This is a genomic window from Holzapfeliella sp. JNUCC 72 (assembly GCF_053668685.1).
Genome location: NZ_CM132220.1, coordinates 865071 through 1095756 on the forward strand (window position 1 = coordinate 865071; position 230686 = coordinate 1095756).

231 protein-coding genes, 4 tRNA genes, 1 other RNA gene, 3 pseudogenes, 1 riboswitch and 1 other annotated feature (2 of these 241 only partly in view) are annotated in these 230686 nt (G+C 35.7%); of the genes and pseudogenes, 48 read left to right on the top strand and 191 right to left on the bottom strand.

What is annotated here, in order from left to right; genetic code table 11:
• Together groL and groES are read right to left on the bottom strand one after the other, a co-directional pair.
• On the bottom strand, positions 1–19 hold the start of the coding sequence (gene groL / locus JNUCC72_RS04210) for a chaperonin GroEL (protein ID WP_454143213.1). The gene continues 1601 nt to the left of window position 1, outside the view; the window shows 19 of its 1620 coding nt (coding positions 1–19); its start codon is at positions 17–19; its stop codon lies off the left edge, out of view.
• Between the two features lie 24 nt (positions 20–43).
• The gene (gene groES / locus JNUCC72_RS04215) at positions 44–328 is read right to left on the bottom strand and encodes a co-chaperone GroES (protein WP_454143215.1); all 285 of its coding nucleotides are present in this window, start codon (positions 326–328) and stop codon (positions 44–46) included.
• Between the two features lie 189 nt (positions 329–517).
• Between groES and JNUCC72_RS04220 the strand changes: the two genes are divergently transcribed.
• Positions 518–2437, top strand: a complete 1920-nt coding sequence (locus tag JNUCC72_RS04220; RefSeq protein ID WP_454143217.1) for an ABC-F family ATP-binding cassette domain-containing protein — start codon at positions 518–520, stop codon at positions 2435–2437.
• 31 nt (positions 2438–2468) lie between these two features.
• Here JNUCC72_RS04220 and JNUCC72_RS04225 read toward each other — a convergent pair whose 3' ends face one another.
• The 7 genes from JNUCC72_RS04225 to JNUCC72_RS04255 all read right to left on the bottom strand — a co-directional run bounded on the left by JNUCC72_RS04225 (position 2469) and on the right by JNUCC72_RS04255 (position 10191).
• The gene (locus JNUCC72_RS04225; protein WP_454143219.1) at positions 2469–3107 is read right to left on the bottom strand and encodes an ABC transporter ATP-binding protein; all 639 of its coding nucleotides are present in this window, start codon (positions 3105–3107) and stop codon (positions 2469–2471) included.
• A 2-nt stretch (positions 3108–3109) separates the two neighbouring features.
• Entirely contained in the window at positions 3110–5077 is a 1968-nt protein-coding gene (locus JNUCC72_RS04230; RefSeq protein ID WP_454143221.1) for a DUF1430 domain-containing protein, read from the bottom strand.
• A 2-nt stretch (positions 5078–5079) separates the two neighbouring features.
• Positions 5080–7107: a DUF1430 domain-containing protein gene (locus JNUCC72_RS04235; protein ID WP_454143223.1), complete on the bottom strand. Its 2028-nt coding sequence runs from the start codon at positions 7105–7107 to the stop codon at positions 5080–5082.
• Positions 7108–7300: 193 nt separating this feature from the next.
• Positions 7301–8335: a tRNA (adenosine(37)-N6)-threonylcarbamoyltransferase complex transferase subunit TsaD gene (gene tsaD / locus JNUCC72_RS04240; RefSeq protein ID WP_454143225.1), complete on the bottom strand. Its 1035-nt coding sequence runs from the start codon at positions 8333–8335 to the stop codon at positions 7301–7303.
• An 18-nt stretch (positions 8336–8353) separates the two neighbouring features.
• Positions 8354–8896, bottom strand: a complete 543-nt coding sequence (rimI, locus tag JNUCC72_RS04245) for a ribosomal protein S18-alanine N-acetyltransferase (RefSeq protein ID WP_454143227.1) — start codon at positions 8894–8896, stop codon at positions 8354–8356.
• Positions 8883–9608, bottom strand: coding sequence for a tRNA (adenosine(37)-N6)-threonylcarbamoyltransferase complex dimerization subunit type 1 TsaB (gene tsaB / locus JNUCC72_RS04250; protein WP_454143229.1), 726 nt, complete (start codon positions 9606–9608; stop codon positions 8883–8885). Before tsaB ends, rimI begins: the two co-directional genes overlap by 14 nt.
• 34 nt (positions 9609–9642) lie before the next feature.
• Positions 9643–10191, bottom strand: coding sequence for a folate family ECF transporter S component (locus JNUCC72_RS04255; RefSeq protein WP_454143231.1), 549 nt, complete (start codon positions 10189–10191; stop codon positions 9643–9645).
• Positions 10192–10328: 137 nt separating this feature from the next.
• Here JNUCC72_RS04255 and JNUCC72_RS04260 point away from each other — a divergent pair, with 137 nt between their 5' ends.
• Positions 10329–11306 carry an asparaginase gene (locus tag JNUCC72_RS04260; protein ID WP_454143233.1) on the top strand — a complete coding sequence of 326 codons (978 nt, stop codon included), beginning with the start codon at positions 10329–10331 and terminating at the stop codon, positions 11304–11306.
• 36 nt (positions 11307–11342) lie between these two features.
• Here the strand turns inward: JNUCC72_RS04260 and JNUCC72_RS04265 are convergent, their stop codons facing one another.
• The 28 genes from JNUCC72_RS04265 to JNUCC72_RS04400 form a co-directional block, all read right to left on the bottom strand.
• Positions 11343–12071, bottom strand: coding sequence for an acyl-[acyl-carrier-protein] thioesterase (locus JNUCC72_RS04265; RefSeq protein ID WP_454143235.1), 729 nt, complete (start codon positions 12069–12071; stop codon positions 11343–11345).
• Between the two features lie 15 nt (positions 12072–12086).
• Positions 12087–12947, bottom strand: a complete 861-nt coding sequence (gene rsmI / locus JNUCC72_RS04270) for a 16S rRNA (cytidine(1402)-2'-O)-methyltransferase (protein ID WP_454143237.1) — start codon at positions 12945–12947, stop codon at positions 12087–12089.
• A gap of 3 nt (positions 12948–12950) precedes the next feature.
• Entirely contained in the window at positions 12951–13292 is a 342-nt protein-coding gene (locus JNUCC72_RS04275; protein WP_339969054.1) for an initiation control protein YabA, read from the bottom strand.
• 2 nt (positions 13293–13294) lie between these two features.
• Positions 13295–14221, bottom strand: a complete 927-nt coding sequence (locus JNUCC72_RS04280; protein ID WP_454143239.1) for a DNA polymerase III delta subunit-related protein — start codon at positions 14219–14221, stop codon at positions 13295–13297.
• Positions 14222–14235: 14 nt separating this feature from the next.
• Positions 14236–14565 carry a cyclic-di-AMP receptor gene (locus tag JNUCC72_RS04285; RefSeq protein ID WP_454143241.1) on the bottom strand — a complete coding sequence of 110 codons (330 nt, stop codon included), beginning with the start codon at positions 14563–14565 and terminating at the stop codon, positions 14236–14238.
• Between the two features lie 24 nt (positions 14566–14589).
• The gene (gene tmk, locus JNUCC72_RS04290; RefSeq protein ID WP_454143243.1) at positions 14590–15222 is read right to left on the bottom strand and encodes a dTMP kinase; all 633 of its coding nucleotides are present in this window, start codon (positions 15220–15222) and stop codon (positions 14590–14592) included.
• Between the two features lie 152 nt (positions 15223–15374).
• Positions 15375–15971, bottom strand: coding sequence for a recombination mediator RecR (gene recR, locus JNUCC72_RS04295; RefSeq protein WP_454143245.1), 597 nt, complete (start codon positions 15969–15971; stop codon positions 15375–15377).
• A 17-nt stretch (positions 15972–15988) separates the two neighbouring features.
• The gene (locus JNUCC72_RS04300; protein WP_454143247.1) at positions 15989–16294 is read right to left on the bottom strand and encodes a YbaB/EbfC family nucleoid-associated protein; all 306 of its coding nucleotides are present in this window, start codon (positions 16292–16294) and stop codon (positions 15989–15991) included.
• Between the two features lie 15 nt (positions 16295–16309).
• Positions 16310–17998, bottom strand: coding sequence for a DNA polymerase III subunit gamma/tau (gene dnaX / locus JNUCC72_RS04305; protein WP_454143249.1), 1689 nt, complete (start codon positions 17996–17998; stop codon positions 16310–16312).
• Between the two features lie 60 nt (positions 17999–18058).
• Positions 18059–18142, bottom strand: an RNA gene (gene ffs / locus JNUCC72_RS04310) — signal recognition particle sRNA small type.
• 16 nt (positions 18143–18158) lie between these two features.
• Positions 18159–18668, bottom strand: a complete 510-nt coding sequence (locus JNUCC72_RS04315) for a nucleoside deaminase (RefSeq protein ID WP_454143251.1) — start codon at positions 18666–18668, stop codon at positions 18159–18161.
• The gene (locus tag JNUCC72_RS04320; protein ID WP_454143253.1) at positions 18669–19277 is read right to left on the bottom strand and encodes a class I SAM-dependent methyltransferase; all 609 of its coding nucleotides are present in this window, start codon (positions 19275–19277) and stop codon (positions 18669–18671) included.
• A 92-nt stretch (positions 19278–19369) separates the two neighbouring features.
• Positions 19370–19738: a 50S ribosomal protein L7/L12 gene (rplL, locus tag JNUCC72_RS04325; protein WP_454143255.1), complete on the bottom strand. Its 369-nt coding sequence runs from the start codon at positions 19736–19738 to the stop codon at positions 19370–19372.
• Positions 19739–19786: 48 nt separating this feature from the next.
• Positions 19787–20296, bottom strand: a complete 510-nt coding sequence (gene rplJ, locus JNUCC72_RS04330; protein WP_454143257.1) for a 50S ribosomal protein L10 — start codon at positions 20294–20296, stop codon at positions 19787–19789.
• Positions 20297–20339: 43 nt separating this feature from the next.
• Positions 20340–20466 (bottom strand) — a sequence feature (ribosomal protein L10 leader region).
• A gap of 36 nt (positions 20467–20502) precedes the next feature.
• A complete protein-coding gene (gene rplA / locus JNUCC72_RS04335) occupies positions 20503–21189 on the bottom strand; it encodes a 50S ribosomal protein L1 (protein ID WP_454143259.1) in 687 nt (228 codons plus the stop codon).
• Between the two features lie 91 nt (positions 21190–21280).
• Complete coding sequence (gene rplK / locus JNUCC72_RS04340; protein WP_056974494.1) at positions 21281–21706, bottom strand: 50S ribosomal protein L11; 426 nt, start codon at positions 21704–21706, stop codon at positions 21281–21283.
• Between the two features lie 126 nt (positions 21707–21832).
• Positions 21833–22372, bottom strand: coding sequence for a transcription termination/antitermination protein NusG (gene nusG, locus JNUCC72_RS04345; RefSeq protein ID WP_454143261.1), 540 nt, complete (start codon positions 22370–22372; stop codon positions 21833–21835).
• Between the two features lie 104 nt (positions 22373–22476).
• Positions 22477–22647: a preprotein translocase subunit SecE gene (secE, locus tag JNUCC72_RS04350; RefSeq protein ID WP_339970244.1), complete on the bottom strand. Its 171-nt coding sequence runs from the start codon at positions 22645–22647 to the stop codon at positions 22477–22479.
• 5 nt (positions 22648–22652) lie between these two features.
• A complete protein-coding gene (rpmG, locus tag JNUCC72_RS04355) occupies positions 22653–22802 on the bottom strand; it encodes a 50S ribosomal protein L33 (protein ID WP_339969026.1) in 150 nt (49 codons plus the stop codon).
• Positions 22803–22899: 97 nt separating this feature from the next.
• Complete coding sequence (locus tag JNUCC72_RS04360; protein WP_454143264.1) at positions 22900–24297, bottom strand: amino acid permease; 1398 nt, start codon at positions 24295–24297, stop codon at positions 22900–22902.
• Positions 24298–24427: 130 nt separating this feature from the next.
• Entirely contained in the window at positions 24428–24646 is a 219-nt protein-coding gene (locus JNUCC72_RS04365; RefSeq protein WP_454143266.1) for a P8 family protein, read from the bottom strand.
• A gap of 65 nt (positions 24647–24711) precedes the next feature.
• On the bottom strand, positions 24712–25284 hold the full coding sequence (locus JNUCC72_RS04370) for an RNA polymerase sigma factor (RefSeq protein WP_454143268.1): 573 nt from the start codon (positions 25282–25284) through the stop codon (positions 24712–24714).
• Positions 25285–25399: 115 nt separating this feature from the next.
• Entirely contained in the window at positions 25400–26158 is a 759-nt protein-coding gene (rlmB, locus tag JNUCC72_RS04375; protein ID WP_454143270.1) for a 23S rRNA (guanosine(2251)-2'-O)-methyltransferase RlmB, read from the bottom strand.
• A complete protein-coding gene (locus JNUCC72_RS04380) occupies positions 26139–26558 on the bottom strand; it encodes a Mini-ribonuclease 3 (RefSeq protein WP_454143272.1) in 420 nt (139 codons plus the stop codon). Before JNUCC72_RS04380 ends, rlmB begins: the two co-directional genes overlap by 20 nt.
• The gene (gene cysS / locus JNUCC72_RS04385; protein WP_454144713.1) at positions 26548–27966 is read right to left on the bottom strand and encodes a cysteine--tRNA ligase; all 1419 of its coding nucleotides are present in this window, start codon (positions 27964–27966) and stop codon (positions 26548–26550) included. The genes JNUCC72_RS04380 and cysS overlap by 11 nt, the downstream gene beginning before the upstream one ends.
• Positions 27967–28083: 117 nt before the next feature.
• On the bottom strand, positions 28084–29568 hold the full coding sequence (gene gltX, locus JNUCC72_RS04390) for a glutamate--tRNA ligase (RefSeq protein ID WP_454143274.1): 1485 nt from the start codon (positions 29566–29568) through the stop codon (positions 28084–28086).
• A 65-nt stretch (positions 29569–29633) separates the two neighbouring features.
• Positions 29634–31010 (bottom strand): DNA repair protein RadA, encoded by a 1377-nt coding sequence (gene radA, locus JNUCC72_RS04395; RefSeq protein WP_454143276.1) that lies wholly within the window; start codon positions 31008–31010, stop codon positions 29634–29636.
• Between the two features lie 13 nt (positions 31011–31023).
• On the bottom strand, positions 31024–31563 hold the full coding sequence (locus tag JNUCC72_RS04400; RefSeq protein ID WP_454143278.1) for a dCTP deaminase/dUTPase family protein: 540 nt from the start codon (positions 31561–31563) through the stop codon (positions 31024–31026).
• Positions 31564–31670: 107 nt separating this feature from the next.
• Between JNUCC72_RS04400 and JNUCC72_RS04405 the strand changes: the two genes are divergently transcribed.
• The 3 genes from JNUCC72_RS04405 to JNUCC72_RS04415 all read left to right on the top strand — a co-directional run bounded on the left by JNUCC72_RS04405 (position 31671) and on the right by JNUCC72_RS04415 (position 34087).
• Entirely contained in the window at positions 31671–31952 is a 282-nt protein-coding gene (locus tag JNUCC72_RS04405; RefSeq protein ID WP_454143280.1) for a GNAT family N-acetyltransferase, read from the top strand.
• Between the two features lie 24 nt (positions 31953–31976).
• Positions 31977–32666 (top strand): ribose-5-phosphate isomerase RpiA, encoded by a 690-nt coding sequence (gene rpiA, locus JNUCC72_RS04410; RefSeq protein ID WP_454143282.1) that lies wholly within the window; start codon positions 31977–31979, stop codon positions 32664–32666.
• Between the two features lie 83 nt (positions 32667–32749).
• Positions 32750–34087 carry a C1 family peptidase gene (locus JNUCC72_RS04415; RefSeq protein ID WP_454143284.1) on the top strand — a complete coding sequence of 446 codons (1338 nt, stop codon included), beginning with the start codon at positions 32750–32752 and terminating at the stop codon, positions 34085–34087.
• A gap of 44 nt (positions 34088–34131) precedes the next feature.
• On the opposite strand, the gene JNUCC72_RS04420 is transcribed toward JNUCC72_RS04415, so the two are convergent.
• Both JNUCC72_RS04420 and JNUCC72_RS04425 read right to left on the bottom strand, forming a co-directional pair.
• Positions 34132–34806: a 2,3-bisphosphoglycerate-dependent phosphoglycerate mutase gene (locus JNUCC72_RS04420; RefSeq protein ID WP_454143286.1), complete on the bottom strand. Its 675-nt coding sequence runs from the start codon at positions 34804–34806 to the stop codon at positions 34132–34134.
• An 18-nt stretch (positions 34807–34824) separates the two neighbouring features.
• Positions 34825–35715: a cation diffusion facilitator family transporter gene (locus tag JNUCC72_RS04425; RefSeq protein ID WP_454143288.1), complete on the bottom strand. Its 891-nt coding sequence runs from the start codon at positions 35713–35715 to the stop codon at positions 34825–34827.
• Between the two features lie 265 nt (positions 35716–35980).
• Between JNUCC72_RS04425 and JNUCC72_RS04430 the strand changes: the two genes are divergently transcribed.
• Positions 35981–37186: an argininosuccinate synthase gene (locus JNUCC72_RS04430; protein ID WP_454143290.1), complete on the top strand. Its 1206-nt coding sequence runs from the start codon at positions 35981–35983 to the stop codon at positions 37184–37186.
• A gap of 19 nt (positions 37187–37205) precedes the next feature.
• Positions 37206–38576 carry an argininosuccinate lyase gene (gene argH / locus JNUCC72_RS04435; RefSeq protein WP_454143292.1) on the top strand — a complete coding sequence of 457 codons (1371 nt, stop codon included), beginning with the start codon at positions 37206–37208 and terminating at the stop codon, positions 38574–38576.
• A gap of 32 nt (positions 38577–38608) precedes the next feature.
• Here argH and JNUCC72_RS04440 read toward each other — a convergent pair.
• The 39 genes and pseudogenes from JNUCC72_RS04440 to rpsL all read right to left on the bottom strand — a co-directional run bounded on the left by JNUCC72_RS04440 (position 38609) and on the right by rpsL (position 60644).
• Positions 38609–39071: pseudogene (locus JNUCC72_RS04440) on the bottom strand (NUDIX hydrolase).
• Positions 39072–39210: 139 nt separating this feature from the next.
• Positions 39211–39606, bottom strand: a complete 396-nt coding sequence (gene rpsI, locus JNUCC72_RS04445) for a 30S ribosomal protein S9 (protein ID WP_056974520.1) — start codon at positions 39604–39606, stop codon at positions 39211–39213.
• A gap of 13 nt (positions 39607–39619) precedes the next feature.
• Positions 39620–40063 carry a 50S ribosomal protein L13 gene (gene rplM / locus JNUCC72_RS04450; protein ID WP_454143294.1) on the bottom strand — a complete coding sequence of 148 codons (444 nt, stop codon included), beginning with the start codon at positions 40061–40063 and terminating at the stop codon, positions 39620–39622.
• A gap of 117 nt (positions 40064–40180) precedes the next feature.
• Positions 40181–40939, bottom strand: a complete 759-nt coding sequence (truA, locus tag JNUCC72_RS04455) for a tRNA pseudouridine(38-40) synthase TruA (protein WP_454144715.1) — start codon at positions 40937–40939, stop codon at positions 40181–40183.
• A 17-nt stretch (positions 40940–40956) separates the two neighbouring features.
• Positions 40957–41754 carry an energy-coupling factor transporter transmembrane component T family protein gene (locus tag JNUCC72_RS04460; RefSeq protein ID WP_454143296.1) on the bottom strand — a complete coding sequence of 266 codons (798 nt, stop codon included), beginning with the start codon at positions 41752–41754 and terminating at the stop codon, positions 40957–40959.
• Complete coding sequence (locus JNUCC72_RS04465) at positions 41747–42619, bottom strand: energy-coupling factor transporter ATPase (protein ID WP_454143298.1); 873 nt, start codon at positions 42617–42619, stop codon at positions 41747–41749. The genes JNUCC72_RS04460 and JNUCC72_RS04465 overlap by 8 nt, the downstream gene beginning before the upstream one ends.
• Positions 42595–43443 (bottom strand): energy-coupling factor transporter ATPase, encoded by an 849-nt coding sequence (locus JNUCC72_RS04470; RefSeq protein WP_454143300.1) that lies wholly within the window; start codon positions 43441–43443, stop codon positions 42595–42597. The genes JNUCC72_RS04465 and JNUCC72_RS04470 overlap by 25 nt, the downstream gene beginning before the upstream one ends.
• Before the next feature lie 182 nt (positions 43444–43625).
• Positions 43626–44006: a 50S ribosomal protein L17 gene (gene rplQ, locus JNUCC72_RS04475; RefSeq protein WP_339968978.1), complete on the bottom strand. Its 381-nt coding sequence runs from the start codon at positions 44004–44006 to the stop codon at positions 43626–43628.
• Positions 44007–44034: 28 nt separating this feature from the next.
• Positions 44035–44973, bottom strand: coding sequence for a DNA-directed RNA polymerase subunit alpha (locus JNUCC72_RS04480; RefSeq protein WP_056974526.1), 939 nt, complete (start codon positions 44971–44973; stop codon positions 44035–44037).
• Between the two features lie 47 nt (positions 44974–45020).
• Positions 45021–45410 (bottom strand): 30S ribosomal protein S11, encoded by a 390-nt coding sequence (rpsK, locus tag JNUCC72_RS04485; RefSeq protein WP_339968974.1) that lies wholly within the window; start codon positions 45408–45410, stop codon positions 45021–45023.
• A 23-nt stretch (positions 45411–45433) separates the two neighbouring features.
• Positions 45434–45799: a 30S ribosomal protein S13 gene (gene rpsM, locus JNUCC72_RS04490; RefSeq protein WP_056974528.1), complete on the bottom strand. Its 366-nt coding sequence runs from the start codon at positions 45797–45799 to the stop codon at positions 45434–45436.
• A gap of 26 nt (positions 45800–45825) precedes the next feature.
• Positions 45826–45939, bottom strand: coding sequence for a 50S ribosomal protein L36 (gene rpmJ / locus JNUCC72_RS04495; RefSeq protein ID WP_056974529.1), 114 nt, complete (start codon positions 45937–45939; stop codon positions 45826–45828).
• A 30-nt stretch (positions 45940–45969) separates the two neighbouring features.
• Complete coding sequence (infA, locus tag JNUCC72_RS04500) at positions 45970–46191, bottom strand: translation initiation factor IF-1 (protein ID WP_056974530.1); 222 nt, start codon at positions 46189–46191, stop codon at positions 45970–45972.
• A 69-nt stretch (positions 46192–46260) separates the two neighbouring features.
• Positions 46261–46917: an adenylate kinase gene (locus JNUCC72_RS04505; protein ID WP_454143304.1), complete on the bottom strand. Its 657-nt coding sequence runs from the start codon at positions 46915–46917 to the stop codon at positions 46261–46263.
• 11 nt (positions 46918–46928) lie between these two features.
• Positions 46929–48233, bottom strand: a complete 1305-nt coding sequence (gene secY, locus JNUCC72_RS04510) for a preprotein translocase subunit SecY (RefSeq protein WP_454143306.1) — start codon at positions 48231–48233, stop codon at positions 46929–46931.
• Entirely contained in the window at positions 48233–48673 is a 441-nt protein-coding gene (rplO, locus tag JNUCC72_RS04515; protein ID WP_339968963.1) for a 50S ribosomal protein L15, read from the bottom strand. Before rplO ends, secY begins: the two co-directional genes overlap by 1 nt.
• Before the next feature lie 20 nt (positions 48674–48693).
• On the bottom strand, positions 48694–48879 hold the full coding sequence (gene rpmD, locus JNUCC72_RS04520) for a 50S ribosomal protein L30 (RefSeq protein ID WP_056974534.1): 186 nt from the start codon (positions 48877–48879) through the stop codon (positions 48694–48696).
• A gap of 13 nt (positions 48880–48892) precedes the next feature.
• Positions 48893–49393, bottom strand: a complete 501-nt coding sequence (rpsE, locus tag JNUCC72_RS04525) for a 30S ribosomal protein S5 (RefSeq protein WP_454143309.1) — start codon at positions 49391–49393, stop codon at positions 48893–48895.
• Positions 49394–49412: 19 nt separating this feature from the next.
• Positions 49413–49772 carry a 50S ribosomal protein L18 gene (rplR, locus tag JNUCC72_RS04530; protein ID WP_454143311.1) on the bottom strand — a complete coding sequence of 120 codons (360 nt, stop codon included), beginning with the start codon at positions 49770–49772 and terminating at the stop codon, positions 49413–49415.
• 29 nt (positions 49773–49801) lie between these two features.
• Complete coding sequence (gene rplF, locus JNUCC72_RS04535) at positions 49802–50332, bottom strand: 50S ribosomal protein L6 (protein WP_454143313.1); 531 nt, start codon at positions 50330–50332, stop codon at positions 49802–49804.
• Between the two features lie 27 nt (positions 50333–50359).
• A complete protein-coding gene (gene rpsH, locus JNUCC72_RS04540) occupies positions 50360–50758 on the bottom strand; it encodes a 30S ribosomal protein S8 (protein WP_339968953.1) in 399 nt (132 codons plus the stop codon).
• Positions 50759–50785: 27 nt separating this feature from the next.
• A complete protein-coding gene (locus tag JNUCC72_RS04545) occupies positions 50786–50971 on the bottom strand; it encodes a type Z 30S ribosomal protein S14 (protein ID WP_339968951.1) in 186 nt (61 codons plus the stop codon).
• A 20-nt stretch (positions 50972–50991) separates the two neighbouring features.
• Positions 50992–51534 carry a 50S ribosomal protein L5 gene (rplE, locus tag JNUCC72_RS04550; RefSeq protein ID WP_339968949.1) on the bottom strand — a complete coding sequence of 181 codons (543 nt, stop codon included), beginning with the start codon at positions 51532–51534 and terminating at the stop codon, positions 50992–50994.
• A 22-nt stretch (positions 51535–51556) separates the two neighbouring features.
• Entirely contained in the window at positions 51557–51862 is a 306-nt protein-coding gene (gene rplX / locus JNUCC72_RS04555; protein WP_339968947.1) for a 50S ribosomal protein L24, read from the bottom strand.
• 29 nt (positions 51863–51891) lie between these two features.
• Positions 51892–52260, bottom strand: coding sequence for a 50S ribosomal protein L14 (rplN, locus tag JNUCC72_RS04560; protein WP_056974542.1), 369 nt, complete (start codon positions 52258–52260; stop codon positions 51892–51894).
• Positions 52261–52305: 45 nt separating this feature from the next.
• Complete coding sequence (gene rpsQ, locus JNUCC72_RS04565; protein WP_454143316.1) at positions 52306–52578, bottom strand: 30S ribosomal protein S17; 273 nt, start codon at positions 52576–52578, stop codon at positions 52306–52308.
• Positions 52579–52601: 23 nt separating this feature from the next.
• Positions 52602–52799 (bottom strand): 50S ribosomal protein L29, encoded by a 198-nt coding sequence (gene rpmC / locus JNUCC72_RS04570; protein WP_056974543.1) that lies wholly within the window; start codon positions 52797–52799, stop codon positions 52602–52604.
• Positions 52789–53223, bottom strand: coding sequence for a 50S ribosomal protein L16 (rplP, locus tag JNUCC72_RS04575; protein WP_056974544.1), 435 nt, complete (start codon positions 53221–53223; stop codon positions 52789–52791). The genes rpmC and rplP overlap by 11 nt, the downstream gene beginning before the upstream one ends.
• A 2-nt stretch (positions 53224–53225) precedes the next feature.
• The gene (gene rpsC, locus JNUCC72_RS04580; RefSeq protein ID WP_339968939.1) at positions 53226–53897 is read right to left on the bottom strand and encodes a 30S ribosomal protein S3; all 672 of its coding nucleotides are present in this window, start codon (positions 53895–53897) and stop codon (positions 53226–53228) included.
• A 23-nt stretch (positions 53898–53920) separates the two neighbouring features.
• Entirely contained in the window at positions 53921–54271 is a 351-nt protein-coding gene (gene rplV, locus JNUCC72_RS04585; protein ID WP_056974546.1) for a 50S ribosomal protein L22, read from the bottom strand.
• A gap of 17 nt (positions 54272–54288) precedes the next feature.
• Positions 54289–54570 carry a 30S ribosomal protein S19 gene (gene rpsS, locus JNUCC72_RS04590; protein WP_056974547.1) on the bottom strand — a complete coding sequence of 94 codons (282 nt, stop codon included), beginning with the start codon at positions 54568–54570 and terminating at the stop codon, positions 54289–54291.
• Between the two features lie 30 nt (positions 54571–54600).
• On the bottom strand, positions 54601–55434 hold the full coding sequence (rplB, locus tag JNUCC72_RS04595; RefSeq protein WP_454143320.1) for a 50S ribosomal protein L2: 834 nt from the start codon (positions 55432–55434) through the stop codon (positions 54601–54603).
• Between the two features lie 20 nt (positions 55435–55454).
• Positions 55455–55739: a 50S ribosomal protein L23 gene (rplW, locus tag JNUCC72_RS04600; protein ID WP_056974550.1), complete on the bottom strand. Its 285-nt coding sequence runs from the start codon at positions 55737–55739 to the stop codon at positions 55455–55457.
• Entirely contained in the window at positions 55739–56362 is a 624-nt protein-coding gene (rplD, locus tag JNUCC72_RS04605) for a 50S ribosomal protein L4 (protein ID WP_454143322.1), read from the bottom strand. The genes rplW and rplD overlap by 1 nt, the downstream gene beginning before the upstream one ends.
• Before the next feature lie 16 nt (positions 56363–56378).
• On the bottom strand, positions 56379–57011 hold the full coding sequence (gene rplC, locus JNUCC72_RS04610) for a 50S ribosomal protein L3 (RefSeq protein WP_454143324.1): 633 nt from the start codon (positions 57009–57011) through the stop codon (positions 56379–56381).
• 32 nt (positions 57012–57043) lie between these two features.
• Positions 57044–57352 carry a 30S ribosomal protein S10 gene (rpsJ, locus tag JNUCC72_RS04615; protein WP_056974556.1) on the bottom strand — a complete coding sequence of 103 codons (309 nt, stop codon included), beginning with the start codon at positions 57350–57352 and terminating at the stop codon, positions 57044–57046.
• A 253-nt stretch (positions 57353–57605) separates the two neighbouring features.
• Positions 57606–59714 carry an elongation factor G gene (gene fusA, locus JNUCC72_RS04620; protein WP_454143327.1) on the bottom strand — a complete coding sequence of 703 codons (2109 nt, stop codon included), beginning with the start codon at positions 59712–59714 and terminating at the stop codon, positions 57606–57608.
• A 35-nt stretch (positions 59715–59749) separates the two neighbouring features.
• On the bottom strand, positions 59750–60220 hold the full coding sequence (gene rpsG / locus JNUCC72_RS04625; RefSeq protein ID WP_056974560.1) for a 30S ribosomal protein S7: 471 nt from the start codon (positions 60218–60220) through the stop codon (positions 59750–59752).
• A gap of 19 nt (positions 60221–60239) precedes the next feature.
• Entirely contained in the window at positions 60240–60644 is a 405-nt protein-coding gene (gene rpsL, locus JNUCC72_RS04630; RefSeq protein ID WP_056974562.1) for a 30S ribosomal protein S12, read from the bottom strand.
• Positions 60645–60812: 168 nt separating this feature from the next.
• On the opposite strand from rpsL, the gene JNUCC72_RS04635 reads away from it, so the two are divergent.
• On the top strand, positions 60813–61355 hold the full coding sequence (locus tag JNUCC72_RS04635; protein ID WP_454143329.1) for a hypothetical protein: 543 nt from the start codon (positions 60813–60815) through the stop codon (positions 61353–61355).
• A 42-nt stretch (positions 61356–61397) separates the two neighbouring features.
• On the opposite strand, the gene rpoC is transcribed toward JNUCC72_RS04635, so the two are convergent.
• From rpoC to pth, 15 genes are all read right to left on the bottom strand, one after another.
• On the bottom strand, positions 61398–65048 hold the full coding sequence (gene rpoC, locus JNUCC72_RS04640; protein WP_454143331.1) for a DNA-directed RNA polymerase subunit beta': 3651 nt from the start codon (positions 65046–65048) through the stop codon (positions 61398–61400).
• A gap of 15 nt (positions 65049–65063) precedes the next feature.
• Positions 65064–68657 carry a DNA-directed RNA polymerase subunit beta gene (gene rpoB / locus JNUCC72_RS04645; RefSeq protein WP_454143333.1) on the bottom strand — a complete coding sequence of 1198 codons (3594 nt, stop codon included), beginning with the start codon at positions 68655–68657 and terminating at the stop codon, positions 65064–65066.
• A gap of 213 nt (positions 68658–68870) precedes the next feature.
• Positions 68871–71390 (bottom strand): ATP-dependent Clp protease ATP-binding subunit, encoded by a 2520-nt coding sequence (locus JNUCC72_RS04650; RefSeq protein WP_454143335.1) that lies wholly within the window; start codon positions 71388–71390, stop codon positions 68871–68873.
• 218 nt (positions 71391–71608) lie between these two features.
• Positions 71609–71680 (bottom strand) — tRNA-Gly (locus JNUCC72_RS04655).
• A 23-nt stretch (positions 71681–71703) separates the two neighbouring features.
• Positions 71704–71776, bottom strand: a tRNA-Lys gene (locus JNUCC72_RS04660).
• 32 nt (positions 71777–71808) lie between these two features.
• A complete protein-coding gene (gene lysS, locus JNUCC72_RS04665) occupies positions 71809–73302 on the bottom strand; it encodes a lysine--tRNA ligase (RefSeq protein WP_454144717.1) in 1494 nt (497 codons plus the stop codon).
• Between the two features lie 27 nt (positions 73303–73329).
• Positions 73330–74331: a tRNA dihydrouridine synthase DusB gene (gene dusB / locus JNUCC72_RS04670; protein ID WP_454143337.1), complete on the bottom strand. Its 1002-nt coding sequence runs from the start codon at positions 74329–74331 to the stop codon at positions 73330–73332.
• A gap of 66 nt (positions 74332–74397) precedes the next feature.
• The gene (gene hslO / locus JNUCC72_RS04675; protein WP_454143339.1) at positions 74398–75276 is read right to left on the bottom strand and encodes an Hsp33 family molecular chaperone HslO; all 879 of its coding nucleotides are present in this window, start codon (positions 75274–75276) and stop codon (positions 74398–74400) included.
• A 48-nt stretch (positions 75277–75324) separates the two neighbouring features.
• Positions 75325–77445, bottom strand: coding sequence for an ATP-dependent zinc metalloprotease FtsH (gene ftsH, locus JNUCC72_RS04680; protein WP_454143341.1), 2121 nt, complete (start codon positions 77443–77445; stop codon positions 75325–75327).
• 32 nt (positions 77446–77477) lie between these two features.
• On the bottom strand, positions 77478–78800 hold the full coding sequence (tilS, locus tag JNUCC72_RS04685) for a tRNA lysidine(34) synthetase TilS (protein ID WP_454143343.1): 1323 nt from the start codon (positions 78798–78800) through the stop codon (positions 77478–77480).
• The gene (locus tag JNUCC72_RS04690) at positions 78797–79150 is read right to left on the bottom strand and encodes a S1 RNA-binding domain-containing protein (RefSeq protein WP_454143345.1); all 354 of its coding nucleotides are present in this window, start codon (positions 79148–79150) and stop codon (positions 78797–78799) included. Before JNUCC72_RS04690 ends, tilS begins: the two co-directional genes overlap by 4 nt.
• A 12-nt stretch (positions 79151–79162) precedes the next feature.
• Positions 79163–79531 (bottom strand): FtsB family cell division protein, encoded by a 369-nt coding sequence (locus JNUCC72_RS04695; RefSeq protein WP_454143347.1) that lies wholly within the window; start codon positions 79529–79531, stop codon positions 79163–79165.
• 15 nt (positions 79532–79546) lie between these two features.
• Positions 79547–79789 carry an RNA-binding S4 domain-containing protein gene (locus tag JNUCC72_RS04700; protein WP_454143349.1) on the bottom strand — a complete coding sequence of 81 codons (243 nt, stop codon included), beginning with the start codon at positions 79787–79789 and terminating at the stop codon, positions 79547–79549.
• Positions 79786–83295 carry a transcription-repair coupling factor gene (gene mfd, locus JNUCC72_RS04705; protein WP_454143351.1) on the bottom strand — a complete coding sequence of 1170 codons (3510 nt, stop codon included), beginning with the start codon at positions 83293–83295 and terminating at the stop codon, positions 79786–79788. Before mfd ends, JNUCC72_RS04700 begins: the two co-directional genes overlap by 4 nt.
• Positions 83296–83320: 25 nt before the next feature.
• A complete protein-coding gene (pth, locus tag JNUCC72_RS04710; RefSeq protein ID WP_454143353.1) occupies positions 83321–83878 on the bottom strand; it encodes an aminoacyl-tRNA hydrolase in 558 nt (185 codons plus the stop codon).
• A 198-nt stretch (positions 83879–84076) separates the two neighbouring features.
• Here pth and JNUCC72_RS04715 point away from each other — a divergent pair, with 198 nt between their 5' ends.
• Both JNUCC72_RS04715 and cbpA read left to right on the top strand, forming a co-directional pair.
• On the top strand, positions 84077–85051 hold the full coding sequence (locus tag JNUCC72_RS04715; protein ID WP_454143355.1) for an L-lactate dehydrogenase: 975 nt from the start codon (positions 84077–84079) through the stop codon (positions 85049–85051).
• A gap of 172 nt (positions 85052–85223) precedes the next feature.
• Positions 85224–85913 carry a cyclic di-AMP binding protein CbpA gene (cbpA, locus tag JNUCC72_RS04720; RefSeq protein WP_454143357.1) on the top strand — a complete coding sequence of 230 codons (690 nt, stop codon included), beginning with the start codon at positions 85224–85226 and terminating at the stop codon, positions 85911–85913.
• 39 nt (positions 85914–85952) lie between these two features.
• Here cbpA and JNUCC72_RS04725 read toward each other — a convergent pair whose 3' ends face one another.
• The 6 genes from JNUCC72_RS04725 to JNUCC72_RS04750 form a co-directional block, all read right to left on the bottom strand.
• A complete protein-coding gene (locus JNUCC72_RS04725) occupies positions 85953–86333 on the bottom strand; it encodes a type II toxin-antitoxin system PemK/MazF family toxin (protein WP_454143359.1) in 381 nt (126 codons plus the stop codon).
• A gap of 37 nt (positions 86334–86370) precedes the next feature.
• Complete coding sequence (locus JNUCC72_RS04730) at positions 86371–86616, bottom strand: hypothetical protein (protein WP_454143361.1); 246 nt, start codon at positions 86614–86616, stop codon at positions 86371–86373.
• Between the two features lie 13 nt (positions 86617–86629).
• Positions 86630–87772 carry an alanine racemase gene (gene alr, locus JNUCC72_RS04735; RefSeq protein ID WP_454143363.1) on the bottom strand — a complete coding sequence of 381 codons (1143 nt, stop codon included), beginning with the start codon at positions 87770–87772 and terminating at the stop codon, positions 86630–86632.
• The gene (acpS, locus tag JNUCC72_RS04740; protein ID WP_454143365.1) at positions 87756–88124 is read right to left on the bottom strand and encodes a holo-ACP synthase; all 369 of its coding nucleotides are present in this window, start codon (positions 88122–88124) and stop codon (positions 87756–87758) included. The genes alr and acpS overlap by 17 nt, the downstream gene beginning before the upstream one ends.
• Positions 88125–88205: 81 nt before the next feature.
• Positions 88206–89741, bottom strand: a complete 1536-nt coding sequence (gene cshA / locus JNUCC72_RS04745) for a degradosome RNA helicase CshA (RefSeq protein ID WP_454143367.1) — start codon at positions 89739–89741, stop codon at positions 88206–88208.
• Between the two features lie 28 nt (positions 89742–89769).
• Entirely contained in the window at positions 89770–91146 is a 1377-nt protein-coding gene (locus tag JNUCC72_RS04750; protein WP_454143369.1) for a UDP-N-acetylmuramoyl-tripeptide--D-alanyl-D-alanine ligase, read from the bottom strand.
• 158 nt (positions 91147–91304) lie between these two features.
• On the opposite strand from JNUCC72_RS04750, the gene JNUCC72_RS04755 reads away from it, so the two are divergent.
• Positions 91305–92534 carry a multidrug efflux MFS transporter gene (locus JNUCC72_RS04755; RefSeq protein WP_454143371.1) on the top strand — a complete coding sequence of 410 codons (1230 nt, stop codon included), beginning with the start codon at positions 91305–91307 and terminating at the stop codon, positions 92532–92534.
• A 61-nt stretch (positions 92535–92595) separates the two neighbouring features.
• Here the strand turns inward: JNUCC72_RS04755 and JNUCC72_RS04760 are convergent, their stop codons facing one another.
• From JNUCC72_RS04760 to JNUCC72_RS04780, 5 genes are all read right to left on the bottom strand, one after another.
• Entirely contained in the window at positions 92596–92841 is a 246-nt protein-coding gene (locus tag JNUCC72_RS04760; protein WP_454143373.1) for a type B 50S ribosomal protein L31, read from the bottom strand.
• A gap of 101 nt (positions 92842–92942) precedes the next feature.
• Positions 92943–94211: a UDP-N-acetylglucosamine 1-carboxyvinyltransferase gene (gene murA, locus JNUCC72_RS04765; protein WP_454143375.1), complete on the bottom strand. Its 1269-nt coding sequence runs from the start codon at positions 94209–94211 to the stop codon at positions 92943–92945.
• A 163-nt stretch (positions 94212–94374) separates the two neighbouring features.
• Positions 94375–95988 (bottom strand): CTP synthase, encoded by a 1614-nt coding sequence (gene pyrG, locus JNUCC72_RS04770; protein ID WP_454143377.1) that lies wholly within the window; start codon positions 95986–95988, stop codon positions 94375–94377.
• A 135-nt stretch (positions 95989–96123) separates the two neighbouring features.
• Positions 96124–96645: a DNA-directed RNA polymerase subunit delta gene (gene rpoE, locus JNUCC72_RS04775; protein WP_339968875.1), complete on the bottom strand. Its 522-nt coding sequence runs from the start codon at positions 96643–96645 to the stop codon at positions 96124–96126.
• Positions 96646–96688: 43 nt separating this feature from the next.
• The gene (locus JNUCC72_RS04780) at positions 96689–97099 is read right to left on the bottom strand and encodes a DUF1934 family protein (RefSeq protein WP_454143380.1); all 411 of its coding nucleotides are present in this window, start codon (positions 97097–97099) and stop codon (positions 96689–96691) included.
• A gap of 157 nt (positions 97100–97256) precedes the next feature.
• On the opposite strand from JNUCC72_RS04780, the gene JNUCC72_RS04785 reads away from it, so the two are divergent.
• On the top strand, positions 97257–98615 hold the full coding sequence (locus JNUCC72_RS04785) for an HD domain-containing protein (protein WP_454143382.1): 1359 nt from the start codon (positions 97257–97259) through the stop codon (positions 98613–98615).
• A 2-nt stretch (positions 98616–98617) separates the two neighbouring features.
• Positions 98618–98998, top strand: coding sequence for a large-conductance mechanosensitive channel protein MscL (gene mscL, locus JNUCC72_RS04790; RefSeq protein ID WP_454143384.1), 381 nt, complete (start codon positions 98618–98620; stop codon positions 98996–98998).
• A gap of 50 nt (positions 98999–99048) precedes the next feature.
• Here mscL and JNUCC72_RS04795 read toward each other — a convergent pair whose 3' ends face one another.
• The 14 genes from JNUCC72_RS04795 to trpS form a co-directional block, all read right to left on the bottom strand.
• Positions 99049–100029, bottom strand: a complete 981-nt coding sequence (locus JNUCC72_RS04795; RefSeq protein ID WP_056974618.1) for a ribose-phosphate diphosphokinase — start codon at positions 100027–100029, stop codon at positions 99049–99051.
• Positions 100030–100097: 68 nt separating this feature from the next.
• Positions 100098–101486 (bottom strand): bifunctional UDP-N-acetylglucosamine diphosphorylase/glucosamine-1-phosphate N-acetyltransferase GlmU, encoded by a 1389-nt coding sequence (gene glmU, locus JNUCC72_RS04800; RefSeq protein ID WP_454143386.1) that lies wholly within the window; start codon positions 101484–101486, stop codon positions 100098–100100.
• 4 nt (positions 101487–101490) lie between these two features.
• Positions 101491–102627, bottom strand: a complete 1137-nt coding sequence (locus JNUCC72_RS04805; protein ID WP_454143388.1) for a VanZ family protein — start codon at positions 102625–102627, stop codon at positions 101491–101493.
• On the bottom strand, positions 102628–103455 hold the full coding sequence (gene purR / locus JNUCC72_RS04810; RefSeq protein ID WP_454143390.1) for a pur operon repressor: 828 nt from the start codon (positions 103453–103455) through the stop codon (positions 102628–102630).
• Between the two features lie 98 nt (positions 103456–103553).
• A complete protein-coding gene (locus tag JNUCC72_RS04815; RefSeq protein WP_339968861.1) occupies positions 103554–103802 on the bottom strand; it encodes a Veg family protein in 249 nt (82 codons plus the stop codon).
• A gap of 78 nt (positions 103803–103880) precedes the next feature.
• Complete coding sequence (gene rsmA, locus JNUCC72_RS04820) at positions 103881–104759, bottom strand: 16S rRNA (adenine(1518)-N(6)/adenine(1519)-N(6))-dimethyltransferase RsmA (RefSeq protein ID WP_454143392.1); 879 nt, start codon at positions 104757–104759, stop codon at positions 103881–103883.
• On the bottom strand, positions 104737–105321 hold the full coding sequence (gene rnmV, locus JNUCC72_RS04825) for a ribonuclease M5 (RefSeq protein ID WP_454143394.1): 585 nt from the start codon (positions 105319–105321) through the stop codon (positions 104737–104739). Before rnmV ends, rsmA begins: the two co-directional genes overlap by 23 nt.
• Positions 105314–106087: a TatD family hydrolase gene (locus JNUCC72_RS04830; protein ID WP_454143396.1), complete on the bottom strand. Its 774-nt coding sequence runs from the start codon at positions 106085–106087 to the stop codon at positions 105314–105316. The genes rnmV and JNUCC72_RS04830 overlap by 8 nt, the downstream gene beginning before the upstream one ends.
• Entirely contained in the window at positions 106087–108093 is a 2007-nt protein-coding gene (gene metG / locus JNUCC72_RS04835) for a methionine--tRNA ligase (RefSeq protein ID WP_454143398.1), read from the bottom strand. The genes JNUCC72_RS04830 and metG overlap by 1 nt, the downstream gene beginning before the upstream one ends.
• 151 nt (positions 108094–108244) lie before the next feature.
• Positions 108245–110920: a magnesium-translocating P-type ATPase gene (mgtA, locus tag JNUCC72_RS04840; RefSeq protein ID WP_454143400.1), complete on the bottom strand. Its 2676-nt coding sequence runs from the start codon at positions 110918–110920 to the stop codon at positions 108245–108247.
• 112 nt (positions 110921–111032) lie between these two features.
• A riboswitch (M-box (ykoK) riboswitch) is annotated at positions 111033–111198 on the bottom strand.
• Positions 111199–111310: 112 nt separating this feature from the next.
• Positions 111311–112102, bottom strand: coding sequence for a TPM domain-containing protein (locus tag JNUCC72_RS04845; RefSeq protein WP_454143402.1), 792 nt, complete (start codon positions 112100–112102; stop codon positions 111311–111313).
• A gap of 43 nt (positions 112103–112145) precedes the next feature.
• The gene (locus JNUCC72_RS04850; protein ID WP_454143404.1) at positions 112146–112790 is read right to left on the bottom strand and encodes a LemA family protein; all 645 of its coding nucleotides are present in this window, start codon (positions 112788–112790) and stop codon (positions 112146–112148) included.
• An 85-nt stretch (positions 112791–112875) separates the two neighbouring features.
• A complete protein-coding gene (locus tag JNUCC72_RS04855; RefSeq protein ID WP_454143406.1) occupies positions 112876–114042 on the bottom strand; it encodes an aminotransferase class I/II-fold pyridoxal phosphate-dependent enzyme in 1167 nt (388 codons plus the stop codon).
• A gap of 118 nt (positions 114043–114160) precedes the next feature.
• Positions 114161–115183, bottom strand: a complete 1023-nt coding sequence (trpS, locus tag JNUCC72_RS04860) for a tryptophan--tRNA ligase (protein ID WP_454143408.1) — start codon at positions 115181–115183, stop codon at positions 114161–114163.
• Between the two features lie 397 nt (positions 115184–115580).
• Between trpS and helD the strand changes: the two genes are divergently transcribed.
• Positions 115581–117848 (top strand): RNA polymerase recycling motor HelD, encoded by a 2268-nt coding sequence (gene helD / locus JNUCC72_RS04865; protein ID WP_454143410.1) that lies wholly within the window; start codon positions 115581–115583, stop codon positions 117846–117848.
• A gap of 21 nt (positions 117849–117869) precedes the next feature.
• Here the strand turns inward: helD and JNUCC72_RS04870 are convergent, their stop codons facing one another.
• The 5 genes from JNUCC72_RS04870 to JNUCC72_RS04890 form a co-directional block, all read right to left on the bottom strand.
• Positions 117870–118532, bottom strand: a complete 663-nt coding sequence (locus tag JNUCC72_RS04870) for a CPBP family glutamic-type intramembrane protease (RefSeq protein WP_454143412.1) — start codon at positions 118530–118532, stop codon at positions 117870–117872.
• Between the two features lie 87 nt (positions 118533–118619).
• Complete coding sequence (locus JNUCC72_RS04875; RefSeq protein WP_454143414.1) at positions 118620–119144, bottom strand: hypothetical protein; 525 nt, start codon at positions 119142–119144, stop codon at positions 118620–118622.
• A gap of 67 nt (positions 119145–119211) precedes the next feature.
• Entirely contained in the window at positions 119212–120564 is a 1353-nt protein-coding gene (locus tag JNUCC72_RS04880) for a glycoside hydrolase family 32 protein (protein WP_454143416.1), read from the bottom strand.
• A 109-nt stretch (positions 120565–120673) separates the two neighbouring features.
• Positions 120674–120746, bottom strand: a tRNA-Thr gene (locus JNUCC72_RS04885).
• A gap of 59 nt (positions 120747–120805) precedes the next feature.
• Positions 120806–120877: transfer RNA gene (locus tag JNUCC72_RS04890), tRNA-Gly, on the bottom strand.
• Between the two features lie 125 nt (positions 120878–121002).
• On the opposite strand from JNUCC72_RS04890, the gene JNUCC72_RS04895 reads away from it, so the two are divergent.
• From JNUCC72_RS04895 to JNUCC72_RS04905, 3 genes are all read left to right on the top strand, one after another.
• Positions 121003–121662, top strand: coding sequence for a metal-dependent transcriptional regulator (locus JNUCC72_RS04895; protein ID WP_454143418.1), 660 nt, complete (start codon positions 121003–121005; stop codon positions 121660–121662).
• 120 nt (positions 121663–121782) lie between these two features.
• Positions 121783–123282 (top strand): phytoene desaturase family protein, encoded by a 1500-nt coding sequence (locus tag JNUCC72_RS04900; protein ID WP_454143420.1) that lies wholly within the window; start codon positions 121783–121785, stop codon positions 123280–123282.
• Entirely contained in the window at positions 123275–124132 is an 858-nt protein-coding gene (locus tag JNUCC72_RS04905; protein WP_454143422.1) for a phytoene/squalene synthase family protein, read from the top strand. The genes JNUCC72_RS04900 and JNUCC72_RS04905 overlap by 8 nt, the downstream gene beginning before the upstream one ends.
• A 29-nt stretch (positions 124133–124161) precedes the next feature.
• Here the strand turns inward: JNUCC72_RS04905 and JNUCC72_RS04910 are convergent, their stop codons facing one another.
• The 3 genes from JNUCC72_RS04910 to tyrS form a co-directional block, all read right to left on the bottom strand.
• Positions 124162–124992, bottom strand: a complete 831-nt coding sequence (locus JNUCC72_RS04910; protein ID WP_454143424.1) for a DUF975 family protein — start codon at positions 124990–124992, stop codon at positions 124162–124164.
• Between the two features lie 76 nt (positions 124993–125068).
• A complete protein-coding gene (locus JNUCC72_RS04915) occupies positions 125069–125902 on the bottom strand; it encodes a DUF975 family protein (RefSeq protein ID WP_454143426.1) in 834 nt (277 codons plus the stop codon).
• Between the two features lie 13 nt (positions 125903–125915).
• Positions 125916–127178, bottom strand: coding sequence for a tyrosine--tRNA ligase (gene tyrS, locus JNUCC72_RS04920; protein ID WP_454143428.1), 1263 nt, complete (start codon positions 127176–127178; stop codon positions 125916–125918).
• Positions 127179–127543: 365 nt separating this feature from the next.
• On the opposite strand from tyrS, the gene JNUCC72_RS04925 reads away from it, so the two are divergent.
• Entirely contained in the window at positions 127544–128473 is a 930-nt protein-coding gene (locus JNUCC72_RS04925; protein ID WP_454143430.1) for a glycosyltransferase family 2 protein, read from the top strand.
• Positions 128474–128487: 14 nt separating this feature from the next.
• Here the strand turns inward: JNUCC72_RS04925 and JNUCC72_RS04930 are convergent, their stop codons facing one another.
• The 4 genes from JNUCC72_RS04930 to udk form a co-directional block, all read right to left on the bottom strand.
• Positions 128488–129129 (bottom strand): glycerol-3-phosphate acyltransferase, encoded by a 642-nt coding sequence (locus JNUCC72_RS04930; protein ID WP_454143432.1) that lies wholly within the window; start codon positions 129127–129129, stop codon positions 128488–128490.
• Positions 129130–129183: 54 nt separating this feature from the next.
• A complete protein-coding gene (locus JNUCC72_RS04935) occupies positions 129184–130317 on the bottom strand; it encodes an LCP family glycopolymer transferase (RefSeq protein ID WP_454143434.1) in 1134 nt (377 codons plus the stop codon).
• A gap of 75 nt (positions 130318–130392) precedes the next feature.
• Positions 130393–131001, bottom strand: coding sequence for a pyroglutamyl-peptidase I (pcp, locus tag JNUCC72_RS04940; RefSeq protein ID WP_454143436.1), 609 nt, complete (start codon positions 130999–131001; stop codon positions 130393–130395).
• An 8-nt stretch (positions 131002–131009) separates the two neighbouring features.
• Positions 131010–131645: a uridine kinase gene (gene udk, locus JNUCC72_RS04945; RefSeq protein ID WP_454143438.1), complete on the bottom strand. Its 636-nt coding sequence runs from the start codon at positions 131643–131645 to the stop codon at positions 131010–131012.
• A gap of 313 nt (positions 131646–131958) precedes the next feature.
• On the opposite strand from udk, the gene JNUCC72_RS04950 reads away from it, so the two are divergent.
• The 5 genes from JNUCC72_RS04950 (at position 131959) to JNUCC72_RS04970 (ending at position 138335) form a co-directional block, all read left to right on the top strand.
• Positions 131959–133014 (top strand): AEC family transporter, encoded by a 1056-nt coding sequence (locus JNUCC72_RS04950; protein WP_454143440.1) that lies wholly within the window; start codon positions 131959–131961, stop codon positions 133012–133014.
• A 17-nt stretch (positions 133015–133031) separates the two neighbouring features.
• Positions 133032–134042, top strand: coding sequence for an NAD(P)-dependent oxidoreductase (locus JNUCC72_RS04955; RefSeq protein ID WP_454143442.1), 1011 nt, complete (start codon positions 133032–133034; stop codon positions 134040–134042).
• 245 nt (positions 134043–134287) lie between these two features.
• Positions 134288–136516 (top strand): pectate lyase-like adhesive domain-containing protein, encoded by a 2229-nt coding sequence (locus JNUCC72_RS04960; protein WP_454143444.1) that lies wholly within the window; start codon positions 134288–134290, stop codon positions 136514–136516.
• 27 nt (positions 136517–136543) lie between these two features.
• Positions 136544–137605 carry a WxLIP family cell surface protein gene (locus JNUCC72_RS04965; RefSeq protein WP_454143446.1) on the top strand — a complete coding sequence of 354 codons (1062 nt, stop codon included), beginning with the start codon at positions 136544–136546 and terminating at the stop codon, positions 137603–137605.
• Positions 137589–138335, top strand: coding sequence for a WxL domain-containing protein (locus JNUCC72_RS04970; protein ID WP_454143448.1), 747 nt, complete (start codon positions 137589–137591; stop codon positions 138333–138335). The genes JNUCC72_RS04965 and JNUCC72_RS04970 overlap by 17 nt, the downstream gene beginning before the upstream one ends.
• Positions 138336–138383: 48 nt before the next feature.
• Here JNUCC72_RS04970 and JNUCC72_RS04975 read toward each other — a convergent pair whose 3' ends face one another.
• The 12 genes from JNUCC72_RS04975 to JNUCC72_RS05030 all read right to left on the bottom strand — a co-directional run bounded on the left by JNUCC72_RS04975 (position 138384) and on the right by JNUCC72_RS05030 (position 155213).
• Entirely contained in the window at positions 138384–138776 is a 393-nt protein-coding gene (locus JNUCC72_RS04975) for a hypothetical protein (protein ID WP_454143450.1), read from the bottom strand.
• Positions 138777–138872: 96 nt separating this feature from the next.
• Entirely contained in the window at positions 138873–139559 is a 687-nt protein-coding gene (locus JNUCC72_RS04980) for a 2,3-diphosphoglycerate-dependent phosphoglycerate mutase (protein WP_454143452.1), read from the bottom strand.
• A 92-nt stretch (positions 139560–139651) separates the two neighbouring features.
• The gene (locus JNUCC72_RS04985; protein WP_454143454.1) at positions 139652–141043 is read right to left on the bottom strand and encodes an MFS transporter; all 1392 of its coding nucleotides are present in this window, start codon (positions 141041–141043) and stop codon (positions 139652–139654) included.
• Between the two features lie 203 nt (positions 141044–141246).
• Positions 141247–141990 carry an amino acid ABC transporter ATP-binding protein gene (locus JNUCC72_RS04990; protein WP_454143097.1) on the bottom strand — a complete coding sequence of 248 codons (744 nt, stop codon included), beginning with the start codon at positions 141988–141990 and terminating at the stop codon, positions 141247–141249.
• Positions 141990–143447 carry an ABC transporter substrate-binding protein/permease gene (locus JNUCC72_RS04995; RefSeq protein ID WP_454143456.1) on the bottom strand — a complete coding sequence of 486 codons (1458 nt, stop codon included), beginning with the start codon at positions 143445–143447 and terminating at the stop codon, positions 141990–141992. Before JNUCC72_RS04995 ends, JNUCC72_RS04990 begins: the two co-directional genes overlap by 1 nt.
• A gap of 237 nt (positions 143448–143684) precedes the next feature.
• On the bottom strand, positions 143685–146651 hold the full coding sequence (locus tag JNUCC72_RS05000; protein ID WP_454143458.1) for a peptidoglycan recognition protein family protein: 2967 nt from the start codon (positions 146649–146651) through the stop codon (positions 143685–143687).
• 121 nt (positions 146652–146772) lie between these two features.
• On the bottom strand, positions 146773–147246 hold the full coding sequence (locus JNUCC72_RS05005; protein ID WP_454143460.1) for a sigma-70 RNA polymerase sigma factor region 4 domain-containing protein: 474 nt from the start codon (positions 147244–147246) through the stop codon (positions 146773–146775).
• 186 nt (positions 147247–147432) lie between these two features.
• Entirely contained in the window at positions 147433–148254 is an 822-nt protein-coding gene (locus JNUCC72_RS05010) for a type 2 periplasmic-binding domain-containing protein (protein WP_454143462.1), read from the bottom strand.
• Positions 148255–148366: 112 nt separating this feature from the next.
• Positions 148367–151492, bottom strand: coding sequence for a glycoside hydrolase family 73 protein (locus JNUCC72_RS05015; RefSeq protein ID WP_454143464.1), 3126 nt, complete (start codon positions 151490–151492; stop codon positions 148367–148369).
• Between the two features lie 164 nt (positions 151493–151656).
• Positions 151657–154299: a hypothetical protein gene (locus JNUCC72_RS05020; RefSeq protein ID WP_454143466.1), complete on the bottom strand. Its 2643-nt coding sequence runs from the start codon at positions 154297–154299 to the stop codon at positions 151657–151659.
• A 432-nt stretch (positions 154300–154731) separates the two neighbouring features.
• Positions 154732–154971, bottom strand: coding sequence for a DUF2922 domain-containing protein (locus tag JNUCC72_RS05025; RefSeq protein ID WP_454143468.1), 240 nt, complete (start codon positions 154969–154971; stop codon positions 154732–154734).
• Entirely contained in the window at positions 154971–155213 is a 243-nt protein-coding gene (locus JNUCC72_RS05030) for a DUF1659 domain-containing protein (protein WP_454143470.1), read from the bottom strand. Before JNUCC72_RS05030 ends, JNUCC72_RS05025 begins: the two co-directional genes overlap by 1 nt.
• A gap of 185 nt (positions 155214–155398) precedes the next feature.
• Here JNUCC72_RS05030 and JNUCC72_RS05035 point away from each other — a divergent pair, with 185 nt between their 5' ends.
• From JNUCC72_RS05035 to JNUCC72_RS05055, 5 genes are all read left to right on the top strand, one after another.
• Positions 155399–156241: an outer membrane protein assembly factor BamD gene (locus JNUCC72_RS05035; protein WP_454143472.1), complete on the top strand. Its 843-nt coding sequence runs from the start codon at positions 155399–155401 to the stop codon at positions 156239–156241.
• Positions 156242–156256: 15 nt separating this feature from the next.
• On the top strand, positions 156257–156721 hold the full coding sequence (locus JNUCC72_RS05040) for a hypothetical protein (protein WP_454143474.1): 465 nt from the start codon (positions 156257–156259) through the stop codon (positions 156719–156721).
• A 134-nt stretch (positions 156722–156855) separates the two neighbouring features.
• On the top strand, positions 156856–157254 hold the full coding sequence (locus JNUCC72_RS05045; RefSeq protein ID WP_454143476.1) for a RusA family crossover junction endodeoxyribonuclease: 399 nt from the start codon (positions 156856–156858) through the stop codon (positions 157252–157254).
• 136 nt (positions 157255–157390) lie between these two features.
• Positions 157391–157795, top strand: a complete 405-nt coding sequence (locus JNUCC72_RS05050) for a MerR family transcriptional regulator (RefSeq protein WP_339968766.1) — start codon at positions 157391–157393, stop codon at positions 157793–157795.
• Between the two features lie 3 nt (positions 157796–157798).
• Complete coding sequence (locus JNUCC72_RS05055) at positions 157799–158650, top strand: aldo/keto reductase (RefSeq protein WP_454143478.1); 852 nt, start codon at positions 157799–157801, stop codon at positions 158648–158650.
• A 42-nt stretch (positions 158651–158692) separates the two neighbouring features.
• Here JNUCC72_RS05055 and JNUCC72_RS05060 read toward each other — a convergent pair whose 3' ends face one another.
• The gene (locus JNUCC72_RS05060) at positions 158693–158860 is read right to left on the bottom strand and encodes a hypothetical protein (RefSeq protein ID WP_454143480.1); all 168 of its coding nucleotides are present in this window, start codon (positions 158858–158860) and stop codon (positions 158693–158695) included.
• A gap of 58 nt (positions 158861–158918) precedes the next feature.
• Positions 158919–159860 carry an aldo/keto reductase gene (locus JNUCC72_RS05065; protein WP_339968762.1) on the bottom strand — a complete coding sequence of 314 codons (942 nt, stop codon included), beginning with the start codon at positions 159858–159860 and terminating at the stop codon, positions 158919–158921.
• Between the two features lie 150 nt (positions 159861–160010).
• Between JNUCC72_RS05065 and JNUCC72_RS05070 the strand changes: the two genes are divergently transcribed.
• Positions 160011–160418 (top strand): MarR family winged helix-turn-helix transcriptional regulator, encoded by a 408-nt coding sequence (locus JNUCC72_RS05070; protein WP_454143482.1) that lies wholly within the window; start codon positions 160011–160013, stop codon positions 160416–160418.
• Between the two features lie 30 nt (positions 160419–160448).
• On the opposite strand, the gene JNUCC72_RS05075 is transcribed toward JNUCC72_RS05070, so the two are convergent.
• The 22 genes from JNUCC72_RS05075 to JNUCC72_RS05180 form a co-directional block, all read right to left on the bottom strand.
• Positions 160449–160898: an 8-oxo-dGTP diphosphatase gene (locus tag JNUCC72_RS05075; protein ID WP_454143484.1), complete on the bottom strand. Its 450-nt coding sequence runs from the start codon at positions 160896–160898 to the stop codon at positions 160449–160451.
• Entirely contained in the window at positions 160891–161430 is a 540-nt protein-coding gene (locus JNUCC72_RS05080; protein WP_454143486.1) for a hypothetical protein, read from the bottom strand. Before JNUCC72_RS05080 ends, JNUCC72_RS05075 begins: the two co-directional genes overlap by 8 nt.
• Positions 161431–161550: 120 nt before the next feature.
• Positions 161551–163500 (bottom strand): M13 family metallopeptidase, encoded by a 1950-nt coding sequence (locus JNUCC72_RS05085; RefSeq protein ID WP_454143488.1) that lies wholly within the window; start codon positions 163498–163500, stop codon positions 161551–161553.
• Between the two features lie 119 nt (positions 163501–163619).
• Complete coding sequence (gene lacD / locus JNUCC72_RS05090) at positions 163620–164618, bottom strand: tagatose-bisphosphate aldolase (RefSeq protein ID WP_454143490.1); 999 nt, start codon at positions 164616–164618, stop codon at positions 163620–163622.
• Between the two features lie 90 nt (positions 164619–164708).
• On the bottom strand, positions 164709–164912 hold the full coding sequence (locus JNUCC72_RS05095) for a hypothetical protein (protein ID WP_454143492.1): 204 nt from the start codon (positions 164910–164912) through the stop codon (positions 164709–164711).
• 54 nt (positions 164913–164966) lie between these two features.
• On the bottom strand, positions 164967–166232 hold the full coding sequence (locus tag JNUCC72_RS05100; protein ID WP_454143494.1) for a carboxylate--amine ligase: 1266 nt from the start codon (positions 166230–166232) through the stop codon (positions 164967–164969).
• Positions 166233–166452: 220 nt separating this feature from the next.
• Positions 166453–169611, bottom strand: a complete 3159-nt coding sequence (locus JNUCC72_RS05105; RefSeq protein WP_454143496.1) for an MMPL family transporter — start codon at positions 169609–169611, stop codon at positions 166453–166455.
• Positions 169612–169636: 25 nt separating this feature from the next.
• Positions 169637–170203 carry a TetR/AcrR family transcriptional regulator gene (locus JNUCC72_RS05110; protein WP_454143498.1) on the bottom strand — a complete coding sequence of 189 codons (567 nt, stop codon included), beginning with the start codon at positions 170201–170203 and terminating at the stop codon, positions 169637–169639.
• A 58-nt stretch (positions 170204–170261) separates the two neighbouring features.
• A complete protein-coding gene (locus tag JNUCC72_RS05115) occupies positions 170262–170471 on the bottom strand; it encodes a DNA-3-methyladenine glycosylase I (RefSeq protein WP_454143500.1) in 210 nt (69 codons plus the stop codon).
• Between the two features lie 13 nt (positions 170472–170484).
• Positions 170485–170847, bottom strand: coding sequence for a DNA-3-methyladenine glycosylase I (locus tag JNUCC72_RS05120; RefSeq protein ID WP_454143502.1), 363 nt, complete (start codon positions 170845–170847; stop codon positions 170485–170487).
• Between the two features lie 114 nt (positions 170848–170961).
• On the bottom strand, positions 170962–171507 hold the full coding sequence (locus JNUCC72_RS05125; RefSeq protein WP_454143504.1) for a helix-turn-helix domain-containing protein: 546 nt from the start codon (positions 171505–171507) through the stop codon (positions 170962–170964).
• A gap of 126 nt (positions 171508–171633) precedes the next feature.
• Complete coding sequence (asnB, locus tag JNUCC72_RS05130) at positions 171634–173589, bottom strand: asparagine synthase (glutamine-hydrolyzing) (protein ID WP_454143506.1); 1956 nt, start codon at positions 173587–173589, stop codon at positions 171634–171636.
• 76 nt (positions 173590–173665) lie between these two features.
• Positions 173666–175009, bottom strand: coding sequence for a metallophosphoesterase family protein (locus JNUCC72_RS05135; RefSeq protein ID WP_454143508.1), 1344 nt, complete (start codon positions 175007–175009; stop codon positions 173666–173668).
• A 136-nt stretch (positions 175010–175145) separates the two neighbouring features.
• Entirely contained in the window at positions 175146–175631 is a 486-nt protein-coding gene (locus tag JNUCC72_RS05140) for a hypothetical protein (protein ID WP_454143510.1), read from the bottom strand.
• A 59-nt stretch (positions 175632–175690) separates the two neighbouring features.
• Positions 175691–176878 carry a cation diffusion facilitator family transporter gene (locus tag JNUCC72_RS05145; RefSeq protein WP_454143512.1) on the bottom strand — a complete coding sequence of 396 codons (1188 nt, stop codon included), beginning with the start codon at positions 176876–176878 and terminating at the stop codon, positions 175691–175693.
• A 101-nt stretch (positions 176879–176979) separates the two neighbouring features.
• Entirely contained in the window at positions 176980–178377 is a 1398-nt protein-coding gene (locus JNUCC72_RS05150) for an MDR family MFS transporter (RefSeq protein ID WP_454143514.1), read from the bottom strand.
• A gap of 3 nt (positions 178378–178380) precedes the next feature.
• Positions 178381–178857, bottom strand: coding sequence for a MarR family winged helix-turn-helix transcriptional regulator (locus JNUCC72_RS05155; protein WP_454143516.1), 477 nt, complete (start codon positions 178855–178857; stop codon positions 178381–178383).
• Between the two features lie 165 nt (positions 178858–179022).
• Positions 179023–179946 carry a phosphate/phosphite/phosphonate ABC transporter substrate-binding protein gene (gene phnD / locus JNUCC72_RS05160; RefSeq protein ID WP_056974050.1) on the bottom strand — a complete coding sequence of 308 codons (924 nt, stop codon included), beginning with the start codon at positions 179944–179946 and terminating at the stop codon, positions 179023–179025.
• A 22-nt stretch (positions 179947–179968) separates the two neighbouring features.
• A complete protein-coding gene (phnE, locus tag JNUCC72_RS05165; protein ID WP_056974051.1) occupies positions 179969–180778 on the bottom strand; it encodes a phosphonate ABC transporter, permease protein PhnE in 810 nt (269 codons plus the stop codon).
• Complete coding sequence (gene phnE, locus JNUCC72_RS05170) at positions 180778–181557, bottom strand: phosphonate ABC transporter, permease protein PhnE (protein WP_454143519.1); 780 nt, start codon at positions 181555–181557, stop codon at positions 180778–180780. Before phnE (JNUCC72_RS05170) ends, phnE (JNUCC72_RS05165) begins: the two co-directional genes overlap by 1 nt.
• Positions 181557–182342 (bottom strand): phosphonate ABC transporter ATP-binding protein, encoded by a 786-nt coding sequence (phnC, locus tag JNUCC72_RS05175; RefSeq protein WP_454143521.1) that lies wholly within the window; start codon positions 182340–182342, stop codon positions 181557–181559. Before phnC ends, phnE (JNUCC72_RS05170) begins: the two co-directional genes overlap by 1 nt.
• Positions 182343–182838: 496 nt before the next feature.
• Positions 182839–183783, bottom strand: coding sequence for a phosphate/phosphite/phosphonate ABC transporter substrate-binding protein (locus JNUCC72_RS05180; protein ID WP_454143523.1), 945 nt, complete (start codon positions 183781–183783; stop codon positions 182839–182841).
• Positions 183784–183973: 190 nt separating this feature from the next.
• On the opposite strand from JNUCC72_RS05180, the gene JNUCC72_RS05185 reads away from it, so the two are divergent.
• Both JNUCC72_RS05185 and JNUCC72_RS05190 read left to right on the top strand, forming a co-directional pair.
• Positions 183974–184741, top strand: coding sequence for a tyrosine-protein phosphatase (locus JNUCC72_RS05185; RefSeq protein ID WP_454144719.1), 768 nt, complete (start codon positions 183974–183976; stop codon positions 184739–184741).
• An 86-nt stretch (positions 184742–184827) separates the two neighbouring features.
• Positions 184828–185616 carry a tyrosine-protein phosphatase gene (locus tag JNUCC72_RS05190; protein ID WP_454143525.1) on the top strand — a complete coding sequence of 263 codons (789 nt, stop codon included), beginning with the start codon at positions 184828–184830 and terminating at the stop codon, positions 185614–185616.
• A gap of 46 nt (positions 185617–185662) precedes the next feature.
• Here the strand turns inward: JNUCC72_RS05190 and JNUCC72_RS05195 are convergent, their stop codons facing one another.
• Together JNUCC72_RS05195 and JNUCC72_RS05200 are read right to left on the bottom strand one after the other, a co-directional pair.
• Positions 185663–186454: a DUF2705 family protein gene (locus JNUCC72_RS05195; RefSeq protein ID WP_454143527.1), complete on the bottom strand. Its 792-nt coding sequence runs from the start codon at positions 186452–186454 to the stop codon at positions 185663–185665.
• A 1-nt stretch (position 186455) separates the two neighbouring features.
• Entirely contained in the window at positions 186456–187367 is a 912-nt protein-coding gene (locus tag JNUCC72_RS05200) for an ABC transporter ATP-binding protein (protein WP_454143529.1), read from the bottom strand.
• Positions 187368–187509: 142 nt separating this feature from the next.
• On the opposite strand from JNUCC72_RS05200, the gene JNUCC72_RS05205 reads away from it, so the two are divergent.
• On the top strand, positions 187510–187827 hold the full coding sequence (locus tag JNUCC72_RS05205) for a YbjQ family protein (RefSeq protein ID WP_454143531.1): 318 nt from the start codon (positions 187510–187512) through the stop codon (positions 187825–187827).
• A gap of 32 nt (positions 187828–187859) precedes the next feature.
• Here JNUCC72_RS05205 and JNUCC72_RS05210 read toward each other — a convergent pair whose 3' ends face one another.
• From JNUCC72_RS05210 to JNUCC72_RS05225, 4 genes are all read right to left on the bottom strand, one after another.
• Positions 187860–190223 carry a phosphoketolase family protein gene (locus JNUCC72_RS05210; RefSeq protein ID WP_454143533.1) on the bottom strand — a complete coding sequence of 788 codons (2364 nt, stop codon included), beginning with the start codon at positions 190221–190223 and terminating at the stop codon, positions 187860–187862.
• Positions 190224–190333: 110 nt separating this feature from the next.
• Positions 190334–191038 (bottom strand): GntR family transcriptional regulator, encoded by a 705-nt coding sequence (locus tag JNUCC72_RS05215; protein ID WP_454144721.1) that lies wholly within the window; start codon positions 191036–191038, stop codon positions 190334–190336.
• Between the two features lie 93 nt (positions 191039–191131).
• A complete protein-coding gene (locus JNUCC72_RS05220; RefSeq protein ID WP_454143535.1) occupies positions 191132–191554 on the bottom strand; it encodes a GtrA family protein in 423 nt (140 codons plus the stop codon).
• A gap of 148 nt (positions 191555–191702) precedes the next feature.
• Positions 191703–192770 carry a D-alanine--D-alanine ligase family protein gene (locus JNUCC72_RS05225; RefSeq protein ID WP_454144723.1) on the bottom strand — a complete coding sequence of 356 codons (1068 nt, stop codon included), beginning with the start codon at positions 192768–192770 and terminating at the stop codon, positions 191703–191705.
• 148 nt (positions 192771–192918) lie between these two features.
• On the opposite strand from JNUCC72_RS05225, the gene JNUCC72_RS05230 reads away from it, so the two are divergent.
• Positions 192919–194421, top strand: a complete 1503-nt coding sequence (locus JNUCC72_RS05230) for a CAP domain-containing protein (protein WP_454143537.1) — start codon at positions 192919–192921, stop codon at positions 194419–194421.
• A 20-nt stretch (positions 194422–194441) separates the two neighbouring features.
• Positions 194442–195227, top strand: coding sequence for a glucose-1-dehydrogenase (locus tag JNUCC72_RS05235; protein WP_454143539.1), 786 nt, complete (start codon positions 194442–194444; stop codon positions 195225–195227).
• Positions 195228–195263: 36 nt separating this feature from the next.
• On the opposite strand, the gene JNUCC72_RS05240 is transcribed toward JNUCC72_RS05235, so the two are convergent.
• Positions 195264–195761 (bottom strand): MarR family transcriptional regulator, encoded by a 498-nt coding sequence (locus JNUCC72_RS05240; RefSeq protein WP_454143541.1) that lies wholly within the window; start codon positions 195759–195761, stop codon positions 195264–195266.
• Positions 195762–195953: 192 nt separating this feature from the next.
• Here JNUCC72_RS05240 and JNUCC72_RS05245 point away from each other — a divergent pair, with 192 nt between their 5' ends.
• The 3 genes from JNUCC72_RS05245 to JNUCC72_RS05255 all read left to right on the top strand — a co-directional run bounded on the left by JNUCC72_RS05245 (position 195954) and on the right by JNUCC72_RS05255 (position 199230).
• Entirely contained in the window at positions 195954–197327 is a 1374-nt protein-coding gene (locus JNUCC72_RS05245) for a cryptochrome/photolyase family protein (protein WP_454143543.1), read from the top strand.
• Between the two features lie 105 nt (positions 197328–197432).
• Positions 197433–197843, top strand: coding sequence for a MarR family winged helix-turn-helix transcriptional regulator (locus tag JNUCC72_RS05250; RefSeq protein WP_454143545.1), 411 nt, complete (start codon positions 197433–197435; stop codon positions 197841–197843).
• Between the two features lie 67 nt (positions 197844–197910).
• On the top strand, positions 197911–199230 hold the full coding sequence (locus JNUCC72_RS05255; protein ID WP_454144725.1) for a DHA2 family efflux MFS transporter permease subunit: 1320 nt from the start codon (positions 197911–197913) through the stop codon (positions 199228–199230).
• Here JNUCC72_RS05255 and JNUCC72_RS05260 read toward each other — a convergent pair.
• The 4 genes from JNUCC72_RS05260 to JNUCC72_RS05275 form a co-directional block, all read right to left on the bottom strand.
• Positions 199227–199649: a hypothetical protein gene (locus tag JNUCC72_RS05260; RefSeq protein WP_454143547.1), complete on the bottom strand. Its 423-nt coding sequence runs from the start codon at positions 199647–199649 to the stop codon at positions 199227–199229. The genes JNUCC72_RS05255 and JNUCC72_RS05260 overlap by 4 nt on opposite strands.
• Positions 199650–199736: 87 nt before the next feature.
• Positions 199737–201035: an APC family permease gene (locus tag JNUCC72_RS05265; protein ID WP_454143549.1), complete on the bottom strand. Its 1299-nt coding sequence runs from the start codon at positions 201033–201035 to the stop codon at positions 199737–199739.
• Positions 201036–201266: 231 nt separating this feature from the next.
• The gene (locus JNUCC72_RS05270; RefSeq protein ID WP_454143551.1) at positions 201267–202565 is read right to left on the bottom strand and encodes an APC family permease; all 1299 of its coding nucleotides are present in this window, start codon (positions 202563–202565) and stop codon (positions 201267–201269) included.
• A gap of 246 nt (positions 202566–202811) precedes the next feature.
• On the bottom strand, positions 202812–204089 hold the full coding sequence (locus JNUCC72_RS05275) for an APC family permease (protein WP_454143553.1): 1278 nt from the start codon (positions 204087–204089) through the stop codon (positions 202812–202814).
• A gap of 157 nt (positions 204090–204246) precedes the next feature.
• On the opposite strand from JNUCC72_RS05275, the gene JNUCC72_RS05280 reads away from it, so the two are divergent.
• Complete coding sequence (locus tag JNUCC72_RS05280) at positions 204247–204726, top strand: DUF3290 family protein (RefSeq protein ID WP_339968670.1); 480 nt, start codon at positions 204247–204249, stop codon at positions 204724–204726.
• 15 nt (positions 204727–204741) lie between these two features.
• On the top strand, positions 204742–205434 hold the full coding sequence (locus tag JNUCC72_RS05285; RefSeq protein ID WP_454143555.1) for a DUF421 domain-containing protein: 693 nt from the start codon (positions 204742–204744) through the stop codon (positions 205432–205434).
• A 46-nt stretch (positions 205435–205480) separates the two neighbouring features.
• Here the strand turns inward: JNUCC72_RS05285 and JNUCC72_RS05290 are convergent, their stop codons facing one another.
• On the bottom strand, positions 205481–206338 hold the full coding sequence (locus JNUCC72_RS05290) for a hypothetical protein (RefSeq protein ID WP_454143557.1): 858 nt from the start codon (positions 206336–206338) through the stop codon (positions 205481–205483).
• Positions 206339–206487: 149 nt separating this feature from the next.
• Here JNUCC72_RS05290 and JNUCC72_RS05295 point away from each other — a divergent pair, with 149 nt between their 5' ends.
• On the top strand, positions 206488–207246 hold the full coding sequence (locus tag JNUCC72_RS05295) for a nitroreductase family protein (RefSeq protein WP_454143559.1): 759 nt from the start codon (positions 206488–206490) through the stop codon (positions 207244–207246).
• A 27-nt stretch (positions 207247–207273) separates the two neighbouring features.
• Here JNUCC72_RS05295 and JNUCC72_RS05300 read toward each other — a convergent pair whose 3' ends face one another.
• The 10 genes and pseudogenes from JNUCC72_RS05300 to JNUCC72_RS05345 all read right to left on the bottom strand — a co-directional run bounded on the left by JNUCC72_RS05300 (position 207274) and on the right by JNUCC72_RS05345 (position 219430).
• Positions 207274–209016: an ABC transporter permease/substrate binding protein gene (locus JNUCC72_RS05300; RefSeq protein WP_454143561.1), complete on the bottom strand. Its 1743-nt coding sequence runs from the start codon at positions 209014–209016 to the stop codon at positions 207274–207276.
• A gap of 143 nt (positions 209017–209159) precedes the next feature.
• Positions 209160–210041 (bottom strand): glycine betaine ABC transporter substrate-binding protein, encoded by an 882-nt coding sequence (locus JNUCC72_RS05305; RefSeq protein ID WP_454143563.1) that lies wholly within the window; start codon positions 210039–210041, stop codon positions 209160–209162.
• An 86-nt stretch (positions 210042–210127) separates the two neighbouring features.
• Positions 210128–210988, bottom strand: a pseudogene (locus tag JNUCC72_RS05310) (glycine betaine ABC transporter substrate-binding protein); the annotation flags it as partial.
• A gap of 119 nt (positions 210989–211107) precedes the next feature.
• Positions 211108–211980 (bottom strand): glycine betaine ABC transporter substrate-binding protein, encoded by an 873-nt coding sequence (locus JNUCC72_RS05315; RefSeq protein ID WP_454143565.1) that lies wholly within the window; start codon positions 211978–211980, stop codon positions 211108–211110.
• A gap of 83 nt (positions 211981–212063) precedes the next feature.
• Positions 212064–212936, bottom strand: coding sequence for a glycine betaine ABC transporter substrate-binding protein (locus JNUCC72_RS05320; RefSeq protein ID WP_454143567.1), 873 nt, complete (start codon positions 212934–212936; stop codon positions 212064–212066).
• Between the two features lie 239 nt (positions 212937–213175).
• A pseudogene (locus tag JNUCC72_RS05325) lies at positions 213176–214123 on the bottom strand (ABC transporter permease); the annotation flags it as partial.
• The gene (locus JNUCC72_RS05330; RefSeq protein WP_454143569.1) at positions 214123–215355 is read right to left on the bottom strand and encodes a quaternary amine ABC transporter ATP-binding protein; all 1233 of its coding nucleotides are present in this window, start codon (positions 215353–215355) and stop codon (positions 214123–214125) included. The gene JNUCC72_RS05330 and the pseudogene JNUCC72_RS05325, both read right to left, overlap by 1 nt.
• Positions 215356–215716: 361 nt before the next feature.
• Positions 215717–217465: an ABC transporter permease/substrate binding protein gene (locus tag JNUCC72_RS05335; protein WP_454144727.1), complete on the bottom strand. Its 1749-nt coding sequence runs from the start codon at positions 217463–217465 to the stop codon at positions 215717–215719.
• Positions 217466–217476: 11 nt separating this feature from the next.
• On the bottom strand, positions 217477–218709 hold the full coding sequence (locus JNUCC72_RS05340; protein ID WP_454143571.1) for a quaternary amine ABC transporter ATP-binding protein: 1233 nt from the start codon (positions 218707–218709) through the stop codon (positions 217477–217479).
• A 91-nt stretch (positions 218710–218800) separates the two neighbouring features.
• Complete coding sequence (locus JNUCC72_RS05345) at positions 218801–219430, bottom strand: GntR family transcriptional regulator (RefSeq protein WP_339968651.1); 630 nt, start codon at positions 219428–219430, stop codon at positions 218801–218803.
• A gap of 226 nt (positions 219431–219656) precedes the next feature.
• On the opposite strand from JNUCC72_RS05345, the gene JNUCC72_RS05350 reads away from it, so the two are divergent.
• The 5 genes from JNUCC72_RS05350 (at position 219657) to JNUCC72_RS05370 (ending at position 225668) form a co-directional block, all read left to right on the top strand.
• Positions 219657–220694: a BMP family lipoprotein gene (locus JNUCC72_RS05350; RefSeq protein WP_454143573.1), complete on the top strand. Its 1038-nt coding sequence runs from the start codon at positions 219657–219659 to the stop codon at positions 220692–220694.
• 183 nt (positions 220695–220877) lie between these two features.
• Positions 220878–221927 (top strand): BMP family lipoprotein, encoded by a 1050-nt coding sequence (locus JNUCC72_RS05355; protein WP_454143575.1) that lies wholly within the window; start codon positions 220878–220880, stop codon positions 221925–221927.
• A 141-nt stretch (positions 221928–222068) separates the two neighbouring features.
• Complete coding sequence (locus tag JNUCC72_RS05360; protein ID WP_454143577.1) at positions 222069–223640, top strand: ABC transporter ATP-binding protein; 1572 nt, start codon at positions 222069–222071, stop codon at positions 223638–223640.
• A gap of 1 nt (position 223641) precedes the next feature.
• Positions 223642–224709, top strand: coding sequence for an ABC transporter permease (locus tag JNUCC72_RS05365; protein WP_454143579.1), 1068 nt, complete (start codon positions 223642–223644; stop codon positions 224707–224709).
• Positions 224709–225668, top strand: coding sequence for an ABC transporter permease (locus tag JNUCC72_RS05370; protein WP_056974084.1), 960 nt, complete (start codon positions 224709–224711; stop codon positions 225666–225668). Before JNUCC72_RS05365 ends, JNUCC72_RS05370 begins: the two co-directional genes overlap by 1 nt.
• A gap of 14 nt (positions 225669–225682) precedes the next feature.
• Here the strand turns inward: JNUCC72_RS05370 and JNUCC72_RS05375 are convergent, their stop codons facing one another.
• Positions 225683–226135, bottom strand: coding sequence for an Rrf2 family transcriptional regulator (locus JNUCC72_RS05375; RefSeq protein ID WP_454144729.1), 453 nt, complete (start codon positions 226133–226135; stop codon positions 225683–225685).
• A gap of 94 nt (positions 226136–226229) precedes the next feature.
• On the opposite strand from JNUCC72_RS05375, the gene JNUCC72_RS05380 reads away from it, so the two are divergent.
• Positions 226230–226886 (top strand): NAD(P)H-dependent oxidoreductase, encoded by a 657-nt coding sequence (locus JNUCC72_RS05380; RefSeq protein ID WP_454143582.1) that lies wholly within the window; start codon positions 226230–226232, stop codon positions 226884–226886.
• A 92-nt stretch (positions 226887–226978) separates the two neighbouring features.
• Positions 226979–227584 (top strand): nitroreductase family protein, encoded by a 606-nt coding sequence (locus JNUCC72_RS05385; protein ID WP_454143584.1) that lies wholly within the window; start codon positions 226979–226981, stop codon positions 227582–227584.
• A 50-nt stretch (positions 227585–227634) separates the two neighbouring features.
• On the opposite strand, the gene JNUCC72_RS05390 is transcribed toward JNUCC72_RS05385, so the two are convergent.
• Positions 227635–228603 (bottom strand): ribose-phosphate diphosphokinase, encoded by a 969-nt coding sequence (locus tag JNUCC72_RS05390; RefSeq protein WP_454143586.1) that lies wholly within the window; start codon positions 228601–228603, stop codon positions 227635–227637.
• A 116-nt stretch (positions 228604–228719) separates the two neighbouring features.
• Between JNUCC72_RS05390 and pepF the strand changes: the two genes are divergently transcribed.
• Positions 228720–230522, top strand: a complete 1803-nt coding sequence (pepF, locus tag JNUCC72_RS05395) for an oligoendopeptidase F (protein WP_454143588.1) — start codon at positions 228720–228722, stop codon at positions 230520–230522.
• A gap of 29 nt (positions 230523–230551) precedes the next feature.
• On the opposite strand, the gene JNUCC72_RS05400 is transcribed toward pepF, so the two are convergent.
• Positions 230552–230686: the final stretch of an alpha/beta fold hydrolase gene (locus JNUCC72_RS05400; protein WP_454143590.1), read on the bottom strand. 522 nt of this gene lie beyond the right edge of the window; the window shows 135 of its 657 coding nt (coding positions 523–657); its start codon lies off the right edge, out of view; the stop codon is at positions 230552–230554.

Consider the following 230686-nt stretch of genomic DNA (forward strand, 5'->3'; position numbering starts at 1 on the left):
ATTTAATTTCTTTTGCCATTTTAACTTCACCTCATTAAAAAAATTAATCAATAATTGCTAAAATATCGTTTTCTTTTAATACTAAATAATCTTCATTTTCATATTTTAAAGTTGTACCTGCGTATTTATCGTAATAAACGTTATCTCCAACTTTAACAGTCAATGGTAATCTTTGACCGTCACGAGTTCGAGCACCTTGCCCAACGGCGATAACTTCACCAACTTGAGGTTTGTCTTGAGCACTGCTTGCTAGTACAATACCTCCCACTGTTTCTTCTTTATCTTCTTTAACTTTTAAAATCACGCGATCAGCAATAGGTTTTAACATTTAATTTCCCTCCTACAATAATTAGCACTCTTATTTATCAAGTGCTAACTTCTAAATAAATAATATCATCTTTATGAAAAAGTGCAAGTTTTTAGCAGAAAAAAAGTAGAATGCTAAAAATTGCTTAAAATCCCTTATCAAGCACCGAATTATGATATGCTAAACAGTGAATAAAAATGAGGTGAAATAATGATTATCTTACAAGGAAATCAATTAGCACGCCACTTTGGTAGTGATGTGTTATTTGAAAATCTAGATATCGAAATTCAAAATAAAAGCCGTATTGGTCTAGTCGGTCCAAACGGTGCAGGTAAAAGTACACTGCTCAAAATGATTACAGGACAAGAAGAGCCTTCACTTGGTCATATTTCAACACCTAAGAATATTGAAATTGGCTACATTGCCCAAGAGCATAATTTTGACACTAATCAAACTATCTGGGATGAAATGCTTCAAGTTTTTACCCCTTTAATTGAACTAGGTAATAAAATGACTGAAGTTCAAGAACAGCTAGCTAAGCAATCTCAACCAGATGAAGAGCTGTTAAAACGCTATGATCAAATGCAGTACGATTATCAAATTAATGGCGGTTTTACTTACGAAACCGATATTAAAACCGTACTAAATGGGTTTAAATTCGATGAATCAACGTACCATCAAGAGATAAGTACATTATCAGGTGGTGAAAAAACCAGACTTGGTTTTGTGAAGCTCTTGCTTAAAAAGCCAGACTTGTTGGTATTAGATGAACCAACTAACCACTTGGATGTGGACACTTTAACCTGGCTTGAAACCTTCTTGAAAAACTATTCAGGTGCTATTTTAGCTGTTTCTCACGACCAGTACTTCTTAGACGCTATTACAACTGAAATCTATGAATTAAGCTTCAAAAAGTTAACGCATTTTACTGGTAATTACTCAAAATATGTTGAGCAACGTGAATTAATGGATCGTCAAAATCAAGAAGCTTACGAAAAACAACAAGCTGAAATCAAAAAACAAGAAGACTTTATCCAAAAAAATATCGTACGTGCTTCCACAACCAAACGTGCGCAAAGTCGTCGTAAACAACTTGATAAAATGGAACGCATTCAACCCCCTAAACATCAAAGTCAAATGACAATGAAATTTAATGTTGAAAAGCAAAGTGGTAAAGAAGCTCTCCTTATTAACCATATGAGTGTAGGATACGAAAAAAACGAACCTATGATTAATGACATTAACTTACAAGTCAACAAGCATAATCGTGTTGCTATCTTGGGAGCTAATGGAATTGGAAAAAGTACCCTACTAAAAACTTTAGTTAAACAGCTCGAACCGCTTGCTGGTAGCTACAAGTTTGGTGCTAACGTTTCAGTTGGTTTTTATGATCAAGAAATCTCACAATTTAATCCAAAAGAAACAGTTATTGATACTGTTTGGAACCGTCATCGTTTAACACCCGAAAAAGAAATCAGAAGTGTCTTAGCGAGTTTCTTGTTCGGCGCTGATGATATCGAAAAAAGCGTGGGTCAACTTTCAGGTGGACAGCGTGCGCGTCTTGCTTTGACCGTTTTATCAATGGAGAATCACAACTTCTTGATTATGGATGAGCCTACTAACCACTTAGATATTGATGCAAAAGAAGTTCTCGAAAAAGCACTTCGTGATTTTGATGGCACACTTGTCTTTGTATCCCATGACCGTTACTTTATTAACGAACTAGCTACAACTACAATTGAAGTCAAAAACAATCAGGCTTACGTCTTCGATGGGAACTACGATTACTATTTGGAAAAGAAAGAACAAATTATCAAGCCAGATGATATTGCCCTTCAACAAAAGACAACTAAAAATAATAGTGGTGGTAAAGAAGACTATGCCCTACAAAAGAAACGCCAAGCTGAACTTCGTAAAATTGAGCGTGGCATTGCCCAAGCTGAAGAAAATATTGAAAAATACGAAAGTGAAATTGCAGCTATCCAAGAACAAATGGCTAAGCCTGAATATGCTACAGACTATAGTAAAATGTCAGAATTTCAGTCAGAAATTGATGCAATCAATGAAAAATTGACAACCGAAAATGACAATTGGGAATATTGGCTAACTCAACAAGAAGAAAACGAATAAAAAGACAAGGACTAACTGTCCTTGTCTTTTTTTAATTGCGATAATTTCTTAGATCAATCACTTCATCAGCATTTTCCCAAATCATTTGATTGTGTGTTGCAATAATAATCGTCCGATCATCATTTTTGAGTGAGAGCAATAACTCCATCAATTCTTGTCCGTTTTTAGGATCAAGTGCTGCAGTTGGTTCATCAGCCAAAATAAGAGGTGGATTTTTTAAAATCACTTTCGCCAGAGCGACACGCTGAGCTTCTCCCCCAGATAATTCAAATATTTTTTGATTAAGACTCAGGTAATCTAAGTTTACTTGCTTTAGAGCTAATTTTTGTCTTTCTACTTTCTCTTGCTTTTTAATTTTTTGACCTACAAGTCCTAAATCTAAGTTATCTTTGATAGATTGAGCATCTAACAATCCAAAATTTTGAAACAAATAGCCTAACTCATTTCTAAAGTAACGATGAGCAGAAATTGACTTTAGTGACTGACCATCATAAGTGATATCGCCTTTTGTAATCTTTTCTAAATGACCAATCATGTTGAGTAACGTCGTTTTTCCACTTCCACTCGGACCGATTAAAGCATAGATTTTTCCCTTCTCAAAATTCAAATTTAAATTTGTAAATAATTCACGATTATCAAAATCCTTTGTTACATTTTCAACTTTTATCATTCTTATTTCCCCTTCATTACTGTTATGGCTGCTTTTTGTTCTTTTTTGTTTTGGATATACATAATAATACCTAATATCGAACTCATTAAGCCTAATGTTATTATTGCGATAACCGAGTCTTTTAATAATAACCAAAAAATCAAAACACCACTTATTAATACCGAGAACTCACTTAAAAGATATTTGCCGTGTATTTCTATAAAATTAAGGCCTGATAATCTTTTAATAAAAATAGCTCTTCTAAATTGTTCAAAATAAATCAAATTCATCGTACTAAATAAAATTACGATTGTTACTATCATTAAAACTATACCAATCATTAAGGCAATTGTGCGAGTCTTCATGTCATTAACGTTATTCAAATATAAGGATTGTGCCTTTTCGAGATAAGAAATATATTGACTTACACCATGACGTTCAAATAGTGCTAAAGCTTGATCATAGTTTTGATAAAACAACATATTAGTTTCCCAAAATAATCCTGACAATTCTGTTTTTCCTGTTGACTCCGGTGTTAACACTACGATAACTGGGTCACTTATAAATTGCTGACTATTTATATTTGAAGTATTCATCATAAATCTGGAACTACCACTTTTAATTGTGGCAACAATCGGTGATACAGTCATTAAGTAGTCTTGTCCCGGGCCTTTATCCTGATCTGATAAGTCTTGTACATCCGCTGTTATATTTTGCACAATTTGAGTTTCTTGATTTTTCAGGTTATCTGGAACTAATACCCCAAATTCTCCCGATTTTAAATTCATTAGTTTATTAGCTAATTCACCATCTAACTCAATATTTTGATTAATTAAATAATTAGGTGTGACGTATAGTGCATGGCTAGTTGAAGAATACGTTCCATCGACTAACATCGCTAATCCTGAACTAACAGCTTCATTTGCAACGTCATACCAAGTTTCTTTTAATTTTTTCTTATCTTGTGACTTACCAGTTTCAAAAGCAACAGAATAATCAAATTGATAAAATTGCGAATTTTGTTGCCATGAATCCGTAGCCTTCACTTGTTCTTGGTAACTACTATAATAAGTTGTCCCCAAAAACAACATCAACCCCATCAAAAACACACCAACTAATTGATTAGTTGAAACAATAGCCATAATCTTTTTCAAAGATAGTTTACCTTTAATCAACGTGATTAGTTTTTCTTGCCTTAAAGTTAATAAATTTATGCAATTCAAAATTGTTGCTGTTGTAACTAAAGTTAAAAAATATAATCCTAGCCCCAAAGTCAATATTAAAACATATGTTGAGGCAAATAATCCCAAAACAGATAATAATGCTAACCCTAGCAAATAACTCCCTGCTGTCGTTATCACTAATGGCAGAAAATCATCTAACCATAATTGACTGAAAAGATTTCGATATGATTGACCAGAAACTAATCGAATACCTGCCTGTTTAACTTGTTTTAAATTAGACACGATAATAATACCTGCAAAAGTTAAAACAAAAGTTAAAAAGATTAAGATACTAACATATGTTGCTGCTACTTGAACGAATAATCTCGGCAATGACGTTTGACTCAAAGCAGAAGCAACATAGCCTGAACTTTGAAATAATTGCTGAAGCTCACTTACCGATAAGGATCCCGAAGTTATAATGTATGTTGCTACAACTGCTGTCTTATCCTTCTCAGCCAATGAGACTTCTTCAAGTTCTTGAGGTAATTTGCTTTCACCATACTTTTGAAATTGATAATTAACTACACCGGCTTTGTTCGGCTTAATTACTAACTTTCCAATAGTACTATTAGTCTTATGGGCTAATTGTGTTAACTGGTTATCTACCGTGTCCCGGCTATACACACTGTCAGCATCTCGGTTAACATCATGTACCGTGACTGATGGATAAATACGATAATCAATATCTTGTTTGCGACTACTAATCGATAATGTGATAAAAATAGCAACACATAATGTTGATAAACTCAAGAATAATTTTTTCATTCTTATTTCCCCTTCATTACTGTCATTGCTGTTTGTTGCTCATTTCTATTTTGGATAAACAACAAAATAGTGAGTACTAATATCATAACTGCTAAAGCTCCAATTGCTATTAGGCTATTAGCACCCAAAATCACGGGGATTCCTGCTCCTAAACCTAACATGGCTAGTTCAAAGCTCAAGTACTTTTTATGAATTTCAAAGAAAGATAGACCACTAATCTTCTTGATAAATATTTCTCGTCTAAATTGTTCAAAGTAAAGCAAATTCATGGCACTAAATAAAATGACACTGGTTACAATTGCCAAAATTGCTCCTATCAAAATTGAAGTTAATTTAATTTTAAGTTCATTAGTATTATTTGCATATTGAAACTTAATATTTTCTAAGTAAGATACTTCTTGATAAACCTGATGTTTTTTTAATAACGCAATTGTTTCATCGTAATTTTTATAGTAAACATCGTTAATGGCACTAATCCCCCAAAATAAGCAACTTGGCATCGATTTTGAAATAGATTTGTCATTAATTACAACCATTACGGGATCAATTGCAAATTGTAGACCATCTAAATTTGATTTATTAAACAAAAAACGTTCTTGATTATCTTCAACAAATTCCACAAGAGGTTCTTTTACTGAATAAAGCCTGTCAGATCTAATATCGTCAGTTTTACTAGCGTAATTTTGAATCTCTGCTTTATATTTTTCAATGATAACTTGCTTTTGACTTGCTAGTTTTTTAGGTAAAATCAAAGCAAATTCTCCCTCTTGAAAATTACTAACCTTAGTTTGGAATTCTGAGCTTATTTTGATATCTTCATGATTTAAATAGTTAAGATTAACATACAAAGATTCAACTTTTGATTTATCTTGCATAACTGCCATTTGTTCTTCCATAGTCTTAGGTTGTTGATAATTCTTTTTAATTAATATTGCATCATGATTAGTTATAGCATCTTTAGCCAATCCCTGAAACGGTGTAAAATATTGAATATTATCTTCTTTACTTTTAGCAACAATGCCACCTAGTCCAAATGTCGCATTGTAATAATTTGGGTATTGTTCCCACGTTTGCTCTGATTTAGCTAAATCCTGATAATCGCTATAAAATTTCAACCCAAATATCATCACCAAAATCAACATCATAATAGACAGAAATTGACTGACTAACATAGTTGCCATTAATGATTTAGTCGGTAAGCTGCCTTTTATAACCCTCATTAAGGATGATCTCTTTAAACTCAAAATTTCGATTAAAGTTAATATAATGGATAAAAATAGTAATATTGTTCCATAAGTTAATAAAGTCACAGTTAGTAATCCTAGTAATTTCCACGAAAAAACATGTAAATAACTTAACAAGCCAAATCCTAGACTTGTCGTTAAAATTATACTGCCCATAATCATTAGAAAATCATCATAAACCGGCTTGATTACAATTTTCAAAATTGACTTCCCTGAAACAAGTTCAATTCCTGCATATCTTAATCTTTTAATTCTAACTACTAATGAAGTGCCAATAAAAGTCAGGACAAAAATTAATAGTGAAACAAATGTTGTTTCGTTAATTGATACATATAAAATATTATCAAAAAGATTTCGATTCCCTTCATATGATTTTGTTTCATACCCTGATTCATTCATTTTTTTCTCAAGTTGTCTTGCCGTTAAACTACCTGAAGCAATTAAATAGCTGTTAACTAAACTACTAGAATTTGCTTCTTCCTGAGTAGCCCGATTAAGTCCAACAGGTAGACTCCCAATACCATAAGGATCGTATGTAAATCGCTGCACCCCTTGGTCATTGGGTGCCGCAACTCTCCTTGCTATCAAACTATTAGTCTCTTGTCCTAGTTGTTGCAATTGATTGACTAATTTTTCTCGATTTGCAACTTCTGTTGTCTTAGAAAGTCCTTTAACTGTAACACTTGGATAATCCGTATAATAAAGCAATTCCTTTTTAGCATTAATTGAAAACGCTAAAAATATAGACAAACACAAAAACGAGACGAAGACAAATAAACGCTTCATCAAAAAATCCCCCTAAATATAACCCTTTTGTTTTTGAATCGACTCTCCAATTCATTATTTTTAACTTATCATACATTTATTAATAAATGTATGAACTAAAAAAACCTTTAAAACTCCTTAATTTTTTCTTTCAAAAAAGTTCATTGAATCCATAAAAAATAACCATCTTCTTAAATAAGAAGATGGTTATTTTTTATTCCCCTTCATAAGGGAATTCAAGACCTGGTTCAGCATTTAAACTCATATCACTGAAATCTTTATCTAAAAATTGTTGGTAAGCTGCCGCACCAATCATTGCGGCATTGTCACCACATAAGCGAAGCGGCGGAATAATCATTTTTAATTCTGGAAATTTTTGATTAATTGCCTCAGTTAGCGCTTGTCTTAGTCCTTGATTAGCCGCAACACCACCTGCTAAAACAAACGTTTTAGGTTGGTACTCTGCGATTGCTTTAAGTGTTTTATGAACAAGAACTTCAACAACAGCATTTTGAAAGCTTGTAGCTAAATCGTTCTTATCTAATGTTTCACCAACTTGATCAGCATGATGAACTGTATTAATGAAAGCACTTTTGAGTCCGCTAAAGCTGAAGTCGTAGTTATCTTCTTTCATCATCGCACGCGGAAAATCAAAAGTTTCAGCACCTTTATGAGCCATCTCATCAATCGTTTTTCCGGCTGGATAATTGATTCCCAAAACACGACCAACTTTATCATAAGATTCACCGGCTGCATCATCTCGTGTATCTCCGATTATTTCATAGTCACTAGGTGTTTTCATATAAACTAGCTCTGTATGTCCACCCGAAACTACAAGTGCTAATGCTGGATACTCAACTTTATCGACTAAATTAGCTGCTTTAATATGGCCAGCAATATGATTAGTCCCAATCAAAGGAAGATTGTGCGCCATTGCCACAGCTTTAGCAGCTGAAATACCAATTAATAAGGCACCAACAAGACCTGGCCCCTTAGTTACAGCTACAGCATCTAAATCTTCATAAGTCACATGTGCTTCTTCAAGTGCTTCTGTGATTAGAGCAGTAATAATTTCAACGTGGTGACGACTAGCCACTTCGGGTACAACACCGCCAAAACGTTGGTGACTTTTAACTTGAGTTGCAATCATATTTGATAATATTTCATGTCCATTTTTAATTACCGAAACACTTGTTTCATCACAACTTGTTTCAAATGCTAAAATTAAATTTTGCTTTGTTTCACTCATTACGTTTGTTCAATTCCTTTATAGGGGTTTCACCATTGTGACCCCATCAATTTTTTCAAAAAAGTAATAATTTTTTCGAATCCTTACTTTTTTAAATCCCATTTTTTGATAAATATATTGTGCTTTGTGATTGTCGATTCGAACTTCTAAACTCACTTTATTTAAATTTAACTGCTCAGCATAATCGCAAACCAACTGAATCAAATACTGCCCCAGATGTCGATTCTGATAATCAGGTATAATCCCCACATTTGTGATATGAGCTTCTCTAAACGACGGTGTAAACTTAATCCCAATATAACCAATGAGCTCTTTTTGATGAAAAAGTGCTAGATATAATCGGCGATGCGTATTCAATAACTCTTGTCTAAATGCAAACTTGTCCCAAGGCGCACTTTGATAAATCTTCCGCTGTGCTGCCATTAATGCATTTAAATGCATTAAATCTGCTTTCACCAGTTTAAACGTCATATCCTCAGTTGTTAAATAAAGAGGCTGTTCATGAATAGGCAAACTAAAAAATAGTTGATTAAAACCTAAAATTGCCTTAAACCTCTTCAACATACTGATCACCATCATGGTTACCATGAGCTTTTGCCCAATCAGTTTCTGCTTGTGTTTTTCTTAAGTATTCAGGTACAAATTGATCAACATCTTCAGGTGTCAACTGATCAATCATTGTTATTGCTGACTCCGCATGAACTAAATTATCTTTTGCAACTTCTAACTTGATATCAGCTTGATTGAATAAATCAGGGAACGCTTCTTGTTGTGCTTCTAGTGATTCACCTACAAAAATCAATTGATTTTTACCCAGTTGTTCAGCCTTAATTGTCAGTTGTTTGACTAAATCTTCAAAGCCAATATGCTGTTCACTCAGCTGCTCTTGGTAACAACCTGATTCATTCACTGAAAAAGCTGCTGCAAAAAAATTATGATTACGAGCATCAATCACGGGCACAATTAGCGCTTCTTCATCTGAACTATTGCGAGCTAAAAGTGCCAATGTTGAAACCCCGTATAGTTTTTTGTTTAGTACTTTGGCCATTGTTTTAGCCGCGGTTACACCAATTCGAACACCGGTATATGAGCCAGGACCCTTTGCAACTACAAAGGCATCAACTTCACTTAGTTTTAAATTTTCTTGTTCAAGAATTGCTTCTATTGTCGGCATCAAATGAATACTATGATTGCGACTATCTGTTCTGTTTTTTTCAACTACTTGATTTGCAGTTTGTAAAGCTACAGACAATTGGCTTGTAGCTGTACTCATTGATAATACGTTCACTATTTTCGCTTCGCTTTCTTTACTTAGAGTATCTATTTAATATTGATTCTATTTTAACACGGTCTAACGCAATTGTTATTAATGCTAAAATCAACATTTGTATCCAAGGTAAAATTAATTGCTTAGGTAATCTAATACCCAATAAGTGTGCAAAATTGCCATTGGTCATATGCGTAATCCATAAAGTATTCATAATCACATAAACAATTACGGTTACTAATAATACACTAACAATAATTCGCCAGATTTTTCGCCAATCGTCACTAAGCGTTTGTCTGTATAAAAAGATTCCATAGATAACCCCTGTTGCAACAGCCGATAATGTAAATCCAGGATAAAAACCACCTAATACACCTAGAATTATTGAATTCAAAATATCAGCTAATCCGGCACCTATACCAGCCCATACTGGACCAAAAAATCTGCCCATTAAAGCTGTTCCAATAAATCCTAATCCAACTTGAGTGATTGGTGTCCCAAAAGATATTTTTTGTAACACAACACTAATTGCAACCATTAACGCAAAAATTACGACAAAGTTGATATTGCTCAGACTTCTGTTCTTCATTAAGCTAGTTCTCCCTTAGATATCCAATGTTTAAGAATTTATTAACAAGTTAATTTTAGCATATTAGCAATTGACTTACATTATTGATAAAATATAGGAAACATGGTATTAGGAACGGATATAAAGGGGTCTTATAAATGAAAAAAATTCTAGTTCTTCACACTGGTGGTACAATTTCAATGTCTGAAAATGAAGCCGGTGAGGTGATTCAAAACGAAGAAAATCCATTGTTAAAATTAACACATCATTTCGATTTTGAAATTGATTTGGTTGTTGAAGATATCTTTAATTTACCTTCACCACATATTGCACCTGAACACATGTTGCAATTGAAAAAGCGCATTCAAAAAGGATTTGATGAAGAAAATATTGATGGCGTTGTCATTACTCATGGTACTGACACACTTGAAGAAACAGCGTACTTTTTAGACTTAACATTGCCTAATAATCTTCCTGTTGTCTTAACTGGTGCAATGCGTTCATCAAATGAAATCGGCAGCGATGGTCTGCACAACTTCCAAAGTGCAATTTTAACAGCTGCTAGTGATAACGCAAAAAATAAAGGCGTTTTAATTGTGATGAACGATGAAGTTCATACTGCACGCTATGTTACCAAAACACATACAACAAATGTCGCAACATTCAGAACACCGACATTTGGTCCAATTGGCTTAATCAGCAAAAATCGCGTACACTTCTTCCAAGAATTAATCGCACAAACAACAGCTGAGGTTAACGACCTAACAGAAGAAGTTTTTTTAGTTAAAGCATACGCTGGCATGAGTCCACTTCAATTTGAATTATTAGATCATCCAAAAACAAAAGGTGTGGTCATTGAAGCATTAGGTGCTGGAAACTTGCCACCTCAAACACTTCCCGCAATCCAAAAATTACTTGATAAACAAATCCCTATTGTTTTAGTATCACGTTGTTTTAACGGTATTGCCGAAGACGTTTACCATTACGTTGGTGGTGGTGTTGAATTAAAAGAGATGGGTGTTATTTTCTGTCGAGGTCTTAACGGACAAAAAGCCCGCATCAAGCTTTTAGTTGGGCTAAGTGCAGAAATGCACGGCCATAAACTAGCAGAATTTGTTAATAATGCCACTTCATAAAAAAATAACTTGTCGAATTTTCGACAAGTTATTTTTTTACCATTGAATAATACATTCAGCAGCAGTTAAATCTCCATTTGAAATTTTATGATAACTTTTATTGGTTTCATTATCAAAATACACATGACTTTTTGGGCTGTCATGGTACAAAATTTCGTGTTCATATTTAATGTCTAAAGATTTCACTTGGTGAGATTTAATAAAGGATAAAGGCAAGCTTGAAATCATCCAATCAAAGTAATGTGAATTGCTAACGTGCTCATTTTCATCAATATTAAAATACTCGGCAAAGTATGACTTATCAACTGCTAGTTGATCTTTTGGTAATTTAATACGTGGAAATTTTTGTGGACGACGAATTTCTTTAGCACCGGTTTTTAACATAATATCTGGATCTGAAGAAACCATTTTGCGTGTTTGTAAGTCTAACATAATCCAAACACTATTAATCTCTAGCAACTCTTCATGATTGTCGTCGTATAACCAATAACTGCGGTAGCAAAAGTATCGATTATATTCCATTGCAGCTGTTTTGATATAGATAGTTTGACCTGTTTCAGGCATTTTATTAATTGACATGTGATATTGCGTTACAACCCAACCTAAGTGTCTATCGATTAGCTCCTGTGATGAGACCCCAATTTCTTCTAGGTGTTCACCAGATGCAGCTATCACTAAGTTGAGTAATGAAGATAACGTTAAGTGACTCGTAACATCGACTTCATAAAATTGTATTTGATGTTTTTTTTCGTAATAACGTGGCATCAGTTACTCCTTTATTTATTTTCGGTGGTATAAATCATATAATTCATTCTTTGAAATGTTGTATTGTTTAGCAACTTCTTTGATAGCATCTTTTTTAGAAACACCAGCCGTTACTTTTTGATCAACGTAAGATACTAGGTCATCTGAAGATACTTCTTCTTCAATGGTATCTTGCATCCCTTCAATCAGTAAAACATACTCTCCACGAGGATCATTATCAGTATAGTGTGCTATGATTTCACCGATTGTTCCTCTTAAATATTGCTCATGAATTTTGGTTAATTCGCGGGCCAAAACAATACGACGACTCTCGCCTAAAACTTCAGCTAGATTAGCTAGCGTCTTTTTCAAACGATGAGGCGCCTCATAAAAAATTGTGGTATGTGTTATTGCCTTGATTTCTTCCAATTTTTCAAGCTGTTGTGTTTTCTTTCTGGGTAGAAAACCAACATAAGTAAACGGTTGAACATCCAATCCTGAAGCCACCAATGCTGTCAAAAACGCTGCAGGTCCTGGGATTGAAATAACAGCCAAGTCTTTTTCAATAGCTGCTTTAGCTAATAGTTCTCCCGGATCACTAATTGCTGGTGTCCCTGCATCACTGACTTGCGCAATCGTTTGTCCCGATTCTAGTCGTTCTAGAATATCAGGAATCTTTTCTTGTGTATTGTGCTCATGAAAACTAATCATTGGTTTTTTGATATCTAAATTTTTAAGTAGTTGACCTGTGTGACGCGTATCTTCTGCTGCAATATAATCAACTTGATTCAAAATTTCTTTAGCTCTGATTGTAATATCAGATAAATTTCCAATAGGTGTTGGCACTAAGTATAATTTTCCTGTTTGTGACTTTTCAAAACTATTTTGGTTATTCATAACTTATCCTTGCTTTTGTTGTCTTTGATGAAACAGTAAATCTAAACAAAACATGCAGTCTTCTTGTTCTTGGCGATGAGAGCCATAGTACATGTTACAAACGTGATAACCTGAATTATAAATTTCTTCTAGATTCTTCAAAGCATTCATCTTTGGTGCGGCTTTAACAGGCTCTTCATGATTTTCAATCTGATTGATTTTATCGCGTAGTAACTGGTTTTCGACTTTTAGTTCTGTGTTTTCCTTTAAAGTATCCAAAATAGATTCATTTAATGACTCCATTGAACTTGTCATCAGTTGCATTTTCTTAAGTAGTTCATCAAATTGTTGATATGGTTCTGTCATACTTAGGCCCTCCCCTGATATGGTGCAAAAATTGTCTGAATAAATAAATAATCGACTAAACTATCAAAATTAACATTGAACTGTCGACGACGTGACACCTCAATTAAAGCAGAAATCAGTGATAATGCACTAACTTCTTGTTGTTTTTCTAGTTTTTCTGTAGCAAGAATCATCAGACTTTTAAAGAAGACTTCTTGCATTGATGGTGTTGTAACCATTGGCTTAATGATAGTCTGAAATTTAATATAAGCTGATTGATTCCTAACTATGATTTGTGCCAGTAAATCCTTAACCTCGTGGAAAAAGTTTTCTAGCTCATTGAATTCTGCTAATTGTTCAAATTCAATCCCCGCATTTTGTAAAGCCAATAATAACGCCTTGTCACTGGCTTGCACAAGTGACAATCGATCAGCCCAATCAGATTGGGCTACTTGCTGATCAAATTCAATAATTTGCAAACGCGATAAGATTGTTGGTAACAATTGTTTACGGTTTGGTGCAATCATAACAATAACAACATCTGAAGCAGGTTCTTCCAAAATATTGAGTAGCGCATTTTCAGCTGGTTGTGTTAATTTTTGAGCACGATCTATAATGAATAATCGTTGCTCTCCTTCAATAGGTGTTTTAGATAATTCTGATTTTAATTCACGAACTTCATCCACTCCGATTGTCTGTTTGTCACTTTGAATCAAAAAGACATCTGGATGATTGTAATTTAAAACACGTTGACATTGTGAGCATTTTTTACAGGGCTTATCTGTTGCTTCACAAAACATATAAGCAGCTAAGAAAAGCGCTGTTTTTGATGCTTGATCATGCTGGATTGCCTCAAATAAATACGCATGACTCAGTGTTTGCTTATCAACAGCCTGTGCTAATTGATTGGCAATTTGATGATTATAATTATCTAACATTAATTGTGACATACTTTCAATCCTTATTAGTATTGATGGAACTGTTCAATCGGTGTCACCATTACCGTGGCTCCGCCAACCTCAACTTCAATAGGTTGTAGCATTGACTCTTCACCCATTACTTCTAAGCTAACCGAAGGTGAAACCATTTGTTTTCGGCGTTTAGCTGCATTTTTTATTAGGCCTAGTACGTATTCAACTTGATTATCTTCAACCGCCATCATAAAAGTAATATTTTGAGCTTTCAAAAAGCCCCCTTTTGACACTAACTTAGTTGTTGAAACATGATTTTGTGCTAACACGTTTTCCAACTCATGTGCATCTTTATCTTGTATAATTGCTGTCACTAATTTCATTTTGATATCCTCCTTGAACAGATTTTAAAAAAGTTCAGGAAATCTGTCTTTCATCGCTTTAATTGTATCATCAACCACAGATTCTTTGGGTTGGTTGGCGTCAATTTTTACGATTCGATTTGGATAGCGATTATAAAGTTCTTGATAAGTCTCATAAACACGTTGGTGAAACGATTCTTTTTCTTGTTCTAGACGATCTTTTTCTCGATTTTGGTCAATACGACTCAACCCAATTTGAGGGTTAACATCAAAATATAATGTTAAATCTGGCATAACATTTTCAGTAGCAAACTGATTCATTTCGGCTACATTTTCAATTCCCAGACCACGTCCGCCACCTTGATAAGCTAAAGAACTATCTAAGTAACGGTCACTGATTACCGTTTTATCAGCTTCTAGTGCAGGTAAGACAGTTTCAACTAAATGTTGTCTTCTTGAAGCCGCATAAAGTAAGGCCTCTGTGCGATCATCCATCTCTGAATAATCAGGATTTAAAATAATTTCGCGAATAGCTTCTGCTATCGTAGAACCTCCTGGTTCTCTTGTTAACACTAAATTGTCTTGTGTTTGTTGGTTAAAAAGTTTGATTAATTGTTTTAATGCTGTACTTTTGCCAGAACCATCTGGTCCTTCTAAAGTAATAAATCGTCCAGTCATTTATGAACACTCCCTTAGTACAAAATTCTACTTGAATTTCGTACTTTTAGCAAAGGGACTTTACTATCATTTTCTGTAAATAACTCTTTGAAAGGCTAATATATCGGCCTTAATTTAGTGCAAAATAAAAAAGCTACTCTTAATGAGTAGCTTTACACTTCTTGTCGTCCTGTCATGGCACGTTTTAAAGTTAAATCATCTGCATATTCAATGTCTGACCCCACAGCAAGACCACTAGCAAGTCGCGAAACTTTAATACCTGAAGGTTTAATCAGTTTACTCAAGTACATTGCTGTTGCTTCTCCTTCAGAAGAAGAATTCAAAGCCAAAATAACTTCTTTCACCGAATGATCTTGTAGTCGTTTAATTAATGATTTGATATTTAAATCATCAACCGAAACACCGTCCATTGGCGAAAGCACACCGTTTAAGACATGATATAACCCAAAATACTCGCCCATATTTTCAAATGACAAAATATCTTTTGGTTGTTCAACAACCAAAATTGTACTGCGGTCCACGCGTTCATCTCGACAAATTTCACAAGGGTCTTCTTGCGTGATATTGCCACAAATAGAACAGTAATGAAGCTCTGTTTTAACCTCAACTAAACTTTTCGAAAAATCTTGAATATCTTCTGTTTCCATATTCAACGTAAAAAAAGCTAACCGAGTAGCTGTCTTTTGACCGACACCCGGTAGCTTCATATAACTTTCGATTAATTTAGCGATTGGCAAAGGATATTGCATATCATCGCCTAACTTTCTTACATTAATCCTTTAGTATATTTACCTAATTTTTGTTCTGTTTCTTGATTGATTTGTGTAATAGCTTGGTTAACAGCATCAATAATTAAATCTTGTGCCATATCTGGATCTTCTGGATCCATCACTTCTGGGTTAATTTGTAAATCAACCATTGTCTTGTCACCTTTAAAAGTTGCTGTAACGTAATCGTTTGCTGATTTACCCACAAATTCTTGCTCATTTAAAGCATCTTGTGTTTTTTTAACCTCTTTTTGCATTTTTTGCATTTGTTTCATCATGCCGGCCATATTTCTGCCACCCATCATAAGCGATACATCTCCTTAATCTTTTATTGATATAAATTCTGAACCAAAAAGTTCTTTTGCTTTTGACACAACGTCACTTTCAGGTTTCTCTTCTTGTATTTTATCATCTTGTTGTGAATTTGACGATTTAATTTCATCTTTATGATTTTTAAGAAAGTCTTGTCTTAGTACGGGCCATTCTGCTGCTGGAACTAAGATAATTTGACGTGATTCTTTTAGCTCTAATTCCAAGTAACGATTCAAATCATCCAACAGTTCTTGATCGTCTAAAACTTTTTCAAACCAAATATCGTATTCAAACGCAATAACGACCTGTTTTGGACTTGCTGCTACTGGCTTTGAGACTTCCATCATAGCACGCTTAGAGGGTGCAAGTGCTTTTAATACATCTTCCCAAACGCCCACTACCTGCTTTAAATCACCTCTAGTAGCTGTTCTTAATACATCATAAACTTGTTGTTGATAATTATGACGGCGTTTTTTCTCAACAGACGGTTTTGGTGTTTTAACTGTTGCTTGCACAGTTGGTTGTTGCTGAACAGGTTTTGACTTTAAGTCTTCAATCTGTTTGAGGGCTTGGTTCAGTTTTTGGTTTAACGTTGCTAATTCCTCTTGAATATGATTATCAACTGCACCAGTTGTAGGTAAATAATTAATAGACTTTACAATAAAAACATCTAATAGTGTTTTTTGCTGTGTACTATATTTTAAATTATTAAGCCCTTCGTTTGCATATTCAATCATTGCAAGCAGTTGTTCTTGTGAACTATCTTGTACCAACTTTGTAAGTTCTGTTTCTTTTTCAGTCTCTTTTTGAGCAAGCAATAAGCTAGTCAAGACATCAATCGCTTCAGTTAAAATGTTTTTCACTGTAATGCCTTTAGCTTGCAAATCAACGGTTTGTTGTAAACTTGTCGTCAAGTCCTTAGTTAACACGCTTGTTAGAATAGTTTGAATGGCTCTAGTATTGGCATATCCCGTAGTTTCTTCAACCTCTTTAACTGTTACTTGACTACCAGAATTAAAAGAAATAATTTGATCTAAAATACTTAATGCATCACGCATTCCACCATCAGAAACTTTTGCAATCATTGCAACTGCTTCAGCTTCATAGCCAATTTGCATATCATCTAAAACTTCGATTAAATGATTAGCAATCGTTTTAACTTGTAAATTTTTAAAAATAAATTTTTGTGTTCTTGAAATAATTGTTGCTGGAACTTTTTGAAGTTCAGTAGTCGCCAAAATAAAAATAACATGTTCAGGTGGTTCTTCAAGCGTTTTCAATAGTGCATTAAATGCGCCCATTGAAAGCATATGAACCTCATCAATGATATACACTTTATATTGACCTTGTGAGGGTGCATATTTAACTTTATCACGAATATCTCGAATCTCATCCACACCATTATTTGATGCAGCGTCAATCTCAAGTAAATCATTTAAGCTACCATTATCTGAAGCTATACAGTTTTCACATTGGTTACAAGGTTCCCCATCTTTTAAATTCGTACAGTTGACGGCTTTCGCTAAAATTTTAGCGCAACTTGTTTTCCCTGTCCCACGTGGGCCAGAAAATAAGTAAGCATGACTCACTTTATCAGCCATCAACGCATTTTTTAAAGTTTGGGTAATGACTTCTTGTCCAATAACATCTTTAAATTGACGTGGACGCCATGTTCGATATAAGGCTTGATAACTCATAATTCCCCTCTTTACGTAAAAAACTCATAGCCGATACGACTATGAGTTCGTTATATTCTCATTAAAAGGCACATGCTATCACAAACTTAGTGCTGCTTTCTTCCGAACCTGACACGATTCATAAGGACAACATTGCCTAAGGCCCTACGGCCATTATCTATCATAACGTATCTGTGTTATTTTTTCTACCCTTTTTCAGAAGTTTTTGACGTTTTCTGATATCTTGAAAAAAGGATTTTAAAATTTGTTTACCCTGGTCTAAATACAAGCCACCATAAGCTTTTGGATGATGATTGAGCTTTTCAACAGCAAACAAATCAAGTACTGATCCACAAGCCCCTGCTTTAGGATCAAAAGCTGAATAGTAAACCGTGTCAATTCGACTATTGATGATCGCACCAGCACACATCGGACATGGCTCTAGCGTTACAAACAACTGACAATCTTCTAAACGCCAGCTGTTCAAGTTTTCACAAGCCATTCTGATTGCTGTTGTTTCAGCATGTAAGGTGGCATCTTGCTTTTCTTCGCGCTCATTGTGTCCCAGACCTATGATTTGTCCTTCTTTCACAACTACAGCACCAATAGGTACTTCATCTTTTAGACGTGCTTTTTTAGCCTCGTCAAATGCGACTTGCATGAATCGTTGCTTATCTTCTTTTGAAATCATCTAAGCTTCCTTCACCGATTGTAAAATGTAGTACCCTTTGTCTTTAGCTACTACCTTCACATTCCCAAAAGTTTCTTGCATCAATTTCTTAGCAGAAGGTGCGCCTTGTTTCTTTTGTAAAACTGCCCATAATTGACCACCTTCAATCAAATGATTAAAAGCATCTTTTAACATTGTTGAAACAATTGTTTTGCCCGCACGAATAGGTGGATTTGTCGCAATTCCCGCAAATTTTCCGTTAACATTATCGTAGCAACTGGATTCATAAATTTTGATATTGTCAATTTGATTAGTTTTGGCATTTTCGCTAGCCAGTTGTAAACTACGCTCATTAACATCAACCATATGAACTAAATGATCTGGAAAAATTTTGGCTAAATAAAGACCCATTGGTCCATATCCAGTTCCCAAATCTAATAAATTTCCTGCTACAAATTCAGCTGAATTTGTAATTGCTTTAAGTAAAGCGAGTGACCCATAATCAATTCTGTTTTTTGAAAACACACCATTATCCGTTTTGAATTTAAGATGTGTTTTATCTATATCAAGGGAAACTTCTTGATAATGGTGATCTGATGTTGGCGCTTGTGTAAAATATTGTTCTTCCATTTATTTGCCTCAATTACTCTTTTTCTTAATTTTATAGTGAACAAAAAAAAGATGCAATCATTATGATTGCATCTTTTTTAAGAAATGAACAATTATTTAAGAGTAATTGTTGCGCCAACTTCTTCAAGTTTAGCTTTCATGTCTTCAGCAGCATCTTTGTCAGCAGCTTCTTTAACTACTGAAGGTGCGCCATCTACAAGACCTTTAGCATCTTTCAAGCCAAGACCTGTGATTTCACGAACTGCTTTAATAACTTTAACTTTTTCGCCACCAACTTCAGTTAGTTCAACGTCAAATTCTGATTTTTCTGCAGCAGCATCGCCACCAGCAGCACCAGCAGCAGCAACAGGAGCAGCAGCTGTAACGCCAAATTCTTCTTCGATTGCTTTAACTAGGTCGTTTAATTCAAGAACGCTAGCTTCTTTAATTTGGTCAATGATTTTTTGTGTATCTAAAGCCATTTTATTTCCTCCGAATGAATAATAATTAGTTTAATTATTGTTATTTAATTAAGCGGCTGAACCGTCATCATCTTTTGATTCTGCAACGTTTTTAACCGCATAAGCAAAGTTGCGAACAGGTGCTTGAAGCACTGATAACAACATTGATAATAGACCATCGTGGCCTGGTAATTGTGAAATTTCTTGAATTTGTTCAAGAGATGCAACAGTACCTTCGATAATACCACCTTTGATTTCAAGAGGTTCGATATCTTTAGCGTACTTAGCAATGATACGTGCAGGTGCTACAGCATCATCGTTAGAGAATGCTACAGCAGTAGGACCTGTGAAAGTTTCATCAAGACCTTCGTAACCTGCTTTATCAGCTGCACGACGTAAAATTGTGTTTTTAACAACTTTCATTTCTACGCCATTTTCACGTAATTCGCGACGCATGTTTGTAACTTGGTCAACGTTTAGACCTAAGTAGTCGATGATAACAACAGAAGTTGCATCGTTGAATTTTTCAACAATTTCATCTACAAGTTGCGCTTTTTTAGCAATAGCTGCTTCACTCATTTATTTCACCTCACTATGTTCCATTTTATATTATGATTTTTGTCTACCAAATTATAAAGACTCCATACCAAAAAAGTATGGAGTCTAAACTCGCATCATTTTCTGGCCTCAGCGGGAAATTAAGATAGATTAACTATCACCCGAGTCTTAGGTAGAAATCATAATTACAGTATAGCCTAGTTCATTGATTGATGTCAATCAATTAATTAAGCGTTTGGGTTCAAGTGAACACCTGGTGTAAATGTTGAAGTTACAGAAACGCTAGTTACGTATTGTCCTTTAGCAGATGCTGGACGAGCACGTAAAATAACATCGTTTAGAGCGTTAAAGTTTTCAACAAGTTTTTCATCTGAGAATGAAACTTTACCGATTGGTGCGTGGATTAAACCAGCTTTATCAACACGGTATGTTACTTGTCCAGCTTTAACGTTTTTAACTGCAGTTTCAACATCCATTGTAACTGTACCAGTTTTAGGGTTAGGCATTAAACCTTTAGGTCCAAGTACACGACCTAATGGTCCAACTTTGGCCATCATTTGAGGTGTGGCAACCACAACGTCAAAATCTAACCATCCGTCTTGAATGCGTTCTACTAAGTCGTCAGAACCTACAACGTCTGCACCTGCAGCTTCTGCGGCTTTAGCTTGTTCACCTTCAGCGAATACAATAACACGTTGAGTTTTACCTGTTCCGTTTGGAAGAACAAGTGCTCCACGAATTTGTTGATCAGCTTGTCTTGGATCAACGTTTAAGTTGTATGCAACTTCAACAGTTGCGTCAAATTTTGCGTAATCCATTTCTTTTGTTAAAGAAATAGCTTCTTCGATTGAGTATTGTTTGCTTGAATCAACTTTTTTCAAAGCTTCAATATATTTTTTTCCATGCTTTGGCATGTGTTTTCCTCCTTGCAAATGTGGTCATCGGATTTATAATCCTCCCACTTGATTTGTTAACTTTCATTAACAATCCGACGCTGTCATGAAATTAGTCTTTTACAACAAATCCCATACTTCTAGCAGTACCTTCAACCATGCGCATAGCTGCTTCTACATCAGCAGCGTTTAGGTCTTGCATTTTTGTTTCAGCGATTTCTCTAACTTGATCTTTTGTAACTTCAGCGACTTTGTTTTTGTTTGGTTCGCCTGAACCTTTAGCTACTCCGGCTGCTTTAGTTAATAAAACAGCTGCTGGAGGAGTTTTTGTAACAAAATCGAATGAACGATCTTCATAAACTGTAATAACAACAGGAATAATCATTCCTTGTTGGTCAGCAGTTCTTGCGTTGAAATCTTTTGTGAAACCAACAATGTTGATCCCAGCTTGTCCTAGAGCAGGTCCAACTGGGGGAGCAGGAGTTGCTTGTCCTGCAGGAATTTGTAATTTAACAATGTTTGCGACTTTTTTTGCCACGTGACATACCTCCTCAAGTCCGTGTGTGGTTATAGTGGGGATGTATATTTCCCCTCCCACATATACTAAACATACTTGACTAACATAACACTAAAAAGTGAGTTTTGCAAGTCTATTTTTATTTTATTAGAATTTTTCTACTTGATTAAAGTCAAGTTCAGTATCTGTTTCTCTACCAAACATTTCTACTTCAACATGCAATTTGAATTTTTCGCGGTCAACTTCAACAATTTTACCAGCCATGCCTTCAAAAGCACCTTCTTTGATAGAAACCGTTTCGCCAACTTCAAAATCTTCTTCACTATAGCGAGTTGTTGCACCCATATGCTGTAGGATATGATCAATTTCTTCGTCTAGTAACGGAGCGGGTTTACTTCCGGCACCATGACTACCAACAAATCCTGTAACACCAGGAGTATTTCGAACAACAAACCATGATTGATCTGTCATGACCATTTCAACTAAGACATATCCAGGGAAAGTTTTTTCCATTTCAACTTTTCCACTGTCTTCTTTATCGTAACTTTTTTCTTCAGGTACTGCGACTCTGAAAATATGATTTTCCATACCCATAGTTTGAGCACGAGATTCTAAGTTTGTTTTGACTTTGTTTTCATATCCTGAATAGGTATGCAAGACATACCACTTTTTCTCATGTGATTCCATAGTGACTTTACTCCTTAATTTTTTGCAAAATAAAAAATCCCCATACAGCATGGAGATTTATCGGCGACTTGAGTATATCAAATATTTAAGATTTTGACAATCAATTAAAAGATTGAAGTCATTAGTGAGCTGAATGCCCAGTCTAACAATCCTAAATAAACAGCAAACATAATTGTTGTTGAGATAACAACCCATGTATCATGGCGGTTTTCTTTAAGTGTAGGCCATGAGACTAGTTTCATTTCAGCAAAAACACTTTTTAAAAATTTCATAATAACTCCTATCTCGTTTCTTTGTGTAAAGTATGTTTTCCACAATGTTTACAAAACTTTTTAACTTCTAAACGTTCTGTACGGTTTTTATTTTCAGACACTGTATAATTACGTGATCCGCAATTAACACAGGCCAAAGCTACTTTTCTTAATGGCATAGTTCTCTCCTTAATAAGTCAATATAACAATAGCAAAAACTTTTTTTAAAGTCAAAACAAAGTCATATTACCAAACAAAAAAACTAAACGAAATCGTTTAGTCTTTTTGAACTTTACTATTATGACGACCATATGTGAAGTAAATAATTAGTCCTAAGACGAACCAAATACCAAACACTTGCCATGTTAAGGCTTTAAGTTGTGACATCAAGAATAGACATGCTAAAAATGAAACAACTGGTAGCACTGGATAAAATGGTGCTTTAAATGGGTGGTCTAATTGGTCATATTGTTTTGAGTTACGTAAGAAAATAATTCCAATTGAAACTGTCGCAAAAGCAAATAAAGTTCCAATGTTTACTAACTCAGTAATTTTGTCTAGTGGAATAAATGTTGCAAAAATAGCTGCAACAACTGTAAAGATAACTGTATTAATTACTGGTACGTGTGTTTTAGGATTAACCTTTGATAATGATTTTGGTAGTAAGCCATCACGACTAATTGCAAAAATCAAACGAGTTCCACCATATGCCATTACAAGCAAAACAGTTGTCATCCCTGCAACCGCACCTAGGGAAACAATTCCTGATACCCAGTTTTGGTTAATCAATTGTAGTGCAAACGCAACAGGATCCCCAACGTTTAGTTGTGTGTAGTGAACCACACCAACTAAAACGATTGCAACTGCTGCATACAATGCTGAAGCTACAACTAGACTTGAAATAATCCCAATCGGCATATCTCTTTTTGGGTTTTTAACTTCTTCAGCAGCTGTTGAAACCGCGTCAAAACCGATATAAGCATAAAATGCAATCGCTGCTCCAGATAGCACACCTGAGAAACCAAATGGCATTGCTGGAGAGTAGTTTTCTGGTTTTACATAAAATACAGCAACTGCTACAAACAGTACAATAACTGCAATTTTAATGAACACCATAATTTCGTTAATTTTAGTTGATTCTCTCAAACCTAAGCTAAGTAAAAATCCAATAACTAAAATAACAAGACCCGCAACTAGGTTTCCACCACCATGGCCATTTTCATAAGCTTGTGTCAAAAAGCCTGGCAAGTGAATTGAAAAACCACTCAATAAATTTTGGAAATACGATGACCAACTAACCGCCACCGACGAAACCGCGAATAAATATTCAGATATTAAGGACCATCCGATAATCCAAGCTACAATTTCACCAAAAACAACATAAACATAAGTATAAGCACTACCTGCAAGCGGAATAGTTGAAGCAAACTCTGAATAACATAAAGCTGCTAAAGCACAAACCACGGCGGCAATAATAAAAGATAAATAAGCACTTGGTCCAGCATGAAGCGCTGCAATAATACCAGGTGTAATAAAAATACCAGCACCAACAACAGCTCCTACCCCCATGGATGTTAATCCTAGAGCGCCTAATGTCTTTTCTAATTTACTATGTTTAACTTGATTCAAATCAACTGTTCGCTTCTTGAACAGTCCCTGAACAAAATTACTCATGTACTCACCGTCTTTCTTTTGTCGAAAATTAGATATAGATTAAATTTTATCTTATTTTTAACAACCTGACAAGAAAAACCTGACACAAAAAAAGAACCGCTAGTTAATAGCGATTCTTTTTGGATGAATCTTATTTCAAATGAGATTCGACAAATTCTTTGATTTTTGAATCTTCACAGTCCATAAATGGACGCATTTTTGATTCTGTCTCCAATGTGTTCTTGTTATTGTGGTCCATGAAGTAGTCCCATAGGGCATCTCTTACAGGGATGTCGCTAGTGCTCCAATCAAACGCATCAGACATCTTAGTGTCCAATAATAATTTTTGATCAACATATGCAGTTGCCATAGTAACTACCTCCTATTTATTTTTTACAATCTTAGTGTAGTTCCACCTTCATCAAAATGCAATTATTAAGACTCATCTTCTTCTAAAAATCGTAATATTTTTTTCCGACACCGATCTTTTGCCGCTCTCAATTGTTTACGTTCAATAGCTGTCAAAGAATTCTCATCTATAACCCCCAGCATAACTTGTAATGCTTTTACTTCAATCGGCGACAGCAACCGGACTAGTTTGTTTAACTTACGATGATCAACAAATCTCAATGTCTGAAGTGTCACTTCATAATAAACTTGAGCTGGTACAATCCCTAGTTCAGAACTCTTTTCATAAGAAAAAGCTTCTGTCTGTGACTTTCGCTTTTGAGCAGACTCTCTTCTCAACAAACTTTTAGCGTGATTGTGCAATCTGAGTTTGAAGAATCCCCCAAATTTAACTGCTTTTTCAATTTTAAATAACTTCGTTGTCTCATAACAAATAATCATAGCTTCTTGTTGCCAATCACTTTCATCATAATCTCGCAAAAAGTAATGAAATTTCACACGATTAATCATAGGTTGGTAACGAACAACTAACTCGTTCAATGCATCGTCATTAGATAGACGGACTAACTTAACTAATTCATTATCTGTTTTCTTATTCATTATTTGCCCCTCCATGTGGCTCTTTAACTATAACAAGATAATAAATTTAATAACCTAAGCATTCGGTTTATCTAATCAAAAAAATAGAAGTGTCGCATATGCAACACTTCTATTTTTATACTTCACGTGAAGTAAAAGCTTGGTACATTAAAACACCAGCTGCTACACCCGCATTCAAACTTTGAACATGTCCAACCATTGGAATAGTTAACATTTGATCCATTTGTTCTTTTAACAATCTCGAAATGCCTTTTCCTTCGTTTCCAATAACCAAAACAGTCTTACCTTTTGCATCCCATTTACGGTAATCTTGTCCTTTCATATCAGTCCCAAAGAACCAAAAACCAGCTTTTTTCATCTTATTAACAGTATTAACTAAGTTAGTTTCACGAATAACTGGCACATGATTAATCGCACCCGTTGAACTTTTAGCGACAACACTTGTCAATCCTGTTGCACGATGTTTTGGAATAATAATTGCGTCAACACCTGTTGCATCAGCCGTTCTCAAAATTGAGCCTAAGTTGTGAGGATCTTCAATTGAATCCAACATCAAAATCATCGGATTTTTATCTTCTAACTGAGCCAGTGTTTCATCTAAATCCGCATACTCAAAGCTAGCAATTGTCAACACAATCCCTTGATGGTTAGCTTGATGACCAACTAATTTTTCGATTTTATTTTTGGGAACTTCTTGGACTACAACACGTGCTTTTTTAGCTAATCCTCTAATTTCCTTTTCAAAATCGGCACTCACACCATTTTGTAAAAAGATTTTGTTGACACGTGTTCCTTCATTGTTCTTTAGATAGTCAACGGCAGCATGTTTACCGTAAACAAATTCTTCTGAGACTTTATTTGAATCTATACTCATTATTTGCTCCTGATTCTACTTTTTCAATACACCAATTCGTTAACTCAATCACGCGCTCATCTTGATGATTCAATGATAAAAAGCCAAAGACTGCTTCAAATCCTGTTGAAAGGTGGTATGTTGCAGTTGAGGTGTTCTTTGCTTTTGTATGACTTTTAGCATTGCGTCCACGCATGAAGATTGCTAACTCTTCATCAGTCAAAACATCTTCATCTTGCATACGTGTGATTAAGGCTGCTTGTGCTTTAGCTGAAACATATTGCGTTGCTGTTTTTTGCAACTGATTGGGTCTCACAATACCAGATTCCACTAAATGCTGACGAATCAAAATTTCGTATGCACCATCACCAACGTAGGCTAGTGTTACGGCATTCAAAATTGACGGATCTTTAATTTTCATTTCTCTTCCACCTTGTTCCTTGAGGAGTGTCTTCAATTACAATCCCCATCTCTTTTAATTGGTCTCTGATTTCATCACTAGTTTTGAAATCTTTTTGGCTTCTGGCTTCATCACGCTTTTGAATTAATGCTTCTACTTCTTCAGATAAGTTATCTGTTTGTTGGTCAAACTGTACCCCAAAAACAGTCATGATTTTGACAAATTCTGATTTAAAGTCAGCTAAAACAGTTTTATCAACAGCTTCTTCTTGTAAGTGCTGATTAATCGCACGCATCAATTCATAAAGAACGGTTAGACCATTTTGAACATTAAAATCATCATCCATTGCAGATTTGAATTCGCTAATTTTTTCGTTAAGTAGCTGTGATAACTCAACATCTTCTTGAGATGAAGTTTGGTCATTTAGACGGTAATCAATATTTTGATAAAGGTTCTTAAAGTATTGCACGCGTTCACGTGCTTCTTGCATGTTATCGTCATTGTAATGGATTGGACGACGATATTGTGTACTTGCCATAAAGAAACGTAAAACGGTAGCATCTTCTTGTTTTAGTAAGTCGTGAACTGTTACAAAATTACCTGCTGATTTACTCATCTTTTCGTTTTGGTTACCAACAGTTACAAAACCATTGTGCATCCAATAATTTACAAATTTTTGACCTGTCTTCGCTTCACTTTGTGCAATTTCATTCTCGTGATGTGGAAACTGTAAATCTTGTCCCCCACCGTGAATATCAAAAGTTTCACCAAGTAACTTAGTTGACATTACTGAACACTCAATATGCCAACCTGGGCGACCTTTTCCAAAATGTGAATCCCATGCGATTTCTGTTTCCTCTTTTTGAGGTTTCCATAAAACAAAATCAAGTGGGTCTTCTTTTGTGGCCACTTCTTCTTGTGTTAAGTGTTGTGACGCACCATTTTCAAGTTGTTCAATATTTTGTTTTGACAGTTCGCCATAGTGCTCGAAATGGCGAGCGCGGAAATAAACATTACCCGAAACTTCATAAGCATAGCCTTTTTCAACTAAAGCTTCAATAAATTCGATAATATCGGCAATCATGTGTGTTGCTCTTGGATTATGAGTAGCTGGTTTGATATTTAGCGCTTTTGTATCTGCCATAAAAGCTTCAATAAAACGATTGGCTAATTCATCAACCGTAATCGCTTCTTTCTTAGCTTGGTTAATCATCTTGTCGTCAACATCAGTAAAGTTAGAAACGTAGGTTACTTGGTAACCTCTATATTCTAAATAACGACGTATTGTATCAAATGATACTGCACTTCTAGCATTTCCAATGTGAATATAATTATATACAGTAGGTCCACAGACATACATCTTCACTTCATTTTCATGAATAGGTTTAAATGGTTCTTTTTCTCGAGTTAACGTATTGAAGATTTTTATCATCGTTGCGGATCCCTTCTAGTTTTTTAATGAATAGTTTTATTATATAAGTTGTGAGCACAATTATAAACCGCAAAATAAAAAAAGCGACTTGACTAACTCAAGTCGCTTTTAAATTTATTTCATTTGATCTAGTGTTTGTTGAATATGCTTCATAGTCTTTTGACGACCTAACAATTCAATTGATTCACCAATTCCAGGTCCGTGCATTGAACGTGTTGTTGCAATACGAACAGGCATGAACAATTTACGTCCCTTAACTTTAGTTTCTTTTTGAATTTCTTTGATAACAGCCATAATTTGAACACTTGTAAAGTGGTCTAATTGTTCTAGCTTATCGTGGAAAGCTTTCAAAACAACAGGTGCTGTTTCATCAGCTAATTCTGCCATTGCTTCTTCAGAAAGTGTATCTGGTTCTTTGAAGAAAATGTCTGCAAATTCTGCAAGTTGAGCTGTGTAACTCATTTGTTCAGCATAAAGTGAAACTAATTGGCGAACCCATTCAATTTTTTCAGGAGTTGGATCTTTTTCAACTAAACCTTTTTCGATTAAGTTGTGTAGAGATAAATCTAACAACATATCAGGGTTAGCTGTTTTAACATATTGGTTGTTAACCCATTCTAGTTTTTTAGCATCAAATGACGCTGGTGATTTGCTTAATCTTTCAGGGTCAAAAGCTTTGATTAACTCTTGTTTTGAGAAGATTTCATCTTCACCCACTGGTGACCAACCTAGTAAAGTAATGAAGTTGAACATTGCATCAGGCAAGTAGCCAAGTTCACGATATTGTTCGATGAATTGTAAAATTGATTCATCACGTTTTGATAACTTCTTACCTGTTTCAGTATTCACAATCAATGTCATGTGACCGAATTGTGGACGTTCCCATCCTAATGCATCATAAATCATTAATTGTTTTGGTGTGTTTGCAATATGGTCATCTCCACGTAAAACGTGTGAAATTTCCATTAAGTGGTCATCAACAACAACCGCAAAGTTGTAAGTTGGCATGCCGTCACGTTTTTGAATAACGAAATCGCCACCAACTGTATTTCCTTCAAAGCTAATTTCACCTTTAACGATGTCGTCCCATTCGTAAAGTTCATTTGGCACGCGGAAACGAACAACAGGTGTTAGACCTTTAGCTTCTGATTCTTGTTGTGATTTTGCAATTTGGTCATCACTCATACCAGCGTATTCGTAAACATAGTGAGGCGCAATTCCTTTTTCGATTTGGGCTTCACGTTCTGCTGTCAACTCATCTTCTGTTTTGTATGAATGATAAGCTAAACCTTGATCTAATAATTGTTGAATATATTTTAAGTAAATATCCTTACGTTCTGATTGACGATAAGGACCATATTTACCACCAACATCTGGACCTTCATCCCAGTCAATTCCTAACCATCTCAAGTTATCTAATTGACTAGTTTCACCATCTTCAATGTTACGTTTTGTGTCAGTATCTTCGATACGAACAATAAACTTACCCTTGTTATGTCTAGCAAATAAGTAGTTAAATAATGCTGTTCTTGCATTCCCAATGTGCAAGTGTCCTGTAGGACTTGGTGCATAACGCACTCTCATTTTATTTTTACTCAATCCAAACGCCTCTTTCATTTGTAATACGCTATAAGTGTACAGGTTTCTTCTAAAAAATTCAAAGCTTAAAACAGGTAATTTAGTGCCTGTTGAATCGACACTACAGGAACGATTTCAATCCCTTCAGACTGACGCAATGACTCTGTCAGATTATTCTTAGGAATATACACACGTTTAAACCCTAAATTACGTGCTTCTTTAATTCGGTCTTCAATTTGTGTCACACGTCTGATTTCACCAGTTAAGCCAATTTCACCGATAAAACAGTCTGTTTGATTAATCTCTTTTTCTTTATAACTGGATGCGATTGCTACGGCAATTGCTAAATCAATAGCGGGTTCATCTAAACGAACACCACCTGTTGCCTTCAAGAATGCATCTTGATTTTGTAATAATAATCCGCCACGTTTTTCAAGAACGGCCATGATTAATGCAACACGATGCGTGTTAAGTCCAGTCGATGTTCGTTTAGCATTACCGAATGCTGTCGGTGTGACTAGTGCTTGGAGTTCTACCAAGATTGGGCGAGTTCCTTCCATTGAAACCACAACAGCAGACCCAGTACTATTGGGCAATCGTTCATCTAAAAAGATAGCAGACGGATTTTTGACTTCAGCAAGGCCTTCGCCTTTCATTTCAAACATGCCAATTTCATTCGCCGCACCAAAACGATTCTTAACAGAGCGAATAATGCGGTATGCATGATGAGCTTCTCCTTCAAAATATAAAACCGTATCCACCATATGTTCCAAAATCTTTGGTCCAGCAATGCCACCACTTTTTGTCACATGTCCCACCACAAAAACTGTAATTTGGTCATTTTTAGCAATCTTCATTAGCTCAGAAGTAACTTCTTTCACTTGTGACACACTACCCACAACGGCATCCAATTCTGGCTCATTCATAGTTTGAATCGAATCAATAATCAAAAAGTCAGGTTTCATTTCGTTGACTTGTTGGCGAATTTCACTCATATCGGTTTCCGAATAAATATATAGTTGTTCAGAATCGATTCCTAAACGTTGGGCCCTCATTTTGATTTGAGTCGGACTTTCTTCCCCAGATACATACAAGACCGTTTGTTTTTGAGCTAATTCACCACATACTTGTAAAAGTAGCGTTGACTTTCCAATCCCTGGATCACCACCTAAAAGGACTAATGACCCTTTCACTGCACCGCCACCTAAAACGCGATCTAACTCATCAAACTGTGTTGATGTTCGATTTTCTTTGGTTGACGTAATTTCTTTTAGATGCTGCGGTTGTCGAATACCTGTTGTTGTCATTCTTCTACTTGGTGTTGCTTTGCTTGATACTTTAGCCGACTCTTTTTTAGTCTCAACAAACTGATTCCAAGCCTGACAATTAGGACATCTTCCTAAATAACTTGCCGAATGATAGCCACAGTTTTGACAGGTATACTCTATTCTTGATTTCGCCAATCTCTATTCTCCTTTATTCACCTGATGAACCAAATCCTCCTGTTCGTTCCTTTTGATCATTTGATTCATCATCAACCGTTAAGTAAGGCATGAAGATACCTTGCCCGATACGTTCACCTTTTTTAATTCTAAGTGTTCTAGGTCCAAAGTTTAAAACCTGAATGAAAACTTCGCCTTCGTTATTTTCATTACCATAATAATCTGAGTCAATAATCCCAATTCCGTTAGGCAAAATTAATTGACGCTTAATTGGATTACTAGAACGGTTAGCTAACATTAAATACTCATCTTCACCCATATAAGCTTTAATTCCTGTTGGGACTAAAAATGGACGAAGTGTTTCATTAGCTAATTGTTCGTCTTGTTTTGTTAGTTTATGGCCGTTTTTGATCAAACGAAAAATACGGACAAAATTCAATCGCCAAATTGATGGGATTTCAAAATCTTCAGCAGCTTCAAAGTCATAACCAGCTGCACCCTTAGTTTGTCTTTTAGGAATATTTAATCCCATTCCTTGGTATCGTGATACAATCTCAAATCCTCGTTTTTTCATAAAGAGCTCCCTCATTTCATTTTGTAAGGTTTATTATAAACAAGATAAAGTATAATTTCATTGATATTACCAAAAAATTCTTAGACAATAGAGATGGAGGTGATAATGTGGAATTTTTAGAAGAAAAGAATCGTTTTTATCAATTAGATGACGAGCAAAAATTAGTTGCTGAAATTCGATTTGATACTATCAAAGACAATCAAGTACTGGTTATTGAACATACTTTTACGCGTCCAGATTTCCGCGGACAAGGAATCGCAGCTGAACTCGTTAAAAAGGTTGTCGATTTTGCAATTGAAAATCACCAACAAGTTCAACCTCTTTGTTCATATGCAAAAAAAGAATTTATCAAAAACAAAGACTATCAAAAAATTTGGTATAACCATTAATTATTGAAAGGACCTAATCCCATTATGGATCAAAATACATTAAAAAAATCTGCTGCTGAATACGCTTGCGCTAACTTTATACACGACAATATGAAACTTGGACTTGGAACAGGTTCTACTGTAACATTTTTAGTTGATGCTTTAGGCAAACGTATTAAAGAAGAAAATCTAAATATTACAACCGTTTCAACTTCTTCAAGAACAAAACGCCAAGCTGAAAGCTTAGGAATTAAAGTTGTCGATTTAAACGATATCGATGAACTTGACCTAACTATTGATGGTGCTGACCAAATTAGCCCTGACTATCAAGGAATTAAGGGTGGTGGTGCTGCCCACACTCTAGAAAAAATTGTTGCAACTGCTTCAAAACGTAACCTATGGATTGTTGATGAAAGTAAGATTGCTGAACCATTTGGTTCTTTCCCTCTACCTGTTGAGGTTTTAGACAAAGCGCAACATCAATTAATGCTTCAATTTGAACAAAAAGAGCTTAATCCTCAATTACGCTTAAATGAAAATGGGGAACCCGTAAGAACTCACTTTGGTAATTTAATTGTTGATTTACATTTAGGTCAAATTCAAAATCCTCATGAACTAGGTGCATACTTAAAATCCCAAGTTGGCGTAGTTGAACACGGTTTATTCCTTGACACAGTCAACACTGTCATCGTTGGTCGTGAAGAAGGCCCAAATTGTATCGATAATATTCGTTAATAAAATATTAATAAAATATTAGAAAAATCAATTGATTTGAGGTACAATGACTTCAAGATTCAAATTACATAGGAGGAACCTTTATGTCTAAAGATATTTCACAACAAGATTTAGCTAAAATCGAACAAGATTTTGCACAACACCCTTCAGCACGTGTTTTACAACGCGCAGTTATGACTAACGGGATTAATGCAAGTAGTCAAAACATGGATTCACAAATTGCAATGGACCCTACTTTTTCAGTAGAAGTTGAAACTGGCGAAGTTTCAAATCAAAAACAATCAGGTCGTTGCTGGATGTTTGCTGCATTGAACACAATGCGTCACCCATTCCAAAAAGAATTCAAAATCAATGGTTTTGAATTATCACAAAACTTCACATTCTTCTGGGACAAGTTCGAAAAAGCAAACTTCTTCTACGAAAATGTTATCGAAACTTCAGATTTACCTCTTGGTGACCGTAAAGTTGATTTCTTATTAACAACACCTCAACAAGATGGTGGTCAATGGGATATGCTAGTAGCCCTAGTTCAAAAATATGGTTTAGTTCCTAAATCAGTGATGCCTGAAACATTCAGTGCTACAAAATCTGCTCAACTAAACAAAAACTTGAACTTAAAATTACGTCGTGATGCTGTTGAATTACGTCGTTTAATGGACAAAGAAACACCTAGAGAACAAGTTGAAGCTCGCAAAAACGAATTCTTAAGCGAAGTTTACCGTATGCTAGCTTATGCTTTAGGTAACCCTCCTAAAACATTTGATTTTGAATACCGCGATACAGACAAAAAATACCATCGTGATGCACAATTAACACCTCAATCATTCTTTGAAAAATACATTGGCTGGAACCTTGAAGATTACGTTTCAGTTATTAACGCCCCAACTGAAGATAAACCATTTAACCAAGCTTACAATGTTGAGCTACTAGGAAACGTTGTAGGTGGACGTGAAGTTCGTCACTTAAATCTTGAAATTGAAGAACTAAAACGTCTAACAATTGCCCAACTAGAAGCTGGCGAAACCGTTTGGTTTGGTTCAGATGTTGGTCAAAGTTCAGACCGTCAAGCTGGTATTATGGATACTGAAATTTACAAACCAGATGAACTATTCGATGTTGATTTACACATGACTAAAGGTGATCGTTTAGGTTACGCTGAAAGTCTAATGACTCACGCTATGGTTATCACAGGTGTTGACTTAGTTGAAGGTCAACCAACTCGTTGGAAAGTTGAAAACTCATGGGGAGATAAAGTCGGTCATAAAGGTTACTTTGTGATGAGCGACTCATGGTTCGAAGAATTTACTTACCAAGTTGTTATTAACAAAAAATTCTTAACTGCTGATCAAAAAGGCATCTACGAAAACTCAGAAGCACATGTATTAGCTCCTTGGGATCCAATGGGTGCATTAGCTGAATAATAATCGGCAAACAAAAAAGAGTGAACTTAACTGTTCGCTCTTTTTTAATACCTTTTTTTAGCTAAAATCGCTAACTTATCATCTAACTGATATTGAATGATTTCACTATTATTCACTTCAACACCATCAATATTCTTATCACTGATTGCTTCCAAATATTTAATAAGGGCTCTAATTGTACTACCATGTGCTACTACAAGCTGATCATTTCCCGATAGCAATTCAGGTGCAATCTGCTCCTCAAAATACGGAATTATACGATTACTAGCCATTCTAAGACTTTCTGATGCTGGCAATGATTTTTGTGGAATCAAGCGATAACGATGGTCAAAATGTTTATTGTCTGATTTTGGTGGGACGGCATCAAAACTACGGCGCCATTTTTGAACAGTCTCAACACCATATATTTGACGTGTTTCATCTTTGTTCAAGCCACCTAACCCACCATAGTGACGTTCGTTCAAACGCCAACTTTTCAACATGGGCAAGTATAACAATCTTTGCTCTTCTAATATAATATTTGCTGTTTTAATTGCACGCTTCAAAACTGAAGTGTGCACTTTTTTTATGTTGATATCATCAATTTGACCAAGCTTATAGCCAGCTGCTTTAGCTTGAGAAACACCTTTTTTTGTTAAATCAACATCATTCCAGCCTGTATAAGTATTCGTTGCATTTGCAGTACTTTGTCCATGCCTCACTAATAACAGATTTACCACATTTTAACCTCCTGACTCTTACTGTTCATTTTCACCATGAGGAATAATCTTTTCGTTAAGTCCTCTGGCACTTTCTACTTGAATTGTAACATGTGAAATCCCAAAGTTTTGCTTCAATACATGATTAATTTGATCATATAGTCCATCTAGCTTTTCGACTTTAATTTTTGAATCGACATTAATATGCGCATCTAACATGATTTCTGCATCACTGAATTGCCAAACATGAACATGATGCACAGCATTAATTAAGTCCAGTTTTAATAAGTCTGATTCAACTTTTTCTAAATCAACATTTGGGTTTGACTCCATTAAAATATTCAATGTGTTTTTTAGGATTTTAATAGCTTCATACCCTAAAACAACTGACACAATCACCGTAATAACCGCATCAATCCACATAATATGATAAACATTAATCAAAATTGCTGCGATGATAACACCTATTGAGGATAATGCATCAGACAACATATGTAAGAATACTGACTTAATATTGACGTTATCCTTTGAATGTTGATGCATCACTAACATTGAAATAAAGTTAGCAATCAAGCCAATCACAGCAATAATCAACATCAACTCGCCATCAATTGTCACTTCATCATTTAGTCGTTCAAAAGCTTCAATCACCAAATAAACCGTCATTGCCAGTAAAATAAATGCATTCACAAATGCTGCGATAATTTCAGCTCGTTTATAACCAAATGTCTTATTTGAATTTTGCTTCTTCTTTCCGATTAAATGTGCAACAAAAGATAAAATGATAGCGCCCACATCACCTAAATTATGCACAGCATCTGAAAGTAAAGCCAATGATCCTGACATAAATCCACCAATGAATTCCGCTAATGTGATAACAACATTAAGGATGGCCACACTAAAAAAATTCTTTGAAACTTTATCTTTCATACCGATATCTCCTTTTGTTTTTCTGTCTTCATTTTATAACAAACGGTTTAATTTTGATATCTTTTACACTTTTTTCTTAACTGTGGTCTCAAAAAACATGATAAAAAATATACATCTTGATTGGCTTAATCACTTGATAATAAAAGAAAGGCAAAATGAATATTCTTTATTTTTGTATAATTATCCAAAAATCATTGATTCGGCTAGTTTTGACTGCTACTATTAACCCATAATAATTAAAGAAAAATTAAAGGGGCGTTTTATTATGACAAAAGAAAAAATTATTTTAGCATATTCCGGTGGACTAGATACCTCTGTCGCTATTAAGTGGCTTTCAGACGAAGGTTATGATGTTATCGCTTGTTGTTTAGATATTGGTGAAGGCAAAGATACTGAAGCGATTAAACAAAAAGCATTGCAAGTTGGTGCAAGCGAATCTTACGCAATTGATGCACGTGAAGAATTTGCACAAGACTTTGCTTTAATTGCATTACAAGGTAACACCTTCTATGAAGATTCCTACCCACTTGTTTCCGCACTTTCTCGTCCGCTCATTTCTAAAAAATTAGTTGAACTAGCGCATGAAACAAACGCAACGACTATTGCACATGGTTGTACAGGTAAAGGAAATGACCAAGTTCGTTTTGAAGTTGCTATTGCAGCACTAGATCCTAATCTTAAAATTATTGCACCTATTCGTGAATGGAAATGGTCTCGTGAACAAGAAATCGACTACGCTATTAAAAACAATGTTCCAATTCCAGCAAACTTGGATAATCCTTATTCAATTGACCAGAATCTGTGGGGACGTGCTTGTGAATGTGGTATTTTAGAAGACCCTTGGCAAACCCCTCCTGAAGGCGCTTATGACATTACGAATTCTCTTGAAGAAGCACCAGATGAAGCTGAAACAATTGAAATCAAATTTGAATCTGGCATCCCTGTTACACTTAATCATGAAGAACTACCACTAGCACAACTTATTTTAAAATTAAATGATATCGCAGGTAAACATGGTATTGGCCGTATCGATCACATTGAAAACCGTCTAGTTGGTATTAAATCCCGTGAAGTTTACGAATGTCCGGGTGCTATGACACTACTTAAAGCCCATAAAGAATTAGAAGATTTGGTTTTTGTTCGCGAACTAGCTCACTTCAAGCCTGTTATTGAACAACAATTATCACAAATCATCTATGACGGTCTTTGGTTTAACCCACTAACTGATACTTTAATCGCATTCTTAAAGAGCACTCAAAAATATGTTAACGGTGATGTCCGTCTTAAATTATACAAAGGTAATGTCATCTGCGAAGGTCGTCAATCAGCTAATAGCCTTTATGATGAAAACCTAGCAACATATACTTCAGCAGATACCTTTGACCAAGATGCAGCAGTTGGCTTCATCAAACTTTGGGGACTACCAAGCAAAGTCCAATCAGAAGTTAAAACAAAAGCAAATTTAAATTAAGTAATGAAGGGTGATTATAATGAAAAAACTTTGGGGAGGTCGTTTTGACGGCAAAAATGAACACTGGATTGACGAATTTGGTGCCTCAATTGATATTGATCAACAACTAGCTGATCAAGATATTGCAGGCAGTCTTGCACACGTCAAAATGTTAGGTGAAACAGGTATTTTAACTGAAGATGAAGTCAATCAAATTACAACTGGACTTAAACAAGTTCAAGAAAAGATTCATCAGGGTTTACTTGAATTCACAGTCGAAAACGAAGATATTCATCTAAATATCGAAAGTTTTCTAACGGAACAAATTGGACCTATTGCAGGCAAACTACATACCGCTCGTAGTCGTAATGACCAAGTGGCAACAGATATTCATTTATACGTTAAAGATGCGACTCATGAGGTCATTAAATTAATTAATCAATTCAGAAAAGTGCTAGTTGACCAAGCTCAAAATAATATTGAAACGATTCTTCCTGGGTATACCCATCTGCAACATGCTCAACCCATTTCATTTGGTCACCATTTGATGGCTTACTATCAAATGCTAAAACGTGATGAAGAACGATTTACTGAAAGTTTCAAACGTGTCGATATTTCACCACTAGGAAGTGCGGCTCTTGCTGGGACAACCTTCCCTATTGATCGTCAACTAACGGCTAATGAACTGAACTTTGCAGACGTTTATCCCAATAGTTTAGATGCTGTCAGTGATCGTGATTTTATTTTGGAATTTTTGAGTAATAGTTCACTGCTCATGATGCATTTATCCCGTTTTTGTGAAGAAATTATTCTATGGTGTAGTCATGAATTTAAGTTTGTGGAATTATCTGATACTTATTCAACTGGTAGTTCTATCATGCCCCAAAAGAAAAATCCCGATATGGCTGAACTTATTCGGGGTAAAACTGGACGTGTCTACGGTAATTTAATGCAGTTATTGACTACGATGAAAGGACTTCCTCTTGCCTACAATAAAGATATGCAAGAAGATAAACATAGTGTGTTCGATAGTGCCGACACCATCACCCATTGTCTAAAAGTGATGTCAGGTATGATTAAAACGATGACTGTTAATCGTGACAATATGGCTCAATCAACGAAAAAAGACTTCTCAAATGCGACAGAACTTGCCGATTACCTAGCTAACTTAGGAACACCCTTTAGAGAAGCTCATGAAATTGTCGGCAAATTGGTGTTAGATTGTATTCATAAAGGCACTTACTTGCAAGATATCACTTTAAGTGATTATCAAGCGATTAATCCCAATATCACAACTGAAGTTTATGACAAACTTGATCCTTATCACGCTGTTAAGAACCGCCATTCATTTGGTGGTACTGGCTTTGATCAAGTTCAACATCAAATTGATATTGCTAAACAAGAATTATAAAAAGCATGGCTTATTGTAGCCATGCTTTTTTGTTATTTAACTTGCCAATTATTATATACCATTTTATCCAGAACCGGATTCCCTTGTAGTTCTTCTTTGACTCTTAAAACCAATGGTGAGGTATTTTGAATATTTATATCAGATAGTTTCAGAGTCATTTTTACCATCAGCTACTAGTTCAGGTAACGCTTTTTTATTGACAGTATCATCTATTCTAAAATTATAGAAAGCCATAATATGATGAACAGCAAAATTTGCTCTTTCTTCTCTAACAATCGCATCATATATTCTAGGATTAGAATAAGATAATACCGTAAATCCTGTTTCTTCAGATACTTCTCTAACCAGTGTTTCAGTCAATCCCTCACCAGACTCCTGACTTCCTCCTGGAAGATCTAATCTATTTTTATAAGGACCCGCATTTTTCTTGATACATAATAATTTTTGACTCTCATAGCAAACACCATAAACACCAAAATGATTAGTTATTTTCATACCTTTATCCACCCTAATTCAAAACTAGCTGAAATAATTTATATTAATTATCCAAATATTAGCCTTATTATAACCATAAAATCACACAAAAAAAACACCCTCCAAATGGAGAGTGTTTTTTGATGTGTAAAACAACAAATTAACGTTTTGAGAATTGTGCTGATTTACGAGCTTTTTTAAGACCTGGTTTCTTACGTTCTTTCATACGAGGGTCACGAGTTAATAGACCAGCACGTTTTAAAGGACCGCGGAAATCTGGGTCGATTTGTAACAATGCACGAGCGACACCATGACGGATAGCACCAGATTGACCTGAGAATCCACCACCGTTAACGTTCACAAATACATCGTATGAACCTTCAGTTTCAGTGATTGCTAAAGGTTGTTTTAAGTCTTGAATTAAGATTGCTGATGGAATGTAGTCTTCAACTTTTTTGTTGTTAACTGTAACTTGACCTGAGCCAGGTACTAAACGTACACGAGCTACGGAATTCTTACGACGACCAGTTCCAAGATATGCTACTTGTTGAGCCACAATAAGTTCCTCCTTAGATTAGTGTTTGAATGTCTAGTTCAACGGGTTGTTGAGCTTGGTTTTCGTGTTCTGAACCAGCATAGACGTGTAATTTTGAGAATTGTTGACGACCTAAAGTATTTTTAGGAAGCATTCCTTTTACTGATAATTCAACTAATCTTTGTGGATTATTTTCCAATAATTCACCTGCTGAAACAGATTTTAATCCACCTGGGTGGTTACTGTGACGGTAGTAAATCTTGTTGCTAGCTTTATTACCAGTCAAAACAATTTTTTCTGCATTAATTAAAATAACGTTATCACCAGTGTCAACGTTTGGTGTGTATTGAGGTTTGTTTTTACCTCTTAGAAGTGTTGCAACAGCTGTTGAAACACGTCCTAATGAGACGCCACTTGCATCGATAACATACCATTTACGGTTGAATTCACCTGGTTTAGCTAATGGGGTTGTACGCAATGTTTTTTCCTCCAGTTTCTTCGCATGTTTGATAATACAATAAGTTTCCGGGGCTTATCGTGGACAAACAATACCAGATAATAATTTACTATACATTTCTAGAAATGTCAACTATATTCAAATATCTTGTCGATATTTTTGTGGAACCTCATCATAGAAAACTTTTTTCAAATAAAGTCCGCTAGCCGGAGCAGTTCCACGTGCTTGTTGTCTATCTTTCACTTCAAATAGTCTAATAAAGTCGTGAATATCACGTCGATTATTTCCAATTTCAAGTGCGGTCGCAACTAATATGCGAACCATGTTATACAAAAATCCATTCCCAATAAAATCAAAAATCAATTCATTATTTGCTTTGTCTTCTGTCACGTTAGCATAATAAATTGTTCGAACTTTATCTTCAATCACACCGCCACTTGCTGCAAAGCTTGTGAAATCATGCTCACCTATCAAGTCTTTTAAGGCTGTCTGAATGCGTTCAACTTCGAGTGGATAAGGGTAGTGACCAGTATAAAAACGCTTGAAAGGATCTGTATATCGGCCACAATCTACACGATATTGATACCACTTTGCTTTTGCATCAAAACGACTGTGAAAGCCTTCTTGAATTTGTGATTCCACAAACTCTACATCAAGAGGCATTAAGCTATTCAATGCTTTTAACATATTAATAGCCGGAATTTCATTTGGAAAGTCAAAATGAATGATTTGGCCATACGAATGCACCCCAGCATCAGTTCTTCCTGATCCGTGGGTCATTACTTCTTGACCTTTCATCATTTTCTTTAGCCCAGATTCAATCACACCCTGAACCGTTCTTAGGTTAGGTTGTCTTTGGAATCCGTGAAAATCATGGCCATCATAGCGTACTTGCATTTTGTAACGTGGCACGCTTAAAACCTCCTCAAAACAATTAATAAGACAGTTAGAATAGCAAAGTAGTATAAGACGTATAAATCCGTCTTGTGCCATTTTAAACGTCTAAATTGTGTTCTAGGTTGACCTAGTTGATAATTTCTTGCTGTCATTGATTCTGCCAAGTCGATGGCAATTTTCATACTGTTAATCAATAACGGAATTAACATTGGAATAATTGACTTAATTCTTTTTAAAATATTTCCATCATTGAAGCTTGCTCCCCTAGCACGTTGAGCGTTCATGATTTTCGTTGCAGTTTCCATTAACGTTGGTACAAATCTCAAGGCAATTGAACAAATCATTGAGAATTGATCAACAGGAAACTTCACTTTTTTCAATGGCTTCAACAAAGATGAAAAAGCATCTGCAATTAACATTGGCGGTGTTGTAATTGTTAAAATAGTCGACATAAAAATGATTGATGATAACCGTACCAATATAAAAATACTGTTAATAATACCGTATTGAGAAATCGTTATAATTCCCCATTTGAGATACACATCACCACCATTAGTGAAGAGAATCTGTAGAGCAACGGTAAATATCATCAACCACATCATCGGCTTTAATCCCTGCCAATAAATTTTGGCTGATATTTTTGTCATATAAGCTGCAAAAAGTGTGAATAAAACAATAACGCCATATGTCCAAAAATTATTAGCAAGAAAAATTAAAATAATAAATCCAAATGTTCCTAGCAACTTTGCGCGTGGATCGAGTCGATGCACATAAGAATTTCCATAAATGTATTGTCCTAATAAAAATCTATCCATCTTCAGCCAACTTTCCACCAAATTTTGATGCTAAAACAGTAACTAATTCGGTCATTGTAATTGGCATTGACTCAAACTCAAAGCCCTTAGCTGCTAATTTTTGTGCAAAATTAGTCACTTTTGGTTGATTCAAGGCATGCGCCTTTAACCACACTTCATCCTGAAATAATGTTTGCGGTGACTCTTGTTTGAGCAACTTGCCACCTTCTAATACTAATACTTCATCAGCATAATTAGCAACAATATCCATATCATGACTGACTAGCACAATTGTATGCCCTTGACTTTGATAATCCTTAAATAAGGATAGAATTTCTTTTTGACCAACTGGATCTAGTCCTGCTGTAGGCTCGTCTAGAATTAATACTTCTGGATTGCTGGCCATAACACCAGCAATTGCAACACGCCTCATTTGACCACCCGATAGTTCAAAAGGTGATTTTTGTGCCAGTGACTCGTCTAATCCCACTCGCCTCAACCAATAATAAGCAGACCCCTCTGCTTCCTTACGGCTAAACCCAAAGTTAAGTGGACCAAACATAATATCTTTAATAACTGTTTCTTCAAATAATTGATTTTCAGGAAACTGAAAGACCATACCAACTTTTTGACGTAATGGTTTGAGTCCTTTACTCGTTGTTTCGTTATTAATCACAAAATCATCACCAATGCGCACATTGCCTTTTGAAGGCTTGAGTAAAGCGTTAATTTGATGAATCAACGTCGATTTACCACTACCAGTATGACCAACAATGGCTGTAAAACTTTTTGATTTAATTTTAAAGTTAATGTCGGATAAGCCGTACTTTTGAAGCTCAGTCCCTTGACTATAGATATAACTTACGTTTTCGAATTTAATTTCCACAGGTATTCAATTAGCTCACTTTCATCTAAAATATCACGCGGAACACTGACATGATGTTGACCTAGTTCAACCGATAATTGTTTAGCAAACGGTAACATCAGTCCCATCTCGGTCAACCATTTTTCATTGGTTAACACTTCTTTTGGTGTTCCTTGTTTAACTAACTGGCCATCAGACAACACGCAGATATTATCCGCCTTTGTTGCTTCTTCAATATCATGCGTTACTGAAATAACGGTCACTTGATATTTTGATTTAATTTCTTGAATGACTTGGTGAATCTGATTTCGTCCTTGTGGATCCAACATACTTGTCGCTTCGTCTAAAATAATAATTTTAGGCCTAATTGCTAAAATACCAGCAATGGCGACACGTTGCTTTTGACCACCAGAGAGTTTTGACGGCTCCATCTTTCGAAACTCTGACATTTTGACAAAGTCTAACACTTCTTGAATGCGTCGTTCAATTTCATCTGGTTCGATATTTCGATTCTCAAGACCGAATGCAATATCGTCTTCTACCGTTGCACCAACAAATTGGTTATCCGGATTTTGAAAGACAATACCTAAGTCATTACGAATATCAAACCACTTTTCTTCGGATGCTTCAACATTATTGATTAGAATTTGCGATTGAGAGTCAGTGTCTGGCTCTTTAAGTCCCGTAAGTAAGCGAACTAAAGTACTCTTTCCACTACCATTATGTCCCAAAATACACGTCCAACTTTGCTCAGAAATCGAGATACTGAGATTTTTTAATGTTGGTTGTTCATTTTGAGAATAAGTGTAGGTTAAATTCTTAACTTCTATTATATTTTTGCTCATATCTTTACCCACTCATTATTTTATAGCTTCCATTATAGTAAATTTTGAGCAAAAAAAAAATCATTCAAAGATGGGATAATAAATTTTTAATTATTATCTAAGCTAGACTTGGAATAAATTCCATCATCATTACGCTATTTCTCACATCTAAGAAATGATCGTTTTTTAAGTAATAGATATTATTAAACTAATTCAATAATAGCCATTGGCGCACCGTCACCACGACGAGGTGCTGTTTTATAAATTCTAGTGTAACCACCATTACGTTCTTTGTAACGAGGTGCAATATCACTAAATAACTTTTGTAAAGCAGATTGTACAACTACATCTTCTTCTTGTTCACGGATGTCAGCAACTTCGTTACGAACAAACGCTGCAGCTTGACGACGAGCGTGTAAGTCTCCACGTTTACCTAAAGTAATCATTTTTTCAACTGCTTTACGTACTTCTTTAGCACGAGTTTCAGTTGTCACAATGCGTTCATTAATTAATAAATCAGTTGATAAATCACGCAACATAGCTTTTCTTTGAGAACTATTACGACCTAATTTACGGTAACCCATAGCTTTCCCTCCTTTAACACTTTTATGTTTAGTCTTCTTGACGTAAAGATAAATTCAAATCTGATAGTTTTTGTTTAACTTCTTCTAATGACTTGCGTCCAAGGTTGCGAACACGCATCATATCTGATTCAGAACGGTCAGATAAGTCTTGCACAGTATTAATTCCTGCACGTTTTAAACAATTGTAAGAACGAACAGATAAATCAAGCTCTTCAATAGTCATTTCAAGCTTTTGTTCTTCTTTTGCTTCTTCTTTTTCTGCCATGATATCAGTAAGTTGTGCTTCATCAGACATTTCAACAACGACATTTAAATGTTCTGTCAAAATCTTTGCGGCTAAACTAAGTGCATCATTTGGTGCAATTGAGCCATTGGACCAGATTTCAAGCGTCAATTTATCATAGTCATTGCGATGCCCTACACGAGTGCTTTCCACTTGATAGTTTACACGATCGATTGGTGAAAACAATGAGTCAACTGGAACAACACCGATTGGCATATCATCTGTTTTGTTTTGATCAGCAGAAACATAACCGCGACCTTGTTTAATGGCAACGTTCATGTGTAAATGTCCGCCTTCAGCAACTTCTGCAATGTATTGGCTAGGGTTCAATACTTGAACTTCGCTATCTACTTGCAAGTCTGCTGCTGTTACGCGTGCAGGTCCCACTACATCAATTTCCACAACTTTAGTTTCTTCTGAAAGAGACTTTAATGAAAGTTGTTTTAAATTCAAAACGATTTGCGTAACGTCTTCGACAACGCCATCAATCGTTGAAAATTCATGTAACACACCATCAATTTGGACATATGATACTGCGCTTCCTGGTAAGGAAGCAAGCAATACGCGACGTAGTGAATTACCTAACGTCGTTCCATAGCCACGTTCTAAAGGCTCAATAACAAATTTACCATAACTACTATCTTGTTCAACAGTTGTTATACTTGGTTTTTCAAATTCAATCATAAATTGGGACCCCTTTCAAAACGTATAGTGCTTTATTCAGCAAATAATTAAACACGACGACGTTTTGGTGGTCTTGATCCATTATGAGGAACAGGCGTAACATCGCGAATTGCTGTAACTTCTAAACCTGTTGCTTGTAAAGCACGAATAGCAGCTTCACGTCCAGCACCTGGACCTTTAACTGCAACTTCAACACTCTTCAATCCATGTTCCATAGATTGTTTAGCAGCAGCTTCAGATGCCATTTGAGCAGCAAATGGTGTTGATTTACGACTACCTTTAAATCCTAATGATCCTGCAGAAGACCAGGCAACAGCGTTACCTTGAACATCTGTAATCATCACTAAAGTATTATTGAATGTTGAGTGAACGTGTGCCACACCAGATTCAATATGCTTCTTGTTACGACGTTTACGAGAAGTTTTCTTAACAGCCATTAATTTCCCTCCTTAATTAGTTCTTATTTTTTCTTACCAGCAATGGCAACTTTTGGACCTTTACGTGTTCTTGCGTTGTTCTTTGTGTTTTGTCCACGTACAGGTAAACCACGACGGTGACGGATACCACGGTATGAACCGATTTCTTTAAGACGTTTAATGTTTAAACTAATTTCACGTCTTAGGTCACCTTCGACACGGACTTTATCTACTTCCGCACGAATTTTATCTTCTTGATCTGGGGTTAGGTCTTTAGAACGAATGTCTTCAGACACACCAGCATCAGCTAAGATTTTTGCAGCAGTTGTATTACCTACACCATAAATGTATGTTAATGCAACTACGATTCTTTTATCTCTGGGTAAGTCAACACCAGCAATACGAGCCATTATAACACCTCCGTATTTATAAATTATTATCCTTGAGTTTGTTTGTGTTTTGGATTTGAGCAAATAACCATAACGCGGCCATTTCTCTTAATTACTTTACAATCTTCACACATTGGTTTAACAGATGGTCTTACTTTCATCTTGATAACCTCCTGAGTTGTCTAAATCTACTACTTAATAAAACGATAAGTGATTCTGCCTTTAGTTAAATCATATGGAGACAATTCAACAGTCACTCTGTCACCAGGCAAAATACGAATGTAGTGCATTCTAATTTTACCAGAAACGTGAGCTAAAATTGTATGCCCATTCTCTAACTCAACTTTAAACATTGCATTAGGAAGAGTATCAACCACTGTACCTTCGATTTCGATGACATTATCTTTTGCCAAAATTTTCCTCCTGATTGTTTAACACGATATACTACAGCAAAATATTATACCACTTTAGAACAATAAATACTAATTCAACGAACTTAAAGCTTCATTGATATCAGCGAAAACTTCATCACGAGAACGAGTTCCATCAACTGAAACTAGTAACCCTTTTTCACGATAGAAATCGATCAATGGTGTGTTCATTTCTAAGTTAACTTCGATACGTTTTTTAACAACTTCGGGTTTATCATCCTCACGTTGATAAAAGTTGTGGCCACCACAACGATCACATGTGTTTTCAACTTTTGTTGGGTTGAAAACTTTATGATATGTTGCGCCACAGTCTCGACAAATAAATCTACCTGATAAACGTTCAACTAAAAGTTTTGTATCAACTTCAATATTAATTACTTTTTGCAATGGTTTATTGACATTTGCTGTGATTGATTCAAGCATTTCTGCTTGGACAGTTGTTCTAGGAAAACCGTCTAAAATATATCCATCATCTGTATCAGCTTTGCCAAGTCTTTCTTCAACTAACTTAGCTGTCACTTCATCTGGAACCAAGTTACCAGCATCAATAAATGATTTAGCTTCAAGTCCTACCTTGGTTCCTTCGGCCATTGCTTCTCGGAACATATCACCCGTTGAAATATGGGCAATATTATAATTATCTACAATCATTTCGGCTTGAGTACCTTTACCAGCACCCGGAAGCCCCATTAAAATAATATTTTTCATTTTTAAACAGCCTATCTAATAAATCCAACATATTTTCGTTTCATCAGTAATCCATCTAATTGACGCATTGCTTCAAGTGCAACACCGATAACAATCAGTAAGCTGGTTCCGCCAAGTCCGATTGAACTAGGTAATCCCCAGATATTTGAAGCAAGTTGTGGAATTAAGGAAATAAATCCTAAAAAGATGGAGCCGACTACTGAAAGTCTCATCAATAATTTTGAAATGTATTTTTGTGTTTCTTGTCCTGGCCAAACGCCTGGAATAAATGCACTTTGCTTTTGCAAGTTTTCAGCCACTTTTTCAGGGTTAACTTGTACAAAGGCATAGAAGAAAGTAAATAATACAATCAATAATGTATTAACTAGAGCTCCTGTTAGAGTCTGCATGCTGAAGATGTTATTCATGATTTTGAACCATGCTTCTTCACCATGAGAATTTTGAAAGGCTACTAAAATCGTTGCCGGTGTGGCAATAAGAGAACTAGCGAAGATAACTGGAATAACACCAGCAACGTTAACCTTCAATGGAAGATAACTTTCTGATCCACCACTAGTTGCTCTTCTTGTGTAACGAATTGGGACTTTACGAATGGCTTGTTGAACATATGTCACAATCATCGTAATAATCAATATCGCTACAACAACAGCGACTAAAAATAGTGCGCCTTGTCCACGATCGGCTGGATTGTTGTTTGTAATGGCGTCACGATATAACTCATGCGCGCTTTGTGGAAATCTTGCCACAATACCGGCAAAGATAATCATCGATACACCATTACCAATACCTTTATCTGTAATCTGTTCACCTAACCATGTTAGTAACATGGTTCCCGCTGTTAAAATAATACCAATCGTTATATAAGATGATAGAGTTTGTGATTTAACTAAACCTAAGCCACTTAACGCATTAAAACCTAGTGTGATTCCAATACTTTGAATAAATGCAAGTACAATTGATAAGTATCTTGTCACCTGATTTATCTTTCGACGGCCAACTTCACCTTGTTTACCCCATTCCACAAATTTAGGTACAATATCCATCTGGAGTAGCTGCACAACAATTTGTGCCGTAATATATGGCGAAACCCCCATCGAAAAGATGGAGTAGTTTGCCAAGCCACCACCACTAATTGTATCTAAAATTGGAACTAAACTTGTTGTTCCACTTTTTGTTAGATTAGCTAACGCACTTGCGTTAACGCCAGGGACGATAATGTGTGACCCAATGCGGTATAGTAGCAAAATAAACAATGTGAAGAAAATCTTAGAACGAATTTCTTTTACTTTAAATGCGTTTTTCAAAGTGGTGAACATTAGATCACCTCAATTGAACCGCCAGCAGCCTCTACTGCAGATTTTGCAGCTTCAGAGTATTTGTTAACCTTAATAGTCAATTTAACTTTAAGATCACCGTTGGCAAGAAGTTTAACACCAGATAATTCTTTCTTAACTAAACCAGATTCTACTAATAAAGCAGGTGTTACTTCTGTACCTTCTTTAAATTGATTTAAATCGGAAAGATTGACAACAGCATATTCTTTACGATTAATGTTTTTGAATCCACGTTTTGGCATTCTTCTGAATAATGGCATTTGACCACCTTCAAAACCAATACGTGTTTTACCACCTGAACGTGCTAATTGACCTTTTTGTCCACGACCAGCTGTCTTACCGACACCAGATGAAGTTCCGCGACCAACACGTTTGCGGTTTTTTCTTGATCCTTCAGCAGGTTTTAATTCGTGAAGTTTCATAACCGAGCACCTCCTTGTGATTAACCTTTATATTCTTCTACATCAATAAGATGAGAAATTTTGAATAGTGCACCTCTAATAGCGTCGTTATCAGGTTTGATAACTGAGCTATGTACGCGACCTAATCCCAATTCTTTAACAATTTTTCTTTGGGCTGGAAGACGATGAGCTGCGCTTCTTTTTAAAGTGATTTTTAATTGAGCCATCTATAACTTCCTCCTAGCCTTGCAATGTATCAGCATTTACACCACGAAGTGCAGATACTGATTCTTTAGTTTTTAAGTTGTCTAATCCGTTTAATGTTGCACGAATAACGTTGATTGGTGTGTTACTTCCGCGTGATTTACTTGTAACATCAGCAACACCAGCAAGTTCAAGAACGGCACGAACAGGGCCACCTGCAGCAACTCCAGAACCTTCTTCAGCAGGTTTCAAAAGAATGTCTCCAGCACCAAATTGACCAACAATTTCATGAGGAATTGTTGTACCAACCATTGGCACTTCAATCAAACTCTTCTTAGCAGCTTCAACAGCTTTTCTAATTGCTTCAGGAACTTCTTGAGCTTTACCAGTACCGAAACCTACGTGGCCAGCTTTATCCCCTACAATTACGATAGCAGCGAATCTAAGTCTACGTCCACCTTTAACAACTTTAGTTACTCGATTAATACTAACTAGACGATCTTCTAATTCTAAACGAGATGGATCGATATTTGCCATTTAGTTAACCTCCTCTTTATTAAAATTGTAGTCCATTTTCACGAGCAGCGTCAGCTAATTCTTGAATACGGCCTTGGTATAAGTAACCGCCACGGTCGAATACGACTGTTTCAATTTTAGCATCTTTTGCTCTTTTAGCTACTAAAGCACCAACTTGTTTAGCTTGTTCTACTTTTGTAGCGTCATCTTTAACATCTTTATCAAGAGTTGAGGCACTTGCAAGCGTTACACCCGCTACGTCATCAATTACTTGAGCGTAGATGTTTTTATTTGAACGGAAAATACTTAAGCGTGGGCGCTCAGCAGTTCCAGAAATTTTACCACGAACGCGTTTATGGCGTCTTTGACGTGTTTTGTTTTTATCTGGTTTAGTAATCACAGTATCACCTCATATAATTTCTAAGTTAATTATTTACCAGTTTTACCTTCTTTACGACGTACGATTTCGTCTTTGTAACGAACTCCCTTACCTTTATAAGGTTCTGGAGGACGTGTATCACGAATTTCTGCCGCAAATTGGCCAACTGCTTGTTTGCTAATTCCTTTAACAACAAGTTCTGTTGCTGAAGGTACTTCAACTTCGATACCTTCTGGAATTGTCATTTCAACAGGTTGAGAGTAACCAACGTTTAATGTTAGTTTTTGACCTTGAGCTTGTGCACGGTAACCAACCCCAACAAGAGATAATGCTTTAGAGTAACCTTCAGTTACACCAAGAACCATGTTGTTTAAGTTAGCACGCATTGTTCCATGAAGTGCTTTGTCGTCATCGCTTTGACGTTCAAAGTTGATTTCGTTATCTTTTTGTTCAAAAGTAATTTTAGGATCAAAGTAGCGTGTTACTTCACCTTTTGGTCCTTTAACTGTAACGTCGTCACCATTTTTAGTGATTGTTACAGATTCTGGTACAATAATTGTTTTATAACCAGTACGACTCATGAGTTTCCCTCCTTTTCTTTCAAAAAATTACCAGATGTAAGCGAGCACTTCGCCACCGACATTTTTAGCACGAGCTTCTCTGTCAGTAATTACACCATTTGATGTTGAGATAATTGCAGTTCCTAATCCGTTAAGAACTTTAGGTACATCATTTGCACCAACGTAAGTTCTTAAACCAGGTTTAGAAATACGTTTTAGGCCAGTAATAACGCGTTCGTTATTTTTGCCATATTTAAGAAATACTTTGATGATTCCTTGTTTGTTATCTTCGATAACTTCGTAATCACGAATAAAGCCTTCATTCTTCAAAATTTCAGAAATCGCTTTTTTCATTGTTGATGCAGGAACTTCTAATGAATCGTGTTTTACCATGTTGGCATTTCTGATTCGTGTCAAGTAATCTGCGATTGGATCTGTCATGACCATGATGTGCTGCCTCCTTTTTTCAGATTTTTACCAGCTTGCTTTTCTAACGCCAGGAATTTGACCTTTATGTGCTAATTCTCTCAAGCAAACACGGCATAGTTTAAACTTACGGTAAACAGAATGTGGACGTCCACATCTTTCACATCTTGTGTAGCTTTGTGTTGAAAACTTAGCTGGACGATGGTTTTTAGCAATTTGTGATTTCTTAGCCAATTAATTGACCTCCCTTAAACTTATTTAGCAAAAGGCATACCAACTTGAGTCAATAATTCTCTTGCTTCTTCATCAGTATTTGCAGTTGTTACAAGAACAATATCTAATCCACGAACACGATTTACTTGGTCGTAATCCACTTCAGGGAAGATAAGTTGTTCTTTGATACCTAATGTATAGTTACCACGTCCATCAAAAGACTTAGCACTAACACCATGGAAATCACGAACACGAGGAAGCGAAACGTTAATTAATTTGTCTAGAAAATCATACATACGGTCACCACGTAAAGTAACCTTTGCACCAATTGACATACCTTCACGTAAACGGAAGCCAGCAATTGATTTTTTAGCTTTGGTAATCAAAGGTTTTTGACCTGAGATTAATGTTAATTCGTTAACAGCATCATCAAGGTTTTTAGCGTTTGTGATAGCATCACCAACACCCATGTTCAAAACAATTTTTTCAATTTTTGGAACTTGCATAACTGATTTGTAATTGAATTTTTCAACCAAAGCAGGTGTAATTTCAGAAACGTATCTTTCTTTTAAACGATTAGCCACTTATTGTCCTCCTCTCTTAATTTTATAATTGTTTACCAGTTTTCTTTGAAACGCGAACTTTTTTACCGTCTACGATTTCAAATTTAACTTTTGTTGCTTCGTTGTTTTCTGGATCAATCAACATAACGTTTGAAACGTGAATAGGTGCTTCTTGATCTTGAATACCACCTTGGGGATTCATTTGAGAAGGTTTACTATGTTTTTTCACCATATTAATACCTTCAACAACCACACGGTCTTCTTTGTTTAAAACTTTTAAGACTGAACCTTCTTTGCCTTTATCTTTACCGGCAATAACTTTAACTTTGTCGCCTGTTTTAACAAACATGTGCGCACCTCCCTATTATCAATCAGATTCTATAAAACTTCAGGTGCCAATGACACGATTTTCATGAATGCATTTTCACGTAATTCACGAGCAACAGGCCCAAAAATACGTGTTCCACGAGGGCTTTTATCTTCGTTGATAATAACTGCTGCGTTTTCGTCAAAACTAATGTATGATCCGTCGGCACGTCTTGCACCTGATGCAGATCTTACAATAACAGCTTTTACAATGTCACCTTTTTTGACAACGCCACCTGGTGTTGCTTGTTTAACTGTTGCAACAATAACATCACCAATATTGGCAGTTTTTCTACCAGAACCACCTAAAACTTTAATAGTTAAAATTTCACGTGCTCCTGAGTTATCAGCAACTTTAAGTCTTGTTTCTTGTTGGATCACTTGAGTTCCTCCTCTCGCCTAAGAGATTATTCGCATTATTTTAGATTAGATGATAACTGCTTTTTCTACAACATCTACTAAACGGTAACGTTTTGAACGAGACAATGGTCGGGTTTCCATGATACGAACAATATCTCCAACTTTAGCTTCGTTGTTTTCATCGTGTGCGTAGTATTTTTTAGAGTACTTAACACGTTTTCCGTACACAGAATGTTTCTTTTGTGTTTCAACAACTACGGTAATTGTTTTGTCCATTTTATCAGAGACAACACGTCCTTGGTGTACGTGACGACTATTTCTTTCGTTAATTTCGCTCAAGTTTATAACTCCCTTCCACTATCTTATTTATTGTTCAATTCTTGTTCGCGCAAGATTGTTTTGATACGAGCAATGTTTTTGCGAACTTGCTTTAAGCGAGCTGTATTTTCAAGTTGCCCTGTGGCTTGTTGAAAACGCAAGTTGAACAATTCTTCTTTATATTGCTTTTCTTTGGCAATAATTTGCTCAGTGGTTAATTCTTTAATTTCATTAGCTTTCATTAGATTCGCCACCTACTTCCTCACGTTTTACGAACTTGGTTCTAATTGGTAATTTATGAGATGCAAGTCTTAAAGCTTCACGCGCAACTTCTTCAGAAACGCCACCAATTTCAAACAAGATTTTTTCTCGTTTAACTGGAGCAACCCAACCTGCTGGAGCTCCTTTACCAGAACCCATACGTACTCCTACACCTTTTGCTGTATATGATTTATGAGGGAAAATTTTAATCCAAACTTGCCCACCACGTTTCATGTAACGTGTCATAGCAATACGTGCTGCTTCGATTTGTCTATTTGTGATCCAGTGAGATTCAACAGCTTGTAAACCGTATTCACCGAAACTTACTTGTTTACCGCCTTTAGCTGCTCCGCGCATTTTACCACGGAATTCACGACGGTGTTTAACACGTTTAGGAACTAACACGATTAGTTTCCTCCTTTCGCGTCCTTATTAATTGTACTTTCATTACGTGTTGGCAATACTTCTCCACGACAAACCCATACTTTAACACCGATTTGTCCGTAGGTAGTTGCTGCTTCAACCCAAGCATAGTCAATATCTGCTCTTAATGTGTGAAGAGGAACTGTACCTTCTGTATGCCATTCTTTACGCGCCATGTCAGCACCATTTAAACGACCTGAGATTTGAGTTTTAATACCTTTTGCACCAGCTCTCATTGATCTTTGAGTAGCTTGTCTTTGTGCACGTCTGAATGCAACACGAGCTTCTAGTTGACGAGCAATGCTGTCACCTACTAGAGTTGCATCCAAATCAGGTTTTTTGATTTCAACAATATTAATGTGAACTTGTTTGTTAGTTAGCGCATTAATTTGTTTTCTTAAAGCTTCAACTTCAGAACCACCTTTACCAATAACCATACCTGGTTTTGCTGTGTGGATTGAAATGTTAACTTTGTTTGCAGCACGTTCAATTTCAACTTGTGAAACTGAAGCAGTTGCTAATTTCTTTTCAATGAATTTTCTGATTTTCAAATCTTCGTGTAAGAAGTTTGCGAAATCTTTTTCAGCGTACCATTTAGCTTCCCAGTCGCGGATAACGCCAAGACGAAAGCCTATTGGATTAACTTTTTGACCCATTAAATTGACCTCCTTATTATTTTTTATTCAGCTTCTGAAACTACAATTGTAATGTGACTTGTTCTCTTGTTAATAGGAGAAGCCGCACCTTTGGCACGCGGACGAAATCTCTTCAAAGTAGGTCCTTCATTCACATATGCCTCAGAAACGTAGAGGTTTGCAGATTCTAAATCAAAATTATGTTCAGCGTTTGCAATTGCTGATTTTAAAACTTTAGCCACGATAGGTGAGCCAGCTTTAGGTGTGAATTGCAAGATAGCCAAAGCTTCAGCTGCGTTTCTTCCACGAATTAAGTCCACAACTAAGCGGGCTTTTCTAGGTGCAAGACGAACCATTCTTACTTTAGCTTTAGCGCTTGTAACTGTATCTGCCATCAGACGAATTCTCCTTTCTATTTACCTTGAGTTTGTTTGTCATTTCCTGAATGACCATGGAATTTTCTTGTAGGTACGAATTCACCTAGTTTGTGTCCTACCATGTCTTCTGAAATGAATACTGGTACGTGTTTTCTACCATCGTAGACAGCTATTGTGTATCCAATGAAAGTTGGAAAAATAGTTGAACGACGGGACCAAGTTTTAATAACTTGTTTTTTTTCTTGATCAGCTTGAGCTTCGACCTTTTTCAATAAATGCGCGTCAGCGAATGGACCTTTTTTAATACTACGGCTCATTTCTAGACCTCCCTTACTGTTTAACTATTACTATTTGCCTTTACGATGACGAATAATAAGTTTTTCTGATTTAGCTTTACTATTACGTGTTTTAACACCCATAGTTTTCTTGCCCCATGGTGACATTGGAGATGGACGTCCGATAGGTGCACGACCTTCACCACCACCGTGAGGGTGATCGTTAGGGTTCATTACAGAACCACGAACTGTAGGACGGAAACCTAACCAGCGTTTACGACCAGCTTTACCAATGTTGATTAATTCGTGTTGTTCATTACCAACTGAACCGATTGTTGCACGGCAAGTTGAAAGAATCATACGAACTTCACCAGAGTTAAGTTTAATTAATGTGTATTTTTCTTCTTGTCCAAGAACTTGAGCAGATGTACCTGCTGAACGAACAAGTTGTCCACCTTTACCAGGTTTCATTTCAATGTTGTGGATTAATGTTCCATCAGGAATGTTTTTAAGTGGTAATGTGTTACCTACTTTAATATCTGCATTTTCACCTGATTCAACGATTTGTCCAACTTTGATGCCTTTAGGTGCTAAAATGTATGATTTTACACCATCATGATAAGCAACAAGTGCAATGTTAGCTGATCTGTTTGGATCGTATTCGATAGCCTTAACAGTTGCTTTTACATTGTCTTTGTTACGTTTGAAATCGATGATACGGTATTTTTGTTTATGTCCACCACCGCGGTGTCTTACCGTAATATGACCATGTGCGTTACGGCCTGCTTTACTGCTTTGTGAATCAAGCAAAGATTTTTCAGGAGCTTTCTTTGTGATTTCAGCAAAATCAGAGCCAGTCATATGACGTCTACCATTTGTCGTTGGTTTGTGTTTAATGATAGCCACTTGACTTACCTCCTATATGATTAGTTTTCGAAAATTGTAATTTCTTTTGAGTCAGCAGTTAAAGTTACAATAGCTTTTCTGCGACGACGAGTTGTTCCCACATATTGGCCAACTCTTTTTTGTTTACCGCGAACATTCATGATGTTTACGTTTTGAACTTTAACGTCAAAGATTTCTTCTACTGCACGACGTACTTGAGTCTTGTCAGCGTTTACATTAACGTCGAAAGTGTATTTACGAGCATCCATTGCGCCCATTGAAGCTTCCGTAATAACGGGTCTTAAAATAATATCGCGAGCTTCCATTATGCGAGCACCTCCTCGATACTTTGTACAGCAGCTTTAGTTAAAACGATTTTTTGGTTATTTACAATATCCAATACGTTTAAACCTTCAGCAGGAATAATTGTAACGTTTTCTAAGTTACGAGCTGATAAAGCAGCGTTTTTGTTTTCTGAATCAACAACTACTAAAACTTTTGTATCAACTTTAACGTTGTTTAAGAAGTTTGCAAATTCTTTTGTTTTTGGTGTGTCGAATGATAATTGATCAACAACTACCATGTCTTCACCTGCAACTTTTTGTGAAAGAGCAGATTTAAGAGCTAAACGTCTTACCTTTTTAGGTAATTTGTAAGCGTATGAACGTGGAGTAGGACCAAATACAACACCACCACCACGCCATTGAGGAGATCTGATAGAACCTTGACGAGCACGTCCAGTTCCTTTTTGTCTCCATGGTTTCTTACCTCCACCACGTACGGCAGAACGGTTTTTAACTGAGTGTGTTCCTTGTCTTAAAGAAGCACGTTGCATAATCACTGCATCAAATAAAACACTTTCATTTGGTTCAATACCAAAGATTTGTTCATTTAATTCAAGTTGACCTGCATTTTTACCTGTTTGATCTAATACATTAACGTTAGGCAATTTTTATCCTCCTTTCTTACTTGTTATTCTTTACAGTAGTTTGGATACTTACTGTTGATTTTTTAGCACCAGGAACATTACCACGAATCATGATAACGTTTTTGTCAGCAACAACTTTTACGATGTCCAAGTTTTGAACTGTAACTTGTTTGTTACCCATACGTCCTGGTAAACGTTTACCTTTGAATACACGGTTGATAATAGATCCCATTGAACCTGGGCGTCTGTGGTATCTTGAACCATGTGTTTCTGGTCCACGTGATTGACCCCAACGCTTGATAGCACCTTGGAAACCATGACCTTTACTTACTCCGGTTACGTCTACTTTGTCACCTTCAGTAAATGTTTCTACAGTAATTTCTGAGCCTACTTCGTATTCGCTAAGCTCAACATTACGATATTCTTTAATGAAGCGCTTAGGTGAAGTCTTAGCTTTTGCAGCATGACCTTTAGCTGGTTTGTTTGACAAGATGTCACGTTGATCTTTGTAACCTAGTTGAACAGCTTCGTAACCATCACTTTCCATTGTTTTAACTTGTAAAACAACGTTAGGAGTAGCTTCGATAACTGTTACGGGAACTAATTCACCAGATTCTGTGAAGACTTGTGTCATTCCAACTTTTTTTCCTAAGATTCCTTTTTTGGCCATGTTTACACCTCCGTAATTTTATTTATTAATTATTATAGTTTAATTTCGATATCTACACCACTAGGTAAATCCAATTTCATTAATGAATCTACTGTTTTAGGTGTTGGGTTCACGATGTCAATTAAGCGTTTGTGTGTACGCATTTCAAATTGTTCACGTGAGTCTTTGTGTTTATGTGGTGAACGAATCACTGTGAAAAGTTTACGTTCTGTTGGCAATGGAATTGGACCTGAGATTTCAGCACCAGTTCTTGTTGCTGTTTCCACAATTTTTTCTGCAGATTGATCTAAAATGCTATGTTCATAAGCTTTCAATCTGATACGAATTTTTTGACCTGCCATTTTTTTACCTCCTCGTCTCTTTTTAAAGATGACTTGCTCGGCGAAAATTATCCGAACACATCCACTGTGGCAATGCAGCCGGGTGTGTCGCAACCTTCCGCTTCATCGCTCTAATTTTTATTGCTAATAGTCAAAGAAGACTATCAAATCCTCTTCAAAATCAGCACGTATAATATTATACTTCACAGAAATCCTAATTACAAGGGCTAAACAAAAAATCTTTTACCTTTCGGTAAAAGATTTTTTGTTAATTTTATTCAGCATCAGAAGATGTGTTTCCACCATTTTTCTTAATGATTTCTTCTTGAATTGATTTTGGAGCTGGTTCGTAGTGGTCAAATACCATTGTAAATGTACCACGACCTTGTGTACCTGAACGAAGTGTTGTAGCGTAACCGAACATTTCTGAAAGTGGCACAAATGCGTTAACAACTTGCGCACCACCACGAGCGTTCATACCTTCAACACGACCACGACGAGCAGTTACTTGACCCATGATATCTCCAAGATATTCTTCAGGTGCAATAACTTCTACTTTCATGATAGGTTCTAGAACAGCAGCACCAGCTTTTTTAGCAGCTTCTTTCAATGCGATAGAAGCAGCAACTTTATAAGCAGATTCAGATGAATCGACATCGTGGTAAGAACCATCGAACAATTTAGCTTTAACGTCAATCAATGGGTACCCAGCAAGAACACCGTTTTCCATTGATTCTTTAAGACCTTGTTCAACTGAAGGGATGTATTCACGAGGAACAACCCCACCAACGATAGCGTCTTCGAATTCGAATCCTTCACCTTCGTCGTTTGGTGTAAATTCGATCCATACGTCACCATATTGACCTTTACCACCAGATTGACGAACGAATTTACCTTGAGCTGTAGCTGGTTTTGTGAATGTTTCACGGTAAGCAACTTGAGGAGCCCCAACGTTAGCTTCAACGTTAAATTCACGTTTCATACGGTCAACCATGATATCTAAGTGAAGTTCACCCATACCAGCAATCAATGTTTCCCCTGTTTCTGGGTTTGTTTCAGCTTGGAATGTAGGATCTTCTTCAGAAAGTTTTTGGATAGCAACATCTAATTTATCACGGTCAGCTTTTGATTTAGGTTCAACAGATACTTGGATAACAGGTGCTGGAATTTCCATTGATTCAAGAATTAATGGATGTTTCAAGTCTGTTAGTGAGTCACCTGTTGTTGTAGCTTTAAGACCAATAGCAGCAGCAATATCACCAGAGAATACTTCAGGAATTTCTTCACGGTGGTTAGCGTGCATTTGTAGTAAACGACCAACACGTTCACGTGTGTTGTTTGAAGCGTTTAATACGTATGAACCAGCTTCAAGTGTACCTGTGTAAACACGGAAGAATGTCAAACGACCAACGAATGGGTCAGTTGCAATCTTAAATGCTAAAGCTGCAAAGTCTTTGTCATCACCAGCGATTAGTTCTTCATGTTCATCAGTTTTTGGATCTACAGCTTTATAAGGTGTAGCATCAAGCGGTGATGGTAAGTAATCAACAACCGCGTCCATCAACATTTGAACACCTTTGTTTTTGAAGGCTGAACCAGCAAGAACTGGGTAAAATTCTAAGTCAAGAGTTGCTTTACGGATAGCAGCTTTTAGCTCAGCATTTGTGATTTCTTCACCTTCAAGGTATTTATCCATGATGTCATCGTTAACGTCAGCAATAGCTTCAATTAATTGAGCACGACGTTTTTGAGCTTCTTCTAAGTAATCTGCAGGGATTTCAACTTTATCGAATTTTGAACCTAATTTATCTTCATCACTGTAGACATCAGCTTCCATTTCGATTAAGTCAATAATTCCTTCGAAATCATCTTCTGCACCGATTGGCATTTGGATAGGTTGTGCATTTGCTTGTAGACGATCATGCAATGTGCTTACTGAGTAATCAAAGTCAGCACCTAATTTATCCATTTTGTTAACAAAAACGATACGAGGAACGTTATATGTTGTAGCTTGACGCCAAACATTTTCAGTTTGTGGTTCAACACCTGATTGCGCATCTAAAACTGTAATCGCACCATCTAGAACTCTAAGTGAACGTTCAACTTCGATTGTGAAGTCAACGTGTCCTGGAGTATCGATGATGTTGATACGGTTATCATGCCATTGAGCTGTTGTAGCAGCAGATGTAATTGTGATACCACGTTCTTGTTCTTGTGACATCCAGTCCATTTGTGAACCACCATCGTGAGTTTCACCAATTTTGTGGATACGTCCTGTATAGTACAAGATACGTTCTGTAGTAGTTGTTTTACCAGCATCAATGTGGGCCATGATACCGATATTACGTGTTTTATCCAGCGGGAATGCACGTTTGTTTGCCATTTAATTTACTCCTTTTAAAAAACAAATAGACTATATTACCAGCGGTAGTGAGCGAACGCACGGTTAGCTTCAGCCATTTTGTGACTGTCTTCACGTTTTTTCACAGAAGCACCTGTATTGTTAGCTGCATCCATGATTTCGTTTGCTAGTCTTTCGTCCATTGTATGTTCGTTACGTAATCTTGAGTAGTTTACGATCCAACGAAGACCTAAAGTTGTTCTTCTTGCTGGACGAACTTCGATAGGAACTTGGTAGTTAGCTCCACCAATACGTCTTGCTTTAACTTCTAGAAGTGGCATAACGTTGTTCATAGCTTCTTCAAATACTTCCATTGGTTCATTACCAGTAGTTTCTTTGATGATGTTAAATGCATCGTATAAGATAGTAGAAGCTTTACCGCGTTTACCATCCATCATTAATTGGTTAATTAAGCGAGAAACAAGTTTTGAGTTATAGATTGGATCTGGCAAAATGTCTCTCTTTGGCACGTTACCTTTTCTTGGCATTAAAATTTCCTCCTACGTTTTATTTTTTAGCACCGTATTTAGAACGACCTTGTTTACGTCCGTCAACACCAGCAGTATCAAGCGCACCACGAACGATGTGGTAACGAACCCCTGGCAAGTCCTTTACACGTCCCCCACGGATTAAGACAACACTATGCTCTTGCAAGTTGTGTCCGATACCTGGAATGTAAGCTGTAACTTCGATCATGTTTGACAAACGTACACGAGCGTATTTACGTAACGCTGAGTTAGGTTTTTTAGGTGTCATTGTTCCAACACGAGTAGCAACCCCACGTTTTTGTGGTGCAGGGTTATCTGTTAATTTTTTCTTTTTACTGTTATAACCGTAGTTCAAAGCTGGTGCATCTGAACCAGAAACTTTGGACTTACGACCTTTTCTTACCAATTGGTTAATTGTTGGCATAAAAGATATCCTCCTAATAATTTAAACACACACATCCAGGAGTGTCATTTTTGCTCGCTGGATGGTTAATATTCTAATAAAATACCTATACAAATCTATCACTTATTTTTGACATCGTCAATATAAAAATAAAAATATTTCGTAATTATTTGTGGAGGTTGACTGCTTGTGATATTACTATCGACATTTTCTTTTACGCTACTCAGCTGGTATTTTATTTTTAATCCGAATTTTAGAACACCGGACTTTGATTCACAATTAAATTCAAAATATATTATTTTAATCATCCATTTACTTTTTGTCTGGCTAAGTGATTATGCACCTGATTTAGTGTGCAACTATCCTTTACTGCTTACACTACTATTTTGTAGTTTAACCGATTGCCACGATAACTATATTTATCCTTTAGCGCTTGTGCCCAGCATTTTAATTGGCGCCTATCACTACGACTTTAATTCTTCCGATTACCTCATCGGACTAGTTACAGTAATTGCTCTACTGATTAGTATCTATTTCAAAAAAATGGGACTAGGCGATTGCTTCATTTATCTTGCTATTGGAATTAATTATTCCTTTGAACTAGCTAACGACACTTTAATTATGGGATGTTTAATTTTAATTGCTTGTCAATTTTCTAATTTAAAAGCGGAACATCCTTTTGTCCCCTACCTAGTTATAAGCTTTTTATTGATTAAGGTTTTAAGCATATAAAAAAGCGACTCACTATAAAGTGAATCGCTTTTTTGGTACCAACTAGTTAGTTGATTGTTCTTCTTGTTCTTGCATTTGTTTTTCAATATCTGCGATTGAGTAAACTGAAGATGGTTTTGCATTTTTAGCAATTGGTTCCATCTCACGGTATTTGGCCATACCAGTACCAGCTGGAATGATTTTACCAATAATAACGTTTTCTTTAAGTCCAAGAAGTGGATCATTTTTACCACGGATAGAAGCATCAGTAAGGACACGAGTTGTTTCTTGGAAAGAAGCAGCTGACAAGAAACTATTTGTTTCAAGAGATGCTTTTGTAATACCCAAGATAACTGATTGTCCAGTAGCTGGCACACCACCATTGATAATTGTTTCGCGGTTACTGTCTGTAAATTCGCTAATATCCATCAATGTACCTGGTAATGTATCTGTTTCACCTGGATCAAGGATACGCACTTTACGTAGCATTTGACGAGCCATAACCTCAACGTGCTTATCTGAGATTTCTACCCCTTGCATACGGTAAGCTTTTTGAATTTCATCCAAGATATAAGTTTCTGTAGATAACACGTCACGTACACGAATTAATTGTTTTGGATCAATTGAACCGTGAGTTAATTTGTCCCCACGACGAACTTCATCACCTTCGGCAACAGCCATACTTGCTGTATAAGGCACACTATAAGTTCTAGTATCAATATTACCTTCAACTGTGATTTCACGAGTGTGATCTGCTGGATTTTCTTCAATAGAAGTAATTGTTCCGGCAGCTTCTGTAATAGTTGCAAGCCCTTTAGGATTACGAGCTTCAAACAACTCTTGCACACGAGGAAGACCTTGAGTGATATCTTCACCCCCGGCAACCCCACCGGTATGGAAGTTTCTCATTGTAAGCTGAGTTCCGGGTTCACCGATTGATTGCGCAGCAACAGTACCCACTGCTTCACCAACTTCAACTTCTTCACCAGTTGCCAAGTTACGTCCGTAACATTTTTGACAAACACCATGTTTAGTATTACATGTGAAGGCTGAACGAATTGTCACTGTTTCAACACCTGCATCAATAACCATTTGTGCTGATTCTTCATCAAGTAAAGTATTTGGTTTAACCAGTACTTCACCTGTTTCAGGATGGAAGATTGATTTTTGTGTATAACGGCCAACTAAACGATCGAATAATGGTTCAATCATTTCGTTACCTTCTTTAATAGATGCAACAACTAAACCACGGTCAGTACCACAGTCATCTTCACGAACGATAACATCTTGTGCAACATCAACAAGACGACGAGTCAAGTAACCTGAGTTAGCTGTCTTCAACGCCGTATCAGTCATTCCCTTACGGGCACCGTGAGTGGACATGAACATCTCCATAACTGTTAGACCTTCACGGAAGTTAGATGTAACAGGAACTTCCATCATACCACCGTTAGGAGCTGACATCAGACCACGCATACCAGCAAGCTGAGTAAAGTTAGAGATGTTACCACGAGCTCCTGAGTCACTCATCATGTTGATAGGGTTTGATGGATCAAAGTCATCAATTAGTCGTTGTTGGATAGTATCTTTGGCATCGTTCCAAACACTGATAACACGTTCGTGACGTTCTTCATCAGTGATCAAACCACGACGGAATTGTTTAGCAACAGTTGCCACTTTCTTATGAGCATCGTTAACAATATCATCTTTATCAGGTAGTGTTGGCACGTCAGCCACACCCACTGTAAGTCCTGATACTGTTGAAACTTCATAACCAACTTGTTTCAAGTCGTCAAGTAGTTCAGAAGTTCTTTGAACTTTGTAAACTTTGAAGACTTCAGCAATGACATCACTCAAGTAACCTTTCTTGAATGGTGTTACTAATTGTTTTTCGGCTAGTTTTTCGTGAATATCTTCACCTGGGTTTAAGAAGTGGTCATCTGATAGACCGCTTACCAAGTTAGATTGTGTTGGTTCATTCACGTAAACAAAATCTTCTGGCAAGATTTGGTTAAACACAAGTTTACCAAATGAAGTTAACAAGATTTTACCTTTTTGGTTTTCTGTAAATGGTTTTTCTGGCATTGAGTCTGTTGATAGACCAATACGTGTGTGATAGTGAATTTTACCTGCTTGGTAAGCACGGAATGCTTCTTCAGCAGAGTAGAAAATCATACCTTCACCCTCACGTTTACGTTCTTCAAGTGTTAAGTAGTAGTTACCTAAAACAACGTCTTGAGAAGGCGTAACGATAGGACGACCATCTTTAGGTGCCAAAATATGGTGAGCAGCAAGCATTAACATTCTAGCTTCTGCTTGAGCTTCGTCAGATAAAGGCACGTGAACAGCCATTTGGTCCCCATCAAAGTCAGCGTTATACGCTTCAGTTGCAAGTGGGTGTAGACGAATAGCTTTACCTTCAACTAGAACCGGTTCAAACGCTTGAATACCTAGACGGTGAAGCGTAGGGGCACGGTTAAGTAGAACAGGTCTTTCTTTAATAACTTCTTCTAAAACATCCCAAATGTCATCATCACGACGATCAATTTTACGTTTAGCATTACGGATATTTGAAGCTAGTTCATTTTTAACTAATTCACGCATCACAAATGGTTTGAATAATTCAAGTGCCATTTCACGTGGAAGACCTGCTTGGTAGAACTTAAGTGTTGGTCCAACGTCGATAACAGAACGACCTGAGTAATCAACACGTTTACCAAGTAAGTTTTGACGGAAACGTCCTTGCTTACCTTTAAGCATATGTGAAAGTGATTTCAATGGACGATTACCAGGTCCTGTAACAGGACGGCCACGACGACCATTATCAATTAAAGCATCAACCGCTTCTTGTAACATACGTTTTTCATTTTGAACGATAATGTTTGGTGCATTCAAGTCAAGCAAACGTTTTAGACGGTTATTACGGTTAATAACACGACGGTATAAATCGTTTAAATCACTTGTTGCAAAACGGCCACCTTCAAGTTGAACCATTGGACGTAGGTCAGGTGGGATAACAGGAATTGCTTCCATTACCATTGATTCAGGTAAGTTACCTGATTTTTTGAACGCGTCTAAGATGTCTAAACGACGGATAGCACGTGTTCTCTTTTGTCCATGAGCAGTTTGTAATTGTTCTTTAAGTGATTTAACTTCACCTTCAAGATCAACACTTTGAAGTAATTCTTTGATTCCTTCAGCACCCATTTTGGCATTAAATGTTGCACCAAATTCAGCACGTTTTTCACGGTATTCAGCTTCTGTTAATAATTGTTTTTGTTCTAGGTCTGATTTACCTGGATCAATTACAACGTAAGCAGCGAAGTAAATCACTTCTTCTAAGTGACGAGGACTCATGTCTAACACAAGACCCATACGACTTGGAATACCCTTGAAGTACCAAATATGTGTAACAGGAGCAGCTAATTCAATGTGTCCCATACGTTCACGACGAACTTTGGCACGTGTGACTTCAACACCACAACGATCACAAACAATCCCTTTATAACGAATACGTTTGTATTTACCACAAGCACATTCCCAGTCCTTTGTAGGACCAAAAATACGTTCGTCAAACAACCCATCGCGTTCAGGTTTTAATGTTCTATAATTGATCGTTTCTGGTTTTTTAACTTCACCATAAGACCAGCTTCTAATTTTATTTGGAGATGCTAGGCCAATTTGCATACTCTCAAATTTGTTAACATCGATCAATAGCTTAACCTCCTACTATTTTGAAACTTCATCATTATTTAAAAGATCATTAGCTTTGTGAGCTTCTTCTTCCAGCTTTTGAGCTTCTTGCTTTTCAGCCATTTTTGATAAAGCATCAACATTTACGACATCATCATCGTCATCATCCATGTCACGCAATTCTAATTCATCTTTATTGATGTCTAGCACTTTCATATCAAGTCCTAGAGATTGCAATTCTTTAACTAACACGCGGAATGATTCAGGTACACCAGGTTTTGGAATGTTTTCACCTTTAACGATGGCTTCATAAGTTTTAACACGACCTACAACGTCATCAGACTTGTAAGTTAAGATTTCTTGTAAGGTGTAAGCAGCACCATAAGCTTCAAGTGCCCAAACTTCCATCTCACCAAATCTTTGTCCACCAAATTGTGCTTTACCACCAAGTGGTTGTTGTGTAACAAGTGAGTAAGGTCCAATTGAACGAGCGTGCAATTTGTCATCAACCATGTGAGCTAGTTTCATGTAGTACATAACCCCAACTGATACACGGTTATCAAATGCATCACCTGTACGACCATCGTAAAGAACAGTTTTACCATCTGAAGCCATACCAGCTTCTTTAACTGTGTCCCATAAGTCGCTATCTGTTGCACCATCAAATACTGGAGATGCAACGTGAATTCCTAATTCTCTTGCGGCCATACCCAAGTGTAATTCAAGAACTTGTCCAATGTTCATACGTGATGGCACACCCATTGGGTTCAATAGAATGTCAACTGGTGTTCCATCTGGCAAGAATGGCATGTCTTCTTCAGGAACAACGATTGAAACAGTACCCTTGTTACCGTGACGACCAGCCATCTTGTCACCAACTTGGATTTTACGTTTTTGTGTAATGTAAACACGAACTAGTTTGTTAACACCTGGCGATAATTCGTCACCAGCTTCACGTGTGAAGACTTTAACGTCTTGCACAATTCCGCCACCACCATGTGGTACACGTAGTGATGTATCACGAACTTCACGTGCTTTTTCACCAAAGATTGCGTGTAACAAACGTTCTTCAGCTGATAATTCAGTTACACCCTTAGGTGTTACTTTACCAACTAAAATATCGCCATCATGAACTTCAGCACCAATACGAATAACCCCTGTTTCGTCAAGGTCTCTTAATGAGTCTTCCCCAACGTTTGGAATTTCGCGTGTGATTTCTTCAGGTCCAAGTTTTGTATCACGAGCTTCTGATTCGAATTCTTCGATGTGGATAGAAGTATAGATATCTTCTTTAACTAGTTTTTCTGATAAAACAATCGCATCTTCGAAGTTGTACATGTTCCAAGTCATAAACGCAATAATAGGGTTTTGACCTAAAGCAAGTTCGCCACTTTCCATAGCTGGACCATCTGCGATAACATCACCAGCATCAATACGGTCGCCTTGGCGAACCAATGTTTGTTGGTTGTATGATTTACCAGCATTTGAACGTCTGAATTTAGATACGTAGTAAGTATCAATACCATCTTCATCAGTTGTGATTTCAATACGACGTGCATCAGCGTAAGTTACAGTACCACCATTTTTGGCTAGAAGTGCTGTACCTGAGTCGTGAGCTGCACGATATTCCATACCAGTACCAACAAGTGGTGCGTGTGGACGTACCAATGGCACAGCTTGACGTTGCATGTTAGCTCCCATCAACGCACGGTTTGAGTCGTCGTTTTCAAGGAAAGGAATACATGCGGCAGCAACAGAAACAACTTGTTTTGGAATAACATCCATGTAGTCAACTTTATCTGTGCTAATTTCAAGGTTGTCATCACGGTGACGTGCCAAAACAGTTGGGTTAGCAAATGAACCATCATCGTTAAGTTTTGAGTTAGCTTGAGCAACAATGTAGTTATCTTCTTCGTCAGCTGTTAAGTAGTCAATCTTGTCTGTTACCTTGTGAGTTGTCCAGTCAACACGACGATATGGTGTTTCGATGAAACCATAGTTATTCACAATAGCGTATGACGCTAGTGAGTTAATCAACCCGATGTTAGGTCCTTCAGGTGTTTCAATCGGACACATACGACCATAGTGAGTATAGTGAACGTCACGAACTTCATATCCGGCACGATCACGAGTCAAACCACCAGGTCCAAGGGCAGATAGACGACGTTTGTGAGTTAATTCTCCAAGTGGGTTAGTTTGATCCATAAATTGTGATAATTGTGATGAACCAAAGAATTCCTTAATTGAAGCCACAACTGGACGAATATTAATCAATTGTTGAGGTGTTACAGTTGAAGCGTCTTGAATTGACATTCTTTCACGTACAACACGTTCCATACGTGATAAACCAATTCTGAATTGGTTTTGCAACAATTCACCAACTGAACGAATACGACGGTTACCTAAGTGGTCAATATCGTCAACTTCACCAATACCTTCTTGTAGGTTCAAGAAGTAGTTGATTGAAGCAATAATATCGGCTGTCGTAATGTGTTTAATATCTGCAGGAATGTGACCATTACCAATGATATTAACTTCTTTTTCAGGATCTTCTTTAGAAAATACTTTAATTTTTTGAACAACCATTGGATCAGTAATTACTGATTCTTCTGAAGGTTGGTATGTGACAGTTTTAAAGTCTTCTCTATCTAAGAATTTACCTAATGTTTCCATTAAGTGATTGTCAATTACGTCACCTTTTTGAGCAATAACTTCACCTGTATCAGGATCTGCTAATGTTTCAGCTAACGTTTGGTTTAATAGACGTGTTTTTAATGAAAGTTTTTTGTTAATCTTGTAACGTCCAACAGGCGCTAAGTCATAACGTTTTGGATCAAAGAATCTTGCGTATAATAATGAACGAGAACTGTCAGCAGTTTTGGGTTCGCCTGGGCGAAGACGTTCATAAATATCTTTCAATCCTTCTTCAGTACGTGTATCTAGTGGGTTTTTGTGGATATCTTTTTCTAGGGTATAGCTTAATGAATCGCTTTGACCTAAAATTTCTAAAATATCACTATCTGATTCAAAACCTAATGCGCGCATCAAAACAGAGATAGGTAATTTACGTGTACGGTCAATACGTACGTATGAAATATCCTTAGCGTCTGTTTCAAATTCTAGCCAAGCCCCACGGTTTGGAATAACTGTTGTACCAAAGTTAGTACGACCATTTTTATCCAATGAAGAGTTATAGTAAACACCTGGAGAACGTACTAATTGAGAAACAATAACACGTTCTGCACCATTTACGATAAAAGTTCCTTGTGGTGTCATTAATGGGAAATCACCAAAGAAAACTTCTTGAGTTTTGATTTCTTCTGTTTCGTTATTTGTTAATTTCAAAGTCACATGAAGCGGAGCTGAGTAGTTTGCATCATGTTGTCTTGCTTCATCCATCGTATATTTAGGTTCGGATAATTTATAATCCACAAACTCTAATGACAGATTACCAGCAAAATCATCGATTGGCATAATATCGTCGAACATTTCTTTTAGTCCACGTTCTAGGAACCAATCGTATGAACTTGTTTGTATTTCAACTAAATTAGGAAGTTGTAAAACTTCTTTAATTCGTGAATAACTTCTTCTAGTACGGTTTTTACCATAGTTTATATTTGAACCTACCAAGAGAAGACCATCCTTTCTGTTAAAAACACGTAATATTACATTTACGTTACAACTATCAAAAAAGGTGTTTTTAGACAATAAAAAAACAAAAACGGCACACGGGTACCATTTTTGTTCTTATCATCACTCTGGACAATAGATCAGAGCAATACTGCACTTCAACAGCCAATTTCAATCATACAAATTATAATCATATAGCTTATAAATGTCAAGTTAATTGTGGACTTTATCGCCTTTTTGTGCTTTTTGTGCTTGATTTTGTGAAACAACCTTAAAAGTTAGTTCTTTTTTAGAAGAACCAACCTTAACTAAGTCGCCTGCTTTAATATCTTGTCTAAGTAATTGGTCGCTTAATTCATTTTCAAGTTTGTCTTGAATTGCGCGGCGAATTGGTCGAGCACCATTTTCAACATCAAAACCAGCTTCTAAAATAGTGTCTAATGCTGCTGTTGAAACAGATAATTCGATTTGTTGTTCAGATAATCGTGCTTTTAAGTCACCTAACATCAGTGACACAATTTGACGTAGTTCTGGTTTTTGCAATTCTTGGAAGATAATCGTTTCATCAATACGATTTAGGAATTCTGGTGTGAAGAACTCTTGTGTAGCTTGTTTTATTTTACTTGTCAATTGTACTTGACGTTGTTCGTCTTCATTACTTGAAAAACCAACTGTCTTATCAATCTTCATTGCACGTGCACCTAAGTTAGATGTCATGATAATTACTGTATTTCTAAAATCAACACGACGACCTTTGGCATCTGTTAGGTAACCATCATCTAACACTTGTAATAACAAGTTAAAAATATCTGGATGTGCTTTTTCTACTTCATCTAGTAAAACAACAGAGTACGGATTTTGGCGAACCTGTTCGCTCAATTGACCACCTTCTTCGTAGCCAACATATCCTGGAGCAGAACCGACTAGTTTTGATGAACTGTAAGATTCTGACAACTCTGACATGTCTACTCGAATAAGATTATCAGTAGAACCAAACATTGTTTTAGCTAGCACTTTTGCCAATTGCGTTTTACCAACACCTGTTGGCCCTAAGAATAAGAAAGACCCGATTGGACGGTTAGGATCTTTGATTCCCGCACGAGCGCGTCTTATCGCTTTTGAAACAGCCATTACCGCATCATTTTGGCCGATAACTTCTTGGTGAAGTTCTTTTTCAAGGTCAAGCAAACGTGTTGTTTCATTAGAATCAAGTTGGGTTAGCGGAATTTTAGTCCAAGTTGAAATAACTTCAGCAACGTCTTCGCGTGTCACTTGTTGTTTAGCTTGTTGAGCTTTTACCTTTTCTTCGGTCATTCGATAAATTGTTTGACGAAGTTGCGTTTCTTGATAACGCAGCTTAGCTGCTTGTTCGAAATCTTGATCAAAAATTGCTTTGTCTTTTTGATTCAACAAGTCTTCTAGGTCTTTTTCAAGCGGAATAATTTGCTGATCTTCACTTTCTTCAAACCCTTCGATTTTAACTTTAGCTGCTGCTTCGTCAATTAAATCAATGGCTTTATCTGGCAAGAAACGGTTAGTAATATAGCGTTGACTCATTTCAACAGCCGCATCAATAGCCTCTTGTGAAATTGTCACACCATGGAAGTTTTCGTAGGTTTTCTTTAATCCAGCTAAAATTTGTTCTGTTTCTTTTGTCGTTGGCTCGTCTACTTTTACTTGCGCAAAACGACGCTCAAGTGCTGAATCTTTTTCGATGTATTTTTGGTATTCATCATACGTTGTGGCACCGATAACTTGAATGTCACCGCGGGCAAGAGAAGGCTTCAAAATGTTTGAAGCGTCAATAGCACCTTCTGCACCACCTGCACCAATTAGCGTGTGAAGTTCATCTATAAATAGAATAACTTCGCCGTCTTGTTTGATTTCGTCCATCACTTTTTTCAAGCGATCTTCAAATTCACCACGGTACTTCGTCCCCGCTACTAAAGACCCCATATCAAGTGACATCACGCGTTTTTTCTTCAAGACAGCTGGCACTTGTCCTGCTTCTATTTTTGCTGCTAAATCTTCAGCAATCGCTGTTTTACCTACACCAGGATCTCCAACTAAAACTGGGTTATTCTTTGTTCGACGTGACAAAATCTGAATAACACGATGCGTTTCAGAATCACGACCAATAACCGGATCAACTTGACCCTGTTTAACTTTGTCATTTAAATTATTAGCTAATTTATCTAAAGTCGGTGTCTTAGATTTACCAGCTTGTTGTCTATTAGTTTGTGTCTTTGATGTATTTAGTTCTGGTTTTTTAAAGTTTTCATTATCTTGAATACCTAATTGTTGTAATAATTCTTGATAAATTCGTGACAAACTAAAACCTAGGTTTTTCAAAATTTTACCAGATAAAACATTCTCATTTTGCACTAGCGCCATTAACAGATGTTCTGTACCAACTTTGTCAGCACCTAATTGTCGCGCAATTTGGCCAGACAATGTCATGACTTGCTTAGCTCTAGGAGAATAAGGTAAAAATTCGCCCTTAACTGGCGTTGATAACTCAACACCATACCCTGTATAAGTTTCGATCTCTTCACGAATATCTGTTGTGGATACCCCTAATTCACGTAGTAAGTGACCTGCTGTTCCATGTGATTCCATAACTAAACCTAACAATAAGTGTTCTGTGCCAATCACACGATGTTTAAAGTAGGTTGCTTGTTCTTGTGAAATTGTTAGTGCGACTTTTGCACTATCTGTAAACATATTCTCCATTATTACACCGCCAATCTATTATAGAAGTATACAGTAAAGTATTTGTTCTTAAATGTAAATATTAAAATAGAAATTAACCTCATTCTTAATTAATTATTTGCCTTTTTCACTGTTCGTTCTTTTCCCTATCTTCATTGTACAACTAATGCTCTCTAATTTAAAATTTAGCTATTTTTAGGGATAAAAAAATAACCCACACTACTTGTAGGTTATCAAAAAGCGGAAGACGGGATTCGAACCCGCGACCCCCACCATGGCAAGGTGATGTTCTACCACTGAACTACTTCCGCATTAATACACATTGTGTATTAAATGAGTCGTGGCAGGCTCGAACTGCCGACCCTCTGATTAAAAGTCAGATGCTCTACCAACTGAGCTAACGACTCGTAGTAAAAGCAGGATATCCTGCTTTTAGTGATTATTCTTCGTTTGGTTGGTCATGATGTTCTGGACGCATAGTTGGGAATAGTAAAACGTCACGAATAGATGGTGCATCAGTAAATAGCATAACTAAACGATCAATTCCGATTCCAAGTCCACCTGTAGGTGGCATACCATACTCTAATGCTTCGATGTAATCTTCATCAATTCCAGTTGCTTCATCATTACCGGCTTCACGTTCTGCAACTTGTGCTTCAAAACGTTGTCTTTGATCGATAGGATCATTAAGTTCAGTAAATGCATTAGCGAACTCACTCTTAACTATAAACAATTCAAATCGATCTGTAAAGCGTGAATCTTCATTATTTTTCTTAGCAAGTGGTGAAACTTCGATTGGATGGCCATATACAAAGGTTGGTTGGACTAAAGTTTCTTCAACAAATTCTTCGAAAAATTCGTTAATGATATGTCCAACTTGCCAATAATCTTCATAGTGAACATTGTGATCGTCAGCAATTTTGCGAGCTTCTTCAAGTGACATTTCACGCCAGAAGTCAACACCTGTTTGTTCTTTAATCGCATCAACCATGTGTAAACGTCTAAATGGTTGACCAATCTTAACTTCTTCACCTTGGTAAGTAATAGTATCTGTATCAAACACTTCTTTAGCAATGTAACGGAAAATACCTTCTGTTTGATCCATTACATCTTTAAAGTCAAAGTAAGCTGCATAGGATTCAAGCATTGTAAATTCAGGGTTATGTTTTGTATCTAGCCCTTCATTACGGAATACACGACCGATTTCATAAACACGTTCCATTCCACCAACGATTAAACGTTTTAGGTGCAATTCTAGCGCGATACGTAAGTATAGATCAATATCTAGCGCATTGTGGTGTGTAATAAATGGTCTTGCAGCAGCACCACCAGCTTGGTCATGCAATACTGGTGTTTCAACTTCAGTAAAGCCGTTTTGGTCTAGGTAACGACGAATTGTTGAAATAATTTGACTTCTCTTTTGGAAACGGTCAAAACTGTCTGGGTTTGCGATTAAATCAAGATATCTTTGACGATATTTTTGTTCAATGTTTGTCAAACCATGGTATTTATCTGGTAATGGACGTAGTGCTTTTGATAAGAAAGTCACATGAGTTGCTTTAATTGTTAGCTCACCCATGTCTGTCTTCATCACGTCACCTGTAATTCCTAGGAAATCACCTAAGTCAGCACGTTTGAAAATCTTGTAGTTTTCTTCACCAACAGTATCTTTACGTACATAGATTTGCATTTTTCCTGAGTTATCACGAATATCAGCAAATCCAACTTTACCTTTACCACGTTTTGTCATCATACGACCTGCGATAGTTGCAGTCACGTGTTTTTCATCTAACGCATCTTTTTCTTCGTTTTCATATTGATCGTGTAAGTCTTTTGCAACAGCTGTACGTTCAAAACGACTACCGTATGGATCAATTCCATTATCAATTAATTCTTGTAATTTTTCACGGCGAACACGTAATTGGTCGTTCATTTGGTGATGATTATCTTGTTTAGCCACTTATTTACCCTCCGATTTTAATTTTTCTCTAGCTTCATATTGAGCGACAAAGTCATCTAGAATTTCAAAAACTTCTTCTTTAGCGAAAACTTGGTTAACTGCTGCACGAGCTTTTGCAGCACGTGGAATTCCCTTCAAGTAGTAAGCTGCTTGTTGACGGAATTCTGGCACGGCAATTTTTTCACCCTTTAGTTCTACCAAGCGATTCAATTGTAACTTAGCCAAGTCAATTTTTTCTCTTGGTGTTGGCTCTGGTTCAATTACCCCGGTTTCAAGGTAATGTTCCATTTGGCCTAAAATCCACGGGTTACCTAGAGCTGCACGCCCTACCATAACCGCGTCGGCTCCAACTTCATCAAGCATGCGTTTAGCATCTTCTGGTGTTTTAACATCACCGTTTCCAATAAATGGAATTGAAAGGGCTTCTTTAACTTGCTTCAAAATATCCCAGTCAGCTTTACCGGTGTACATTTGCTTACGTGTTCTACCATGCATGGCAACCGCACTAGCTCCTGCACGTTCAGCAGCAAGGGCATTGTCAACCGCATAAATATGGTCTTCATCCCAACCCGTTCTCATTTTAACTGTCACGGGTTTTTCTACCACATCAACAACCGCTTTAACCATTTCATAAATACGATTAGGATCAAGCAAACATCTTGCTCCTGCATCGGTTTTTACGACTTTTGGCACTGGGCAACCCATATTAATATCAATAATATCAGCTTGTGTATTTTGATCCACAAATTTCGCTGCTTCAACTAATGTTTCCACAGTTCCACCAAAAATTTGAATACTAATTGGGTGCTCTTTAGGGTCTACAAAAAGCATATCTAAAGTTTTTTTATTATGGTGAATAATCCCTCTATCACTAATCATTTCACAAACAACTAATCCTGCACCACATTCTTTTGCTGTGATACGAAAAGCTGAGTTTGAAATACCAGCCATTGGTGCGACAACAATGCGATTAGGAATTTCCACATTTCCAATTTTCCACATAGACACTCTTCCTCATTTTTACCTGTACTATTTTATCAGTTTATCCAAAAAGCCTCAACACCAGTTTTAGCCTTGTGTTGCTAAAATATCTTTCAAGTCTGACTCACTATAATGATAGCGTGCATTACAGAATTTACATACTGCTTCAGCACCGTGGTCTTCTTCAATCATAGCCTCAATCTCTGCTTTTTTCAAAGTAGCTAGTGATTTTTCAAAACGGTCTTTACTACAGTCACATTCAAAGGCAACATCCATTGTGTCTAAGATGTCCACACCTTCAGGGAAAATCATTTCTGTAATTTCTTCAGGTGTTTTGCCTTCGCGAACTAGTTTAGAAACTAGTGGTAATTGTTTAAGACTATCTTCTAGTTTGGCAATACTTTCTTCACTTGCGTTTGGTAGCACTTGAATCATAAATCCACCAGCAGCACCAATTGTATTGTTTGGATTAACAAAACATGATAAGCCAACAGCTGATGGAATCTGTTCAGATTTAGCTAAGTAGTAAGTAAAGTCTTCACCTAGCTCACCAGAAATCAATGGAACCTGACCTGTAAAGGGTTCTTTCATATGCAAGTCTTTAGTAACACTGAACATCCCATTTGTCCCTACAGCACCCTTAACATCAATTTTACCTTTTTCATTAAGTGGCAAATGAACGTGGGGATTTTGAATATAACCTTTAACTGTTCCGTTAGCATTACCATCAATAACTAACGCACCAGCCGGACCGTCACCTTGGATACGAACCGTTAATGTATCGTCACCTTTTAAGGTTGCTGTACTTAATAATAATGTCCCAATTAATCCACGGCCTAAAGCTGCAGATGAAGCACTATAAGTATCGTGTTTTTGTTGTGCAGTCGATACTAATTCGGTTGCTGAAACAGCCAAAATTCTAAAGGCTTTATCTTTTGATATGGCTTTAATTAAATAATCTTTCATTGTTTTTTACACCTCATTAAAAAACAGAGCCACTAGGCTCTGTTTTTGTTATTTATCTTTACGATTATTATCATCGTTTTTTATTGTATCAGAATCAACATCTTTTTTACCAGATGTAACTTCTTTTTCTAAGTCTTTTTCTGATTTTTCTTGGTCACTAATTTCTTTAGCATTTTTCACTTCAACTTGTTTATCCTTTTGATCAGCAGCTTGCTTTGATTCTTTGTAATCAGCAGCTTCTTTTTCGCTAGGAAATTCAGTTGGTTGTTCTGGCATTTTACCTTCTTTGAATAATGAAAGAATTTGAGTTTCATTCAATGTTTCATATTCAAGTAAAGCTTTCGCAATCAAGTCGTGTTGTTCGTGGTATTCTTTAATAATTTCAGCAGCACGTGTATGTGCATCGTTAATAATACGACGAACTTCTTGGTCGATTTTTGCAGCAGTATCTTGGCTGTATGAAGGGCCTTGACCATAAGCTGCTTGACCTTCTTGTTCCAATGCTACTGTCCCTAAAACATCACTCATACCATATTGCGTTACCATTGCACGCGCAATTTGAGTTGCTTGTTCAAAATCATTTGAAGCACCAGATGATAAGCTGTTGAAGATTAATTCTTCAGCTGTACGTCCACCCATTAAACCAACAATTTGTTCTTCTAAGTCTTTTTTGCTTAGTAAGTATTGATCTTCTTTAGGTAGCGTAATCGCATAACCACCAGCGCGACCACGAGGGACAATTGTTACTTTTCTAACAGTTCTTGAGTCGCTTAGAACAAGACCAATTAAGGCATGTCCAGCTTCGTGGTAAGCCACAATTTGACGATATTTTTCTGACGTTTTACGGTCTCGTTTAGCAGGACCAGCAATTACACGATCTTCTGCTTCGTCAATATCAAGAGAAGTAATCTTAGTATCATTTCTTCTTGCAGCCACTAAAGCTGCTTCGTTAAGTAAGTTTTCAAGATCTGCCCCAACGAATCCTGGTGTTTGACGGGCAACTAATTTCAAGTCTACATCATCTGCTAAAGGTTTGTTTTTAGCGTGGACTTTCAAGATAGCTTCACGACCTTTAACATCTGGACGACCCACTAACACTTTACGGTCAAAACGTCCTGGACGAAGTAGAGCAGGATCTAAAACGTCAGAACGGTTCGTTGCGGCCATTACGATAACGCCTTCTGTTCCTGTAAATCCATCCATTTCAACTAACAGTTGGTTCAAGGTTTGTTCACGTTCATCGTTTCCACCGCCCATGCCGGCTCCACGTTGACGACCAACAGCATCAATTTCATCAATAAAGATGATAGCTGGTGCTGATTTTTTAGCATTTTCAAATAAATCACGAACACGAGAAGCCCCAACTCCGACGAACATTTCAACGAAGTCAGAACCAGAAATACTGTAAAATGGCACTTTAGCTTCACCAGCAACGGCTTTAGCTAGAAGGGTTTTACCCGTTCCGGGAGGTCCCTCAAGTAAAACACCTGATGGAATACGAGCACCAAGACTAGCAAAACGTTTAGGTTGTTTCAAGAATTCAACCACTTCAACTAGTTCTTGTTTTTCTTCTTCGGCACCAGCTACATCACTAAATCTAATTTTATTTTTAGCTGGGTCTTCAGGCTTAGCTTTTGAACGACCAACGTTCATCATACGGTTTCCACCGCCACCTTGGCCGCCTCGAGCACCACCCATCATAATGAAGAAGATAACAACAATAATGATGATTGGTAGAAAAGAACCTAACAACGTAATCCAAAGACCTGTTTGAGGCTCACCATCCATAGAAACGTTAACATTTTTACTTTGTGCTAACTCTGTCACTTGCTTAACAGTGTTATCATTTGCCAAAATCGTTGTTGAAAAGTTTTGAGTTGATGAATTTTGTCCACCTGTCAAAATTGATAACATCGAGTTATTTGACGATTGGTTTGTTTGACTTGTTTTATAAGTTCCTGAAACCGTATAAGCACCATTAACTGGCTGCATACTGAACTTATCAATACTATTATCGTTCAGTTGCGTAATAAATTCTGAATAACTAACATTTTTGACAGCTTTACTGCTTCCACCATTAAAGAACCAGTTAAAGCCTGCCAAAATAATGATTACAGCAATAATATAAAAGAATATATTATTCCTAAATTTTTTTGGACTTTTATTCATAAGTAACCTCCGATTTCATAAACTACTTCTTATTATTTTGCCACAAAGAAATATAATTTTCTAGACTGCTGAGGCAAAGAATTATAATGATAAATATTTTGAATCCAATAAATATCTGATCCATAAATTGAGAGGTAATAGCCCTTCAAGATTGTTGGAATATTCGCTTTAGCAAAAACCTTCTTCACTTTTTGGTGCTGACCATTTGAAAGAAGTACTAATTGATCAGGCGTAAACCCTAAATACAATGTTTGATTCAAAGGTACATCAAATGTCGCTAGACAATCATAGCCAGCAAAGCTCGCGTCTTCACTGACTAAATACTGTTGGCCACAAAACAAAATCGGTTGATTTAACCCAACTAATTTAGAGCGACAGTGTACTGGGGGATACATCAAAAAGAAATCATCATTTTTGATTAAAAGTTGAATATTTTTTGTAATTGTGAGGGCGCCTCCCTCAATCAAAATATGTTTCAGCTGTTTGAATTGCTGTTCAGATAAAAATACTTTATCACTAAATGTCTGCGTTGTTAAATAACTCAGATAATCTGACCAATTAGTGTCAGGAATTTTAGTAAAATCTTTAATTTTACCTTGATATAATCTGGTGGTTACGGGTTTGATTGTTGTCACTAATTCAAAAAGTCGAACTTGAGCTTGCGTTAATTTTGCGACACTTTGTTGATAACGTTGCCCATTTTCAATTAAATGATTGGTTTCTTTTTCAACTATTGGCATGACATGATGACGAATTCGATTTCGCAATGTAAAGTCGCTATGATTGGTTTCATCAATAACATACGTTATCTGTTGTACTTTTAGATAATCCACCAATTGTTTTTTTGAAAAAATAAGCAATGGTCGAACCAGATATCCGTCAAAAAAAGGGCGTTTAACCGCCAATGACGACATCTCTTGTGCATCTCCGCTTCGAACCAACTTCAGCATCATCGTCTCAAGTACATCATTACCATGATGAGCGGTCATCACGTAATCTGCTTGCCACTTTGCTTGAACTTGATGTAAAAACTGATAACGCATATTACGAGCTGCAGCTTCAATACCTGTTTTAGGCTGGTGTTTCTTAGGCCAATCATAATTTTCGATTGTTAGACCTTTTTCTTGTGCATATTGAGTTAACACAGCAAGCTCCTGCTTTGAATCAGCCCTTAATTGATGATTAACATGAGCAATAATCAATTGTTCTTTCGGTTGGTATAGACTGTGATATAGCAAATCTAGCAATGCCATTGAGTCAGGGCCTGCAGATACTGCCACAACAATCTTAGCCAATCTTTCGTCAATTTGTAAGCTTTTTAAGTTTTCTTTGAATGCTTGTCGCAATTGGTTCATTGTTCAGCAGCATATTTCTCAAGAAACTCATTAGCCTGTTTCAACACTTGCTCAATCTTCTTAGAAAAAGACTGCGTTTGGTCCGCTTCTAAGGGATTAGATAAATCTTTAAGTTCTGGATTATCATACTGTTTTTGTGAAAGTGCTATCTTTTGAGGTGTCTCAGCTGATAAAACCACACAATCAAGTTCTTGATTGACATCATAATACATTTGCCAATCATCGTTTTTGCCATATTCAAGTTCTTGTCGCTTGATTAAACCATGATGCTTGCCAGCAAGCGTTACAAAAACGCCAAACGAAGCAACATTGTTAATCGTTCCTTTTAATCTTTGGCCTTGTTTAATCATATGATTCCTCTCTTACTTTGATTGACTATTGTCTGAAATATCAAATATCACTTCATTTGGTTTTGAGTAAAGGTATTTATCTCGAACAACCTTTTGAAGATAGTCTGGATCACTTAATCTTTGTTCTTCATTAGCCAGCAAGTGCTGCTTTTGTAATAAAGTATCTAACTTTTGCTGGCTTTCTTCTGCTTGAACATTCAAATTGTGTGTATCCATTGTCATCTTAGTAATTTGCATCCCTGTCAATAATACAATGAACCCAAACAATGCCGCATATAAGCGACGTCTTCTAATATGAACCTTACGCTCATGGCGTTGTTTTTTGAAAACACTCTTTTCACTTGAAGCAATTTGATACGTGTGCTTAACTTTACGACCCATTTTATTTCCCCCTAATTAGTCAACTAATTCGTAAAGATCTTGTGCTTCAGCTTTTTTAGTTGTTTCTAACAAGTTTAAAATACGAGCCTTAATAGTACGGTTACCAAAGCTCACTTCTAAAATATCGCCAATTTGAACTTTGGTTGAGGATTTAATTGTTTTGTCGTTAACTTTAATACGACCTTGGTCAGCCATTTCCTTTGCGATAGTTCTTCTTTTAATAATTCTTGATACTTTCAAAAAACGGTCAATTCTCATGAGGTAGTCTCCTTTTCATTTAACAAATCAGATGCCGCACTTAAAAATGAACTTAATTCAGTTATCCATTTTCTAACCGGCATATCTTTTGTTGTCATTAAACTAATTTGTAATTCTTGTTTTTTATTTAGCGCGACTTTAGCTTTTAATGTCGTTTCACTAAGTGCTTTAAAAGCTTTTGCTCCCTTTAAAATTTCTGTTGCTTTGGCATCAAAGGTTACTGTCAATTGCAATCCTTGTTGCCTGATTAATTTAACTTGGGCTTGATCAGCTAATAATTTTAACTCAGCAATTTGAAGTAAATGCTCAACCGCTTCTGGATAGTCACCAAAACGATCTAGCAATTCATCTTCAATCTTTGGGATTTCATCGCTTGAATCAATCATCTTAATGCGCTTATAAATTTCAATTTTTTGCGGTTGATCCACAATGTAATCATCTGGAATATACGCCTGTAAATCAAGATTGATAACAGCATCTGTCGTCTTAATTGCTTTTTTGTTGCCTTGGCGTTTTTTGACAGCTTCTTCAAGCATTTGTGAGTAAAGGTCAAATCCAACAGCATCAATAAATCCGTGCTGTTGCTTCCCTAACATGTTACCAGCTCCACGAATAGATAAGTCACGCATAGCTATCTTAAATCCTGAACCTAGCTCCGTAAAGTCTTTAATGGCTTCTAAACGTTTTTGACCCACTTCAGTTAAGACTTTATTTTCTTGATAAAGCAAGTAAGCATATGCTAAACGATTTGAACGACCCACACGACCACGCAATTGATATAGCTGTGATAGTCCGTAATAATCGGCGTTTTCCACAATCAACGTATTGGCATTAGGTAAATCGACACCTGTTTCAATAATTGTTGTGGTAACCAACACATCATACTCACCATTAATAAAGTCCATCATGACGTTTTCTAGTTGGTGTTCGCTCATTTGACCATGAATATACCCCACACGTGACTCTGGAACAAGCTGTTGTAAGTAGAAAACCACACTTTCAATATCTTCAACACGATTATGCAGATAAAAGACCTGCCCATCACGTCTCATTTCACGTAAGATAGCTTCTTTTATCACACTTTCGTTTTGCTCCATCACGTAAGTTTGGATAGGGAAACGGTTAGTTGGTGCAGTTTCAATAACAGACAAGTCTCTCACCCCAACCATCGACATGTGAAGTGTTCTTGGAATTGGGGTAGCTGTTAAGGTTAACACATCGACTTGTGCTTTTAACGCTTTAAGGCGTTCTTTATGTTTTACACCAAAACGTTGTTCTTCATCCACAATCAACAAACCCAGATCTTTGAACTTAATATCTTGTGATAACAAACGGTGAGTTCCTACAAGAATATCAATTTGTCCTTCTTTAAGCTGTTCGATAATCTCTTTGACTTGTTTAGCTGTTTGAAAACGAGAAACAACGGCAATATTAACAGGGAAGTCTCTGAACCGTTCCAACATGTTTTCATAATGCTGCTGCGCCAAAATAGTTGTTGGTACCAAAAAGGCCACTTGCTTATTATCTTGTACAGCTTTAAATGCTGCTCGAACAGCTACTTCAGTCTTACCAAACCCAACATCTCCGACCAACAATCGATCCATTGGTCGTGTTTTTTCCATATCTTGTTTGATTTCATTGATACTACGGATTTGATCACCTGTTTCCACATAAGGAAAGGCTGATTCAAAATCTCGTTGCATTTGCGTATCTGGTGAAAAAGCAAACCCTTTTTCACTTTCACGTTGCGCATAAAGTTCAATCAACTCATCGGCAATATCTTCAATTTTAGCTGCAACACTACGCTTTGTCTTTGCCCATTCACTACTACCTAGTTTATTAATCTTGGGGCTTTTTCCTTCAGCTGCAACGTATTTTTGAACAAGTTTTAGCTGATCAGCTGGTACAAACAATTGATCGCCCTTTTGATAGGTAATCGTAATGTAGTCTTTTGGTACATCGTTTGTAACAAGTGTTTGAATTCCTTCAAATCGCCCAATCCCATGATTAACATGAACAACATAGTCACCAGGTTTTAGCTCACTATAATTTTTGATTCGTTGCGCATTCTCAATTTTTTCAACACGTTGGCGCTTCTTTTTAGGTTTTGCATTAAACAATTCTCGCTCAGTCAGATAGACAAAGCGTTGATTAGTTAAAATAAAACCATGAGGCAAATCTCCCACGATTAACTGTGTTTGATTAGAAGTAATATCACCATTTGAGTGTGAGTTAACCGTGATTTCAAAATCTTCAAAGGTCTGTGCTAATTTTTTGGCACGATCTTCACTATCAGCTTGTATCACAACCGTTTGTTCTTGTAACTGATAGCGTTCTATTTCAGTTTTAATCAGTGGCATCTGAGAGAAGTATTGTTGCGGAATTTGTGTTTTGTAGTCACAAATCTGGTCTAATTTTAGCCGACCCATCCCTCTTTGAAAGAGAGATAACAACAATTGGGGATGCTTATCTTGATTGAAACTATCGAAAAACGTCCACTTCTGATTTTGTGACGCTAACCAGCGTTTTTCATTTGATTCTTGCGTTTGATATTGCTCATTTAATAAATTGTTTTCACGAACATTATCATTAATAGCAGGCAAGTCGTTTAAAACAACTAACCCGTCTTTAACTAAATAATCAAGCAACCTAAATTGATTTTCTTGAAGATAATTCATATAAAAACTAATTTTTTCTGGCAAAATACCATCAAGTAATAAATCTCTTGCTTGCTTTTGGTCTAGATACTCATCTTTACCTTGACTATCAACTAATTCTTCAGCTAACTTTTGCCCCGCTTGTTTTAATTGGTCGATTTCAAAAACGCGATCTTTAGCTGGTAATAAATCGACTTCATCTTTTGTTGTTAAACTGCGTTGTGTTTCAACATCGAATAACTTAATAGTTTCTAAACTATCACCAAAAAATTCTAGTCGTAAAGGCTGAGCTTGAGTTAGTGGATAAATATCTAAAATATCCCCTCTTAAAGCAAACTCACCTGGTTTAACCACCATTTGATCTCGTTTATAACCACTTTTAACTAACCACTCTTTTAACTCATCTAATGGATAATCTTGATCAACAACTAAATGATAACTAGATTTAGCAAATTCTTCTGGACTTGTTAGTGGATAAGCTAAAGACTGTGGTGTTGTTACCACAATACCTGCTTTTTGAGTCGTCAAAAAATTAAGGGCTTCAATTCGACTTGTGAGTTCTTCAGTTGACGAGATTGCACCCTGAGTTGCAATTAAAGGGTCAACATCAAAATAATGTAGACTGTCATCATCCATAATGGCAGAAAGACTTTGATATAACCCAGCTGCTTTATGAGTCGATTCCATTACAACTAAAAGTGGCTGTTCAACTTGTTGCAAAATAGCCTTCAAAAAGATTGGCTGAGCATTTGGATTAACCCCTGTCAGTAACGAACGACTCGATGTTTTAGCTTGGTTAACAAACTCAATAAAGGGGTCACTTTTATTAATAAAATCAACAATTTTCACAATTCAAAACCCCTTTTCTTTTTGACTAATTGTATTTATTCATTAATTTGTTTAATGGTTCTCCTGCGACGAATTTTTCTAAAATTTCAACAACTGTTTCTAGCGCATCGTCAATTGCTTTAGCGTCTTCGCCAGTAAATGGGCTCAATACCCAGTTAACAACTGTTGCGTTTTCGGGATGCTTAATACCCACTTTTAATCTTGGAAAAGATTTTGTTCCTAAGCCATTAATAATACTTTTAATCCCATTATGACCACCAGCAGATCCTGATTGACGCAATCTGATTTTGGCCATAGGTAAATCCATATCATCTTGAATCACTAAAATATCTTCTGGCTCAACTTTAAAAAAGTGTGCCAATTGTGAGACATGACGCCCAGATTCATTCATATAAGTTAACGGCTCCGCCAAAATTACTGACTCTCCGTTAATCACTGTTTTAGTAAAACTTCCCATGAATTTTTCACTATCTAAGTTTAGTTGGTGACTATCGCAGAATTTATCAATAGCCATAAATCCAACATTATGCTTTGTCTTTTGGTATTTCTTTCCTGGGTTACCTAACCCAACAATTAATTTCATATTTGTCAAAATCCTTTATCTTCTATATATCATAACTGCTTAAAATTATAGCATAATTTATAATTCGATTATATTAACACCAATGCTTTAAAAGAATTTCAAAAAATTTCAAAAAAAATTTTTATATGCAGATAGGATTTTTAAAATATGTTATTATATAGATGAATAAATAATTATTACTCGAAAGGATGATTAATCTTGGCAACACAAACAGAACGTCAAAAAGTTATTCTTGTTGGTGACGGTGCAGTAGGTTCAAGTTACGCTTACTCAATGGTAAACCAAGGGATTGCTCAAGAAATCGGTATCGTAGATATCGCTAAAGACAAAACTAAAGGGGATGCCATCGATTTATCTGATGCCTTAGCATACACAGCTCCTAAAACAATTTACTCTGCTGAATATTCAGATGCAAAAGATGCAGACTTAGTTGTTATTACAGCTGGTGCTCCTCAAAAACCAGGTGAAACTCGTTTGGATCTTGTAAGTAAAAACTTAAAGATTTTGAAATCAATCGTTGATCCTATTGTTGAATCAGGTTTTGATGGACTATTCCTAGTTGCAGCTAACCCTGTTGATATCTTGACATACGCTACATGGAAACTTTCAGGTTTCCCTAAAGAACGCGTTATTGGTTCAGGTACATCTCTAGATAGTGCTCGTCTACGTCAAAGAATCGGTGACATGATGAACGTTAACCCTCAATCAGTTCACGCTTACATGTTAGGTGAACACGGTGATACAGAATTCGTTGCTTGGTCACACGCAAATGTTGGTGGCGTTAAAGTTACTGACTGGGTTAAAGCTCAAAACGACATCGAAGAAAGTCGTTTAACAGAAATCTACGAAGATGTTCGTGATGCAGCATACAAAATCATTAACATGAAAGGTGCTACATTCTACGGAATTGGTGCTTCATTAGCTCGTATTACTAAAGCTATCTTCAATGACGAAAACTCAGTATTACCTCTTTCAGTATTTATGGAAGGTCAATACGGCGTTAACGATATCTTTATCGGTGCTCCAGCAGTTATCGGACGTAAAGGTATCAAACAAATCATTGAAATGCCTCTAGATGACGAAGAATCACAAAACATGCATGCTTCAGCTAAACAATTGAAAGAAATTGTTGAAAAAGGTTTCGCTGAAACAGGTATCGAAGGTCGTCAATAATCTTAAATTAAAGATTTAAAAAATAGCCAAGTCTAGTACTTGGCTATTTTTTTGTGTTTTTCGCTTGCTTTTAATCATAACATCCCCTATATTTAATGGTAGACTCATTTATCATTAATACAAATTGTGTTAAGCTTTGTCTTATCTACAAAGAAGTATGAAAGGAGCTATTATGCTTTTAAAATCTCTTGTCTTAAAGAAGGAATTTTTAACTACAATCAACGAAAAAGCAACGCTTGAAGAAGCTTTAGCTATTCTTGAAGAATCCGGCTATCGTTGTGTGCCAATTGTGGATGATTCCGGTAAAATATTCCGAGGTAACATTTATAAAATGCACATCTATCGCCACAAGTCTCGTGGTGGTGATATGACATTACCTGTTACTCACCTACTAAAAAATGCGACAAAAACAATTCAAGTGAACTCACCGTTCTTCCAAATCTTTTTCAATATTAAGGATTTACCTTACATTGCTGTTTTAGATGAAGAAAATCACTTTTACGGTATTTTAACTCACGCAAAATTGCTTAGCATGCTGTCTGATGCTTGGAATATTCACGTTGGAAGTTACGTGTTGACTATTTTATCAGCTGGTGAGCAAGGCGAACTAGCCAAAATGACCAAAATTGTTTCAAAATATTGTTCAATCGCGGGTTGTGTTGTGCTAGACGCTAACAAAAACGACTTGATTAGAAGAACATTGATCACCTTACCTGCTGGAATCACAACTGATAAACTAGATATCATTATTGATAAACTAGAGAAAAAAGGATTCGCTGTACCAAGTGTTGAAGACCTTCAAACTGGTCAAACAATTCGCGACAATGAAATTTCACCTGATGAAATTACAGAAGATAACTAAAAAATCGCCTAGAAATTAATCTAGGCGATTTTTTTATGTTTATTTTACTTTAACTTTTTTAGAAAACGAAGGACTTTCAAGACCAATACTAATTGATAGTGCTTGGTTCACTTCTTGCATTTTATCATCTGAAAGTTCAGCAACCAGATCTTTTAGTCTTGTTTTATCAATCGTCCGAATTTGTTCAAGTAAAATGACCGAAGGATAGTCAATTTTGCCTTGCGGTTCAAAAGCGATATGTGTTGGCATTTTTGGTTTTTGAATCCTTGTCGTAATTGCTGCGACAATAACTGTTGGGCTATAGCGATTTCCAATATCATTTTGGATAATCAAAACCGGTCTAAGTCCACCCTGTTCACTACCTACAACAGGTGACAGTTCGGCATAGTAAACATCCCCCCGTTTGATATGTTTAGCCATCCTAATCTTCCTTTGCTTTTATCATCATCGGTTGGGACTATAATTCAACATCTAGTTCTTTTTCACAAGCATCAAACTCGTGACAAATCTCACGATTAATTTTACCCATTTGTTGATAACCTTTAGCAAATTCCGAAACAACTGGTTCGTGGTTTGCCAAGTATTCTTCAATGGCTAACCGCATAAATTTGTCATTACTCATTTGATGAGAATCGCAATAAATATTCATTGCACCTTGCCAAGATTGATCAATTTCAATCGAAATAGCACGTGTATCCGACATCATAATACTCCTTTTACTCCGATTCTATACTGTTATGGTATACCCTTTTTAAGCGTGGCGTCAAACCACAAATCACTTCATAATGAATTGTATCTAAATAATTGGCTACTTTTGTGACGCTATTTGGTTCAGCTGGATCATCAGAAATCAGTGTGACCTTAGTTCCAACAGGATGAGGCTTGCTTAATTTAACCATGAATTGATCCATACATACTCGACCAACAATTGGACAATATTCATCACCAACTTTAACTTTGAAGCCCTGCATCTTTCGTGACCACCCATCAGCGTAACCAACAGGAATAGTTCCTATCCACTGATTTTCATCAGCTTTATAAGTAGCCCCGTAACTAACACCCATTTCTGGCGTGATTTCTTTGACAAAAACAAGTTCACTCGTTAAAGATAATGCAGGAGTTAAAGTATATGGCAACGCCAAATCAGGCGCGCTTGGGCTACTTGATGGATTTAAGCCATATAATCCAATGCCAATTCTGACCATATTGCCATGCACGTCATGATGAAACAAACTAGTTGCACTATTAGTCATATGAATATATTTTGGCTTAAGACTCAATTCTTTTTTAACTGCGTTAAAGCGACTTACTTGATAATTAAAATAAGTATCATCAGCTTCATCAGCTGTTGCAAAATGCGTAAATAGACCTTCAACTTCAAAATTAGCCTGATGATTCATCAAATAGCTTTCGATTTCAGGCATTTGACTCGCATCCATGAATCCAATACGCCCCATACCTGAATCAACAGCTAAATGAATCTTAAGCTGTTGAGATGATTTTAGATAACTCGCAGTTTGCTTTAACCAGTCAAGGTCACCAACAGGCAGTGAGATGTCGTATTCAGCAGCCAACAAAGCCAGACTAGGTTCTTGTATGCCTAACACTAAAATAGGACATAAAATACCTTGCCTTCTCAATTCAATGGCTTCATCAATCATCGCCACACAAAGTCCTTTTGCACCTGCCTGCAAAACAGCCTGTGCAACTGGAACCATACCATGACCATAACCATTGGCTTTGACAACCCCAAATACTTCTACATTCGAATCAAAAGATTCAATTTGTTGTTTAACATTTTGTTTAATTGCTCCAAGATTAACATTCACTTGTGCGTGTCGATTAGCTGCAATTATCATTTAAATCCTCCAAAATAACTTGTGATATCACATCGGTGTGTGAGTGAGAGATAGAAACATGAATTTTTTTAGTGAAATTTTTGACAGTTGTAATGGGTTTCCCCCGCTGATCACTAAGCGTTTCAATATCTTGAAGCCTCACTTTGCCTATCCCTGTGCCATAGGCTTTTGAAAAAGATTCCTTAACAGAAAAACGTCCTGCTAAATAACGGATTTTTTCTTTTTCGGTACAAGTCATAAATTTTTTATATTCATTTGTTGTTAAAATTCGTTTTGCAAAACGAGCATTACGCTGATAAGCTCGTTCAATTCGTTCGAGCGGTGTAATATCAATGCCTAATCCAATAATCATTTTGGCAAAAGCCTTCCTTCTTACACAAATTCAATACTAAACTAAAAAAGAATTGGAAATAACTTCCAATTCTTTTCTTAATTATTTTTTACGGATTGTAAAGTTACCGCTTTTTGATTGATTTTGATTTTTTTTGTGGTTGCCACCATTGCCATTTCCGCCACGACGGTCATTGTTACGGCGATCGTTGTTACGATTACGGTTACCACCGCGATTACGGTCTCCACCACGACGATCATTGTTACGACGACGGCCACCGTTGTTATTGCGACGACGGTTACCACCACGGTTTTTGTTTGGTAATGGACGTTCTGAAGTAATCTTAACAGGAACATCTGATGGGTCTTTAGTTACTTCTTTAAGTAAAGCAGAAACTAATTCTTTTGCATCGTATTCTGTTAATAGTTGATCAGCACTTTCTTCATATTTTGAAAGGCTCTTGGCATTACCAAGTAATGATTTGATGTGATCTAATGATTTATCTAGTTGACCTTTGAAGGCTTCATCTTCTGAAGGTGGTGCTAGAGGTAATACTTTTTTCTTAGTTAAGTTTTCGATAGAGCGTAAGTAGCTCATTTCGTTAGCTGTAACAAAAGTTACACTCACACCATCTTTACCAGCACGACCTGTACGACCGATACGGTGAACATAGCTTTCTGGGTCTTGAGGAATATCATAGTTGTAAACGTGAGTTACACCTGAAACATCTAATCCACGAGCAGCTACGTCAGTTGCAACTAAGATATCAAGTTTTCCTGCTTTAAATTGACGTAAAACAGACATACGTTTTTGTTGTGATAAATCACCGTGGATTCCTTCAGCGTTAAAACCACGCAATTGTAATCCCTTAGTTAATTCATCAACACGACGTTTTGTACGACCGAATAAAACAGTCAATTCTGGGTTTTGAACATCGAATAAACGTGTCATGATATCGAATTTTTCAAATTCTTTACAACGAATATAGTATTGTTCAATTTTATCAGCAGTTAAGTTCTTTGATTTTACTTGCACAATTTCAGGGTCTTGCATGAATTTTTCTGCAATTCGCATGATTGGTTTTGGCATTGTAGCTGAGAATAGTAAAGTTTGGTGCTTGCTTGGTACATTGCTTAAGATACTTTCGATATCTTCCACAAATCCCATATCTAGCATTTCATCAGCTTCGTCTAACACAACGTGTTGGACTTGACTTAAATCAACTGTACGACGTTTAATGTGGTCAAGTAAACGTCCTGGAGTACCTACCAAAATATCAGGTGCTTGTTTTAATGAACGGATTTGACGTGAAATGTCTGATCCCCCATAAACAACTTGCACACGTGCTTTGTTGTCGCGACCTAAGCGGTAAAGTTCTTCTTGTGTTTGGATTGCTAATTCACGTGTTGGTGAGATAACAATAGCTTGTACTTTACCTGCATGAGGTTTTAGTTCTTGTAATACAGGTAAACCAAAAGCAGCTGTTTTACCTGTACCTGTTTGAGCTTGGCCGATAACGTCTTTTCCTTCTAATACTAAAGGAATTGTTTGGGCTTGGATTGGTGTTGCTTCTTCAAATCCAGCACGCTTAATAGATTGTAGTATCTCCGAGTTCAAATTTAATTCATCAAATTTCAAAAAATATCCTCCTAATTTGGCTACTTTTTTATAAAAGTGCCTGTAAAACTTCACTCAAATGCAACCCATGGCTACCTTTTAATAGAACAAGGTCACCTGCATGAATAGTTGCTTGTAAATCCTGAATTAATTGTTGCTTATGATCAATGTCATAGTAGTGCAAGTCGGTTTCAGGATAAATTTTGATTAGCTGATTATATAAATTAGCCATTAAGGGGCCATATAAATAAACCTGGTTAATGGCGTCTTTTGAAAACGCGGTCACAAGGTTCGCGTGTAGTTCTGGGCCTTGTTCACCCAATTCAAGCATATCAGCTAACACAACAATGCGTTGGTTAGTTTCATTAGCTAATGAAACGTTAGAAAAAGCACTTAACGAAGCTCTGGTAGCGGTTGGATTAGAGTTGTAAATATCACTCATAATCTCTTCTCCTGCATCCCCTTCTAACCACTGCATACGGTCTTTAGTCAAATTAAAATGACTCAACGCGTCTTGCATATTTGAAGGTTCAATTTGCAGTACTTCACCCACAACAATCGCAGCTAGTGCATTGGATACATTATGTTTACCAATTACAGGTAAAGTAAAGTTAATATCTTCATCAAGGTTGGTTTGGAACTTCATTTGCTTTTGCTTTGTTTCAACATTTGTTGCATAAAGATGGTTGGTATTTTCAAAACCAAAAGTTAATTTATCTTGTTCGATGTTTTGCGCTAAGTTATTAAGCAAAGGCTCATCACCGTTATAAATTAAGTAGCCATCTTCTTTTAAGTAAGAAGTAATTTCCATTTTGGCTTGCGCGATTTTTTCACGTGTTCCAAAAAATTCAAGATGCGCTTCTCCTATCATCGTAATCACAGCAACATCTGGAGAAGCAATTTGGCTAAGTTGAGTTAGCTGACCTGGACGGTCCATCCCCATTTCACACACTAACATTTCGGTATTAATCTTCATATTCAAAATGGTCATGGGAACCCCAATCTCATTGTTAAAGTTACCTTCTGTTGCGTGAACGTTAAACTGTGTCGACAAAACATCACGAATCATATCTTTTGTTGTCGTTTTTCCATTGCTACCTGTAACAGCAACAACTTTTGGATTAACTTTTTGTAAATAATATTTCGCTAATTTTTGAAGAGCTGCCAGACAATCATCCACTTTTAAAACAGCTAGTCCCAAATCCTCTGGGATTTCGTGATCTGTTTGCCAAAGTGTTGCAATTGCACCAGAATCTTTTGCGGCAAATACAAAGTCATGACCATCTCGCTCACCAATAATTGGCACGAATAACGCATTTTCGTTAATTAGACGGCTATCAAATTGTACCTCTGTGATTTCAACATCCTGGTTGGAATCAATTGTTGCATCGATTGCTTTAGCAATCTCTGAAAGCATCATTTTCATTTAAAAACTCCTGAACTAGTGAAAAATAAAAATTGCACATCGTTCATTATACTGCGTTTGGTAAGTAATTAAAAGCACTATCTTATTTTACTGTTGTTATTTGTCTAATAAAAGCAGTAGAATAGTACTATTAATTATTTTGATGAGGAGGATTATAAATGTCTGAGAGTCTGACACAATCCTACGACCCTAATTGGCGACGGAATCTGAAAGTATTATGGTTCGGTTGTTTCATGGTCGGAATGGGATTTAGTATTATTGTACCGTTTATGAGTTTGTATATTGATACCTTAGGTGATTTTTCACAATCTCAATTAAGTTTTTGGAGTGGGATTACCATTTCATCAACCTTCTTAGTTATGGCACTAGTTTCACCCATCTGGGGTAAGCTAGCCGATACAAAAGGGCGACGATTAATGTTGCTTAGAGCTTCTCTTGGAATGAGCGTTATCATCGCTTTAATGGGAGTCGTTTCAAATGTTCAACAACTCGTTATCTTACGATTACTTCAAGGTGTTTTTTCTGGTTATGTCAGTAATGCTAATGCTTTGATTGCAACGACCGTTCCAAAAGAAAAATCAGGGCAAGCACTGGGAACACTAACAACTGGTGTGGTTTCAGGAACATTACTAGGACCTTTATTTGGTGGCGTTATTGCCCAAGCCTTCTCATACCGTGTCACGTTCTTTATTACGGGGACATTGCTGTTCATTGTTTTCTTTTTAACTGTCTTTTTAGTTAAAGAAGATTTCAAACCTATCTCACAAGAACAAAGAAAATTGAACATCCGTAAAATTTTTCAAAACCTACCTTATCCAAAATTAATTTTAGGTATGTTTGTGACAACTTTAATCATTCAAGCTTCTAATAACTCAGTTAACCCTATTTTGAGTTTATATGTTAAGCAGTTGTTAAACGACGGTGGCGCTGTGGCGATTGTCAGCGGGGTTGTCGCGGCTCTTCCTGGGGTAGCCACGCTGGTGGCAGCACCACTTTTTGGCCGACTCGGGGATAAAATTGGAACCCAAAAAATATTAATCGGCGGGATTATCTTTGCTTTAATCCTCTACATCCCACAAGCCTTCGTGCATAACGTTTGGCAACTGGGCATACTGCGATTATTGGTCGGGATTTCTGATGCTGCAATGTTGCCACAAGTTCAAACCCTACTCGCTAAATATTCACCGCACGAAGTTTCTGGTCGGATTTTTAGTTATAATCAATCTTTCCAAGCCATGGGAAATGTTGCTGGACCTTTAATTGGTTCGTTTGTTTCAAGTAGTTTTGGTTACCCTGGCGTTTTCTTATCCACAAGTTTACTTGTTTTAATTAACTTGATTTGGGTAACAATTAACACACGCGAATTACGGCGTGACCAAGCAGAATAATTTTGAATATAAAAAAACACGTTCTTTAATAAGAACGTGTTTTTTTGTTCGGTTTTCAGAATTAACCTTTGATACCGTATTTTTTGTTGAAACGATCCACACGACCATCTGCTTGAGTGAATTTTTGTTTACCTGTGTAGAATGGGTGTGAGTCTGATGTGATTTCCATACGAATTAGAGGGTATGTTTTACCTTCAAATTCAACAGTTTCATCAGAATTTTTTGTTGAACCAGAAACAAATTTGAAACCTGTCGCTGAGTCCATAAATACGACTTCGTGGTATTCTGGGTGAATGCTTTTCTTCATAGCTCATTTCTCCTTTGCCCTAGTTTGTGTGCCAAACTAGAGATAATTATTACAACAATAAATATTAACATCTCTTAAAAAAAAATGCAAAGCATCTTTTTTTAATCATCTTCGCAAACTGTAACATCTGCACCTAGCAAACGCAACTTCTCTTCAACACGGTCATAACCGCGTAAAATATTATCAGCGTTATGAATAACTGTCTGACCCTCAGCCATTAATCCCGCCAACATCAATGAAGCACCGGCACGAATTTCATCAGCAATTACTTCTGCACCAGTTAGTTTTGAACCCGGGTGAACTAAGATGATATCGTTTTCAACTTTAATCTTAGCGCCCATTTTGTTTAATTCACGAATGTGTTTAACTCGTTTTGGATAAATGGTATCAATCACAACACCTTCACCGCTTTTAGCTGAAATCAACAGCGGTGTAATCGGTTGTTGTAAGTCTGTCGCAAATCCTGGGTAAGGCATCGTTTTGACTTGAATCATACTCAAATCCCCCGAAGGGTAAACATAAATTGAATCTTCATTCACATCCATATTAACGCCCATTGCTTCTACCTTAGCTAAGAATGAATCTAAATGTTCGCTGATGATATTATGCAAGCAAACACCATCACCAATACAAGCTGCTAAAGAAAGATATGTTCCGGCTTCAATACGATCTGGAATGATAGTGTGTGCATTTTTAGCTTCTAGCTTTTCAACACCCTCAATACGAATTGTATCAGTTCCAGCACCGCGGATTTTAGCTCCCATGTTATTTAGGAAAGTCGCCAAATCAATGATTTCTGGTTCTTTTGCAGCGTTTTCTAAAACAGTTTTACCTGTAGCTGTTACGGCCGCCAAAATAATATTAACGGTTGCACCTACAGAAGTCATATCAAGTGTGATATGTGCCCCTTTTAGACCTTCTTTTGGTGCGGATACAACGATTTCACCAGCCACATTTTCAACTTTTGCCCCTAAACATTCCATCCCTTTAAAATGTTGATCGATTGGTCTTGGACCAATGTCATCTCCTCCAGGAAACGCAACGCTTGCGCGACCAAATCTACCGAGTAAAGCTCCCATAAAGTAATAAGAAGCGCGTAAACTCTTGATTTTACCATGTGGTAACGGTCTTAATTCGATGTTGGTTGGGTCAATGGTTAAAGTTGTTTGTTCAAAATCACTGGTGACGTTCATATCCATTAACAATGACATTAAATTGTCAACATCTTGAATACGGGGAACAGACTCTAAGACAACAGGCGTGTGTGACAAAATAGCCGCAGGGATTAATGCTACTGTACTATTTTTGGCACCGCCAATGTAAACATCGCCTTTTAACGCCTTTCCGCCATTGATTATCATTTTTTTCATTAGGAAGAACGTCCTTTAACTATTATTACCATGCTGTCATATAATTGATGACGCACGTTACTTTAATGTTATAAGAAAAATGCAAAAATTACAAGATATTAACAGCAAGTATTACCATGGATACAAAAAAAGTTGTCGAAATCGACAACTTTTTAATGTAACTTTAAATATCAACTTCATCTAAGCCAGAAGCTGCCTTAATGAATGCTTTAAATAGTCCTTCAGGACGGTTTGGTCTTGACATAAATTCAGGGTGGTATTGTGCTGCAACATGGAACTTGTTGCCTGGAACTTCCACAATTTCAACCAAACGGTTATCTGGAGATGTTCCTGAAAATACCAAGCCTTTTTCGCCAAGTAGGTCACGATATTCATTGTTGAATTCGTAACGGTGACGGTGACGTTCTTGAATAACATCTTGATTATCGTAAGCTTCAGCAGTTTTTGTGCCAGGTTTTAACTTAGCTGAATATAGACCAAGACGAAGTGTTCCACCAATGTTTTCTTGATCTTTTTGGTCAGCCATTAAATCGATAATGTTATCTTCAATATCAAAATCAACTTCTGCTGTATTAGCACCTTTTAGACCGGCAACATTACGTGCAAATTCAACACTAGCCATTTGCATTCCTAAACAAATACCAAAGAATGGAATGTCGTTTTCACGAGCGTATTGAATAGATTCAATCATACCTTCAAGACCACGTGTACCAAAACCACCAGGAACAATTAATCCGTCTGTTTCGTTTAAGTAATCGGCAACATTTTCTTTTGTGATGTCTTCTGCTTGAACTTTTTTGATTTCAATATCTGAATCAAAAGCGTATCCAGCATGTTTCAAAGCTTCAGAAACAGAAATGTAAGCATCTTGCAATTCAACATATTTACCAACTAAAGTAATCGTTGTTTTGTGTTTCAAGTTTTGAACACGGTTAAGTAAGGCTTTCCATTCTGTCATATCTGCTTCAGGTGCATCAAGATGTAAGAAATCTAGTACAACTTGATCCATATTTTGTGCTTGTAAGTTTAATGGAATTTGATAAAGGTTATCCACATCAACAGATTCAACAACTGCTTCAACTGGCACATCAGTCATGTTTGCAATTTTGTCTTTCATTTCTTGTTCAACAGGACTTTCTGTTCTTAAAACAAGCATGTTAGGTTGGATACCAATACCACGAAGTTCTTTAACACTGTGTTGTGTTGGTTTTGTTTTCATTTCGCCAGCAGCTTTTAAATAAGGAATTAGAGTTGAGTGAATGTACATTACATTTTCAGAACCAACATCAGCTTTCATTTGTCTTAGTGCTTCTAAGAAAGGTGTTGATTCGATATCACCAACTGTTCCCCCGATTTCTGTGATAATAACATCAGAATCAGTTGTTGTTGCTGCACGCATAATTTTTTCTTTAATCATGTTAGTAATGTGGGGAATAACTTGGACTGTTGCACCATTGTATTCACCACGACGTTCTTTTTGTAGAACTTCAGTATATACTTTACCAGTTGTTACGTTTGAGTAACGGTTTAAATTGATATCAATAAAACGTTCGTAATGACCAAGATCTAAGTCAGTTTCTGCACCATCGTCAGTAACAAAAACTTCACCGTGTTGGTATGGACTCATTGTTCCAGGATCAATATTGATATAAGGATCAAATTTTTGCATTGTCACCTTTAATCCACGGTTCTTTAATAAACGTCCTAAGGAAGAAGCAATAATACCTTTTCCTAGGGATGAAACTACTCCACCTGTTACAAAAATATACTTGGTCATATAATCAATCTCCTTCTAAAAAAGTCAGGGAAAACAAAAATAGCTCCCTGAATATCAGGGAGCTGACGTATCTGTAAAGACGCCCAAAAAGTATATTACAAGATTTAAGTTAAAAAATCAAGTTAATAATTTGAATTATTCGTCTTCGTCATCATCATCTAAATCAGCTAATTTACCTTCAATACCGTCTGGCAATGTGTCTGATTTATCGTCGTCATCTAAGTCTTCAGAATCAAAATCTTCGTCTTCAACGTCTAATTCTTCATCTTCTGGATCATCAGAATCGTAATCGATAATATCTTCATCTTCAACAGCTGCTAGGAACGCATTAACCTTCTTAGGTTTACGATCACGAGTTGTCTCGTCATCATCTTCTGGGTGGTTAACTTCTTCATCAACGGAATCATATGGATACCAAGAACGTAGTGCCCATACATTTTCACCTAGTGAAATAAAGCTGCCATCGATATTTAAATCTGTATAAAATTGTGGTAAATCTTCACGAATTACTTCGTCACTTTTGTTTAAAAAGCGTTGAATTTCGTTTACTAAATCAGCAAAGGCCATTTTTTCGCCTCTTTGTTCCAAGATTGCATGTGCTACTTCAATCATTGAAAGTTCTTCTACGTTTTGGCCATTAAATACATCCAATTTCACGTGATGCACGTCCTTTCAAAAGTCTACTCTTCATAATACTAAACTATGCTTCAAAAATCAATTTTAACATATAATCCCCAACTTTTTGACCATGATTGAACAATTTATAGTCAATTTTGAGCATTTGTGAATCAATTGAAGCCTGGATTAAGTCTAATTGATCCGTTTCAACCGTAAATTCTAGTGGAAATCCCTGAGCTAAAAAGCTACCTGAGTGTGTTTTACCACGTTCAAAACGCAAACTTGACCTATTTTTATCATCAACAGTACGTGTCATTTCAACATAGGTACTAAAAATTCTAAATTCCACTTGAACACCTGATTCTTCTGCATAAGTCAAAACTTGTGAATCAGATACAATATCAAGCAATCCGGGAGCTTCATATTGATACGTCTCAACTTCACCTTCTTGGTGTACTTGCGTAATTAAAGATACTTGAACTTCTTTTGCCATTTTTTATCTTTCCTTTGTCCTGGTTTCTCCTTAGTTATATCAGACAACAGCCATCAAGTCTAACACTAAAATGATTTATCAAATTAATCTTAAAAATGTTAAAATAAAAATACTAATCTTAATTGTAACTATGCCTAATATAAAGGAGATTATCTCAATGAAATCTATCCAAAAATTACCGCGTGAAAAAGTATTGCGTGATCCTGTGCACAACTATATTCACGTTGAGTACCCATTTATTCTCGAACTTATTGATACGCGTGAATTCCAACGTCTACGTCGTATTCGTCAACTTGGCGGTGCTGCATTTACTTTCCATGGCGGTGAACATTCTCGCTTCACTCACTCACTTGGGGTTTATGAAGTAACACGTCAAATTGTGAATAACTTTAACCGTAACTACCCCTCAAAAGAAGCTGAAGACGGCCTTTGGGATGATAGCGAAAGCATTGTTGCTTTAGCTGCTGCCTTACTTCATGACGTGGGACATGGTGCTTATTCACACACATTTGAACATATTTTTCACACCGATCACGAGCAGTTCACACAAGAAATTATTACCTCTGAAAAAACAGAAATCAATCAGGTTTTGAAAAAGGTTAGTCCTGATTTCCCAGAAAAAGTTGCAAGTGTTATCAACAAGACTTATCCAAATCCTCAAGTTGTCCAAATGATTTCAAGCCAAATTGATGCAGACCGTATGGATTACTTGTTACGTGATGCGTACATGACTGGAACACAATATGGCATGTTTGATTTAACGCGTATTTTACGTGTGATGCGTCCTTATTCAGGTGGTATCACTTTTGAAAAAAATGGGATGCATGCTGTTGAAGATTACATCTTATCAAGATTTCAAATGTACCAACAAGTTTATTTCCACCCTGCTTCACGCGGAATGGAAGTTGTGTTAACTCACCTACTTGAACGTGCAAAATATGTTTATGAACAGGGTGAACTTCCTAAAAACAGTATGTCTGACTTACTTGTGCCATTTTTAGAACATAATTTCACACTTGAAGACTACTTAAACCTAGATGATGGTGTATTGAATGCTAATTTTTCGCTTTTACGCTACCATCATGATAAAATATTAAGTGATTTAGCAGGCAAATTCCTGGATCGCAAACCATTTAAATCTGTGCAGATTACCGACGAAAGCAAACCTCAAATCAAGTATTTGAAAGCTCTTGTTGAAAAAGCTGGGTTTAATTCTGATTATTACACGGCATTGAATGATAGTTTTGACTTGCCATACGATGCTTATCATCCTGATCAAAAGAAACCTAAAACACAGATTGAAATTATGGTTAGCGACTCCGACTGGATGGAGCTTTCTAAATTAAGTAAAATTGTTGAAGCTATTTCTGGTAAACAAGAAGGAGATGAACGCTTCTACTTTCCTCGAGTTATGATTAAAGGTGACTCGCAGGACCCAGAACTTCAAGAACTTTACGCCGAGTTTCAAAGTTACATAAAAAATGGTGAACTACTTACACAAAGGGAGGAAGCATAATTATGCTTAAAGAATTTAAACAATTTATTTCTCGTGGGAATGTTTTAGACTTAGCCATTGGGGTCTTAATTGGTAGTGCCTTTTCTGGCATCGTTACCTCATTAACTAAGAATCTTTTGAATCCGTTTATTGGTTTATTCCTAGGTCAAATCGATCTATCAAATCTTCATTTTTCAATTGGAAGTGCTAACTTCTTAGTTGGTCAATTCTTGAACGATGTGATTGCCTTCTTGATTACAGCCTTCGTTGTCTTCTTGATTGCAAAAGCATTCAATAGTCTTAGAAAGAAAGAAGAAGAAAAACCAAAAGCTGCTCCAAAACCAAGTCAAGAAGAAGTATACTTACAAGAAATTCGCGACTTGTTGAAACAACAAAACAAATAATGCTAACAAAAAAGCTTACTGATTTTACTCAGTAAGCTTTTTTAATTGACTTATTTTTTCTTTGATTGAAAACGTGTTTGAAATAATGGACTTACGGGTTCATCTTCGTAAATACGTTTAATCGCTTCTCCAATTAGCGGACCTACAGAAACTTGAACCATTTTATCGATCATTTTTTCTTGTGGTAGGTTAATTGAATCTGTCACAACAAGTTGTTTGATTGCAGAGTTTGCAATACGATCAATTGCTGGACCTGATAAAACAGGGTGAGTACAACTTGCATAAACTTCAGTTGCACCAGCATCTTTCAATGCTTGAGCAGCTAGCGTAATTGTACCTGCAGTATCAATCATATCATCAATAATGATAGCTCTTTTACCTTTAACATCACCAATAATATTCATCACTTCAGCAACGTTGGCTTTTGGACGACGTTTATCGATAATTGCGATTGGGGCTTTTAAGAATTCTGCTAGACGGCGAGCACGAGGAACACCACCGTGATCAGGAGACACAACAACTGTGTTTTCGTCTAAATGTTGATTTAAGAAGTAATCAGCAAGTAATGGGGCACCCATTAAGTGATCGACAGGTAAATCAAAGAATCCTTGAATTTGAGCAGCGTGTAAATCTAGTGCTAGCACACGATCTGCACCTGCTTTTTGAATCATATTAGCCACTAATTTAGCTGTAATAGGTTCTCTTGAACGTGATTTACGGTCTTGACGAGCATAACCATAGTAAGGAATTACTAGATTAATACTGTTAGCTGAAGCACGACGTAGTGCATCAATCATAATCAATAGCTCCATCAAATTATCATTTACAGGGGCGCTTGTTGACTGCACGATAAAGACTTCTGAACCACGAACGGATTCATCAATATTGATTTGAATTTCACCATCGCTAAAGCGTCTTACACTAGATTTTCCTAGTTCTAAACCAACTGTATCTGCAATTTTTTGTGCTAAAGGTTGATTTGAATTTAATGCAAAAAGTTTCATCTTTTTATCTGAATACTGATCTGTCATTTTTTCCTCCACTTTTCTTACAATCCAAAAAACATAATACCAAAATTAGACTAAAAAATAAACCAATTCTAGTTCCAATCTGGATTTTGTGCCAACGGTAATCGTTTCCAAAAGTCTTCTTTGTTAGTTTGTTTTTGTCGTGCAATACCCATGGCATGTTTTGGAACATCTTTTGTAATTGTTGATCCCGCTGCAACAAACGCATGGTCCGCAATGTTCACAGGAGCTATAATATTTGAACTACTTCCAATGAAACTATGAGACCCGACTGTTGTATGGAATTTTTGGACACCATCATAATTAACAAAAGTAACTCCACAGCCAATATTAATATGATCTTCTAAAGTTGCATCCCCAACATAAGTCAAATGACCAACTTTAGTATGTTCACCAATTACGGCTTTTTTGATTTCTACAAAGTTTCCAATATGGGCATATTTTTTAATATGAGATTGAGGACGTAAGTGCGCATATGGACCAGCATCTGTATGACTTTCCATCACTGAATCTTCAATTGTTGAAGACTTAACTGTAACATTATCTGCAATCTTGCTATTTACAATTTTTGAGCCTGTTGTAATCACGCAAGATTCACCAATTGTCGTTTGCCCTTGCAAATAAACACCTGGTTCAATAACTGTATCAGACCCAATTTCAACATCAACATCAATATATGTATTTTCAGGATCGATAATGGTTACACCATTTAATAAATGTTTCTTGTTAATACGGTTTCGCATCACTTTAGTTGCTTGACTTAAAGCTAAACGATCGTTAACTCCCATTGATTCATCAAAATCTGACATTTGATAAGCTGAAATTACTTCACCTTGAGACTTCAAGATTTCAATCACGTCAGTGATGTAATATTCATTTTGAGCATTATCGTTGTTTACTTGACTTAAAGCATCAAATAGTGCTTGATTATCAAAACAGTAAACACCTGTGTTAATTTCATCAATTCTCTTTTCAGCTTCGGAAGCATCTTTTTGTTCAACAATCTTGATTACTTCGTTGTCTTCATTACGAATAACACGACCATAGCCTGAAGGGTTAGGGGCTTTTGCTGTTAAAACTGTTGCTTTTGCATGAAGTTGTTGATGAGAATCAAATAACTTTTCAAAAGTTTCAGCTGTTAATAACGGCGTATCACCATTAGCCACAATAGTACTACCCGTTTTATCTTTGAGCAGCTCTGCAGCCTGCATTACCGCATGACCTGTTCCCAATTGCTCTGCTTGTAAAACGTATTGTGTGCGGTCACCTAACGCCTTTTTAACTTCATCAGCACCATGACCAACAACCGTTACAATGTTTTGTGGGTCGAGTTTTTCAACTTGTGTCAAGACGTGGTCGACCATACTACGACCTAAAATTTCGTGTAAGACTTTGTAACGTTTTGACTTCATTCTGGTTCCTTGACCAGCAGCCAAAATAATAATATTTTTTTGATCCATTGGATTAGCTCTCCTCTTCTGTTATCTGACTCACTTGTTTGGTCCTTGACCATCGTTCATAAAATAAAACGGGCGATGGCTTAAACGCTTGCCAAACCAAATAGCCGACAAATAATAAATTCAGAAACAACATAAAAATTGATAGGAAATAAAGTTGCGTCAACTTATCTTCAGCAATTCTCCCCGACAGCGATAACACATAAGGTGTGGCAACTGTCATGAACGGGATAATAACACCATATAATTCAAATTGACGAAAAATCAATTGCCAAAAGCCAGGTTTTGTTCCGTCTCTGGCATCAACTATTTTTATTTTAACGGCCCATTTTCCTATAGTCTGTCCCTTGATTAAAGGTATTAAAACAAACAAAATAACTCCCGCCAAAACATTAGCTACAATTGAGTGATTAGCTATTTGTGCCATTTTTAAAACAATTGCTATAGCTGAAGCCATTATGCCCAGAATAATCATATCTGTCACAAAAGCAACCGCACGGCGAATAAGCGATACCTTATTCTTTAAAGAGCCTGCTTTTTGTGACAATTTGTCTTGAGTTGGGAATAAAAATGTCACTGCTGGTGTCAGTACATAACCAAAAATCGCACCTAACGTATTCAATAACAAATCATCAACATCAAATAAACGATAAGACCTTGGATAAATACCATAAAGCCCCGTTAACTGTGTCAGTTCAAAGAATAATGATAGTAAAAATCCCAGCACTAAAACTTGCTTGAAGCTTCGTTTAAAGTAATACCTGAGATAAACACCAAATGGAATCGTTAGGAACAAGTTGAATAAAGGTTGAATGAAACTAGCACTTTTAAGTGTTTGCAAATAAGTTTGCGGTTTACTTAAAATCAAAGGTGTTTCATTTTTGAATTCTGTTACGAATTGAAATAAGTGTAGGTTATAAGTTGGCGTTTTGAGGTTTGCCACTGCCTGAATGTCAGGCAATGGTAAAATAATCAAACAATAGGCCACTAGCATATAGAAGACAAACGAGTAAATCATAATTCCTCGCCAAAAAACAAAGGCCTGGTACTTATGATATTGTCTAATAAATACTGGGAGTGAAATAATTAAAGCTAAAATTGGAAATAATAAAACAGCTGTTTTAATGACTTGTACATAGCCCAATTAGAACACCTCGAAATTAGTTCTTTCAATAACATTTCCAGGATTAACTTTGATTTCTTTGTTTGCTGAATCAACTTCTTCAAGATTCAATAACGAAACATAATCTGCAACTGATTTTTCAGAAGACTTAGCTTCACATAAAACAGAGATACCACTCACATTAGCATCAAACTCGTTAACAAGGTTAACCATACCATTAATGGTACCGCCACCCTTCATGAAGTCATCAACAATTAGCACGTTTGAGTGTGGCTTTAAGCTACGCTTAGCTAATTCCATTTTTTCAAAACGAGTGCCTGAACTGGAAACATAGTTCACACTAATAGTTGGGCCCTCTGTAATTTTTGGCTTTCTTCTAACAATAACGTACGGCACATTTAAGAAGCTAGCAACTGCAGCAGCTAATGGCGCACCTTTTGTTTCAACAGTCATCACAACATCAATATCACTAAAAGCAAAATGTGTCGCAATTAACTTACCAATTGCTTGTAAAAGTTGAGGATTACCAATAATATCTGATAGATATAAAAAACCACCAGGTAAAATTCTTTCTTCATCATCAACATTTTTAATCAATTCTTCAACCAAATTGATTGCGTCTACTCGTCCCATAAATGGAATGTAACGCACACCTCCAGCAGCACCAGCTATTGTCTGTAGGTAGCCGTTTTGGTTCGTTGCCAAAGTCTTTCTTAGAATAGAAAGATCTTCACTGATTGATGATTTGGCAGAATCATACTTGTTCGCAAAAAAAGGTAGCGAAATCAGCGTGTGTGGTTTTGATAAAAGATATTGCGTCATATCAATAAGACGTTCTGATCGTTTCATAAAATGTGCCTCCGTATATATTTCTGTATCAAGGATACCGCAAAACAAAAAAAACCACTAGTAATTCTATAAAATTACTAATGATTGTTCGGGAAAATTTAAGCGTCTTGAACAACTTCAAATTCCAATTTTATATTTTCAGTTAATAAGTCAGTATAGCTGTAAGTAGCTCTTTCAAAGTGATTTTCTTCTTGGTCCAAATCAACCAAAAATACTGATGGGTAAGTTTTAGTTAGTGTTCCTTTACGTCGAGTAATCTTCTTACGACCGGCTTGCGCCACAACTGTAATATCTTCACCAATATGGTCTTCAAGCTGTTGCTTAATCTTTTGTAATGTCATTAGCATATATTCACTCTCCCCTGCAACACTATTATAGCGAATTTGTCAAGGGATAGCAAATTTTTAGTCTCAAACTATATAATTTTACCCGAAAGAAAGACAATTAGTCAACTGAATAAAGTCATTAATTGTTAATTGTTCAGCACGATATTTTTCAGGAATGTTCGCATTATTTAAGATTTCTTTAATATCTTCCGGAGACTTACCTTTTGAACCAAACGCTTGCTTCAAATTATTATAAATTGTTTTACGTCTTTGTTTGAAACAGGCATTAACAACTTCATCAAACAATTGATGATCAAATTCAACATCTTGATATTTATCACCTTTTAGTCTTAGATTTAAAATAGCAGAAGTCACTTTAGGTGCTGGGTTAAATGATTTGGGTGGTACTGTAAAACTAATTTCAGGATCACCAACCATTTGAACTGCAATTGATAATGGCCCCCAGTTCTTTGAACCGTGGTCAGCAACAATACGATCAGCAACTTCTTTTTGCATTAATACTGTCATCGAAGTCAGCTTCAATGGGCTATCTAATAGCTTAAACATAATCGGTGTTGTGATGTAGTAAGGTAAGTTAGCAACGATTTTAACTGGTTTATCTAAGTCAAAGTACGCCGATAATTCTTTTTCTAAATCTGCTTTTAGGACGTCTTGATTAATAATAGCCACGTTGTCGTACTCGCCTAACACATCATCTAAAACCGCGATAAAGCGTTGGTCAATTTCAAAACTAACGACTTTACAGCCTGTTTCAGCGAGCTGTTGCGTAATAGAACCAATTCCTGGCCCTACTTCAAGCACTTGATCTTCAGGTGTTATTTCAGCACTCTCAACAATATTTTCCAACACATTTAAGTCAGTTAGAAAGTTTTGTCCTAAACTTTTCTTTGCTCTCAAACCGTAATCATGAATAATCTGTGATGTCTTAATCGGATCACCGATGGGTAAACTCTTCATATTTCTCCTTCACTTTTTGCATTGCGTTTTCAAATTCTTCTTTTGTAATTTGAAATGTCGCACATTTTTTCTCTAATTGTTTGGCATTCCCGTAACCAATTTTTAACTGATTACCTAGTTGTTCTCTTAAAAATCGCGCATTAGGCCCAAAAACTAACCCATGTTCTATTAAATCATGGCGCGATACTTCAGGTTCGTAAAGTTGTTGTGTCAAACGCGCACCCTTTAAAGCTTCAAGCAATGACGCTTTTGAAGCGTGTTCAATCCCTAAACTCCCACCAGACTTTTGTGGAACAGCTTTATCACGCGGCAAAAACGCCTGCTTAGCTTTGGGCAGGCGTTCTAAAATTTTTTTTCGAATTTTTTCACCATTAAAGTCTGGATCAGTCAAAACAATGACCCCAGTCTTATGATAAGCCGTCTCAATCTGGTCTAAAATTGAATCTGAAATCGCAGATCCTTGAGTTTGAATCGTCTTGATGCCTGGAAAATAAAGATTCAATCGCTTGATATCATCTTTTCCTTCCACAACAACCACTTCTTCAATTTTAAATTCAGTCAAGATTATAAAATTTCAACGTATTACGATAAGTTGCATCTGCAACTTCTTCTACGTCGATTCCTTTCAATTCACTAATTGCTTTGGCTACATAGTAAGTATAACCTGGTTCATTTTGCTTACCACGATAAGGTGTTGGTGTCAGATATGGCGCATCTGTTTCAACCATCATTTTATCGAGCGGTGTTTGAATCACTGATTCATGAACTTCTTTGGCGTTTTTAAAAGAAGCCACACCACTGTAAGAAACATTCAATCCAAGGTCTAAATACTGTTGTAGTTGATCAGGGCTACCATTAAAACTATGGATAACACCACCATAAGTGTCAACTTTACCGAAATTTTTCAAAATCGCATAAGTATCTTCAAATGCATCCCTTGTATGAACAGATACTGGTAACTTCATGTCATATGCCAACTGCAATTGACGTTCGAAAACCTCATGTTGTGTTGAACGTTTTGAAGCATCCCAGTGATAATCTAGTCCAATTTCGCCAACTGCAACTGTTTTTTCTTTTTGAAGCAAATCTTTTAAAACTGCTTCTTCTTGTTCATTGTATAGTTTTGCATCATCTGGGTGAAAACCAACTACTGCATAAAGCGGGTCAAACTCTTCACTCAGCTCAACTGCACGTTGATTCATGTCCGGATTTGACCCAATAATGGCCATATCCGTAACCGTTAAATCTTTTGCATGTTGAATATACTCTGCCTCTTTACCTAAAAAAGGCGTATCGTTTAAATGCGTATGTGCATCAAATAATTTCATTATCCGATTTCAGCTCCGTTTTCGTGTGAATCATCCACAATTGCTAATTGCACTTTTTTGCCTTTTTCGCTAGAAAGTAACATTCCTTGGCTCATTTGACCAAAAATCTTACGTGGTTTCAAGTTAATAACACCAATTACTTTTTTGCCTTTTAATTCTTGTTCTTCAGGATAGAAGTTAGCAATTCCAGATAGGATTTGACGTGGTTTTTCTTCGCCAAAATCAAGTTGGAATTTAAGTAATTTGTCAGAACCTTCTACTTTTTCAACTTCTAAAACTTCGCCGACTTTCATTTGAACTTTGACAAAGTCATCGAATTGAATTTCATTATCGTTAGCTTTGTCTGCATTCTTTTCAGAAGCTTGTTTCTTTTGTGAACGGCTTTGTTTTTTATCTTTGGCATTTGCCATTTGATCTTTGATGTATTTGATTTCAACTTCTTTTTCAAGTCTTGGGAAGATTGGTGTTGCTTTTGTTGCAACAGCGTGATTCCAGTCATAAGCACCAAATGATAGTTCATGAGCTGATTTTGAATCTTCTGAAAGACCTAACTGTTCAAAAATCTTATGTGGTGTTTGTGTCATAATTGGTTTAATTAATAATGCAATTAAACGTAAGCTTTCAGCTAAGTGTGACATCACATCTTTTAGTTCATCTGCTTTATTTTCGTCTTTTGCTAGCACCCAAGGTTGTGTTTCATCAATGTATTTGTTAGCACGACGTACGAATTCAAAAACAGTATCTAAAGCTTTTGAGAAATGGAAACTGTTCATTAATTCATCGTATTTAGCAATTGTTTCAGTTGCTTTTTCTTCAAGTGAAGCATCAAAATCAGTTAGATGTTCACCAAGTGGTTGGACATGTCCTTGATGGTACTTGTTAATCATTGAAACTGTACGGTTTAATAAGTTCCCTAGATCATTAGCTAAATCGTAGTTCACGCGTTCAACGAAATCTTCAGGTGTAAAGATACCATCATTTCCAAATGGAATTTCACGCATTAAGTAGTAACGTAGAGCATCCAAACCAAAACGGTTCACAATCATTTCAGGGTAAACAGCATTTCCTTTTGATTTAGACATTTTACCGTCTTTCATCAAGACCCAACCGTGACCAAAAATTTGTTTTGGTAGCGGTAAGTCTAGTGCCATCAACATAATTGGCCAGTAAATTGTGTGGAAACGAACAATTTCTTTTCCAACTAAATGCACATCAGCAGGCCAGAATTTGTCATATAATTTGTGATCATCTGAACCATAACCAAGCGCTGTGATATAGTTGGCCAACGCATCAATCCAAACGTAAACAACGTGTTTTGGATCTGAAGGGACTTTAATTCCCCAGTCAATTGTTGTACGTGTAACTGAAAGATCTTCAAGACCTGGCTTAATGAAGTTATTAATCATTTCGTTACGACGAGATTCAGGTTGAATAAATTCTGGGTGATTGTTGTAGTATTCAACTAAACGGTCAGCGTATTTACTCATTTTGAAGAAGTAACTTGGTTCCTTCACTAGTTCAACTTCATGTCCTGAAGGTGCTTTACCACCGATTACTTTACCGTTTTCATCACGATAAACTTCATCCAATTGTGATTCTGTAAAGTATTCTTCATCACTAACTGAATACCAACCTTCATATTCACCTAGATAGATATCACCTTGTGCGAGTAATTTTTCAAAAATTTGTTGCACACCTTTTTGGTGATCTTCATCGGTTGTACGAATGAAACGGTCGTAAGTGATATCTAACATTTCCCAAAGTTCTTTGTAGCTAGCAGCCATCTTATCAACATAAGCTTTTGGATTTGTTTTTTCTTTTTCTGCTTTTTCTTCGATTTTTTGCCCATGCTCATCTGTCCCTGTTAGGAAAAAGACATCGTAGCCTTTTTGACGTTTGTAACGTGCTAAAACATCAGCAACAACTGTTGTATAAGCGTTTCCAATCGTTAGTTTTCCAGATGGGTAATAAATGGGGGTTGTGACGTAAAATGTTTTATCAGACATAGTTAAACTCCTTATTTATAATCGTTTACAGTATATCACAATCATAATTCTTCTTAATACTGCTCTTTTTTAGATATACTCTCAATTATAGCGATTTTTATTTCACAATGGCAAGGCTAACAAAAAAGATTGGCGAAATCGCCAATCTTTTTTAAATCAATTCATCTTCATGTTTTAAGTAACGTTTCTTTACAATTGTCACTAAAACAAAGTAAAGAACTAACATTAATAACACAAAGAATAAATAACTAATAGGTAATAATTCAAATCCTAAGTCTTTCCCAAAATTTAAATAAGGAATAATTGTTCCAATAATTCCAGCACCAATGGTTGAAACCATTAGTGGAAATGAAGCTTTAGTTTGAATAAAGGGAATGCGTTTATCACGAAGTGCATGAATCACCATTTCTTGTGTCCAAAGCGATTCAATAAACCACCCTGTATTAAACATCATCATAAACTGTAATTGTTGTGCTTGATTCAAATCAAAATAAGTGTGACCTAACATTGCAGGTCCTAAAATAAAGAATAAAAATGCAAAAGTTAAAATATCAAACACTGAACTGGTTGGTCCAAAGTAAAACATAAATTTCTTAAGCCCTTTAGTTGACCAGCTACGTGGCGTTTCTAAATACTTTTCGCTCATGACATCAAATGGAATCACCAAGCATGAAATATCGTAAATCATGTTCAATAGCAACAATTGCAAAGGTTGCATTGGTAAGAATGGTAAAAATAAACTTGCAAAAACAACTGAAAAAATATTCCCGAAGTTTGAACTTGAAGTCATCTTAATATACTTCATCGTGTTACCAAATACCTTACGTCCTAAACGAACTCCTGTATCCAGTACTTTTAAGTCTTTTTTAAGTAAAATAACATCCGCTGATTCTTTAGCAATATCAACTGCCGTATCAACTGAAATCCCCACATCTGCTTCTTTCATCGCAGGTGCATCGTTAATGCCATCACCCATAAATGCAACAGTATGACCATTAGCACGAAGCTGACGAATAATCATACTTTTATGCGCAGGTGTTAACTTAACGAAAATATTATGAGACTCAACAATTTTAGCTAACTCATCTGTCGATTTATCTTCTAGTTCTTGACCCGAATAAATCTTATCCACATTTAAGCCAACTTGTTTTGCAACAGCTCGCGTAATTAATTCATTATCACCTGTTAAAATTTTAACGTCAATACCATCAATTTTTAGTTGTTCTAGTGCTTGTTTAGTAGATTCTTTTGGTGGATCCAAGAATGATAAGTTACCCAAAATAATTAAATCACGTTCATCTGCAACAGAAAACGCTCCTGCTGGACGAGGATTTTTTTGATAAGCTAACAAAATTACGCGAAGACCGTCTTCATTCAAAGATTCAATTTGTTTTAAAATCTTATCACGCATGGTGTTATCAAGCTTTTTAACTTCACCATCAATTTCATAATAACGACTGACTTCTAGCATTTCTTCAGCCGCACCTTTAGTTACCAATAATCGTTCATCATCACTGTTTTCAACTACGACACTCATTCGACGACGTTTAAAATCGAATGGGATTTCATCAATTTTGCGATAATCAGACTTAATTTGGTCGGTGTCTAATTCTTTGCCAGCTTCTGCAATAATTGCTTTATCCATTAGGTTTTTTAAGCCCGTTTGATAATAACTATTCAAGTAGGCATAAGTTAATACTTTAGGCTTTTCGGTATGGTTTAAGTCATAGTGATACTCTAAGACAACCTTGTCCTGTGTTAATGTCCCTGTTTTGTCGGTTGTTAAAACTGTGGCAGAACCTAGGTTTTGAATCGCATCAATGTTCTTCATGATAGTGCCATGTTTTGACATTTCAACTGATCCTTTAACCAAGTTAGAGGTTACAATAACGGGCAACATTTCAGGTGTTAACCCAACAGCTGTGGCAATTGCAAAAATCAACGCATCAAGCCAGCTCCCCTTCAACAAGCCATTAATCAAAAAAACGAGTGGTGCAACAACCAACATAAATCTGATTAATAACCATGAAGTTGATTGAATACCTTTATCAAAGGCTGTAACTTGTTTACTCTTTGTGGATAATTCACCTGCAATTTGGCCAAAGACAGTTTTTGAGCCAACTCCCACAACAACTCCTAAAGCACTCCCACTCACAATGTTAGTACCAGAATAAGCCATATTTTGATAACTTAAATAATCTTCATTATTTTTTGGCTTAGCTGTTGCAATTTTTTCAACTGGGGCAGATTCCCCGTTTAATGAACTTGTACTAGCAAACAAGTCTTTTGTTTGTAGCAAGCGCATATCTGCAGGCACCATATCACCAGCTGATAGTGAAATAATATCGCCAACTACCACCTTTTCGGTTGCAATTTCAAATGACTTACCTTGACGAATAACATTAGTAGTCACTTGAATCATCTTCATCAAGCTATCCACAGCATTACTTGAACGACGACTTTGAAAGAAGCTCATCGATCCACTAATAATAACCATCAATAGCATGATAACTGTTGTCGCTACTGATCGATCTTGTGGTGCTGAAAAGACCCAATCCGTCATAAAGGATGCAATAGCTAATACGACTAACACGACAGTAAAGGGTGTCACAAAAGCCTCAATAAATTGTTTGACCTTAGTGTCACCGTTACCATGGGAAACTTTATTTTCACCATATTGTTCTTGGTGATTAATCGCTTGCTCTTCGGATAATCCTGAAGAACTAGTATGCAACTCACTTAGAACTTCCTCGTTACTTTGGCGTGCATACAACTTAATTTTTTCAATCTGTTGTTGCATAACGCCATTTCTCTTTTTTTCTAACATGTTTGTCAACTTCCTTTCAAAAACAAAAGGCAAGTACTCAGCTATTTCTAGAAAACCCTTATATTTTGCCATGATACAAAATTAAATAAGGGGGTAAAATGTGACACATTGTACATTGAACACTCGCTCAGTTTTAACACTATATGGCGTTTACAAAAATTGTATAGCTATCTGGAAAAAGCCTTACTCCGACTATTTCTGTTTGACCCATTGGCATCTGTCGATGTTCTGGGCAATAGCGTATATCCATATAGGAGCCTCACCTAACTGTTCAGTTATCAGATTAGTTACGCTTGTGTAACTTACGTTCAATATATAGCGCTGGCAAGATGAAGTCAACTATTATCGGTTTATTTCACAAAATAAAAAACACCCATCTTAGATGAGTGTTTAAATACTGGCACCGCCGCCTCCTGATGAACCACCGCCACCAGAAAAACCGCCGCCACCGCCAGAAAATCCACCGCCAGATGAATTTCCTGAAGAGCCACCAAGTAGCATCCCTAGTAAGAAGCCAGTTCCACCGGAACCACCTCGACCAGAGCCGCCACCTCGCGAAATAAAAATAATGAAAATGATAATCATCACAATAATCGAAAAGATACCCGGTCCAGAATTGTCTGAACTATCTTTTTTAGCGTTTTCTCGGTATTTCTTAACTTTGTTTTGAACACCACTGTCCTGTAGTGACGTGAGCTGATATTCTTGATCAACAACCACACTTACTGCACTGAAGACGTTGTTCAATCCTTGGTCAATTGTCGCTTTGTCTTTTGATTTAAGCTTATCTTTTTCATTGAGTAAAATTTGTTTACTTAATGAATCGGGTAAAGCACCTTCAAGACCATAGCCGACTTCGATTCGAACATTTTGACTACCTTCGTTATAACCAAAAAGAATCAAAACACCATTGTTATCGCTTTTATTACCTAAGCGCCACTTTTGAAATAAATCAGTAGCATAAGTGTTCAAATCACCTTCTGTTGAGTCAACAACAGCTACTGCAATTTGTGGTTTTTCTTTACTTGTTGAATAAAGTTGATTTTGATCTTCAATATTTTCTTTAGTCTTATCTGATAAAATATTTAATTCATCATAATAGGGTGTATTAGGGATGTTAATCATCGCATCCACAGTCGTTGTTTGCTGATTACTACTCAAAATAATCGCGATTAACGCCACCAATAATCCACTTAAAAGACTAAAATTAAGGCGTTTCACTGCCTTAAATTACTCTCATTGACTGTGGAAGAATCAAGGCTGCTGATGAGGATGATGATCCTGTTGTATTACCAAAGTCAACGGTTGGCGCAGTTTTGGCTTCATCAACTGCTTTAAAGTATGTTTTTGAGCCTAATCCCATCATATTAGCCACGATATTTTTAGGGAAACCAACAACTGTTTTGTTGTAAGTTGAAACAGCATCATTATAACGTTTACGTTCAGTTGCAATGCGGTTTTCTGTTCCTTCAAGCTGTGTCATTAAAGTTTGAACATTAGCGTTTGATCCCAATGTTGGATAATTTTCACCAATCACATTAATCAATGTGCCAACAGATTGATCAAGTTGACCATTAGCATCCATTTTTTCTTGTGTTGATTTGGCATTTCCATAACTTGTACGTGCCTTAGCAATATCACCAAAAACTTTTTGTTCTTGTCCCATACTTCCCTTTACAGAGTTTACTAAGTTAGGGATTAAATCGTAACGGCGTTGCATTTGGTTTTCAACTTGTGCCCATTGAGAGTCCACATCTTGACTGCTTTTAGCAAGACTGTTGTAAGTTGAAATAAAGAAAATTGCAATCACAACAACTACTGCTAAAATACCCCATACCCATGGACTAACACGACGTTTGTTTTGATTCATAATAGAATATACTCCATTCCTTCAAAAATAATTCAATAAACTATGGTACTTAATTATACTTTAGTCACTCAAGCATGCAATTATTTTAACTTAATTTTGATAAATATTTAGAAATACGAGCAACAGCCTCTTCTAGCTGTGCCATGCTTGCAGCATAACTAATTCTAACGTAATTATCATGGCCGAAGAATGCTTCACCTGGTGAAAACGCAACTTTTGCTTGATAAGCCAAATCTAAAGCAAATTCATAGCCATTTTGGTTAACTTGCTGAGGTAACTTAGCAAAAAAGTAAAACGCACCTGTTGGTAATTTGATTTCAAATCCTAGTTCAGATAACGCATGAATTAAATAATCACGACGTTTTAAATAATCAGCTTTCATATCTTCTGCATCAAATTCACCAGCTTCTAATGCTTCAATCGCTGCAATCTGAATGAAGGTTGGTGCTGTAACAACCGATAATTTATGCACCAAACTGATTTTCTTCATAATTTCACTTGGTGCAGCAATCATCCCAATTCGCCAACCAGTCATCGCATGTGATTTAGACAATCCATTGATTAAAACCGTTTGTTCTTTTAGTAATTCACCCATTGAAACATGAGTGCTATCATAGGTTAATTCACTATAAATTTCATCACTAATTACAAAAATTTCATGTCTTTTAAAGACTTCGACTAGTTCATCTAACTCTTTTCGAGAATAAGTGACACCTGTTGGATTATTCGGATAGTTTAAAATAATCGCTTTTACTTTGCCTTTTGCGTTTTTTATCGCTTCTTCAATCCTGTCAGGTTTTAAAACAAAATCGTCTGCTGTTGTATCTAAAAATCTTACGACACCACCATTTGCTTCAATAATTGGTGCGTATTGTGGAAAAATTGGCGTTGGAACGATAACTTCATCGCCCTCATTTAAGATAGCTGTCAAGCTATCATAAATGGCTTCGCTAGCACCAACCGTCACCAAAACTTCCTCATTTGCATCATAGTGTGCGTTGTAGTGTTTAGCTAAAAATTTGGCAATAGCTTGTCTTAATTTTGGATTACCTTGAGGAGTCGTATAGTGTGATTCATTATCACGAATCGCTTGAATCGCTACTTCTTTAATGTGTTCGGGGGTATTAAAGTCTGGCTCTCCGACTGTTAATCGAATAACGTCTTCAATTTGAGCCACTTCAGCGTTATAGTTCATCATAACCGAAGGTTTTACCCTGTCTAATCGACTATTCATATTTTGTTCTAAATTCATTGAACTTTATCCTTTCAAAACGAATTATAAACGACAATACCTAAAAAAGGCATCAACATCTTCAGTATAACAAAGATTATGACACCCTTTTTATCATTAATTTATGAAGTAGTCTATCTTATTTTGAAAAATAGTTGAACCCGATAGCTTCTCTAACTTCTTTAGCGGTTTGTTCAGCAATCGCATTCGCTTTTTTAGAACCTGCTTCAAGCATGTCATAAACTGCTTGTTTATCTTTTGCAAACTCTGCACGACGTTCACGAATTGGGGCTAATTCTTTTTCTAAAACTTCGTTTAGATAACGTTTGATTTTGACATCACCCAAGCCACCTTTTTGGTAGTCAGCTTTTAGTTGTGCGACCTTTTCTTTATCTGAATCAAAAATATCTAAGTAAGTAAAGACCATGTTACCTTCAACATGTCCAGGGTCTTCTACTCGAACGTGAGTTGGGTCAGTATACATTGACATTACTTTTTTAGTTAATTCTTCTTTTGAATCTGATAAGTAAATCGCATTACCCAATGATTTACTCATTTTGGCATTACCATCAAGGCCTGGCAAGCGACCTTGTCCTTTTGGTGGTAGAACTGCTTCAGGTTCAACCAAAGTATCAACGCCATAAGTGTGATTGAATGTACGCACGATTTCACGTGTTTGTTCAAGCATTGGCGCTTGATCGTCCCCAACTGGAACAGTTGTAGCTTTAAAAGCTGTAATATCTGCTGCTTGTGAAACAGGGTAGATTAAAAATCCAGCAGGTAGACTATCACCAAATCCTTTTTGTTTGATTTCAGCTTTAACTGTTGGATTACGTTCAAGACGAGCTACTGAAACTAAGTCTAAGTAATAAGCAGTTAATTCATGTAATGCCGGAATTTGTGATTGGACAAAAATTGTTGATTTTTTTGGATCTAATCCAGCAGCTAAATAGTCTAACGCAACCTCAATCAAACTATCTTTTATTTTTTGTGGATTACGGGCATTATCTGTTAATGCTTGGGTATCGGCAATCATAATATATGGCTCATATTCACCACTATTTTGCATTCTGACACGGTTTTTAAATGAACCAATATAATGTCCTAAATGCATTTTGCCTGTGGGACGATCTCCTGTTAATAAAACTTCTTTTTTAGTCATAAAATTTCCTCCTGATAATAAAAAAACCGCTATATATTAAAAATTAATATATAACGGGACGAATTTATACGCGGTGCCACCAGTTTTAAAGTTACTATGTAACTTTCACTCTCGTTAGTAAAGTTAACGACACTTTTCTAATGAACAACTTTAGTCCATTCAGATAATCTATTTTGCAGTCTCTCACCTTCACTGCTCGCTTTGAAAAAAGTCAATTATCGTACTACTCTAAACATTAGATGATTATTTATTAAGTTGTTAATATTGTAGCCACATCTTTTTAATTTGTCAAAATCTATTTAAAGATTCCCTAACTTACTATTTATTTAATTGTTAAATGGGTCTACAATATTATAGTCATTTTATTTGTACAAGTTTTTAAGAAATGGGTGATTTTTTGACACAAAATAATGAAAAACAACAAGAACAACAACGTGTTGACTTTGTCGTTAACGAAGTTGATACACAATTAAAAGATACTCAAGAACAATTGGAAATTGCTTTTAAAGAACGTCGAAAAGTCGAATCTTCTTACGGTGATACAGCTAAAGTTAATACAATCGAAGTCGATGACCAAATGGAAACGAACGCTGCGATTCAACAACAAAAACAACTTGTTGCTTTAACCGTTGAAAGTGAAACAATTCTTGAAAATAAAGAAAAAAGTTTAAATCTACTTAAAAACACACCTTACTTTGGTCGAATTGATATTGATGAAGATGGTGAAAAAGAGTCACTTTACATTGGGACTTCTTCTTTAATTGACGATGATGGTGAGTTTCTCGTTTATGATTGGCGAGCACCAATCTCATCACTTTATTACAACGGGACTTTAGGAAATGCCAGTTACCGTACACCAACAGGACATCTAGCTGATGTTGAATTATTGAAAAAACGCCAATTTAAAATTGAAAACGGCCAAATCACTAAAATGTTTGATACTAATGAAACAGTCGGTGACGAAATGTTACAGGATGTTTTAAATGAAAACAGTGACACACATCTTAAAAATATTGTTGCCTCTGTTCAGCATCAACAAAACAAGATTATTAGAGATACCTCTTCTGACGTTTTAGTCGTGCAAGGGGTTGCCGGAAGCGGAAAGACGTCTGCTATCTTACAACGGATTGCTTATTTACTTTATCATTCACGAAGCGAAATTAATGCCGACCAAATCATTTTATTCTCGCCTAACCACCTTTTCAGCCATTATATTTCTGAAGTTTTACCCAGCTTAGGTGAAAAAAATATGCGACAAGTCACCTTATCTGACTTCTTAATGAAACGTCATGAAGGATTTCGCATTGAATCGTTATTTGATCGTTTTGAACGTGATCAACATAAGTTCCCACAAGCTGCTAAAGAAATCAGACAATTCAAAGAAAGTCTTAACCTCTATCAAGCACTTCAAGATTATCTCAAACGCACACCTAGTGATACTTTGGCTTTCAATGATTTAACTTTAAATGGTGAAGTTGTCATTAGCCAACAAGAAATTCTAAAAATTTATCAACAAACGCCTCAAAAACTTGTTTTGAGTGAACGTTTTAGACAAACTAAAAACAACTTAATTGAACTTCTTAAAAAACGCGTAGTTGATCATGCAAAAAGTGATATCGTTGAAGAACAAGTTGAAAACTTATCTGATTCTGATTTTCACTACTATCATGAACAGTTCGTCAGTGATGATGAAACAATTGACGAAGAACGAGATATTTTGAATTATCAACTTGCCAAAGAAGATTATCAGCCATTATATGACGCAATTTACAATGACCTATTCATCGATAATTATCAGACCTACTTGCAATTCTTAAAGCAAGTTAACCTTCCTTCAGTATCAAAAGAAGCATTTAATGAAATGATTATTTCAGTTGATCAAGATATTGAAAACCACTTTTTAAGAGTAGATGATGCCATTGCTATTTTGTATTTGCGTGATTTATTAACAGGATCTGGTCAAAACTTTGCTATTAAGCATTTATTCATTGATGAAATGCAAGATTATTCACCACTATTCATGGCTTATATTCGTCACTGCTTCCCAAAAGCAAAACTAACACTTTTAGGCGATTATAAACAAAATATCTTTACTTCTTACGATCAAGATACAAATACCTATGATCAAATACCTGAAATCTTTAAAAACGAATCCAAAACGTACATTGAACTTAACACCAGCTATCGTTGTTCTAAGCAAATTACTGATTTTGCTAAGGAACTTCTCGATAAAAATGATCATATTGAGTCATTTAGTCGGCAAGGTCCCGCTCCAAAAACTCACTTCTTAACTCAAAACGCACATGACATGACGCAATACGTCTCGCTAATTAATCGCCAACTTGAAAAGTATCCGATGGTTGCGATTATTACCAAAACTCAAAATCAAGCCGAAGCACTTTATCAAAAACTTAAAGCTCGAATTGATGTCAATCTACTGACTCAAGAAAGCCGTAGCCTTAAAAAAGGGCTCTGTATCTTACCTATTTATTTAGCTAAAGGACTTGAGTTTGACAGTGTCATTGTGGATAATGTTTCAAAAGAAAATTATCCACAACAAGGTGATCGCGAGATTTTATACACTATCGCCAGTCGTGCAATGCATGAGTTGAACTTAGTTGTTCCGACACAACTACCCACATTTTTAGATAAACAAAAAGCTTAGCAAAAATTTGCTAAGCTTTTTTTAAAATAAAATAATTGTCATAATGGCATTAACTGCGAGTAAATAAACAGAGATACTCACGCGATATGTCCTTAAATAAACAAATGAGATAACCATTCCTATCAACCAATGTAATGTAAACAAAACAAATGACTGTGAAAAGTTTAAGATAGAAAAGATTAAGCCTGACATTACTAAACCTAATAGTGTATCAATTAACGTATTACGCTTAAAAAAGTAATTAAAGAAAAAGCCATTTACGATAAATCCTTGTAAAATTGACATCAATATTCCCTTAAAAACGATACTTGACCAAAATAAAGTTGTCGTAGCATTAGCTAAGTAAAAACTTTGAGGAGAAGTTAAGGCTAGATGCCCACTATATTGTTGAAATGATACATATAATCTAATCAAAGCAATAATCGCCGTTGCAATCACAATTAACTTAATATGAACAGACCAAGAATCATACTCTCGCTTGAAAAAACGACGCTCTTCTAAAACAAACTGTCTTAAATAGAAGTAGCAAGACAAACCGAATATAACAATTAGACCAATGGTCCAAAACAAATGATTCGTACCATGTTCTATTGCTTGAGATTGAAAGAATAAATAAATGAAATAAATGATTAAATAAATAAAATAACGAGTTAAGTTTCCGATTTTTGAATTTGGGGTGTTCATTTTTAGCAACCTTTCGAAAAAAACTACCGCTATTATATCAAAGTTTCATCCTTTACCCTATAAAAAAAAGCTAGAAAAGTCTAGCTTTTATCCAGCTGCGTAGCCAGTATCGATATTTTGGTTTTCGATTGGATCATAATAGTAAAGATGTCCATTAGCACGCATTTGGTATTTTCCAACAACAGGAGCAGTATTTGGATCAGCACCATTGTTTTTCATATTTGCAGATTGGTGATTTTCAAGTACTTGATAAGTTGTAATTTCGTTAGCTCCGGCAGAAGGTTGGTAAATGTAATCGTCAATTGTATAGTTTGATTGTGCAATATGACGGTTCTTCATATCTTGTAAAATTAAGTTATAAATTTGTTTGTCAATTTCTTTTAAACTTGAGCTTGATGCCTGTGCTTGTTTTTCTGATTGACTTGATTGACTTTCACTACTTGAACTTGAAGAAGTTGAAGATTGTGAACTTTGTTCACTGCTTTGTGAGCTTGATGTTTGTTGTGATGATGTTGATACAGAATCAGAGCTTGAGTTGTTACCTGAACAACCTGTTAGCAACAATGCTACTAAAGCTAGGAATCCTGCAACTTTAATATTTCTTTTTAGCATAAAATAGCCTCCTATAAGGTAAATTGTGAGTTAATAGCCTTTAAAATGCAACTGTATTTAGAAAATCCTAAGAATTTGCGTAATAGCTATAAGCTACCTCAAACTCTCCTTTGGTTAGTGTTATTATATCACTTTGTTGGCCAAAGTAGTGCCCTGACATCACATATTCACCATTATTAATAAAGACTTCAATGGTTGAATAATCTAAGTAGATAGCCACTTGATTAATACTTTTAACCTTCAATCTTCTCACTTCATCTTTTGTCGCTTTTGTCCAGCCAGATCTTCTTAAAGTTAAGACACCTGACTCATAAGATAAGTTCAAGTGATTAAACAGATCTAATTCAAATTCAGAGTCAGGGTTAAAAGATAATTTCATCGCTTTTGAATTGACTGTTTGTGTTTTTGAAAAAGTGACTTGCTTTTCGAACTGATTATCAAGCGCTTTTATCGGTGCTTGATAGAGATGTTGACCTTTGAGTGTCAACTCTCTTGGTAAGGTTAAATTATGAACCCAATTGTCTTGAATTGACGGAATTTGTTGTTCTTTTTCAGTTGGCATCATACCCATCCAACCATATTGAATGATTGACCCATCATGACTAAAACTTTGAGGTGCATAATATTCAAATCCATAATCAAGTTCTTCAAATTCAGACTTAACCTCAAATTTTGCTGTCTCATAGTTAAAGCGACCCACAAAATACCCACTATGGTAATTATTTTGGAAACGATAACGCTCATTTTCAATTCCTTGTGGTGAAAAGACTAAAACATCTTGTTCATCAAATGGAATCAAATCTGGACATTCATACATAAAGCCTAGATTTTCATGATTATCTTCAAAAATAGAGCCTGTGAATTCCCAATTCAATAAATCATCTGATTGGTAATGAATAATATCACCTTGAGCAGTTTCTTCAAGTTGAGCCCCAATCACCATATGCCATTTTTGGTCTTTTCCTAACCAAACTTTAGGGTCTCTCACATGAAAGATATGATAACCTTTAGAATTTTCAAATAGAGGTCCTTGTTTTTCAAAATTGCGACCATCTTTTGATGTTGCTAGACATTGATAAGCTTCAAGTTCTTCACCGTTTTCAATGATAACCCCTGTATAGAATAGATAAAGCTGGTTATCGTGTACAACAGCTGAACCTGAAAAAATACCACCACTATCGTAATTATTTTCACCAGGACGTAATGCAACATCTTGTCTTTCAAAATGAACTAAATCTTTAGAAGTCACATGTCCCCAAGCTTTAACTGAATGGTCTGTTTTTTCTTCGTTTAGTTGATAAAAAACATGGTATTCCCCATTAAAATAGCAAAGTCCGTTAGGATCGTTTAATAATCCTTGCTTTGGATAAATATGGTATCTTAGATAATTTTGATGCGTTTCATTCTCAAATAAATTCAAAATGACTGCCTCCGATCGTTTAGTCGTAATCAGTTATTATTTTACCTGAATCCTTTAGATATGCAAAATAAAAAAAGCCGCCTTCAATAATGAAGACGACCTTTAATGAAGCCACTTGCCGGATTTGAACCGGCGACCCCCACCTTACCATGGTGATGCTCTACCTGCTGAGCTAAAGTGGCAAATAACTACAACAAATAATATACACAATCATACCGATGATTGTCAATAGATTTTGTGAAGCGGTCAACGGAGCTCGAATCCGCAACCTTCTGCTTGGGAAGCAGATGCTCTACCATTGAGCTATGGCCGCATAAATATTTCTATTCTCTTTATACGCCTTTTTTGGTACAATTTCAACTTGTAACACCCTTATATTTAGGGTTAATGAATTCGTTTAATTTCTGTTATACTAGGGTCAAAGGATTGGTGAAAAACATGAACTTATCAGCCAACAAAGAAAATTATTTAAAAACAATTTTTGATTTAAGCTACGATAGAAAAAAAATAACAAACAAAAATATTGCAGATGTCTTACAAGTTAGCGCGCCTTCTGTAACAGAAATGATGCGCTCGCTTCAAAATGATGGGTTAGTGACACACACACCCTACAACCAAATTGCTTTGACTGAAAGTGGTCAAAAACTAGCAACAAAAATGGTTAGAAGACATCGTATTTGGGAATCGTTTTTAAGTCAAAAACTAGGATATGGTATCGAGGAATTACACGATGCTGCTGATACGCTTGAACATGCAACAGATGACTTGTTAATTTCTCGCCTTAATCAGTTTTTAGGTGAACCTGAACGCTGCCCGCATGGAGGCATCATTCCTGATAATTCACCACTAGCATTTGATGAAGATGAAAAGATTTTGCGTGAAGTCGAAGAAAACAAAACAGTTACAATTACAAGAGTTATTGATAATCACGACTTTTTGATGTATTTTGATAGTCTCAATCTTAAAATTGGTGACAAACTAACAATTTTAGGCCACCAGCCATTTGACGGTACTATTAATGTTAGCGATACTCACGGCCGATTTTTAAACATCAGCCCAAAATCCGCTGACTACATCTTTGTAAAAATTAACGACTAAAATAAAAAACATAATCTCGAATTATGAGGTTATGTTTTTTAATAGCTTTTTTTTGGTATTTTGTGAAAAATTATCTATAATAAATACAACGTATTCTGCTTAAATTTTAGGAGGACTTTTATGAAAAAAGTTATTATTGTAGGTAGCGGTATTGGTGGACTATCTGCTGCTATTTATTTACAAAACGCGGGTTATCAAGTAGAAATCTACGAAAAGAACAGCCAAGTGGGCGGCAAAATGGCTCGATTTGAAAAAGATGGCTTCAAATTTGATGTTGGTCCAACCATCGTGATGATGCCACACATTTATCAACAAGTTTTTCATGATACAGGTGTTAACCCTGACGACTACTTTACAATGTCACGTCTTGAACCTTTTATGGATGTCTTCGTGAATGACCATGACAAAACTTACCTAACGTCTGACTTAACTAAACTTGCATCCCAATATGAGTCTGTATCACCAAGTGAGTTCTCTGGTTTTTTAAGTTATCTCAATGATATTTATAAACGTTATCTAGTTGCTAAAGATCAGTTCATTCAACGATCATTTCGTAAACCAATTGATTTTTGGAATCCCAAAACACTCTATAATGCATTAAAACTTAAAACTTTTGGTTCATCATATGGTTCGTTAAAAAAATATCTTAAGGATGAAGATTTGGTCAAATTAATGGCTTTTCAAACACTGTATATTGGTGTTTCTCCCTACAATGGCCCTTCTATTTATAACATCATCCCAATGATTGAACTAATTTATGGTGTTTGGTTCATTGATGGTGGCATGTATCAATATGCAAGAGCCCTTGAAAAACGATTTACAGAGTTAGGAGGAAAAATTCACCTTAACACTCAAGTAGATCAAGTTACTTTTAATGGCAAAACGGCTTCTGGTATCAAGATTGCGGGCAAACAAATACCTGCTGATGGTGTTATCGTTAACGCTGATTTCCCCTATGCCATGAATCATTTGATTCAAGATTCAACACTTAAAAAACGCAAATATCAACAAGATAAAATTGATAAGTTAGAATATGGGACTTCATGTTTCTTATTATATTTAGGTACAGATAAAAAATATGATCAACTTAACTTACATAATTTAAAGATGGCTAATGACTTCACAAAAAACATCAAAGAGTTAGAGCAGTCTGGTTTGCCCACAGATCCATCTTATTATCTATACATGCCTTCTAAGTTAGATCGTAGTTTCACACCTGACGATAAAGGCGAATCAATTTATATTTTGGTCCCAGTTCCTAACTTGAAACTTTACGATAACTGGAACGACGAAACTATTGCCACATTTAGAGAACAAATTTTAAATAAAGTTTCTGAATTACCTGGTATGGCAGATTTACAATCTCATATTGTCAGTGAAACAATTTATACACCTGATGATTTCAAAAACAAATTTAATGCTGCTAATGGCGCCACTTTTGGTTTGAAACCGACATTACTACAAAGTAATTATTTCAGACCCCACAATAAATACCCTTACGCTGAACATCTCTATTTTGCTGGTTCTAGTGTTCATCCAGGGGCTGGTGTTCCGATTGTTATTACGAGTGGTCAGTTAGCTGCAAATGAACTTAAGAAAGATATTGAACCTAATGACTAAAGATTTAAATGCGCATTTCAAACAACATCAAAATCTATTTGAAGATTCTATTAAAGTGACTAAAAAGCACTCATCTTCATTTTATTTTGCATTCAAGCCACTAGCCATTGCAAAACGTAACAGTATTTATGCCCTCTACCATTTTTTACGTCTGCTAGATGACAGTGTTGATTATCAAGAGTCTGACAACTTTCAACAATTAAAATTGCAATGGCAACAATTCAAAGAAGGTCAATTATCCACAACTCAAGCACCCTGGCCAGCTTTGAAATTAGTTTTCCAAAACTTTAACATTGATTACCGCTGGATTGACGACATGATTGTAGGACAAAATAAAGACTTCAATAAAACTCCCATCACAACATCTAAAGATTTAGATGATTATTGCTATGATGTGGCAGGTACTGTGGGTTTAATGCTGATGCCAATTTTAAATGATAACCAACCTTTCAACCATCAAGCTGCTATTGACGTGGGTAAAGCGATGCAACTAACCAATATCTTGCGTGACATCAAGGAAGATGCCTTGGCGGGCAAAGTCTACCTGCCAAAGTCACAGCTTGATTACTATCAAGTCAACTTAGTCGATCTCAAAGCAACCACTGCATCAGATGATCTTGTACAACTCATTAAAGAAAAAACAACTGAAGCTCTAAATTACTATCAAAAAGTCGATTTATTGCTCGCTGATATTTCTGATTCAAAAAGCCATTTAGGATTGAAGTTAGCAGTTGAATTCTACAAAGGTATTTTACTTGAAATCATCAAAAAAGATTATCAAGTACTCAAATCTAGAACTTATGTTTCAGATGCTAAAAAAGTAGCTTTACTTGCGCAACTTAGAAAATAAAAAAACTTACTGCCAAGCAGTAAGTTTTTTTATTTTGATTTAATTTGTTCATAAAACCCAGCATAACTCATTTCGATGTAAACATTTGAAAAAATCAATCCAGAAATCCCCAATGTTAATCTATTAAGTAAACTCCAGAAAATAAATGATGCTTGTAACATTAAATACTCTTTGATATTTTCTTTTTTAGTCATTAAAGCAAAGCTTTGTGTAAAAGCAGAAGAAAAACTTTCACCCTTACCATAACTATCTAATAAGAGATAAGTAATTTGACTAGTAAAGTTTTGACAGATAATAGCCACCATTAAGATAAACAACGAAAAAACAAGTAACAAGATGCTAACGATAATAACAACGATCGTATTATGATTAGCTGCTAAGAGAATAGGGACAAAAATAAATCCTGCTATTAAAATAAATCCTAGCGTTAATACTGTTCCTAGCACCGTCAGATACAACGCATTTAATATCAACACGAAGATTGCTGGCACCCATCTATTTTTACCAAAAATATAAAAAGTATCTTTAATCCCTGACTGTTTGTCGCGAGTCGTTTTTCGATAATCAATTAAAAGGACCATCCTAACGCTCATAATTAGCAAGGTGAAAATAGTTGTAAATAATAAGTTACTCATCATATCGCCATCACCTGATTCAGTCGCGCGTATAACAGATTCAGTTGTTAGTGTATTATTCGCAATTTCGTTGATGATTCTTTGGATTAATTGTGCGATTTGACTAACAGTTCCAATTGACTGAAATACAATAAGTAATGATGAAACTAATGTCAAAGCAAAATAATAACCTCTATTCTCTGTGATTATATCTCGTGCTTTTTGCTTGATTTCAATACGATTCATAAGTGTTAATTCCTCCATTTAATAAATTTGATTATGTCATAATCATCATCTTGATTCAAATAAAAAAGCATCGGGATTACCCGACACTTTCTTTTTCTTTCATGTAATCATAAAACCCAACATAAGTCATTCTGATATAGGCATCTAACCAAGCTAGCCTTAAAATACCAAAGCAACAAAAATCTAAAATATTCCACCCAATAAATGATAAATTAAGCCAAATATAAGGCGTTAAATTCCTGGAAATCATTTTCAAACTTTGCGCTAATGCTAATGCAAAGCTTGCTTTATTTTGATTCATTAAATCATAATAGACCAGATAAACCTGACTAATAAACAAATCAAGTATATTTTTGATCACCCAAAAAACAAGCGCACCTACGATTGTGGCCAAAAAGTTAGTGGTTGAATCTAGACTATTAAATAACGCAATGAATAGTGTTGACCACGCTGCGATTAATCCGGCAATACCGGCTGTAATCATTTTTGTTATCAAAACCAGAACACTTAAGATTGTGTATGGGAAAAAACGATTATGACTAAACAACGCAAAACTATCTTTTATTCCTGAAGCATCGTCACTCACTTCTTCTTTTCGATACCACTCTAAAAACTTGATATCCATTCCCCGATTAAGCCAACTAACTAATAAGAGCCCAGGTGAACCTAAAAAAGCAATGCCAAAGAAGTACATCACAATATTAAATGAATTTATACTATCACTCACGTAATAATAATACGTGCTAGCCTGCATAATTTGAGAAAGCATCATTATTAAAAATATTGTCGCAACAAAGCGAGTAATAATAAATCCAATATTACCTAAAGCTGTCAGGCTAATATAGTAAGGTTGGTGTCTAGACAAAAGCTGCTTTGCCTTTGCCTTAATCATATAATAGTGATTATCCATGAACTATTCTTCCTTATTGAACGTGAACTAATGTGTATTTTTTCTTACCTTTACGTACAATAACAAATTTTCCATCAAAATGCGATGTTGGGTCAACTTCGAAGTCTAATTCTTGTTGACGTTCACCATTGATGTAAATAGCACCATTTTTGACATCTTCACGTGCTTGACGACGAGAAGGCTCGATTTTTGTATCGTCTACTAGGAAGTCCAAGATATTACGTTTTTCTTTTGAAATAGTTGCTTCAGGCATATTTTTGAATCCTTGTTCAATTTCTGAAACAGTTAAGTCTTGAATGTTACCAGAAAATAGCGCTTGAGAAATATTTTCAGCTTCTTTAACAGCTTCTTCACTGTGAACGAAAGCGGTCACTTCTTGAGCCAAACGACGTTGTGCTTCACGTTTTTCAGGAGCTGTTTTGATTTTTTCTGCTAATTCATCAATTTCTTCATGGCTTAGGAAAGTAAAGTATTTCAAGTATTTCACAACATCACGGTCATCTTGGTTTAACCAGAATTGGTAGAATTCATAAGGTGTTGTCTTTTCAGGATCTAACCAAACTGCACCACCTGCGGTTTTACCAAACTTAGTGCCATCAGCTTTTAACATCAATGGAATAGTTAAACCATAAGCCTTAGCTTCACTACCTTCAACACGACGAATTAAATCAGTCCCACTCGTAATGTTACCCCATTGATCAGCACCACCAATTTGTAACTGCACATTGTGATCTTGGTAAAGTTTCAAGAAATCGATTGATTGTAGAATTTGGTAAGTAAATTCTGTGTATGAAATACCAACTTCTAAACGACTCGCAACTACTTCTTTATTCAACATCGTTTTGACGTTAAATAACTTACCATAATCTCTTAAAAATCCTAGTAGTGAGATTTCTGATAACCAATCATAGTTATTCACAATTTGGAAGTTTTCAGTTCCAAATAAATCAACCATTTGTTGAGTTAAAGCTTGTTCGTTGTGTTTAACTTGTTCTTGTGTTTGCAATTGACGTTCTGAATTACGACCTGATGGATCACCGATTGAGCCTGTTCCTCCACCAATCAAAATAACTGGTTTGTGTCCGGCTTCTTGGAAACGTTTTAAAATCATAAATGGAATTAAGTGTCCGATATGAAGTGAATCACCTGTTGGATCAACTCCACAGTAAACTTTAATTTTCTTTTCTTCGGTTAGTTTTGCAAGACCTTCTTCATCAGTTTGTTGATTAACGGCTCCACGCCATTCTAAGTCTTCAATAATATTAAAGTCTGTCATAATTTGAACTTCCTCCTAATTTTTTCAATAAAAAAAGCCCCTAGCTAAATAGCTAGGGACGATAATTGTTAATTTAATCGTGGTACCACCCAAAATTCAGAGCACACAAAATGCTCCCTCTTAAGATTGATAACGGAATTCATCCGAAGCTATTAGTCATTAGCGGGTATTTCGACAACCCTTAGCCTGCCCGGTTTCCACCAACCACCGGTTCTCTGTAACGCTGAGCTAAGTTGCTACTTATTGCCATGAATAACTTATATACAGAATAGCCAAGGTTTTAAATTTTGTCAACATTAAAAATTTTCGGTAAGAATTCAATCTAATTTATGATATTATTAAAACTGCAAAAAGGAGATATTAAAATGAATGAGAAATTATCGCTTATCTTGCCCTGCTACAATGAGCAAGAAAATGTCCCTCTGATTTACGATGCCTTGAGTCAGTTACTTGAAACATTGCCTTATGACTATGAATTACTTTACATTAACGATGGTTCAAGTGATCAGACTCAACAAGAAATAGATAAAGTTTATCAAAAAGATCCTGAACATGTTCATTTTGTTAACTTTTCTCGTAACTTTGGTAAAGAAGCTGCTATCTATGCTGGTCTTCAAAGCGCTACTGGCGACTATGTTGGATTGATGGATGTTGACTTCCAAGATCCACCAGAAATGATTCCTACAATGATGAAAGCTATCAAAGAAGAAGGCTATGACATGGTTGGTGCACGTCGAACATCACGTGACGGGGAGCCAAAAATTCGTAGTTTCTTCGCAAGACTATTCTACAAAATTATTAACAAGATTTCTGAAACTGAAATTGTTGATGGCGCACGTGACTTTAGAATTATGACAAGGCAAATGGTCGATGCACTGCTTGAATTAAGCGAATATAATCGCTTTTCAAAAGGCATGTTTAGTTGGGTTGGATTCAAGACAAAGTATCTTCCCTACAAAAACAGAGATCGTATGGCTGGCACAACTAGTTGGTCATTTAGACAACTTCTAAAATACTCAATGGATGGCATTATTTCATTTTCTGAGTTTCCACTGACACTATTAAGTTGGATTGGTGGCTTATCATTTATTGCATCAAGTATCGCACTACTCGTTATTATTTTCCGCGCAGTATTCTTTGGCAATCCAACACCTGGATGGCCTTCAATGATTGTGGTACTTTTATTAATCGGCAGTATTTTAACCTTGTCATTAGGAATTATTGGTAAATACGTCGGCAAAATCTTTTTAGAGGTTAAGAATCGACCAATTTACATCATAAAAGAAAAAAAATAAGCGTAGGATTACGCTTATTTTTTTTGATATTTTTGTTTAACCGATTTTAAAACGTCAACCTCTTTAGCACGACCATGAATAATATCTTGAATATCTGACCAAAAGCGATTGTACATCAAGGCTGATAAAATTGCCATTAAGATAAAAGCTTCGAAGTTATGGTTCACAATAAAAGAGACAATTGTAATTCCTGTGATCGCAAACAATGGCGGGATTGTCAAATTCTTTGTGATAATCATAATAACCAAAGCCACTAACAGTACTGGAATGGCAACTTGCCAATTATACAAAATCGCGACAATTCCCGTTACAGCAACTCCTTTTCCACCTTTAAAGTTTTGCCAAAATGGGAAGTTATGGGCAACAACTAATCCAATACCAGCATATAAAGTTGTTAACGGTTGCGGGATTTCTGGGAAAAGATACCATGATAAAACAATCGCAATCACTGTTTTTAAAACATCCCCAAGTGAAACTAAAAATCCCGCTTGTTTTCCAAGAACAGCACCTACATTAGCAGTTCCTGCATTTTTGGAACCAAATTCAGTTGGTTTTTTATCAGTATACAGCTTTGAAACAAAAAATGCTGTGACAAAATTTCCAAATACAAATCCAATAAATAAAATTGTTAACTTTAAATCCATGTGACTAAACATTTTAATCCCCTTAATAATTTTCATTCTTAAAACAAAAAAGCAGGAAAAAACCTGCTAATTTGACCCATTCCAAAGTAAATTGTCGTTATTTTTAGAATAAAGGTAGTAAGTTTGATCAGTTGTATAATCCTCAAATGAGAAAGTTGTGTTCAACTGATTTTGTCGTGTTTCATTATTTTCGATTTTTTCGGTTGGTAGACTCAATTCTTTTCTCAACTTATCAGAAACACGTTGTAACTCGCTTGTAGCCATTACTTGATAAGATGCACCACCAATGTAAGCATTCATACCGTGTAAATAATCAGATTCGATTTGGCTAGCCGATGAACGATAATGCATAAAAATTGAGACCATATCGTCAAAGGTAACATTCGTTCGAATATTTTGGGAAACAGAATTCAAAATTGATTGGAAGTTTTGGAGTGAATTAAACGAAATCGCATTCTTCAAAATTGCCTCAATCACTTGTCTTTGGCGTTTTTGTCTACCATAATCCCCTTCAGGATCCTCATACCTCATTCTCGAATAGTCAAGTGCACCATGACCGGTTAGATGCATTTTACCTTTTTTAAAGTTCGTCCAACCATAACTAAAGTCAAATGGAACATCAACATCAACACCGCCGACGGCATCAATCACTTGCTCAAGTCCACCCATATTGATAGTCATATAATAATTAAGCGGAATATTCAACAACTCTGAAGCACTTGAAAGTGCCATATCTGCACCACCTATGTTATAAGCGGCGTTAATTTTTTGAATGTTAAAATTCTTACTTGAAACCATTTCTGCCATCGTATCACGTGGAATGCTGGTTAAGGTTATTTTTTGTGTTTTGGGGTTAACAGTTGCTACCATAATTGTATCACTATTCCCGTTCAACTCTTCACGACCTTCAGCCCCAGTATCCGTTCCTAATAATAGTATAGAGAAAGACTTTTCACCATTAAACGCATCTGTTGTTCTGGGATTTTCAATATCTTTACTAGTCGGTTGATAAGATTGATTAATCGCTGATTTTGACTGTGCATATAAATACCACACGTACATCCCTGAAGACACAATTGCCAACGCAAAAAGCGCCAAAATAAAGCGACGAATTCGTTTATTTCGGCGCTTTTTTTGATTCATTTTGCGTAAATGATTCGTTTGTGAACGTGTTAAAAATTCATTATTACGGTCATTCATAGGGGAAAGAACCTCAAATCTTTTTGAAAATAATATAACATAGTAACAAAATAAGTAAACTGATATCGACTTATTTTAACTTTTTATTATAGTCTTAATAGCTGATTCAATCGCTTTTGTCATCAAATCAAGCGATAATGAGGGTAGATTTTGGCCGCTTTGAACAACTTCTTCAGGTAAGTAAGGCAAATGTATAAAGCCAGACTGAACGATTTTTTCTTGATTCTTTGCCCAATAAAGACCCTCATACATCACATGATTGCAGACATATGTTCCTGCAGTATTCGAAATGCTTGCAGGAATATTAATTGATTGAATAGCATCAACAATAGCATTAATTGGTAGTGTGGCAAAATAACCATCATCACCATCTGCTCGAATCAATTCTTGATTTGGCTTTTGATTGTCGTTATCGGGTAGACGTGCATCATCAATATTAATGGCAACTCGTTCGACCGTAACTTGCGAACGACCACCTGCTTCTCCCATTGAAATGACAACATCTGGTTGAAATCGATTTAAAAAAGTCATTAACTCATCAGTGGCCTTTTTAAATACTGTTGGCAATAATAGCTTTTCGATTTTACTATTTTTGATTTGAGAAGGTAGCTTTTTTAAAACTTCAGCTGATGCATTAATCGTATTTTTACCGAACGGTTCAAAAGCTGTCACCAAAATTTTCATAATTTATCCTATAACTTTCCTTCGCGAGATAAAATACTGCGAACTTTCGTTTTGATTAAATCAATCGCTACAAAGTTTTCGCCACCTTCTGGCACGATTAAATCTGAATAGCGTTTTGTAGGTTCAATAAACTGGTGGTACATTGGCTTCACTGCAGAAAGATACTGATCAATCACTGAGTCAAGTGTACGACCACGTTCTTGCATATCACGTTTGATTCGACGAATAATACGGATGTCATCATCTGTATCAACATAAATCTTGATATCCATCAAATCACGTAATCTTGGGTCATCTAAAATCAAAATACCTTCTAATATAATAACTTCTTTTGGTTCTTGAAGAATGGTTTCATCACTTCTTGTATGAGAAACGTAATCATAAACAGGCTTTTCGACTGACTCATAGTTCATTAATCGTTTTAAGTGGTCGATTAATAAGTCTGTGTCAAAAGCTAATGGATGATCATAATTAATATTCATACGCTCTTCAAAAGGCATGTGGCCTTGATCTTTATAATAAGAATCCTGTTCTAACATTGTAATCGCATGATCTGAAAAACTATCATAAATCGCACGACTAACGCTTGTTTTACCGCTACCTGATCCACCGGTAACACCAATAAGTATGGGTTTTTTCTTCATTTCGACAACCTTCTCAATTAAATTTCGTTTTAAACGCTTGTTACCAACAAACTGACAACAAGCGTAGATTAAAAACCATTTTTATAATTATAACATAAAATTTTTGAGAGTTTAATTTGAAAAGTGGTAGGAACCACTTTTTTAAATGGACCGCTAAAATGCAGACCAAAAATGTGATTTAACTTAAAAAACAGCCCAAAAACGCACTTTTTTAACTGTTTTAGCAAATAATTAACGACAATTGAAGTTTGAGGTTGCTATAATACCGCTTGTCATTGACGACTACAAAAATTTATTGGAGGCTATTTTCACAATGTGGAAATCTTTATCTGAAACGTTAACTAACATGAATGTTATTAGCGCGGTTTCATCAACTATCTTTATTATTATGCTTGGATTTTTCTTGCGCCGAAAGAATATTCTGACAGATCAAGTCGGTAAAACATTATCAAAAGTTGTTTTGACCGTTGCTTTACCGGCATTAGCTTTTAACTCTTTTATGCAAAATATCGATGGCAAAACACTTAGCCAAGGTATGAACGTCTTAATTTGGGGAATTGTAATCTACATATTATTAATTCTTGCATCCCCATTGCTTTACAAAAAACTTCCTAAAGACAAAGAAGAAGTTTTAGCTGTTTTGACCACTTTTGGTTCAACAACTTTCTTCGGTATTCCAATTGTTGGAGCCGTTTGGGGTGCTAAAGGTGTCATGTATAGTTCAATTTTCAATATTGGTTACCGCATTTTCCTTTATTCATATGCCTACATCAAATTATCAGGCTTAAAACTAGAAATGAAAAATATTAAACAGATGTTTTTAAATCCAGTTGTTATTGCGACATTCCTTGGATTGTTTCTATGGCTAGCTCAAGATTTAGTCCCTCACGTTTCTGTTTTACAAAGTTCAACTAAGCAAACTGTAGACGTTGCTTTTTATCGAATTGATTTAACTGCTCCTTGGATTTACAAACCGCTAACTTACTTAGCAAACCTAGCTTCACCACTAGCATGGCTTGCAATTGGGATTACCTTAGGTTCAATTCCATTCAAAAAAGCTGCCAGTGATAAGTTATCTTGGTACTACTCATTCAACAAAGTTGTTTTAGTTCCCCTATTTAACTTAGCTTTACTAGCATTGCTAACACTTACCCACATCTTACCTGTGGATAACGTGGCACTTGCAACAGTGATTGTGATGATGGCAACACCAACTGCTACAGTTGCTGCAGCTTATGCCATTGGTTTTGACCGTGATGCTTTGCTAACATCAAATGCTTCACTTATTTCAACTTTTAGTGCCGTTATTGCAATTCCAATTTGGATTGTAATTTTAAACTTAATTGCCCAAACCCCTATTTTTAACTAGAAAGCAGGATTTTTGAGATGACTTTTAGAATTGGTTGTTATGGTGTTCATTCTTATGAAGCCCCTTACTTTGAAAATTTAAATAAATATCATTACGATTTAAAATTATTACCGGAGTTTTTAACTCACGATAATATTGATTTAATTGAAGATTGCGATGCGGTGTTACTTCGTGGAAATTGTATTGCTGATCGCCAAAACTTAGCAAAAATGGCAGAATACGGCATCAAATTGGTATTCACAAGAACAGTTGGATTTGATCATATTGACTTAGATGCTGCTGCAGAATTTGGCATGAAAGTCACACGTGTTCCAGGATACTCACCTCGCTCTGTTGCTGAACTTGCCTTTACACAAGCGATGATGCTTTTCCGTCATACAGCTTTAGCAACAAATCGTACATCTCAAAAACAGTTTAAAGTAACACCTGATTTCTTTAGTCCAGAAATTCATGAAAGTACAGTTGGAATTATTGGAATGGGTAATATTGGTTATGCTGAAGCGAAAATGTGGAAAGCACTTGGCGCACGTGTATTAGCTTACGACTTGAGTGTGAAAGAATTCTCACTTGATACGGTTGAAAAATTCGTTAGTCTTGATGAACTTGCACAAGAATGTGATATTATTTCAATCCATGCCCCTTATGTTCGTGGTAAAAACGAAAAAATGTTCAGTCGTGAAATTATCAACCAAATGAAGCCAACTGGTATTTTGGTTAATACTGCTCGTGGTGAATTAGTCGATCATGATGCTGTTATTGACGCTTTAAAAGAAAATCGCTTAGGTGGATTTGCTGCAGATGTGTTAGTTGATGAAAGCCAAGTATTTGGTCACAACTTTGATCCTTCTGAGAAGTTACCTAACGAAACCATTACAGAATTAACTAATTTATACCCTAAAGCTATTATCACACCTCACATGGGTTCTTTAACAAAACCTGCTCTTGAAGGTATGATTACAACAAGTTATGAAAATTTCCATTTAGCTTTAACTGAAAATAGCTATCCAAATGAGGTTCTGAAAAAATAAATGAATAAAAAGAGCGGAAACTTTAATAAGTTTCTGCTCTTTTTATTCATTTAACTTTAATTAATTAATTAACTATTAAGTAAATAATTTTTTTGAAGCTAAATATTAAGAGGTACAGTAAACTAAATATGCAGATACTTCATAATATTGATATATCTGACTAAAACATGCTCAAAATAAGTTCTTTTTTTTGTTTAAAATTTCTTTTAGATTTAAAATTGTCTTTGAAAAGGGAGGCAGTTAATTTGAAAAGACATCATTGCTTAAACTTACTAATTGTTACGATTTTATTAAGCTTTATTTGTTTATTCTGTACTCAATCTTTTAAAGCTAATAATCGAAACAACAATGAACTTATTGTATTTGCAAATGATGATAGTGGAACTGATGTATCAAACTGGTCTCAACTGAATAATGCACTATTGAACAAAGACGTTACAACGATTAATGTCAAAGCTGACATCGTAAATAATGAGCTCAGTTTTTACCTTAACCGATATATACCTCAACGATCAATAAAGATAAATGGCAATAATCATTACATTGACTTTAGGGGCATCAGTTTTTATAACGGTAACGCTGTACAAAAAAATACGACTGTTCAAATTGATATTAATAACCTAAAAATGTATGGTCAAAATTACTATGGCCCTTTTACATACTCCGGTGCAACCTCTTCTAAATCAGCAACAAATAGACCGTTCGGGGATGGCTATATACGCTATAAAGACTCATCTTATGAAGGTGCACAATTAACTGCTTCCTATACGTATGATATTATCTTCGCTGGTACTGTTTCAAATAAATCAGCAGCTAATTCCTACGTCTCTCCTGCAGATAATGCAACTTATCGAACCCAAGGTATTCCACAAGTTAATATTGAAGGAACAAATATTATCTTTGAACCAAACGCAAATTATATCGGTAGTACCGAAGGGGCTGGTGTTTTTGTTTTGAGAAATAATGGTGGTATTTCTTTAGGTGAAAATAGCAATGTTAGTTTGTCTACTTTTAATAATAGCGGTAGTGGAGAAAATGATGACTCTGTTTTAACACTAGATGGTGGTATTTCCTGCGGAAAAGGGGCAAAACTTTCAATTAACACTAGAAAAGATCGACCGCAATCTGCTATTAATATCAAAGGTAATTTATCACTAGACAATGCTTCTCAGCTGAATGTTATTGTGGATGATCAGTTCAATACAACTGGTCAGTCAACCAACGTTGCAGTTATTAACATCCCATCATCTTCGTTGAAAATATCACAATCTGCTACTTTAGCTATTACAGGTAATATTAAACGATCTGGACTATCAAAGTACCTGACAGTAGGAATCATTAACCAAACAGGTAATAGTCAGTTAGAGGTCAATCAGGATGGTAACTTGTTAATTGATTTAAAAGGAAGCAGTAAATACTTATCAGTCTTTAAATCCCCTTCCTCAAGCTCAATTTCTCTTAACAGTGCTAAATTAGTTGATATTAATTTAAATAACATTGCAGCAGATAATACCGTTAATTTATTTGAAATAAGTGGTAATTTTTCTGCAAAACTTCAAAAAATAAGTGCTTGGAATTCAACAAATACAAAAAATCCCAATTACATTTGGGACTCCGTGTACTCCTTAAATGTTAACTATACTAATTCAGGATCTACTGCTGTTGCACAATCCAATAGCCAAACAACTATTGATAGTCTCAAAAATAATTATCAAACTCAAAATTTCGGACATTTACGGTTTGAGGGATATCCTGACATTTCAATTGACCTTGATTTTTTAACTGATTTACAAACAATATCAAATAGCTATACCTTACAGGGACAAACTGAGCCTAACGCTTTAGTAACTTTTTCGGGTGATCGAGCTATTCCAAACGGTTCGTTAAGCTCTTATAACTTAGCTGATAAATCCACAAAATATCATACAGTAGCTGATGCTAATGGATTTTTCAGTTTTCAATTACCAAAAAACAACTACTTCACAGCTGGAAATATTGTTAAAGCTACCGCCTTTTCAAAGTCTAGTGGAAAAACTGTTAGTACGACGCAAAAAGTTTTAACAAAAACCGAACTTCCAAAGGATTCTGATTTTCTACAAATTGTATCTGCCTCAAACATTAATTTTGGTAACTTTGTAATTCGAAGTCAAAAGCAAAGATTGTTTTCAATAGAAAATCAAGCCATTGTAATTCAAGGAATAAAAACTCGACGCACACCTTGGCAACTCAATTTCAAAATTTCTCCCCTAAAAACAGCTAACCAAGAAATATTACCAAGTCAATATTTTTTTGGTGACACCATATTAAACACAGATAGTGCAATAACAGTTTATAATGAGCAGACTATCGAAGCTAAGCTATATTCAGTTACATTTACACCTTCAAAAGGACTCAATTTAAATGTTGATTTGAATCAGGTGAATGCTGAACAATACTCTAGCCAAGCAACGTGGTCTGTCGTCATTGGTCCCTAACTTAATTCTTAGAAAGAAGTATTTTTTATGAAAACTATTCAAGCTAAATTTTATTATTTACTATTTGTGGCGGTATTTCTGATGAGTTTTCTTAGTATTACTCATAATAATCAGACCGTTTTTGCTACATCCCAAATCCCTTTCCAACTGCAAGCCATTCACCCTGATAATCAGCTGAATGCTAACGACTATGATGATTTGCTGATTACACCTAACACTTCTCAAGACTTATCTTTTGTTGTTCAAAACTCTGATAATTCTGCTCGTACATTCGTTGTTGAAGCTAATAATGCAACAACATCAGATGGTATTGCTGTTACTTATGATGAACACGAACGTAATAACCTCTTGAGCCCTATGTTTAGTGATTTAATAGCCAATCGTAAACAAAAAATAACAGTACCTGCTAATACGTCACAAACTGTTACTTTTAACCTAAAATATCCCTCTCAACAATTTGATGGCGTTATTTTAGGAGGTATCACAGTTTATTTAGACGATTCAGATACTCAAAATAAACAATCAGATAATGGTAGCTTTGCTATCACCAACCGCTTTACTTATTCAAATGCCGTTCAATTGCGTACATCTAAAGAAATAACGGCTGTCCCAAAACTAATAGCAAACAAAGCTGAAATGACAACTTCAAATGCTTATCCCTACGTAAAAGTCAACTTGAGTAATTCTGCAAGAGCAATCATTAAACAGATGAGTACTGAAAACACAATTCAAGATTCTTCTGGCAAAATTGTTGAAAGTTATAAAACAACCAACGGTCAAGTTGCACCAAATAGCGATTTCAATTTAGCAATTCCTCTTACAAATGGCGCATTACCCGCCGGAAAATATCACGCAATTGGAACTGCTACTTCTGGTAATCAATCGTGGACTTGGAATCAAGAATTTGAAGTTACAAACGACAACTCCAAAAGCGTTGATCATGAGTCTGTCATCAAGCCTAAAGTTAACTATTGGCTATACTTGTCACTATTATTGTTATTACTGATTATCGTATTGATTATCGTAATTATTTTCTTAATTATTAAAAATAGAAAAAAAGAGGATAAAAATAATGAAAAAATCAACTAAACTTCTAACTTTATTAAGCACCAGCGCATTACTTGGATTAGCTTTAACAACAACCGTACATGCCGCAGAAGAACCCGCAACACCTACAGCAAAAACTGGAGCTAACTCAACTGCTACGGTAGGATTCAATGAAAATAAAGAGACACCAAGTATCGTTAACCCTAAAAATCCATCAAAACCTGTTGATCCGAACACACCCGCAAACCCTGATGATCCTAAAAACCCAGGTACAGGTGCTCCAGGGCCATTAAGTATTGACTATGTTTCAAACTTCGATTTTGGTACTAAAACAATTTCAAATAAAGATGAAACATATAAATTATCCGATAAAGCTGGCAAAGCAGAGCAGACACCTTTTATTCAAGTAACTGATAATAGAGGTAAACAAACTGGGTGGAATCTGACAGCTAAAATCACTGATTTTGTTGCCACAGATGGTAGTAGTCAAGCTTTAAAAGGTGCTAAGTTAACTATTGGCTCTAGAGCTTCAACAGCCACTGCTGCATATGGAAACAAAAATACAGCGCCAACTATCAAGACACCTTTCGAATTTTCTGACACTAACCAAGCTCAAAGTATTATGAGCGCTACTTCTGGTACTGGTGCAGGTACTTGGCTTGATTTAATCGATCCAGATGCAACAACAATCTTTATCCCAGCTGGTAATGCTAATGCTACAGCTTACAATGCAACTATCAGTTGGAATATTGCTAATGGTCCTCAAAACTAATTGCAAAATAAAAAACCTTGAAAATAAATTCAAGGTTTTTTTATTACACTATTTTAATTGGTTTACAACTGACTGTGGCACTTGTGATTTTTCGACTAGCGTTGTGTTATTCACACGTGTTTTTGATAGCTCACCTTTCACATACTGACCAACAGCATATGGAACATTATCTTTATTAATGCTTCTAACTGAAAATTCAGTATCTTGTTTTGTCCCATTTTCAAATACAAAAGTTTCTTTGTAATTATAGCTATAAATTTGTTTATTATTACTATCGGCTACTAATTGACCGTTACTATCTTTTTCTGCTTCAACTGTTGGCGCTTGTTTAACGATAGCATAAGCATCTTGGCTCTTATACGTATCACTGTAATACTTAAATGAAAATCCCCCAACTAATACAATAGCAACTAACACAATAATTCCAATAATTTTTTTCATTATCCTTTTCCTTTCAAATAAAAAACTCTTGATTATCTTACGATATCAAGAGTTTTTTGTCAGGTTAAACCTTACAATTTAAATAATTATTTAAAATTAAAGTTTAACTTTGTTTGTAATTTTTAGGTCTTTGTCTAAGTCGTAAACAACTGGTTGACCTGTAGCCATTTCAACATCCATGATGTCTTCATCTGAAATGTCTTCAATGTATTTTGTTAAAGCACGTAGTGAGTTACCGTGAGCTGCAACAATAACGTTTTTACCTGCACGTAGGTCTTTAGCAATGTGGTCTTCCCAGAAAGGAATAGCACGTTCTAAAGTCACTTTCAAGTTTTCTCCACCAGGAATAGTACGTGGGTCAAGGTCAGCGTAACGACGGTCGTTTGCTGCTGAACCTTCATCATCTGCACTCAATAGTGGAGGTAATGTATCGTATGAACGACGCCAGATGTGAACTTGGTCTTCACCGTATTTGTCAGCTGTTTCTTTTTTGTCCATACCTTGTAACGCACCGTAGTGACGTTCGTTTAGGCGCCATGATTTAACTTCTGGTACCCAAAGTTGACCTGATTCTTCTAGTGCAAAGTGTAAAGTTTTGATAGCACGAGTTAAAACTGATGTGTAAGCTTGATCGAATTCGATACCTGCTTCTTTAAGTTTACGTCCTGCTGCTTTAGCTTCTTCAACACCTTGTTCTGATAGGTTAACATCTTCCCAACCAGTAAATAGGTTTTTTAGGTTCCATTCACTTTGTCCGTGACGGATAAATACTAATTTTGCCATGATTGATTTCTCCTTCGCATTTGTGTTATTACATCTTTATTTTACACTGAAAGCGCTTAGATTTCAAAAGTTACTGGTGGTTTTTAATTTAATTATTGATTTGATTTGGCATTTGTTGACCAAATCATGACAACTTGGACTAACGTTAAGACCAAAAGGAAAATCATTGCATACATTGACCCTTGGCTAGTTGCTACTGTTTCACTAGTTGAACTCGCTTGAATCGTTGAATCAATAATTGTTGAAACAATAACTGTAGCAATTGCACCTGAAAACTGTTGAACAGTTGTCAAAATAGCATTACCATCGGCTTTCATTTCTCCAGGTAAGTAACTCAATCCTTGAGTCATGATATTACCGTATGAAAGTCCTACTCCTAACATGATAATCGTGTATAAAATTGTGATAAACACATCGCTTAAATTATAAGCAAAAATACTCAAAATCAGTAACGGGATAATTGTCAAAATCACACCCGTAATGATTGGTTTTTTGGCACCTAGTCGATCAAGTAAAATACCTGAAATAGGTGACATAACCGCCCCTAAAACAGCACCTGGTAGCAAGATCAAACCAGCTACTGTTGAATTACTATGATTAACCAATTGAACATAGTTAGGGACGATAAACGCTAATCCCAATGTGACGAATTGAGTGACGAAAAAACTGAATACATACTTAGCAAACGATGTATTTTTTAGACTTTTAACATTTAAAAGTGGTGAAACTTGGCTGTTTTGTCGACTAACAAAAAAGAATAATGAGACAACACCTACTGCCACAGGTAAAATAACGGTCAAACTTGCTAAACTGTGATGACTGATGCTACTAATTCCTAGAATTAAGCCCGCAAAAGTCAGTATAATCAATACAAAACTTAGCAAATCGAATCTTTCAGAAGGTTCAGATACATTGTTCAACTTGCCGATTGTGGATAACCCTAATACAAGAGAAATCACTAAAACTGGAATTAACAAGATGAAAATATAACGCCAACCTAATGTACTTAGAACAACACCACCAAAAGTCGGACCAACAGCTGATGCTGAAGCGGTAATTAATGAGCCGATTCCCATCATGAAACCTAGTCTTTCTTTTGGTACATTTTCTAAGATAATATTAAACATCAACGGTAACGCAATCCCTGTTCCTATTCCTTGAACAAATCGGCCCATCAATAATAACCAAAAGTTAGGGGCAATAATATCAAGTACTAAACCAATAATGAACAGTACGTTCGCAGTCACAAATAAATTGCGTGTTTTAAATTTGTTCTTCAAAAATTTGGATAACGGGATAATACTGGATAATACTAGTAAGTAAATAGTAGTCATCCACTGTACCGTACTAATTCCGATGTTAAATTCTGAGATTAAAGTTGGGAACGTGATACTCATCGACGTCTCCACAACTACCCCACTAAACGTCATTACACCTGCAGCTAAAATAGCTAGTATTACATTAATAGATAATTTTTTATTCATTAATAATCATTATTTCTTCTCCTATAAAAATCTAATTTATTTACAGAATCATTCACGACAATTCGTTACAGCCAGGATTCCCTCCTTTTTATTTAGTTTAAACGCGATTGATTCAGATAAATAAAAGATTAACATTATTTAAATTTTCTCGCAAGACCTTGACTAAAATAAAAAAACAGCTGATTTTTTCAGCTGTTTTTTGCTTATAGTACTTTTGATAAAAAGTCTTGTGTTCGTTTGTGTTGTGGATGATCAAAGATTTGTTCAGGTGTTCCCTGTTCAATAATGTGTCCTTGATCAAAGAATAACACGTGGTCTGCTACTTCTTTAGCAAATCCCATTTCGTGAGTAACCACAAGCATGGTCATTCCTTCTTTAGCCACGTCTTTCATAACGCCTAAAACATCGCCAACCATTTCAGGATCTAACGCACTTGTTGGTTCATCAAAAAGCATCACATCTGGGTTCATTACAAGTGAACGCGCAATTGCGACACGTTGTTTTTGTCCACCTGATAGTGAGTCAACTTTGACTTCTGCTTTGTCACTTAGACCCACACGTTTAAGATATTGACGCGCTTTCTTTTCAGCTTCTTCTTGACTCATTAATCCAAGTTCTCTTGGTGCTAAAGTCAAGTTATCAATCACGTTTAAGTTATTAAATAAGTTAAAGTGTTGAAACACCATGCCGATTTTTTCACGGACTTTATTGATGTCAGTTTCTTTACTGTTCAAGTCATGACCATCAATATTAATGTTTCCGCCTGTTGGTTCTTCTAAATGGTTGAGCATTCTCAAGAAAGTACTTTTACCTGATCCAGAAGGTCCAATAATAACCACAACTTGGTTACGTTTAACGTCTAAATCAACGCCTTTAATCACGTGATTGTCGCCATAACTCTTTTGCAAGTCACGAACTTTAATAATGTTTTCGGTTTTTTTAGCCATTATTTGTTCAACCTTCTTTCTACATATTTAGAAGCCCATGTTAATAAGGTAATGATTACTAAGTAAATTAGTGCAATAATTGCCCAAACTTTGAATCCTTCAAGGTTTCTAGCAATAATAATCTTACCTGTTTGTGTTAGTTCAACTAATCCGATAATTGATAAGATTGACGTATCTTTCAATGTGATAATGAATTGGTTGATAAATGATGGAATAATTAACTTAATTCCTTGTGGTAGCACAACTCGTCTCATGGCTTTACCAAATGGTAATCCAAGTGAACGTGCTGCTTCCATTTGTCCTTTATCAACAGACTTAATCCCACCTGCAATGAAGGCCGCTGTATAAGCCCCTTCATTGAACATTAAGGTGATAATTCCGGCAACAACAGCTGGAATTCTAACTCCTGTTAAACTTGGGATACCTGTATAAATGAACAATGCCAGTACTAGTAATGGCAATCCACGGAAAATATAAATAACTGTCGTTGAAATGCCATTTAAGATTTTACTTGGGACAACGCCCATCAAACCAAAGATAATCCCAAATATGGTAGCAAAGAAAATCGCCATCACGGTTAGAATCATGGTTTGTTTTAGCCCTTCCATTAAAGAAGAACCGTTAACTTTTAGTAATCCACTCCAACTACTTTCGTCACTCTTTTGTTGGCGTTGGTTATTCATCGCTTCTTCACCAACATATTTCGCAACGATTTTGTCGTAAGTACCGTTTTGTTTTAGTTTTTCAAGACCTTGGTTAAAGGCATTTAATAAATTTTGGTTTTGACCTTTTTTGACTGAGAAGCCATAAGGATCATTTGATAAAGTTTCTGATGCAATTTGAAGTGCTGTTCCTTGGTTAATCGCATAAGAAACTACTGACATATCTTCAAAGACACCAGCTGAGTTACCTGTGATAACATCTTGATACATTGAATTACTATCATCGAAGTTCACAATTTGGTAACCATATTTTTCAGCGTTTTCAGTCGCGTATTTGGCACCAGATGTACCTGTTTTAACTGCGACACGCTTACCTTTTACGTCTTCAATTGACTTAACATCACTACCTTTAGCAGAAGCAAAAACAATTCCGCTGTGATAGTAAGGTGTACTAAAGTCCATCTTGTTCTTACGTTCATTAGTGATTGTTGTTCCAGCAATCATACCGTCAACTTGACCAGTATCAAGAGCTTGAACAGCAGCACTAAATCCTAGTGGTAAGATTTTGACTTCAAAACCTTCTTCTTCAGCAACAGCTTTCATTAAGTCAATATCAATCCCCACGTATTGACCATCTGTGCTATTAGCAAATTCAAACGGCGGGAAAGTGACATCTGTACCAATTTGGTAAACTTTCTTTTCTGCCGCATTTACTGATGCATGTTGTGGCGTTACAAGTGCAATTGATATTACTGATACAATCGCTGCAAGTATTGCTACGATGCTTTTTTTCATAAAAATCCCTCTCACCTTTTCCATTATATTTTCTAATATACCATAAAAAAGTTATCTTATGTTAACAAAGTAACAGATAGACCAATTTTATCATATTCCGAAAATCCACTAATTATAATCATTCATTGTTAAATATTATCTCAAATTTTTGTAAAAAAAAATCGATTTTGTCAGAAAACCTGACATAAGCCCACAAAAAAAGCAAAACCAATTAAGGTTTTGCTTTTTAAATGACGATTAGTTAGCTAAAGTTGCATATTGTGCATCAATCCATTGATCAGTACCTACACAATACCAAACACGGCCATCAGCTGTTGTTTGTTTAGCAAAGATTTGCCATTGTGAATCATGTGGCAAGTAACGACCATCAATTGTTGAAGAAGCTGGTTTGTCCCAGATTGCAATTGATGCATTTGGATAGTTAATTGTCACGATACCACTAGTTGATGTGATGTTTTGTTGTGATGAGTTAGTGTTTGACTTCAAAGTCACACCTTGTGAACTAATCCAAGCAAGTGGAGATTGACCATCTGATACTAAGTAGTAGGCTTGGTTGTTGTAAGTTGCTTTTTTGACTACTGAGTTAGCATTTTGTAGATTTTGACTTAATCCACCTTCAACCATACCTTCAGACATTAAGTAATAAATCTTGTAGTTAGATTGAATAGTTGCTGATTGGTTCACATCACTCATTGTGTACTGACTAGCAGTGGGTTTTGTACTAGCAGTGTTGTTAGTGTTTGAACTAAATGACACCGCTGATTCAGGTACCCAAGCTAATGGAGATTGACCATCTGATACTAAGTAGTAGGTTTGGTTATTATAACTTGCTTTTGCAGTCACTTGTTTAGCTACGTTAACAAATTGTGAAGAACCACCTGCATCCACAAAACTATCCATCAAGTAGTAAGCATTTTGGTTGCCTTTTAAAGTAATGTTTTGCGGTGTCACTTGTGAAACTGCTGGTTTTTGAGGTGTTGTATTGGTTGTGGTATTGAAGTTCACACCTGCTTCAGCTACCCAAGCTAGTGGAGATTGACCATCTGATACTAAGTAGTATGTTTTTGAGTCAATTTGTGCTTTTTTGATAACACGTTTAGCTGAAGAAACAGATTGTGTTAGCATCCCTGAATCCACTAATCCTGAATCCATCATATAGTAAGTTTTGTAGTTACTATTCAATGAAGCAGCTTGATCCACATCTGAATAAGTTGGTTGGTTGTTTTGTGGTTGTGGTGTTGGGTTTGCTTTTTGAGAAACAGCGTCTGCTGGTACCCAAACAACCGGTGTTCCTGCACTGTCAGCTAATAAGTAGTAGGTCTTGTTAGCGTAAGTTGTTTTTTGAATAACTTGAGTAGCACTAAATTCTTGGCTCTTTTGACCAGCATCACTAAAGCTGTTGTTTACCAAGTAATAAGCTGGTTGGTTTGATGCAACTTGAATATTACTCATGCTAAAACTACTGATTGATGGTTTTTCAGGTTGTGGTGTTGGAGCCGGCGTATTACTTTGAAGTGTCACACCACTTTCACTAATCCAAGCAATCGGTGTTGAGCCGTTACCTACTAAGTAGTAAGTTTGACCTTCTAAAGTGGCTTTTTGGAGCACACGATTAATACCTGTTAGCTGACTTGAGTTTCCTGCATTAGTGAAGCCATTGTTCGTTAGGTAGTAAGTGTTGTAACCACCCTTGATTGTCGCATTACTTGTGAAATCTGAAAGAACTGGTTTTGGTTTAGCTTTTAATGACACACCATTACTATTAATCCAAGCCAATGGACTACCTTGGCTGTTTGATAATAAGTAGTAAGTTTGACCGTTGTAGGTTGCTTTTTGTGTGATTTGAGAAATATCACTCAGTGCATTTGAATATCCTGCATTACCAAAGCCTGTTCCTGTTAGGTAGTAAACAGGTTGATTCCCATTAACTGTCACGGGACTATTAAAGTTTGATACTTCAGGTTTAACAACTGAAATACTATTATCACTAACCCAACCATAGTTTTGACCATTTAGAGTTGCTAAGTAATAAGTCTTACCTGACTTTGTCACAGCTTTAGTTGTCAATGTTAATGTTGCTTGGCTAGTTGCTGAAGTTGTTGACTTGTAGCCTTCATCTGTGTATTGGTAAATTGGTTGTCCGGCATTAATCGTACCAAGCAGGCTTGTACCAGTTTGAGAAGTAATCGGATCTTGGTTCTTAATGTATTCAACTAAATCGGCATCTTTAATCCAAGTAAATGGCACATTACTACTGTTTTTAAGTAGTGAGTAGGTTTCACCGTTGTAAGTCGCTTTGGTATTCGTTGAATAAATTTGACCATTAGCTAAAGTTGACGCTGGTGATGATTGGTTAAATTTATTGTCTGAAGATAAACTATATAAGTAACCTGATGTCCCTGATTTAACTGTGTATTGTTTTTCTGTTGCACCGTATTGTGAAACGGTATTAGATGGTGTTGGTGTAGGCTCAGGCTTTGGTGATTGTGAAGAAGTATTGCCACCAAGTGCTTGATATTTTTGGTTAACAAGGTCAATAAACTGATCCATGCTATAACCATAGCTGTTAAAGTAAGCAACAGGGTCAGTATGGTTTGTTCCTCCTAAGAACTTAGAAACAGCATTATGTGACCAAACTGTTCCGGCACCATCGTATTCTGCACTATCCACAGGTAAGTTATAAGTTTTGAGTAAACTTGCCACGTAATAAGCATCGTTATTCACAGAACGTGCAAAGCCATCAAAAGTCTTCTCACGTACTAATTCAACCTGAATATAGCGCTTGTTAGCAACTGCACCAGCACCCCAGACACTACGACCAGGATTATGGATTTGGATAACTTGTGACTTATCTACAAAAGCATGAACATAAGCGCCAATATCATCCCAGTTATTCTTCATGTAAGACACTTCATTATAAATTGTTGAAGTTGGGTTAGCTGTTTCGTGGATCACAATCCCTTCAGGACGGCCATAACGATATGTGCCATCAGAAGTGAATGTAGAAGCCGAAATGTTGATTGCTGGGTTCGCAAACCCTTTTGCTTTGATATAGTCATTAACTTGAGAAGTTGCAGCTTGTACAACTTGTGATTGGTTATCAGTTTGGTGATTAGTTAGATTATTTTGAACAGCTAAAGTCAAAGTTAGTGCTAGAGATGATGCACTAACTAACTTTAGCATTTTCTTGTTATTTGATTTCATTAAAAGATGTTTCCTCCATCATGAGCTTTTCAAAAATTAGTCTCGATATTAATAAATTAACATTTAACCTATCAAGACTCAATACGGTTGGCGGTTTTGTAATACAATTGAAAACTAACGGCTAATTATTTGTCATTTGCCGTTTTAATTCTTGCTTTAATCGTTGTAGATATTTAGTTGAAATATTTTCTTTCTGGGCTAAATAACACATTGAATATCCTGAATCAAAAATCGCAATTAGTCGTTTCTTGTCTTGAATCTTAAATGATAATTGATTAATCACATCAGCAATTTCAAGCTGACTATTTTCTTCAAACAGTCCCCACTGTTCTTCTGTTGTTGTAACTTCAACACTTTGTCGCATTTGCTTTCTTAGTTGATCTATTGCTTGCCATTTGATTTTTTGAAAAGCGAGTTGATTAATCTTAGTGAGTTCTTCTTGTGGGTGGTATTTCTTGTAAACCTTTGCGTAATTAATGATGCCTTCTTGGACAAAATCTTGATAATCCATACGATAGTGATAAATTCCAGCAGCTTTAATCGCGCCATGGATGACACGACTATTACTTAGTGCTTGGTTGAATGCTTGTTCCATTATTGTGACCTCTTCATCTAAAAGTTGCCACAAGCGCTTGTGGTAGTCTTAGAATATAAGAATCACGTTGGCTCTTCCTCCGCTTGCTTAAGTCTTCTAACCCGCACCACTGCAACAAGCACTTCCCCCACAATAAAGTGCACGTCATAAATACTGCCTTTAGCATCAACTACCCAGCGGGCAAAATTACCACAAATAAAGTTTAGACTTTAGTCGGTAATCAATCAGTTGCAGCCACTCACGCTCTTCAATAATCAAATCATATTCTTTTTTGAGTAACTGGTAAGCAATCTTGAGTGCCTCTTCTTTCATAAGGGTACAAAAAAAGACTGTTTTCTCCGTACTTCTTGGAAATAACAGTCGATAATGATGCAAAATATAGTCATCGTTAAACGCTAGAGAACGCTTAACGAAGTTGTCCCTTGGTGCAAATAATAACCCGCGCTCATCCAAGAACAGTCGCAAAATCTGATGAGCAAAAGCTGACATCGAAACCGATTCGTTCACAAATTTATGAACCACAGCAAATAACCCTTGAAAACGAAAGTCTAATCCAACAAGTGACTTAAATAAGACGAATCGCTGATTATCACTCACATCTAAAATATGATGTAACCCGACCCAATCTGTCACTTGCTTGGCATAACCCTTTAACGAAAAGAACGTATAAGTGCCACAACAAAAGGTATGTAAGTGTGACGCTTTAAAGTAGCGTCTTAGATAACGGTCATGTAAGAAGTTCAACGTTCCTGACTTTACAAAATCGTTCATTAATTGTCTGGTTGATGCTCTAACCCCGATAACCCCATGATCCAAATCAAAAATAATTGTTTTCACTCCTGAAAATATCGGCGCATCAAAAAATGAGTACATAGCAATCACTTTTTCTGATAGTACGTGACTATCTTTAAACTCAATCTGTTGTCTTGCTTCCTCCGTTTGCAAAAACTCGTGTGAGATAATTCTCCCTTTAAAAAATTCTAATGCTGGATGCGACTTAATTTTCATTTTACTCTCCTTATATTATAATAATTTAAGATTAGCATAATCTATAGGTAATGCGTACTATTATTTTGCGACAAAATAAAAAAACCTCTCTTACGAGAGGTTTTTTGTTTGATTAGTTAAATCTATTATAGTTACTTAATTGTACGTATTGACCGTCAATCCATTGATTTAATCCAACTTGATAGTAAGTCTTATCATCTGAATGTGCTTCACCTAAGATGCGCCATTCTGTCCCATGTTTTAAGAAATTATCAGTTGGTTTTTGATTTTGATCCCACACACGAATACTGTAACCAGGAATGTAGTTAATCTTTGCAATACCTGATACAGAAATAGGGTTCGTAAAACGACCGCTTTGGAATTTAAGTGTTGTCGTCCAAAAGTCATTACCACCGCCATTTTTTGAAACGTGATAGTAAGTTGTTTGACCAACTTTTGCACTTTCAGTTAAGAGGTATGAATCATTAACGGCGCTGCCGTTACCTTGAATAGGTTCGAATCTGTTGTTACGTAGTTGGAACATTGGGTTACTTTGTTGAACCCAGACAGGTTGACCATCTTCTTTAGTAATTTGCACACTACTTTGGTTTGAATTACCGCCAAAATATAACCCTGCTTCATCAATCCAAGCAAGTCCTGTGCGACCATCTGTTGAAACTAAGTAGTAGTTCTTACCGTTTTGAGTCGCTTTTTTGATAACTTGAACAGAACCTGTATAACTATCACTCTTACCTGCACTAGTTAGGGCTAATGAGCTGTTATTGCCTGTTAAGTAGAAAGCATTACCACCGTTTACAACCGTTGCTGATTGAGATACATCAGTTAGTGAGATATTAGCATTTGTATTGTTTGAGGTTGATGCTGTTGTTGTTTGGCTGTCGCTCACTGCCTCACTTGATACCCAAGCAAATGGTGTTTGACCATCTGTTGAAAGTAGTGAGTAATTCTTGTTACCTTGAGTTGCAGTTTGGATAACTTTGAATTGTGAGTTAGTAAAGTCTGATGAATTACCAAAACGTGAAAATCCGCTTGATAGTAAGTAGTAAGTATTGTAATCAGGTGAAACTTTAACTGATTTAGGTGTAATAGCTTGAGTTGTCACTTTAGTATTATCAGCTGTATTTGAGGTTGTGCTGTCTGATTTAATATCTGAAGTTTGAACCCAAGCAAATGGTGTCTTACCATCTTGTGATAATAGGCTGTATTGGATTGAACCCTTTGTTGCTGTCTTAATCACAGTCATTGATGATGGTGACTTTTCACCAGCTTCAACAAAACCATTTGGCATCAAGTAGTAAGTCTTGGCACTAGTGTTGACTGTTACCTTGTGACCTGAAGCATCTTGGGTGGTAACTTTGTTGTCTGTTGATTGTTGCGTATTATTAGCAGCTTTCACATCTGAACTTTGCACCCAAGCAACAGGAGTTTTGCCATCATTTGAAACTAAGCTGTATTGAGTTGACCCTTTTGTCGCTGTCTTAATCACAGTCATTGATGATGGTAGTTTTTCGCCTGCATTCACAAAACCGTTGTTCATTAAGTAGTAGTTTGCTGCTCCTGAGTTAATGGTTACTTTTTGTGGCGTTACATCTTGCGTTGTTACCTTATCATCAGCTGGTTTTTGGGTATTGCTTGTTGAATTATCGTTTGTAACATCTGCAGTAGGTACCCAAGCAAATGGTGTCTTACCATCCTTTGATAGCAAACTGTAACCGACTGAGTTACTTGTGGCAGTTTGGATAACTGTCATTTGTGAAGGTGACTTTTCACCTGCTGCAACAAAGCTGTTATTCATCAAGTAGTAAGTCTTAGCATTAGCATTAACCGTTACTTTTTGTGGCGTAACACTTTGAGGTTTGATTTGTTCTTTTTCTTGTTTAGGCTCTTCTTTTGGTTGTTCAGCTGGACGATCAGTTACACCTGTTTGATCAATCCAACCAAGTTCACTTGTACCATCTGAAGATAATAGGTAATAAGTTCTATCACCTTGTGTGGCTTTTTGGATAATTTTGACGTCTTTACTACCAAAGTTCTTAGTGTTGTTAGAAATACTAAATGTATTATCTTTCAAGCTATAAACATTATAGTCATCTTGCACACGAATATCTTTTGCGGCAATTGTTGTCTTATTCACAGGGTTTTCGGGTGCTTGACTCACTTCTGTCTTATCTAATGTAATGTCAGATGCCTTGACCCAAACGCCTAGTAGGTTAGTTAGGTAATATGTGTTACCTTGCTCTGTTGTAGCCTTTGAAACTAGCTTAACGCTTTGGTTAGCTAATTGCTTAGAAACGTTAAAGGTATTATCCATACTTAATTGGTAAGCAGAAACATTGCCGCTAATACGAGCTGAACCTGAGAAAGAAGCAGTGCTCTTAACTTTCTCACCAGCTGTATTAGTTGGTTGCGTTGGTGTTGGATTAGTTGGGCCTTGACTGATGTTTGAAGTCACATCTTTGTCACTTACCCATAGATTGTTCGTTAGACGGTAGTAGACACTGTTATCCGGTAAAACAACCTTTTGGTTGATTGAGAAGACTTGTCCTGCTGTTGCTGTATTAGACTTGGTCTTTACACCTGTATAAGTGTTATATAAGTTAGCAGCTGTCTTCGTTTGAACTTGTCCATTAACTGATGTTACTTGAGGATCAAAACGAGTTAAGTTATAAGTTTCAATCACACGATTTAAGTTTGTGTTATAAGTAGGAGAAGTTGCATAACGACCTGTTAGCCACTTAGTTGAGTCTTGATAACTCGTTGTGTTCTCAATCCATGTTCCGTTGTAGAAATTAGAATTAGTTGTTAAACCGTTACGTAGTTTATCTCCATTATCACCAAATGATGCGCCAAAGTCAGGATACTTACGGAATGGTGCTTGAATTTGAATATATTTACCCGCATTGTAATCCCATTCACTTGTTGGCATCATCACTGATTGACCTTGGTATGATCCTTTAATCCCAAATAAATTGTAGTTAGGTGCTTGTCCAAGGGCAGATGTTCCCCATGCACTTTCTAGAATTGCTTGTGCCATCATAACAGATGGATAAACACCATAGTTCATTGCTTGTGCTTGGGCATATGGGGCAATTCTTTCAATGAATTGCGCATTGTCATTAGTAGCAGCTTGTACGGTATTGCTTGAAGCTTGTTGTGACAACAAATGTGACGCTGGCAAAGCTGACACAGACAGAACTGTTGCAGCAGCTAACGTAGTTGTTAGAAACTTTTTACTCATTATAGTTACTCTCCTCTTTATAATCATCTTATTATCTTAATCGTACCAACTTTAACTCAGCTAAACAAGGTTAAGGCCTGACTTGTAACCAAAATGTTATATTCAAGCATAAAAAAAAGACAATCTCAGTTGAGATTGTCTTTTAATATCTAGTCAGATGTTAATTAGAATTGAGCGTATGTGTCTTCAATCCATTGTGCATCTGTACCGATACGGTAGTATTTGTGTTCGCCAACAGTTTTCACTGCCCAAACTTTGTAAGCTTCACCATGACCAACTGATTGTTGTTGCATGTTTGCTTGACCATCACGTAAGAATACACGGAATCCTGGTACGTAGTTAATTGTTAACTCGCCTTGCATTGGTGTTTCTTGGTTTGATGATGTGTTTGTGTTGTTTTGAGCTGGTGTGTCATCGTTGTTTGAATTTGCATCAAAGTATTTGCTTTGTACCCATTGGTTACCTTGGGCACTCTTAACACGTGTATATGAAATACCGTCTACAGTTTTTGTATCAAATGTTTTAACAGTTGTACCATTTGCGATGAAGTCTGTTGAAGGGTTAACAGCATCACCTGCGATACCCCAAACTAGAACGCTAGCGTTAGCTTTATAGTTAACAACTTTATCAATACCAACGTTGTTCAATGCTAGAACTCTAACTTTACGAGTAACATTTGTTGTTAAACCTTGAGCATTTGTTACTGAGTAAACTACATCGTATTCACCAGGAACATTGTTGTTAAATTGTTGCATGTTAATTGAAACTTGTGAGTTATCAATTTGTGGTACATTTTTTGAAACTTTTTGAGCATCAGCGTAGTAATTTGCTTTTTTATCGGCATCTGTTGATAATAAACCACCATTGTTTTCAAATACTGTTACATCTGCAAGTGGCTTGAATTGTTGACCTTGGAAAAGTGTTACTGCATCTGATGAATCAGCTTTAACTGTTTCACCATCTTTGTAAGCATTTGTAGAGAATGCAATACGTGGTTGGTTATCTTCTTTAGCTTTTTGTTCAGCTGTTTGGAAGTTTACAACAAATCTAAGTGTTGCTTGTTTTTGGTTAATAGGACTTGAAACAGTTAAAGTAAATACGTTTCTACCTGTTAAACCATTAACTGTATCTTTTTCTTTGTTGTATGTTGCACCAGCTGAAGTCAAGGCTGAAATCACTTGATCTTTAGTAATATTAACTACAACGTTATTTTGATCTCCAGCAAAAGCTTGTACAGATTGTTGTAGACTTGATGTAATGCTATTTACATTGCTGTCTTTGTCTGATGCTTGGATTGCACCATCTTTAACTTCGTAATTGTTTTTGCTATTTTTGTTTGCTTCCAAAGTAGGTAGAGTTGCTAGTGTGTTATTTGGAAGTGATGTGTTTTTGATAGCGAAGAATGGTTGTGCATTGTTATCATCTGCGTAAACTTGTACGTTACGAGTAATTGAGTAACTTACCAACCCACTTTTACCATCTTGAGTTTTTGGAACGCTGCTATCAGGAGTATTCTGAGTTAAAACAACACCGTTTCCTAAGTCAAATTTTGCACCATTTTTAGGAACATCGTTAACTTTTGAAGGAATGATAGCACCACCGTTACCATTTAAAGCAACAGGAACAGTGAAGTTTAGAGTTTGAACAGCTGTACCAAATTTAACAAATTTGTCTACACCATTTTCAGTACCAATAACTGCGTTGTCTCCAGCATCACCATTTGCGATACTTGCTGTTAGACTGTTAATATCAGGTGTCATTGTTGAACCTTTTTCATCAGTCATTTTTAATGATTTAACAGCTTCATAACCAAGTTTGAAGTTTGAAATAGATGAACCTTTTTTAGCAATACCTGAAGCAAAGTCTACATGTGCTGTACCTGTACTTTGTTGGCTATTAGTAAATTTAAGTGTTACAGTTTTTGTTTTTGCTGTATCTACGTTTTGTGTTTTAGCTTCAACTACGAAGTCAACAGAATATGATGAACCTGCTTCGCGAGTATTGTCGTAGATTGTTCTAGCTGTATCTTTTGCTGACCAGTTATCTCCTGCATGTTTAAATGAGTAAGTGTTTTGGTTATCTCTATCTTGTTCAGCTATGTTGGTAATACTGAAGTATGGGTCTAAAGTTTTTGCAACAATTTCGCCTGTTTTTGCTGAATTAGAAAAGTTGCTGTAAGATACTTGTGATTGGTAAGCAGTTTCAAATAGATTTTCTAAGTCTGTTTGATTTTTATCGATTACCGAAACATCTGCTGATTTGAAATGATCTAAAACAGTTTGGGCAATTTGTGAAGCTGTTTTATCTGTTGTAGGTGCTGTAGGTGCAGGTGCAGGTGTTACAGCTTTTTTGAAGTTTACATAAACATCTTTTTTAGCAGGGTCACTACCCTCGGCAGGATTTTGGTCGGTGAATGTAAATTTAACTGAAACTGCAGTTGAATCTGATGCTGTATCTAATTTACTTTTCAACTCTGCTTGATTTTTATTTGTATTATCAACTGACGCAGAAAGTTTATAAGTCTTTCCAGACTCTAGAGATGCTCTTCCTGCAAGCTCACCCGCAAAATCAGTAAAAGCATTTCCTAATTTAGTACTATTTTCTCCAGATAAAGCAGATGCATATTTTTCTGAAGTATTAGTTTCATTAATTGATTTTTCTAGAGCATTTGCTTGAGATGAACCATCGTCACTTCCTGCGGCAGAAACTGTAGTTGGTGCAACGTGACCAACTACTGGGGCAACTGATGGCGCAACAGCTAGTAAAGCAGCAGCTGTCACACCAAAGTATTTGATTGATTTTTTCATAATTGTGGTGTCCTCCTTTAGATTGTTAAGTTACGAACCCTTAGCTAAACGACTTAACATATTGGGTAAACCCATAATGTACATTAACCCTTACTTACGAATCAGGCGGTCTATAAATCCACCTGGGTAGTCATCCGTCATGAAAAGATCACGCATGCTGTACAGGTTGAATTAAGTCTATCTAGTTAGGTCATTCGCATAACCACATGAACATTGTAACAAAATATTATAATAATGCAAAGGCTTTTTGGTTGGTTACAAAATAGATAATCGTTGATTTAAAGGGAAATAAACGTCCTTTCTATGCTTGTTAACAACTCTATTACTCAACTGTAAAATAATTGAAACATAACTGTAAACTAAAAAAGCATCCCTCATCACAAAGGATACTTTCTCAGTTAAGTTAATTGAAATAATAGTTCAAGCAACACCCTAATTTTTTGCAGCAGCAAATACATCAGATACAGTTCGACGAATATAGCGAGCAGCTTGTGGTGATTGATACGCATCGACTCCTTTTTTGTCAATCAAGTGACTGGTTGCAATTTGATTCATGGCTTGTTGCACGAGTTCAGCGGATAGGTCTGGTTTAGTGTGTTCTAAATTTAATTGACGTGTTTTCTTGTCAGCGTCTTTGAATTCAAGTTGTAAAGTTAAAGTTTCATTAGTCATTAGTTTTGTCCTCCATTATCAGTTTGAATCATTTCGCGGGTCACGAGTACGGCTTTTTGCATCACATCTCCTGCAGTGAGGGATTCAATCGCTTGGCCAAATGTTTGAATGTCAGTTGACGTTGCAGATTCTCGAATATCACTGAAGCGACGGGTATGAATGCCGCCCTTGTAGGCCTTGTTTTCTTCATTTGAATAAGTTAGTTCTAAATTAGCACTGATGAAATCTCTTGTATCGGTCATAATATTGTTCTCCTCTATTGTTTATATAAGTGTGTAAGTTCTTTTGAGCTAGCTTCAAATTGCTTACATCTTTAGTAACGTTTGAAATCGAGTAAACTGGACAAGTCATCTTGTTTTTTTTGATAATTACCGATAATATAGAAACTTGAAGTTTCAGTTTTACTTTTACCTTACGGAGGACACAGATGAAAAAGTCGATTTTTTCGGTGGTGATAGCAGTTGCTAGTGTAATGGCTATTGGTCTAGCAGTCATGCTATTTGCTAATGGTTCACTTAACGCTAATGCTGAACAAAACCACTATAATCTCGTTTTCAATTTAGCCCAAGATGCCGCTAAAAAAGGAAACTATCAAAGTGCTAAACAGCAATTCAATGAAGCCAGCACCATTTATGATGACAAAGGGGTTGCCAAGACCTACCAGAATCAAGCCCAACTCTTAAGTACAGCCGTGAATTATTTCAAAAACTCTGATTTAGTCACAGCAAAAGACTACTTCAACCAAGCACAAACGCTTGAACACGGCAATGCTATGATGAGTGAAACAGCCAGTGATTGGGTTAGTACGATTGACAACGCCCTTACCACCATTCAGTCTGACTACAACCCAAAACTAAATAATCTGCGTCAACTCTTTAATGAGAGTCGCTATCAAGAAGTCCTTGATCAAGCTAATCAAATTCTAGCGGACGAACACTTTACGCAACCTGCTTTTAGAGATATCAAAGCAAAATTTGAATCCCTTGCAAAATCTGCCAAAGATAAACAAGATGCGGACAAGGCTAAATTCAAAACCCAACAAAAAGTGACAGCTACTGATCAACCAAGCTCAAAACCGACAACAGAATTAACCAACCTCTCAACTATTCAAGAACTCATTCAAGCTCGCAAACGCTTGGTAGCACTTGGAATTGATGAAAAAGAATTTTCTGATGAACAATTGCAGAAGTTGCACCGTTTTTCTATTGCAAATCACCATAGTTCTATTACAATGGAAGATGTAGAAGAATTCCTTGGTGAATCACACTAAGAAAGGAGCCTAAAAATGGCTGAAGAAAAAGACTTACAACAAGAACAAGAAACAACAGAAGAAAGTGTTCAAGAACGCTTTGCTGATGAATTTTACAACAAAGATCGCGCAATCTTTGACCGTCCTTTCACATACAATGTTGAAGAAGAAGTTGACTACCCTGAATACTCAGATAAAGACAAAAGCTTCGTGTTATTTTATATTGATCGTCTAAAGAATGATAATCTTGAATTATTAACTTACTACGACCGTCCACACCACTTAACAATGGACTTGAACCGTTTCATCATCCAAAACATTAACGTGCCTGACTATGAATTAATGCGTAAATGCTTATTCAATCAAGGTGACCGTTTCAAAATGTTAATTAATGATATTGCTGAACAAGGTAACGAAGAAGTTCACAACTTTGAAACATTATCAGATTGGAACAACTGGTACCATGAAGAACGTGGTTCAGTTCACGATTCAATTTCTTAATTTCATCAAAAAAGACAGCCACATTTAAGTGACTGTCTTTTTTTTATTAGGTTTTGACTAAAAAACGTGGTACACTTATCAAGTTGCCTTAGTTGAGCAACATGAATTTATGAACGTAACCAAGGAGTTTTTTATTGATCCATTTAACATTCGGTGCTAATGACATCGAAACCAAACAAGAAGATTTTCAATTCGAGAATCTCACAACCCTAGACGCAATTAAGCAATATTCCGCTAGGTTGAGCCAAGAGGCTAAATTGATGTACCAAGACTTGCCTATTGCTAGTGCAGTCAAAATCACGGTACATATCTACAACCAAATTCCAAAAGCCATTCCAGTTAGACAGCGTAATGGTATGATTAACGGCACAATCAAGCCGATGTTTGATGGCTTACTCATGCAGTACTTTTCTTGTGTGAGTGAAGCTTTAACGAATGTGATTTTTTCAAATGTTAAACAAATTACCAACTATTCAATTGAAAAGTTCTACAGCCTAACGCCTCATGTTGAGGTATTGGTTGAAGAACTTTAACCCAAAAATGTTCGACTCATTAAGTTGTGAGTTGAACATTTTTTATTTTTTTAGAAAACACTTGCCTTGAAGTGGACTTAAAGGTTTAGACTGAGTCTATCAATTAAACAACTTGTTTTGAAAAGAGGTGCTAAAAATGACAATTGATGCTGTCAGTAAGGAATTCGATGTTTCAAAAGATACGTTACGTTATTGGGAAAGAATTGGCTTACTGCCAAAAATCAAACGCAATAGCAGCGGTTATCGAGATTATTCAGAAATGGATATGAACTGGGTTTTTTATATTAAAGTCTTGCGTAATGCGGGCATGTCAATTGAAGCCTTGTTTGAGTTCGTTGAACTATTTCGCAGTGAAGACAATACCAATGATTATCGCAAACAGTTATTGATTGAACAACGAGACTTACTACTTAAAGAAGTTGAAGAAAGACAAAAAACAATTAGCTATCTTTCTTACAAAATTGATCACTTTGAAGATCATACGCTTAATTATGAAAATGAAAAATTAGTTTATCATGCTAAAGATGAAAAAGGAGACTAACAAATGACTAACTTAACAAATAATATTTCTGTTCCAGAACTTGGTTTTGGTGTTTTTCAAATCAGTGAAGAAGGGGCAACAAAACAAGCTGTTCTTGATGCGATTAAAACAGGATACCGTTTAATCGATACTGCTGCCAGTTACGGCAATGAGGTTGAAGTTGGACAAGCCATTCAAGAAGCGATTGAAGCAGGCCTTGTCACTCGTGAAGATTTATTTGTTACTTCAAAATTGTGGGTTGAAGATGTAACTGCCGACAAAGCTCCTCAAGCTATTCAAGACTCTTTAGACCGCCTACAACTTGACTACCTTGATTTACTTTTAATTCACCAACCTTATAACGATATCTTTGGTGCTTGGCGTGCAATGGAAGCCGCTTATGAAGCAGGCAAGTTGAAATCAATTGGTATTTCAAACTTTGATGTTGCCCAAGCAACTAACCTAGCAGAATTTAGCAAAATCAAACCCATGGTTAACCAAATTGAAGTGAACCCCTTCAATCAAAATATTGAAAAAGTAAATTACCTACAAGATTATGGTATAACAGTTGAAGCCTGGGCACCTTTTGCTGAAGGTAAAAACGGCTTATTCACAAACCCAATCTTATCTGAAATCGGTCAAAAATATCACAAATCAGTTGCCCAAGTAATTTTACGTTGGTTAGTACAACGCAATATTATTCCTTTGGCTAAATCAGTTAACCCAGAACGAATGGCACAAAACATTGATGTGTTAGATTTTGAATTGTCAAAAGAAGACATGGATCAAATCAAAACACTAGATACCCAAACGAGTCAATTCTTTGATCACCATGATCCTGAAATGATTAAATGGATGGCCAGTCGTCACCTTTAATTAAATTCATAAAAAACAGCTACCTTTTGAGTAGCTGTTTTTTTACTGTCGATTATTTTTTAAATCACCAATACTAATGGCAATTACAAATAAGGCGACTAAACTTAAAAAGACTGATTTGAATGAAAATGCGGTGAACAAATCTGAAATGTTAAAAAACAAATAGATGACACCGAGTACTAGCCAAAATAATGCAAATAATTGTCTCATTGTGACTACCCCATCCTCCTAATAAGATTTTATAAACAATCTTATTATAGCACAGCTTTTAGAGCTTAAATAATTCATCAATTTTATCGTAATCTTCTTGGTTCAAAATAATTTCAAGTGCACGTGTATTAGATTCAACTTGTTCTTTAACACGTGCTCCAGGGATAACAACAGAGACATCTGGATTTTTGATATACCAAGCTAGAATTAGTTGAGCAACATTCACACCATAAGCATCTGCAATTTGTTGGACTTCTTGAATATTTTTGATAATTTGTTCAAAACGTGTCCCTTGAAAATCAGCATCTTGGCTACGAATATCATCTTCTGCAAAGCTAGTCAATTCATGGTACTTACCTGTTAATAATCCTGAAGCAAGTGGGAAAAATGGCACAAATGAAATGTTATTTTCACGTAAATAAGGGAATAATTCATCTTCTGCTTCACGGTGTAATAAGTTGTAGCGGTCTTCGACAATATCAACATAACCGTCTTTATTAGCTTCTTTTAATTGTTCAAGTGAGAAGTTTGACACCCCAATAGCACGAATTAACCCTTGTTCTTTTAATTCATGTAAAGCTCGAACTGCTTCATCTTTGGGCGTGTTTTTATCTGGAAAATGAATATAAAAGATATCAATATAATCCGTTTGTAGACGCTTCAAAGCATCGTGGACTGCTTGCTTCAAAAATTCAGGATCATTATTAATCGCCATTTCTTGCGCTGGATCTTGAGCTGCTTTGGTAGCGATTGTTAAATTTTTGCGGCGCATTGGATTTTGAGCAAGTACTTCACCAATCAATTCTTCAGAACGACCCAAGCCATAAGCAAATGCGGTGTCAAGCATTTGAATACCATCATCAATGGCTGTTTGAACGACTTCTCGTCCTTCTTGGTCATCTAGGTTAGGGAACAAATTATGTCCCCCAACTTTATTGGTTCCTAGACCTAATTTTTTTGTTACGATATCACTTTTACCAATTTTTGTTGTTAAAGACATATCTGCACACTTCTTTCTATTTTAATTTGTTACCTTGAGCCTACACCCAACTCATTACTTTTACCAATATCGAGTCTCGTGATTTTTCCTATTTGGTGAAAATTAGTGTATACTTAGGGGTGTTAAAACTATCACTTTAGGAGGCTTGTTATGGCGAAAGTAAACGATATGTTGCCGTTATTTTCTTTATTATCTCGCAAATTTCAAAATCAATTAAATCAAAACCTCAAGCCTTTTCAATTAAATAGCACCAACTACTTTTTCTTTTTGAAAGTGGCTAAAGAACGACAAATCAAGCAGGAAGTCTTAATCCAAGACACTTCTATCAATGCAAGTAACGTTACACGTCAACTCAAGCACTTAATTGACTTGGACTTGGTTTATAAACAACAAGACTTCGTTGATCGTCGCACGGCGATTATTGCCTTAACTGAAAAAGGCGCACGCATTTATCCACAAGTGGATAACGTGATTACGCAAACAACTCGCTCACTGACATGGGGACTAACACCAACAGAGCGCCGTATGTTAACTCAACTACTTACCAAGCTCAAATAAAAAAGCACGCTGACATAGTCAGGTGCTTTTTTAGTAGTAAGTGGATTTTGAATCGCCATTTGGCAAGGATTCAAAAACTAACTCCGTATAGTTAGGATTGGTGCATAAAGCTAGTAGTTCTTTAAAGCCACTGGAGTAATTAGTTTCATCAAGTTCTGAAAGTTTCGCAAAGAAAACCCCACCTTCTGAACTAGCCTTCAAACTTGTGGTAATAGCTTCGGCTTGATAACACAAAATCACACGACGATAATCTTGCTCTTGATACTGACAAGTTCCCACTAATTGAATATGATCAATGTCTAATCCTGTTTCTTCTTTAGCTTCACGTTTAACGCTTTGAACAAACGATTCTCCTGCTTCAACGTGTCCACCAGGAAAAGTATAGCCTTTGAACTTATCAAGACGATTCAAAATCACGACTTCATCTTGCTTTTTGATCATAATGAAATTTAAGAACTTCGCGTTTTCAGTTCTACTCATCGAGAATATCTCCCCTGTCAATTTTTTGTTTTTGGTAAATTAAATAACCAGCATAAAGTAGCATCATAGATAAAATAAAGAACATGACTAAACTTGTCATATTGAAGTAATTCACCGGGTAAAATCGATAATCGCGTCGATTAATCACAAATGTGTATAACCCAATATAAATAATGCTCATGGTTAATACTGTGATAAAGAAATAACGTCCTCGAAATTTAAATCGTACGATTGATCCTAAACTAATGATTATTGGAATAATTAAAAATAATGCTGTGACTAATAAAGGGGCAATGACATGATCATTCTTACCCAGTAGATAAACAACATCATAAAAACTACCTGGACCAACAAAATAACTTTCCGGATATTCTAAACGATTAACGATATACATCTGACCATAAAAATACAGTAAGATTAATATAACTGACAACCCGCTATAAAATAACGCCGTCACATCAAACACAAAAACTTTATGAATTGCATGATAACATCGGTTGAACCATCTACTCTCTAGTAATTTTGATAACATGATTACCTCCTTTTCTTTAAAATTAATAAAATATTAAAATAACATATTTTTATCATATCATAGAAGCAACACTTTAGAAAAATAAAAAATCTCTACAAAAAGTCGTAGAGATTTTTTATATTACCAAATATTAACGCGTTTTTGAGGTTCTAGATACATGCCGTCTGTTTCTTTAACATCAAAGACTTCATAGAATTCATCCATATTTTGTGCTTGAACGTTTGCACGCATTGGACCTGGCGCATGAACATCAACAGCTAGCAACATTTGCATGTAAGCTTTTTCAGCTTTTTGGCTCCAAACACGGGCCCAGTTTTCAAATAGTTCTTTCAAATCAGCATCTGGTTCTGATTTTGCGGCTTCAATTGCGTTAGATAACCCACCTGCATCAGCCACGTTTTCTGAAACAACTTGTTTACCATTAATTTTACCATCGCCATATTCAACGCCATCAAATAAATCAATCATATCTTGCGTACGTTTTTTGAACTCGGTGAAATCTTGGTCTTGCCACCAGTTATTCATATTACCGTATTCATCAAATTGTGCCCCATTGTTATCGAAAGCATGTGAGATTTCGTGCGCAATAACTGCACCAATTCCACCATAGTTAGCAGATGAAGACTGATGTAAATCATAAAATGGTTTTTGCAAAATAGCTGCTGGGAATGTGATGTCATTACGACTTGGATCATAACAAGCATTCACTAAGTTACCTGGCATTGCCCATTCTGTACGGTCAACTTCTTTGGTCAACTTGTCTAAGTTTTCTTGAATTGAAATGCGACTCATAGCAGATAAGTTGCCATATAAAGTGCCACCTTGTTCTGCTGGTGTGATTTTGAATTTTGAGTAGATGGCTTCAATTTTGTCAGGGTACCCAATTTTAACTGCAATTTTTTCAAGTTTGACAATGGCTTTTTCTTTAGTTTCATCTGAAAGCCAGTCATTTGCTTGAATACGGTTTTTGTAGATTTGTACCATCTTTTTAACCATACGTGTCACATCTTGTTTTGCATCATCACCAAAGTAAGTTTCACCATAATAGTTTCCGACAGGTTCTGCAAAACGACTGTTTGCTAAATGATAAGCGTGTTTTTTAGGCTTAGCCATTTCTTTAACACCTGTTAGTGCTTGGTTGTAAGCAAATCCAGTTTCACGGAATTCTTGTGAAAGTGATCCTACAACACTATTGATATAAGAAACAATCATCCAACCTTTGATTTCGTCAAAATTATCTGGGTTTACTAATGATTCAGCATGTTCTAAAAATCTTGGTTCAGCTTCAATCAAGCGTTCTGGCATGTGACCAACCAGTTCCGTAATCAACCCTTCAACATCAAAACTCTTGAAGTGTTTTTTGAAATCTGCTGCTGAATAAGGGTTATAAACAGCTGGACGGTCTGCCCATTCTTCGTTACTTTTAACCACTTTTGATAGTTTAGCATCAAATGCAAGAGCATTTTTGACGTAAGCCTTAGCAGTTGCTTCATCAAGACCAGCTAATTGTAATAATTTTTCAGTTTGATCTTTATAAACAGCTAATAACTGATCCCCTTGTTCAGTACCATATTGAGTCGTATCTGGTAAGAAGACGCCTGGACCGCTATGGAATAAAATATGGTGTTTGGTATCTTTCATGTCAATATTGACACCAAAATCAATTGGCAAAGCAAATCCTGTCTTTGATAATTGACCCGCCTGTTGGTTAAGGTCATCAAAGTCTTTTAGGTTAGTCAATTTGGCTAAATCTTCTTGAATAGGTTCTGCACCATCTGCATTACGCTTATCAAAGTCTAGTGCTAATTGATATAACTTTATAGCTTCTTTTAATTCATTTGTTTGTGGTTCTTTTTTGCCCGAGGCAAAGTTTTCAAAATCAGCCATTAATGTTTTTTCAACATTTTCAGCAATTTTGTTAAAACTACCGGTTGCAGGTTTGTCTCCTGGAATTTCGGCTGTCTTCAACCATTCAGCATTAACAGCCAAATAAAGATTATCTTTGGGTGATTTTGTTTCAGGGACGGTAATGTCACCTGCACCACCACGAATGTTCATATAATGTGTCATAACTAAACCTACCTTTTTCTTGTTTGTATGTTTACTATGATAACACAATTAAATAAACATGAGAAAACAAAAAGCCAGCAATTTCTCGCTGACTTCTATTTGAGAAGAGATTAAGCTTATTATTTAGCTTCTTGTACTTTGTTTGTCCAAGGAGTAGCTGTTTCTTTCAAAATAGCATTAAGTTCTTCAACATTGTGGCGGCCTTCAGTTTGTAACCATTTGTCACCAGCTTCTTCACCTTCAGCAGCGAATGGTTGAACACCTGGTTTCCAAGTTGCACGACCACATAAGACACCGCTGAATGTTGAACCGGCTTCTTTAGCTAATTTCAATGTTTCTTTGAACATATCAAATGAAACACCACCACTCAAGAAGATGTAAGGTTTTGTTGTAACTTCACTTTGTTCTTTGAAGTATTTCTTAGCTTCTTCTTTCGTGTAAACCACTTCACCATCACCATAACCTTCAACAAAGTTCATGTTAACAGGCACTTCCATTTTTAGAACAGTGACATTGTATTGTGGTTTAGCAAATTCAGCCATTGATTTTAGCACTTTAGCAGGTTTTAGTTTTGCAAATTCTGCTGAGCTAGCATCAGTCACATTATTATCATAAGTTACCACTTCCATAAATAATGGTAAGTCATATTGTTTAGCTTCTGCACCAACACGTTCAACAAAGGCATGTTTTCTTTGGTTAATGTCTTCGCTTTCGTCTGGGTTGTAGTAAAGTAAGAATTTAACCGCATCAGCACCGGCTTCTTTTAAACGGCGTACTGACCAGTGTTCAAGTAAGTCAGGTAAACGACCTGCTTCTGTTGCGTCATAACCTGTTTTTTCGTATGCAAGTAGCAATCCTGAATCTGAAGCTTTAACCTTTGATGCAGGAAGGCCGTATTCTGGGTCGAGCAAAATAGCTGAGGTATATTTTGTTAACTCACGGGATACCGCTTTCTTGAAGTCAACGATTTCAGTTTCATTAGAGGGTTGGTTAGCAGCAGATGCAATCATACGTTTCAATGATCCTCTTTGATCAATTGCTAGCGCACTCACAACATTGTCGCTATTTGATAACTTCTTTAAGTGTTTCATGACTTCTGAAGATAATTCTTCAACCATAATAAAAACCTCCGTGTAATATGTATAAATTTATTTTACGGTGATTATTATAGTCCTGTTATTGTGCAAGTCAAAAATTAACGGCTGAGATTAACGCTTTTTATTTTGATGGATAAAATAGCCGATAATAGCTAAAGTTTGAATGGGTAAAATAACACAATAAGCAAGGATGAAATCTGTTGTGAAATTGAGGTTTTGGGGATGCGTCAGTAACGAAGCTAAACTATAAATTAAGGCTAAAGGAATGGCTAGTACTAGACAAGTTATGACCACACCTATTTTATTTTTGAGCATTTGTAATCCTCCTTAACAAAAAAACGCACACTTGCTAAACAAGTGGCGTTTTCTTTAAATGTTTTGGCCTTTATTTTCTTCAAAATACTTTTTGAAACGACCAATATAATTATGGAACATATATTTCATCAAGAAGAAGCGTTTAAAGCCCATATCTTTATCATAAAAGACGGTTGTTCCCACTCGACCTTGACGAATTAATTCAAGCGCATAGTCTTTATCTTTGTTATCCACTGCGTATTTCTTAAATACTTTTTCAGGGACACCAAGCCATAACATATGCTTGTTACCTGCTTGGTTGGCATATGTAGTTGGTTGAGATTTAAGTTCACCAGTCACGTAATCTTTAACCACCCATTCAGCTAGATTGTAGCCGTTTAGTGTGACATAAAAACTTGAACGTCCTTGACGCAAATTAATCTCAAAGAACTTGAATTCACCATCACGATAGTCATATTTCATGTCAAAGTTAGCATACCCCGTGAACTTAATCGCTTCAAGGAAGCTTTGAACACGTTCATATAAAGCTTGGTTGTATTCTGGAATAATCGCAACATAGTTTCCGATTGAATGCGGTGTTGGATCTTCAAGCAACGGATGACCTAGACACATCATTTTAACCTGATGATCTTGATCAACATACGCATTCAAGACACGCATATTAGAATCATCCCCAGGAATAAATTCTTGCAAGATAATGCGATCACGGTAATTATGTGCATAAATCTGTTCTAAAGAACGTTTCAATTCCGCTTCATCTTGAATAGTGTAGGCTTTTTTCTTACCAGGAAAACTAATTTCAGCCCATTTCACACTATTGGCAGGTTTAAGTGCAATAGGATAGTCAAATGGCAATGTTTGATACTCACCATTATTAAACTGTTCTTCATCAATGATTTTAGTTTTAGGGTAAGGTAAATCGTACTCCTCAGCAGTTTGATAGAAAGTATCTTTATGATTTAATTTTTCAAGTAAATCATAATCAATGTAAGGAACGATAAACGTTTCTTTTAATTCATCTTTGTATTTTGATAATAATTCTGCATAAGCATCCCCACAAGCAATTAAAATTACTGGTTCAGGATGGTTTTTGTATTCTTCTACTTTTTGACGCATAGCTTGGATAAAAACATCGTCATCCCCAAAATTAGGAATTGTTTCAATCTCGACAATGTTGGTATAGCGTGTTGCAGCTAACTTACCTGAAGCCCATGCTTTTACTTTCATCCCGTATGCTTCGTGAAATGAGCGTGCCATTCCATAAACATTGATATCACTACCAAGTAATATCGGGGTGAATTTTGGTTGATTGTCATTCATTTAGTTCACCTTAATATTGTCATATGGTTTTTAGAAATTCCATTCTATTTTACCATACAAGAAATAGATATTAAGTACTTTTACCAAATTAATCGCTAAAAATCAATTTTAAAGGTTTAAAATTAACTAAAATTTATTTTTTACCATTAAAAAACCGACTCTCAAGCGAGAGTCGGTTTTGTCTGTCTTTTTAAAGTTGTCTATATAAGATTTAGCTTAATTATTTGTCTTTTTTGAATAACTTTTTGAAATTGAATGTTTCATAAGTTAGTCGAATAGCAGCTGATAGAATCATTGGTAAAATAACGACCAAAATTAGTAAACCAATAATCACACCTAGTGCTACTTGAATCAAGGTTAATACACCACTTGGAATTAATGCAGCAAATGTTCCACCTAGAATGATAGCGGCAGAAATCACAACAGCTCCAATAATTTCACAAGCTTTGATAATTTGTTCACTTGGTTGTAAACCTTCTGCTCCAAACTCACGATATTTCATCATTAAGAAGATACTGTAATCTACTCCTAATGCGAAAATCATGATAAAGGTGAAGAATGGTGTGTTCCAAGTTAATAGTTCATGTCCAAGGAATGTTGCACTCACCCATTTAGTAATTGTCATTGAACTTAGGAAAGCTAGTAACAATGTTCCTAAAATGTAAAGGGGTTGCAAGATTGAACGTGTCACAAAAATCAATGCGATACCAATACCCAACACCATAATCATTGCTGTACGAATGAAGTCATCGTTAGCGGTTTTTTGAGTATCTGCAATTTTAGCTGTTTGACCACCAAATGCAACTTGTGCATTGTTAAGTGAACCATTTTGCAAAATACCTTTAGTTTGGTTGGTTAGCTCATTAATTTTTTGGATAGCTTCATCAGAACTTGGGTTTTCATCCAGGATAATCATTAATTTAGTTGTCTTTTTATCGCTTGATAAGTAAGTATCTAATGATTTTTGGAATTCTTCTCCATGAATTTGATCTGATGGGATATAGAATGTTTTAGCAGAAGCTGAGTTTTGGTAATTGTTCAAGTAGTCATAAGCAGTACCTAAACCAGTGTTCAATTGACCAGCACCATCGCCTGCTTTCTTAACACCATCAACCATTTGTGGCATTTTTTCAGTCATAGTTGCAAGTCCACCGTTAAGTGCTTGGGCACCAGTGTTTCCTTGAGCAACAGCTGATTGAACTTGAGTTAACCCACCATACAATTGGTTAAGTGCTTGTGTTGCACCTGGTAATGCGACATTTGATTTATCAGCAAGTGTTTGTACTTGTTGTTTCAATGTTGTCAGTTGTTGCATCATACCTGATAGTTGTGAATCTTGACTCACTGCTTGTAGTTGTTGACCAATTTGTTGATCGTGACTACCCGCATTTTGAATATTTTGACCAACTTGTGCTAAAGCTTGTTGCACTTTTTGATCTTTTTGCACAATAGCTTGGCGAGCTGATTCAGGTAACTGGCTAAGCATTTGTTGATATTGTGCGCTTTGTTGTTGCTGTTCAGCTTGTAATCCAGTTAGGGTTTGACCAGCTTGAGTTAATTCATCCCCAATTGCTTTAGTATGTGCAGCTACTTGAGATAGTTTTTGAGTAAGGCTACTTGTATCAACACCAGAAGTGCCGGCATTTTGAAGCGCACCATTCAATTGTTGGATAGCTGAGTTAATTTGTGGCAATCCATCAACTAATTGTGTGATTTGACTTTGAGATTGACCACTTGTTTGGCTTGCTAATTTGTCATTAAGCTGTGTTAAGCCATCCACAAGTTGTTGGCTACCACTTTGTAGTTGTGTTAAGCCACTACTTGCATTATTAACACCTGTTAACAAGTCAGTTGGCAATTGACCATTATTTTGTGATGATTGACCATTTCCAACTAATCCAGTTTGTAAATCTTTTGCTCCTTTTTGAGCTTCAGAAATTCCTGAGTTAACGGTTTTCATTTGGCTATCAACATAAAGTTTGTCAATTTGATCACCACCAGGTTGTGTAGTAGAAGTAACTGTTTTGACACCTGGAATTGCTTTGATAGCTTGAGTTAAGCTATCAATATCTTTTAGGTTTTGTGTATTGTCTAAAGTTTGATCACTTTGAATATAAAGTGTTGTCGGTTCAGCAGTTCCTTTTGAGAAGTGCGCTTGAACCACTTCAAAACCAACTTTAGCTGGCGTATCATTACCCAATTCATCTAAGTCATCGTAGTTAAGGTGATTTGAGTACATAAAGGATAATGGCAACATAATGACTAAGACAATTAATAAACTTAATATTGGTCTTAGAACACTATTTTTTGAAAGCATGTGCCAGAATTTGCTTGTTGAATGTCCTTCAAAGCTCTTAGCTGGCCAGAATAGTTTCTTGCCTAAAGTTACCATGAAGAATGCATTTAGTGTTAGTAACACTGGAATTAATACCGCAATTCCGACTGCAACACCAACTGCTGATTGGTAAATTGAAAATTGTGCGAGTCCTAAAACTGCAAACCCGATTAAAACAGAAGTTCCCGAGTATAAAATCGTATGTCCTGCTTTTTTACGGGCAACTTGCATCGCTTCTGAGTTCGAGACGCCCAGACTGAGCTGATCTTTGAACTCGTCATACAGCAAGATGTTGTAGTCAGTTCCAATCCCGAATAGTACAACAACCATAAATACTTGGGTGAAGTTTGAGAATGGAAAACCAAAGTGTGCCACTAAGTTAGTCACAATACTTAGTGAAACAATGAATGATACTGCAACAGTTGCAATAGAAACTAGCGGCACAACAGGCGATCTAAAGACTAAAATCAACACAATGAAGATGAAGATAACCGCAATAACCTCTGTTTTCTTAATCCCATCTTGTGTTTTTTGACTGAAAGCATTAGTTAAAATATCTGCCCCTGTCACATAAGTTGTCACACCGTCAGTTTTAGCGGCCTCATTCAATTGATTTTCGATTTCTGAAAGTGTCCCGTGATTTTTATCAATGTTCAATTGTAATAATTGGGTCGTTTCATCTTGTGAAATCAATTGTTTTTGTGTGTATTCGTTGTCCATTGAAGCTGTCATACTCTTGATGCCGTATTCAGATTCGTTTTGGCGTAACTTATCCACAGTTTCTTTGATACGATCTTTTTGTTCTTGTGAAAGTGCATTTCCTTCATTGTGGAAAACAATCACAGCTTCAGTCGTATCTTTTTGCGAGTCACTCCACTGATTTTTCATCGTTTCAGCAAGCTGTGTTTGAACATTATCTGGTAACTTAACGGCTGAATTTTGAGTCGTTAACTCACCAACATTAGGAAGTGCAACAACCGCAATAACTAATGCCAGTATCCAACCGATGAGTGCATGGTAATGCTTTTTGAAAAATTGACTCATGATTTCTTATCCTTTCGTGATGTATCTAATCAATAATCTTAGTTGAGAGTTCAAGCATCTGGCGAAAACTCTCATCGTTATGAGGCAATCCATATTGATCAAGAAATCCTAATTGTTCGATGAGCAAGAATCCAAGGATTTGACTGATGTAACCTTCCCCAAAAGAAGTTTTATCTACACCATGCAAATCAATTGAATCCAAAATGCGATCAATTAACTGAATAACTTTTTCCATCTCAACAAAAAACTCTGAGTTTTTATCGTAATTTTTAACTTTATGAATCAAAGCAATCGATTGCCCGCGTTCTGCAAAGTAATTTCGAATAATCTCAGCATATTTAATCAATGCTTTCTTACCTGAGTAACCGATCAAACCTTCAATCAGCTCTTGATGCAAATATTTCACAAATTGAGTGCCCAGCTCTTCAAGTAGTTCCGCTTGATTTTTAAAATAGTTATACAAAGATTGAGACTTAATATCTAGAGCTTTTGCCAGATTCCCAAAAGTTAATTCTTCAGGACCGTCATTCTCGATAATTTCAATCGCCATTTCAATAACTCTGTCATAACCAACTGTATTTCTTTTAGCCACTTCATAACCTCCTTAACTGATACTCGAAATAATACACCTACAAACATAAGTTGTCAAACTACAATGTGTAGTTTTTATCAAAAAAGTTTTCACATTGCTGTTTAATGGGACATGTCGTTAGGTGAGAATTAATCATTCCTAACGCTTCTAACCATGATTGCACAATAGTTGGACCAACAAATTTAAATCCTCGTTTTTTCAACTCACGACTAATCGTTGTTGAAATAGCTGTAGAACCCTGCATATTCGCTTGTGTTTCATAATTCATTATCAAAGGCACATTATGACCATAAATAAGCATTCAAGCTAAACGCCTCTTCTACATGAAGTCTTGAAAGTAGCTGTGCATTTGAAATAATTGCTTCAATTTTACGTTTATTGCGGACAATTTCTTTGTTTGAAAGCAATTTTTCAACCTCATACGCATTGTACTGTGCAATTTTTTCGATTGTATAATTTGAAAATGCCTTTTGAAACCCGGAGCGTTTATTCAAAATAGTTTGCCAAGACAGTCCCGCCTGCATCATTTCAAGAATCATTAGCTCAAAAGTTTTGGTTTCATCAAAAACCGCAAATCCCCATTCGTTATCGTGATATTGCGCCATATTTTGATGGCCATTTTGTGACCAGTCACATTTTCTCATTACGATTCCTCCTAATTAATTCTGCTTTTTCTATCATCATAAACTATTACTTAATCGGATTCCCAATCAAAGCTGTTCAAAATAAAAAACGATGCTTATAAACATCGCTTTTTATTATCTGACTTCATAATAAGATTTTGAAATACTGTATTTAAAATACTTGTAACCATAATGCGTTAAAAATTTCGTGATATAAACTGCACCCACTAAAAATAAAACACCAACAATAGGTAACAATGCTATCGACCATGGATATTTCATTGCCATATCAATTGTTTGATAAGGTGATGGGAACAATAGCTGCTGAATTAAAGCTATCGTTGAAATCAAACTCATCGTTCCAATAAAATATAATGAAAATAAAACTAACCCCAATAAAACGCCAATTGTACCTAAAAATGCAACATTAAAAATCACTAATCCCAAAATGGCGAACCAATTTAATTCTTTTTTCTTCACGACTAACTTACCACCTAATAATTCTTCTAAATCCATTTGATAAACCTGTGCTATATCTGTTAAAGCGCTAAGTGTTGGTTCTCTCGCGCCTGTTTCCCATCTAGAAATGGTTTGTCTTGTCACATATAATTTTTTAGCCAATTCTTCTTGTAACCACTGTCGTTGCTGCCTGATTTTTTTTAATCTTTCTGCTACATCCATTGCAATACCCCTTACTGCCTACCAGGTTACCGACTCATGCTTATTAAAGCTAGCATTATTTTGGTTACACCTTGTCCAAATAAAAAAGATTTCGATTTTAAATCGAAATCTTTTTACTTTAAATTATTAAGTGTTCACTAATTTACCTTGGTCAATCATTTCTTTGACTTCAGGTTGAACACGACGATATTTCGCTTTTGTTTCTTCAAAATCAATGAAGTAAGCACGGTACCAAACAAGGAAACTGTAAACCGTCCAAATTTGACGTTGTAAATCAGCCTCGCCTGTGTAGTGCTGTTCAAGTAAGTTAAGTAGTTTATCTTGATCAAAAACATCTCTTACAAATTCTTCAGAGAACAGCTTCTTCACTGTTTGATAAAAGGCTTGAGTTCTTAACCATTTTTTGATTGGAACTGGGAAGCCAAGTTTTGGTCGTTGTGACCATTCCTTTGGTACCACTGCTTCACTTGCTTTACGAAGTGCATATTTTGTATCTTTATTATTCACCAAATAAGAAGTCTTGATACTATTTGCAAAATCGGCAACCTTACGATCCAAATATGGCACACGAACTTCTAATGAATGTGCCATTGAAATTTTATCCGCTTTTTGTAAGATATCGTTGACTAGGAAGTGGTGTAAGTCGATATATTGCATTTGACGAACATAATCTAGTGATTTTACTTTTTCAAAATCTGGCTTGTAAATGCTCTTAACGGTAATCTTATTACGGTAGACAGGTTGTAAAACTTGGTTTGCATCTTGTGCAGAAAAAATTGAGGGATAATCTTCATCAAAAATCTTAGCTTGTCCTACATAATATTCGCTTGGCTCTGTGATACTTGTGTATAAGTGCAATTTACCTTTAAAGTTACGTGATTTTGACAATTTGCGACTCAATTTAGCCTTCACATTTTTAGGTAGACGTTTTAATCCATTGGCAAAAACTTTAATGACCGTATTATGTGAATGCATCCCGTAGTTCACATAACCACCGAATAACTCATCTGCCCCTTCACCTGATAAAGCAACAGTTACGTGTTTTCTGGCTAATTTGGCTAAATACCAAAGTGGCACAACACTTGGATTCCCATCAGGTTCATCCATATGATATTGCATTTCTTCAAAATCACGCAATACATCATCACGCTTGACACGTGATTCATAAAAGTCAAAGCCTTTCATTTTGGCTAAGTCACGGGCATTTTTAACTTCATCATAAGTTTTGTCATCAAACCCAACACTAAACACTTTTTCAGGTTTTAAAATACTAGTGATGTAGCTTGAATCAATACCTTCTGACAGAAAACTTCCCACAGGTACATCTGAAACATTGTGTAAATTAACAGATTCAGAAATAACCTCATGAATTTGTTCAACTGTATCTTCAAAACTTAAATCGTTTGGCGTGTAATCTGCATCCCAATATTGGTGCATATTCAATTCGCCATCCTTATAAGTAAACCAATGTCCCGCTGGGAAACGGTAAACCCCTTTAAAGAATGTTTCTTCTAAATCGTTATATTGATTCATCAAATAAGGCTTAACCGCTTCAATATTCAATTCTTTAACAAAATCTGGATGTTCCAAGAATGACTTAATCTCAGAACCGACAATAAATTGACCGTCACGATTATAGTAGTAAAGTGGCTTAATTCCAAAGAAATCACGTGCCCCAACTAATTGATTAGCGTCACTATCCCAAATCAAAAACGCAAACATGCCTCGGACTTTGTCCAGCAGCTTAGCCATCCCATATTCTTCATAACCATGAAGTAGTACTTCTGTATCAGATTGTGTTTTGAATTCATGACCCGCTTCAATTAGGTCGCTACGAATTTCTTTATAATTGTAAATTTCACCATTGAAGGTGATAACTTTAGTATCATCTTCGTTATAAATTGGCTGAGTACCACCCGCCAAGTCAATAATTGATAATCTTCTAAATCCAAGTGCTGCAGTTTCATTAATGAAACTTCCCCCACTATTTGGACCACGGTGTTGGATCATATCCATCATTGATGTGATTGATCCTTCTTTATTTGTTCCTCTTGGATCAACAAAAGCAATGATTCCACACATACTCATCTCTCCTCTGCACTTCTTGATATCATTTATCACAATTAACTATAGTAACCCTTTTTAGTTAATTTGTGGACTATATTTTGAAAATTTTACGAAAAGTTGAAGCCCCATACCCAAATAACTGTAATTCATTTTCACTTGGATTAATATTTAATACATAACCAGCTACTTCATTAGGCGTATCAAGTTCTCGTTTTTCTCGCTTATTAAAATTAGTTGATGATTTCAAACGTGAACTAGTGTTCAATGTTATATAATCAATTCCATTTATTCGGTAATTCGACTCACTTTGATGATGACCGCCAATATAACTCACGATTTGGCTATCAACGACTTTTGAAAAATCAAATTGATTATTGAGTTTAAATTCAACTGGTACACCTCGATTGCTTAGATGTCCCGAAGCTTTTTGGTTAAAAGCAGCAAACAATTCATGCAAAGTTCGCCCGTTATATTTCAACGCGTTGTCCCCTCGACGTGTTACAGGAACGCTGTGACCCATAAACAGAATACGCTTGTGATGACTAATTGATAATATTTCAATAATTTCTTCTACTTGGTCTTCTCTAACCGCTAGCGTTTTTTTGGTTATAAATCGCTTCTTACCCTGATCATCAATTTCATAAGGCACATCACTTGTGTTAATAAAAATCAATCTAAAATTTTGATAATCATAGTAACTGACACCATTACCTGAATAGATGGCATGCAAGCCTTTTTGCTGATACATTTTGTGCCACATGATATCTTCAAACTCACGTTCACCAAAACTAGGCCATTTTTCTGCTTTTTCATCATAACTTTCATTATCGTCACAATTCCCTTTTAAATTGACGAATGGAATTGCACCATCTTGAAAAGCATCACGCATCTCAAGTAAGCGCTTTTGAGAAGCATAGCCTTCGTCACAACCTGAAATCCAATTACCTAAATGAACTTTTAAGTCAAGCAGCTCTAGCTCACTTAATGTATTAAACTCTTGAATTTGCTGTAACCCGTCACTTTTTAAATAATCAGATGAAACTAACTGTTTATCATATGTATCTGTGATTAGCCCAACATTTAATGTGTCGGGCAAAATGAATTTTTGAACTCGTTCAGCAAATTTTTCAATATTTTCTTCCATGATATAGCGTCTTTTTGACGAAATCTCTTCAAATGCATGGAATCGTTTTAATTTTTTTGACCACGATCTTTGATAACTTTTAAGCCCTAAGCTTTCATCTTCTGGTATCAAATATTGTTTCAATACCTTTTGACTATTATATTTCACGACTAAATAATAGTTTTGACGATGTGGTGTCGCTTCAACAGCCCCAACGTGATACTGACCAACTTTAGTAAAGCGTTGCATATTGTCAAAAGGATCAACTTTTCTTTTTAACTTCTTCAAGTTAGATTGAATCTTTCTAAGCATTAGCTTCCCTCTTTTATAATTCTGATTACAAGACTTTTGGTAACTTTCTCTTATTTTACCATATAGCAGACATGGTTTAGAGTGATTTAGAAAATCGGCCATAATAAAAAAGCCACCTCAATTGAAGTGACCTTTTTTAGCGATTTTGTAGATTGTGAGCTGCTAAGATAATTGAAACAATCGCATCTTTTGATAATGCATTTGATAAGTTATCCATGCCAACAACGGCCGCTGCTGCACTAATTACTTTTAAACTATAAGATAAAACATGAAAGTCCATTTCACGATCATATTTATCATTTTCTAAAACAGCTTCATGGTTATAATCAAAATTCAGCTGTTCTTCTTCAGGAAGTCCATCGACATGATTGGTTAAGATTCGGTCTGACAATGATGCTAATGGTTGATCCATTTTTTCAAGTGTCAAACGGTGATCTGATTCATTTTGGTAGTAATCATCTTGTGTCATCTCAACGTATGTTTCAGCTTTTTGATTTAACACTTTCAAGTCATCAAGCGTTTTGAAAAGCTTTGCCAAGTCAATTGACTGGCTTTGATTAACAATCTCTTTTTGTAAGTCTGTAATTTCATCTGATAATTGCAAAATTGCTAATTTACTCATAATATCCTCCTAGGGCACTTATAGCTATAAATTATAGCAAATTTTTTATTTTTATGCAGTTAAATTAACGAACGGTCGACACCTAAATTAGTGTGATCAAAATTAATTTGAACTGTCACATCTCCTAAACGTTTTCGAAGGGCATGATTAATCTCAACTAGCCATTCGTCATCAGTTAAGGGACTATCATTAGGAACAACAATATCAAATTGAATAAGGTGGTCATTATTTTTTAGTGTTTCAACATGAAAATCATGTATTTTTAGATTCGTTTCATATGAATTGATTACTTCGCGAATAGTTTGCATAATATGGGTTGCTTTTCGACTACGAATATCAATTGGATCCATATGTGCCACCAAGTTGATATTGAACTTCTTACCAAAATCACGTTCAATTCGATCGACTATTTCGTGTGCTTTATCCAAGCTCAAAGTACTATCTAGTTCAATATCAATTACCGCATAAATTCGATTAGGACCATATTCATGTACCATCAAATCATGATAACCTAAAATATTTTTGTAAGACATTAGTTGTTGATCTACTTTTTCAAGTAGTTCATCTTCGGGCCGAGAACCCATTAATAAGTTGATTGATTCAGTAATCAATTTAAAGCTCGAATAAACAATGAAAACTGCAACTACTAGAGCCAAATAACTATCAATATTAATATTTAAAAAGTAAAAAAGTAACGAACTGAAAATAATTGATCCAGTCGTAATCAAGTCGTTTCTTGCATCAACTCCTGTAGCGATTAATGTTTTAGATTTCAATTTATTACCTAATTTATAATAAAAAATCGCTTGCCACAATTTGATCACAAATGATACAACCAAAAAAATTAAAGAAATTAAACTTAAATCGATATCGGTTGGCGAAATAATTTTACCAATTGATTCAAAAACAAACTGAACCCCTACTATCAACATTACAACCGCAATAATCAAGCCTGAAATATCTTCAAATCTCTGATGTCCATAAGGATGACCAGAGTCAGGTCTTTTACCTGAAACATGAAAACCGACTAATGTTAAGACCGAAGAACCTGCATCAGACAATGAGTTAATCGCATCTGCCATAATAGCTACAGAACCTGATATTAGCCCTACTGTTAATTTAATTGCGACTAAGATGATATTTAAAATCAGACCCACAATTCCGGCATATGTTCCGGTTTTCGACCTTCTGTCAATTATTGACAAATTTTTCGTTTTTTTATCAATCAAACCTAAAATAGACTTCATTACCATATTATCCACCCTGATTTCTTGAATTTCTTATCATTTATTATATCACCTAAACCTATAAACAAAAAAAAACATCCCTATAAAAAGGGAGTCTTCGTTTATTTTTTGGATGATAGTCTAAACGATAATGCCAATCCTACCAATGACAGAACCAATGAAACAGTAAATGCTGCTTGATAAGCTGATACAAAGTTTGAGCTTCCAGCATTAGATGTTGCGTTAGTAACAAGGGCAATAACCATTGTCAGAATTCCTGTCCCTAATGAACCTGCTACTTGTCTAAGAGTTGAGGCCGCCGCATTTCCATGAACCGATAAGTTTTCGGGTAATGAATTAATTGCGGCAGTGAAAGTGGTCATCATCCCAAATGAAATTCCAAACATTCGCATCGCATAAGAAACAACAATTACTATAAGTGACGTGTTTTCATTAAAAAACAGCATTGGTATATTACCAATAGATAATAATAAAAAGCTAATAACTGTCACAATTTTAATCCCATATTTATCAAAAATCCTTCCAGTTATGGGATTCATAATCCCCATAACAATGGAACCAGGTAATAAAACCAGTCCAGTTAATAGTGCTGTTTCATGGCGAATATCTTGTAAATAAAGCGGTAATACCAATTCAACTGCTAACAAACTAATTGTAATGAGCGAGGTCAATAGCGTTGTCAATGAAAATTGCTTGTTCTTAAAAACATCGATATTAACCAAAGGATTTTTAATTTTTTTCTGTCTTATTGCAAAAATCGCGACAACAACTAATCCTAAACTAATATAAATTAACGCAGAACCAATCGTTGTAGGTGTATCCAAAGATGATAATCCATAAAGTAATAATCCAAACCCGATTGTTGAATAAACAACTGATTGAAAATCGATTTTTTCAGCTTCGTTTTTGGTAATATTTTTAATAGTAAATAATGATGTAATAAAAATAATTGCTGTTAAAACGGTCATGACTAAAAATAACATTCTCCAAGAGTAATGAGCTAAAATTAACCCTGATAGTGTTGGTCCAATCGCAGGTGCAACCGCAACGACTAATCCAGTCGTTCCAAGTGCTGCACCACGTTTTTCGGGTGGATATAAAACTAATACAATATTTTGTACAAATGGCATTAATCCCCCAGTTCCAATAGCTTGGATAAATCTCCCAATTAGTAATGTTTCAAAATTTGGCGCGATATATCCTAAAAATGAACCAAACAAAAAGATTGCAATCATACTCACATAAATCGTCTTTGACTTGAATCTCTTAAAAACCCATGCTGAGATAGGAACCATTAGTCCTACAATTAGTAGATATCCTGTACTCAACCATTGTGCCTCACTTTGGGCAATATCAAATGATTCCATAATAGTTAATAACGCGTTATTTAAAAATGTTTCAGTTAGCAAAGTGATAAATGATCCCAAAAGCAAAATGAACATCATCAATGTTTTATTATAACTTTTACCATTGATATCAATTGCTCTTTCATTAAACATTTTTTATTCCTCCTTACTTTTTATGAAGTTCTCAATTAAATTATCCATTTGGTTCATTAACTCTTCTTTTTGACTTGAGGTCATATTTTTATCTAATACGAACTCTGTATATTTTAAGGCTCTAGTTAAATCTTCATTATTATTTTTTATCAGGCTTTTACCTTTTGAAGTCAACTCTAAAACCGTTTGTCTTTTATCTGATGATATTTTTTTACATTCAATATAGCTTAACTTATTGAGTCGTTTAACAATCCCTCTAATGGTTGGATGGCTTAAGTACATTACTTCTTCTAATTCTTTTTGTAAAATATTTTGGTTATCCGCGTAGTAAATATGCATTAATACACTTAATTGCGTATGAGTTAAATCCGGAACAATTGCTGAAACTTTATGATTTAAATACTTTTCAAATAAGGTATTCAAGATTTTAATTTTAAATCCCAGCGTTTGGGTGAATTCAGATTTCATTTCTTTTTCCATACAAAACCTCTTTCCAAAAATATGTAGCAAGCTACTTAATTATGTGTACTATGCTACACTTTATATATAAAATGTCAATAGTTTTTAGATAACGTCACATTTGTACTATTTTGTAAGATAAAAAAATCCTCTAAGTCTCAACTTAAAGGATTTTTCAATACTTAACTAGTCATTAATTAATTTTTCATACTTACGAATAAGATCAAATTTTGAGTCATCAGCTTTTTCATAGCCTTGATGACTATAAATTGAAGCTACGATTTCATGACCTTTTTCTGTTTTAGCAATGTCAATAAATGCGTCTGATAATTTTTGACGAAAACTATCTGACATATCTGAACGAACACTAATTGTGTCATTTGGAATCATTTCAGTAAAGTAAATTGGTGTGATTTCAGACATAATATTTGGATTGTCTTTTTGCAATAATGTTCTTGCATCTTCAAATACAAACGCTGCATCTGTATCACCATTTAGTACTGAAATAATACCTTGGTCGTGACCCTTAACTGTCACTAATTGCGCATCTTTTTCAACATCGAAGCCTTTTTCTTTAAGATCAGCCACTGGCATCATGTAACCCGAAGTTGAGGTAACATTTTGAACAGCGATTTTCTTACCTTTTAAGTCTTCATAAGATTTAATGCCACTATCTGATTTGGCCACAATCATTGAACGGTAACCATCAACTAAATCAGTTGTTGATTGACCATTTGGTTGTTTAACACCATAACGCAACGCTTGAAGTAAAACATCTGCTGCACCACGATCATGCGCTTTTACATACCCATCAGGTGGTAAGAAACCAACATCAATTTTTTTAGAAGCCATTGCTTCAACCATTGAAGTGTAATCTGTTGAAACACTTACTTTAACAGGAATCCCCAGTTTTTCTGATAATAAATCAGCCAAAGGTTTAGCACGTGCTTCCATTGTATCAGCTTGACGACTTGGTACAAACTGAACAGTTAAACTTTTGGGATCTTCAGTTTGTTTTTCAGTTGTTTTTGAACCTGAAGAACAAGCTGTTAACCCTAAGGTTACTAACAACGCACCAATAAGTGCTGTTAACTTAATAATCTTTTTCATAAAATCCTCCGATAAATAATTTTTAAACTAGACGTTTTCTAATGCTACCTGAAACAAAATCGACAAGTGTTACCATCACAATAATCCCAATTAAAATAATACCTACACGAGACCAAGCACGTGTTGATAATGCAAACACAAGTGGTGTACCGATTCCCCCAGCACCTACTAACCCTAAAGTTGTAGCTGCACGAATCGATAATTCAAAACGATACAATGTGTTTGAAACAAACTCAGGTAAAACTTGTGGAAAAGTTGAAAACATCATGACGTTTAGTTTTGATCCTCCAGATGCAATAACTGCTTCATCTGTTCCGCCATCTAAGTTCTCAATTGCTTCACTGAATAACTTAGCCAGCATCCCAATGGAGTGAACTCCCATAGCCATAACTCCGGCAAAAGCACCAGGGCCGACAGCTTTGATGAACATTAAGGCTAGAACAATTTCTGGAAAAGTCCTTATAAATGTTAACACAATTTTACCTGTAGCGGAGGTAAAACGATGTTTATATTTACTTCGAGCTGCCCAAAAAGCAAATGGCACACTAATAATAGCAGAAATTGACGTACCTAAAAATGCCATCGCAATCGTCGCAACTAAGTTACTAATTAAATCTTCACCGTCTCCACGCCAAACATAGTCAAGATCTGGATGAATTAAGCCATTAAAAATTGAGGCTGTGATTTTTCCTGCCTGCTCTTTAATTCCCGTAAAAGGAATGCCTGTGAATGACCAAATAATAATTGCAAAAACTAATGCAAAAATAACGATATTGCGGACCGTTTTAATTGTTGATTTTTCTTGTTTTGGTAAACGTTTAACTGACTGCATTATTTTGTCAAAGCCTCCCTTGAACGGTTACTAATTTCATCAATCACTAGAATTACAATAAATGTGACTAAAACAATTAATCCCACACGGTCATAACGGTACATGCTTAATGCACGTTCTAGGAATAATCCAATTCCTCCGGCACCGATATAACCTAAAATTGTTGAAGAACGAACGTTGATTTCAAATGCATAAAGCACATAACTGATGTAGTAACTCATTACTTGAGGTAAAACACCATAACGGATGATTTGCATTTTGCTAGCACCAACAGCTGTTAAGGCTTCAATTGGGCCTTCATCAATTGTTTCGATTGCTTCATAGAACAATTTACTTACCATACCGAATGTGAATACGGCTAAGGCAAAAACCCCCGTTACGGCGCCAATTCCGATAATAGCAACGAAAATCGCTCCCAGTAATAAGTTAGGAATTGTTCTGATGATGTTCAAAATAAATCGAAATACACCTGTTACAATTTTATTTTTGACAATATTTTGTGACACTAATAATGCGTATGGAAATGCAATAACAGATCCAATTAAAGTTCCCAAGATGGACATTTTAATTGTTTCAAGCAGAGGATTTGTAATTTTATCCAAATAGCCCCAGTCTGGTGAACACATTTTAACTAAAATTTCGGTAAAATCGCCTAAGTTAGCAAATAACTGTGTAAAATCCAGCTGAGTGATCATAACAGAATAGATAAAACCCAAAATCATAACCACTGTTACAATCCATTTATTTAAATTAAGCGGCTTTTTTGGTAACTGTTCCATTATTGAGCTGCCTCCTCTGTTTTTGAAGCAGTATAAACAGATTTAATCTTTTCATCTGTGATTTTACTTGCTGGACAATCTAACACAATTTCCCCGTTACGAATTCCAATAAAACGAGTAGCGTATTTTTTAGCCAACTCAACAGAGTGTAAGTTAACCATCACTGTCATTTTTAAATCTTGATTGATTTTTCTTAAATCATCCATCACTTGAGTGGTTGTTTTTGGATCAAGTGAGGCTACGGGTTCATCAGCTAAAATAATTTTAGGTGATTGCGTTAACACACGTGCAATTGAGACACGTTGTTGTTGTCCACCACTTAATTCATCTGCACGATTATATAATTTTGATTCTAGTCCTACACGTTCAAGTGCTTCATATGCGCGTAATTTATCTTCATTTGAGAACAAACCCAAACTTGATTTTAAGAAATTATAGTAAGCTACACGTCCAGTTAAAACATTTTTTAAAACTGACATTCTTTTAACCAAGTTAAAGCTTTGGAAAATCATACCCACATCACGACGAATGTGTCGCAAAGATTTTCCTTTTGCTTTCGTGATTGATTGGCCATCAATTTTGATATCACCTTCTGTAATATCGTGTAGACGGTTGATTGAACGAAGTAACGTACTTTTACCGGCACCAGATAGACCAACGATTACCACAAATTCCCCTTTTTCAACGGTCAGGTTGATATCATTCAATCCTTTAACACCATTTGGATAAACTTTAGTGACATTAGTCAATTCAATAATTGGCTGCATATTTGAACCCTTTGACATATAAAAACTCCTCAAATTCATTTTGATAAATGGGAATACCCAACAATATAACTATTATACACGTTTAATGTTCGTTTTTCTATCACTATCATCACTTGTTTATCTTCAATAGTTCAGATAATTAACAAAACGTTAACATTAACTCAACAAATAAAATTAAATAAAAATCAATAAAAGACTTTTATTTTTTTGAAAAATGTATTACAATAGTCCTTTCAATAAGACACCTTAATTCCTTATTGAAAAAGAAGATTCCAGATCATTCTTTAATTATTTCATATAACAAAACCTTTCATTATTTTGAAAACACAATCTCTAATATCTTACCTTGTATTTATTCAAATGTACAGATGTTATTAGGTCTCAAAATTCAAAATAATCTAATTAAAATAGTAAAAATAAAACCAAAACCAAAAAAAGAATTATTTGAAATCTTTTAAAGTATACATAAAAAACACGCTAAGCTTTATGCTTAGCGTGTTTTTTATTTGCTTAATTATTTGTTTTGTAGTGCTTCTTCAATTTTGTACATACTTGCGAATTTTGAGTCGTCAGATTTTACATAACCTTCATGACTCGCAATTGATTTAACTACCTTATGTCCTTCTGGAGTTTTAGCAATTTCAATCATTGCATCAGCTAATTTTGTTCTGAAAGCTTCATCCATGTCTGAACGAACACTAATTGTATCGTTTGGAATGCGTTGTTCAGTGAAGTAAACCGCTTTCACATCATTCATGATATTTGGATCATCTTTTTGCACATTCAATCTTGCATCTTCAAAAGTAAAGGCAGCATCAACATCACCATTTAGAACTGAGATAATTCCTTGGTCATGCCCTTTAACTGTTACAAGTTGTGCATCAGTTTCGACATCAAGTCCTTTATCTTTCAATTCTAAAACTGGCAACATGTAACCTGCAGCAGAAGTTACTGCTTGAACAGCAATTTTCTTACCTTTTAGGTCTTCCCAACTCTTGATGCTGCTACCGTTTTTAACCGTAATCATTGAACGGTAACTGTCAACTAATTGATCAGTCACTTTACCATCATTTTGACCATAACGCTGCGCTTGTAGGATAACATCTGCAGCACCTCTTTGATGGGCTTTAACATAGTTACCTGGTGATAAGAATGCCATGTCTACTTTTTTAGATGACATTGCTTCAACCATTGAGTTTGAATCTGTTGCAACAGTTACGTTTACTGGAATGCCTAATTTATCTGATAACATTTGACCAAGTGGTTTGGCTAAGTTTTCCATTTCACCTGCTTGAACACTAGGCGTTACCTGTAGGTTAATAGATTGTGGAACATAGCTTTTAGCAGTAGCACTTGTTGATTCTGACGATGAACCTGAATTATTTTTTGAACATGCGGTTAACATCACAGCTAATAATGATACGGCTACAATAGCAATAAGACTTTTAATTTTTTTCATGAACGATTCCTCCGAATTAGACGTTATATTTATATAATATACGAACATTAATATATAATCAAGATAAATTATACGTAAAATAAAAAATTAAATTCTACCCTTATTCTTATTATGATATCCTGAAGCTGACAATTTGCTAACTATAACCCAACTGAAATGAGGTCATATCATAAAAAATCAACTCCTTCCCATCCAACAAGGTTCAAACTTTCGTCAATTAACCGGTTACGTTAATCGCGAACATTTAACGATAAAACCTCACAAACTGATTCGTTCCGGTCATCTAGGTCAACTAACCGACGATGACATTAAATTTTTAGAAGACTATGGTGTTGTCTATAATATGGACTTCAGAACTGACCATGAAATTACTGCTATGCCTGATCGTGTACTACGCGATGCTGACTATATTAAAAATCCTGTTTTCTCAGAAGAAGTCGCTAAAAATGCTGTTCGAACAGTTGATATCGCTAAAAATAAAATTGATGACCCTAAATTTGGTTATAAGCATTTAATTAGTTGCTATCACGATATCATCTTAAACGACCATCCTAGACAGGCTTATCGTACATTTTTCGATTATCTACTCAAAAATGATCAAGATAATCAAGCTATCTTATATCACTGTTCAGAAGGTAAAGACCGCACAGGAATGGCTACTATTTTCTTATTATCAGCACTTGATTTTGATGAGGATACTATCAAAAAAGATTACTTATTAACTAATCCCGCCACTACTGCATATTTGAATAGTTGCTTAGCTGTTGCTCATGAAAACGATGCAGATGAAGCAACCATCGAAGCAATCACAGACCTTGCAACTGTTAGAAGTGACTACGTTGACTATGCTTTTAACTTAATTAATGAAAAATATGGCGATATGCCAACTTTCCTTGAAGAAGTTTTGGATTTAACACCCCAAAAAATCGCAAAATTAAAAGCCATTTATCTGCACTAATTGGCTTTAAGACTTTGAGGTATTGCTGATTTTAGCTTAAAATAGAGAATGTAACATTTATTAAAAATAAAGCGAGGTAAAATCCAATGGCATATAATATGATTGGTGTAAAAAACGGTTCAAACTTCCGTGAACTTACCGGCTACAAAAATAAAGATGGTTTAACAATTAAACCAAACAAACTTTTACGTAGTGGCCATTTAGGTGATTTAAGTGATGCAGATATCCAAGTCCTAAAAGACCACGGACTAACTTATGATATGGATTTTAGATCACAAGAAGAAATCACAGCAGTACCTGACCGTGTTCCTGAAGGTGTTCATTACGTTTGGAATCCTGTTTTTTCACAAGATTTAACCGATAACTCTAAAAGTGCAACAGAATTAGCCGATGAAACAACAGATGATCCAAAATTTGGCTTTAACCGTATGATTTATGCTTATCACGATATCGTTTTAGGTGAAAAAGCTCAAAAAGCTTACCGCAATTTCTTTGACTACTTACTCAAAAACGATCAAGATAACGAAGCACTTCTTTTCCACTGTACAGCAGGTAAAGATCGTACAGGTATGGCAGGTGTCTTCTTGATGCATGCGCTTGGCATGGACTATGAAACAATCAAAGAAGATTACTTATTAACTAACCAAGCTTCAAAACCTTATATCGACAACCGCTTAGGTCTTGTTGAAGAAAAAGGTGGCGATCCAGTTACTTATCAAGCTGTAAAAGATTTAGTTTCAGTTCAAGAAGGCTACATCAACTATGCACTTAAATTAATGGACAAGGATTTCGGTGGTATCGACAACTACTTGAAAGATATTCTTGGCGTAACAGATGATAAAATCAAAAAGTTACGTGAAATTTATTTACACTAATAGCACAAACTAAAAAAGCATTGAGTAAAAACTCAATGCTTTTTTATTAAACTTCTTTTCTGCGGTAGAATAATAACCCGATAATTAAGAAAATAACTGTATAAATTAATGCACCACTAACCAAGCTGATAGCATCCAAATGAGCTACATTTAGTAAGTTATCATGTGGTAGTCCAAGATTGTTTACTAATAACATATTGAATGGTGAATATTTTAACCAATCTAGTTTAAATGTTATCATCAGCGACATTAAAATCCCAGAAATCATAGAAGATGCAAAGTAAACCACAATACCTAAAGTTACGGCCAATGAAGATTTTTTAATAACGCTGGCCACTAAGAAGACGACAGAAAGTAATAACCAAGTTTGTAAAAAGAGTCCTGCACATGACTTCACTAGGTTTTCAACAACCGTAACATCGCCCATATTTTGCATTTTATCTGACCAATTAAAAATAAATTTGGAAGTTGTTGCACGACCGATAAAATAGATAATAAAAGTTGAAGCTATCATCAAAACATTCAATAAAATTGAATACACAAAAATAGCTAACCACTTACTCATCAAAATCTTTGATCGAGAAAATTTTGATGAAAACAATTCTTTAATTGTGCCATACTCGTATTCCATCGATAGAATACTTCCTGCTGCAGAAATCAAAGTAATCACTAACCAAGCTGATCCTGCCGCCATAATGTCTGCATAGCTCGTAATATCACCAGCTGACGCTGTTAAAACTGTTACTAAAATCATCAGTCCAATCATAATCAATGGCATTACGATAGTTGTACTTTTTTTACGTAACTTAAATAACTCGTTTTTAACTAATGTCCCCATTTTATGCTTCTCCTCCTTGAGTTGATTCATTTGGATAAAGTAGCTTCATTAACGATGACTCTAAGTCAGAAGATTGTTTATCCACATCTAAGATATCAAAACCTTGTTCAACTAAGAACTTAATCACAACTGCTAAAGTCGTCTCATCTTTTAGCAAAAAGCTAACTTTTGTTTTAGGCATTTTGAATCCTGCATTATTCAAGGTTTCACAAGCAGCACGGTCATCATTTGTTTTAATAACCACACGAATCTTGTAGGAGCCATTTAGTTCTTGAGGTGTTGTATCACGAACAACTTTACCTTCATTAAAAATAATTAAATGATCAATAACTTTTTCTAGCTCACTTAAAATGTGACTTGAAATCAAGAAAGTTACACCTTGCTTAGCTAGTTTTTGAATCAATTGACGGACTTCAATCACTGCATGTGGATCTAGACCGTTCATTGGTTCATCTAAAATTACTAGACTAGGATTGTTAATCAAAGCCATCGCAATTCCTAACTTTTGTTTCATTCCTAGTGAGTAACTTTTAGCACGATTCTTGATATAATCTTGCATCCCCAAATCCTGCACTAATTCATCAATACGCGCTTTTTGATTTTTACCGTCAGCAAACATCTTTAAGTGATCATATCCAGTTAAAAATGGATAAATAGCTGGATATTCAATTAACTGTCCTACTTTTTCAAGTTGTTTATGTTTTGAGAAAGTGACGGGCTCACCTTGAATTTCAACTTCCCCATCCACTTTAATCAGCCCTAGTGCTGCTTTCATTAATGTGGTTTTACCTGAACCATTAGGTCCTACCAGCCCAACAATTTGACCAGACTTAACTTCAAAAGAAACATCGTCTAGCGCTTTTTTGGTACGATATTTCTTATTTAAATGACTAACTTTCAATTCTGTTGTCATGATTTTCCTCCTTATAGATAACACTTCACATTTTAGCCTATCATATTTATTTAAATTTAGGTTAATTTCATATTGGTTTTAATTAAATATTATTAATTAAGGCGTAAACTAGCCATACAAGATAAATTTTAGGAGGTTCATGATGATTGTCACAACAACAAATCAAATTGAAGGTAAACAAATAATTGAATATTGCGATATTGTTTTCGGTGAAGCTGTTGCCGGTGTAAATATGTTTCGTGATATCGGTGCAAGTTTTCGTAATGTTTTCGGTGGTCGTTCAAGAGGTTACGAAAATGAAATGATGCAAGCTCGTACCGAAGTGATTGAAGAAATGAAAAAACGCGCGGCAGCAGTTGGTGCTACAGATATTGTCGGTGTTAAATTCGATTATGATATGGCTAATGAAATGTTAATGGTCATGTGCTCTGGAACAGCAGTTATTGCTGAGAACAAATAAAAAAGAGAACGCTTTAAGCGTTCTCTTTTTTATTAATCTAATGGTTGCCATTGCCATTCTTGTACTTCAGGAAGGTCATCACCAATATCACGAATATAATCATGATGTTTTTGTAAAATGCTGTCCATCTTACTTGAAAATCCTGCTGCTTTTGTCCCGTATACTTGGTTAGCAACATCTTGTGCTAAGTGGAAACGGTCTAATTCATTAACAACTCTCATATCGAACGGTGTTGTAATATCACCGTTTTCACGGTAACCATGAGGGAAGACATTACGGTTTGTACGATCGAAGAAGTAATCACGAATTAAGGTTTCGTAACCATGGAAAGCAAAGATAACTGGCTTATCTTTAGTAAAGATACGGTCAAATTCATCGTCACTTAACCCACGAGGATCAAATTTCTGTGAACGAAGTTTCATGATATCCACAACGTTTACGAAACGAATTTTTAGCTCTGGATATTGTTCATGCAAGATTGAAATTGCAGCTAATGATTCAACGTTTGGTTCCATACCACTTGCCGCAATCACAACATCTGGTTCTTCACCATTATCAGTTGAAGCCCAGTCAATCACTTTAAGTCCTTTATCCACAAGTTCAGCTGCTTCTTCAATACTGTAGAATTGTGGACGAGGTTGTTTTGAAGCCACAATCAAGTTCACTTTTTCTTCTGAACGAAGTGTCTTGTCCATAACAGCTAACAAACTGTTGGCATCAGCTGGTAAGTATTGACGAATATATTCTGGTTTTTTCTCAGCCAAGTGAGTAATAATACCTGGGTCTTGGTGAGTATAACCGTTGTGATCTTGTTGGAATGATGTTGAAGTTGCTAGCACGTTTAATGATGGGTATTTATTACGCCATGGCATTTCATTGGCTTTACGCAACCACTTAAAGTGTTGGGTAATCATTGAATCAACTACACGCAAGAAAGCTTCATATGATGAGAAGAATCCATGACGACCTGTTAGAACATAACCTTCAAGTAAACCTTCTGCTTGGTGTTCTGATAATTGTGAATCAATGATACGTCCTTCAGGACTGATGTATTGATCAACACCTGGTTCAGTTGATTCTAGCCATTGACGAGGTGAAGCTTCAAATGCATCGTATAAACGGTTAGACATTGTTTCGTCAGGACCAAATAAGCGGAAGTTATCAGGGTTTTTACGGATAATATCACCGATAAAATCACTCATAACCAACATATCTTGAGCAACAACTTGACCACGTTTTGAGTTGTCTAATGCATATTTACGGTAATCTGGCATCTTAAGTGGTTTTGGATTAATCCCACCGTTTGTGATTGGATTCATTGCCATACGGCGATTACCTTTTGGTGTTAAGTCTTCTAATTCTTGAATTAAACGACCATTTTCATCAAATAATTCTTCTGGTCCATATGAATTTAACCAGTCAGTTAAGGCACCAACGTGTTCCATATGATGTTGATCTACTGGAATTGGGATTTGGTGAGCTCTAAATGAACCTTCAATTACGTTGTTATCCCATGTTTTTGGACCTGTCCAACCTTTTGGTGTGCGTACAATTAGAACTGGCCAGTTAGGACGCGTAACATTTTCAGCACCCTGTTTATGTGCGTTTTCTTGGATAGCTTTGATTTCTTCAATCGCTTCATCCATTACTTTAGCCATTTCAGGGTTTAATTTATCAGCATCGTCACCTTCAACAAAGTAAGGTTTCCAGCCCATACCTTCAAAATATTGGGTTAATTCTGCATCTGTTTTACGAGATAGGATTGTTGGATTTGAAATTTTGAAACCGTTCATGTGCACGATTGGTAAAACTGCACCATCTTTAGCAGGGTTGATGAAAACATTTGAGAACCATGAAGCTGCAAGTGGGCCAGTTTCCGTTTCACCATCACCAATTACAACTGCTGAAATCGTGTCTTTATTATCTAAAATAGCACCTACACCGTGGGAAAGTGCATAACCTAGTTCGCCACCTTCGTGAATTGAACCAGGTGTTTCAGGAGCCGCATGTGAAGCCACTCCACCTGGGAATGAAAATTGTTTAAATAATTTAGTCATTCCTTCTTCATCGCGAGAAACTTCAGGATAAATTTCTGAATAAGAACCATCTAGGTAAGCATTTGAAACCATCACTTGTCCACCGTGACCAGGACCTTCAATGTAGAACATATCTAAATCATACTTGTTAATCACACGGTTTAAGTGTGTATAAATAAAGTTTTGACCAGAAATTGTTCCCCAGTGACCGATTGGGTGAATTTTTAAATCTTCAGCCTCAAGTGGTCTTTTAAGTAATGGGTTGTCTTTCAAGTAAAGTTGACCAACTGAAACGTAATTGACTGCTCGCCAATATTTGGTCATTAAATCAAAATACTGTTTTGAATTGTAGTCTACCATGTAATTCTTCCTCCGAAATAATTCGCTTTTAGTTAGTACAACTAGTATAAAGTTTCAGTATCGATTTCGTCAACCATTTACAAAAAAGGTTCGTACCAATTTAAAAAATCTTAATCTTCTAAAGAAACAAATGTATGGTAATTCATATAGTCATAACGCAAACGCATTTGTGAATACTCAAATGGTGTCCCATCATCTAAGAAGAAAATACCTGATAACGTTCCAACTGGCTCTGTGGACAATAGGTTCAATTCGGTTCTGTCTTCCTCATTTGAAGGACTAACACCAATTGTGAGGTAAGACTTTGTTACACCTTGTTTTTTGACTTGTTCGACATATTTGAACAGTGACTCAGTTAATGTTTTGGCTTCTAATTGCGGTAAAATTTTGATTGGAATATAACCGGTTTCAATCATAAACGACTGATCATCAAAAGAACGCAAACGCTTAAATGCATAGACAAAATCGGTATCTTTAATAAATAAGTCTTTGGCTAGTTCTTTTGGACAACGTTCCACATTGAATGACAGTAACTTGATTTTAGGCGATTGACCATTCATTTGAAAACTATCACTAATTCCCAAGTTAGAGCCATTTTTATAGTGAAAGACCGAGTCATTTTTGACAAACAACGGATTAATAAAAGTTCCTGAACCACGTTTTTGAAAGACAGCACCTTTATCAGCTAAAAGTTTAAGCGCGCGTTTAATCGAGCTACGGCTAACGTCAAAAGTTTGACTCAATGTTCGTTCATCTGGCAACTTCATCGTTTCTTGATAATCGCCATTTAAAATTTGGGTTTGCAATTCATGCATGATTTTTTTATAAATTAAGCTTTTTTCCACAAAAGTTCCCTCCAAAAAAAACGTAATCAAAGTTCGAGATTTGATTACGTTTTTTTGTAAAATTTAGTTATCTGTTACTTCGTCATCAGCTGCTTGCTTAAATGTTACAAATTTATTGAAGGTGTACTGTGCCACAGTCACAACTCCTAAAGCTAGCAGTTTGATTATAAAAACATTGTAACCTAACTGAGTGGTAAAAATAAACAAAATCAAGTTACTAAATAAAATTCCAACCAATCCAACAACATAATAATTCAAGTAGCGCTTCAACAAGTTATCTTTAACTTTGAAATTAAAATGTGCGTTTAAAAAGAAGTTTGAAGTTAAACCAAGTGTTGAACTGATAAAGTTCACTACTTGAGTTGACTCAATAATCGTGTGTAGTATATAGAAACTTCCAAAATCAACAACTAAACCGCTGACTCCAATTAAACAGTAAATGATAAAATCTCGATTGATTTTTGCACGTTGAGTTACAGGCGACATTCCTTATCTTCCTATCCGGTTATGTAATTTATGCGTTTTGCATACTTTCATATTTTAACGCTTTCAGCGCGTTTTTCCAAAGATTATTGTTCTAAGCTTTAAGAAAACTTACGCTTTAAAAAAGCCGCTACTAAAAGTAGCGACCTTTTTATCTTGTATGATGTAATTCTTTTTTGTGGGCAAAACGTTCTTTAGCGTAAGAAATCAAGTAATCAATTAAATCTGGGTAGTTGATTCCTGCTAATTCAAATAGTTTAGGATACATACTGATATTAGTGAATCCTGGTAATGCATTTAGCTCATTGAAGATAATTTGAGAGTCAGACTTTTGTAACATGAAGTCAACACGTGCAAGTCCTGAACATTCTAAGATGTCATAAACTTTCAAGGCTTCGGCTCTCACTCCTTCAGTAAGTTCTTCAGAAATAGGTGCTGGAATAGCTAACGTTGCACCAGATTCATCAATATATTTGTTTTCGTAGCTATAAAATTGACCTTCAGGTGTTGTGATTTGACCCACACCACTTGCTTTAGGATTTTCATTTCCTAAAACAGCCACTTCAATTTCAACACCATTAATAGCTTCTTCGACTAGTACTTTGTCATCATATTCAAAAGCTTCTGCAAGTCCTTTATTGAAACTTTCTTCATCAATCGCTTTACTAATTCCAACAGAAGAGCCTTGGTTTGATGGTTTGATGAAAACAGTTGACCCTAGTTTTTGTGAAACTTTGTCATAAGTCCATTGATCTTTTGTATGACGTTTAATAATCACCCAATCTGCCACTTTAATTCCTGCGCTTTGAGCAATAATCTTTGTGAAATCTTTATCCATTGTGACAGCTGTACTCAAGACATCTGAACCAACAAATGGCTTGTCTAAGATTCTAAATAGCCCTTGCAAAGCGCCATCTTCTCCAATGTTACCGTGAACGATTGGGAAGAAGACGTCAACATCTTGGTAGTCACCTAATTGTGCAATATTTGCAATATTTGCAACAGCCGCTTTATTTTGTACTTCAAGATGTGGATTATCAAATAGCTGTTTTGATGTTTCTAAATCAACCATAAATCCTGCCTGTGTTAACGCCATTGGGTAAACTTCGTATTTTGTTTTGTCGATAGCTTCATAAATGTTTTTAGCTGATTGAACTGATACTTCATATTCAGAAGAGTTTCCGCCAAAAATTAAACCAACTTTAGTTTTTTTCATTATATAAAATTTCCTCTCAGTTAATTACTGTAGTATGGTTGTATTATACTACGAGTTAATTTAATTCAAAAATATTTTTTAAATATAAACTTTAAAGTTAACTTTTTTCCTAATTTTTGCTTATAATGTCAGTAATAGGAGGAGTGTTTTTATGATACAATTTAAGAATAGAAAAAGCTTATTGCTTTTTGGTACACTATTTTCAATGACTTTACTAGTAGGGGCTCAAAATAATAATACCGAGGCCGCTACATTCACAAAAGCCGAAAAGCAACAAGTTGAAAACATTCAATCACGCTACAACAGTTTAGATAAAACACCAATTAACTCACAGACGCTTTATCAAGATGTTCCCAGCTTAATTGATCCGTTCAATCCAGGTAAGTTACCTAATAGTTATATTTCAAATACTATTGCCTACATCAACTATTACCGTGACTTATTTGGCTTACCTGCTATCACTTCTTTACCAGAAGAAAATAATGATGCGCAGTTAACCGCTTCAATTATGGCTGCGGCACAAGCAACACCTTTCAAAAATCAACATGGTTTACCCAATGCCACAAAGCCCGACTTCATTTCTGATGAAGACTGGCGTACTGCACAACAAGTTTCTAATTCATCTAACTTAAACTTTAATATTTATGACCAAAGTGCTGGTGATGTGATTACTGACTTAGTTCGTGATAACTACAATCTATCAGGTAATGATACTGGTCACCGTGCTTGGTTGTTATCCACTCGTATTAGCAAAACCGGTGTGGGGGCTGCTTATGGGAACAATGGTTTTCGTTACTTTGTGCAACCTGTAATGTATGGTAATGATATTTTTAAGCAACCTTCAAAAAGCACCGTTACATACCCTGCTAGTACACTATTTCCAATTGAAATGGTGAATAGTCGCAATACACCTTGGTCAGTTTATTTATCTGACAAAGCAATCTTTACAACACCAAAAATCACAATTAAAGACGTTGATACTGGACAAGTTGTCGATGCTCAAAACGTGTCAAACTACAGCCAAGATCAATTTGGTAATTTCCACACTATTTTGACTTTTTCCCCAGGAGATTTACCTCTAGTATCAACCCATGAATACTATGTTGATATTGAGGGTGTTTATAGCTACAACTTCAAACTATTTAATCAAGTTGCAGCTAATCAACCAGAAATCACATTAACTGACGAAGAAGCTGTAAAAAAGCAAACCCCCACTACAAAACCAAACACAACGCAAACAAAACCAACTACTCAAACACCAAAAGTAGATATTGCACCGAATAAATTCCGCGAAACCCTGATGAAAAAAGCTGAATCTATTCGCGATTCTCTCGAATCACGCAACAACTTCCAGTATTTGGTCTTTGGTCGCTCTTACCAAGATGGCAATGACTTTTACAATCTAGGATATGATCAATGGTTCAAGGATTTCTTTGAATTCTCAAATCCCGATATTAAAGCGGGACTAATTGACGTTTCTTCTCGAATGCTTGATCGTCAAGTCTATACTAGCCCGTATCCAAGTCATCGTGAATCGACTTACCACTTTTTAAACGTTGGCGAAACGCTCCCGTATGGTCAAACAATCACCGTTGGTCAAGAAGTTTGGTACTACTTAGGACCTAAACAATGGGTTAAGCAAATTAGTCAATAATTGCAAACAGGAGGTATATTATGTACAAAGATTTAAATCAAAAAGTCGCTGTTGTTACTGGTGGTTCTAAAGGAATTGGTACTGCTATTAGTCGACGATTTGGCGAAGAAGGCATGAAAGTTGTCATCAATTATAATTCCGATGAAAAAGGTGCTCAAAAAGTTGTTGATTTAATTAAAAAACATGGTGGAGACGCTATTGCTATTCACGCAGATATTTCAACAGAAGAAGGTGTTTCTCACCTACTTGAAACAGCGGTCTCTGAATTTGGCGGACTTGATGTATGGGTCAATAATGCTGGCATGGAAAACAAACATGAAACAAACAAATTGACACTTAAAGACTGGCAACGCGTTATTGATGTCAATCTAACTGGTACTTTTTTGGGTAGCCAAAAAGCACTTAATCACTTCTTAGATGAAGATAAGCCAGGTAGCATTATTAATATCTCAAGTGTTCATGAACAAATTCCATGGCCTACTTTTGCACACTACTCAGCAAGTAAAGGTGGCGTTAAATTGCTAACTCAAACGATGGCATCTGAGTATGCACGTCATAATATTAGAGTTAACAATATCGGACCAGGCGCAATTAAAACGCCAATTAATGCTGAAAAATTTGATGATCCAGAACAACTTGAAGAAACCACTAGCATGATTCCAATGAAAAAAATCGGTGAGCCAAAAGACGTTGCAGCGGCTGCTGCATGGTTGGCTTCCAGTGAATCTAAATATGTAACAGGTATCACCTTATTCGTTGACGGTGGTATGACACTTTATCCTGCTTTCATGGATGGAAAAGGATAAAAAAAATAATCGCATAGTCACTATGCGATTATTTTTTTACCAAATTTTCCACCAAGGTTTTGATTTTTTATCTGATGATGTAGCTTCTTTAACTTCTGAAACTTTATCTTTTAATGAATCAATTTTGTCGTCTTTTTGAGCTAATTCTGATTCTTTTTCTTCTAAAGCTTTTTGAGTTTTTTCAAGTTCAGTTTTTGCTTTTTCAAGTTCTGATTCAAGTTCTGTAACCTTTACTGAATCTTCTGCTGCTTCATCTTTTGAGGCAACATCTTGAGATTCTTCAACAACTTTTTCTTCTTTGTTTTCAGTTATTTCAGGTTTAGCTTTAGCTTTTGGCTTAGCTTTAGTTTTTGCTTTTGTTGAGTCAGAATTTTCAAAGTGTGCTGTAATTGATTCAACACCTTCATCTGAAATCACAAATTTGTTACCTACTTTTTCAACATATTGTTGTCTACTTTCGTCTTTAAGTAGCTTGTTGATTGTCGTTTTTGAAACGCCAAGTTCTTCTGAAAGTTCGCGAACTGTCTTTGACATGAAAACCCCTCCGTCGTGTATTTATCACCTATAATCGTACCATTTATATTCTGATTTGTGTAACAAAATTTTTCAAAAAATCGTTTTTTTGTGATGAATTAACTCGAATTTTTCAATTTTAAATAGCTAATTTGAAAAAAATAATTTCAATAATGCTAAAATGAAACTAATTACTATTATGGAGGTATTTTTATGATAATTGTTTGGTTTAAAAACGATTTAAGGCTCAACGATAATACTGCTTTAATTGAAGCAATGAAAACAAATGAACCCCTAATGTGCGTATTTCAGATTAACAATCCACAACTGCTTAGAGGTAGTAAAAGTCAAGACTACTTTTTTCAATCAGTTAAGGCATTCAATGATAACTTAACAAAAATTAATCAGCCTTTGCATTTTATTTATGGTGATACCGAAGATAGTTTCAATAAACTACTTACACAATTTCCTGATGCAAAGGCAATTTACACTAACATTTCTGAGCGTGGCTATGGACTTAAGCGCGACCATCTTATTCGAAAAGTTGCACAAAATCATAGCATCGACTTCCACGGGTTTATGGATCACCATCTTATCGGTGCTTACGAATTGCTCAAAAAAGATCAAACACCTTTTAAAGTGTTTACACCTTACTATAATCAATGGAAAAAATTAACTAAACCTGCTTTTCAAAAAATTGATTTGGATAAATTTAAAACCCTAGCCCAACAAAACCAAGATGATGATTTATTCAAGGAAGGCAAAGAAAAGTTTCAAAACCTAATTGAAAACGCCCATCAGTTCGATCATATCGACTTAAAGAAAGTGCGTCAGTCATATGATGACTTCATCGATAATCGTTTAGAAGATTATCCAAAAGATCGTGACTTTCCTTCTTTAAATGGGACAAGTGACTTATCAAAAGATTTAACAACCGGATTAATTTCAATTCGTGAAGTTTACTGGCGATTAATTCAGCATGCTCCCGAAAGTGATGCCAAGCAGGCTTTTATTCGCCAACTTTGCTGGCGAGATTTTTACAACATGGTTTATGCTTACAACCCTGATGCAAACAACCTTGAAATCAAAACTGAGTATCGCAAAGTTAACTGGCGCTATAGTGAAGAAGACTTTGACAAGTGGGTTAATGGTGAAACAGGATACCCATTAGTAGACTCTGCTATGAAACATTTCAAAGAAACTGGCGAACTTCACAATCGTCTAAGAATGGTAGTTGCTTCTTTCCTAACTAAGGATTTATTAATTGACTGGCGTTGGGGTGAAAAATACTTCAGTGAACAATTGATAGATTATGATTCAGCTTCTAATATTGGTGGGTGGCAATGGGCTTCTTCAACTGGTACCGATGCTGCACCTTACTTTAGAATTTTCAATCCGACAACCCAAAGCGAACGCTTTGATCCACAAGGTCAATTTATTCGCCAACATTTACCTAATCTTGCTAGTCTATCGAACAAAGATATCCACAAACCTACTGACGCTCAACGTCAAGAATTGAATTATCCACAAGAAATTGTTGATCATAAATTTGCCCGTCAGCGTGCACTTGATGCTTTTAAAGGCTAACTATTAAACCGTTCATTTTTTGAACGGTTTTTTTATTGACATTATATAAGAAATTCATTACAATGTATTTTTGTTAGCTAACTAACTAAAAACAGGAGGCCCTAAATGAAAAAAAATATGAGTCGATTACTGAAAATCGCTTCAAATAACCTAACGAGAAGTTTCAATACCTTTGCTGCTCAGTATGAACTAACCAGTACGCAAATGTCGATTTTGGATTTTATCAGTCTTGCCAATGGTCCTGCTTTACAAAAAGATATTGAACATGAATTTGTTATTAAACGTTCAACTGCAACGAATTTGTTAAAACTAATGGAAAAAAAAGACTTAATCTACCGTGTTGAAAATCCCGAAGACAGTCGCCAAAAGTTTATTTACCTAACTGACAAATCAAAAGAAGTCATGGACTCAATCAAAAACTACATGAAACTTGAACAAGAAGAACTATACAGTACCTTTACAAAAGAACAGTTAGACACATTTGAATCAGTTCTAAATTACTACATCAACAAATAAAGGAGGAATTTTTTTGGCCACTAAAATTAATCCAAAAACACTCATTGCTATTATTGCAACTGGAATCATGTCTTTTTGTGGCGTTGTTGTCGAAACAGCCATGAATATTGCCTTTCCTGCATTGATGAGTGAATTTCAAATTGGAACAGCAACAGTTCAATGGATGACTACATCATATCTATTAACATTATCAATTATCATCCCTTTATCTGCCACCTTAAAAAAACGGTTCACCAATAAAGCCCTGTTTAGTTCGGCAATCTTTGCATTTATTATCGGACTAGTCGTTGATGCTATGGCACCAAACTTTACACTTTTAATACTGGGAAGAATCATTCAAGGTATTGGAACAGGAATTGCATTACCGCTGATGTTCAATATCATTTTAGAACAAGTTCCAAGAGAAAAAATCGGGATTATGATGGGAGTAGGCTCACTAATCACTGCTGTTGCGCCTGCTGTCGGCCCTACTTTCGGTGGTCTGGTTATCACTGGTTTAGGATGGCGTTACATTTTCGTTCTATTAATTCCCGTTTTAATCATGACATTTTTGATTGGTTTTGTCTCAATCAAACAGATTTCGCAAACTACTCATGTTTCTTTTGACTATTTGAGCCTTGGTTTCATTATTTTAACTTTTGTTGGATTAATCATTGGTCTAAGTAATATGGGAACACACTCTTTTTTTAGTTTATCAGTTATTGGTTTCATATCAATTGGTATACTTGGTTTGTTAGCCTTAATCATTCGTTCAAATAAAATCAATGACCCGCTTATCAACTTTAGTATTTTGAAAAACAAAAAATTTAGTTTACATCTATTCTCATTCTTTGTTTTACAATTTCTAACACTATCGTTCTCTTTCATCTTACCCAATTATATCCAGCTCGTGAACACTAGCAACGCTACTGTTGCCGGACTATTATTATTACCTGCTGCTTTAATGGGTGCGATATTATCACCTTTTAGCGGTTTAATACTAGACAAATTTGGCCCACAAAAACCAATTTTATTGGGATCTGCATTAATTTTAATTGGTACTTTGCTATTTTTAGTATTTAGCTCAAGTCTATCAAATCTATTAATCACTGTTTTCTATATTGTTTATATGATTGGGCTAGGTTTTTCTTTTGGTAATATTATGACTAACAGTCTAAAACAACTGCCAAAAGAACAAAACGCTGATGGAAACGCACTTCTAAATACATTGCAACAATTTGCTGGTGCAATGGGGACTGCAGTTATTTCAACTATTATTGCACAAACTCAGCAAGTGACTCACTCATATGTTAATGGTGCACATAATGCCATTATTCTGCTAGTTATATTAAGTATTTTAGAACTCTTTTTAATCTCAATGGCATTAAAAAAGAAGAAGCCTTATTAGGCTTCTTCTTTTTTAAGATATTTGTATTCTTTGAATGAAAGAACAACACCCACGATACGAATAATCCAACCAATAAACATAACGAATCCACCAGGAATTAAGGATACCATGTATTCAGATAGTTTTTGTTCATCGACAGCTTGCGCATTTTCACTTATCTGTTTTAGTAGCTCTTGATCAACATGAACTGTTTGAAATAACAGGTATGACAAAATTGTAAACATTGCCCCAAACAACAAAACAATTGCCCCACGTTTTCTAACAGCTTCTTTAGGAGCCTTAGCTATAATATAAACAGTTCCCAAAATCAAAATAGCTGTTGGCACAAAAAAGATAATGGATGCTGGAATGACTAGCGAGACAATTCCAACTATGAACAGCCATAAATAAATCGATTTAAACTTTGATAAACTTTCCAAAAATAATTCCTCCATAAATATAAGTTACTTTCACTATAACATTGTACAAAAAAAGAGCGTCCATAAAGGCACACTCTTTAAGTTATCTTAAGATTTTTGTCGTGATTTTTGTGTTACAAAGTACATTACTGCTGAAAAGATAATAGCAGCTCCTGCACTCATTAATTGAACTGCAGAGGTTTGCGTTAATAATATCAAAATTAAAATCGTTGCAAATCCCGCAATGTACAAACTTCCTTTGATATTAACAGGACGTTCAATATCCTTTTTAGTGAAATGGAATACCATCACAGATAATGTTGTTGGTAAGAAAATTACCAGTGAAATCACAGAAGTTAGTTGTGATAGAATTTCAAAACCACCAGATAAAGATAACAGCATAGATAATATATAAGTTACAATAATTGCTACCGCTGGTACATTTTTAGCATTTTTCTTAGCTAAGACTTTAGGAAGCATACCATTTTGCGCCATAGCGCCAACAGGTCTAGGTGCCCATAAAGCAACAGCCATTGCAGCTCCTGCCATTGAAACAACACTACCAACAGCCACGATTCCTGATCCAACTGGTCCTAGAATTCGACCAAAGGCAGCTTGAACCGGCACTGTATTTTGTGCAAGTTCTGTTCCTAAAATACCAATAGATACCGCTTGCAATAAGATGTAAAATGCTGAAACTAGTGCAATAATTGTCACTAAAGCACGTGGTAAATTACGTGTTGGATTCTTCATATCCGCAGCAATCAATGGTAATGATTCAAAACCACCGAATGCAAAGTAAATAAGTAAAACAGCTTGTGAAAAACTATCAAAACTAATTCCTTGAGGTGGTACGACTGGTGAGTAATTTCCTTGTTTAATGAAGAAAACACCAATAACGATAAATAAAACTAATGGTAACAGCTTAGCGATAGTCATAATATTGTTAATGTACTTCGCTAATGTTACACCTGACAAGTTAATAATGGCTAGAACTGCAAATATAGCAACAGTTAACACTTTTTGTGTGAATTCACCACTTAGAAATGATAATGAACCGCCCAAAATTTTAACTAATCCACTAATGATAGTGGCCAAAATTGTAATTTGTAACATACAATTTAATAATCCGACAATGTACCCTACAAAATCACCAAAAGCTTCTTTAGCGTACAAGTATGGGCCACCATCTTCTTTGAATAATGACGCATTTTGGGCAATAGACAATGCTACTGTTAGAACAAGTACAGCAGCTAATAAAAAGGTCAATAGACTTGCTGTCCCCACTTTGGCATAAGCAGAATTTGGAATAAGATAAATTCCTGATCCGATAATTCCGTTAATTCCAATTAATACAATACTCCAAAAACCTAATTTATTCTTTTCTTTTTGTTCACTTTTTCCCATTATAAAACACTCCTATCGAAAATTAATTGACTGTTTGCTTAGTTATTTTGATAGTAGCGCCAATAATAATGAGTAAGTTCCATTCCTATTTTATTTTGTAAACTGTTTTGCAATTGAGTTTTCATAACTACTGGCTCCTTTTAATATATTTTTTGCTTGATTAACGGCTTAGGAGCGCCAATACATCAAACAAAAAGGAACCGACATCAGGTGTCCTGTTTCCATTGTGTTTTATCCTTTCTGTGTATTATTTTTTCTATCATATATAAAGTAAAATGGAATCGCCAAAATTAAAACGATAAATACTCCAATAAATTGATCTAGCGAAGCTTGTGTCAATAAGACAATACTGATTAAAGCGGCTAGGATTGCAATTGTTTTTCCACCTTTAACTTTAAAGGTTCTTTCTTCTTTTTTAGTATATCTAAACACAACAAGTGCTAATGTCGTTGGAATAAATAACAAGAACGTAATGACTGAACTTACTTGTGAAAGATAAACAAAACTACCACTAATTGAAATCAACATTGAAATGACTAAAGTCACAATAATTCCAATGTAAGGCATTTGTCGTTTGTTTTCTTTAGATAAGAATGCAGGTAACATTTTGTTTTTTGAAAGTGCAATTGCTGGACGTGGTGTCCAAAATGCAGTTGCAACACTTGCACCAGCGCTAGCAATAATCGTTCCAGCAGCAACTAAAATACCGCCAACAGGTCCAAGAATCCTTTGAAAGGCATCTTGTACTGGGACCACACTGGTTGCTAAATCTGGTCCTAAAATTCCAATTGAAACGACTTGTAGTGCGATATAGATAACTGAAATCAAAGATATTGTCACAATTAATGCTCTAGGTAGATTTTTTCTAGGATTTTCCATTTCACCCGCTACTAATGGTAGCGCTTCAAATCCACCAAAAGCGTAGAAAATTAAGAAGACGGTTTGAGCAAAGTTAGCAGGTTCAAACGACTGTGGTAAGGCAAGAGGTTGAAAATTTTGACCTTTCAAGAAGAAAATTCCGATACACAAGAATAAGAACAATGGAATTAATTTTGAAAAAGTCATCAAGTTATTAACATATTTTGTTAATTTTAACCCTCTAACATTTAAGACAATCAAGATTAAAAATGTGACCATAATGGACACCGTTTTAACCCATCCATCAGCGAATACTGGTGATATTCCTGCAAGTGTTGTAATGAAACCATTAACAACAGTCGCCAACACAAATATTTGTGCTAGCCAATTTAAGATTCCAACTTCATAACTTACAAAGTTTCCAAATGCTTCTTTGGTATAGAGATAAGGTCCACCATCTTCTTTGAAAAGTGAGGCATTTTCACCTATAACTAAAGCAATTAGTAAAACTAAAACTGAGGCAAATACAAAGGCTAGTAAACTAGCTGTCCCCATTGATTTGTAGGCGTTGTTTGGTAGCAGGAATATTCCTGATCCCATTACACCGTTAATTCCGAGTAATACAATACTCCAAAAGCCAAGCTTATTTTTATTTTGATCTGATTTCTTCATAATGATAATCTCCTATTAATTTTTAGTCATACAATGATTGGTTAGCTAAAATTAACAAGATGTCGGTGATCATAAAGAAATTCCTGTACTTGGTGATAAGTCATACATCTGCTCCTAATATTTAAAATATGCGTTTTAAATATTAGAATGATGTACTAAACAAAATGGAATTGTCATTAATAATTTTAAGTTGGTCTCTTTAATTAACAATCTCAACGTCCTTTCTAAATGATAACTATATAAAAGTTAGTTTCTTCTATAATATACGAAATAAAACGGAATTGCGACCATAAATGTTAAAATAAGTGAAATCCATTGTACAAAAGTGGTCTGTGTCAGTAAAATAACGCTAAAAATAATAACCAAAATAGGAATTGTTAATCCACCTTTAACCGTAAAAGCGCCTTTTCTTTCTTTATGTTTAAATCTAAAAACAATTAACGCTAAAGTGGTTGGAATGAAAATAACAAAGGTAATTACTGAACTAATTTGTGATAAGAACACAAAACTGCCACTTAATGAAACTAGAAACGCAATCACCATAGACACTATAATTCCGTAGTGTGGCATATCAAATTTATTTTTTTGTGATAAGAACTGCGGTAGCATTTTATTTTCTGACATCGCAACTCCTGGACGAGACATCCAAAATGCGCCTGCAACACAAGCACCTGCACTAGCTACAATCGTTCCAGCAGCCACAATTGCACCACCAAATGGTCCTGCAATTTTAGTAAAGGCATCTTGTACTGGCACTACGCTATTGGCAAGGTCACTTCCTAAAATTCCAATCGAAACGATTTGTAATAAAACGTAAATTAATGAAACCATTAAAATGGTTGCTACAATCGCACGTGGTAAATTCTTACGTGGGTTTTTCATTTCACCAGCTACAAGTGGTAAGGATTCAAATCCACCGAAGGCATAAAAAATCAAAAAGATTGTCTGTGAAAAGTTATTCGGTTCTAATACACCTTCAGCCACTATTGGTTGATAGTGCGCCCCATTTAAAAAGAAAATACCAATTGCTAAAAAAAGAACTAGTGGCACTAGTTTTGAAATTGTCAAAATGTTATTCACATTTCGATTCAATTTAAGGCCCCTAATATTCAAAATTGCTAACAGTAAAAAGACGATTGCAATCGTAATATTTTTGACTATCGGATCATTAAAAATTGACGAAACACCTGACAAAGTCGTTACAAATCCATTCACAACAGTTGCAAATGCGACAATCTGTGCAATCCAATTAACAATTCCAATTTCATAACCAACAAAATCTCCAAAAGCTTCTTTAGTATAGAGATAGGGTCCGCCATCATCATTAAATAATGAGGCGTTTTCAGCAATAACTAAGGCAATAAATAAAGCTAAAATCATTGCACATAAAAAGGCAAGAATACTTGCTGTTCCCATGGATTTATAGGCATTATTAGGTAGCAAAAATATTCCTGATCCAATAATACCGTTAATTCCAAGTAGGACGATACTCCAAAATCCTAATTTATTTGAATCTTTATCCAAAATGAATCGCTCCTATTTTTTTACTGCTATTTTAAAATAGAAAATTTTTTAAAATAGCGTTATGATAAGTATGTTAGTGATTAAAATATGATTTTAATTACCCACAACCAATTAGTGTAATTTAAATTTAGCTACAGGTAAAGGAGTATTGAACAGAATGTTTTACTTTTTAACAGATTTTTGGTCATATAGCTTTTTTGAGGGGAATCAAAGCGATTTAAGCTTAATCATTCGTTTCGCCCTAATTATTATTGTCCTTGGCTTTTTAGCATGGACAGCCTTTGATTACTTTAGGAATAAAGATTCTATGCGTAATCGTGATATTTTAGTGGTACTAGTTATCTTTTCTGCTCTATTGGTACTTAATCAATATTCAAGTTTTCAACAAGCACACAATTCATTTAATAATTCAACGCAAGTTAAAACTTTTCTTGATGCTGTTAAGGTCAACCAAAACACCGAAACTGATCAAATATTCGTTAATCAAACCTCACTTTCTAGCGGTATGATTTTGAATATTGGTGGCAGCAAGGGACGGTTTTATAAAGTGCAGTTTAATAATGATAACGCCGTTAGTTCCTACGATTTAACCGAAACCAACTTAATTAACACAAAAGATATTACTTTTAATAAATAACTAGGGGGAAAAACAATGGTAAACTATGTTGATATTGGGCTTAAATTAACGTTAGCCTTTGCAACTGTAATTCTTCAAATTAACGTCTTTGGTAAAGGAAACTTAGCACCTAGTAACGCAGTTGATCAACTTCAAAACTATGTCCTAGGGGGCGTTATCGGGGGAATGCTCTACAGTAAAGACGTGACGTTACTTCAATTCTTTATTGTCTTATTAGTTTGGTCATTTATTGTTTCATTTGTTAAGTTACTAACTAATCATAGTCGTTTCTTTAAACGTGCTATCGATGGTTCACCCGTAACCGTGATTAAAAATGGGAAAATCAATGTCGAAGTTTTAAATAGTATTGGTCTATCAGCTCACGACTTATCCTTCAAACTACGTTCCACAGGTGCTTTTGATATCCGCAAAGTTAAACGTGGTGTAGTCGAACAAAATGGGCAATTGACAGTTACTCAAGTTGGCGATGAAACCATTAAATATCCTATTATTATGGATGGTCAAATTGATGAAGATGCTTTAGATGTTATCAATCGTGATGAAGATTGGTTAATGAGACAACTTAAACTAAGAGGTTATGAACTTAACCAAATTTATATGGCTAATTATTTATCACACAAAATCGTTATCTTCCCTTACTCAGGTATTGGTGATGAAGATGATGAAAAAAGTGAACATGATGAAAAAAAAGCAGATGAAGAAAGTTAATTTAATTAATAAAAAAAGCTTTTCGATAAATTATCGAAAAGCTTTTTTAGTCGATTAAGGGCTTAGTTAATAGAGATAAAATACTAGCAGAAATAAACATGACAACCCCAGCTAAAACAACATTGAATGACAAGTAAGAGGTATATTGAATAATTGCAGCGGCAAATTCACCTATTACACCTGAAAAGTCAAATAATGAAGTTATAACAGCTAAAATCATAAATAATATCGTTAAAACTAATCCTAGTCGAGAAACTACTGATAGAAGCTCTTTGATTGCTAATTTCAAATTCATTTTTGACTTTCTCATTCTATTTAAGATAACAATTAATAGAATCAAAGCAATCAATAAAACACCAATTGCAATCATCCAAAATAGAGTCACTGCATTAGATAAGGTTGTTAAGCCATCTAAATCAAATGTTCCTAAAACCGCATATTGAGAAGTTTGTTCATTTTCTTGCAGTGCTGTTTTGACGCGTTTTGCTTTTGTGGCACTACTATCATCAATCACATTAATCAGTGTTATTTTGATTTCGGATGCAATTTGTAAACTATTATTTCTAAAGTTGTGAATACCAGCAGTGTAATCAATCATATTATTCATCACGTCGTTTGATTGCTCTTCATTTAAGAGCTTTGCTGATAGTTGATTTTGATCTGTTGTAACAGAGTTAGATAGTTTAACAAATTGACGGTTGATATAGTTAGTCATATGTGTTGAATTATTCAGATTAGACTTTACAAAATTGGGATTTAAGTAAGTAGCCATTAATAAAACGGACAGTATAATCACTAAAATGTCACTCACTAAAAAACCGGTTAATCGCTTCGGCTTTGTTTTTGTAACTTTTTTAGCTGTTGATGTTGTCCGCTTAGACCTTTTCAATTCTTTTGTAGCCATTAATATGCACCTCAGCCCTTTTATTTAAATACTATTCCTAAATTATAACATATTCTATAAAATCTCATTAAAATTCCATCACAACACTTTACAATACACAAAATATTGATTAACCTGTTAGCTAATCATTTTAACAAGAGGTGTTTTTTATGTCAGAACCAAGTCATCATTTTCTAAATTTAATTAACAAACGAACTAGTATTCGCAAGTTTCAAGATAAACCCCTTTCCAAAACTCATAAAGAGCAAATTACAACTGCCAGTTTTAACGCACCAACAACTCAGTTTAGACAAGCTGGTTCGATTATCGAAATTTCAGACCCTGTAATCAAAGAACAACTAGCTGAGATTTCTGGACAATCATATGTCGCTAATAATGGTTTACTGCTTGTTTTCATAGCCGATGAATATCGTAATACTGCTATTGCACAAACTAACAATCAAGACCACTTTATGTATCAAAAACCCATTTCGCTTATTAATGCGATTGTTGATACTTCTTTAATGGCTCAAAACGCTAACTTAGCTGCTGAGAGTTTAGAAATTGGTTCCGTTTATCTCGGTAGCATCTTGAATGATGCACAAAAGGTTATTGAGTTATTAAAACTACCCAAATACACCTTCCCTCTCTTTGCGATGGCATTCGGGTATCCTGATGATAATCCTGACGTTAAACCTAAACTAAATCATCACCATCGACTATTTCAAAATAGTTATGACCTAAACCATATCAACTCAACATCCTTTAATGAGTATAACACCGACATCAAAAATTACTACGCTAGTCGTGATTCACACAATAGAACTGACTCGTTTATTTCTCAAATTGCTCAAGGTGGTCACTTAATTCAAGGTAAAAGACTTGATATCGCTAAAATACTTAAAGACCAAGGATTTGACTGGCAATAAAAAAAGACGACAAACTGTCGTCTTTTTTTATTGTTTAAAAGTTTGTACGCGAGATGCGTGATTTGATAACCACCATTTTGCAACTTCTTGTGGATTTTCACCGTTTCTAATTCTTAACATCACTTCACTAATATCTTGCTCATCCCATTTAAAGTTTTTAAGCAAGTTATAAGCTTCTGGATAATCATCTTTCAATCCTTGTCGTGCGATCGTATTGATTTTTTCAGACTCACCCATTACCTTTTTAGGATCTTGCAAAATTTTAAGATGATATTTAGCAAATATCCAATGAGGTGACCAGCCTGTCACAACAACATCTTGGTGATTTTTGACAGCTTGGCCTAATACAACTGCCATTGCACCAGAAGAAGAAGTGCTGACTTGCCAGCCTTTTAAGTTAGCGTATTGTTTTGTCGCATTTTGTGCATAATCGACAATTGATTCAGAAGGTTCAATTCCTGTAATCGTTTTATTGGCTTCATCTTTCAAATCTTCAATAGAATTGGCCTTCATATAATCAGGTACAACTAAACCAACTTGAGCTTTATCATAATTAGCACCTAGTAAATCTAACTGATCTTTGTACTCGGCATACTCGTTCTTATGAGTCGTTGGTAACCAAGCACACAACATTGCATCTGCTTGTTTAGTGGCAACTGACTTCCACATGATTGCATCATCTAATGGCATAATATCAACGTCATAACCTGCCTCACGTAACAATTCACCTGCCACGTTAGTTGTTGCCACAGCATCATCCCACTCAACGTAAACCAACTTAATATGGCCTTTAGAGTGACTAGCTGAAGCAGTTGTTGCTTGAACAACACCGCCAGAAACTGTTAACAGCATTAAAGCAACTGCTGCAATAATATGAACTTTATGTTGATGTTTTCGGCTTTTAGCATCAACTAGTTTTCGGTGAGCAATATGGCGATTGATGTTATGCGCAAATCGGTCAATAATAATCGCCATAATCACAAGTGCTAGCCCATTTACAAAACCATGCCCCACTTGAGCACGTTGAACAGCAGATAGCACACCTCGACCAAGTCCAGGAGCGCCAATCATGGATGCAATCACAACCATTGATAAAGACATCATGATCGTTTGATTAGCCCCTTCTAGGATCGTATTACGTGCGTAAGGTAAATCTAGTTTGAATAGTCGCTGTGTATCAGTTGACCCAAATGAAGCAGATGTTTCTACCAAAGACTTAGGGACTTGATGAATACCCAAGTTTGTCATTCTAACAACAGGTGGCAAAGCAAAAATCACTGATGAAACAACACCAGGCATAACACCGATTCCAAAAAAAGCAACAGCCGGAATTAAATAAACAAACCCTGGCATTGTTTGCATAAAGTCAAGGAATGGTGTGATTATTTTTGACGCAGTTTGACTTTTAGCATCTAATATTCCCAAAGGAACCCCAATAATTAGTGCAATTAAACTTGAAACCATCACTAATGTTAATGTACTCATTAAATCGTTCCACAAGTGTTGGTTGTAGATAAATAACAGTCCTAGAAAACTAAAAATTGTCAGCCCTAGTTTCTTACCTGAAATGTAATAAGCTGTTACAACAATTAATAGCATTAACACAAATGGATTAATCCAAATTAAAAAGTCGCTAATCCAGTCGATACCCCCTTGTCCAATTGTTTGAATAACATTAAACAATTGCGCGAATGTTTGTGTAAACCATTGCACAAATGCATCAATCCATTCAGCTATCGGCAGCCGGGGGACGTCTATGTTAGCAGTCATTTTCTATTTTTCCTCCTAGTAATTTCAAAACATAATCAATTTATGCCTTCATTGTAACAATAATTTCAAAAATATCACGTATTAATTGAGATTTATCCAAAATAAAAAACATCACTTATTTTTAGTGATGTTTTTTAGCGCTTTTATTTAGATTCTTTCCACTTGTTAACTTCTTCTTGGTGGTTAGCAATCCAGTCTTGAGCTGCTTTTTCTGGTTTTTCACCATTACTAATTGCAAGCATTACCCCATTGATATCTTCACTGCTCCACTTGAAGTTCTTCAATAAATTATAAACTTCTGGTTTATCTTCTTTTAAACCTAGACGTGCTACTGAATTAATTGTTTCAGTTGCCCCCATTGTTCCTTTTGGATCTTCTAAGAACTTAAGATCGTATTTTGAGAACATCCAGTGTGGTTGCCAACCAGTAACCACGATTTCTTCTTTGTTTTTGTATGCCTTATCTAACGCAGCAGTCATAGCACCTGAAGATGAAGGAACTAGTTGCCATGATTTTAGATTATCATATTCTTTAAGTGTTTTTTCAGCTAAACTCATTGTTCCTGAACCAGCGTCAATACCTGTTACAGTCTTTTTAGCTTCATTTGATAAATCAGCTATTGAATTCACATTCATATATTTAGGCACTACCAATCCAAGCTTAGCACCTTCAAAGTTAGACCCTAGTAATTCTAATTGGTCTTTATACTTGTTGTATTGTGCTTCATGAGTGACAGGTAACCAAGCAGCTACCATACCGTCAGCTTGCTTGTTTGCGATTGATTGCCACATAAATGACATATCTAAAGGTGTCAATTCAACATTATATCCCATATCTTTTAAGACTTGTCCAACCACATTAGTTGAAGCAACTTCACTATCCCATTCAACGTAAGTTAGCTTAACACTCTTAGCGTTGTTTGAGTTTGATGTATTGTCAGTTTGTTTGTTGCTTGAACAAGCGGTCGCTATCACTGCTAGAAATGCCACGAAAGCTGTTAATAAAACTTTTTTTAAATGTTTCATACAAATTCCTCCTGGTATTTTTGAATTAAAGTTGGCTAAAAAAAAAATACTAGTTATTAACTAGTATTCTTTTAATCAAGACTTAATTAAGCTTTTTTCCATGAGTTAACTTGGTCTTGGTGGTTAGCAATCCAATCTTGCGCAGCTTTTTCTGGTTTTTCACCATTACTAATTGCAAGCATTACGCTGTTGATGTCTTCGCTAGTCCATTTAAAGTTTTTAAGTACATTGTAAACTTCAGGTTTGTCTTCTTTAAGACCTTGGCGAGCGATTGAGTTAATTGTTTCTGCTGAACCCATTGTACCTTTTGGATCTTCTAAGAACTTAAGATCGTATTTAGCGAACATCCAGTGTGGAGCCCAACCTGTTACAACGATATCTTCTTTGTTCTTGTATGCTTTATCTAAGGCTGTTGCCATAGCACCTGAAGATGAAGGTAGTACTTGCCATGATTTCAAGTTATCGTATTCTTTAACTGTTTTTTCAGCAGCTGCCACAACACCAGCACCGGCATCGATACCTGTAATTGTTTTCTTAGCTTGATCTGAAAGGTCTGAAATTGAGTTTACGTTTTCCATGTATTTAGGAACAACTAAACCAAGTTTAGCACCTTGTAGGTTTTCACCTAATAATTCAACTTTATCTTTGTATTTACTGTATTGTTCTGCATGAGTACTTGGTAACCATGCTGATACCATACCATCAGCTTGCTTGTTAGCAACTGATTGCCACATAACAGCGTTATCCATAGGTACAGCGTCAACAGTGTATCCCATACCTTTTAAGACTTCACTTAAAACGTTTGTAGAAGCTACTTCACTGTCCCAGTTTACGTAGGCTAATTTAACTGATTTTGATGAGTCTGAATTCTTGCTGCTGTTGTTTGATGAACATGCAGTAACGGCTACTGCAGCAACGGCTACAAAAGCTGTTAATAAAATCTTTTTCATTAATTTCATTAAAATTTCCTCCTTGATATTTTTCGAAAATCAACACTTCTATTTTAGCAACTTTTGAATTTTTTTCAAAGAAAAGTTGAATTTTTTAAGAATAATTTCATCTTTTATCAAGATTGTTTCCAGCTTGCTACCTTATCAGGATTCTTTTCAATCCACTCTCTAGCAGCTTTTTTAGGATCGACATTGTCACTTAGCTTAACCATGATTTCGTTAATATCTGGTAAATCCCATTTGAAGTTTTTAAGAACTTTAAAGGCTTCTGGTTTATCGTCTTGTAATCCTTTTCGTGCAATGGTTGTAATTGTTTCTGGTGCACTAATTGTGCCTTGTGGATCATCTAAAACTTTCACGTCGTATTTATTAAACATCCAGTGAGGCATCCAACCTGTGATAATAATTTCTTCTTTGTTTTTGATAGCTTTATCTAAGGAAGAAAACATGGCACCTGAAGATGAGGGCATTAATTTAAATCCTTTTAAGTTAGGATATCTTCTCAGGGTTTTTTCAGCGTTAGCTGTAATTCCAGCTCCTGGTTCCATCCCAGTAATTGTTTTATGCGCTTCATCTTTTAAATCAGCTATTGAATTAACTGACATATATGAAGGCACGATAAATCCTGCTTTGGCTCCATCTACTAAACTTTCACCTATAATATCCACATTGTTTTTGTAGCGCTTATATTCCGGACCATTGGTTGTGGGCAACCATGCCGTTACCATAGCATCAGCGCTGCCATCAGCGACTGACTTCCACATAAAAATGTTGTCTAGAGGTACCATTTCAACTTGGTACCCCATATCTTGCAAAACTTCACCTACTACGAATGTTGATGCAATTGCATCATCCCATTCCTTGTAAGCTAGCGTAATCTTATTCGAAGACTTCGCAGCTTGAGTTTCTTTTTTAGGGGAGCATGCTGTAAAGCTCAACCCAACAAACAATAGTGACAACATGATGCTAATTTTCCTAGCAAATTTCATTATAAATATTTTTCCTCCAACTTATCTCGGCAATAAAAAATGCGCTATCCGGTTGATAGCGCATGTTCATTATTATACTACAATTATGAATTTTTCCAACTGTTAACTTTATCTTGATTTTTAGAAATCCAGTCTTTGGCAGCTTGATCTGCTTTTTTACCACTACTCATCTCAAGCATCACGTCACCAATATCACTCATATCCCATTTAAAGTTTTTAAGTATTTTGTAAACTTCTGGGTTATCTTCTTTAAGTCCTTGTCGAGCTACAGTATTAATTGTCTCTGGTGAACTAATTAATTTTTCTGGATCTTCCAAGAATTTAAGATCATATTTTGTAAACATCCAGTGTGGTTCCCAACCCGTAATAACAATTTCATCTTGGTTTTTATAAGCCTTGTCTAAAGTAGCTGTCATTGCCCCTGTAGAAGATGGCATTAACTTCCAATCTTTCAAGTTAGAATATTGTTTTAACGCGTTTTCTGCACTTGTCATAATTCCCGCACCAGGTTCAATCCCTGTGATTGTTTTATTAGCCTGATTAACTAAATCAGAAACGGAATTTACATTTGTCATATATGAGGGAACTACAAGACCTGATTGAGCTCCCGATAAGCTAGGACCAACCAAGTCAATTTGATTTTTATATTTTTCATATTGCTGACCATGTGTTAGAGGTAACCATGCAGATACCATTGCATCTGATTGTTTATTCGCAACAGATTGCCATACAATAGCGTTATCTAGGGGTGTCAGTTGAACATTGTAGCCCATTTCTTTCAGAACTTCAGCAACAACGTTAGTGGATGAAACTGAGTCATCCCACTCCATATAAGCTAATTTAACGGTTTTTGAAGTATCGCCTGATGATTTGCTGTCGCCTGATGAACAAGCTGCCAGTGGCATAATAACGGCTGTCATCAGCACAGCTAACATCACTTTTTTCAATTTACTCATAATTACTTTTATCCTCCAAATTTAGTAGATTCATACCTATAATAGATGCAAAAAAATACGCTCCCTAAAGAAACCAGAGAGCGTATTTTTGTTTATTATCAAAATGTCAAAATGTTGATTCAAAGAGTTGATAAGAAGAACTAATTTATGCTCTCAAATAAAGTAGTAAATTTAATTCTTTTTTCTCTTCTCAATAAATTAACACATCGTAATGATGATTATCCCATCACAGCTTGAACAATTGCACTAACAACGATTACTACAACCGATCCAATTAAAACGCCACGACGAACTTTCATTTGTTTTAGTTTTGCATCTTTGTCAATAGCTTTTGATTCTGCTGACATTAGACGGTTAATGTTTTGTGTGTAACGGTCAATAATAATAGCTAAGATAACTAGTGAGATACCGTTAACGAAACCTGTACCAACTTGTGCTCTTTGAACAGCAGATAAAACACCACGTCCAAGACCAGGAGCACCGATCATTGATGACATAACAACCATTGAAAGTGATAACATGATTGTTTGGTTAATACCAGCCATAATTGTGTTTTTAGCAAGTGGTAAGTCAAGTTTGAATAAACGTTGGCTACCTGTTGAACCAAATGATTCAGCAGCTTCAACAAGTTCTTCAGGAACTTGGCGAATACCTAAGTTTGTCATTCTAACTGTTGGTGGTAACGCGAAGATAACTGATGAGAATACACCAGGAACAACACCGATACCGAAGAAAGCAACAGCAGGAATCAAGTAAACGAAACCTGGCATTGTCTGCATGAAGTCAAGAATTGGTGTGATAACGGCTTGTGCACGATCACTTTTTGATGACCAAATACCAAGAGGCACACCAATAACAACAGAAACTAAACTTGAGATAAGTACCAATGTAAATGTACTCATTAAGTCTGACCATAGGTCTTGGTTCAATACGAATAATAATCCGATTAAACTAAATGCAGCTAAACCGAATTTACGTCCTGAAATAAAGAACGCACCGATTACAACGATGGCAATCATTACAAATGGATTAATCCATGTTAAGTAGTTAGTCATCCAGTCCATTAATCCTTGACCTACTGTTTGAATAAATCCAAATAGACCAGAGAATGTATTGGTTAACCAGTTTGTAATTGCTTCAACCCAGTCAGCAACTGGAAGTTGTTGAATTAACATATTAGGTAACATTATTTATCCCCCTTTTCAGGTTGAACATCTACAATATCATTAGTATCGATACTTTCAGCATCTTCATCTGCTAATGCTTCAATAACGCTACCACGAATAACAACACCTAAAACTTTTCCGTTTTCTGTAACAGCAACCGGTGTTTTAGCATCGTAAATGATATTGAAAATATCGTTAACAGTTGTGTCTTTTGCAATTGTAGGAATTGAAGTATCTAAGTATTCTACTAAATCTTTTCCTGTATTTTTAGCATCACGTGCAGCTTCCGCTGTAATAACACCTTGTAACTTACGGTCACGATCAACAGCAAGTAACATTGAAATTTTATCGTGTTTCATACGACGTAGTGCGATATTTGGACCTTCTGATTGAATATTCAATAATGAAGCAGGTTCCATAATATTTTGTGCTGTTAGCACACGAGAGTAGTCAACGTCTTGAACGAATGTCTTAACGTAATCGTTAGCAGGAGTTGTTAGAATTTCTTCCCCTGTACCGATTTGTTGGATTTGACCATCACGCATAATTGTAATTCTATCACCTAAACGAAGTGCTTCGTTTAAATCGTGAGTGATGAAAATAATTGTTTTTTGTAATTTTTGTTGTAGTTCTAGTAATTCGTCTTGCATTTCTTTACGAATCAATGGATCAAGCGCTGAGAATGCTTCGTCCATTAGAAGAACTTCTGGATCGTTAGCTAGCGCACGGGCTAAACCAACACGTTGTTGCATACCACCTGATAATTGACTAGGTAGTTGATCTTTAAAGTCGTATAAGTGTAAGTTCTTAAGTGCTTCTCCTGCACGTTTGTTACGTTCTTCTTTTTCAACGCCACGAATTTCTAATCCGTAAGCTGTATTTTCTAGAATTGTACGGTTTGGGAAAAGACCAAAGTTTTGAAATACCATACTCATTTTTGTACGGCGAATTTCACGTAATTTATCTTTGTCTACTTTAGCGATATCATCACCATCAACCATAACTGAACCATCAGTTGGTTCAATTAAACGGTTAATCAAACGAATCAATGTTGATTTACCAGATCCTGAAAGACCCATAATAACGAAGATTTCGCCTTTTTCAACTTTGAAACTTGCATCGTAAACCCCTACAGTTGCACCGGTCTTACGCAAGATTTCATTTTTACTCTTTTTATCTTTAACCATTTCTAGAGCGGCTTTAGTTTTTCTACCAAAGACTTTTGTTAAATTTTTAACTTCTACTACTGGCATGGTTACCTCCATAAATTTTGTTAAGATGATTAACAGACTATAACATATAATCATAAAAAGGCACTTTTTGTCAAGATTACTACTAATATGTAAGTCTCATTTTCATCTTATATTAATTTAGAATTGCTATTAACTACCGCTAGCACCTCCTACAACAACTGATAAAAACGCTGTTGCAGTGGGATACTAGTGAAAAAATAATATTTGAGAAATAAAATTTTTTAATAAATTATCTCCAAATTCTTGACATATATATAATAACATATTTAACACCAAAGTGACAAATATATCCATTTTTTAAAGTAGAAAAATAGTCACTTTAGCTAATAAAAATCACCTACAACTCATGTAGGTGACTTTTTTATTTGCTGCTATTAATCCAGCCATCAACTTTATCTTTATTTTTTGAAATCCAGTCTTTGGCAGCATCCTGAGGTGACTTACCACCACGAATAGCAAGCATTACTTCATTAATATCTTTATCGTCCCATTTGAACTGTTTCAAGATATTGTAAGCTTCTGGCTTATCATCTTTTAATCCTTGGCGAGCAAAGGTATTAATTGTTTCTGATTCACCAAATCCTTTTTTAGGATCTTGTAAGAATTTGACATCATATTCACCAAAAATCCAGTGAGGTGTCCAACCACTAATAATAATTTCTTTGTGGTTTTTAATAGCTTGTCCTAGTGAAACAGCCATTGCACCTGTAGATGATGATTCAATCTTCCAACCATTGTCTTTTAGGTTAGCATATTGATCGATTACTGATTTAGTTGCGGCAGTCGCACCTGAACCAGGCTCATTAGTTACAATTGTTTTGTTTGCTTGATCTTTAAGATCATCAATAGAGTTAACGTTCATATATGATGGCACAACTAATCCTAATTGCGCACCTTCATAGTTTGCACCCAATAAATCTAATTGATCTTTGAATTTTTCATATTGTGCTTTATGGGTTAATGGTAACCAACCAGCAAGTAATGCATCGGCTTGCTTGTTAGCAACTGCTTGCCACATAACACTATTATCTAGTGGTGTTGCATCAACATTGTAACCAGCATCTCTCAAGATTTGTGCTGCTACGTTTGTTGTTGCGACAGCGTCGTCCATTTCAAAGTAGGCTAGTGTGATATTACCTTTTGATGTTGTACCTGATTGGCTAGCTACAACTGTTTGTGTAATAAATCCACCTACTAATACAACTAATGCAACAATAGTACCAACTAGACGGTTACGTTTTTTCGTTTGACGAGCAGCTTCATCAGCAATATTTTCACTCATAATACGGTTAAGACCTTGTGTATAACGGTCAATAATAATCGCTAGAATAACGATAGATAGTCCGTTAACAAACCCACTACCCACTTGCGCTCTTTGAACAGATGATAAGATACCACGTCCAAGACCTGGTGCACCAATCATTGATGAAATAACAACCATTGAAAGTGACAACATCACTGTTTGGTTAACACCAGCCATAATCGTGTTTTTAGCAAGTGGCAAGTCAAGCTTGAATAAACGTTGGCTAGCTGTTGAACCAAATGATTCAGAAGCTTCAACTAATTCACCCGGAACTTGACGGATACCTAAGTTTGTCATTCTAACTGTTGGTGGTAGCGCGAAGATAACTGATGCAAATACACCAGGTACAACACCAATACCGAAGAAAGCAACAGCAGGAATCAAGTAAACGAAACCTGGCATTGTCTGCATGAAATCAAGAATTGGTGTAATAACAGCTTGTGCACCGTTACTTTTTGATGACCAAATACCAAGTGGTATCCCAATAATTACAGCTAATAAACTTGAGACCAGAATCAAGGTAAATGTGCTCATCAAGTCGCTCCAAGCACCTTGGTTTTCAACGAACAGTAATCCGATTAAACTAAATGCGGCTAAACCGAACTTACGTCCTGAAATAAAGAACGCACCAATTACAACGATGGCAATCATCACGAAAGGATTAATCCATGTTAGGTAGTTAGTAATACCGTTCATTAAGCCTTGACCTACTGTTTGGATAAATCCAAACAAACCAGAAAGAGTGGTTGTTAGCCATTGCGTAATGGCTTCAACCCAATCAGCAACTGGCAGTTGAGGAACTGACATGTTGAATAGCATTATTTATCCCCCTTTTCAGGTTGAACATCTACAATATCATTAGTATCGATACTTTCAGCATCTTCATCTGCTAATGCTTCAATAACACTACCACGAATAACAACACCTAAAACTTTTCCGTTTTCTGTAACAGCAACCGGTGTTTTAGCATCGTAAATGATATTAAAGATATCGTTAACAGTCGTATCTTTTGCAATTGTAGGAATTGAAGTATCTAAGTATTCTACTAAATCTTTTCCTGAATTTTTGGCGTCACGTGCAGCATCTGCTGTAATAACACCTTGTAACTTACGATCGCGATCAACTGCAAGAAGCATTGAAACACGGTCATGCTTCATACGACGCAATGCAATATTTGGACCTTCTGCTTGAATATTTAGCAATGAAGCCGGTTCCATAATATTTTGAGCTGTTAACACACGTGAATAATCAACATCTTGAACGAATGTTTTAACATAGTCATTGGCAGGAGTTGTTAGAATCTCTTCCCCTGTACCAATTTGTTGAATTTTACCGTCACGCATAATTGTAATTCTGTCACCTAAACGAAGTGCTTCATTTAAATCGTGAGTGATAAAAATAATTGTTTTTTGTAATTTTTGTTGTAGTTCTAACAGTTCATCTTGCATTTCTTTACGAATCAATGGATCAAGAGCTGAGAACGCTTCGTCCATTAATAGAACTTCTGGATCATTTGCAAGTGCACGGGCAAGCCCAACACGTTGTTGCATACCACCTGATAATTGACTAGGTAGTTGATCTTTAAAGTCATATAAATGTAAGTTTTTAAGTGCTTCCCCTGCACGTTTGTTACGTTCTTCTTTTTCAACACCACGAATTTCTAATCCGTAAGCTGTATTTTCTAAAATTGTACGATTTGGAAAAAGACCAAAGTTTTGGAAAACCATACTCATTTTTGTACGGCGAATTTCACGTAATTTATCTTTATCTACTTTAGCAATATCATCACCATCGACCATAACTGAACCGTCAGTTGGTTCAATCAAACGGTTGATTAAACGAATCAATGTTGACTTACCGGATCCTGAAAGACCCATGATAACAAAGATTTCACCTTTTTCGACTTTGAAACTTGCATCATAGACCCCTACAGTTGACCCTGTTTCGCGTAAAATTTCGTTTTTACTTTTCTTATCTTTAACCATTTCTAGTGCCGCTTTGGATTTTTTACCAAAGACTTTTGTTAAATTTTTAACTTCTACTACTGGCATGGTTACCTCCATATATTTTATGTCTTAATTTCTTAAGTGACCACACTATTAAAACACCTAGGGTCACTTTTGTCAAATGAACGCCCTCAGGTTACCTTGACATCAAGAGGTTCACAACTCTTTGGTAAGCGAATTCATCACCTACAAAGTAAATGACATCGCCAACTTCAATTTTTGCCAAGGGACCTGGTGAAACAATCATCTTATTTTTGTGCTTAACAGCAACAATTGTTGCACCTGTATTGTGCCAAAAGTTTAACTCGCTAATATTTTTAGAGTGATCTTCAAAATCTTCTGTTACTAATAATTCATAAGGAATCAATGTGTTATCTTCATTAAAACGTTTAGTTTGGTCAACTAGTTTATTCAATAACGTAATGAATTCTTTTGATTCTGACTGCTGTCTTTTAATACTGTGATTTAAATCTTGTTTAATTGTAGTTAAGCTTCGAACATCTTGATGTTGCTTAATAAATTCTTGTGCACGGGCTTTTGAAGAAACAAAAAAGCCGGACCCGTGTTTAACTTCTACTATTGAAAGATCAGCTAGTATTGTAATCGCTTTTCTTGCGGTTTCGGGTGAAACTTGAAACTGCATTGCAATAGTTGAACGTGCTCTCAACTTTTCGCCTTCAACATAGCGACCTTCAACTATTCGCTCGGCAATTCCAATTGCTATTTGTTGATATCTTGGCTGTACTGATTGTGTTGCATTCGCCATAAAAACAACTCCTACCATAATATAATGACATTATTTACATTACTCCTTAGAAATACTACCACAAGATTACCTAAAGTGACAACAGACTATTTTGATAGTTGTGACCATTTTTATATTAATTTGCAAAAATATCCACTCTAATACTTGATTTAAACAAAAAAATTTAGTAACATGTTTGAGGTTTTGAATATTTTTACTATTTTAATTATTTCGGAGGTCTATATATATGAAGAAGCGTTATCTTTTTGGAATTATTTCAACATTAGCTGTATTCTCGCTAGCGTTAACTGGGTGTACTAATCGCTCAAAACAAGCTAACCAATCAGCTAGTGAAGTCAATCAAACATTTAAAACACCCACAGCTGTTACCGTTTTAGGTAGCATCGATGACAAGTCTTTTAACCAATCAGCTTGGGAAGGACTTCAACAATGGGGAGCATCAAAAAGTTTAACTAAAGGTGTAGGTGGCTTCAACTACGCTGCTGCAACACAAGATTCAGACTTAACTTCTCAAATTAACAATCTAATCAAAAACAAATACCAAATGATTTTCGGTGTTGGTTACCGTTTATCTAAATCAATTGGTGATGCTGCTAAACAAAATCCAAATACAAACTTTGCAATCGTTGATGATGTCATCTCTGATCAATCAAACGTTGCATCTTTAACTTTCAAAGATGAACAAGCCGCTTACCTTGCTGGTGTTTCTGCTGCGCTTTCAACTAAATCTAACAAAATCGGTTTCATCGGTGGTGTTCAAGGTGAAGTCCTAGGTAAATTTGAAAAAGGTTACCGTGCTGGTGCACAATCTGTTAACCCAGATATCTCAATTGATGTTAAATACGCTGGTTCATTCAGTCGTGCTGACTTAGGTAAATCAATGGCAACTGCAATGTACAACACAGGTGCTGATGTCATCTATCAACTTGCTGGTGAAACAGGTACTGGTGTCTTCTCAGTAGCCAAAGATTCAGCTAAAAGTGGTGACAAAGTTTGGGTTATCGGTGCTGATCGTGACCAAACTGACGAAGGGCAATACAGTGGCGGTAACGTTACTCTAACTTCTTCTATCAAAAACTTATCAAGTGTTATCAAAGACGTTGCTGATAAAAATGCGAACGGTGAATTCCCTGGTGGACAACACACAATTTATGGTCTTAACGAAGACGGTGTTGATTTAGTTAAAGGTCAACTAAGCGATGATACATGGGCAAAAGTTGAACAAGCTAAACAAGACATTATGTCAGGTAAAATCACTATCTAGATTTAAAAATTACAATTAAGCAACTAGTTTAGGCTAGTTGTTTTTTTATACACAAATTAACTAAATACGAACATTAATTACTTTTTTATTAAAAATATACAGTTTTTACTTTTTAATTCTGTGGTCTTCTGTTATTATATTCATGTAATCATTTTAGACGATACGTCTATAACGGAGGAAAATATGAATAAATTAGTCAAAAAAATAAGCTTAGCTATTTTAGCACTTGGTATCATCATCCCATTGTCAGCCTGTACAAATCGTTCGGCTTCAAACAATTCTGAATCACAAAACAAAGGTAACTCACTTGCCGTAGCCCTTTTAACTGATTTAAACGGAGTTGACGATAAATCATTCAACCAATCCGCTTGGGAAGGTTTAACAAAATGGGGTAAAGAACATAACTTAACTAAAGGATTAGGTGGTTATGATTACGTTCAATCTCACCAAGATTCAGATTATCCCGTAAATATTAACAAATTAATCAAAAACAACTACAACTTAATTTACGCTATTGGTTACAAACTTGATAAAGCTGTAACAGATGGTGCTAAACAAAATCCAAATACAAAGTTTGCGATTATTGATACTGTTGTTCCTGATTTAGATAACGTTACTTCACTAACATTTAAAGACAACGAATCAGCTTACCTTGCTGGTATGTCTGCTGCCTTAAATAGTAAAACCAAAAAAATCGGTTTTATCGGTGGTGTAAAAGGTGAAGTTATCAACCGTTTTGAAGCCGGTTATGTAGCTGGTGCTAAAGCCGCTGTTCCTGACATCGAAGTTGATGTTAAATACGTTGGTGCTTTTGATAAAGCTGACGTTGCAAAATCTATCGCAACAGCAATGTACAACAATGGTAACGATGCTATTTATCAAGCTGCTGGTAGTGCTGGACTTGGCGTTTTCTCAAGTGCAAAAGATGCTCGTAAGAGTGGTAAAGAAGTTTACGTTGTCGGTTGTGACCGTGATCAGACTGAAGAAGGCCAATATGATGGTGGTAATTTAACACTTACTTCATCAATCAAAGCTTTAAATACAGTTGTTGAAGAAGTTTCAAATGAAACACTTGCTGGTAACTTCCCAGGTAAACAACATAAAGTCTTCGGATTGAAAGAAAACGGTGTTGATATTTCTAAAGGTCAATTATCAACTGATATTTGGAACAAAGTTGAACAAGCTAAACAAGACATTATTGATGGAAAAGTAACTGTTCCAGAAAAACCATAATCTTAGTTTTTTAACTCACAACCAAATAGTAAGAGCTGAAACTAACTTCAGCTCTTATTTTTATGCTTAACCTTTATTTAACAATTGGTTGTTTTTCGATATAATAGTAGTAATAAATGGATGACGAAGGAGATTCAACAGATGCAATCAAATTTTGATCAAGCTTCATGTGCGATTGAGCTTAAGCATATGACAAAAGCATTTGGCGATTTTAAAGCCAATAATGACATTAATTTAAAAATTAAAAAAGGACAAATCCATGCACTTCTAGGTGAAAACGGTGCGGGTAAGTCTACCATGATGAACGTTTTATCTGGTTTGTATCAGCCCACTAGTGGTGATGTTTTCGTTAACGGTGAAAAAGTTGCAATGACTTCTTCAAAAGATGCCAACAATCTTGGAATCGGAATGGTTCACCAACATTTCATGTTAGTTGATGATTTCACTGTAATTGAAAACATTGTTTTAGGTGCTGAACCTACTAAGGCAGCTGGTATTTTAAACCTTAAACAAGCTAGACAAAAAATTATGGATTTATCCGAAAAATATCACTTGGAAATTGATCCAGATGCTAAAGTAAGAGATATTTCTGTCGGTATGCAACAACGTGTTGAAATTCTTAAATTGCTTTACCGTGATGCTAATATTTTGATTTTCGACGAACCAACAGCTGTTTTAACCCCTTCTGAAATCACAGAATTAATGGCAATCATGAAGGAAATGGTTCAAGAAGGTAAATCAATTATCTTAATTACTCACAAATTAGATGAAATCAAAGAAGTTGCTGATGAATGTACAGTTATTCGTCGTGGTCAAATCATCGGTAGTGTTTTAGTTAAGGATTCATCTGAACAGCAACTAGCTGACATGATGGTTGGTCGTGAAGTTAACTTCAAAACAGATAAAACTAAATCAAAACCTGGTGAAGCTGTTCTGAAAATTGAAAACCTATCTGTTAAAGATAGTCAAAAAGTTGAACGTGTTAAAAACCTTAGCTTCGATGTTCATGCGGGTGAAGTACTAGGAATTGCCGGTGTTGACGGTAATGGACAAAGCGAACTAGTTCAAGCTATTAGTGGACTTGAAAAGTCTTCATCTGGTTCAATTACATTAGATAACAAAGATATTACTAACTTGAAGGTTCGCAAAGTTACCGAAGCAGGTCTTGGTCATATTCCAGAAGATAGACAACGCTTTGGTTTGATTTTGCCAATGACCGTATCTGAAAATATTGCCTTACAAAGTTACTATCGTAAACCTGATTCATCATACGGTGTTTTGAATTACAATTATATGAACGAACACGCTCGTCACCTAATTGAACAATTCGATATTCGTACTTATTCCGAAAAAAGTGAAACTGGTGCACTTTCAGGTGGTAACCAACAAAAAGTCATTATTGCTCGTGAAGTTGAACGTAATCCTAAGTTATTAATTGCTGCTAACCCTACTCGTGGTCTTGATGTTGGTGCGATTGAATATATTCATAAACGTCTTGTTGATCAACGTGATAAAGGAAACGGTGTTTTACTTGTCAGTTTCTCACTAGATGAAATCTTGAACGTTTCTGACCGTATCCTAGTTATGCACAATGGTGAAAACATGGGAATCGTTGATGCTAGCAAGACTTCTGAACAAGAACTTGGTTTAATGATGGCAGGAACACCTCTTGATAAAATCAAAAAAAGCAAACGAAAGGTAGCAGATAAATAATATGTCAAAGAATTGGAAAAGTCGTTTAAGTATACCCTTAATTTCGATATTAGCCGGTTTCGTACTCGGTGCAATTATTATGTTATGCCTAGGTTATGATCCTATCATGACCTATGAAGCTTTATTCACAGGGGCTTGGGGAGATCCAAACTCAATTGGTGAAACACTTCGTCAAGCAACACCTTTAATTCTAACTGGTCTTGGATTTTCAGTTGCAACCTCTGCTGGATTCTTTAATATCGGGGGAGCTGGTCAATACCTTGTTGGTTGGCTATCTTCTATCTGGTTTGTCCTATCATTCCCTTCACTACCGGGAACTATTTTAATCATTGGGGCCGTTGCAGCTGGTGCAATTGCTGGTGGTATTTGGTCAGGAATTGCCGGTGTTCTTCGTGCTTACCTTAAAACAAACGAAGTTATCACAACTATTATGTTAAACTACATCGCTTTGTATCTATCCAACTGGATTGTAAAATCATTCCTAGCAAATGGTGATGCTGACTACAGTAAGTCTATTCCACAAAGTGCTTCTCTGCGCTCTCCTTTCTTAATGGAATTAACGAATAACTCTACTTTCCACTACGGTTTATTCATCGCAATTGTGATTGCTATTATCATGGCTTTCGTTATGAAAAAAACAACCGTTGGATACGAAATTCGTTCAATCGGTTTGAACTCAGATGCTTCAAAATATGCTGGTATGAGTACCAAGAAAGTTATCATTTTAGCGATGACACTCTCAGGACTACTTGCCGGTATTGGTGGTGCTGTTGATGGGATTGGTAACTATCAAAACATTCTAGTTCTAGCAAGCACCCCTTCTGTTGGTTTTGATGGATTGGCTGTCGCTTTATTAGCTTATGGTAACCCTATCGGAATTGTCTTTGCTTCACTATTATTTGCCTCACTAAAAATTGGTGGCTTAAACATTCCGGTTGTCTCAAATACACCTTCAGAAATTGTCGATATTGTGATTGCTTTAATTATCTTCTTTGTTGGTGCAAGTTACTTATTTGAATATATTTCTAAAAAAATGAAAACAAACAAATCAAAAGGAGGTAAAGCATAATGAACACAATGACAATTTTAATGACAATCGTTTCAACTACTTTGATTTATGCTTCTCCATTAATTTTTACATCACTAGGTGGTACTTTTTCTGAACGTGGTGGAATTGTTAACGTTGGACTAGAAGGTATCATGGTAATTGGTGCTTTTGCCTCAACTGTTTTCAGTATTTCTTTCAACGAAACATTCGGTGCTGCCACACCTTGGTTAGCCTTAATTGTTGGTGGAATTTGTGGTTTGCTTTTCTCAATTGTTCATGCTGTTGCAACTGTTAACTTACGTGCTAACCACATCATTAGTGGTACTGTGCTGAACATGTTAGCACCTGCTGCTGCTGTTTTCTTAACTAAAGTTATCTACGATGGTAAAGGTCAAACCCCTATTATCCAACAAAATATGTCGACAACTGATATTCCATTACTTTCAAAAATCCCTGTTATTGGTGATATTTTCTTCAGTAACACGTTAGTGATTGGTTGGATTGGGATTTTACTTGCTTTTGCTTCTTGGTGGGTTCTTTACAAAACTCGCTTTGGTTTGCGTTTAAGATCTGTTGGTGAAAACCCTGAAGCTGCTGATACATTAGGTATTAGTGTTTACAAGATGCGTTACTCAGCTGTTTTAATTTCAGGAATGCTTGGTGGTATCGGTGGTGCCATCATGTCACAAGCAATTACATTAAACTACAATGTTTCAACAATCGCTGGACAAGGATTTATGGCACTTGCTGCAATGATTTTTGGTAAATGGAATCCAATTGGCGCTATGTTTGCCGCTTTATTCTTTGGATTTGCACAAAGTTTATCAATTGTAGGTGCTTACATCCCAATTATTTCTGGTTGGAATGACGTTGTCTTCAAAGTCGCACCTTACTTAATTACAATTGTTGTCCTTGCCTTCTTTATCGGTAAATCAACTGCTCCAAAAGCGGATGGCGAGACCTTTATTAAGTCCAAATAAAAAAAGCACTAACCTCATTGAGGTTGTGCTTTTTTTATATCGTCGATAACGTCTTGTAAAGTTTGTTCTTTTAACTGGTCTTCCATGGTTCGTTGCAATTTCGCATACCTTGTTTTTAAAACTTCAGGTATCGCAAGTGCCATTGGACACGATTGATCAACTTTTTCATCGACATTCAAAATCTTATAATCAGGTGTTACTGCCTTAAAAATCTGATGTAGCGTCATGTCTTTAGGATCTGTTAGAAGCGTCGTTCTAGCAGATCCACGCGTTTTGCTAATTAGTTCACTTTTTTTCAGTTCTGACATAATTCTTCTAACAACACAGGCAGAACCATTGAACTGTGCTGCGATTTTTTGACTTGATAATTGTTCATTATCACTAGTTGCAATTGCTACTAGAATATAAATAGCGTTACTGAATTTTGTGTTTGCGATGATAAACCCTCCAATGTCAGTTGGTGATATTTTCTAATCTTTTAATACTATACATCAATTGAATGATTAAAAAAAGTACGTTAAACTAATTATACTTATAAAAAATAAGAAAGAAGGATTTTTAATGACTAAAAACCAACAAATATTAAATGTAATGAACAGAAGATATGCAACAAAATCATTTGATAGTAATAAAAAGATTTCTGATAGTGATTGGGAAACAATCGTTGAAGCAGGTCGCCTATCTCCAAGTTCACTTGGATTTTCTCCATGGAAAATGTTACTAATTAAAAATGACACTATTAAAGAAGGTTTGAAAGAATTTGCTTGGGGAGCCAACCCTAGTTTAACTGGTGCCAGTCACTTCGTTATCTTTCTAGCTCGTAAGGATGTTACACCAACAAGTGATTATGTCAAACACTTCACTGAAACCGTCAGCAAACGCACATATGATCCAGAATCACCATTTTTAAAACGTGTTGCTAGCTTTCAACAAAATGATTTCAAGCTTGATAATGCTCATGACCTTTATCACTGGGCTGCTAAACAAACTTACATCACACTAGCTAACATGATGACAACTGCTGCATTCCTAGACATTGATAGTTGCCCTATCGAAGGATTTAATATTGATAAAGTCGAAGATTATTTAGCACAAAAAGGTATTTTAGACCGTGAAAAATTCGGTGTTTCTTTAATGGCTGGGTTTGGTTACCGTGATGAAGACATCACTCCTAAAAAACGTCTGCCACTGTCTGAGATTTACGATATTATAGACTAAGCTTTTTAATTGACAAATACCAAAAAGACTCTTACAATTAAGTTGTGATATTAAAAGTAACAACTAAAAATAAGAACAGGAAGGTATTTTCTATGAATAACTCATTTATTGATTTAATGACTCAACGTCGCTCTATTTATGCTTTGGGCAAAAATGTTCCTCAGTCAAAAGAAGAAATTACAACTCTAATCAAAGACGCAATTAAACAGGCACCTACTGCTTTTAACAATCAAACAACTCGTGCCGTTATCTTGTTTGGTAACTCTTCTGATAAAGTTTGGGATATCACAATTGATGTCCTACGTGGCATCATGTCAGATGATGATGCTTTTGAACAATCAAAAGCGCGTGTATCATCTTTCAAAAATGGTATTGGGACTATCCTTTACTTCAGTGACCAAGATGCTATTGAAGAAAGTAAAAAACAATTCGCACCTTATGCACAAAACATGCATGACTGGAGCGAACAAGGTCTTGGTGGCGCACAATTTAGTGTTTGGACTGCTCTAGCTTCAAATAATATTGGTGCTAACATCCAACACTATAACCCAATCATTGATGATCAAGTTAAAGAAGCCTTTGATATTCCAGAAAACTGGGTATTAAGAGCGCAAATGCCATTTGGTTCTGTCGAAAATCCAGCTGGCGATAAAGACTTTGTAGATGATAATACACGTTTTAAAGTTTTCGAAGATTAATAAGTAACAGAAAAAAAAAAGAAAGTGCATAATATGCACTTTCTTTTTTTTTATAGTTTTTGTTGTTCTTCAAAAACAGAGTGGATTGATTTTTTATCGTAGATATGTTCAATTGCATTGGCAAATAGATAATCAACAGATAAACGTTTGATTTTTTCAGGATATTGTTCTTTTGGCAATTCGATTGAATCGGTTACTGCAATTTCTTCAATTGGAGCATCGTTCAATAATTGACTAGCACCACTTGATAATAATGCATGCGTTGCAGCAGCATAAATTTGTTTAGCACCAGCAGCTAATAATGATTTTGAAGCGTATGCAAAACGCACACCTGTATCAATCATATCATCAACTACAATCGCTGTTTTACCTTCGACATCTCCAATAACGTCCTTAACAGCATCTGTATCGTAATGCGGACCACGTTGATCAATAATCGCAATCGGTGCGTTGAAGTATTCAGCAAATCTTCTAGCTAATTTTGTCCCACTATGATCAGGTGAGATGATCACGATATCTTCTTCTTCAAAACGTTTAGAGATAAAATATTTCGCCAAGATAGGAATAGCTTGTAAGTGATCGACAGGAATATCAAAGAATCCTTGGATTTGGTCGGCATGCAAATCAAGTGTAATCACACGATCAGCACCAGCTTCTTCAATCATGTTCGCTAAAAGTTTAGCTGTGATTGGTTCTCTTGAATGTGTCTTTCTGTCTGCACGTGAGTAAGCAAAGTAAGGTAACACCACGTTGATTTCATGTGCTGATGCACGTCTTAAAGCATCAATCACAATTAGCGTTTCCATAATATTTTCATTGATTGGATCTTGTAGTGATTGAATAACGTAAATATCATCACCACGGATTGTTTCATCAATATTAACTTGAATTTCGCCATCACTAAAATGACGTGTACTTGTTTCAAGTAAAGGAGCACCTATTTTAGCTGCGATTTTTTCAGCTAAAGGTAGGTTTCCGTTTAGTCCTAGTAACTTAATCGAATGTTTTGATGTCGACATAATTATTAAATCTCACCTTTATATTTGTTATTTTTCAATTCTAGTTTACCAAATAAATGTCGTCAATAGTTAAAAAATGCTATAATCGATTCAAATTTATTATTTGGAGGTTTCAAATGAGCATAAAAAAAGCCAACCTTAATCGCAAAGATGTCGAAAAAGATTATACCTACGATTTAAGTGACTTATGTGAGAATAACACTGATTTTTTGAATCAGGCCGATAATTTGATGGATCAGGTTAAGCAATTCTGTGAACAGTACGCTAATCGTTCACTTAATATGGACGAAATTAAGGACGCACTTTTTGACTACAATGAATTGTGGTACCACGCAGATATTTTATTGAATTATGCTTTTTTAAATCAGTCTGTTGATTTAACTAATACTGAAAATAGTAATATTGCGTTTCGTGGCGACCAAATTGAGGCAGAATTGACAACTGATTTACAATTCTTTGAAGATTTACTCTTAAAGTTGCCTCACGAAAACTTCAAAAAATTAATGAAAGATAATCCCCAATTCACTGGATTCTTGAGAAATCTCAAACAAAAGCAAAAGATTGCGCCTAACAAAAAAGTTGAACAAACACTGAATAAACTAATGCCCGTTCTTCAAGGGCCTAGTCGATTATATGGCCAGGTCATCGGCTCTGATTTGTCTTTTGATGATTTCACAGTTAATGGTCAAACTTATCCACTCTCCTTTAGCCTGTATGAAGACTATTACGCTTTTCATCATGACACCGATGTCAGACATGCGGCTTTTGATGCTTTTTCAAAACAGCTTCGCAAATATCAAGACACACTAGCTGCCAATTATCTAAACAAAGTAACTAGCGAAAAAGTTTTAGCCGATTTATATGGTTTTGATTCTGTTATCGACTACCTACTATATAATCAAGAAGTTTCACGAGAAATGTTCAATCGTCAAATCGACTTAATCATGACTAAGTTTGGTCCGGTCGTACAAAAATATCTCAAGTTTTTGAAAAACGAACACAACTTAGATCGACTAACTTTCGCCGATCGCCTGATTGATATTGATTTTGACTACTCACCACAAGTTTCTATTGCACAATCAAAAGACTACATCAAAAACGCCCTAGCACCTTTAGGAAATGACTATCAAAACATGATTTTAAAGGGATTTGATGAAAGATGGGTTGATTTTACAGCTAATAAAGGTAAAGAAACCGGTGCTTTTTGTGCACAACCTTACCAAAAGAAACCAAAAATTCTATTATCTTGGCAAAATACCCTTTCGGATGTCTACACTTTGATACATGAATTGGGACACGCAGGACAAGGTATTTTAAGCAGTGAAGCCAATACTTATCTCGATTTTAATCCATCCACCTACATTGTGGAAACAGCTTCAACATTTAATGAGTTGCTGTTAACAGATTATTTATCTACAACTAGTCAAAACAACCAACAAAAACGATTTGCCTTAGGTAAGTTATTTAATAATACTTATTTCCACAACTTCGTGACACATTTGCTTGAAGCTGCATTTCAACAAAAGGTTTATCAATTAGTTGATGATGGTGAAAGCTTTAATGCCGAAATTCTTAATAAGATTAAACTCGATGTGCTAAAACAATTTTATGGAGATAGCCTTGAATATAACGAAGGTGCTGAGTTAACCTGGATGCGTCAAAGTCACTACTATATGGGACTTTACAGCTACACTTATTCGGCTTCTTTGACGATTTCGACACAAGAATTCTTAAAATTCAAAGATAATCCAGAAACAGAACGTGAGAATTGGCTAAACTTTTTAGCAATTGGAAACTCACTTTCCCCAATTGATTCAGCTCATAAATTAGGCATTGATATTACAACATCAACGCCACTTGAAAATACTATTGATTATCTTGAAACAGTGGTCGATAGAATCATTGAATTATCCAAATAAAAAAATCCTAACATGATGTTAGGATTTTTTTATTTGAAAAAGTTTTTCAAGGTAGGTGCTAAATATAAGCTGTGGATAATGTAGCTATCGTGTGTTTGCTTTGGCATTACCATTAATCTTGAGTGCTTAATTTTGCTAGAAAATTCACGCGTATGTTCAATCGT

Coding starts and splice junctions, on each gene's coding strand:
- metG (WP_454143398.1), bottom strand. CDS start 108,093: ATGTCTGATAAAACATTTTACGTCACAACCCCCATTTATTACCCATCT.
- recR (WP_454143245.1), bottom strand. CDS start 15,971: ATGCAATATCCTTTGCCAATCGCTAAATTAATCGAAAGTTATATGAAG.
- JNUCC72_RS04430 (WP_454143290.1), top strand. CDS start 35,981: ATGACAAAAGAAAAAATTATTTTAGCATATTCCGGTGGACTAGATACC.
- JNUCC72_RS05315 (WP_454143565.1), bottom strand. CDS start 211,980: ATGAAATTTGCTAGGAAAATTAGCATCATGTTGTCACTATTGTTTGTT.
- JNUCC72_RS05180 (WP_454143523.1), bottom strand. CDS start 183,783: ATGAAAAAAATTAAAAGTCTTATTGCTATTGTAGCCGTATCATTATTA.
- JNUCC72_RS04505 (WP_454143304.1), bottom strand. CDS start 46,917: ATGAAAAATATTATTTTAATGGGGCTTCCGGGTGCTGGTAAAGGTACT.
- rplO (WP_339968963.1), bottom strand. CDS start 48,673: ATGAAACTTCACGAATTAAAACCTGCTGAAGGATCAAGAAAAAACCGC.
- JNUCC72_RS05345 (WP_339968651.1), bottom strand. CDS start 219,430: ATGGCGAATGCAACACAATCAGTACAGCCAAGATATCAACAAATAGCA.
- rplA (WP_454143259.1), bottom strand. CDS start 21,189: ATGCCAAAGCATGGAAAAAAATATATTGAAGCTTTGAAAAAAGTTGAT.
- JNUCC72_RS04815 (WP_339968861.1), bottom strand. CDS start 103,802: ATGCTAATGACATTACAAAAGATTAAGCAACAGCTTGAAGACCATATT.
- JNUCC72_RS04995 (WP_454143456.1), bottom strand. CDS start 143,447: ATGAAAAAAAGCATCGTAGCAATACTTGCAGCGATTGTATCAGTAATA.
- JNUCC72_RS04700 (WP_454143349.1), bottom strand. CDS start 79,789: ATGAGAATTGACCGTTTTTTGAAAGTATCAAGAATTATTAAAAGAAGA.
- mgtA (WP_454143400.1), bottom strand. CDS start 110,920: ATGTTAGAAAAAAAGAGAAATGGCGTTATGCAACAACAGATTGAAAAA.
- JNUCC72_RS05350 (WP_454143573.1), top strand. CDS start 219,657: ATGAAGAAGCGTTATCTTTTTGGAATTATTTCAACATTAGCTGTATTC.
- udk (WP_454143438.1), bottom strand. CDS start 131,645: ATGAAGAAAAAACCCATACTTATTGGTGTTACCGGTGGATCAGGTAGC.
- JNUCC72_RS05015 (WP_454143464.1), bottom strand. CDS start 151,492: ATGAGTAAAAAGTTTCTAACAACTACGTTAGCTGCTGCAACAGTTCTG.
- JNUCC72_RS04480 (WP_056974526.1), bottom strand. CDS start 44,973: ATGATTGAATTTGAAAAACCAAGTATAACAACTGTTGAACAAGATAGT.
- pepF (WP_454143588.1), top strand. CDS start 228,720: ATGAGCATAAAAAAAGCCAACCTTAATCGCAAAGATGTCGAAAAAGAT.
- JNUCC72_RS04850 (WP_454143404.1), bottom strand. CDS start 112,790: ATGAATCAAAACAAACGTCGTGTTAGTCCATGGGTATGGGGTATTTTA.
- JNUCC72_RS04755 (WP_454143371.1), top strand. CDS start 91,305: ATGTCTGAGAGTCTGACACAATCCTACGACCCTAATTGGCGACGGAAT.
- rsmI (WP_454143237.1), bottom strand. CDS start 12,947: ATGAATAACCAAAATAGTTTTGAAAAGTCACAAACAGGAAAATTATAC.
- tsaB (WP_454143229.1), bottom strand. CDS start 9,608: ATGAGTACAGCTACAAGCCAATTGTCTGTAGCTTTACAAACTGCAAAT.
- rsmA (WP_454143392.1), bottom strand. CDS start 104,759: ATGAAGAGTTTACCCATCGGTGATCCGATTAAGACATCACAGATTATT.
- purR (WP_454143390.1), bottom strand. CDS start 103,455: ATGAAACGATCAGAACGTCTTATTGATATGACGCAATATCTTTTATCA.
- JNUCC72_RS05365 (WP_454143579.1), top strand. CDS start 223,642: ATGTCAAAGAATTGGAAAAGTCGTTTAAGTATACCCTTAATTTCGATA.
- JNUCC72_RS04785 (WP_454143382.1), top strand. CDS start 97,257: ATGAAATCTATCCAAAAATTACCGCGTGAAAAAGTATTGCGTGATCCT.
- JNUCC72_RS04285 (WP_454143241.1), bottom strand. CDS start 14,565: ATGAAATTAGTGACAGCAATTATACAAGATAAAGATGCACATGAGTTG.
- JNUCC72_RS05265 (WP_454143549.1), bottom strand. CDS start 201,035: ATGGGAAAAAGTGAACAAAAAGAAAAGAATAAATTAGGTTTTTGGAGT.
- JNUCC72_RS04365 (WP_454143266.1), bottom strand. CDS start 24,646: ATGGCAACTGCATATGTTGATCAAAAATTATTATTGGACACTAAGATG.
- JNUCC72_RS04320 (WP_454143253.1), bottom strand. CDS start 19,277: ATGGAAGAACAATATTTTACACAAGCGCCAACATCAGATCACCATTAT.
- JNUCC72_RS04300 (WP_454143247.1), bottom strand. CDS start 16,294: ATGATGGGTGGCAGAAATATGGCCGGCATGATGAAACAAATGCAAAAA.
- cbpA (WP_454143357.1), top strand. CDS start 85,224: ATGCTTTTAAAATCTCTTGTCTTAAAGAAGGAATTTTTAACTACAATC.
- rplQ (WP_339968978.1), bottom strand. CDS start 44,006: ATGGGTTACCGTAAATTAGGTCGTAATAGTTCTCAAAGAAAAGCTATG.
- nusG (WP_454143261.1), bottom strand. CDS start 22,372: ATGGAATCACATGAGAAAAAGTGGTATGTCTTGCATACCTATTCAGGA.
- JNUCC72_RS04910 (WP_454143424.1), bottom strand. CDS start 124,992: ATGAATCGTATTGAAATCAAGCAAAAAGCACGAGATATAATCACAGAG.
- JNUCC72_RS05195 (WP_454143527.1), bottom strand. CDS start 186,454: ATGGGGACATTAGTTAAAAACGAGTTATTTAAGTTACGTAAAAAAAGT.
- JNUCC72_RS05070 (WP_454143482.1), top strand. CDS start 160,011: ATGGCGAAAGTAAACGATATGTTGCCGTTATTTTCTTTATTATCTCGC.
- rpmC (WP_056974543.1), bottom strand. CDS start 52,799: ATGAAAGCTAATGAAATTAAAGAATTAACCACTGAGCAAATTATTGCC.
- JNUCC72_RS04730 (WP_454143361.1), bottom strand. CDS start 86,616: ATGTCGGATACACGTGCTATTTCGATTGAAATTGATCAATCTTGGCAA.
- JNUCC72_RS05250 (WP_454143545.1), top strand. CDS start 197,433: ATGAAAAAAAATATGAGTCGATTACTGAAAATCGCTTCAAATAACCTA.
- JNUCC72_RS05385 (WP_454143584.1), top strand. CDS start 226,979: ATGAATAACTCATTTATTGATTTAATGACTCAACGTCGCTCTATTTAT.
- JNUCC72_RS05305 (WP_454143563.1), bottom strand. CDS start 210,041: ATGAAACATTTAAAAAAAGTTTTATTAACAGCTTTCGTGGCATTTCTA.
- JNUCC72_RS04895 (WP_454143418.1), top strand. CDS start 121,003: ATGAACTTATCAGCCAACAAAGAAAATTATTTAAAAACAATTTTTGAT.
- JNUCC72_RS05150 (WP_454143514.1), bottom strand. CDS start 178,377: ATGTTTAATGAAAGAGCAATTGATATCAATGGTAAAAGTTATAATAAA.
- phnE (WP_454143519.1), bottom strand. CDS start 181,557: ATGGAACAGTTACCAAAAAAGCCGCTTAATTTAAATAAATGGATTGTA.
- rplJ (WP_454143257.1), bottom strand. CDS start 20,296: ATGAGTGAAGCAGCTATTGCTAAAAAAGCGCAACTTGTAGATGAAATT.
- rpsL (WP_056974562.1), bottom strand. CDS start 60,644: ATGCCAACAATTAACCAATTGGTAAGAAAAGGTCGTAAGTCCAAAGTT.
- JNUCC72_RS05255 (WP_454144725.1), top strand. CDS start 197,911: ATGTCTTTTTGTGGCGTTGTTGTCGAAACAGCCATGAATATTGCCTTT.
- argH (WP_454143292.1), top strand. CDS start 37,206: ATGAAAAAACTTTGGGGAGGTCGTTTTGACGGCAAAAATGAACACTGG.
- JNUCC72_RS05360 (WP_454143577.1), top strand. CDS start 222,069: ATGCAATCAAATTTTGATCAAGCTTCATGTGCGATTGAGCTTAAGCAT.
- phnC (WP_454143521.1), bottom strand. CDS start 182,342: ATGTCAAAGGGTTCAAATATGCAGCCAATTATTGAATTGACTAATGTC.
- JNUCC72_RS05135 (WP_454143508.1), bottom strand. CDS start 175,009: ATGCTTAGAAAGATTCAATCTAACTTGAAGAAGTTAAAAAGAAAAGTT.
- JNUCC72_RS04400 (WP_454143278.1), bottom strand. CDS start 31,563: ATGAAAAAACGAGGATTTGAGATTGTATCACGATACCAAGGAATGGGA.
- glmU (WP_454143386.1), bottom strand. CDS start 101,486: ATGGATCAAAAAAATATTATTATTTTGGCTGCTGGTCAAGGAACCAGA.
- JNUCC72_RS05285 (WP_454143555.1), top strand. CDS start 204,742: ATGGTAAACTATGTTGATATTGGGCTTAAATTAACGTTAGCCTTTGCA.
- JNUCC72_RS04380 (WP_454143272.1), bottom strand. CDS start 26,558: ATGAAAATTAAAGATCCGTCAATTTTGAATGCCGTAACACTAGCCTAC.
- phnD (WP_056974050.1), bottom strand. CDS start 179,946: ATGAAAAAGATTATTAAGTTAACAGCACTTATTGGTGCGTTGTTAGTA.
- JNUCC72_RS05380 (WP_454143582.1), top strand. CDS start 226,230: ATGACTAAAAACCAACAAATATTAAATGTAATGAACAGAAGATATGCA.
- rplC (WP_454143324.1), bottom strand. CDS start 57,011: ATGGCCAAAAAAGGAATCTTAGGAAAAAAAGTTGGAATGACACAAGTC.
- JNUCC72_RS04985 (WP_454143454.1), bottom strand. CDS start 141,043: ATGAATAAAAAATTATCTATTAATGTAATACTAGCTATTTTAGCTGCA.
- JNUCC72_RS04225 (WP_454143219.1), bottom strand. CDS start 3,107: ATGATAAAAGTTGAAAATGTAACAAAGGATTTTGATAATCGTGAATTA.
- phnE (WP_056974051.1), bottom strand. CDS start 180,778: ATGCAGTCAGTTAAACGTTTACCAAAACAAGAAAAATCAACAATTAAA.
- JNUCC72_RS05105 (WP_454143496.1), bottom strand. CDS start 169,611: ATGAGTCAATTTTTCAAAAAGCATTACCATGCACTCATCGGTTGGATA.
- JNUCC72_RS05000 (WP_454143458.1), bottom strand. CDS start 146,651: ATGAAATCAAATAACAAGAAAATGCTAAAGTTAGTTAGTGCATCATCT.
- JNUCC72_RS05060 (WP_454143480.1), bottom strand. CDS start 158,860: ATGAGACAATTATTTGCATTATTTTGGCTAGTACTCGGTGTCATCTAT.
- JNUCC72_RS04690 (WP_454143345.1), bottom strand. CDS start 79,150: ATGATTAAACAAGGCCAAAGATTAAAAGGAACGATTAACAATGTTGCT.
- JNUCC72_RS05055 (WP_454143478.1), top strand. CDS start 157,799: ATGACTAACTTAACAAATAATATTTCTGTTCCAGAACTTGGTTTTGGT.
- JNUCC72_RS04650 (WP_454143335.1), bottom strand. CDS start 71,390: ATGGAGAATATGTTTACAGATAGTGCAAAAGTCGCACTAACAATTTCA.
- JNUCC72_RS04925 (WP_454143430.1), top strand. CDS start 127,544: ATGAATGAGAAATTATCGCTTATCTTGCCCTGCTACAATGAGCAAGAA.
- JNUCC72_RS05040 (WP_454143474.1), top strand. CDS start 156,257: ATGGCTGAAGAAAAAGACTTACAACAAGAACAAGAAACAACAGAAGAA.
- JNUCC72_RS05240 (WP_454143541.1), bottom strand. CDS start 195,761: ATGTCAAAGACAGTTCGCGAACTTTCAGAAGAACTTGGCGTTTCAAAA.
- JNUCC72_RS04235 (WP_454143223.1), bottom strand. CDS start 7,107: ATGAAGCGTTTATTTGTCTTCGTCTCGTTTTTGTGTTTGTCTATATTT.
- JNUCC72_RS05245 (WP_454143543.1), top strand. CDS start 195,954: ATGATAATTGTTTGGTTTAAAAACGATTTAAGGCTCAACGATAATACT.
- JNUCC72_RS05235 (WP_454143539.1), top strand. CDS start 194,442: ATGTACAAAGATTTAAATCAAAAAGTCGCTGTTGTTACTGGTGGTTCT.
- JNUCC72_RS05335 (WP_454144727.1), bottom strand. CDS start 217,465: ATGTCAGTTCCTCAACTGCCAGTTGCTGATTGGGTTGAAGCCATTACG.
- JNUCC72_RS05330 (WP_454143569.1), bottom strand. CDS start 215,355: ATGCCAGTAGTAGAAGTTAAAAATTTAACAAAAGTCTTTGGTAGAAAA.
- murA (WP_454143375.1), bottom strand. CDS start 94,211: ATGAAAAAAATGATAATCAATGGCGGAAAGGCGTTAAAAGGCGATGTT.
- JNUCC72_RS04425 (WP_454143288.1), bottom strand. CDS start 35,715: ATGAAAGATAAAGTTTCAAAGAATTTTTTTAGTGTGGCCATCCTTAAT.
- dnaX (WP_454143249.1), bottom strand. CDS start 17,998: ATGAGTTATCAAGCCTTATATCGAACATGGCGTCCACGTCAATTTAAA.
- JNUCC72_RS04275 (WP_339969054.1), bottom strand. CDS start 13,292: ATGACAGAACCATATCAACAATTTGATGAACTACTTAAGAAAATGCAA.
- JNUCC72_RS04315 (WP_454143251.1), bottom strand. CDS start 18,668: ATGATTTCAAAAGAAGATAAGCAACGATTCATGCAAGTCGCATTTGAC.
- trpS (WP_454143408.1), bottom strand. CDS start 115,183: ATGACTAAAAAAGAAGTTTTATTAACAGGAGATCGTCCCACAGGCAAA.
- JNUCC72_RS05115 (WP_454143500.1), bottom strand. CDS start 170,471: ATGAATTATGAAACACAAGCGAATATGCAGGGTTCTACAGCTATTTCA.
- JNUCC72_RS05280 (WP_339968670.1), top strand. CDS start 204,247: ATGTTTTACTTTTTAACAGATTTTTGGTCATATAGCTTTTTTGAGGGG.
- JNUCC72_RS05370 (WP_056974084.1), top strand. CDS start 224,709: ATGAACACAATGACAATTTTAATGACAATCGTTTCAACTACTTTGATT.
- tyrS (WP_454143428.1), bottom strand. CDS start 127,178: ATGACAGACTTTAATATTATTGAAGACTTAGAATGGCGTGGAGCCGTT.
- JNUCC72_RS04930 (WP_454143432.1), bottom strand. CDS start 129,129: ATGTTTAGTCACATGGATTTAAAGTTAACAATTTTATTTATTGGATTT.
- JNUCC72_RS05025 (WP_454143468.1), bottom strand. CDS start 154,971: ATGACTAATGAAACTTTAACTTTACAACTTGAATTCAAAGACGCTGAC.
- asnB (WP_454143506.1), bottom strand. CDS start 173,589: ATGTGTGGAATCATTGCTTTTGTTGATCCAAGAGGAACAAATAAAGAA.
- JNUCC72_RS05290 (WP_454143557.1), bottom strand. CDS start 206,338: ATGGCTACAAAAGAATTGAAAAGGTCTAAGCGGACAACATCAACAGCT.
- secY (WP_454143306.1), bottom strand. CDS start 48,233: ATGTTCACCACTTTGAAAAACGCATTTAAAGTAAAAGAAATTCGTTCT.
- JNUCC72_RS05390 (WP_454143586.1), bottom strand. CDS start 228,603: ATGTCGACATCAAAACATTCGATTAAGTTACTAGGACTAAACGGAAAC.
- JNUCC72_RS05020 (WP_454143466.1), bottom strand. CDS start 154,299: ATGAAAAAATCAATCAAATACTTTGGTGTGACAGCTGCTGCTTTACTA.
- lysS (WP_454144717.1), bottom strand. CDS start 73,302: ATGAACGACCAATTACGTGTTCGCCGTGAAAAATTACAAGAATTAATT.
- JNUCC72_RS05145 (WP_454143512.1), bottom strand. CDS start 176,878: ATGAAGTCTATTTTAGGTTTGATTGATAAAAAAACGAAAAATTTGTCA.
- rpsS (WP_056974547.1), bottom strand. CDS start 54,570: ATGAGCCGTAGTATTAAAAAAGGTCCATTCGCTGACGCGCATTTATTG.
- JNUCC72_RS05010 (WP_454143462.1), bottom strand. CDS start 148,254: ATGAAAATTAAGTCGCATCCAGCATTAGAATTTTTTAAAGGGAGAATT.
- rplW (WP_056974550.1), bottom strand. CDS start 55,739: ATGGAAGCTCGCGATATTATTTTAAGACCCGTTATTACGGAAGCTTCA.
- JNUCC72_RS04990 (WP_454143097.1), bottom strand. CDS start 141,990: ATGGCTAAAAAAACCGAAAACATTATTAAAGTTCGTGACTTGCAAAAG.
- JNUCC72_RS05220 (WP_454143535.1), bottom strand. CDS start 191,554: ATGTCGCCTGTAACTCAACGTGCAAAAATCAATCGAGATTTTATCATT.
- JNUCC72_RS04965 (WP_454143446.1), top strand. CDS start 136,544: ATGAAAACTATTCAAGCTAAATTTTATTATTTACTATTTGTGGCGGTA.
- JNUCC72_RS05210 (WP_454143533.1), bottom strand. CDS start 190,223: ATGGTAGACTACAATTCAAAACAGTATTTTGATTTAATGACCAAATAT.
- rpmD (WP_056974534.1), bottom strand. CDS start 48,879: ATGGCTCAATTAAAAATCACTTTAAAAAGAAGCGCAGCTCATCGTCTT.
- JNUCC72_RS05035 (WP_454143472.1), top strand. CDS start 155,399: ATGAAAAAGTCGATTTTTTCGGTGGTGATAGCAGTTGCTAGTGTAATG.
- hslO (WP_454143339.1), bottom strand. CDS start 75,276: ATGAAAGATTATTTAATTAAAGCCATATCAAAAGATAAAGCCTTTAGA.
- rplL (WP_454143255.1), bottom strand. CDS start 19,738: ATGGCTTTAGATACACAAAAAATCATTGACCAAATTAAAGAAGCTAGC.
- JNUCC72_RS04935 (WP_454143434.1), bottom strand. CDS start 130,317: ATGAATGACCGTAATAATGAATTTTTAACACGTTCACAAACGAATCAT.
- rpmG (WP_339969026.1), bottom strand. CDS start 22,802: ATGCCATTAAGAAAAGTAGCTTTGGCCTGTGTTAATTGCGGATCACGT.
- alr (WP_454143363.1), bottom strand. CDS start 87,772: ATGATAATTGCAGCTAATCGACACGCACAAGTGAATGTTAATCTTGGA.
- JNUCC72_RS05125 (WP_454143504.1), bottom strand. CDS start 171,507: ATGGATGTAGCAGAAAGATTAAAAAAAATCAGGCAGCAACGACAGTGG.
- JNUCC72_RS04980 (WP_454143452.1), bottom strand. CDS start 139,559: ATGGCAAAATTAGTATTTATCCGTCACGGACAAAGTGAATGGAACCTA.
- lacD (WP_454143490.1), bottom strand. CDS start 164,618: ATGGTTGAAGAATTATCTTCAGAAGTCATGAAACACTTAAAGAAGTTA.
- JNUCC72_RS05100 (WP_454143494.1), bottom strand. CDS start 166,232: ATGAATGACAATCAACCAAAATTCACCCCGATATTACTTGGTAGTGAT.
- JNUCC72_RS04855 (WP_454143406.1), bottom strand. CDS start 114,042: ATGAATTTAGAACAAAATATGAATAGTCGATTAGACAGGGTAAAACCT.
- JNUCC72_RS04975 (WP_454143450.1), bottom strand. CDS start 138,776: ATGAAAAAAATTATTGGAATTATTGTGTTAGTTGCTATTGTATTAGTT.
- JNUCC72_RS04280 (WP_454143239.1), bottom strand. CDS start 14,221: ATGTCACAATTAATGTTAGATAATTATAATCATCAAATTGCCAATCAA.
- JNUCC72_RS04695 (WP_454143347.1), bottom strand. CDS start 79,531: ATGGGTCGTAAAGTTAAGCACACGTATCAAATTGCTTCAAGTGAAAAG.
- JNUCC72_RS04905 (WP_454143422.1), top strand. CDS start 123,275: ATGACTAAAGATTTAAATGCGCATTTCAAACAACATCAAAATCTATTT.
- JNUCC72_RS05050 (WP_339968766.1), top strand. CDS start 157,391: ATGACAATTGATGCTGTCAGTAAGGAATTCGATGTTTCAAAAGATACG.
- rpmJ (WP_056974529.1), bottom strand. CDS start 45,939: ATGAAAGTAAGACCATCTGTTAAACCAATGTGTGAAGATTGTAAAGTA.
- tsaD (WP_454143225.1), bottom strand. CDS start 8,335: ATGAGTGAAACAAAGCAAAATTTAATTTTAGCATTTGAAACAAGTTGT.
- JNUCC72_RS05080 (WP_454143486.1), bottom strand. CDS start 161,430: ATGTTATCAAAATTACTAGAGAGTAGATGGTTCAACCGATGTTATCAT.
- JNUCC72_RS04950 (WP_454143440.1), top strand. CDS start 131,959: ATGTGGAAATCTTTATCTGAAACGTTAACTAACATGAATGTTATTAGC.
- JNUCC72_RS04900 (WP_454143420.1), top strand. CDS start 121,783: ATGAAAAAAGTTATTATTGTAGGTAGCGGTATTGGTGGACTATCTGCT.
- JNUCC72_RS04255 (WP_454143231.1), bottom strand. CDS start 10,191: ATGAAGAACAGAAGTCTGAGCAATATCAACTTTGTCGTAATTTTTGCG.
- JNUCC72_RS04870 (WP_454143412.1), bottom strand. CDS start 118,532: ATGAACACCCCAAATTCAAAAATCGGAAACTTAACTCGTTATTTTATT.
- mscL (WP_454143384.1), top strand. CDS start 98,618: ATGCTTAAAGAATTTAAACAATTTATTTCTCGTGGGAATGTTTTAGAC.
- JNUCC72_RS04360 (WP_454143264.1), bottom strand. CDS start 24,297: ATGAGTAATTTTGTTCAGGGACTGTTCAAGAAGCGAACAGTTGATTTG.
- JNUCC72_RS04970 (WP_454143448.1), top strand. CDS start 137,589: ATGAAAAAATCAACTAAACTTCTAACTTTATTAAGCACCAGCGCATTA.
- JNUCC72_RS04260 (WP_454143233.1), top strand. CDS start 10,329: ATGAAAAAAATTCTAGTTCTTCACACTGGTGGTACAATTTCAATGTCT.
- JNUCC72_RS04230 (WP_454143221.1), bottom strand. CDS start 5,077: ATGAAAAAATTATTCTTGAGTTTATCAACATTATGTGTTGCTATTTTT.
- JNUCC72_RS04750 (WP_454143369.1), bottom strand. CDS start 91,146: ATGAAAATGATGCTTTCAGAGATTGCTAAAGCAATCGATGCAACAATT.
- JNUCC72_RS04915 (WP_454143426.1), bottom strand. CDS start 125,902: ATGGATAATCACTATTATATGATTAAGGCAAAGGCAAAGCAGCTTTTG.
- pcp (WP_454143436.1), bottom strand. CDS start 131,001: ATGAAAATTTTGGTGACAGCTTTTGAACCGTTCGGTAAAAATACGATT.
- JNUCC72_RS05065 (WP_339968762.1), bottom strand. CDS start 159,860: ATGTCTTTAACAACAAAAATTGGTAAAAGTGATATCGTAACAAAAAAA.
- JNUCC72_RS05155 (WP_454143516.1), bottom strand. CDS start 178,857: ATGGAAAAAGAAATGAAATCTGAATTCACCCAAACGCTGGGATTTAAA.
- tilS (WP_454143343.1), bottom strand. CDS start 78,800: ATGAACCAATTGCGACAAGCATTCAAAGAAAACTTAAAAAGCTTACAA.
- JNUCC72_RS05190 (WP_454143525.1), top strand. CDS start 184,828: ATGGCATATAATATGATTGGTGTAAAAAACGGTTCAAACTTCCGTGAA.
- JNUCC72_RS04415 (WP_454143284.1), top strand. CDS start 32,750: ATGTCTAAAGATATTTCACAACAAGATTTAGCTAAAATCGAACAAGAT.
- JNUCC72_RS04220 (WP_454143217.1), top strand. CDS start 518: ATGATTATCTTACAAGGAAATCAATTAGCACGCCACTTTGGTAGTGAT.
- rplV (WP_056974546.1), bottom strand. CDS start 54,271: ATGGCAGATACAGTTACAAGCGCTAAAGCTAAAGTAAGAATGGTTCGT.
- dusB (WP_454143337.1), bottom strand. CDS start 74,331: ATGTGGAAAATTGGAAATGTGGAAATTCCTAATCGCATTGTTGTCGCA.
- rplF (WP_454143313.1), bottom strand. CDS start 50,332: ATGAGTCGTACTGGTTATAAAACAATTATTGTACCAGAATCTGTAACA.
- fusA (WP_454143327.1), bottom strand. CDS start 59,714: ATGGCAAACAAACGTGCATTCCCGCTGGATAAAACACGTAATATCGGT.
- ftsH (WP_454143341.1), bottom strand. CDS start 77,445: ATGAATAAAAGTCCAAAAAAATTTAGGAATAATATATTCTTTTATATT.
- JNUCC72_RS04370 (WP_454143268.1), bottom strand. CDS start 25,284: ATGAATAAGAAAACAGATAATGAATTAGTTAAGTTAGTCCGTCTATCT.
- JNUCC72_RS05340 (WP_454143571.1), bottom strand. CDS start 218,709: ATGCCAGTAGTAGAAGTTAAAAATTTAACAAAAGTCTTTGGTAAAAAA.
- rpsJ (WP_056974556.1), bottom strand. CDS start 57,352: ATGGCAGGTCAAAAAATTCGTATCAGATTGAAAGCTTATGAACATAGC.
- JNUCC72_RS05300 (WP_454143561.1), bottom strand. CDS start 209,016: ATGACTGCTAACATAGACGTCCCCCGGCTGCCGATAGCTGAATGGATT.
- JNUCC72_RS05215 (WP_454144721.1), bottom strand. CDS start 191,038: ATGCATGAATTGCAAACCCAAATTTTAAATGGCGATTATCAAGAAACG.
- JNUCC72_RS04780 (WP_454143380.1), bottom strand. CDS start 97,099: ATGGCAAAAGAAGTTCAAGTATCTTTAATTACGCAAGTACACCAAGAA.
- rpsG (WP_056974560.1), bottom strand. CDS start 60,220: ATGCCAAGAAAAGGTAACGTGCCAAAGAGAGACATTTTGCCAGATCCA.
- tmk (WP_454143243.1), bottom strand. CDS start 15,222: ATGACTGGACGATTTATTACTTTAGAAGGACCAGATGGTTCTGGCAAA.
- JNUCC72_RS05140 (WP_454143510.1), bottom strand. CDS start 175,631: ATGAGTAAATTAGCAATTTTGCAATTATCAGATGAAATTACAGACTTA.
- JNUCC72_RS05030 (WP_454143470.1), bottom strand. CDS start 155,213: ATGACCGATACAAGAGATTTCATCAGTGCTAATTTAGAACTAACTTAT.
- JNUCC72_RS05085 (WP_454143488.1), bottom strand. CDS start 163,500: ATGACACATTATATGAACATTCGTGGTGGTGCAGGTGACATTACCGTC.
- rlmB (WP_454143270.1), bottom strand. CDS start 26,158: ATGAGTATAGATTCAAATAAAGTCTCAGAAGAATTTGTTTACGGTAAA.
- JNUCC72_RS04725 (WP_454143359.1), bottom strand. CDS start 86,333: ATGGCTAAACATATCAAACGGGGGGATGTTTACTATGCCGAACTGTCA.
- rpiA (WP_454143282.1), top strand. CDS start 31,977: ATGGATCAAAATACATTAAAAAAATCTGCTGCTGAATACGCTTGCGCT.
- JNUCC72_RS04955 (WP_454143442.1), top strand. CDS start 133,032: ATGACTTTTAGAATTGGTTGTTATGGTGTTCATTCTTATGAAGCCCCT.
- truA (WP_454144715.1), bottom strand. CDS start 40,939: ATGCAAGTACGCTATGATGGCCATGATTTTCACGGATTCCAAAGACAA.
- pth (WP_454143353.1), bottom strand. CDS start 83,878: ATGAAATTAATTGTTGGGTTAGGTAACCCAGGAAAGAAATACCAAAAG.
- JNUCC72_RS04760 (WP_454143373.1), bottom strand. CDS start 92,841: ATGAAGAAAAGCATTCACCCAGAATACCACGAAGTCGTATTTATGGAC.
- JNUCC72_RS04470 (WP_454143300.1), bottom strand. CDS start 43,443: ATGAGCAAAAATATAATAGAAGTTAAGAATTTAACCTACACTTATTCT.
- JNUCC72_RS04265 (WP_454143235.1), bottom strand. CDS start 12,071: ATGCCACGTTATTACGAAAAAAAACATCAAATACAATTTTATGAAGTC.
- JNUCC72_RS05270 (WP_454143551.1), bottom strand. CDS start 202,565: ATGAAGAAATCAGATCAAAATAAAAATAAGCTTGGCTTTTGGAGTATT.
- rpsC (WP_339968939.1), bottom strand. CDS start 53,897: ATGGGTCAAAAAGTTAATCCAATAGGCTTTCGTCTTGGCGTTATCCGC.
- acpS (WP_454143365.1), bottom strand. CDS start 88,124: ATGATTATTGGATTAGGCATTGATATTACACCGCTCGAACGAATTGAA.
- JNUCC72_RS05005 (WP_454143460.1), bottom strand. CDS start 147,246: ATGGAACAAGCATTCAACCAAGCACTAAGTAATAGTCGTGTCATCCAT.
- rpsE (WP_454143309.1), bottom strand. CDS start 49,393: ATGGCAAATATCGATCCATCTCGTTTAGAATTAGAAGATCGTCTAGTT.
- JNUCC72_RS05120 (WP_454143502.1), bottom strand. CDS start 170,847: ATGAGAAAATGTGACTGGTCACAAAATGGCCATCAAAATATGGCGCAA.
- rpsH (WP_339968953.1), bottom strand. CDS start 50,758: ATGGTCATGACAGATCCAATCGCAGATTACTTGACACGAATCAGAAAT.
- JNUCC72_RS05230 (WP_454143537.1), top strand. CDS start 192,919: ATGATACAATTTAAGAATAGAAAAAGCTTATTGCTTTTTGGTACACTA.
- JNUCC72_RS04460 (WP_454143296.1), bottom strand. CDS start 41,754: ATGGATAGATTTTTATTAGGACAATACATTTATGGAAATTCTTATGTG.
- JNUCC72_RS05295 (WP_454143559.1), top strand. CDS start 206,488: ATGTCAGAACCAAGTCATCATTTTCTAAATTTAATTAACAAACGAACT.
- rpsM (WP_056974528.1), bottom strand. CDS start 45,799: ATGGCTCGTATTGCTGGTGTTGACTTACCCAGAGATAAAAGAATCGTA.
- JNUCC72_RS04830 (WP_454143396.1), bottom strand. CDS start 106,087: ATGAAATTATTTGATGCACATACGCATTTAAACGATACGCCTTTTTTA.
- rpsK (WP_339968974.1), bottom strand. CDS start 45,410: ATGGCTGTTAAGAAAACTTCTCGTAAACGTCGTAACAAGAAGCATATT.
- JNUCC72_RS05205 (WP_454143531.1), top strand. CDS start 187,510: ATGATTGTCACAACAACAAATCAAATTGAAGGTAAACAAATAATTGAA.
- groES (WP_454143215.1), bottom strand. CDS start 328: ATGTTAAAACCTATTGCTGATCGCGTGATTTTAAAAGTTAAAGAAGAT.
- rplX (WP_339968947.1), bottom strand. CDS start 51,862: ATGTTTGTTAAAACAGGCGACAAAGTTAAAGTTATTGCCGGTAAAGAT.
- JNUCC72_RS05095 (WP_454143492.1), bottom strand. CDS start 164,912: ATGCTCAAAAATAAAATAGGTGTGGTCATAACTTGTCTAGTACTAGCC.
- JNUCC72_RS05355 (WP_454143575.1), top strand. CDS start 220,878: ATGAATAAATTAGTCAAAAAAATAAGCTTAGCTATTTTAGCACTTGGT.
- JNUCC72_RS04795 (WP_056974618.1), bottom strand. CDS start 100,029: ATGACAGATCAGTATTCAGATAAAAAGATGAAACTTTTTGCATTAAAT.
- JNUCC72_RS05200 (WP_454143529.1), bottom strand. CDS start 187,367: ATGACAACAGAATTGAAAGTTAGTCATTTAAATAAGAAATATCGTACC.
- pyrG (WP_454143377.1), bottom strand. CDS start 95,988: ATGACCAAGTATATTTTTGTAACAGGTGGAGTAGTTTCATCCCTAGGA.
- JNUCC72_RS04875 (WP_454143414.1), bottom strand. CDS start 119,144: ATGCTAAAAAGAAATATTAAAGTTGCAGGATTCCTAGCTTTAGTAGCA.
- JNUCC72_RS05075 (WP_454143484.1), bottom strand. CDS start 160,898: ATGAGTAGAACTGAAAACGCGAAGTTCTTAAATTTCATTATGATCAAA.
- JNUCC72_RS05320 (WP_454143567.1), bottom strand. CDS start 212,936: ATGAGTAAATTGAAAAAAGTGATGTTAGCTGTGCTGATGACAGCCGTT.